General features: G+C 40.0%; 223 protein-coding genes, 6 tRNA genes and 4 pseudogenes (1 of these 233 cut by a window edge). 141 read left to right on the forward strand and 92 right to left on the reverse strand.

Going from position 1 to position 230,686, the window contains the following annotated elements:
* A pseudogene (locus tag FTT99_RS08115) lies at window positions 1-515 on the forward strand (hypothetical protein); the annotation flags it as partial.
* Window positions 516-761: 246 nt separating this feature from the next.
* On the opposite strand, the gene FTT99_RS08120 reads toward FTT99_RS08115, so the two are convergent.
* Complete coding sequence (locus tag FTT99_RS08120) at window positions 762-1,787, reverse strand: SUMF1/EgtB/PvdO family nonheme iron enzyme (RefSeq protein ID WP_180108268.1); 1,026 nt, start codon at window positions 1,785-1,787, stop codon at window positions 762-764.
* A 308-nt stretch (window positions 1,788-2,095) separates the two neighbouring features.
* Here FTT99_RS08120 and FTT99_RS08125 point away from each other — a divergent pair.
* Window positions 2,096-3,032, forward strand: a pseudogene (locus tag FTT99_RS08125) (IS5 family transposase).
* Between the two features lie 389 nt (window positions 3,033-3,421).
* On the opposite strand, the gene FTT99_RS08130 reads toward FTT99_RS08125, so the two are convergent.
* A tRNA-Ile gene (locus FTT99_RS08130) sits at window positions 3,422-3,498 on the reverse strand.
* A 368-nt stretch (window positions 3,499-3,866) separates the two neighbouring features.
* Here FTT99_RS08130 and FTT99_RS08135 point away from each other — a divergent pair.
* Window positions 3,867-6,071: an OsmC domain/YcaO domain-containing protein gene (locus tag FTT99_RS08135; protein ID WP_180129558.1), complete on the forward strand. Its 2,205-nt coding sequence runs from the start codon at window positions 3,867-3,869 to the stop codon at window positions 6,069-6,071.
* Window positions 6,072-6,608: 537 nt separating this feature from the next.
* Window positions 6,609-6,833 carry a hypothetical protein gene (locus FTT99_RS08140; RefSeq protein WP_078192886.1) on the forward strand — a complete coding sequence of 75 codons (225 nt, stop codon included), beginning with the start codon at window positions 6,609-6,611 and terminating at the stop codon, window positions 6,831-6,833.
* A 124-nt stretch (window positions 6,834-6,957) separates the two neighbouring features.
* Here FTT99_RS08140 and bioB read toward each other — a convergent pair whose 3' ends face one another.
* On the reverse strand, window positions 6,958-7,950 hold the full coding sequence (bioB, locus tag FTT99_RS08145; RefSeq protein WP_180129557.1) for a biotin synthase BioB: 993 nt from the start codon (window positions 7,948-7,950) through the stop codon (window positions 6,958-6,960).
* 276 nt (window positions 7,951-8,226) lie between these two features.
* Window positions 8,227-9,321, reverse strand: a complete 1,095-nt coding sequence (queG, locus tag FTT99_RS08150) for a tRNA epoxyqueuosine(34) reductase QueG (protein WP_180129556.1) — start codon at window positions 9,319-9,321, stop codon at window positions 8,227-8,229.
* Between the two features lie 20 nt (window positions 9,322-9,341).
* Between queG and FTT99_RS08155 the strand changes: the two genes are divergently transcribed.
* The gene (locus tag FTT99_RS08155) at window positions 9,342-10,829 is read left to right on the forward strand and encodes an NAD(P)H-hydrate dehydratase (RefSeq protein ID WP_180129555.1); all 1,488 of its coding nucleotides are present in this window, start codon (window positions 9,342-9,344) and stop codon (window positions 10,827-10,829) included.
* A 1-nt stretch (window position 10,830) separates the two neighbouring features.
* Window positions 10,831-11,106 (forward strand): acylphosphatase, encoded by a 276-nt coding sequence (locus FTT99_RS08160; RefSeq protein ID WP_180129567.1) that lies wholly within the window; start codon window positions 10,831-10,833, stop codon window positions 11,104-11,106.
* Window positions 11,107-11,176: 70 nt separating this feature from the next.
* Here FTT99_RS08160 and ruvC read toward each other — a convergent pair whose 3' ends face one another.
* Window positions 11,177-11,722: a crossover junction endodeoxyribonuclease RuvC gene (gene ruvC / locus FTT99_RS08165; protein WP_078189034.1), complete on the reverse strand. Its 546-nt coding sequence runs from the start codon at window positions 11,720-11,722 to the stop codon at window positions 11,177-11,179.
* Window positions 11,723-11,854: 132 nt separating this feature from the next.
* Between ruvC and FTT99_RS08170 the strand changes: the two genes are divergently transcribed.
* Window positions 11,855-12,427, forward strand: a complete 573-nt coding sequence (locus FTT99_RS08170) for an FxsA family protein (protein WP_078192890.1) — start codon at window positions 11,855-11,857, stop codon at window positions 12,425-12,427.
* Between the two features lie 146 nt (window positions 12,428-12,573).
* Window positions 12,574-13,221, forward strand: a complete 648-nt coding sequence (locus FTT99_RS08175; RefSeq protein WP_180007363.1) for a LysE family transporter — start codon at window positions 12,574-12,576, stop codon at window positions 13,219-13,221.
* A gap of 69 nt (window positions 13,222-13,290) precedes the next feature.
* On the opposite strand, the gene FTT99_RS08180 is transcribed toward FTT99_RS08175, so the two are convergent.
* The 3 genes from FTT99_RS08180 to ahpF all read right to left on the reverse strand — a co-directional run bounded on the left by FTT99_RS08180 (window position 13,291) and on the right by ahpF (window position 15,795).
* Window positions 13,291-13,485 carry a hypothetical protein gene (locus FTT99_RS08180; protein ID WP_111885752.1) on the reverse strand — a complete coding sequence of 65 codons (195 nt, stop codon included), beginning with the start codon at window positions 13,483-13,485 and terminating at the stop codon, window positions 13,291-13,293.
* Window positions 13,486-13,720: 235 nt separating this feature from the next.
* Window positions 13,721-13,963: a hypothetical protein gene (locus tag FTT99_RS08185; protein WP_078192893.1), complete on the reverse strand. Its 243-nt coding sequence runs from the start codon at window positions 13,961-13,963 to the stop codon at window positions 13,721-13,723.
* Window positions 13,964-14,229: 266 nt separating this feature from the next.
* Window positions 14,230-15,795: an alkyl hydroperoxide reductase subunit F gene (ahpF, locus tag FTT99_RS08190; protein WP_180161389.1), complete on the reverse strand. Its 1,566-nt coding sequence runs from the start codon at window positions 15,793-15,795 to the stop codon at window positions 14,230-14,232.
* 283 nt (window positions 15,796-16,078) lie between these two features.
* Between ahpF and FTT99_RS08195 the strand changes: the two genes are divergently transcribed.
* Both FTT99_RS08195 and FTT99_RS08200 read left to right on the forward strand, forming a co-directional pair.
* Window positions 16,079-16,297: a DUF1653 domain-containing protein gene (locus FTT99_RS08195; protein WP_180119736.1), complete on the forward strand. Its 219-nt coding sequence runs from the start codon at window positions 16,079-16,081 to the stop codon at window positions 16,295-16,297.
* Between the two features lie 57 nt (window positions 16,298-16,354).
* Window positions 16,355-16,948, forward strand: a complete 594-nt coding sequence (locus FTT99_RS08200) for an O-methyltransferase (protein ID WP_180129553.1) — start codon at window positions 16,355-16,357, stop codon at window positions 16,946-16,948.
* Window positions 16,949-17,033: 85 nt separating this feature from the next.
* Here the strand turns inward: FTT99_RS08200 and FTT99_RS08205 are convergent, their stop codons facing one another.
* The 3 genes from FTT99_RS08205 to ahpC all read right to left on the reverse strand — a co-directional run bounded on the left by FTT99_RS08205 (window position 17,034) and on the right by ahpC (window position 18,790).
* Window positions 17,034-17,240: a KTSC domain-containing protein gene (locus tag FTT99_RS08205; protein WP_078189026.1), complete on the reverse strand. Its 207-nt coding sequence runs from the start codon at window positions 17,238-17,240 to the stop codon at window positions 17,034-17,036.
* Window positions 17,241-17,458: 218 nt separating this feature from the next.
* A complete protein-coding gene (locus tag FTT99_RS08210; RefSeq protein WP_180129552.1) occupies window positions 17,459-17,935 on the reverse strand; it encodes a hypothetical protein in 477 nt (158 codons plus the stop codon).
* A gap of 291 nt (window positions 17,936-18,226) precedes the next feature.
* Window positions 18,227-18,790: an alkyl hydroperoxide reductase subunit C gene (gene ahpC, locus FTT99_RS08215; RefSeq protein WP_078193727.1), complete on the reverse strand. Its 564-nt coding sequence runs from the start codon at window positions 18,788-18,790 to the stop codon at window positions 18,227-18,229.
* Window positions 18,791-19,146: 356 nt separating this feature from the next.
* Here ahpC and FTT99_RS08220 point away from each other — a divergent pair, with 356 nt between their 5' ends.
* From FTT99_RS08220 to FTT99_RS08265, 11 genes are all read left to right on the forward strand, one after another.
* The gene (locus FTT99_RS08220) at window positions 19,147-19,584 is read left to right on the forward strand and encodes a hypothetical protein (RefSeq protein WP_180084199.1); all 438 of its coding nucleotides are present in this window, start codon (window positions 19,147-19,149) and stop codon (window positions 19,582-19,584) included.
* Between the two features lie 249 nt (window positions 19,585-19,833).
* A complete protein-coding gene (gene hrpA, locus FTT99_RS08225; protein WP_218954515.1) occupies window positions 19,834-23,721 on the forward strand; it encodes an ATP-dependent RNA helicase HrpA in 3,888 nt (1,295 codons plus the stop codon).
* A 30-nt stretch (window positions 23,722-23,751) separates the two neighbouring features.
* Complete coding sequence (locus FTT99_RS08230) at window positions 23,752-24,867, forward strand: beta-ketoacyl-ACP synthase III (RefSeq protein ID WP_180026928.1); 1,116 nt, start codon at window positions 23,752-23,754, stop codon at window positions 24,865-24,867.
* An 11-nt stretch (window positions 24,868-24,878) separates the two neighbouring features.
* Window positions 24,879-25,646: a 1-acyl-sn-glycerol-3-phosphate acyltransferase gene (locus tag FTT99_RS08235; RefSeq protein WP_180129550.1), complete on the forward strand. Its 768-nt coding sequence runs from the start codon at window positions 24,879-24,881 to the stop codon at window positions 25,644-25,646.
* A 211-nt stretch (window positions 25,647-25,857) separates the two neighbouring features.
* Window positions 25,858-27,873 (forward strand): hypothetical protein, encoded by a 2,016-nt coding sequence (locus tag FTT99_RS08240; protein ID WP_180129549.1) that lies wholly within the window; start codon window positions 25,858-25,860, stop codon window positions 27,871-27,873.
* Window positions 27,874-27,969: 96 nt separating this feature from the next.
* Window positions 27,970-29,685 (forward strand): AAA family ATPase, encoded by a 1,716-nt coding sequence (locus tag FTT99_RS08245; protein WP_180129548.1) that lies wholly within the window; start codon window positions 27,970-27,972, stop codon window positions 29,683-29,685.
* Window positions 29,686-29,929: 244 nt separating this feature from the next.
* A complete protein-coding gene (locus tag FTT99_RS08250) occupies window positions 29,930-30,850 on the forward strand; it encodes a LysR family transcriptional regulator (protein WP_078189020.1) in 921 nt (306 codons plus the stop codon).
* 69 nt (window positions 30,851-30,919) lie between these two features.
* Entirely contained in the window at window positions 30,920-31,090 is a 171-nt protein-coding gene (locus FTT99_RS16615; protein WP_373684545.1) for a hypothetical protein, read from the forward strand.
* On the forward strand, window positions 31,078-31,185 hold the full coding sequence (locus tag FTT99_RS16620) for a gamma-glutamylcyclotransferase (RefSeq protein WP_373684544.1): 108 nt from the start codon (window positions 31,078-31,080) through the stop codon (window positions 31,183-31,185). Before FTT99_RS16615 ends, FTT99_RS16620 begins: the two co-directional genes overlap by 13 nt.
* Window positions 31,186-31,438: 253 nt before the next feature.
* The gene (locus tag FTT99_RS08260) at window positions 31,439-32,449 is read left to right on the forward strand and encodes a sensor domain-containing diguanylate cyclase (RefSeq protein ID WP_180066651.1); all 1,011 of its coding nucleotides are present in this window, start codon (window positions 31,439-31,441) and stop codon (window positions 32,447-32,449) included.
* A gap of 309 nt (window positions 32,450-32,758) precedes the next feature.
* Window positions 32,759-33,934: a CynX/NimT family MFS transporter gene (locus FTT99_RS08265; RefSeq protein WP_180161392.1), complete on the forward strand. Its 1,176-nt coding sequence runs from the start codon at window positions 32,759-32,761 to the stop codon at window positions 33,932-33,934.
* Between the two features lie 26 nt (window positions 33,935-33,960).
* Here the strand turns inward: FTT99_RS08265 and FTT99_RS08270 are convergent, their stop codons facing one another.
* Window positions 33,961-34,416, reverse strand: coding sequence for a DUF441 domain-containing protein (locus FTT99_RS08270; protein ID WP_180003104.1), 456 nt, complete (start codon window positions 34,414-34,416; stop codon window positions 33,961-33,963).
* 151 nt (window positions 34,417-34,567) lie between these two features.
* Between FTT99_RS08270 and FTT99_RS08275 the strand changes: the two genes are divergently transcribed.
* Window positions 34,568-35,287, forward strand: a complete 720-nt coding sequence (locus tag FTT99_RS08275) for a pseudouridine synthase (protein ID WP_180129547.1) — start codon at window positions 34,568-34,570, stop codon at window positions 35,285-35,287.
* A 136-nt stretch (window positions 35,288-35,423) separates the two neighbouring features.
* Here FTT99_RS08275 and FTT99_RS08280 read toward each other — a convergent pair whose 3' ends face one another.
* From FTT99_RS08280 to FTT99_RS08290, 3 genes are all read right to left on the reverse strand, one after another.
* Window positions 35,424-35,867 carry a GNAT family N-acetyltransferase gene (locus FTT99_RS08280; RefSeq protein WP_180023926.1) on the reverse strand — a complete coding sequence of 148 codons (444 nt, stop codon included), beginning with the start codon at window positions 35,865-35,867 and terminating at the stop codon, window positions 35,424-35,426.
* A gap of 98 nt (window positions 35,868-35,965) precedes the next feature.
* The gene (locus FTT99_RS08285) at window positions 35,966-36,313 is read right to left on the reverse strand and encodes a type II toxin-antitoxin system RelB/DinJ family antitoxin (protein ID WP_078193683.1); all 348 of its coding nucleotides are present in this window, start codon (window positions 36,311-36,313) and stop codon (window positions 35,966-35,968) included.
* 112 nt (window positions 36,314-36,425) lie between these two features.
* The gene (locus tag FTT99_RS08290; protein ID WP_180129546.1) at window positions 36,426-37,331 is read right to left on the reverse strand and encodes a pseudouridine synthase; all 906 of its coding nucleotides are present in this window, start codon (window positions 37,329-37,331) and stop codon (window positions 36,426-36,428) included.
* Window positions 37,332-37,466: 135 nt separating this feature from the next.
* Here FTT99_RS08290 and tsaE point away from each other — a divergent pair, with 135 nt between their 5' ends.
* From tsaE to hfq, 4 genes are all read left to right on the forward strand, one after another.
* Entirely contained in the window at window positions 37,467-37,946 is a 480-nt protein-coding gene (gene tsaE, locus FTT99_RS08295; protein ID WP_111885072.1) for a tRNA (adenosine(37)-N6)-threonylcarbamoyltransferase complex ATPase subunit type 1 TsaE, read from the forward strand.
* Window positions 37,936-39,948: a DNA mismatch repair endonuclease MutL gene (gene mutL, locus FTT99_RS08300; RefSeq protein ID WP_180129545.1), complete on the forward strand. Its 2,013-nt coding sequence runs from the start codon at window positions 37,936-37,938 to the stop codon at window positions 39,946-39,948. Before tsaE ends, mutL begins: the two co-directional genes overlap by 11 nt.
* 6 nt (window positions 39,949-39,954) lie before the next feature.
* Window positions 39,955-40,899: a tRNA (adenosine(37)-N6)-dimethylallyltransferase MiaA gene (gene miaA / locus FTT99_RS08305; protein WP_180129544.1), complete on the forward strand. Its 945-nt coding sequence runs from the start codon at window positions 39,955-39,957 to the stop codon at window positions 40,897-40,899.
* 92 nt (window positions 40,900-40,991) lie between these two features.
* On the forward strand, window positions 40,992-41,501 hold the full coding sequence (gene hfq / locus FTT99_RS08310) for an RNA chaperone Hfq (protein ID WP_180129543.1): 510 nt from the start codon (window positions 40,992-40,994) through the stop codon (window positions 41,499-41,501).
* A 154-nt stretch (window positions 41,502-41,655) separates the two neighbouring features.
* Here the strand turns inward: hfq and FTT99_RS08315 are convergent, their stop codons facing one another.
* Both FTT99_RS08315 and FTT99_RS08320 read right to left on the reverse strand, forming a co-directional pair.
* A complete protein-coding gene (locus FTT99_RS08315; protein WP_180129542.1) occupies window positions 41,656-42,963 on the reverse strand; it encodes a peptidylprolyl isomerase in 1,308 nt (435 codons plus the stop codon).
* Entirely contained in the window at window positions 42,963-45,443 is a 2,481-nt protein-coding gene (locus FTT99_RS08320; RefSeq protein WP_180129541.1) for an LPS-assembly protein LptD, read from the reverse strand. Before FTT99_RS08320 ends, FTT99_RS08315 begins: the two co-directional genes overlap by 1 nt.
* A 120-nt stretch (window positions 45,444-45,563) precedes the next feature.
* Between FTT99_RS08320 and FTT99_RS08325 the strand changes: the two genes are divergently transcribed.
* The 28 genes from FTT99_RS08325 to pyrF all read left to right on the forward strand — a co-directional run bounded on the left by FTT99_RS08325 (window position 45,564) and on the right by pyrF (window position 67,598).
* Entirely contained in the window at window positions 45,564-46,577 is a 1,014-nt protein-coding gene (locus FTT99_RS08325; RefSeq protein ID WP_180106670.1) for an aminoglycoside phosphotransferase family protein, read from the forward strand.
* Entirely contained in the window at window positions 46,577-47,266 is a 690-nt protein-coding gene (murU, locus tag FTT99_RS08330) for an N-acetylmuramate alpha-1-phosphate uridylyltransferase MurU (RefSeq protein ID WP_180161394.1), read from the forward strand. Before FTT99_RS08325 ends, murU begins: the two co-directional genes overlap by 1 nt.
* 84 nt (window positions 47,267-47,350) lie before the next feature.
* On the forward strand, window positions 47,351-47,983 hold the full coding sequence (gene rsmG / locus FTT99_RS08335; protein WP_180003083.1) for a 16S rRNA (guanine(527)-N(7))-methyltransferase RsmG: 633 nt from the start codon (window positions 47,351-47,353) through the stop codon (window positions 47,981-47,983).
* Window positions 47,984-48,007: 24 nt separating this feature from the next.
* On the forward strand, window positions 48,008-48,790 hold the full coding sequence (locus tag FTT99_RS08340; RefSeq protein WP_078188958.1) for a ParA family protein: 783 nt from the start codon (window positions 48,008-48,010) through the stop codon (window positions 48,788-48,790).
* On the forward strand, window positions 48,787-49,674 hold the full coding sequence (locus tag FTT99_RS08345; RefSeq protein WP_111885065.1) for a ParB/RepB/Spo0J family partition protein: 888 nt from the start codon (window positions 48,787-48,789) through the stop codon (window positions 49,672-49,674). The genes FTT99_RS08340 and FTT99_RS08345 overlap by 4 nt, the downstream gene beginning before the upstream one ends.
* A 31-nt stretch (window positions 49,675-49,705) precedes the next feature.
* The gene (locus tag FTT99_RS08350; RefSeq protein WP_078188956.1) at window positions 49,706-50,347 is read left to right on the forward strand and encodes a MotA/TolQ/ExbB proton channel family protein; all 642 of its coding nucleotides are present in this window, start codon (window positions 49,706-49,708) and stop codon (window positions 50,345-50,347) included.
* A 13-nt stretch (window positions 50,348-50,360) separates the two neighbouring features.
* Window positions 50,361-50,783 carry a biopolymer transporter ExbD gene (locus FTT99_RS08355; protein ID WP_180129540.1) on the forward strand — a complete coding sequence of 141 codons (423 nt, stop codon included), beginning with the start codon at window positions 50,361-50,363 and terminating at the stop codon, window positions 50,781-50,783.
* Window positions 50,783-52,510: a lipid A export permease/ATP-binding protein MsbA gene (gene msbA, locus FTT99_RS08360; protein ID WP_180129539.1), complete on the forward strand. Its 1,728-nt coding sequence runs from the start codon at window positions 50,783-50,785 to the stop codon at window positions 52,508-52,510. Before FTT99_RS08355 ends, msbA begins: the two co-directional genes overlap by 1 nt.
* A 3-nt stretch (window positions 52,511-52,513) precedes the next feature.
* The gene (gene lpxK / locus FTT99_RS08365) at window positions 52,514-53,527 is read left to right on the forward strand and encodes a tetraacyldisaccharide 4'-kinase (RefSeq protein ID WP_180161396.1); all 1,014 of its coding nucleotides are present in this window, start codon (window positions 52,514-52,516) and stop codon (window positions 53,525-53,527) included.
* A gap of 3 nt (window positions 53,528-53,530) precedes the next feature.
* Window positions 53,531-54,292: a 3-deoxy-manno-octulosonate cytidylyltransferase gene (kdsB, locus tag FTT99_RS08370; RefSeq protein WP_180129537.1), complete on the forward strand. Its 762-nt coding sequence runs from the start codon at window positions 53,531-53,533 to the stop codon at window positions 54,290-54,292.
* Window positions 54,293-54,305: 13 nt separating this feature from the next.
* On the forward strand, window positions 54,306-55,289 hold the full coding sequence (locus FTT99_RS08375; RefSeq protein ID WP_180129536.1) for a DNA polymerase III subunit delta': 984 nt from the start codon (window positions 54,306-54,308) through the stop codon (window positions 55,287-55,289).
* Window positions 55,290-55,304: 15 nt separating this feature from the next.
* Entirely contained in the window at window positions 55,305-55,646 is a 342-nt protein-coding gene (locus tag FTT99_RS08380) for a PilZ domain-containing protein (protein ID WP_111885061.1), read from the forward strand.
* 31 nt (window positions 55,647-55,677) lie between these two features.
* Entirely contained in the window at window positions 55,678-56,451 is a 774-nt protein-coding gene (locus FTT99_RS08385) for a TatD family hydrolase (RefSeq protein WP_180129535.1), read from the forward strand.
* Between the two features lie 42 nt (window positions 56,452-56,493).
* On the forward strand, window positions 56,494-57,108 hold the full coding sequence (locus tag FTT99_RS08390) for a TetR/AcrR family transcriptional regulator (protein ID WP_168378896.1): 615 nt from the start codon (window positions 56,494-56,496) through the stop codon (window positions 57,106-57,108).
* 9 nt (window positions 57,109-57,117) lie between these two features.
* The gene (locus tag FTT99_RS08395; protein ID WP_180129533.1) at window positions 57,118-57,675 is read left to right on the forward strand and encodes a type II secretion system protein; all 558 of its coding nucleotides are present in this window, start codon (window positions 57,118-57,120) and stop codon (window positions 57,673-57,675) included.
* Window positions 57,665-58,057, forward strand: coding sequence for a type II secretion system minor pseudopilin GspI (gspI, locus tag FTT99_RS08400; RefSeq protein ID WP_078188947.1), 393 nt, complete (start codon window positions 57,665-57,667; stop codon window positions 58,055-58,057). The genes FTT99_RS08395 and gspI overlap by 11 nt, the downstream gene beginning before the upstream one ends.
* Before the next feature lie 46 nt (window positions 58,058-58,103).
* The gene (gspJ, locus tag FTT99_RS08405) at window positions 58,104-58,733 is read left to right on the forward strand and encodes a type II secretion system minor pseudopilin GspJ (RefSeq protein ID WP_111885090.1); all 630 of its coding nucleotides are present in this window, start codon (window positions 58,104-58,106) and stop codon (window positions 58,731-58,733) included.
* 39 nt (window positions 58,734-58,772) lie between these two features.
* Window positions 58,773-59,720 (forward strand): type II secretion system minor pseudopilin GspK, encoded by a 948-nt coding sequence (gspK, locus tag FTT99_RS08410; RefSeq protein WP_078193662.1) that lies wholly within the window; start codon window positions 58,773-58,775, stop codon window positions 59,718-59,720.
* A gap of 130 nt (window positions 59,721-59,850) precedes the next feature.
* Window positions 59,851-60,447, forward strand: coding sequence for a 6-carboxytetrahydropterin synthase (locus FTT99_RS08415; RefSeq protein ID WP_078193661.1), 597 nt, complete (start codon window positions 59,851-59,853; stop codon window positions 60,445-60,447).
* A gap of 36 nt (window positions 60,448-60,483) precedes the next feature.
* On the forward strand, window positions 60,484-61,197 hold the full coding sequence (gene ung / locus FTT99_RS08420; RefSeq protein ID WP_111885056.1) for a uracil-DNA glycosylase: 714 nt from the start codon (window positions 60,484-60,486) through the stop codon (window positions 61,195-61,197).
* Window positions 61,194-62,315 (forward strand): enoyl-CoA hydratase/isomerase family protein, encoded by a 1,122-nt coding sequence (locus tag FTT99_RS08425; protein ID WP_078193659.1) that lies wholly within the window; start codon window positions 61,194-61,196, stop codon window positions 62,313-62,315. Before ung ends, FTT99_RS08425 begins: the two co-directional genes overlap by 4 nt.
* Window positions 62,316-62,322: 7 nt before the next feature.
* A complete protein-coding gene (gene tadA / locus FTT99_RS08430) occupies window positions 62,323-62,874 on the forward strand; it encodes a tRNA adenosine(34) deaminase TadA (RefSeq protein ID WP_111885055.1) in 552 nt (183 codons plus the stop codon).
* A gap of 26 nt (window positions 62,875-62,900) precedes the next feature.
* Window positions 62,901-63,332: an SRPBCC family protein gene (locus FTT99_RS08435; RefSeq protein WP_180129532.1), complete on the forward strand. Its 432-nt coding sequence runs from the start codon at window positions 62,901-62,903 to the stop codon at window positions 63,330-63,332.
* 17 nt (window positions 63,333-63,349) lie between these two features.
* Window positions 63,350-64,033 (forward strand): (d)CMP kinase, encoded by a 684-nt coding sequence (gene cmk, locus FTT99_RS08440; protein WP_180129530.1) that lies wholly within the window; start codon window positions 63,350-63,352, stop codon window positions 64,031-64,033.
* Window positions 64,034-64,140: 107 nt separating this feature from the next.
* Complete coding sequence (rpsA, locus tag FTT99_RS08445; protein WP_180129528.1) at window positions 64,141-65,820, forward strand: 30S ribosomal protein S1; 1,680 nt, start codon at window positions 64,141-64,143, stop codon at window positions 65,818-65,820.
* Between the two features lie 162 nt (window positions 65,821-65,982).
* The gene (locus FTT99_RS08450) at window positions 65,983-66,285 is read left to right on the forward strand and encodes an integration host factor subunit beta (RefSeq protein WP_067767464.1); all 303 of its coding nucleotides are present in this window, start codon (window positions 65,983-65,985) and stop codon (window positions 66,283-66,285) included.
* Between the two features lie 24 nt (window positions 66,286-66,309).
* Window positions 66,310-66,675, forward strand: a complete 366-nt coding sequence (locus tag FTT99_RS08455) for a lipopolysaccharide assembly protein LapA domain-containing protein (RefSeq protein WP_078188931.1) — start codon at window positions 66,310-66,312, stop codon at window positions 66,673-66,675.
* A gap of 242 nt (window positions 66,676-66,917) precedes the next feature.
* Window positions 66,918-67,598, forward strand: coding sequence for an orotidine-5'-phosphate decarboxylase (pyrF, locus tag FTT99_RS08460; protein ID WP_180129527.1), 681 nt, complete (start codon window positions 66,918-66,920; stop codon window positions 67,596-67,598).
* Between the two features lie 78 nt (window positions 67,599-67,676).
* Here the strand turns inward: pyrF and FTT99_RS08465 are convergent, their stop codons facing one another.
* Both FTT99_RS08465 and FTT99_RS08470 read right to left on the reverse strand, forming a co-directional pair.
* On the reverse strand, window positions 67,677-68,585 hold the full coding sequence (locus FTT99_RS08465; protein WP_180129525.1) for a lysine exporter LysO family protein: 909 nt from the start codon (window positions 68,583-68,585) through the stop codon (window positions 67,677-67,679).
* 49 nt (window positions 68,586-68,634) lie between these two features.
* Window positions 68,635-70,164 (reverse strand): NAD(P)/FAD-dependent oxidoreductase, encoded by a 1,530-nt coding sequence (locus FTT99_RS08470; protein WP_180084345.1) that lies wholly within the window; start codon window positions 70,162-70,164, stop codon window positions 68,635-68,637.
* A 157-nt stretch (window positions 70,165-70,321) separates the two neighbouring features.
* On the opposite strand from FTT99_RS08470, the gene FTT99_RS08475 reads away from it, so the two are divergent.
* The 5 genes from FTT99_RS08475 (at window position 70,322) to FTT99_RS08495 (ending at window position 77,373) form a co-directional block, all read left to right on the forward strand.
* A complete protein-coding gene (locus tag FTT99_RS08475) occupies window positions 70,322-71,329 on the forward strand; it encodes an AraC family transcriptional regulator (RefSeq protein ID WP_180129524.1) in 1,008 nt (335 codons plus the stop codon).
* Between the two features lie 84 nt (window positions 71,330-71,413).
* Complete coding sequence (zapE, locus tag FTT99_RS08480; protein WP_180129522.1) at window positions 71,414-72,565, forward strand: cell division protein ZapE; 1,152 nt, start codon at window positions 71,414-71,416, stop codon at window positions 72,563-72,565.
* 526 nt (window positions 72,566-73,091) lie between these two features.
* A complete protein-coding gene (locus tag FTT99_RS08485; RefSeq protein ID WP_180129521.1) occupies window positions 73,092-75,254 on the forward strand; it encodes a malate synthase G in 2,163 nt (720 codons plus the stop codon).
* Window positions 75,255-75,342: 88 nt separating this feature from the next.
* Entirely contained in the window at window positions 75,343-75,819 is a 477-nt protein-coding gene (locus FTT99_RS08490; RefSeq protein ID WP_180129519.1) for a hypothetical protein, read from the forward strand.
* A gap of 111 nt (window positions 75,820-75,930) precedes the next feature.
* Window positions 75,931-77,373, forward strand: coding sequence for an aldehyde dehydrogenase family protein (locus FTT99_RS08495; protein ID WP_180129518.1), 1,443 nt, complete (start codon window positions 75,931-75,933; stop codon window positions 77,371-77,373).
* A 436-nt stretch (window positions 77,374-77,809) separates the two neighbouring features.
* Here FTT99_RS08495 and FTT99_RS08500 read toward each other — a convergent pair whose 3' ends face one another.
* On the reverse strand, window positions 77,810-78,436 hold the full coding sequence (locus FTT99_RS08500) for a hypothetical protein (protein ID WP_180129516.1): 627 nt from the start codon (window positions 78,434-78,436) through the stop codon (window positions 77,810-77,812).
* A 38-nt stretch (window positions 78,437-78,474) separates the two neighbouring features.
* On the opposite strand from FTT99_RS08500, the gene FTT99_RS08505 reads away from it, so the two are divergent.
* On the forward strand, window positions 78,475-79,134 hold the full coding sequence (locus FTT99_RS08505; protein ID WP_180129515.1) for an SOS response-associated peptidase family protein: 660 nt from the start codon (window positions 78,475-78,477) through the stop codon (window positions 79,132-79,134).
* 20 nt (window positions 79,135-79,154) lie between these two features.
* Here the strand turns inward: FTT99_RS08505 and FTT99_RS08510 are convergent, their stop codons facing one another.
* Entirely contained in the window at window positions 79,155-79,619 is a 465-nt protein-coding gene (locus FTT99_RS08510) for a MarR family winged helix-turn-helix transcriptional regulator (protein ID WP_078193646.1), read from the reverse strand.
* 617 nt (window positions 79,620-80,236) lie between these two features.
* Here FTT99_RS08510 and FTT99_RS08515 point away from each other — a divergent pair.
* From FTT99_RS08515 to FTT99_RS08525, 3 genes are all read left to right on the forward strand, one after another.
* Window positions 80,237-81,757 carry a transporter associated domain-containing protein gene (locus FTT99_RS08515; RefSeq protein ID WP_180129513.1) on the forward strand — a complete coding sequence of 507 codons (1,521 nt, stop codon included), beginning with the start codon at window positions 80,237-80,239 and terminating at the stop codon, window positions 81,755-81,757.
* Between the two features lie 382 nt (window positions 81,758-82,139).
* Window positions 82,140-82,868 (forward strand): hypothetical protein, encoded by a 729-nt coding sequence (locus FTT99_RS08520; protein ID WP_180129512.1) that lies wholly within the window; start codon window positions 82,140-82,142, stop codon window positions 82,866-82,868.
* Between the two features lie 19 nt (window positions 82,869-82,887).
* Window positions 82,888-83,439 (forward strand): hypothetical protein, encoded by a 552-nt coding sequence (locus FTT99_RS08525; protein ID WP_180129510.1) that lies wholly within the window; start codon window positions 82,888-82,890, stop codon window positions 83,437-83,439.
* 96 nt (window positions 83,440-83,535) lie between these two features.
* Here FTT99_RS08525 and thiM read toward each other — a convergent pair whose 3' ends face one another.
* The 3 genes from thiM to FTT99_RS08540 all read right to left on the reverse strand — a co-directional run bounded on the left by thiM (window position 83,536) and on the right by FTT99_RS08540 (window position 85,987).
* Window positions 83,536-84,405: a hydroxyethylthiazole kinase gene (gene thiM, locus FTT99_RS08530; protein ID WP_180129508.1), complete on the reverse strand. Its 870-nt coding sequence runs from the start codon at window positions 84,403-84,405 to the stop codon at window positions 83,536-83,538.
* A gap of 11 nt (window positions 84,406-84,416) precedes the next feature.
* Window positions 84,417-85,574 (reverse strand): hypothetical protein, encoded by a 1,158-nt coding sequence (locus FTT99_RS08535; RefSeq protein ID WP_111885041.1) that lies wholly within the window; start codon window positions 85,572-85,574, stop codon window positions 84,417-84,419.
* 149 nt (window positions 85,575-85,723) lie between these two features.
* Window positions 85,724-85,987 carry a hypothetical protein gene (locus FTT99_RS08540; protein ID WP_078193641.1) on the reverse strand — a complete coding sequence of 88 codons (264 nt, stop codon included), beginning with the start codon at window positions 85,985-85,987 and terminating at the stop codon, window positions 85,724-85,726.
* 494 nt (window positions 85,988-86,481) lie between these two features.
* Here FTT99_RS08540 and FTT99_RS08545 point away from each other — a divergent pair, with 494 nt between their 5' ends.
* The 6 genes from FTT99_RS08545 to FTT99_RS08570 all read left to right on the forward strand — a co-directional run bounded on the left by FTT99_RS08545 (window position 86,482) and on the right by FTT99_RS08570 (window position 93,848).
* On the forward strand, window positions 86,482-86,757 hold the full coding sequence (locus FTT99_RS08545; protein ID WP_180129506.1) for a hypothetical protein: 276 nt from the start codon (window positions 86,482-86,484) through the stop codon (window positions 86,755-86,757).
* Between the two features lie 353 nt (window positions 86,758-87,110).
* Window positions 87,111-89,720, forward strand: a complete 2,610-nt coding sequence (gene pepN, locus FTT99_RS08550; RefSeq protein WP_180129504.1) for an aminopeptidase N — start codon at window positions 87,111-87,113, stop codon at window positions 89,718-89,720.
* A gap of 332 nt (window positions 89,721-90,052) precedes the next feature.
* Complete coding sequence (locus FTT99_RS08555; protein WP_078193638.1) at window positions 90,053-90,265, forward strand: hypothetical protein; 213 nt, start codon at window positions 90,053-90,055, stop codon at window positions 90,263-90,265.
* 227 nt (window positions 90,266-90,492) lie between these two features.
* Window positions 90,493-91,269, forward strand: coding sequence for a Rossmann-like and DUF2520 domain-containing protein (locus FTT99_RS08560; RefSeq protein ID WP_180129502.1), 777 nt, complete (start codon window positions 90,493-90,495; stop codon window positions 91,267-91,269).
* Window positions 91,270-91,331: 62 nt separating this feature from the next.
* Window positions 91,332-92,009 (forward strand): class I SAM-dependent methyltransferase, encoded by a 678-nt coding sequence (locus FTT99_RS08565; RefSeq protein ID WP_180129500.1) that lies wholly within the window; start codon window positions 91,332-91,334, stop codon window positions 92,007-92,009.
* 222 nt (window positions 92,010-92,231) lie between these two features.
* Window positions 92,232-93,848, forward strand: coding sequence for a GMC family oxidoreductase (locus FTT99_RS08570; protein WP_180129499.1), 1,617 nt, complete (start codon window positions 92,232-92,234; stop codon window positions 93,846-93,848).
* A 101-nt stretch (window positions 93,849-93,949) separates the two neighbouring features.
* Here FTT99_RS08570 and trmB read toward each other — a convergent pair whose 3' ends face one another.
* The 3 genes from trmB to FTT99_RS08585 all read right to left on the reverse strand — a co-directional run bounded on the left by trmB (window position 93,950) and on the right by FTT99_RS08585 (window position 98,513).
* Window positions 93,950-94,666: a tRNA (guanosine(46)-N7)-methyltransferase TrmB gene (gene trmB / locus FTT99_RS08575; RefSeq protein ID WP_180023891.1), complete on the reverse strand. Its 717-nt coding sequence runs from the start codon at window positions 94,664-94,666 to the stop codon at window positions 93,950-93,952.
* Window positions 94,667-94,840: 174 nt separating this feature from the next.
* Window positions 94,841-96,781, reverse strand: coding sequence for a sensor histidine kinase (locus FTT99_RS08580; protein WP_180129497.1), 1,941 nt, complete (start codon window positions 96,779-96,781; stop codon window positions 94,841-94,843).
* 289 nt (window positions 96,782-97,070) lie between these two features.
* Entirely contained in the window at window positions 97,071-98,513 is a 1,443-nt protein-coding gene (locus FTT99_RS08585) for a SulP family inorganic anion transporter (protein ID WP_180129496.1), read from the reverse strand.
* A 215-nt stretch (window positions 98,514-98,728) separates the two neighbouring features.
* Between FTT99_RS08585 and FTT99_RS08590 the strand changes: the two genes are divergently transcribed.
* The gene (locus FTT99_RS08590; RefSeq protein ID WP_078188886.1) at window positions 98,729-99,340 is read left to right on the forward strand and encodes a glutathione binding-like protein; all 612 of its coding nucleotides are present in this window, start codon (window positions 98,729-98,731) and stop codon (window positions 99,338-99,340) included.
* 82 nt (window positions 99,341-99,422) lie between these two features.
* On the opposite strand, the gene FTT99_RS08595 is transcribed toward FTT99_RS08590, so the two are convergent.
* The 6 genes from FTT99_RS08595 to FTT99_RS08620 form a co-directional block, all read right to left on the reverse strand.
* Entirely contained in the window at window positions 99,423-99,995 is a 573-nt protein-coding gene (locus FTT99_RS08595; RefSeq protein WP_180129494.1) for a hypothetical protein, read from the reverse strand.
* A 181-nt stretch (window positions 99,996-100,176) separates the two neighbouring features.
* Window positions 100,177-100,962: a thiazole synthase gene (locus tag FTT99_RS08600; protein ID WP_111885685.1), complete on the reverse strand. Its 786-nt coding sequence runs from the start codon at window positions 100,960-100,962 to the stop codon at window positions 100,177-100,179.
* A gap of 12 nt (window positions 100,963-100,974) precedes the next feature.
* Window positions 100,975-101,172 carry a sulfur carrier protein ThiS gene (thiS, locus tag FTT99_RS08605; RefSeq protein WP_111885686.1) on the reverse strand — a complete coding sequence of 66 codons (198 nt, stop codon included), beginning with the start codon at window positions 101,170-101,172 and terminating at the stop codon, window positions 100,975-100,977.
* Window positions 101,173-101,229: 57 nt separating this feature from the next.
* Window positions 101,230-101,595, reverse strand: coding sequence for a DUF423 domain-containing protein (locus FTT99_RS08610; RefSeq protein WP_078188880.1), 366 nt, complete (start codon window positions 101,593-101,595; stop codon window positions 101,230-101,232).
* Window positions 101,596-101,763: 168 nt separating this feature from the next.
* The gene (gene rpoH, locus FTT99_RS08615; RefSeq protein ID WP_078188879.1) at window positions 101,764-102,633 is read right to left on the reverse strand and encodes an RNA polymerase sigma factor RpoH; all 870 of its coding nucleotides are present in this window, start codon (window positions 102,631-102,633) and stop codon (window positions 101,764-101,766) included.
* A 142-nt stretch (window positions 102,634-102,775) separates the two neighbouring features.
* Window positions 102,776-103,009: a sulfurtransferase TusA family protein gene (locus tag FTT99_RS08620; RefSeq protein ID WP_180129493.1), complete on the reverse strand. Its 234-nt coding sequence runs from the start codon at window positions 103,007-103,009 to the stop codon at window positions 102,776-102,778.
* 376 nt (window positions 103,010-103,385) lie between these two features.
* On the opposite strand from FTT99_RS08620, the gene FTT99_RS08625 reads away from it, so the two are divergent.
* Both FTT99_RS08625 and rhlB read left to right on the forward strand, forming a co-directional pair.
* The gene (locus FTT99_RS08625; RefSeq protein ID WP_005014923.1) at window positions 103,386-103,598 is read left to right on the forward strand and encodes a cold-shock protein; all 213 of its coding nucleotides are present in this window, start codon (window positions 103,386-103,388) and stop codon (window positions 103,596-103,598) included.
* Between the two features lie 99 nt (window positions 103,599-103,697).
* A complete protein-coding gene (rhlB, locus tag FTT99_RS08630; RefSeq protein WP_180003018.1) occupies window positions 103,698-104,849 on the forward strand; it encodes an ATP-dependent RNA helicase RhlB in 1,152 nt (383 codons plus the stop codon).
* A 98-nt stretch (window positions 104,850-104,947) separates the two neighbouring features.
* Here rhlB and FTT99_RS08635 read toward each other — a convergent pair whose 3' ends face one another.
* A complete protein-coding gene (locus FTT99_RS08635; RefSeq protein ID WP_078188876.1) occupies window positions 104,948-105,337 on the reverse strand; it encodes a hypothetical protein in 390 nt (129 codons plus the stop codon).
* Between the two features lie 212 nt (window positions 105,338-105,549).
* Between FTT99_RS08635 and FTT99_RS08640 the strand changes: the two genes are divergently transcribed.
* The 14 genes from FTT99_RS08640 (at window position 105,550) to FTT99_RS08705 (ending at window position 119,108) form a co-directional block, all read left to right on the forward strand.
* Window positions 105,550-106,140 (forward strand): nitroreductase family protein, encoded by a 591-nt coding sequence (locus FTT99_RS08640; protein ID WP_171525909.1) that lies wholly within the window; start codon window positions 105,550-105,552, stop codon window positions 106,138-106,140.
* Between the two features lie 60 nt (window positions 106,141-106,200).
* Complete coding sequence (locus FTT99_RS08645; RefSeq protein ID WP_078188874.1) at window positions 106,201-107,274, forward strand: NAD(P)H-dependent glycerol-3-phosphate dehydrogenase; 1,074 nt, start codon at window positions 106,201-106,203, stop codon at window positions 107,272-107,274.
* A gap of 79 nt (window positions 107,275-107,353) precedes the next feature.
* Window positions 107,354-107,809: a histidine phosphatase family protein gene (locus FTT99_RS08650; RefSeq protein ID WP_180110627.1), complete on the forward strand. Its 456-nt coding sequence runs from the start codon at window positions 107,354-107,356 to the stop codon at window positions 107,807-107,809.
* A gap of 27 nt (window positions 107,810-107,836) precedes the next feature.
* Window positions 107,837-108,976: a type II secretion system protein GspL gene (gene gspL / locus FTT99_RS08655; RefSeq protein ID WP_180129490.1), complete on the forward strand. Its 1,140-nt coding sequence runs from the start codon at window positions 107,837-107,839 to the stop codon at window positions 108,974-108,976.
* Window positions 108,976-109,455, forward strand: coding sequence for a type II secretion system protein GspM (gspM, locus tag FTT99_RS08660; protein ID WP_078188869.1), 480 nt, complete (start codon window positions 108,976-108,978; stop codon window positions 109,453-109,455). The genes gspL and gspM overlap by 1 nt, the downstream gene beginning before the upstream one ends.
* A gap of 90 nt (window positions 109,456-109,545) precedes the next feature.
* Window positions 109,546-110,547 carry a quinone-dependent dihydroorotate dehydrogenase gene (locus FTT99_RS08665; RefSeq protein WP_078188867.1) on the forward strand — a complete coding sequence of 334 codons (1,002 nt, stop codon included), beginning with the start codon at window positions 109,546-109,548 and terminating at the stop codon, window positions 110,545-110,547.
* A gap of 5 nt (window positions 110,548-110,552) precedes the next feature.
* Complete coding sequence (locus tag FTT99_RS08670; RefSeq protein ID WP_078188866.1) at window positions 110,553-111,140, forward strand: CvpA family protein; 588 nt, start codon at window positions 110,553-110,555, stop codon at window positions 111,138-111,140.
* 24 nt (window positions 111,141-111,164) lie between these two features.
* The gene (purF, locus tag FTT99_RS08675) at window positions 111,165-112,703 is read left to right on the forward strand and encodes an amidophosphoribosyltransferase (RefSeq protein WP_078193623.1); all 1,539 of its coding nucleotides are present in this window, start codon (window positions 111,165-111,167) and stop codon (window positions 112,701-112,703) included.
* A 91-nt stretch (window positions 112,704-112,794) separates the two neighbouring features.
* Complete coding sequence (locus FTT99_RS08680) at window positions 112,795-114,684, forward strand: M48 family metalloprotease (RefSeq protein WP_180129488.1); 1,890 nt, start codon at window positions 112,795-112,797, stop codon at window positions 114,682-114,684.
* A gap of 174 nt (window positions 114,685-114,858) precedes the next feature.
* Window positions 114,859-115,506 (forward strand): hypothetical protein, encoded by a 648-nt coding sequence (locus tag FTT99_RS08685; protein WP_180129486.1) that lies wholly within the window; start codon window positions 114,859-114,861, stop codon window positions 115,504-115,506.
* 20 nt (window positions 115,507-115,526) lie between these two features.
* Window positions 115,527-116,498 (forward strand): D-glycerate dehydrogenase, encoded by a 972-nt coding sequence (locus FTT99_RS08690; RefSeq protein ID WP_180094218.1) that lies wholly within the window; start codon window positions 115,527-115,529, stop codon window positions 116,496-116,498.
* An 85-nt stretch (window positions 116,499-116,583) separates the two neighbouring features.
* Complete coding sequence (locus FTT99_RS08695; RefSeq protein ID WP_180129485.1) at window positions 116,584-118,023, forward strand: M48 family metalloprotease; 1,440 nt, start codon at window positions 116,584-116,586, stop codon at window positions 118,021-118,023.
* Between the two features lie 121 nt (window positions 118,024-118,144).
* Window positions 118,145-118,504 carry a hypothetical protein gene (locus FTT99_RS08700; protein WP_180129483.1) on the forward strand — a complete coding sequence of 120 codons (360 nt, stop codon included), beginning with the start codon at window positions 118,145-118,147 and terminating at the stop codon, window positions 118,502-118,504.
* Between the two features lie 46 nt (window positions 118,505-118,550).
* Window positions 118,551-119,108 (forward strand): GNAT family N-acetyltransferase, encoded by a 558-nt coding sequence (locus FTT99_RS08705; RefSeq protein ID WP_180129482.1) that lies wholly within the window; start codon window positions 118,551-118,553, stop codon window positions 119,106-119,108.
* 114 nt (window positions 119,109-119,222) lie between these two features.
* Here the strand turns inward: FTT99_RS08705 and FTT99_RS08710 are convergent, their stop codons facing one another.
* A complete protein-coding gene (locus tag FTT99_RS08710; RefSeq protein WP_078193617.1) occupies window positions 119,223-119,669 on the reverse strand; it encodes a GatB/YqeY domain-containing protein in 447 nt (148 codons plus the stop codon).
* Window positions 119,670-119,708: 39 nt separating this feature from the next.
* A complete protein-coding gene (rpsU, locus tag FTT99_RS08715) occupies window positions 119,709-119,924 on the reverse strand; it encodes a 30S ribosomal protein S21 (protein WP_001136722.1) in 216 nt (71 codons plus the stop codon).
* Window positions 119,925-120,070: 146 nt separating this feature from the next.
* Here rpsU and tsaD point away from each other — a divergent pair, with 146 nt between their 5' ends.
* Entirely contained in the window at window positions 120,071-121,087 is a 1,017-nt protein-coding gene (gene tsaD, locus FTT99_RS08720; RefSeq protein WP_180129480.1) for a tRNA (adenosine(37)-N6)-threonylcarbamoyltransferase complex transferase subunit TsaD, read from the forward strand.
* 38 nt (window positions 121,088-121,125) lie between these two features.
* On the opposite strand, the gene FTT99_RS08725 is transcribed toward tsaD, so the two are convergent.
* Entirely contained in the window at window positions 121,126-122,094 is a 969-nt protein-coding gene (locus FTT99_RS08725) for an Lrp/AsnC family transcriptional regulator (protein ID WP_180115229.1), read from the reverse strand.
* 97 nt (window positions 122,095-122,191) lie between these two features.
* Between FTT99_RS08725 and FTT99_RS08730 the strand changes: the two genes are divergently transcribed.
* The gene (locus tag FTT99_RS08730) at window positions 122,192-123,487 is read left to right on the forward strand and encodes an MFS transporter (RefSeq protein ID WP_180129478.1); all 1,296 of its coding nucleotides are present in this window, start codon (window positions 122,192-122,194) and stop codon (window positions 123,485-123,487) included.
* On the forward strand, window positions 123,484-124,827 hold the full coding sequence (locus tag FTT99_RS08735) for an amidase (RefSeq protein WP_180129476.1): 1,344 nt from the start codon (window positions 123,484-123,486) through the stop codon (window positions 124,825-124,827). Before FTT99_RS08730 ends, FTT99_RS08735 begins: the two co-directional genes overlap by 4 nt.
* 70 nt (window positions 124,828-124,897) lie before the next feature.
* Here the strand turns inward: FTT99_RS08735 and FTT99_RS08740 are convergent, their stop codons facing one another.
* Entirely contained in the window at window positions 124,898-125,770 is an 873-nt protein-coding gene (locus FTT99_RS08740; RefSeq protein ID WP_180129474.1) for an ATP-binding protein, read from the reverse strand.
* Between the two features lie 189 nt (window positions 125,771-125,959).
* On the opposite strand from FTT99_RS08740, the gene FTT99_RS08745 reads away from it, so the two are divergent.
* From FTT99_RS08745 to FTT99_RS08770, 6 genes are all read left to right on the forward strand, one after another.
* A complete protein-coding gene (locus FTT99_RS08745; protein WP_180129473.1) occupies window positions 125,960-127,471 on the forward strand; it encodes a DUF3336 domain-containing protein in 1,512 nt (503 codons plus the stop codon).
* Window positions 127,449-128,273 carry a protein kinase gene (locus tag FTT99_RS08750; RefSeq protein WP_257229249.1) on the forward strand — a complete coding sequence of 275 codons (825 nt, stop codon included), beginning with the start codon at window positions 127,449-127,451 and terminating at the stop codon, window positions 128,271-128,273. Before FTT99_RS08745 ends, FTT99_RS08750 begins: the two co-directional genes overlap by 23 nt.
* A gap of 107 nt (window positions 128,274-128,380) precedes the next feature.
* Window positions 128,381-128,465 (forward strand) — tRNA-Leu (locus tag FTT99_RS08755).
* A 37-nt stretch (window positions 128,466-128,502) separates the two neighbouring features.
* Window positions 128,503-128,576: transfer RNA gene (locus FTT99_RS08760), tRNA-Trp, on the forward strand.
* 38 nt (window positions 128,577-128,614) lie between these two features.
* Window positions 128,615-128,699: transfer RNA gene (locus FTT99_RS08765), tRNA-Leu, on the forward strand.
* A gap of 73 nt (window positions 128,700-128,772) precedes the next feature.
* Window positions 128,773-128,857, forward strand: a tRNA-Leu gene (locus FTT99_RS08770).
* 306 nt (window positions 128,858-129,163) lie between these two features.
* Here the strand turns inward: FTT99_RS08770 and FTT99_RS08775 are convergent.
* Window positions 129,164-129,367, reverse strand: a complete 204-nt coding sequence (locus FTT99_RS08775) for a hypothetical protein (RefSeq protein ID WP_078188846.1) — start codon at window positions 129,365-129,367, stop codon at window positions 129,164-129,166.
* 440 nt (window positions 129,368-129,807) lie between these two features.
* Here FTT99_RS08775 and FTT99_RS08780 point away from each other — a divergent pair, with 440 nt between their 5' ends.
* Window positions 129,808-130,074: a hypothetical protein gene (locus FTT99_RS08780; RefSeq protein WP_257229248.1), complete on the forward strand. Its 267-nt coding sequence runs from the start codon at window positions 129,808-129,810 to the stop codon at window positions 130,072-130,074.
* A 91-nt stretch (window positions 130,075-130,165) separates the two neighbouring features.
* On the opposite strand, the gene gloB is transcribed toward FTT99_RS08780, so the two are convergent.
* The gene (gene gloB, locus FTT99_RS08785; protein WP_180054508.1) at window positions 130,166-130,897 is read right to left on the reverse strand and encodes a hydroxyacylglutathione hydrolase; all 732 of its coding nucleotides are present in this window, start codon (window positions 130,895-130,897) and stop codon (window positions 130,166-130,168) included.
* A 109-nt stretch (window positions 130,898-131,006) separates the two neighbouring features.
* On the reverse strand, window positions 131,007-131,615 hold the full coding sequence (locus tag FTT99_RS08790) for a flavin reductase family protein (protein WP_180129470.1): 609 nt from the start codon (window positions 131,613-131,615) through the stop codon (window positions 131,007-131,009).
* Between the two features lie 104 nt (window positions 131,616-131,719).
* Here FTT99_RS08790 and FTT99_RS08795 point away from each other — a divergent pair, with 104 nt between their 5' ends.
* Together FTT99_RS08795 and FTT99_RS08800 are read left to right on the forward strand one after the other, a co-directional pair.
* Window positions 131,720-132,541 carry a PhzF family phenazine biosynthesis protein gene (locus FTT99_RS08795; protein ID WP_180129468.1) on the forward strand — a complete coding sequence of 274 codons (822 nt, stop codon included), beginning with the start codon at window positions 131,720-131,722 and terminating at the stop codon, window positions 132,539-132,541.
* Window positions 132,542-132,690: 149 nt separating this feature from the next.
* Window positions 132,691-135,459, forward strand: a complete 2,769-nt coding sequence (locus FTT99_RS08800) for a pitrilysin family protein (RefSeq protein WP_180129467.1) — start codon at window positions 132,691-132,693, stop codon at window positions 135,457-135,459.
* Between the two features lie 81 nt (window positions 135,460-135,540).
* On the opposite strand, the gene FTT99_RS08805 is transcribed toward FTT99_RS08800, so the two are convergent.
* On the reverse strand, window positions 135,541-136,605 hold the full coding sequence (locus FTT99_RS08805; RefSeq protein WP_180034735.1) for an amidohydrolase: 1,065 nt from the start codon (window positions 136,603-136,605) through the stop codon (window positions 135,541-135,543).
* A gap of 172 nt (window positions 136,606-136,777) precedes the next feature.
* Window positions 136,778-137,179, reverse strand: a complete 402-nt coding sequence (locus FTT99_RS08810) for a DUF3144 domain-containing protein (protein ID WP_078188837.1) — start codon at window positions 137,177-137,179, stop codon at window positions 136,778-136,780.
* Between the two features lie 108 nt (window positions 137,180-137,287).
* Here FTT99_RS08810 and FTT99_RS08815 point away from each other — a divergent pair, with 108 nt between their 5' ends.
* Entirely contained in the window at window positions 137,288-137,920 is a 633-nt protein-coding gene (locus tag FTT99_RS08815; RefSeq protein ID WP_180129465.1) for a hypothetical protein, read from the forward strand.
* 35 nt (window positions 137,921-137,955) lie between these two features.
* Here the strand turns inward: FTT99_RS08815 and FTT99_RS08820 are convergent, their stop codons facing one another.
* Window positions 137,956-139,200: an MFS transporter gene (locus FTT99_RS08820; protein ID WP_180129464.1), complete on the reverse strand. Its 1,245-nt coding sequence runs from the start codon at window positions 139,198-139,200 to the stop codon at window positions 137,956-137,958.
* A 117-nt stretch (window positions 139,201-139,317) separates the two neighbouring features.
* Here FTT99_RS08820 and FTT99_RS08825 point away from each other — a divergent pair, with 117 nt between their 5' ends.
* Window positions 139,318-140,007 carry a TetR/AcrR family transcriptional regulator gene (locus tag FTT99_RS08825; RefSeq protein ID WP_257229247.1) on the forward strand — a complete coding sequence of 230 codons (690 nt, stop codon included), beginning with the start codon at window positions 139,318-139,320 and terminating at the stop codon, window positions 140,005-140,007.
* 67 nt (window positions 140,008-140,074) lie between these two features.
* On the opposite strand, the gene FTT99_RS08830 is transcribed toward FTT99_RS08825, so the two are convergent.
* The gene (locus FTT99_RS08830; RefSeq protein WP_078193600.1) at window positions 140,075-140,506 is read right to left on the reverse strand and encodes a hypothetical protein; all 432 of its coding nucleotides are present in this window, start codon (window positions 140,504-140,506) and stop codon (window positions 140,075-140,077) included.
* Between the two features lie 225 nt (window positions 140,507-140,731).
* Window positions 140,732-142,192, reverse strand: coding sequence for an inorganic triphosphatase (locus FTT99_RS08835; RefSeq protein ID WP_180129564.1), 1,461 nt, complete (start codon window positions 142,190-142,192; stop codon window positions 140,732-140,734).
* 320 nt (window positions 142,193-142,512) lie between these two features.
* On the opposite strand from FTT99_RS08835, the gene FTT99_RS08840 reads away from it, so the two are divergent.
* From FTT99_RS08840 to FTT99_RS08855, 4 genes are all read left to right on the forward strand, one after another.
* The gene (locus FTT99_RS08840; RefSeq protein ID WP_180034739.1) at window positions 142,513-142,896 is read left to right on the forward strand and encodes a DUF962 domain-containing protein; all 384 of its coding nucleotides are present in this window, start codon (window positions 142,513-142,515) and stop codon (window positions 142,894-142,896) included.
* 592 nt (window positions 142,897-143,488) lie between these two features.
* Window positions 143,489-144,109 carry a thiamine phosphate synthase gene (gene thiE, locus FTT99_RS08845; protein WP_078188828.1) on the forward strand — a complete coding sequence of 207 codons (621 nt, stop codon included), beginning with the start codon at window positions 143,489-143,491 and terminating at the stop codon, window positions 144,107-144,109.
* 35 nt (window positions 144,110-144,144) lie between these two features.
* A complete protein-coding gene (gene hemL / locus FTT99_RS08850) occupies window positions 144,145-145,443 on the forward strand; it encodes a glutamate-1-semialdehyde 2,1-aminomutase (protein WP_180034740.1) in 1,299 nt (432 codons plus the stop codon).
* Window positions 145,444-145,545: 102 nt separating this feature from the next.
* Window positions 145,546-145,956, forward strand: coding sequence for a heme-binding protein (locus FTT99_RS08855; protein ID WP_180034741.1), 411 nt, complete (start codon window positions 145,546-145,548; stop codon window positions 145,954-145,956).
* Window positions 145,957-146,071: 115 nt separating this feature from the next.
* Here the strand turns inward: FTT99_RS08855 and FTT99_RS08860 are convergent, their stop codons facing one another.
* Window positions 146,072-146,986: a LysR family transcriptional regulator gene (locus FTT99_RS08860; RefSeq protein ID WP_180129462.1), complete on the reverse strand. Its 915-nt coding sequence runs from the start codon at window positions 146,984-146,986 to the stop codon at window positions 146,072-146,074.
* 156 nt (window positions 146,987-147,142) lie between these two features.
* Between FTT99_RS08860 and FTT99_RS16375 the strand changes: the two genes are divergently transcribed.
* The 6 genes from FTT99_RS16375 (at window position 147,143) to rapA (ending at window position 153,267) form a co-directional block, all read left to right on the forward strand.
* Window positions 147,143-147,457: a hypothetical protein gene (locus FTT99_RS16375; protein WP_218954512.1), complete on the forward strand. Its 315-nt coding sequence runs from the start codon at window positions 147,143-147,145 to the stop codon at window positions 147,455-147,457.
* Window positions 147,454-147,924, forward strand: coding sequence for a hypothetical protein (locus FTT99_RS16380; RefSeq protein WP_218954513.1), 471 nt, complete (start codon window positions 147,454-147,456; stop codon window positions 147,922-147,924). The genes FTT99_RS16375 and FTT99_RS16380 overlap by 4 nt, the downstream gene beginning before the upstream one ends.
* Window positions 147,925-148,311: 387 nt before the next feature.
* Window positions 148,312-148,644, forward strand: a complete 333-nt coding sequence (locus tag FTT99_RS08870) for a hypothetical protein (protein ID WP_078193595.1) — start codon at window positions 148,312-148,314, stop codon at window positions 148,642-148,644.
* A gap of 161 nt (window positions 148,645-148,805) precedes the next feature.
* Window positions 148,806-149,510 (forward strand): phosphopantetheine-binding protein, encoded by a 705-nt coding sequence (locus FTT99_RS08875; RefSeq protein WP_180161400.1) that lies wholly within the window; start codon window positions 148,806-148,808, stop codon window positions 149,508-149,510.
* A 133-nt stretch (window positions 149,511-149,643) separates the two neighbouring features.
* On the forward strand, window positions 149,644-150,288 hold the full coding sequence (locus FTT99_RS08880) for an RluA family pseudouridine synthase (RefSeq protein WP_180034745.1): 645 nt from the start codon (window positions 149,644-149,646) through the stop codon (window positions 150,286-150,288).
* Between the two features lie 141 nt (window positions 150,289-150,429).
* Entirely contained in the window at window positions 150,430-153,267 is a 2,838-nt protein-coding gene (gene rapA / locus FTT99_RS08885) for an RNA polymerase-associated protein RapA (RefSeq protein WP_180129460.1), read from the forward strand.
* 112 nt (window positions 153,268-153,379) lie between these two features.
* On the opposite strand, the gene FTT99_RS08890 is transcribed toward rapA, so the two are convergent.
* Window positions 153,380-153,817 (reverse strand): hypothetical protein, encoded by a 438-nt coding sequence (locus FTT99_RS08890; protein ID WP_180129458.1) that lies wholly within the window; start codon window positions 153,815-153,817, stop codon window positions 153,380-153,382.
* Between the two features lie 515 nt (window positions 153,818-154,332).
* On the opposite strand from FTT99_RS08890, the gene FTT99_RS08895 reads away from it, so the two are divergent.
* Both FTT99_RS08895 and FTT99_RS08900 read left to right on the forward strand, forming a co-directional pair.
* Window positions 154,333-154,596 (forward strand): PAAR domain-containing protein, encoded by a 264-nt coding sequence (locus FTT99_RS08895; protein ID WP_078193592.1) that lies wholly within the window; start codon window positions 154,333-154,335, stop codon window positions 154,594-154,596.
* Window positions 154,597-154,702: 106 nt separating this feature from the next.
* Window positions 154,703-155,500, forward strand: coding sequence for an alpha/beta fold hydrolase (locus FTT99_RS08900; protein ID WP_180129457.1), 798 nt, complete (start codon window positions 154,703-154,705; stop codon window positions 155,498-155,500).
* Between the two features lie 62 nt (window positions 155,501-155,562).
* Here the strand turns inward: FTT99_RS08900 and fabR are convergent, their stop codons facing one another.
* On the reverse strand, window positions 155,563-156,237 hold the full coding sequence (gene fabR, locus FTT99_RS08905) for an HTH-type transcriptional repressor FabR (RefSeq protein ID WP_372491111.1): 675 nt from the start codon (window positions 156,235-156,237) through the stop codon (window positions 155,563-155,565).
* A 169-nt stretch (window positions 156,238-156,406) separates the two neighbouring features.
* Between fabR and FTT99_RS08910 the strand changes: the two genes are divergently transcribed.
* Both FTT99_RS08910 and FTT99_RS08915 read left to right on the forward strand, forming a co-directional pair.
* On the forward strand, window positions 156,407-157,474 hold the full coding sequence (locus tag FTT99_RS08910; protein WP_180161402.1) for a ferredoxin reductase: 1,068 nt from the start codon (window positions 156,407-156,409) through the stop codon (window positions 157,472-157,474).
* Between the two features lie 12 nt (window positions 157,475-157,486).
* Window positions 157,487-158,581, forward strand: coding sequence for an acyl-CoA desaturase (locus FTT99_RS08915; RefSeq protein ID WP_168377711.1), 1,095 nt, complete (start codon window positions 157,487-157,489; stop codon window positions 158,579-158,581).
* An 80-nt stretch (window positions 158,582-158,661) separates the two neighbouring features.
* Here FTT99_RS08915 and FTT99_RS08920 read toward each other — a convergent pair whose 3' ends face one another.
* From FTT99_RS08920 to FTT99_RS08930, 3 genes are all read right to left on the reverse strand, one after another.
* The gene (locus FTT99_RS08920; RefSeq protein ID WP_078188800.1) at window positions 158,662-158,865 is read right to left on the reverse strand and encodes a hypothetical protein; all 204 of its coding nucleotides are present in this window, start codon (window positions 158,863-158,865) and stop codon (window positions 158,662-158,664) included.
* A 176-nt stretch (window positions 158,866-159,041) separates the two neighbouring features.
* Entirely contained in the window at window positions 159,042-159,671 is a 630-nt protein-coding gene (locus FTT99_RS08925; protein WP_180129452.1) for an HAD-IB family hydrolase, read from the reverse strand.
* Complete coding sequence (locus FTT99_RS08930; RefSeq protein WP_180129450.1) at window positions 159,638-160,843, reverse strand: DUF1615 domain-containing protein; 1,206 nt, start codon at window positions 160,841-160,843, stop codon at window positions 159,638-159,640. The genes FTT99_RS08925 and FTT99_RS08930 overlap by 34 nt, the downstream gene beginning before the upstream one ends.
* Window positions 160,844-161,119: 276 nt before the next feature.
* Between FTT99_RS08930 and FTT99_RS08935 the strand changes: the two genes are divergently transcribed.
* Together FTT99_RS08935 and FTT99_RS08940 are read left to right on the forward strand one after the other, a co-directional pair.
* On the forward strand, window positions 161,120-161,302 hold the full coding sequence (locus FTT99_RS08935) for a hypothetical protein (RefSeq protein ID WP_078193584.1): 183 nt from the start codon (window positions 161,120-161,122) through the stop codon (window positions 161,300-161,302).
* A 115-nt stretch (window positions 161,303-161,417) separates the two neighbouring features.
* Window positions 161,418-161,633, forward strand: coding sequence for an acyl-CoA thioesterase (locus FTT99_RS08940; RefSeq protein WP_257229246.1), 216 nt, complete (start codon window positions 161,418-161,420; stop codon window positions 161,631-161,633).
* A gap of 91 nt (window positions 161,634-161,724) precedes the next feature.
* Here the strand turns inward: FTT99_RS08940 and FTT99_RS08945 are convergent, their stop codons facing one another.
* Both FTT99_RS08945 and FTT99_RS08950 read right to left on the reverse strand, forming a co-directional pair.
* Complete coding sequence (locus FTT99_RS08945) at window positions 161,725-161,892, reverse strand: hypothetical protein (RefSeq protein WP_180129448.1); 168 nt, start codon at window positions 161,890-161,892, stop codon at window positions 161,725-161,727.
* 315 nt (window positions 161,893-162,207) lie between these two features.
* Entirely contained in the window at window positions 162,208-162,582 is a 375-nt protein-coding gene (locus FTT99_RS08950) for a hypothetical protein (protein ID WP_180129447.1), read from the reverse strand.
* A gap of 475 nt (window positions 162,583-163,057) precedes the next feature.
* Here FTT99_RS08950 and dusB point away from each other — a divergent pair, with 475 nt between their 5' ends.
* Window positions 163,058-164,062: a tRNA dihydrouridine synthase DusB gene (dusB, locus tag FTT99_RS08955; protein WP_373684546.1), complete on the forward strand. Its 1,005-nt coding sequence runs from the start codon at window positions 163,058-163,060 to the stop codon at window positions 164,060-164,062.
* A gap of 217 nt (window positions 164,063-164,279) precedes the next feature.
* Here the strand turns inward: dusB and FTT99_RS08960 are convergent, their stop codons facing one another.
* Entirely contained in the window at window positions 164,280-165,323 is a 1,044-nt protein-coding gene (locus tag FTT99_RS08960; protein ID WP_111883795.1) for a nitronate monooxygenase family protein, read from the reverse strand.
* A 213-nt stretch (window positions 165,324-165,536) separates the two neighbouring features.
* Here FTT99_RS08960 and FTT99_RS08965 point away from each other — a divergent pair, with 213 nt between their 5' ends.
* From FTT99_RS08965 to FTT99_RS08975, 3 genes are all read left to right on the forward strand, one after another.
* Window positions 165,537-166,796, forward strand: a complete 1,260-nt coding sequence (locus tag FTT99_RS08965; RefSeq protein WP_078193581.1) for a putative DNA modification/repair radical SAM protein — start codon at window positions 165,537-165,539, stop codon at window positions 166,794-166,796.
* 9 nt (window positions 166,797-166,805) lie between these two features.
* On the forward strand, window positions 166,806-167,585 hold the full coding sequence (locus FTT99_RS08970) for a TIGR03915 family putative DNA repair protein (RefSeq protein WP_180084275.1): 780 nt from the start codon (window positions 166,806-166,808) through the stop codon (window positions 167,583-167,585).
* 65 nt (window positions 167,586-167,650) lie between these two features.
* Window positions 167,651-168,172 (forward strand): hypothetical protein, encoded by a 522-nt coding sequence (locus tag FTT99_RS08975; protein WP_180040071.1) that lies wholly within the window; start codon window positions 167,651-167,653, stop codon window positions 168,170-168,172.
* Window positions 168,173-168,210: 38 nt separating this feature from the next.
* On the opposite strand, the gene FTT99_RS08980 is transcribed toward FTT99_RS08975, so the two are convergent.
* From FTT99_RS08980 to metK, 5 genes are all read right to left on the reverse strand, one after another.
* Window positions 168,211-169,422: a YeeE/YedE family protein gene (locus tag FTT99_RS08980; RefSeq protein ID WP_180129443.1), complete on the reverse strand. Its 1,212-nt coding sequence runs from the start codon at window positions 169,420-169,422 to the stop codon at window positions 168,211-168,213.
* A 135-nt stretch (window positions 169,423-169,557) separates the two neighbouring features.
* Window positions 169,558-170,259 carry a VIT family protein gene (locus tag FTT99_RS08985; RefSeq protein ID WP_180094277.1) on the reverse strand — a complete coding sequence of 234 codons (702 nt, stop codon included), beginning with the start codon at window positions 170,257-170,259 and terminating at the stop codon, window positions 169,558-169,560.
* 145 nt (window positions 170,260-170,404) lie between these two features.
* Window positions 170,405-170,749: a hypothetical protein gene (locus tag FTT99_RS08990; RefSeq protein WP_078193577.1), complete on the reverse strand. Its 345-nt coding sequence runs from the start codon at window positions 170,747-170,749 to the stop codon at window positions 170,405-170,407.
* Window positions 170,750-170,900: 151 nt separating this feature from the next.
* Window positions 170,901-171,341: an SMI1/KNR4 family protein gene (locus FTT99_RS08995; protein WP_180102644.1), complete on the reverse strand. Its 441-nt coding sequence runs from the start codon at window positions 171,339-171,341 to the stop codon at window positions 170,901-170,903.
* Between the two features lie 169 nt (window positions 171,342-171,510).
* Complete coding sequence (gene metK, locus FTT99_RS09000) at window positions 171,511-172,677, reverse strand: methionine adenosyltransferase (RefSeq protein ID WP_078188779.1); 1,167 nt, start codon at window positions 172,675-172,677, stop codon at window positions 171,511-171,513.
* A 445-nt stretch (window positions 172,678-173,122) separates the two neighbouring features.
* On the opposite strand from metK, the gene FTT99_RS09005 reads away from it, so the two are divergent.
* The 4 genes from FTT99_RS09005 (at window position 173,123) to FTT99_RS09020 (ending at window position 177,028) form a co-directional block, all read left to right on the forward strand.
* Complete coding sequence (locus FTT99_RS09005) at window positions 173,123-173,548, forward strand: pilin (protein ID WP_180102643.1); 426 nt, start codon at window positions 173,123-173,125, stop codon at window positions 173,546-173,548.
* Between the two features lie 462 nt (window positions 173,549-174,010).
* On the forward strand, window positions 174,011-175,999 hold the full coding sequence (tkt, locus tag FTT99_RS09010) for a transketolase (protein ID WP_180129442.1): 1,989 nt from the start codon (window positions 174,011-174,013) through the stop codon (window positions 175,997-175,999).
* A gap of 183 nt (window positions 176,000-176,182) precedes the next feature.
* Window positions 176,183-176,398 (forward strand): hypothetical protein, encoded by a 216-nt coding sequence (locus FTT99_RS09015; protein WP_078188774.1) that lies wholly within the window; start codon window positions 176,183-176,185, stop codon window positions 176,396-176,398.
* A 186-nt stretch (window positions 176,399-176,584) separates the two neighbouring features.
* A complete protein-coding gene (locus FTT99_RS09020) occupies window positions 176,585-177,028 on the forward strand; it encodes a GNAT family N-acetyltransferase (RefSeq protein ID WP_180129440.1) in 444 nt (147 codons plus the stop codon).
* Window positions 177,029-177,080: 52 nt separating this feature from the next.
* On the opposite strand, the gene FTT99_RS16485 is transcribed toward FTT99_RS09020, so the two are convergent.
* Window positions 177,081-177,596 (reverse strand): nuclear transport factor 2 family protein, encoded by a 516-nt coding sequence (locus FTT99_RS16485; RefSeq protein ID WP_257229245.1) that lies wholly within the window; start codon window positions 177,594-177,596, stop codon window positions 177,081-177,083.
* 292 nt (window positions 177,597-177,888) lie between these two features.
* Between FTT99_RS16485 and FTT99_RS09030 the strand changes: the two genes are divergently transcribed.
* The gene (locus tag FTT99_RS09030) at window positions 177,889-178,485 is read left to right on the forward strand and encodes a YceI family protein (protein WP_078188771.1); all 597 of its coding nucleotides are present in this window, start codon (window positions 177,889-177,891) and stop codon (window positions 178,483-178,485) included.
* A gap of 81 nt (window positions 178,486-178,566) precedes the next feature.
* Here the strand turns inward: FTT99_RS09030 and FTT99_RS09035 are convergent, their stop codons facing one another.
* On the reverse strand, window positions 178,567-179,196 hold the full coding sequence (locus FTT99_RS09035; protein WP_180129439.1) for a LysE family transporter: 630 nt from the start codon (window positions 179,194-179,196) through the stop codon (window positions 178,567-178,569).
* Between the two features lie 65 nt (window positions 179,197-179,261).
* On the reverse strand, window positions 179,262-179,969 hold the full coding sequence (locus tag FTT99_RS09040) for a glutamine amidotransferase (protein ID WP_180129438.1): 708 nt from the start codon (window positions 179,967-179,969) through the stop codon (window positions 179,262-179,264).
* A gap of 418 nt (window positions 179,970-180,387) precedes the next feature.
* On the opposite strand from FTT99_RS09040, the gene FTT99_RS09045 reads away from it, so the two are divergent.
* Window positions 180,388-180,663, forward strand: a complete 276-nt coding sequence (locus tag FTT99_RS09045; protein WP_078193570.1) for a hypothetical protein — start codon at window positions 180,388-180,390, stop codon at window positions 180,661-180,663.
* Between the two features lie 88 nt (window positions 180,664-180,751).
* Here FTT99_RS09045 and FTT99_RS09050 read toward each other — a convergent pair whose 3' ends face one another.
* From FTT99_RS09050 to cysS, 3 genes are all read right to left on the reverse strand, one after another.
* The gene (locus tag FTT99_RS09050) at window positions 180,752-182,851 is read right to left on the reverse strand and encodes a TonB-dependent siderophore receptor (protein ID WP_180129437.1); all 2,100 of its coding nucleotides are present in this window, start codon (window positions 182,849-182,851) and stop codon (window positions 180,752-180,754) included.
* Between the two features lie 627 nt (window positions 182,852-183,478).
* Window positions 183,479-183,554: transfer RNA gene (locus FTT99_RS09055), tRNA-Gly, on the reverse strand.
* Window positions 183,555-183,616: 62 nt separating this feature from the next.
* Complete coding sequence (cysS, locus tag FTT99_RS09060; protein ID WP_180129435.1) at window positions 183,617-185,038, reverse strand: cysteine--tRNA ligase; 1,422 nt, start codon at window positions 185,036-185,038, stop codon at window positions 183,617-183,619.
* 355 nt (window positions 185,039-185,393) lie between these two features.
* Here cysS and FTT99_RS09065 point away from each other — a divergent pair, with 355 nt between their 5' ends.
* The 11 genes from FTT99_RS09065 (at window position 185,394) to FTT99_RS09115 (ending at window position 196,083) form a co-directional block, all read left to right on the forward strand.
* Window positions 185,394-186,371, forward strand: coding sequence for an SIS domain-containing protein (locus FTT99_RS09065; RefSeq protein ID WP_078193567.1), 978 nt, complete (start codon window positions 185,394-185,396; stop codon window positions 186,369-186,371).
* 4 nt (window positions 186,372-186,375) lie between these two features.
* Complete coding sequence (locus FTT99_RS09070) at window positions 186,376-186,915, forward strand: HAD family hydrolase (RefSeq protein WP_078188762.1); 540 nt, start codon at window positions 186,376-186,378, stop codon at window positions 186,913-186,915.
* A gap of 35 nt (window positions 186,916-186,950) precedes the next feature.
* On the forward strand, window positions 186,951-187,493 hold the full coding sequence (gene lptC / locus FTT99_RS09075) for an LPS export ABC transporter periplasmic protein LptC (RefSeq protein ID WP_180027055.1): 543 nt from the start codon (window positions 186,951-186,953) through the stop codon (window positions 187,491-187,493).
* A complete protein-coding gene (gene lptA / locus FTT99_RS09080; protein ID WP_111883783.1) occupies window positions 187,483-188,049 on the forward strand; it encodes a lipopolysaccharide transport periplasmic protein LptA in 567 nt (188 codons plus the stop codon). The genes lptC and lptA overlap by 11 nt, the downstream gene beginning before the upstream one ends.
* On the forward strand, window positions 188,049-188,792 hold the full coding sequence (lptB, locus tag FTT99_RS09085) for an LPS export ABC transporter ATP-binding protein (RefSeq protein ID WP_078188759.1): 744 nt from the start codon (window positions 188,049-188,051) through the stop codon (window positions 188,790-188,792). The genes lptA and lptB overlap by 1 nt, the downstream gene beginning before the upstream one ends.
* Window positions 188,793-188,958: 166 nt before the next feature.
* Window positions 188,959-190,482, forward strand: coding sequence for a TolC family protein (locus tag FTT99_RS09090; protein ID WP_180129560.1), 1,524 nt, complete (start codon window positions 188,959-188,961; stop codon window positions 190,480-190,482).
* On the forward strand, window positions 190,479-192,605 hold the full coding sequence (locus FTT99_RS09095; RefSeq protein ID WP_180129433.1) for a type I secretion system permease/ATPase: 2,127 nt from the start codon (window positions 190,479-190,481) through the stop codon (window positions 192,603-192,605). Before FTT99_RS09090 ends, FTT99_RS09095 begins: the two co-directional genes overlap by 4 nt.
* 3 nt (window positions 192,606-192,608) lie before the next feature.
* Window positions 192,609-193,799, forward strand: coding sequence for an HlyD family type I secretion periplasmic adaptor subunit (locus tag FTT99_RS09100; RefSeq protein WP_078193562.1), 1,191 nt, complete (start codon window positions 192,609-192,611; stop codon window positions 193,797-193,799).
* A 101-nt stretch (window positions 193,800-193,900) separates the two neighbouring features.
* Entirely contained in the window at window positions 193,901-194,500 is a 600-nt protein-coding gene (locus FTT99_RS09105; protein ID WP_180161404.1) for a YigZ family protein, read from the forward strand.
* Complete coding sequence (locus FTT99_RS09110) at window positions 194,493-195,110, forward strand: DapH/DapD/GlmU-related protein (RefSeq protein ID WP_180129428.1); 618 nt, start codon at window positions 194,493-194,495, stop codon at window positions 195,108-195,110. The genes FTT99_RS09105 and FTT99_RS09110 overlap by 8 nt, the downstream gene beginning before the upstream one ends.
* 130 nt (window positions 195,111-195,240) lie before the next feature.
* Window positions 195,241-196,083 carry a universal stress protein gene (locus FTT99_RS09115; protein ID WP_078193559.1) on the forward strand — a complete coding sequence of 281 codons (843 nt, stop codon included), beginning with the start codon at window positions 195,241-195,243 and terminating at the stop codon, window positions 196,081-196,083.
* A 211-nt stretch (window positions 196,084-196,294) separates the two neighbouring features.
* On the opposite strand, the gene FTT99_RS09120 is transcribed toward FTT99_RS09115, so the two are convergent.
* From FTT99_RS09120 to FTT99_RS09185, 15 genes and pseudogenes are all read right to left on the reverse strand, one after another.
* Window positions 196,295-196,960, reverse strand: coding sequence for an O-methyltransferase (locus FTT99_RS09120; RefSeq protein ID WP_180034771.1), 666 nt, complete (start codon window positions 196,958-196,960; stop codon window positions 196,295-196,297).
* A 131-nt stretch (window positions 196,961-197,091) separates the two neighbouring features.
* The gene (locus FTT99_RS09125; RefSeq protein WP_078188751.1) at window positions 197,092-197,814 is read right to left on the reverse strand and encodes a D-Ala-D-Ala carboxypeptidase family metallohydrolase; all 723 of its coding nucleotides are present in this window, start codon (window positions 197,812-197,814) and stop codon (window positions 197,092-197,094) included.
* 138 nt (window positions 197,815-197,952) lie between these two features.
* The gene (gene fdxA / locus FTT99_RS09130) at window positions 197,953-198,276 is read right to left on the reverse strand and encodes a ferredoxin FdxA (RefSeq protein ID WP_004651686.1); all 324 of its coding nucleotides are present in this window, start codon (window positions 198,274-198,276) and stop codon (window positions 197,953-197,955) included.
* Between the two features lie 386 nt (window positions 198,277-198,662).
* Window positions 198,663-201,293 carry a DNA mismatch repair protein MutS gene (gene mutS / locus FTT99_RS09135; RefSeq protein WP_180129427.1) on the reverse strand — a complete coding sequence of 877 codons (2,631 nt, stop codon included), beginning with the start codon at window positions 201,291-201,293 and terminating at the stop codon, window positions 198,663-198,665.
* Window positions 201,294-201,562: 269 nt separating this feature from the next.
* A complete protein-coding gene (locus FTT99_RS16490) occupies window positions 201,563-201,730 on the reverse strand; it encodes a hypothetical protein (RefSeq protein ID WP_257229243.1) in 168 nt (55 codons plus the stop codon).
* Between the two features lie 64 nt (window positions 201,731-201,794).
* Window positions 201,795-201,938 (reverse strand): annotated as a pseudogene (locus FTT99_RS16495) (diguanylate cyclase domain-containing protein); the annotation flags it as partial.
* Window positions 201,939-202,779: 841 nt separating this feature from the next.
* The gene (locus tag FTT99_RS09145; protein WP_180129559.1) at window positions 202,780-204,786 is read right to left on the reverse strand and encodes a triacylglycerol lipase; all 2,007 of its coding nucleotides are present in this window, start codon (window positions 204,784-204,786) and stop codon (window positions 202,780-202,782) included.
* A 128-nt stretch (window positions 204,787-204,914) separates the two neighbouring features.
* Window positions 204,915-205,829, reverse strand: a complete 915-nt coding sequence (locus FTT99_RS09150; protein ID WP_078193555.1) for an ABUW_2363 family tetratricopeptide repeat lipoprotein — start codon at window positions 205,827-205,829, stop codon at window positions 204,915-204,917.
* 105 nt (window positions 205,830-205,934) lie between these two features.
* Complete coding sequence (gene cysE, locus FTT99_RS09155) at window positions 205,935-206,744, reverse strand: serine O-acetyltransferase (RefSeq protein WP_180123610.1); 810 nt, start codon at window positions 206,742-206,744, stop codon at window positions 205,935-205,937.
* Window positions 206,737-207,579 (reverse strand): RNA methyltransferase, encoded by an 843-nt coding sequence (locus FTT99_RS09160; protein WP_078193553.1) that lies wholly within the window; start codon window positions 207,577-207,579, stop codon window positions 206,737-206,739. The genes cysE and FTT99_RS09160 overlap by 8 nt, the downstream gene beginning before the upstream one ends.
* A gap of 51 nt (window positions 207,580-207,630) precedes the next feature.
* A complete protein-coding gene (gene dnaE, locus FTT99_RS09165) occupies window positions 207,631-211,203 on the reverse strand; it encodes a DNA polymerase III subunit alpha (RefSeq protein ID WP_180161406.1) in 3,573 nt (1,190 codons plus the stop codon).
* A 333-nt stretch (window positions 211,204-211,536) separates the two neighbouring features.
* Window positions 211,537-211,839, reverse strand: a complete 303-nt coding sequence (locus tag FTT99_RS16500) for a hypothetical protein (RefSeq protein ID WP_257229242.1) — start codon at window positions 211,837-211,839, stop codon at window positions 211,537-211,539.
* Window positions 211,840-212,203: 364 nt separating this feature from the next.
* Window positions 212,204-212,899, reverse strand: a complete 696-nt coding sequence (locus FTT99_RS09175) for a methionine ABC transporter permease (RefSeq protein ID WP_180048904.1) — start codon at window positions 212,897-212,899, stop codon at window positions 212,204-212,206.
* The gene (locus FTT99_RS09180) at window positions 212,896-213,921 is read right to left on the reverse strand and encodes a methionine ABC transporter ATP-binding protein (protein ID WP_180129424.1); all 1,026 of its coding nucleotides are present in this window, start codon (window positions 213,919-213,921) and stop codon (window positions 212,896-212,898) included. The genes FTT99_RS09175 and FTT99_RS09180 overlap by 4 nt, the downstream gene beginning before the upstream one ends.
* Window positions 213,922-213,996: 75 nt before the next feature.
* On the reverse strand, window positions 213,997-214,869 hold the full coding sequence (locus FTT99_RS09185; protein WP_180007758.1) for a MetQ/NlpA family ABC transporter substrate-binding protein: 873 nt from the start codon (window positions 214,867-214,869) through the stop codon (window positions 213,997-213,999).
* A gap of 656 nt (window positions 214,870-215,525) precedes the next feature.
* Here FTT99_RS09185 and FTT99_RS09190 point away from each other — a divergent pair.
* Window positions 215,526-215,845: pseudogene (locus tag FTT99_RS09190) on the forward strand (pyrimidine/purine nucleoside phosphorylase).
* Window positions 215,846-216,085: 240 nt separating this feature from the next.
* Here FTT99_RS09190 and FTT99_RS09195 read toward each other — a convergent pair.
* The 10 genes from FTT99_RS09195 to FTT99_RS09240 all read right to left on the reverse strand — a co-directional run bounded on the left by FTT99_RS09195 (window position 216,086) and on the right by FTT99_RS09240 (window position 225,599).
* A complete protein-coding gene (locus tag FTT99_RS09195) occupies window positions 216,086-216,643 on the reverse strand; it encodes a GNAT family N-acetyltransferase (RefSeq protein ID WP_180130145.1) in 558 nt (185 codons plus the stop codon).
* A gap of 12 nt (window positions 216,644-216,655) precedes the next feature.
* Window positions 216,656-217,498 (reverse strand): TIGR02391 family protein, encoded by an 843-nt coding sequence (locus FTT99_RS09200; protein ID WP_180130147.1) that lies wholly within the window; start codon window positions 217,496-217,498, stop codon window positions 216,656-216,658.
* 81 nt (window positions 217,499-217,579) lie between these two features.
* Entirely contained in the window at window positions 217,580-218,863 is a 1,284-nt protein-coding gene (gene purD / locus FTT99_RS09205; RefSeq protein WP_180130150.1) for a phosphoribosylamine--glycine ligase, read from the reverse strand.
* 132 nt (window positions 218,864-218,995) lie between these two features.
* Entirely contained in the window at window positions 218,996-220,570 is a 1,575-nt protein-coding gene (purH, locus tag FTT99_RS09210; RefSeq protein WP_180041125.1) for a bifunctional phosphoribosylaminoimidazolecarboxamide formyltransferase/IMP cyclohydrolase, read from the reverse strand.
* A 95-nt stretch (window positions 220,571-220,665) separates the two neighbouring features.
* The gene (gene fis, locus FTT99_RS09215; RefSeq protein WP_001086304.1) at window positions 220,666-220,935 is read right to left on the reverse strand and encodes a DNA-binding transcriptional regulator Fis; all 270 of its coding nucleotides are present in this window, start codon (window positions 220,933-220,935) and stop codon (window positions 220,666-220,668) included.
* Between the two features lie 392 nt (window positions 220,936-221,327).
* Window positions 221,328-222,212, reverse strand: coding sequence for a DUF3426 domain-containing protein (locus tag FTT99_RS09220; RefSeq protein WP_180048907.1), 885 nt, complete (start codon window positions 222,210-222,212; stop codon window positions 221,328-221,330).
* Window positions 222,213-222,230: 18 nt separating this feature from the next.
* Window positions 222,231-223,133, reverse strand: coding sequence for a 50S ribosomal protein L11 methyltransferase (gene prmA / locus FTT99_RS09225; RefSeq protein ID WP_078188734.1), 903 nt, complete (start codon window positions 223,131-223,133; stop codon window positions 222,231-222,233).
* Window positions 223,134-223,259: 126 nt separating this feature from the next.
* Window positions 223,260-224,147 carry a bile acid:sodium symporter family protein gene (locus FTT99_RS09230; RefSeq protein ID WP_180130153.1) on the reverse strand — a complete coding sequence of 296 codons (888 nt, stop codon included), beginning with the start codon at window positions 224,145-224,147 and terminating at the stop codon, window positions 223,260-223,262.
* 75 nt (window positions 224,148-224,222) lie between these two features.
* On the reverse strand, window positions 224,223-225,101 hold the full coding sequence (locus FTT99_RS09235) for a bile acid:sodium symporter family protein (protein ID WP_180161408.1): 879 nt from the start codon (window positions 225,099-225,101) through the stop codon (window positions 224,223-224,225).
* 147 nt (window positions 225,102-225,248) lie between these two features.
* Window positions 225,249-225,599 (reverse strand): hypothetical protein, encoded by a 351-nt coding sequence (locus tag FTT99_RS09240; protein ID WP_078188731.1) that lies wholly within the window; start codon window positions 225,597-225,599, stop codon window positions 225,249-225,251.
* Window positions 225,600-225,852: 253 nt separating this feature from the next.
* Between FTT99_RS09240 and mnmG the strand changes: the two genes are divergently transcribed.
* The 3 genes from mnmG to FTT99_RS09255 all read left to right on the forward strand — a co-directional run bounded on the left by mnmG (window position 225,853) and on the right by FTT99_RS09255 (window position 229,723).
* Window positions 225,853-227,733, forward strand: a complete 1,881-nt coding sequence (mnmG, locus tag FTT99_RS09245; protein ID WP_180003879.1) for a tRNA uridine-5-carboxymethylaminomethyl(34) synthesis enzyme MnmG — start codon at window positions 225,853-225,855, stop codon at window positions 227,731-227,733.
* A gap of 343 nt (window positions 227,734-228,076) precedes the next feature.
* Window positions 228,077-229,282 carry a 3-(3-hydroxy-phenyl)propionate transporter MhpT gene (gene mhpT, locus FTT99_RS09250; RefSeq protein ID WP_180130159.1) on the forward strand — a complete coding sequence of 402 codons (1,206 nt, stop codon included), beginning with the start codon at window positions 228,077-228,079 and terminating at the stop codon, window positions 229,280-229,282.
* Between the two features lie 114 nt (window positions 229,283-229,396).
* Complete coding sequence (locus tag FTT99_RS09255) at window positions 229,397-229,723, forward strand: hypothetical protein (protein ID WP_078193710.1); 327 nt, start codon at window positions 229,397-229,399, stop codon at window positions 229,721-229,723.
* A 75-nt stretch (window positions 229,724-229,798) separates the two neighbouring features.
* On the opposite strand, the gene glnG is transcribed toward FTT99_RS09255, so the two are convergent.
* Window positions 229,799-230,686 carry the 3' portion of a nitrogen regulation protein NR(I) gene (gene glnG / locus FTT99_RS09260; protein ID WP_168377613.1) on the reverse strand. The gene runs 588 nt beyond the window's last position, so 888 of the gene's 1,476 nt are visible here — the last part of the coding sequence; its start codon lies off the right edge, out of view — the gene reads right to left on this strand; its stop codon occupies window positions 229,799-229,801.

The following is a 230,686-nucleotide window of genomic DNA, read 5'->3' on the forward strand; positions in this document are numbered from 1 at the left end:
TAGTTTATATTATGGGCAGTAGTTTTGGGTTGTCTGGCATTCCATTACGAGAGCTTCGGGCACATATCATCGAAGACGGCATCCTAAAACATACCTTTGTGATTGGCTTTCCAATGATTGGAATATTCCGTACTCAAGGTTTATGGACTTTTATTTGTCATTTTATGATGAAAGGACCAGAAGAGCTTTATCCGAAACCTCACCCTATGTACGGTACCATTGATCCTTTTACACAACTGACTTATTGTCAAAATGTTCAAGGCGCAAAAGAAAGCTGGGAAGAGACCTGGAAGTCATTTCGGATCATTTATCACTATAATTGGGTTCCAGCATTGTTTTCTTATCCCTTTGATGTGTGTAACTTTGTGGCGCGAAGAATTTTATTGCATATCAAACCATTGCCTGTTTGGCATGATGATGTGATAAGAAAAAATAAAATGAATTTACAGCGGCCAGAAGAAATCAGTGCAAAAGATAATTTTGAATTTACGATGTTTAAAATGATGGATAAATAAAAAGCTCTTTCGATTTTTCAATATAAATTAAGGGAATAGGCTGAAGAGGATTACCACCTAACGCCTACATCAAAGTCACGTAAGCATTGTATTAGCTTATTATTTATTGATTTCAATTTGATGCGAAAAAATAAAGCTGAATTGGAGCGGGTCCTTTTGATAGAGATACACTGTTGGTAAGCAATATTGAGATGATTGATACTTCACTAGAATCAAATAACCAAAATGGAACGTATAAAGTTTAAATTAATTTATACAACGAAATGCGGTATCTTGGCTTCCATCAATAGTATTGCCATGCTCTTTGAACATAGCGGATGGAGGGGCTTTTTGACGGTAAATATTCATGCCATCACCACCAGCAGCATTATCACCACCTTGTGGAAAGGAGCTGCGCAAGACTTTTTCTGTGCCATCTTTAGGGCCTTGTGGATTCTTAACAGGTGACTCTGCATAGTAGTTTTCGCTATACCAATCTCTGACCCATTCAGTATTATTTGTCACCATATCGTAGATTCCCAAAGGATTTGGTGATACTTTTCCTAATATAGGAAGATGTCCATAATTATTATACCCATATTTAACAGAATTGGTTTTGAGTTGTTCATAGCTTGCAATATTTACCCCATTTTTCATGGTGCCATCATTGGTTGCATAGAGAAGGTATTGTCCACGGTTTCGGGCAGCATATTCCCATTGTGCTTCTGTCGGTAAATCCATTTTTTGCCCCATTTGATTGCCTAACCACTGACAATACTTTTGTGCATTGTACCAATTTGCACCTGCTGGGAGTTTATGAAAAATTTCCTTTGGATAGTCTTCTAAATAATCTGGTTGTACTTGATTGGTGGCCTTGAGATAGATCAAATAATCTTGCAAAGTAATTTTATTATTGGTCATCTTAAAGCTGTCTAAGACCACTTTATGCGGTGGTTTATTATCCTTATCAGATGAATAACCTACATAGCTATTATAGGGAGGTGTCTCGACATTGCCTTTGGGATTCGTTACTGCCACACTATCTGGAGCTGTTTTTTCTAGTTCTTTGGTGATGGTGCCGAAATCTCCCATAATGAATGAACCACCTTGTATATTCACCATATTTTTCTTTGTGCGCTCGACAAGCTCATGAATTTCACTCTGTAAATTTGGATCTGTAACTTTCTGATTGGCTTGCTTTTGAGAAGATGCATTTGGCTCTGATGGCGTTTTAGCACAAGCCGCTAATGTCAGGCTTGAGAGGAAAATAAAAGCGAATTTTCGATTAATCATATTTTTTAAAATTATAGAGTTGTTTAAATATTATCAAAGAATAAAACAAATTTAATATTTCAAAAAGTAAGTTTTTATATTTATTGAGTCAACTCTAAATATGGCTACCAGCTAAGATTTACATCAAGGTCATGCAAGCATTATCTTAATTTTACTTAACCCGAAGCAAGATTAATTGATCCATGGCGTAACACACTGGTCAACTCGTACAGCCTCTTTGTTTGATATGACAATTTGCATGAATGGTTTAGATGGGCTTTGTTGCTCAAATCTACCGTTAAAGGCTTATTCAACATTATAATTCTCAAATGAATAAGTCCACATCTAAAATCTATCGCACAACCAATTGGCCTTCTTATAACAGAGCATTAATCAATCGAGGAAATATCTCTATTTGGTTTGATCCCAAAACTCAATGGTACGCTCAACCAAAGGGCAAGCATGGTCGAAATCAAACCTATTCTGATGCTGCTATCCAATGCTGTCTGATGATTAAATCTCTATTCCGTTTGTCTTTACGTATGGTCACTGGCTCTGTTGAAAGTTTTATTCATCTTTGTAGATTAGATTGGACAGCCCCGAATATCAGTGATATTCGTATTCCACCATTTGTAGAAGACAAAAGCATATTGATATTGCAATCAGCTACCAAAAAAAAGTAGCGATGGGCTGCATCTACTCGTAGACTCTACAGGCATGAGGTTTCTAGGTGAGGGCGAATGGAAACGCAAGAAACATGGAGCTGAATATCGTCGCCAATGTCGTAAACTACATATTGGTATAGATGCTAAAACCCTACAAATACGCGCTATTCAGCTCACAACCAATAATGTCAGTGATTCACAGGTGCTTGGTGATTTACTTAATCAGATTCCATAACATGAGCAAATTGACTCTGTTTATACCGATGGAGCTTATGACACCAAGCAATGCCGTCAGGTCATTGCAGATCGGCAAGCGCATGCGGTGATTCCACCTAGAAAAAATGCGAAACCATGGAAAGATACAAAGAGTAGCTCGCTAGAGCGAAATGAATTATTTCGAACAATTAAACGTTTAGGCAAGACACTATGGAAAAAATGGTCAGGCTATCATCGGCGAAGTTTGGTTGAAACTAAGATGCATTGCATCAAATTATTAGGAGATAAACTCAGTGCAAGGAGTTTTGATAGCCAAGTGAATGAGATCCATGCACGTGTAGCAGTCCTTAACAGAGTTACGGAATTAGGTCGACCACTTACCTAAGTTACGCCTTAAATTTAGCTTAATTAGGGGCGCTTTGCATTTCAAATCTTTGTGCAACAAAGCCCTTTTGATAAACAACCTAAATGGCTTCAGAGTGTGGAGTATAAATGTCAGGTCGCGGAAGATGACCCGTACATCGTTGATGCATTTACGACTTATCGGTTAGATATTTATTGTTGTGTTATAAAATCTTGATTTTTATACTTAATTTTTAGCCATTTAAAAGTAAAGTGAAGTTAAATTATATAGATCACAAATCCTATAAAGAAAAGCTCTCTATATTACAGTGCAGCATATTGCAAAAAAGAAATAAAAAACCCATGAATCATTATAATTCATGGGTTTATATATTAAATCATTGCAAAGTTGAGCATATGATTACAAAAAATTGGTGGGCCCACACAGACTTGAACTGTGGACCAACGGATTATGAGTCCGCTGCTCTAACCAACTGAGCTATAGGCCCTATATTCTGAATGTGTTATTTATCAACAAGTTCAGACGCAAAGCATACTAGCGAAGATTTTTTTAAAAGACAAGCCTTTTTCTTCACGGCTGCACACTAACACAACAAATTGGCTGTAGTTGCAGCAGTTGAGCTTGGATTAGACCAAAATGCACAAAGTGCCGAATCCTATCGTGATGTAAATCACGACAAAAGTTATCAAACAGTCAAAATAACCTTATAATAATGCCCATTCTTGTCAGTACCGTGCTCAACAGCGCATAGATTGGTACTGGCCTCACATTTTTAAGTCAATGTCCTACAGTTATTCGGCTTAAGTTTTCATTTTTATGTGTTGCACTGACACATAAGAATATTTAGGTGCCCACATGGAAATTAAGGTTAATTATCTCGATAACCTTCGACAAGAAGCCAAATTTGATGACTTCACGGTAATTGCCGACCAACCCATTCGCTATAAAGGCGATGGCTCTGCTCCCGGACCATTCGATTACTTTTTGGCGTCGTCAGCATTATGTGCAGCGTATTTTGTAAAAGTGTATTGTGCGGCGCGAGACATTCCGACAGACAATATTCGCTTATCTCAAAACAATATTGTTGATCCTGAAAACCGCTATAAGCAAATTTTCAAAATCCAAATCGAACTACCTGCGGATATTTCAGAAAAAGACCGTCAAGGCATTTTGCGTTCAATTGACCGCTGTACGGTTAAAAAAGTGATTCAGACTGGTCCTGAGTTTGTTATTGAGGAAGTAGAAAGCATTGATGCAGATGCACAAGCTTTACTTATGCCAAATTTAGCGTCAGAAAGTACCACGTTTATTCCGGGTAAAGATCTGCCATTAGAAGAAACCATTGCCAATATGTCAGGTATTTTGGCTGGTTTAGGCATGAAGATTGAAATTGCATCATGGCGTAACATCGTGCCGAATGTTTGGTCTCTACATATTCGTGATGCACAATCGCCAATGTGTTTTACCAATGGTAAAGGCTCAACCAAAGAAAGCGCATTAGCTTCGGCTTTGGGTGAATTTATTGAACGTCTCAATTGCAACTTCTTCTATAACGACCAGTTCTGGGGTGAAGAGATTGCCAATGCTGACTTTGTGCATTACCCAGATGAAAAATGGTTCCAACCCGGCCCAGAAGGCGAGTTACCTGTCGAAATTTTGGATGACTACACACGTGAAATTTATAACCCAGAAAATGAGTTATTAGGTACACATCTATATGACACCAATTCAGGAAATATAGCACGCGGTATTTGCTCTCTTCCATTTGTCCGTCAGTCCGACGGTGAAACAGTGTATTTCCCATCAAACTTGATTGAAAATTTATACTTGTCAAACGGGATGAGTGCAGGGAATACCTTGGCTGAGGCTCAAGTGCAATGTTTATCGGAAATCTTTGAGCGTGCGGTCAAACGTGAGATTTTAGAAGGTGAATTGGCTCTACCAGATGTCCCTGAAGAGGTTTTAGCCAAATATCCAAGTATTGTTGCGGGTATTCAAGGCTTAGAAGAACAAGGTTTTCCTGTATTGGTAAAAGATGCTTCACTTGGTGGTCAGTACCCTGTGATGTGCGTAACCTTAATGAACCCACGTACAGGTGGTGTATTTGCTTCATTTGGTGCACATCCAAAACTTGAAGTGGCTTTAGAGCGTAGTTTAACTGAGCTTCTACAAGGTCGCAGTTTTGAAGGTCTAAACGATCTACCAAAACCAACGTTTAGTTCAAATGCAGTCACAGAGCCGAATAACTTTGTAGAACACTTTATTGACTCAAGTGGTTTGGTGTCTTGGAAATTCTTTAGCGCACAATCAGACTATGATTTTGTAGAGTGGGATTTCACATCTGAAGGTGAAAATGCCAATGCGGAAGAAGCTGCAGCGATGTTTGCGATCCTAAAAGATATGGGCAAAGAAGCATATATGGCGGTCTACCAGCATCTAGGTGCTACGGCATGCCGTATTTTGGTTCCGGGTTATTCTGAAGTGTATTTGGTTGAAGACTTGGTTTGGGATAACACCAACAAAGCTTTGGACTTCCGTGAAGATATTTTAAACATTCATCGCCTAGATGAAGATGAGTTAGTGTCACTGGTTGAGCGCTTAGAAGAGCTTGAGGTGGATGATTACACGGATATTGTGACGCTCATCGGGATTGAGTTTGATGACAATACCGTATGGGGCCAATTAACGGTTCTTGAGCTCAAACTACTGATCTATATTGCCTTACAAGAATTTGAAGAAGCAAAAGAGTTGGTCGAAACCTTCCTTCAGTACAACACTAATACAGTTGAACGTGGTTTGTTCTATCAATGCATGAATGTGGTTTTAGAAGTTGAATTGGACGATGACTTAGATCTCAATGACTATGAACATAATTTCCGTCGTATGTTTGGTGACGAACGTATGGATGCAGTGATTGGTTCAATGGATGGCAGTCTTCGCTTCTACGGTTTAACTGAAACCAATATGCAACTTGAAGGTTTAGATCGTCATTTACGTCTGATTGATAGCTATAAAAAATTGCATGCTGCACGTGCGAAGTTTGCCAGTCAGAACGTTTAAATCTGGGCTTGTGAATAACGTTACTCATGTGATCATCTATTTGAAAAAACTCTCCTAAAGGGGAGTTTTTTTTGTGCGAAATTTGCTGAAAATTAATCTATATCTGTGATGTTGATATTAATAAAAATCCTTATAACTCAGGTGAATATAAGGGAGGCTTAAAAATAACCGATTATCCGAAATTGTGTCATTTTAAAGTAAAGATATTTGACTCATTGGAAAAATATGATAATAAATTAGCTATGGCGTGTTTAGGCATGATCATAATATTTCAGGACGAAATATTCAGAAGCACATTAATAAATAAATGGGAGTTTTAACAACATGCTTCAATTATTCAGAAAACTATTTTGCATGCATATTTACGAATACGAGCAAATGGAAGAAATCGGTTCGCACAAGGAATGTCGTAAGTGCGGTGTGACAAAGTAATGCAGAGTCTAAGCCGAAAAAAAAGTGAGCGAAAGCTCACTTTTTTAATGCCGGTCAATATTGAAATCATTAAAATAGAAATACATTCACAGTTTTCATGCAGATATGAGTAAAGATTTTCAAGCCGAGCGTTATACCGTCGATGCCAATATGGCAGATACCATTGCATGGTTATTACAACATCAAGATTGCTTTGAATCTTTTCATTATGATGCGATTCAGCAGCAATTGGTGGTTCAACATGCTAATGGTCAAGACATCATTCGTGAAGGGGATTATTTAAATGCAGGCTATGGAATTTTAATAACAGCACATAACTTTGCGAAGTAATCGATATATTTTCCATACTCATGGTGATTCAACCATTCATTTATTCGCACCATCTCTTGCATTGCACATTGAAACCTACCACTGATCATTCAATTGAACTAAGCCCCGAACTTCGGGGCTTATTTTAAGCCATTTGCATGGCATCAGTTGAAAGCTGTGCAGCATTTGGTTTGGGCTGTTCAGCCACTAAACCGAGTTTGCTAAATAAAAGCTGATCTTTGCCTTCGCCTGCATTTGGCGTGGTCAGTAGTTTTTCACCAGAAAAGAGTGAATTTGCACCTGCCATAAATGCCAAAGCTTGTTCTGAATCACTCAGGGATTCACGACCTGCAGAGAGTCGAATATAGCTTTTTGGCATAATGATCCGTGCGACTGCAATGGTGCGAATCCATTCGATCACATCAAGTTTCTCAACCTCTGCAAGTGGGGTACCTTGAATAGGGACAAGGAGATTAATCGGCACGGATTCAGGATGAATCGGCAGCGTTGCCAACTCCATCAAAAAGGCGATACGGTCATCACGGCTTTCACCTAAGCCCACAATTCCGCCGCTACAGATTTTCATTCCAGATTGGCGAACATAGTCTAGCGTCGTTAAACGGTCATCATAGCTACGCGTGCTAATGATATTGGGATAATACTCACGAGAGGTATCGAGGTTATGGTTGTAATAATCTAAGCCTGCCTCATGTAGGCGCTCTGCTTGAGACTGATTCAGCATGCCAAGGGTCATACAGGTTTCAAGTCCCAGCGCTTTGACTTCACGCACCATTTCTAGCACATAGGGCATGTCCCGTTCATGTGGATTGCGCCATGCAGCGCCCATACAAAAACGCGAAGAACCTGAGGCAAGCGCAGCTTTCGCTTCATTGATGACTTTTTCCACAGCCAGACGTTTTTCAGCTTCTAATCCAGAGTCATAATGTGCAGACTGAGAGCAATATTTACAGTCTTCAGGGCACTTACCGGTTTTAATCGAAAGTAAGGTGCTGACTTGAATATGATTGGCTTGGAAATATTCACGGTGAATGGTCTGTGCTTGGAATAATAAATCCATCAATGGTTGTTGATACAACTCTTGTATTTCTGGATGTGTCCAGTCATTTCGGTAGCTCATAAATGATCCATATTTTCTGCCTAATGCAGATCATCATACGTAAAATTTGCAGACTTCCAAGACTATTTTGTAACATTGCAATTTAGCTAAAATGCATTGAAATGACTTTTTCAAGAACTTTTGATATTTAAGATGCTTGCAAAGTTATGCTAAATGACAGCACAATCGCTGCAATGTTTATTTTGAGCTAAAAAATTAATTTTCTTGGATTACGTCACTAAGTTTTAGCTTAAATGAAAACTTTGTAAGGATCTGGAAAATAGAGAATAAAAGTCCTTAAAGCATTTTTGAGTTTTGTTCTGCAATTGCCCAATCAATATGAACTTGCACAATCGCATCATGTTTTTCGCGAGAATTTTTTAATGATTGCACAATATTTGAACTGTATGGTGCATTGCCTAAGCCAATGGCGATATTTCGCATAAAGCTTTGATAGCCTGTTCGTCGGATAGGACTGCCTTCAGTACAGCTTAAAAAAGTGGCTTCATTCCATTGCCAAAGATCTAATAAACTCACTTGGTCGAGGCCATGACGTGGATAAAAGTCCTCAATTTGAGTTTTATGCGCAAAGCTATTCCATGGACAGATAAGTTGACAGTCATCACAGCCAAACACACGGTTGCCAATGCCACGGCGTAATTCTTCAGGAATGATGCCTTTATATTCGATGGTTAAGTAGGCAATGCATTTACGTGCATCTAACATATAGGGCTCAACGATGGCCTGAGTTGGACAGATATCAATACAAGCTGTGCATGAACCACAATGTTTGGTTGCCGGAGAATCAAAAGGCAAATCGAGTGATGTAAACAGCTCACCTAATACAAAAAATGAGCCTGATTTTTTATGGATCAGTAAGGTGTGTTTGCCTGTCCAGCCCATGCCTGCATTTTCAGCTAAGGATTTTTCAAACACTGGTGCAGAGTCGGCAAAGGGTCTAGATTCAAACTCTCCGATTTTTTCACGGATAATATTCGACAAGGTTTTTAAACGACCGCGCATGACTTTGTGGTAGTCACGACCTCGTGCATAGCGTGCAATGATGGCTGAGTTTGGTTCATCTGGAACGTAACGTGGTTTTGGTGTCTCGACCAAATAGTCCATGCGGACACAAATGATACTGCGGGTGCCGGGGACTAAAAGTGCAGGATTGGCACGTTTTTCAAGGTTTTCCTCTAGGAATTTCATATCGCCATGATAACCACGTTCTAAATATTCTTTAAAACGAGGGAGTTCCTCTTGAGCATCTGGCTTTGCGATGACACAATCAGAAAAACCTAAATTTAAGGCTTGTGCTTTAATCCATGCTTTTAGGGTTTCTGGATCATATTGATCGACAGGAATTTTTTGTGCAGGAGTTGAAGCGGCCATAATCATAACAAGGAAAAACAATGCGTCTGCAAGTTTACCATAGCCCTGTTTATCTTAGCCAAAGTATTCAAGCTTGGGAGCAGCGTTGGTTTGCTCAGCACAATAGCAGTTATGGTCTGATGCAGCAGTTCGCATGGTCGATTGCTCAGCAACTCATTCCAAGGTTAAAGCAGCAAAATTTAAAAAATATCGCTGTATGTTGTGGACAGGGCAATAACGCAGGAGATGGCTATCTTACAGCGCAATACCTACAGCAAGCAGGCTTTCAAGTCGATATTTACGCCGCTGAAATTGGAGCATCGAAAGATTTACATTCTGCTGTACAAGAAGCGATAGATCACAAGCTCAAGATCTATACACATTTTGATTTTCAGCATGACTATGACGTTTATATCGACGCATTATTTGGTATTGGACTCAATCGTGAACTTTCTAGTGAATGGCAAGCCATTATTCAACGATTGAATGCATGCACGGGACTCAAAGTTGCGATTGATATTCCAAGCGGATTACATGCCAATACAGGGCGGCCTTTACCCATCGCATTTCAAGCCGATTATACCTTTACGGCATTGGGTCTAAAAGCAGGGCTATTTACAGGTCAAGCGAAGGAATATGCAGGTGAAGTTTCGGTGATGGCATGTATACCGACTGATGCAGAGTTAGAGCCACTCGCTTATTTGTCTCCGCAGAAAATCACTTTACCTGAGCGACAAGCTTTTGGTCATAAAGGCAGTTATGGCCATGTTTTGGTTGTTGGTGGGCATGCTGAAATGGGTGGGGCGGTGATAATGGCTGCTGAGGCTGCATTCCATGCAGGTGCAGGAAAGGTCACCGTTGTTTGTGATGCACGACATCACACCGCTATTTTGGCGCGCGCACCGAATATTATGCTACGCGATATCAATGCATTAAATGTAAAAGCGATTCAGCAACTGATCGATCATGTCGATGCGATTAGCTTTGGCATGGGGCTTGGTCGTGACAATTGGGCACAACAGCAGTTTAAGTCATGGTTTCCATTGATTCAGCAGTCAACCTTGGAAATTGTTTTGGATGCAGATGCATTATGGTTTCTAGCTGAAACACCTGAAAAATTGAATGCACGCACCTATGCAACGCCACATCCGGGTGAAGCTGCGAAATTACTGGGTATTACTACTGCTGAAGTTGAAGCAGATCGTGTACAAGCAATTCAGTATTTAAAAGAAAAATTTCAAGGTCAATGGGTGCTTAAAGGCGCAGGCAGCTTAATACTTGAAGATCAGCTTTGGATTTGCACCGCAGGTAATGCAGGAATGGGTACAGGCGGTATGGGAGATGTGCTTGCAGGGATGATTGCGAGTTTAAAAGCACAATTCCATCAGCAAATTCATCTGCACGAAATCGTAAGCCTGCATGCTTTAGCAGGTGATGTATTGGCGAAGCCGGGGATGCGTGGTTTGCAGGCACAGGATATGGCCCAAGCGGTTTATCATGTGGTCAATCATTCAGGAGATGAAGACTAAAATGCATGCGGTTAAATTGCGAATTCAAGGTAAAGTGCAGGGTGTTGGCTACCGTCGTTGGTTTGAGCAGCAAGCGCTTGCAATCGGTTTAAATGGCTATGTGAAAAATCTAGCGACGGGCGAAGTTGAAGCGCTGATTATTGGAACTGAAGACGCCATTCATAAAATACTGAAACACAGTCTGGTGGGGCCTTTACGAGCAGACGTGACTAAAATCGATCAGCAAGAAATTCCACTGCATGAATTAGACTATAGCGGTTTTAAAATGATTCGCTAAGTTTGATCACTAGATTGAGTGGGGTTTTGAAAACAGTCTGAATTACTGAGCTATATGATTTGAGGAATATTTACCGACGTCGAGTGCTTACACGGCTTCGGCCACGAGCCATACCACCTAAGGCATTCAGTACAGCCATTTTACTCATACTACCAGACGCATGCGCATGACAAATTGCGGCAGCCAAAGCATCGGCTGCATCCTGCTGGGGTTTGATGCTTAGGTTCAGAATGCGCATAACCATCATTTGGACTTGTTCTTTATCAGCAGCCCCATAGCCGACCACAGATTGTTTGATTTGACGTGCAGTATATTCAGCGACTTGTAAATCTAAATTGGTTAAAGCGGCAATGGCAGCACCACGTGCTTGACCTAATTTTAAGGCCGAGTCAGGGTTTTGAGCCATAAATACTTGTTCAACCGCAGCTTCAGTAGGCCCGTGAAACTTTACGATGCGATCAATACCAGCGAAAATACGTTTTAAGCGTTCAGGCATTTCTGTTGTTTCGGTACGAATGGTGCCAGCATCGACAAAACGTAGTTTAGAACCATCCTTTTCGATGATGCCGTAACCAGTTAGGCGAGACCCAGGGTCAATACCGATAATTAATGACATGTTTGCCCTATTTGCCCTTTAAAAATAAAATAATGCCCATATTGTTACATAAGCGTGTCAAAAAAGCTTGATAGTGATTGAGCAGTTGAACGCAACACCTTAAATTAATTTACTGAGATTTGTTTAATTTTCATGAAATTATTTCTTCTGATTTTAGCAGGCTTGATCCTGGAAGTGTTTGTCTGGATCGGTGTGGGCGACCTCGTCGGCAGCATGTGGTATGTCTTTTTCTGGTTCGTGGCGGCCTTCTTTATAGGGATGAATATTATCCGTAAATATTCATCAGGTCTGATGCCTCAAATGCAGCAAATGCAAGCAGGTCAAATGAGTAATGATCCAGCTTTAACTGGAAATTTACCAAAAATTTTGGCTGGTTTCTTATTGCTGTTACCGGGTCTAATCTCAGATATTATGGCATTACTTATTTTGATTCCACCTGTACAAAATGCCATGAAAGCAGTCATGATGAAAACAATGATGAAGCGTCAGCAAGCCATGATGGAAAAAATGATGGGTGGCATGATGGGCGATATGGGAGGCATGGGCGGTGCTCAAGGTCAGAACCCATTTGCAGATATGATGCGTCAAATGCAAGATATGCAAAATCAGCAATCAGGTCGTGATTCATCCGTTATTGATGGTGAAGCTCGTGAAGTGACGCCAGATGCGAAACAAATTGAACTGAAAGATGTCAATAAAAAATAAGTAACTCAGTATGAAAGGCCGAATGTGTATTCGGCTTTTTTTTTGCGTAAATTTTGATACGGCCTAAAAATAAACCTTGTGTTGCCAACAAAAAAATTGAACAAGCGATATAATCTTCACGTTTTAATTCAAATGAATCAGCTTGCATGTCACTGTTATTCACCATCTGCGCGCTACATTTTGTTGCGCAGTTGAGTCCAGGTCCAGACGTATTATTAATTGCTAAAAGTGCTGCATCAACAACCCGTGCAAATACCTTAAAAATTATTGCGGGGATCTCTGTCGGGATTGTGGTATGGGTCGTTTTAACCTTATTGGGCTTTACGGTTCTGGTTGAGCAATTTCCATGGATACAACAAGTTTTAATGGCTGTTGGTGGATTTTTCTTGGCGAAAATGGGTTGGGCGATGTTTAGTGGTGGGCTTAAAAGTTTAAATCAAACAGCCAATTTAGAAGATGGGCAGGCCTTAAGTCAGCAGAAAACTGAAAATTATTTTTTATTAGGTTTATTTACAAATTTAGCCAATCCGAAAACATTGATTTATTTTAGTAGTGTGTTCTCACTGGCGTTGAGTTCATCAGCCAGTAGTAACCTCAAAGCACAGCTTGCTGTCATCATTCCGATTCAGACCTTTATTGTGTTTAGTCTGTTTATGATGATTATGTCTTTGCCTAAAATTAAAGCACTCTACCAACGTTCGGGTAGTTATATTGATGTGGTTTCAGGGGCGTTATTTTTAATTTTTGCGATTTGGCTGTGGTTCGACGCAATTAGAATGTTCAATCTTCAATAGCTGCAAACATATTGCTGTCAGCAAAGCGAAAGCCAAGTATTAGAACTTGGCTTTTTTTATGTGCCAATTTTATTGCTCTGGATTGGTTTGATCTTGGTCTTTGGATGGTGCTGTATTTGATGGATCTTGTGCAACATCGGTGGTTTCAGCATGATCACGATAGCGGTTTGGCTTGAGGGTGGTTTCGGTATTTTCAGAACCTTTGTATGATCGGCTACGATTGGCGCGTTCACGTAAACCGCCTTTTTTAATTAACTGCACCATCGTCTAGAACCTCATTGCTATTGTCATAGTTTAAAGAATTTTCCTCGTGAAGATAAGTGAGCAGGGCAACGCAAGCGCATAAAAAAGCCTGAAATCATTCAGGCTTTCATCATTTTAACTTCTCGCTTTGAATGACTTTAAAGCAACTGGATAATAGTGCTTAGATTTAGCTTGGCTAAATTTCACACATTGCCAGCCTGTTCATAGGGCTGTATTTGGCTGTTGTAAAAAAAGCTTAATTTTTACCATCTTGCTTGAGTACTTCAAAGATGTTGAGTTGGGTTGTCGCTTCGGTATCGTGCTGTTGCAAATACACTTGGACACTCTTAAATAGAATGGCAACAGCCAAACAACTGAGTATGCAAAATATCCAAAAGCCATATGGGCTACGGATATTATGCGAGCCACATTCGGAACATTCTTTATCGCTTGAAGCCAATACTTTATTGCAACAAGCACAGTGATATTGATAGTGCATTGCTTTTCTCCATTTAGTCGAATTTGACCAACATTCTTGTTGTTATTGTCAACCATCAATCCGTGATGATTATTTTATCTTAATGTGCAAATAAGCTGTTGTACAAGTTTTAAACGGTTTGTTTTGCTCATTATTGTGTAAGTGAAAAGCGTCATAGAGTTAAATATTTGATTTATAAATAATTTATAAATGAAACAAGACATGAATTTTCAGTCATAAAAAAAGCCAGTTCGAAAACTGGCTTTTGCTGTTCTGTTTAAACTGAATTATTGACCCGAACGGATGATGTAATCAAAAGCAGACAATGAAGCTTTCGCGCCTTCACCTGTCGCAATGATGATTTGTTTGTACGGTACTGTTGTACAGTCACCTGCAGCAAATACACCTTTTACATTGGTTTCGTTGCGCTCGTTAATTACGATCTCACCACGGTTTGAAAGTTCAACTGCTGTTTCTTTTAAGAAATCAGTGTTTGGTAACAAACCGATTTGTACAAAGATACCAGCCAATTCAATCGTTTTGATTTCATCTGTTGCACGGTCTTTATAGTTCAGTGCAGTCACTTGTGAACCATCACCGACCACTTCTGTAGACAATGCATTCATGATCACAGTGGTATTCGGTAAGCTGTTTAACTTGTCTTGAAGGACTTGGTCAGCACGAAGCTTAGTATCAAACTCAACTAGCGTTACATGTTCCACAATACCTGCAAGGTCAATCGCCGCTTCGACACCTGAGTTACCACCACCGATCACTGCAACACGTTTACCTTTAAACAATGGACCGTCACAGTGTGGACAGTATGCAACACCACGAGTACGGTATTCTTGTTCACCCGGAACGTTCATTTCTCTCCAGCGTGCACCTGTTGAAAGAATCACTGTTTTAGATTCAAGTTTTGCACCATTCTCTAAAGTCACTTCAACCAAGCCATTGGCTGTTTCATCTGCACCTTTGATGTCAGATACACGTTGCAAGTTCATGATGTCCACACCGTACTCACGTACATGTGCTTCCATTTCAGCAGCAAACTTAGGACCTTGAGTCTTTTGAATCGACGTGAAGTTTTCGATGTCCATGGTATCCATGACCTGACCGCCCATGCGTTCAGCTACGATACCGGTTTTGATACCTTTACGTGCTGCATAGATTGCAGAAGTATTACCTGCAGGGCCACCACCAATTATAAGGACATCAAAGGCTTCTTTGGCATTTAGCTTTTCAGCATCTTTTGCAGCAGAGTTGGTGTCTAATTTAGCAATGATTTCTTCCAAAGTCATACGACCTTGACCGATGTGATTGCCGTCTTGGAATACCATTGGTACAGCCATGATTTTGCGTTCTTCCACTTCGTCTTGGAAGAATGCACCATCAATCATGGTTGCAGTTGTACCCGGGTTGTAAATTGCGATCAAGTTAAGTGCTTGAACCACATCAGGACAGTTATGGCAGCTGAGTGATACAAACACATCAAAGTCAGTTTTAAGACCTAGACCTTTGATGGTATTCAGTACTTCGTCAGAAACTTTCGGTGCATAACCTGAAGTTTGTAGCAAAGCTAGAATCAAAGACGTGAACTCGTGGCCCATCGGTAGACCTGCGAAGAATACACGTGGTGTTTCACCTGCTTTTGCAATACCAAAGCTTGGCGCACGGCTGTTGTTACCGTCAAAACGTGCAGTCACTAAATCAGATAAAGCAGCAACTTCAGTCACCAATTCTTTAATTTTGTCTGATTTGTCCGTGCCGTTTAAAGTCGCGACGATTTCAATCGGGCCTTCAAGGCGTTCAAGTAAGGTTTTTAATTGAGCAGAAGTATTTTGATCTAACATTGCTAACGTCTCCAGAGGAGTAAATTTATTTGATGAGAGAATGATAGAACAAACCATTAAATAGGTGAAACGGTTTGTTTTTATAAAATTAATCGGTTTTACAAATCAAGTGATTAAATTTCTTTCTAAATAATAAGAATATACCGATGTGAATGTAGTCAATATTGGGCCACTATCGAGAAATACAAGTTAAATAGTGGAAAAATAAACGAATTCATCGCGCTTTAAGCGAGAGAATGCTAGAGTCAACGCAATTGTATTGAGAACTTTTTAAGGAAATGACATGCAGGTTAAGAAAGGGATTTATCAGCATTATAAAGGTCAGTTGTATCAAGTCTTTCATGTTGCAACACATAGTGAAACGCGTGAAAAAGTTGTGGTCTATCAGTGCTTGTATGACGACTATTCCATGTGGGTTAGACCCTTAGAGATGTTTATGGAAACCATTGAAATTGATGGTGAAGTAATTCCACGTTTTAAGCTGATCCAAGAAACCCACTAAGTAGATATTTAGTACTTCAATTTATAAATATGAAAGAAATAACAAAAGGACAGAATCATGACCATGGATGCAAATTTTAAAAACTATATGCAACAACTCTATGCAGACTTTAGTGCTCACGATGCTGCTCAAAATCACCGACTTGCGCGTTACCGAAATATTGAGCCTGAGTCTGCACTGTTTTTAGCTATGCAAATTCGCTTAAAACAAGCCAAACAGATCTTGGAAATTGGAACATCTACAGGCTATTCCACGCTGTGGTTGGCGGATGCTGCGCAGTCTACACAAGGGCGAGTCGAAACCATCGAAATTGATGCAGCGCGTATCAAGCAAGCCAAACAGCATGCGGCAAATTTAAGCTTAGCTGAATACATTGAATTTCATCATGGCGATGCACTGCATTTTTTACAGCATTCAAATCGTCGTTATGACTTCATTTTATTAGATGCAGAACGTGATGCGTATGTGGCGTATTGGTCATATTTAGCTGAATTAATACAAGTTCAAAATGGCGTGTTAATCGTGGACAATGTGCTGTCACATGCCGATGAGGTCGCTGAATTTATCCAACGTGTTGAAGCGGATGATCGTTTTATCAGTACGACATTAAATGTGGGCGCAGGGCTCTTTATGGTGATTTGGCGCAACTAAAAATCAGGGCATTCAGCCCTGATTTGATCGAATTTTTTTTTAATTAGTAAAAATACTGTTGCTATAGCGCTGAGCTTGTAGCGGTTTAACCCTGTAAGCTTACTCGTGAAAAATGTAGATCATATTCTAAATATTTGTGGACAAATGCCGTTTTATCACTACATCGAAGTAAATTATCATAAATAAAAGGTGAAACTGGATAAAAGAGATCCCCAGAACCATTCGCATAAAATATTTTTAAGTAACGTGAAGAAGAACTGTATTTCCAAGAAGTTACAACAGTTGTTGTCATAAGCCACCCCCTTATTGCGTTGTTATAGTCATACTGCAGTTAAAGGTTTATCTCATTTGAAATTAAGACAAATTTAGGGCGTGGAGTATTGCAGAATTGTTAAAAAATAATGTTTTATCTCACATTTTTTTCATTTCTTTATCAACTAATTTGATAAAAAAAATGCCAGTTCAAATAAATGCCATAAGTGTAATTCTCCCATATTAGTGTAAGGAGAGTTAAAAACTACGGCATTGTTCTGATTTATTGCCTTTGACTTGGTTGTTGCTGCCATTAATTGAAAAAGCATTTTCAAGACAAATCAAATTACCTGCGATTTCATTATTATTTAGAACAATATTGCCATTATTTTTCTTTAATTTGAGGTCGCCTGAAATTTGGTTATTGAGGAGTTGGATGTTTTTCCCCATTGTAAAATCGACATTGCCATTGATATTGTTATGATTGGCAATGATCTTGGTAAAATTTTTATTCGATTCAATATTGCCTTTGATGTGGTTGTCATGCAGTTCAACACTGGCACCATTTTCTAAAATAACATTGCCATGAACAATTAAACCTTCAAGCTGACAATTTTTTTTGACTTTAATATCTTCACGAATACTTTGGTTTTTAATTTCACCTTCGCAGTTCACGGCAGCAAAAGTTGTAAACGAACATAAAATTAAACTGATCGAGACGAAATATTTTTTCATGGGCTTACATCTTCCTGAAATAAGCAATTGACCTAAAATTCATGTTAAAAATACTGAAATACTGGCAAAGATGTAAGCCTAGACAATCGGGTTTGCGGCGCATTTTTATTATATTTGTGTAAGCTCTAACTTGATGAATATCTACAGATATGTGGAAAGTGCTAGAGCGTTAAAGTTGTGTGAATAAAGTGTGAACTACGTAGGGTGCAAAGAGGTACTTGCTCGCCAATAATAGGCACAAAAAAACCACGCTAAAAGCGTGGTTTTTGAATCAGTTCAATCTAATACAGATTAGATTTTACCAACTAGGTCGATTGAAGGAGCAAGAGTTGCGTCGCCTTCTTTCCATTTAGCTGGGCAAACTTCGCCTGGGTGAGCGTGTACGTATTGAGCTGCTTTAACTTTACGAAGAAGTTCTTGAGCATCACGACCGATACCACCAGCGTTGATTTCAACGATTTGGATTTTACCTTCTGGATCGATAACGAAAGTACCACGATCAGCAAGACCGTCAGCTTCGATTAATACGTCAAAGTTTTTAGCAAGAGTCCAGTTCGCATCACCAACCATTACGTATTGGATTTTTTTGATTTCTTCTGAAGAATCGTGCCAAGCTTTGTGAGTGAAATGAGTGTCAGTAGAAACTGAGTAGATTTCAACACCTAGTTTTTGGAATTCTGCATAGTTGTCAGCAAGGTCACCAAGTTCAGTTGGGCAAACGAAAGTGAAGTCAGCTGGGTAGAAGAATACAACAGACCATTTACCTTTAAGATCAGCTTCAGTTACTTCGATGAATTGACCATTTTGGAATGCTTGTGCTTTAAACGGTTTAACTTCAGTATTAATTAAGCTCATCATTGTCTCCATGATTGAGGTTTGTTTTTGATTTCCAATAGGGTACAGAAATTTTTCTTATTGCTGAAATAGTATTTTTACATAACTAATATCGGAAAATCCGAATTAGTACACTCCAGAACTATTTCAGCAATAACGATTATTTATCATTATTTCATTCGATATAAGCCATATCAATGCCATATAAAGTTGAAAGTAAAATGACAAAATCATCTTTTTAAAATCTGTAACCAACATGATGCTTGTGGCATAAGATTTCAAGGGTGATCTCTAAAAAAGTTATAAAAAATATTTCAAATTATAGAATTTGTTCATATAAGATGGCATGAACATAAAATGACTCCAGATTTGATCAGGTGCTTAGTCAATTTTTTCGTATCATTGCCATTCTCAGTCTTGCACTTGCATCACTATGTATTCTTAAAGTTGAAGACACAGGTACAAATTTATGTATCTATGAATACTTGCAACCTCAAAAAGCGACCTATTTTAATGAACTATTAGGAACTTCATCAGATGATCCTACGCTATTGAGTACCATGGGAATCGTTGGAATCTTCTTTTTTTTCCCACTGTTGCTATCATTTAGACGTGCTTGGTATGTGGTTATATTATGGCTATATGCGATTTTTCAATTCATCATCATTTTAATGATAGAAACTGCTTCAATTTCAAAAATTATCTATGACAGTATTGTTTATTGTCATAATGGTTGGTTGTTCGCATGGGTGATCGGGCAGAGTATATTTATTGTTTTTAGTATCATTTATATTTTCTATGGGACTGAAAACTAATGGATAAAGCATCCAAATGGATAAGCTTGAGTTGCCTATTCTAGTCAGCATGTGGCAATTATTGGTTATTGGCCGCAATTTTAGTTTTTTATCATTTTATTCTGTTCGGCTTTACCTATTGGTTTCAGGCACGCAAAAAATAGATTCATCTTTCACTATTTTTACATACAGCGTAAAATATTCGGTTCTATTTTTAATTATTAGGATAATGCATCTGTGCCAAGTCAGTTAAATGTCGATCAATTGGTCATGGTTCGTGATCGCCATCGCTTAAGTCGGCTGAAAAAAGGCAAAGAAGCCAATCCTGAAAAATTTCAAGATTTGTTTGAAAAGTCGAATGCGAAAGTGCGCGAACGGATTGCCCGCATTCCCAATATTAAATTAAATCAAGACTTACCTGTTACGCAGTATGCGGACAAACTAATTGAAGCTATTCAAAAGCATCAAGTGATTATTGTGGCAGGTGAAACGGGTTCGGGTAAAACCACACAGTTGCCTCAAATTGCCATGCTTGCAGGTCGTGGTTTAACGGGTTTGATTGGTCATACTCAACCCCGTCGACTGGCTGCCCGTAGCGTTTCGCAACGTATTGCAGAAGAAGTGGGAGAAAAGCTAGGGGAGTCGATCTCCTTTAAGGTTCGTTTCAATGAACAAGGTTCACAAGATTCCATCGTTCGGTTAATGACCGATGGTATTTTATTGGCTGAACTGGCCAATGACCGATTCTTAAATAAATATGACACGATTATTATCGATGAAGCGCATGAACGTTCGCTGAATATCGACTTCATTATGGGCTATCTCAAACAGCTCTTGCCTCGTCGTAAAGATCTCAAAGTCATTATTACCTCCGCGACATTAGACGTAAACCGCTTCTCGAATTACTTTAATGGGGCCCCCATTTTTGAAGTCGAAGGTCGAAGCTTTCCGGTAGAACTCCGTTATCGTCCGATTTCAGAGCTGAGTATTGTCGGTAGTGATGACGATGAATTTGACGATTTTGAAGAAAATTTACCCCGTGCTGTGGTTTCAGCCGTAGAAGAATGTTTTCAAGATGCGCAGGAAAAAGGTCATCCTGAACATGCCGACATTTTGATTTTTGCCAGCACTGAACAAGAAATACGTGAGTTACAGGAAACACTGCAAAAGTTTGGGCCAAAACATACCGAAGTTTTACCTTTATATGCTCGATTGGCTTTGGCAGAACAACAAAAGATCTTTAATCCATCGGGTGGTGGGCGACGTATTATTATTGCCACCAACGTGGCAGAAACGGCTTTAACTGTACCGAATATTCGCTACGTAATTGATAGTGGCTTTGCACGGATATCCCGTTATAACTATCGCTCACGTGTACAGCGTCTACCAATTGAGGCTGTATCACAGGCGGCAGCAAATCAGCGTAAAGGTCGTTGTGGTCGGATTGCACCGGGTGTGTGTATTAGACTGTATTCAGAAGAAGACTTTATGAGTCGTCCTGAATTTACCGAACCGGAGATTAAACGAACCAACTTGGCCTCGGTTATTTTGCAAATGCAAAGTTTGGGCTTTGGTGAATTAGAAGACTTCGATTTTATTGAGCCGCCAGATCATCGTTTGGTGAATGATGGTCGTAAGCTGTTAATTGAATTAGGTGCTTTAAAAGAAAAATCGGCGTATGCACCGCAAGTTGCTTCGGAAAACCAAGCAAAACAAGGCACAAAACATGCGAATAATAAAAATGGTGCTTTAACCAAAATTGGTCAGCAAATGGCGAAAATGCCGATCGACCCACGTCTTGCAAGGATGATTTTGGGTGGAGCGCATTTTGGTGTATTAAATGAAGTCTTGATTATTGTCGCTGCTTTAGCGGTACAAGATCCACGTGAACGTCCTGCGGATAAACAAATGCAGGCCGATCAGAAACATGCTTTGTTCCGTGAAGCTGACTCGGATTTCTTGTTCTATATCAAATTATGGGAAGCTTTGGTTGCTAACCGTGACATGAGTGAGAATAAGCGTCGAACCTTTGCACGCAACCATTTCCTTAGTTGGTTACGCCTCCGTGAGTGGAAAAAAACCCATGAGCAATTGGTGGATTTGGCTCAGGGCTTAAAACTGTCCTTTAATGAAAAGAAGGCCAATTATGAAAATCTGCACCGTGCGTTATTAACGGGTTTACTTTCATTTATTGCCAACAAAACCGATGAACGCAATGTATTCATGGCAGTGCGTCAACAAAAGGCACGCATTTTCCCTGCATCAACTTTGCATAAAACCAATACACCTTGGGTCATGGCTTTTGAGATGGTGGAAACCTCTCAGGTATATCTTCGTACATTGGCGAAAATTGAACCTGAATGGATTTTATTGGCTGCAGGCGATTTATTGAAGCATCATTATTTTGAGCCGCATTGGTCGAAAAAAACTGGTGTGGTGAATGCTTATGATCAAATTTCTTTATTTGGTTTGATTATTGAGCCACGTCGTCAGATTAATTATGAAAAAGTGGATCATCCGGCGGCGCATGAAATTTTCCTACGTGATGCGTTGACGACGGGACATTTGGGTATTACGCCGCCGTTCTTAAAACACAATTTATTAAAACTCGAAGAAGTTGAGCGTGTTGAAGATAAACTGCGTCGTCGTGATTTGGTGGTGGATGAAGAAACCATCTACCAATTTTATGCTGCAAAAGTGCCTGAAGAGGTGGCAAGTCGTCGTAGTTTTGAAGACTGGCGTGCAACTGTAGAACCGAAAAATCCACGGCATTTATTTATCGATGATGATGCGCTTTGGATGAATGACCGTCCAACGACCCAGCAATTTCCAGACTACCTACGTAATGGTGAACTGCGTTTGGCTGCAAGTTATCGTTTTGACCCAAGTCATGATGAAGATGGTGCAACGGTCAAAATTCCAGTTCAAGCTTTGCCGCAAGTGGATGAAAATATTTGGTCATGGGGCATACCCGGTTGGCGACAAGACCTGATTGAAGCTTTACTTAAAGCACTGCCTAAGGATAAACGCCGTCACTTGGTGCCAATACCAGATACGGCTCGTAAATTAATGGATCGTGTCGATGCCGTGCATTTGCGCGAGCATATTTTTAGTTTCTTGGCGTTCCAACTGCGTGGTGAGCAAATCACAGATAAGGACTTTTCTTGGGAACGTGTTGAGCAATATCTGCTGCCTTTAATCAAAGTCATTGATGAAAAAGGCCGTGTGATTGAGCAAGGTCGTGATCTAGATGAACTCAAAGCACGCTGTCGTACGGAAACTCATAGCCCAGTCAAACAGTTAAAAGGTGAGTTTAAAACCTTCCCTGATAATTTTGTGTTCGAAGCATCACAAAAAGTCACGGGTGTGGTGGTGAAACAATACCAAGCGCTTGTTCCAGTCAAAGGCTTTGCAGAGTTGGATGCCAAAGACGAATCTGGTGTGGTGATTCAGACTTTCAATGACCAATTTGAAGCAGTCAAACAACACCGCGAAGGGATCATTCGTTTGGTTCATATGCAGTTGGGTGACTTAGTTCGTCAGTTGAAAAAACAGATTTCTAAACCCTTGGCATTGGCTTATTCACCGCTAAGTGACAAAGCCAAACTAGAGCAAATGTTAGTTTATGCCACACTTCAGCTTGCAATAAATGAGTTACCTGTCAATGTGCAGGAGTACCAAAACCTGATTTTAAATGTAAAGAAATCTTTCTTAACCCATGGGCAACAAGCATTAGCCGTTTTAACTGAAACCTATATTCAATGGCAGGATATACGTCGGAAATTGTTGGTTTTAGATGATTCTGTGTTTGGAAAGAACATTGATGACATTGAAGATCAACTCGATTTGATGCAACTTTCAGATTTTGTTTATGGCAAAACTTCCGATGTGTGGCTCGAATTTCCAAGATATTTGAAGGCATTAGTCTTGCGTTTAGACCGCTTGCCAAATAACCTACAAAGGGACAATTCTGCCATTGATCAAGTTGACCCATGGATGGAAAAATTATTTAAGTTTAAAAATGACACTCGCCTTAAAGAATTGTATTTCATGGTTGAGGAGTTACGCATCTCTATTTTCTCTCAACCAATGAAGACCAAGATGCCAATTTCTCCATCCCGCTTGCAAAAAGTATGGGATAAGCTCGGAATCAGTTAAGATATAGGTAATTTCTAAAAGGAGTTTTACATGGGCATCCGCATTACGGGTACAGGTCTTTATCATCCAGAAGACGTAATTACTAACGAAGAGTTAGTTGAAGCTTTAAATGCTTATGTGGAACAGTACAACAGTGATAATGCTGAAAAAATTGAAGCCGGTGAGCTAGAAGCGCGCCGTGGTTCAAGTGCAGAATTTATCGAAAAAGCATCTGGCGTGAAAGCACGTTATGTTGCTGAAAAAAGCGGTATTTTAGATCCAAAACGTTTACGCCCAGTGCTACATGAACGTCCAAATGATGAAATTTCGCTACAAGCGGAATGGGGCGTAGCTGCTGCAAAGCAAGCGATGGAAAATGCGGGTGTGACTGCTGAAGACATCGATGTTGTGATCTTGTCATGCTCTAACATTCAACGTGCATATCCAGCCGTTTCAATTGAAATTCAAACTGCGTTGGGTATTCAGGGTTATGCCTATGACATGAACGTTGCATGTTCAGCTGCAACTTTTGGTATCAAGCAAGCCTATGACGCGATCAAATCAGGCGCTCGTCGTGTGTTATTGGTGAACGTTGAGATCACATCTGGTCATACAGATTTCCGTATGCGTGACTGCCACTTCATCTTTGGTGACGTTGCAACGGCTTCGATCATTGAAGAAACTGAAACCAAAGCTGGTTTTGAAGTGTTGGATATTGACCTGTTTACTCAGTTCTCAAACAACATTCGTAACAACTTCGGTTACTTAAATATGAGTGAAGTCGATGCTGACATCGACAACAACCGTTTCCGTCAAGACGGTCGTAAAGTATTTAAAGAAGTGTGTCCATTAGTGGCGAAAATGATCACTAAGCAATTGGATGACAATAAAATTGCGGCAACAGATGTAAAACGCTTCTGGTTACACCAAGCAAATGCCAGCATGAATGAATTGATTCTGAAACTGGTTGTGGGTAAAGAACATGCTCAGCCAGACCTTGTGCCAATCATTCTTGATGAATTTGCCAATACTTCATCAGCAGGTGTCATTATTGCATTGCACCGTACTGCGAATGAAGTAAACCATGGCGAATATGGCGTACTTTGCTCATTTGGTGCAGGCTACTCAGTAGGTTCTGTACTTGTTCAAAAACATGATGCTGCCTAAGGTCAGCACATTTGCAGGTTGAACATGATGCAAAATGGATAAAGCGTTTAAGCGCTTTATCCCGCATGTATTTCACGCCGACCTTTTTTGGCGCTGAATATATTGATGCATCAAAACCTGCAATGTATGTAGGGAATCATACAATTTACGGTGTACTCGATTCACCGTTGATTATTGATTATCTCTACAATGAACATAAAGTGGCTGTGGTCAGTATCGCTGATCATAGCCATTTTTATTTGCCCGGTTGGCGTGGCATGGTCAAAAAGTTCGGTGCAGTCCAAGGTATTCAGGACTATGTCAGAACAGTGATGCAACAAGGTTATTCCATTTTAGTTTTTCCCGGTGGTGGTCGAGAGGTTTTGAAGCGAAAAGGCGAAGCCTATCAACTGATTTGGAAGCAACGTTATGGCTTTTTAAAACTGGCGCAAGAATTTAATTATGACATTGTGCCTTTTGCTGCTTTAGGTGGAGATGAAGTCTTTGAACTGGGTTTTGATGCCAGTGTGATTGTTGAACATCGTTGGTTTAAACAACTATTAAAAATACAAAAACTCGATAAATTATTACGTCATGGTGATGTGATTCCGTCTTTACCCAAACGTATTATCCCCAAGCGCATTCCATTCTATTTTCAATTTTTACCCCGTCAAAGTTTGAGTCATATTCAGAGTGTGGAGGATTTAAAGCTCTATCGAGAGGCACTACAACAAGATATTTACACTGCGATAGAACAGCTTAAGAAAATCCGTTCAGAACAACATTCTACAGATCAATAATAGTGACTACTCTTCAACTTCATCCATTTTTATTCGTCACAGCTCAAAATCATGGTGAATTTTGTCACAACAATAGCTTTTAGATTTTTTATTGAACGCCTTTGTATTGACCTTTTGTACTGCTATTTGGCTGATTAATGGCAGTAGTCGGAGTATTAAACTTTGACTATAGTGAAGGTTGAAAAATAATCAACGATCGTTAGGGCGGAAGATGGAAAAGAAAAGCTTGACCCCGCAGCTTGAGCATATTGCTCGGCAACTTATTCGAATATCTCCAAGTTTAAAGCAGTTGTATCAAGAGCAAATGGAACTTGCTACAGCACTCAATTCACAAAATATCTTTAAAATTGAACAAGAGCAGCACCGCATTCAACTGTGTAATGGACTGTGGACCTTACAGCTACAAAGTCGTGAATCGATTGGCTATCAGTTTCCTAGAAGTCCATTTAGACCCATCAAAATTGTTGAATTGCATTCGACCGTGCCATGTATTGAAGTAGTAGAAGATTTCTTATTTCATGAATTATATTTTTTTACTGGCGACCTAAAGCCGCAACATTCACTCTTGCTCAGAGAAAAAGCACAGCAATTTAGACAATTGATCTTACAGTCGATTTTTCAACATCTAAATGGGCCAGCGCGTGTTCAACAGTTTTTAGCACAGATGACAGCAGTTGAAGCGCAAATTTTTGATCAGCTGATGCAAGAGCAGCAGATTTATCAGACACCGCTATTACAAACCTATATCGAATGCCAAATTTGTCTACCACATTGGTTGATGCAAAAGATTGAGCAGATGTTTGCGCTTCATTCACTTACAGAAGCTGAAATATTGCCGATACAGCTCTTGATGGATAGTTTGGACGAGATTTGTTTTGCTACAGCACAATTTTTAGATCCAACGATTTACCGGATCATGAGTTTGAGTTATGAAGATCGGTTCAATTTACAAGAATTAAATGAACATATAGAAGATATTATTTTGTTGCTCGACCATGCATATGAGCGTCCCAATTTGTTGGGTTTTATTCGTTTGATGCATCGGGATGTTTGGGCAGAGCAGGACATATTAAGCCATAGCAATTTTGTGCAAGCCACAGCAATTTGGCAAAAAAAATGTGGAAAACTCCCTTTACTCGACAACAACCGTGCAGTGCGATGGATGTTCAAGCAGTCAGCCGAAGTATTGGATTGGCTGAGTCGTAATTTTCAACACAGTAATGTACGAGTGGCTGTGACGGCATTAAGTTTTGTCGATACGCAGCATATTCATCCCGCATTGATTCTTGCGACCTTACAACATTTTCAATTTGTTGCAGCGCGCTTATTTATTCAAAATTGCCATACGATTGCGCATGAACATGATTGGTTTAATCATGAAAAAAATCTACAGTTTGTTTTACACCAAAAATATCAGCAGCATGATGATCATCGTGTAGTGATCAGCCCATCGATTTTGTATTTAGATGAATGGTTGATCTTAATGCGACAGGTTTTGGGTGCAGAGGATCAGGCTATAAAAAAAGTCTATCTACCCTTGAGCCGTATTATGCAGGCCTATCTGCAGCATTTAGTACGTTGTACGCAGCATTTACCGCAGGCTTTGATGGATTATATCCGTCCAGAAACCCAAGAAAATCGCCAATTTTTAAGTGTTTTACGACAACATAAAATTCAACTGCAGGATTTTCGAAATTTATTTTATTTAAAGCATGCTAATTTAAGAGTATCTGTATTTGATGCATATGTGCGTGACTATGTTAGTGCGACTTATTCTACAGGTGATACAGTCCCTAAAAATATTACCTGGAATGGGGTCTTTCATCAGGCGGTGTATTGGCATGCCAAGCAACAAAAGCAAGAAGTGTTAACTCAATTAAAGCGTAAATTTGAGACAACAGTCTGGCAGCCATTTACAACAGAAGACAAAATCTATTTTCAAGATTGGGTCTTTGAAGAGTTAAAAACCATCGATCGAATTATTGATGAATCTATTCAGTTTAAACATTGTTTGGCATCAAGTTATAGCGCCAGTATCATTGCAAGAGTATATGTAGCTTTTCATATGTACCATCCCATTTTGCATGTATCGATGACTTTGGGCTGTCATGTGCAAAACCACATTTTGGTTTTTGATCAACTCGAGTATTCAAATAATACCCAAGCAGAAATAGAAAAAGTAAATATCGCCAAAGAATTTTTAAATAGGTTCAATAGCTTAAAGTGAGATTGGCGAAATATGGATTTAGTAAACTGTGTTGTGCGCTTAACTTTTGAGTCAAAAATCGTTAGGCTATAGCCGTTCTTTTACGGTATAGGTCTTATGAAACAAGAAACTGCACTCAAGCTGCTCAAAGCAGGCGAAAATGTGTTTTTAACAGGTTCGGCTGGTGCAGGTAAAACTTATACTTTAAATCAGTACATCAATTATCTAAAAGCGCGCAAAGTGCCGGTGGCAATTACGGCTTCTACAGGGATTGCTGCAACCCATATGAATGGCATGACAATTCATACATGGGCAGGGATTGGGATTAAAGATGCGATTTCCGAAGATGAGTTAAAGCGCTTAAAAGAACGTAAATATTTAAAAGAGCATTTGGAAAATGCCCAAGTTTTAATCATCGATGAAATTTCGATGTTGCATGCCAAGCAATTAAACTTGGTGAATAAAGTTTTAAAATTTTTTAAAGACAGTGAAGATGCTTTTGGGGGGATTCAAGTCATTGTTGCAGGCGACTTCTTCCAGTTACCCCCTGTGGGACGCAAAGGTGAATTAAACCGTGACAAGTTTTGCTTTATGTCTGAGGCATGGGTAGAAGCGAAGTTTCGCGTGTGTTATTTGACCGAACAACATCGTCAGGGTAATGACTATCTCAATGATATTCTAAATGCGATTCGTGCTCAGCAAATTACTGGCGATCATTTGCATGCTTTAAGGCAGACAAGTTCACAAAATATAGGTGAAACCTTTACGCGCTTGTATACCCATAATATGGATGTAGATAGTATTAACTATAAACATCTAAATGAAATTGAGCAAGAATCTCGCCAGTTTGAAGCCCAATGTGATGGTAATGATAAACTGATCGAAACCTTAAAATCTTCAGTGCGTGCGCCGGAAACTTTGACCTTAAAGAAAAATGCCAAAGTGATGTTTGTAAAAAACAACTTTGACGTGGGCTATATCAATGGCAGCCTCGGTGAAGTGATAGGTTTTGAAGAAGATGATGAATATGGCATCTTGCCTAAAGTAAAACTTACGGACGGCACGACCTTGGTGGTAGAACCTGAAACATGGTCTGTCGATAATGATGATGGTAAAACCATTGCCAGTTTCCAACAAATTCCACTGCGTTTGGCCTGGGCGATCACCATTCACAAATCTCAAGGGATGACCCTTGCAGCGGCTGAAATTAACTTGACGCATACTTTTGAGAAAGGTCAGGGTTATGTGGCATTGTCGCGTTTAAAAACATTAGATGGTTTGCGTTTACTTGGTTTTAATGAACAAGCTTTAGAACTCGACAGTTTGGCGATTAAAGCCGATCGACGTTTTCAGGAACTCTCTGATGAAGCGGAAACCAATTTTGCAGAGGCTGATTTAACCGTTCAACATAAAGCCTTTATTCGTCATTGTGGTGGAACGCTGAATGAAGTGGAAATTGAGCGCAATGAAAAGAAAATTGCCAAAACTGGTGCGAAACAAAGCTTTGCCACAGCGACTTTAGATCAAACTCGTGAATTGTTTGAGGAAGGTTATGAAATTCAAGATATTGCAGTGGAGCGTGGTTTAACACCTGCTACGATTATTAATCATTTGGCTCGTCTGCAAAAAGAGCAAGGTTTAGATATATCGGTGGCACATCCGGGAGAAGACGTGGTTGAGCAGGTGCGTAAAATTTATAAACGTTTGGCGAAACGACAAGACCCAGCACATTATAACGATGATGGTACTATTAAGCTGCGCCCAATTGTGGAGTTGACCAGTCCACGCATGGGATATGACCAAGTTCGTTTGGCTTTATTATTTGTGGAATAACACATTCTTTGGATTACATACATTTAAAGCCAGATTGATCAATCTGGCTTTTTTAATAAGGGGCATCGTGTTTATTTTCATCCTTTGCATCTGCTTAAAAACGATGAATTGGTGGTTAAAGTTCCAAATAAAACTTTAAATGAATAAAACTTAATAAAATAATGATAAGGTGAGTATAATTCATTAATGCTTTGCGAAAACTATTCGATTGCAAAGTTGCTTCCAAGTTTAGTTGAGAACAATCATGTTGGAATTACGCCATCTCAAAACCTTATTGGCACTCAGAGAACACGGTTCTTTGGTCGCTGCATCTAATGATTTGTGTTTAACACCTTCTGCACTTTCACACCAGTTGAAAGAGCTCGATCATTGGTATGGGGTAGAGGTTGTGAACCGACGCACACGTCCTGTTACTTTTTCGAATGTTGGGCAACGTTTACTACGCCTTGCCGATGATATTTTGCCGCAAGTTCAAATTGCGCAATCGGACATTACACGTATTGTGCATGGTCAAACCGGCCGAATTATTTTTTCTTCAGAATGTCATAGTTGCTTTGATTGGCTCATGCCGCTATTGAATGTCTACCGTCAGCAATACCCCGATGTAGATTTGGACTTTGCCTCTGGCTTTGAAGCCAATCCGCATGAACTATTACAAACGGGTGAGTTTGATCTTCTGATTACGGCAGATCCGATCAATTTAAAAGGTGTGGAATATTTCCCAATCTTTGAATATGAATCTCGTTTGGTATTATCCAATACACATCCATTGGTTCGTGCGACAAATGTGACTGTTCAAGAATTAGCAGAAGAAACGCTCATAACTTATCCGGTTGATAAACATCGTTTAGATATCATGGCGAAATTATTTTTACCGGCCAATATTCAGCCTAAACACGTCCGTACCACAGATTTGACCCAGATGCTGATTCAGTTGGTTGCAAGCGGTCGTGGTATCGCGGCGTTGCCTGATTGGGTCGTGAATGAATATGAGCAAAAAGGTTGGGTGACCTCTCGACGTTTAGATTGTGTTTCACCTGAAGGTTTAAGACGAACTTTGTACGCCGGTTATCGTACCGAAGAGGCTGAAAAAAGCTATTTTGAAGGCTTCCTAAAACAGTTGGCGAAATTCTCACAAAAACGCAATCAATATTATTCCAACTAAGGAGGAGCTATGACTCAGAGTCTTTTTGTATACGGGACATGACGTCTAGGTCAGCCCAATGCTCATGTGATGGAGCGTATTGGTGGCGAGTGGAAGAAAGGTGTGGTTTGGGGTGAGCTAGAACATAAAGGCTGGGGTGCAGCGATGGGCAGTCCGGGCATTCGTTTATCGAAGGCAGGTCAGGCGATTGAATGCTATGTTTTTATCTCTGAAAACTTAGCCGCACATTGGGGGCTTTAGATGAATTTGAAGGTGCTGAATATCAACGTGAGGCTGTAGATGTGCAATTGGAAGGCGGAGAATGGATGCAGAGTGAAATTTACGCGTTGAAATAATATCTAGGGGGAGAGTCGTGAAATACGTGGGTCATCCATACATCATGATTTCCCCAACCTTCGAAATGTGTATCGATGATTCCACTTGCTCTGTTGTTTCCTTGAGTGCATTTTCTTTTAAAGCGCAGTATCTCAATGAGTTGTATCTAAAGTGCATGAATGCACAGATATCACTTTAAGATCGCTATACAAGTGAATGAATAATTTCTAGAATTGAGCTGTATCTCACACTGAAACCTGTTTGAGCTCAATCATGCCGAATACTATAGAACCCTCACCAACTCAACTCATGTCTGTGATTCAAACGCAGACAGCAATTGCCAAACTGGGTTTAGATCTAAATGCAGTGATGACCGTAGTTGCAGAACAGGCGCAGCAGATTACACATGCAAAAGGTGCAGTTGTAGAGTTGGCTGAAGATGGTGATATGGTCTATCGTGCAGTGTCTGGTGGGGCGAGCCATTTACTAGGTTTAAGACTACATATTGAAAATAGTTTATCGGGTCTATGTATAGCGCAAAAACAAACACTGTATTGCCAAGATTCGGAAACAGATGCACGGGTAGATCGCGTGGCATGTCAACGTGTTGGATTGCGTTCGATGGCAGTAGTGCCATTGATTCATTGTGATGAAGGTGTCGGTGTTTTAAAGATTTACTCTGACCAAGTCGATGCCTTTCAGGAAGCTGATTTACATATATTGAGTTTGATGTCTGAGTTGATCGCTGCGGCGATGTACCATGCGACGCGTTTCGGTGCGACAGAGCTATATAAATTGGCGACGCAAGATAGCTTAACAGGCTTAGCTAATCGGGCTTTGTTTGTCGACTTTTTACGCCAAGGGATAGAAAAAGCACGTGCGCAGAAAAAAGTACTGGGTATCTTGATGATTGATATGGATGGTCTGAAGCCGATTAATGATCAGTTTGGACATCGCATTGGGGATGCTGCACTGAAAGAAATTGCACAGCGCATTTTGCGTGAAACACGTCAAGATGACTTGGTTGCACGCTTGGGTGGTGATGAATTTGCTGTGATCTTAACCAATATTGCCAACTTAGAACGTGCGCAAACGGCAATGAATCGAATCGCAGAAAGTTGCGGACTACCGTTTGCATTTGAGCAAATGAGTTTGAAAATTGGTGCCAGTATAGGCATGGCTTTATTTCCAGAAGATGCCGAATCCATCGATCAATTGGTCGAAATGGCTGATTTAAAAATGTACGCCAATAAGCGTGAACGGAAACAAATCAATCCTGAATAACTCACTGCCTAAATATCTCACTGCTTAAATAATTCACTCATAGTTATGCAGGTAAATTCGTTCACTACCTTCATATTATCTAAAGTATCGCAAAACGTTTTGATGAAAACTTGTCCTGTCTCAAACAAATGCAGATGAAATGACTAAGTATCGTTGTTTAATTTAAATCAAAGTGCGCTTAGCATGTGACGGTGCAAGATGATTAAATAATTGAAAAATCATCTAAGGTCATTTGTTTTTTGACTCAAAATAATATTTTGAATTGTTAAGCTGTGCACTATTGCATGGCGAAAAGAGCATGACAATTCAATGAAAGGGATGTCAAAAGATTTATTCATTATTGCGGCAGGTTTTATTGCTGCAATGCATATCGGGAAACTACCGCCCGCAATACCTGTATTACAACAGCAACTCGGCATTAGCTTTATTCAGTCTGGTTTATTGCTCTCACTAGTACAGGGTGCAGGAATGTGCTTTGCATTGTTGATTGGTAGTTATATCCAAAAAATTGGATTTAAACTGTGTATCTTATTGGGCTTAAGTCTATTGACGATAGCAAGTGCATGGGGGAGCTTTGTACAAAGCTTTGATGTCTTGTTGCTACTGCGTGTCATAGAAGGATTTGGATTCTTATTGGTGACACTCACAGGGCCTGCATTTATCCGTCAGCTTGTACCGCTACAGCACATCAGCGCAAAGATGGGACTGTGGAGTGCTTATATGGGCGGAGGTATGGGGATAGCATTATTGGTTGCGCCATTTCTAATTGCTCAATATGGTTGGAGTGTGGTTTGGCTCAGTTTCGCTATGATTACTGCAGCATTACTACTCTGTATCGCCATGTTTATTCCTCAGCCTAATGTGGCGCTGAATACAACACCTATTATTGGTCTCATTCGAGATACTCTTAAACATCCAGCAGCATGGCTTTTGGCGCTCATTTTTGGGACATATGCAGGGCAGTGGTTTGCATTGGTAGGCTTCTTACCGATGATTTATGCCCAAAACCAAATTTCAGCAGAACTGGCGGGTGCTTTAACAGCCAGCGTTGCCGTTGCCAATGCGGTGGGTACATGGGGGTGTGGACTGTTATTACAGCGTGGTTTTCAAGCTAAAACTTTAGTCCAACTGGGTTTTGCCGTCTTGATCATTTGCTCCTTAGAATTTTATCTCTTTAAAGATGCGTTACCGTTTTTATTGCAATATTTAACGGTGTTTAGTTTTTCGCTTTTTGGTGGCTTAGTTGCTGCGACGGTCTTTGCACAAGCACTGCATTTTGCACCTTATCCCGCGGCAATTAGTACGACGATCGGCATGATTTTACAATGTTCTGCCATTTCCCAATTTGTTCTGCCTCCGTTGATTGCCACCGTAGTTTCACAGACTGGAGCGTGGTTTTGGGCGGGTATCTTGATGTCAGCGTTGTCATTCGTTGGAATCATGCTTAGTCGACGTTTATTTCAAATGCAGCATGGCTCAATTTAAAATTTTATTTTATGTAAGTAACAGCCTTATTGCTTAATCCCAATCAGTAGCGACAAGATGCCTGCTGCAATGAGTGGGCCGACAGGTACACCACGCAGCATGGCAACACCTGCGACTGTCCCAATCAATAGTCCGGCAACCACATCTGGCTGATTGGACATCAGTTTGACACCACGTCCGCCTAGCCATGCGACAAAGATGCCAATGGCGATTGCGACGAGGGATTTCCAACTTAAAAAGGATTTTAAAATCGAATCACCGGGTATTTTTCCGCTAGCGATCGGCGTGAGTACGCCAATGGTTAAAATAATAATGCCAATGTTTAAGCCATATTGTTGCAGATAGGGGAAAAATTCACTTAAAGGCGTGATGCGGAAAATAATCAAGACACCTGCTGCTATGGTGATCGCTGTATTGTGGCTAAAGATGCCACAAGCCAATAACACCAATAACACGATCAGATTTAAATCCAACTGAGACATAGGATATTCGTGAGAAACTTCAATAAATAATCAATAGTGTAGCGCAGAAACATTAAAAACTGGCGTTCAAGATTATTTCCGCTATTTTTCCTGCAAGTTGGCTCGTGGTTCAGTATAAAATAGCAATATATGGTGTTTATTAGGTTGTTCTATGTTTTTGGAAAAAATGCTGCAATCACAAGGTTTTGGTTCGCGTAAATATTGCCAACAGTTGATTAAAAATGGTGCGGTCGAAATACACGGTGAGATTGTAGATAATCCAAAGCAAAAACTGGACTTGAATGATTTAACTTACAGTGTGCATGGTCAGGACTATGTCTATCGTGAGCATATCTATATTGCGTTAAATAAACCCCAAGGTTATGAATGTTCGCATCAGGCAACCCATCATTTTAGTGTTTTTGAATTATTTGATGATGTGCTGTTAAATCGTGGTTTGCAATGCGTCGGGCGACTGGATCAAGACACCACTGGACTGTTGCTGCTCACGGATGATGGTCAATATCTGCAAGCACTGACACACCCTAAAAAGCATGTTGCCAAAGTGTATTCGATGCATACCGCAGATCCTGTGACGCCTGAGCAAATGCAACAATTGCAACAAGGCGTAGAGCTGCGAAACGAAAAAGGCATTTTCGCTGCAACCGATGTGCAGCTATTGGCTTCACAGCAATTACAAATGACTGTCCATCAAGGGGTATATCATCAAGTGAAGCGGATGTTGGCGGCTGTCGGCAATAAAGTTGAAACTTTACATCGTGCTCAAATAGGACAATTAAAGCTTGATGATCTCGCTGAGGGTGAATGGATCTATTTGAATGCAGCGCAAATTGAACAATCGAAATTTCGTGAAAATCTAAATCCACAGTAATAGGTACAGGGCTTTGATACGTCATCCTGACTGAAAGGATGAATGTGCAGTATTAAAGCCCATAAATATGTCTGCTAATTATTTAAAGATGCGTTTCTAATATGCGTTGATGATGTTTTTAATGCCTAGCAGAGCATTAGCGAATAAAGTAATGATAGGTTTGAAATTCATCATCTTTAATGAAGCCCATCGATTCATAGAGTTGATGTGAGTGATAGTTATTTTTTTGAGTTTCGAGGCTGATTCGAAGCGCACCTTCATGTTGAGCAAAGAGAACCGCAGTATCGATCAATTGTTTGGCTGAACCTTGACGACGATATACAGGGCTGACATAGACATCATCTAAAATATAGTAGGTTGAACAAGCTACAGATGAAAAGCCTAAATACAGTAAGATAAACCCAGTAATGACATCATCTTTTAAGCAAATAAAAATTACGCTTTCATTATTTTCAAAACGTTGTCTTAGAAATTTATATGAGATATCAAGATTAGAAGAGGTGCCATAAAATTGGCGATATTCATCAAATAAAACAGCAAGTGGCTGAAGGTCTGCTTCTGTTGCGCGTCGAACGATCATTTTTTTCTATACTCCATGCTATTTTTATCAGTCTTGCATGAAGCATATCGAAATTTCGAAATTGGTTGATTTATAAATTGTTTATAAATGCGACAGTGTTAAGTTTTGTCACCTTCACCCAAAATTGCATTGAGTTCTTCAAACAAGTCGAGATGATCATCATCTAATAATGGATCATTATTTAAAATTTCTAATTCAGCAGGGCTAATTTCAATGGTTGAAATAGCTTGGGCTTCTTGTTGTTTTAATTTGCGTAACTTAATCAATTGTTCAATATTGATATTTTGGTTTTCAATAGAGAAGGGGATCGATTTGGTTAAAACAACTTGTTTAAAGAATAGACGTACAGCCTGTGCAGGTGTAATGCCTAATTGTTTAAACACGGCAAAGGCTTGTTTCTTTTCCTGTGAATCGAGACGGATTTGGTAGACTTCAGTTTTTCTCATATTCTTAGAAAGCTTTTAAATACTTAACTTTTCGCATTTATTCTAATCAAAACTGTTATAAATTCAAGAAAGTTTGGCAGTATTTTATCAATTTAATGTAATGACAATAGATTTACAGTGTCAATTCATAGGCAGAACTGAATTGAAAAGCCTGCTCTGTCACAGGATCGATAAACTCAAGCTGTTTCGCAAGTAGTTGTAAAGGTTGGCTGAAATCGTCATCTGCCTTATGTTGTACTACTGGATAAAAGGGATCATTTTGAATTGGAATGCCCAAAGCATTTAAATGCACACGAAGTTGGTGTTGCTTGCCGGTATGGGGCTTTAATTCATACTTTGCATGTTTTCCATGCTGCTGGAGGAGCTTAATGTATGTTTCACTATTTGGCTCACCATCTACCAGTTGCATGGTATAAAAAGGCTGACCTTTTTCCATACGATAGCGAGTTGTGATTGGGAAATTTAAGTCATCTCGATAAGCTGCAATGGCATGATAGGTTTTTTGAACTTGCCGCTTGGCAAACATCTGTTGATATAGCCCACGGCTTTCGAGACATTTGGAGAAGAGAACTACGCCGGCAGTTTCACGATCTAAACGATGAATCGGTGTTAGGTGTTCAAGCTGCGTTTGTTTTTTGAGTCGAACCAACAAGGTTTCTTGTACATACTGACCGGTCGGACTCATGGTGAGAAAATGCGGTTTATCGACCACGATGAAATGATCATTTTCAAATAAAATCTGATGCTCAAAGGGAACATGGATTTCATGCGCTAAGAATCGATAATAATAAACATGACGATTTGCTTCAAAAGGACTGTCTATCGTTAAAGCGTCACCATCTGCAGCATAGACTAGACCATCCTTAAATCGTTGTTGCCACTCTGCTGCTTGGATATGAGGAAATTGCTCACACAAATATGCATAGACCGTTGTGGCTTGTGTGTGTTGACCGTCAAGGAAGACTTTACTGGCACTAACACCATTGATCATTGGGGGAGTAAATTCAAAACTGTGCATGAAGAAAGATCTAAAAACTGAGCAAATAAAGCAGAGAACACATCATGAAAAATGCTCAATCTATAGTGTGAACATATCCATTTTAGCCAGTGCGATGCTATCATATTTAATTCTTATGTACATGTTGTGAGTAATATGCAGTATTCATTCAGTCTGGAACTTAATAGTGAAGTCGATACCCAAAACTTAGCTACCGTACTGGCGACGCATTTTACGACGGGTGTAGCGTATTTAATTGGTGACTTGGGTGCAGGAAAGACCACGTTAACACGTTATTTTTTACAACACTTGGGTCATCAAGGTGCGGTAAAAAGTCCAACCTATACATTGGTTGAACCTTACAATATTCAAGGACAAGATATTTTTCATTTTGATTTATATCGTCTGAATGACCCTTATGAGCTTGAACTTATGGGTATCCGTGATTATTTAGAAACGCCGAACGCCCTATTTTTATTTGAATGGCCATCTAAAGGGGGCGACGAAATCCCTGAAGCTGATTTAATTATTAATATTGAAAAGTCTGCGGATGAAAGCACCCGTACAGCAACTTTAAGCTCTTCTTCAGAAACTTTGCAAAACGCTTTGGAGCAAAAATTTAACCATGCTGAATGAAATCAGTGCCCGCCGCATTCGAACGCTTGATCCTGCCTTAGCCAACCAAATTGCCGCAGGGGAAGTGATTGAACGTCCTGCTTCTGTGGTCAAAGAATTACTGGAAAATGCCATTGATGCAGGGGCGACTGAGCTGATTGTTCGTATTGAACAAGGCGGCAGTACACTGATTGAAATAATAGACAATGGTCGGGGTATTCACCCTGAAGATCTACCTTTGGCGGTCATGCGCCATGCCACCAGTAAAATCCAAACTGCTGAAGATTTGCATGCCATTGTAAGTCTAGGTTTTCGTGGGGAAGCCTTGGCTTCGATTGCTGCGGTGTCTCGTTTGACATTGACCAGTAGCCAAAATGATGACGGTGTAGGCTATCAGGTCGAAGTAAATGGCACCGCATTTGATTCGCAAGAAATTCAGCCTGTGGCAGCGACGCAAGGCACCACCATCCGTGTGCAAGATTTATTTTTTAATGTGCCTGCACGGCGTAAGTTCCTCAAAAAACCGGGGACTGAGTTTGGACATATCGAAGAAATTGTCCGTCGTTTGGCACTGACCCATTTTGATATACGTTTTGTCCTTGAGCATAACAATAGTATTAAGCTGAACTTGCCTATTGCAGACAGTGGCGCGCTGCGTTTTCAGCGGGTACAACAATTATTAGGCCGTCAATTTACTGAAAATGCGTACTGGATAGATGCTGATAGCGTCAATATGCGTCTCAGTGGTTGGTTAGGCCATCCTTCAGATGCACGTGCGCAAGCCGATATGCAATACGTCTATGTGAATGGACGTATCGTAAAAGACAAGACAGTTTCACATGCACTTCGGATGGCTTATGACGGTATTTTGCATGGACATCAACATGCCGCTTATTTGTTGTTTATGGAAGTTGATCCTGAAAATATCGATGTGAATGTGCATCCGACCAAGCATGAAATTCGGTTTCTAAATCAACGTGAAGTACATGAGTTTGTTCGTCATTTTGCCAAATCGACATTAGCGCAATTTCAAACCGCGACCGCCGAATTGTCATCTGCAATGAAACTTGATGGGCAGGCACACGAAAATATTATTCCGCAGCCGCGTCATCAGGAACAATTTTCATTACATCAACCTCAGCCAGTTGCAGAGCAAGGCACAAATTTTGTCAGTCCAGAGATCGCAGGCGGGCTTACTGATTTTAGTTCGCCAACTGCTGTGCAATATGCGTCAAATCATGCGTCAACAGGGCAAGAAGGGTATACACAGCAAAATTCAAATGTATCGATCAATAGCGCAGGATATCAGTCAAATATAGCGGGTTCCAGACAGCTCAATAATGCATTGCAAAGTTATTTAGCGCCTTTACGTCAAACTGAGTCTACAAATGATCCTGATACCGCTTTAGCTGAACATATTCAGCAGAAAGTTGATGAGCATCCTTTGGGGATTGCCATTGCGCAATTGCATGGTATTTATATTTTGGCCCAAAACACCGAAGGTTTAATCATTGTTGATATGCATGCGGCACATGAACGCATTGTTTTGCAACAGATGAAAACAGCTTGGGATAAACCTGAGTTTTGGACATCACAGCAGTTGCTGATTCCTAAAGTCGTCAGTATCAGTCGGATGCAAGCGATGCGCGTCGATGAGCTCAAAGAACAATTGGCACGCCTAGGTTTAGAAATAGACCAATATGGCGATGAGCAAGTTATTGTCCGAGGTGTTCCTGCCATTTTGCATAAAGCAGACTTTGATGCGCTGATTCCAGATTTATTAAATGATTTAGACCCAAGTGATCAGGTTGCAGGGTTACTACAAAAGCGTGATCAAATATTGGCAGGCATGGCCTGTCATGGCGCTGTACGCGCACACCGTATTTTAAGTCTATCTGAAATGAATGCATTACTGCGTCAGATGGAACAAACTGAATTTGCCAGCCAATGTAACCATGGGCGTCCGACGTGGCGTGCGTTTCCATTGGCACAGCTAGATAAACTTTTTGCTCGGGGAGAGTAGTTTTACATGTCAAATCAATTGCCGGTCATCAACTTAATGGGACCAACTGCAAGCGGTAAAACCGCCTTGGCATGTGAGTTATACGAGCAAGGTGGATTCGAATTAATTTCAGTCGATTCTGCTTTGGTTTTTCAGGATATGGATATTGGTACGGCCAAGCCGAGTAAAGCTGAGTTGGAGAAATATCCACATCATTTGATTGATATTATCAGTCCGCTAGAAGTGTATTCGGCAGCGAACTTTGTGGAAGATGCGTGTGTACTGATTGATGATATGCATGTACGAGGTAAAACACCGATTTTAGTCGGTGGTACAATGTTGTATTACAAGGCTTTATTGGAAGGGTTGTCTTCAAACTTACCAAGTGCAGACTATGCTGTACGTGCTGAAATTGAAGCCAAAGCTGAGTCGCAAGGTTGGGATGCTGTATATGCAGAACTGTGCAATGTAGACTCATTGGCAGGTGAAAAATTTAAACCGAGTGATAAGCAACGAATTATCCGTGCGCTCGAAGTTTTTAAATTAACAGGTAAACCCATTACGCAGTTACAAGCTGAGCAACCTAAAAACGTACCATACCGTTACAATTTTCATAATTACGCATTATTGCCAGACCGATTAGAATTACATGAGCGTATAGCTCAACGTCTAAAAACAATGTGGGAAATTGGATTTTTGAATGAAGTGAAAGCTCTCATTGAAAAATACGATTTAGATGAAAATTTACCCTCTATGCGTTCAGTTGGATATCGTCAAGCTTTAGATTTTTTGAAAAATAGTGATCAAAGTAGCGAAAAACAGCGTGAAATGGAGGATAAGGCGCTTTTTGCAACACGACAACTTGCAAAACGTCAATATACTTGGTTAAGATCTTTGCAAGAAACGCATAAATTTACTACATATTTAACTGCGCAGCAGGCTCAAGAAGACTTGCGAAAGTGCTACGGATAAAGCAAAATTTACAGACTACCTTTTTGATAATTTTTAATTGAAAAGTAAAGGTAGCTTTTGCGCTGATTTTTATTATTTTTTGGAGTTATAACATGTCTAAAGGTCAAACTTTACAAGATCCGTTCTTAAATTCTCTCCGTAAAGAACGTATTCCTGTGTCGATCTTCCTTGTCAACGGTATTAAATTACAAGGTCATATTGAATCTTTCGACCAATACGTTGTTTTATTAAAAAATACTGTAAGCCAAATGGTTTACAAACATGCTATTTCAACTGTTGTTCCAGCACGTAACCCACGTCCTGCTGGTGCTCCTGCTGGTGCTCAAGGCGCTGCCGGCTTCGGTGGTCAACAAGGCGGCTTCGGCGGTCAACAAGGTGGCTTTGGTGGTCAAGGTGGCTTTGGTGGTCAAGGTGGCTTTGGTGGTCAAGGTGGCTTCGGTGGTCAGGGTGGTTTTGGCTCTCAAGGTGGCTTCGGTGGTCAAGGTGGTTTTGGCTCTCAAGGTGGCTTTGGTGGTCAAGGTGGCTTCGGCGGTCAAAATGCTGGTTTTGATGGCGAAACTAAATTTGAAGATGCTCAAGACGACGAAAACAACAATCGTTAATTGAGTTAAAAAAACCTCCCAAATGGGAGGTTTTTTTTTGCCTATAAAAGAGTAGATTATTTTCATAACGGGTATGTAATAATTACTAAAGTGCTGAATGATGATAAGAATCGACATAAAAAAACCAGCCGAAGCTGGTTTTTTGTTTATTCACTTATTTCTTTTTACGATCTAGAGTAGGATCTTTAATTTCAATATAGGCATTGTTGCGAATTTCACGTAACCAGCTGTCCAGTTCAGTGTCAAATTGACGCTCACCTAAAATCTGACGGGCCATACGTTCTTGTACTTCATGTGTCATATCTTGTTGACGTGTATCGGTCACTTGAAGGATGTGCCAACCAAACTGTGACTGAAAAGGCTTGCTGATTTCACCTTTCGCTGTTGATTTCATCATTGCTTCAAATTCTGGAACCATCACACCTGGGCTAACCCAACCTAAACTACCACCATTGGCAGCAGAACCAGTGTCATTCGAGAACGTTGAAGCCAAGACCGCAAAATCTTCACCCTTTTGCAGGCGATTATACAAGTTGTCGATCATTTGCTTGGCATTTTCAGGACTCACCACTTCAGACGGTTGAATCAGGATATGGCGAGTTTGGTATTGAGGAACAATGGCTTTTTGTTCTCCACTTTTACGGTCGACCAATTTTAAAACATGAACGCCATCACGTACTGAAATTAGTTCAGTGGTTTGACCAACTTGCAAAGGTGCTACACGTGCAGCAAGTTCATCTGGAATATCAGATAAGTTGCGGAAGCCCATATCGGCACCGTCAACTTTAATATCTTTGGTACTGTATTTGCTAGTAATCGCTTTTACATCGTTGCTTGCTGCAAGTTCTTTACGAATGTCTTCGGCGATTTTAACGGCATTATCACTGCTAGCTACACGTACATGTAAGACATGAACTTGATTACCTAACGCAGCTTGACCTTGTGGTGAGCTTAAGAAGTTTTTCACATCTTGGTCACTGATTTGAATGCGAGAAGTGACCAACTGTTGGCGTAGACGTTGTAAAGCGATGTCTTCAGCGATGCGTGCACGTAAACCTGCATAGGTATTTGGCGCAACAGCATCTAATTTTTGCTGAAACGCTTCTAAGCTTGGGGAGCCTGCGTCTTTTGCAACTTTAAGTACGGCTTCATTGAGCGATTTTTCATCCGCTTTGACATTGTATCGTTTAACCTGTTCAAGCTGTGCTTGGCGCGAAATCAGCTGTTCTAAAGCTTGTTGCTGCAAATATTCAGTCGGTGGGACGGTTTGTTTTTTTGCTTGAAATTGATGAGTGATCTCGGCAATGCTTTGATCAAGATCACTACGTAGAATCACGCTATTGTCAACGACAGCTACAATTTCATCTTTAGGTTGCGCAGCAGCAAATACAGATACAGAAGTCGATAGGCAAAGTGCCAAGGCTGACGCTTTAAAAATTTGTTTTAACTGTTTTGTCTTCATTAACGTTCTGTCCAAGATTGATTAATATTGTTAAAACCCAACACTCTGTTTTCAAGCAAAGAGGTTAATTTATTGTTGAAGCCACCTAAACCTTTTAGGGTGAACTCCGCCATAATGGCACGTTTTGGTTTAACATCCGAAGATGTTACATCATCTAAATCGTTATAGTACGAACGACCATAAACTGAAACACCCCAGCAGCATGACTCGTAGTTCACACCAAGTAAATATTCACGCGCAATACTGTTGTCGAGGTCATATTGTGCATGACCGATAATACGCCAGTTATTGTGTATAGGTTGAATAAACGATGCTACTGCTTGGTCATAGCTGTCTTGGCGGTTCGGAATGTATTTACGATAGAAATAACCGACATTGTATAAATTGCCTTTATTTCCTGTGTAATACATTTGAATATCGCGCTGAGCATTATCACCATTCGCCATCCATGCAGAATTGGCATTCACACTGATGCTGTCAGATAGCTGGCTAGAAATGCTCACGACAGGGCCGGTATGGCGTTCGGTATCAAATTTATCAGAGACGTTGTTTAGCGTGACGCGGCGGTCTTCAAAATAGAAACTTTGACCAACGCTAGCTTTTAAACGCTCAAGACCAACATCATCAAATAAACTATAGCTCAAGCCTAGAGATGCGAAGTTATTGTCTTCTAAACGGTCATTACCATAGAACCGACGCGGGCTAAACAATTGGTCATAATTAATTGACGCTGTGGTTGAGTCAAAGTTCGGGTTAGTGTCTTGGTTTTTGTATGGAGAATACGCATAAAAGAAACGTGGCGTTAAGGTTTGTAGATAACGACCTTCGCGCTCCATCACAAGACCCGCATCTAAAGTGAATTGCGGTACAATGACCGATTTACTTTCACTACTAGAGTGATTGTTATTTGTATTTGCACGATCAACGGTATCTTGGTCGTAAATCGTGTTGACGTTGCGAATAGACACTTCTGGTATTACAAAAGACCATGGGTTACGATAGTTATAACGCACACTAAAGTCGTTATAAATACGTGCACCACTTGGCTCATACATTGTCGCATCACTATTGTTTTGCGGAATATTATCGCCACGCAGATTCTTTTTAAAATACGCTGTATCGTTATTGAATTCGTACTGTAAGCCGAGCGGATTACCAGTCTTGTAGTTCAGTAGGAATTGCGGCAAGCGCGCATATGGACGGTCTTCATCACTGACAGTTTTATCCAGTGTTTGGAAGTCTTCCACTTTAAGCTGTGCTTTTAGGCCAGGGATACCATTTTTATAATTGAGTTCCCATGCACGGCGTAAGTTCAGGTCAGTTTTTGAGTTTGGATTATTATTGAGATCTGAGAAATAGTCTTTATCAGATGCATAATTGTATTCTAAATTTGTCGTGAATTGATCGTTAATTTTCCAGTTATGTAGGAAATGTAAGTCTTTACGATCCTGATCATCATACTTTTGGTCGGATGGTAAATAACCACCCCACACCATCCCTGAACCAAAGTTTTTGGTCAAATAACGGAATTCACCTTCCATCATTGCGCCACGGTCTGCAATATAACGTGGTGTTACTGTAGCGTCATAGTTTGGCGCAAGGTTTAAATAAACTGGAACTGCAAGCTCAATACCACCATCATTGGTAAAACCAAAGCTTGGGGTCAAAATACCTGTGGTACGACGGTCATCAATCGGGAAGTTGAAATAGGGCACAGCCATCACAGGTACGTTTTTTACATATAATGTTGTACCTTTGGTTTCACCGCGGCCAGTTTCTTGATTCAGCTTAATTTTGTCTGCTTGAATTTTCCACGTTGGTTTTTCATCAGGTGGACAAGTGGTATAAACAGCGTTTTCTAATTCGAGTGTTTCGGTTGAAGTACGTGAAATTTTTTCAGCACGACCATGCGCATGCTGCTGTTCAGCAATAAAGAAGCTGTTATTTAAATCACCTTGTTGGGTTTTTAAATTGTAATCTATTGAATCGCTTTGAGAAATCAGCCCTGACTGTGCCATTTGCACGCGGCCAGAAGCATTGGCGTAGGTTTGGGTTTTATCAATTTTGATTTGATCGGCACGAATTTGACGACCTTCTTGGTCAATCAGAACATTACCTTCAAGAATGGAGTCGCCATTCGGGTCAAAATGACCATAGTCTGCGGTAATGGTAGAGGTTGCATCTTCAGGTGCGACTGCTTTCGTTGTTGGAGCAACTGGGGTAATCCAAGTGCCTGTACAAAACGCTGAACTTAATTGATTGGTGTTGCGAATCTGTGCTTCAGGTGCAGATTTATCGACATAATATTGTTCGAAGAACTGCTGACCCGGATAAGCTTCTGAAATGTTTTGTTTGAGTTGTTCTGTATCGTCATCCGTGGACGGGTTTGAAACAGGTGCTGCATAGCTTGGTAACGAGCTACCACATAGAAGGGTTAAGATCGCAGTCGCTAAAGGATTAAATTTAAACTGATGCTTCATTTGTCTCATTAACCAGGTATGCTTAATCGCAATTAATTATTGTCGCATCATAGAGAAAAAGTTGATAAGTAGCTACACTTAGCACTTTAAAAACTCAGCCTGTATTAGAATTTATCGCAAATGAATACACAACGTGAACAATTGATACAAACATGGATTTCATCTGTACTCGGTTCAGATCAATTTGAAATTAACTTCTTAGCAGGCGATGCAAGCTTTCGTCGTTATGCACGAATCAAATTGAATAATAAAACATTTATGCTCATGGATGCACCACCAGAAAAAGAAGATTGTGGTCCTTTTGTGTCGATTGATGAATTTTTTGATGCACATGGCGTGCGTGTACCACATATCGTGGCCAAAGACCTCGATCAAGGCTTCTTATTGTTAGAAGATTTTGGTGATGTTTTATTGTCGACGTTGTTGAATGATCAAACCGTAGACGCACATTATGCTCAAAGTTTTAAACAGTTGATTCAATTGCAGTCAATTGATGGAACTGCTCATTTTCCTGCATATGCCTATGAAAAGCTGATTTCTGAAATGGAGCTGTTAACCGATTGGTTATTGCCATCTCTACAAGTGCAGCCTACTGAAGAAGAATCGGCACTGATTAAACGTACCTTTGCTATCTTAGCCAATGCTGCATTGGCTCAGCCTCAAGTGATTGTGCATCGTGATTTTCATAGCCGTAATTTGATGGTACTTGATGGTGAGCAAGATCAGGGCGTGATTGATTTCCAAGATGCTGTGATTGGTGCAGATACTTATGATTTGATCTCAATCACACGTGATGCCTATGTGCAGTGGAATGCAGATCGTGTTTATGCATGGTTTAAGACGTTCTATGATTTGCTACCTGCATCGGCTAAAGAAGGTCGTAACTTTGAGCAATTCAAACAAGACGCTGACCTGATGGCGATTCAACGTCATATCAAAATTTTAGGCATTTTTGTGCGCTTATTTGAGCGTGATGGTAAGTCAGGTTATCTCAAAGATTTGCCGCGTGTGATGTGGTATTTACTTGAAGAAAGTAAACCATATGCAGAATTACAACCTTTTATGCAATTTATTCGCGCTAAAGTATTGCCGAAATTTGAAGCCAAATACGGCACTTATGAGGTTGTTGCATAATGAAAGCCATGATTTTAGCTGCGGGTCTCGGAAATCGGATGCGCCCTTTAACATTGTATAAGCCAAAGCCTTTGCTTGAAGTGGGTGGAAAACCACTGATTGTTTGGCATATAGAAAAGCTAAAAAAAATTGGCGTAACTGAAATCATCATCAATTCTGCATGGCTTGCAGATATCCTGATTGGTACTTTGGGTGATGGTTCGCAGTTTGGTGTGAATATTCGCTGGACACGTGAAGCGGAAGGTCTGGAAACAGCCGGTGGCATTATTAATGCTTTACCTTTGCTTGGGACAGAACCGTTTATTTTGGTGAATGGTGACGTCTGGACGACCTACGATTTTTCGGCCTTGCTCAATGTTGAGCTAAAAGATGACTTGGCACACTTGGTCTATGTGACTAACCCAGCGCAACATCCAAAGGGTGATTTTATCTTGGATGCTGGGCGTAGTTATACCTTTGAGCAAGAACATGTAGGCGAGGCACTCACCTATAGCGGAATCGCAGTTATACATCCAAACATGTTTAATGGATTGGAAGCTGGCAAGCGTCCGCTCGCACCTTTATTGAAACAAGCTATGTTGGATGGAAAAATTTCTGCAGAGAAAATGCAAACTGCGTGGGTTGATGTTGGCACACCTGAGCGTTTAAGTGATCTAGATCTACAGATTCGCCAAGGCATGTACGATTAAGTGCATATTCGCTAAGCGTTAGCTACTGTTCCACGGCTTAGAAATCGGTATACTTCAGTTAATTTTTATTGAGATGTCTTCTTTATGCATCCTTTTTTTCAAGACTTAAAGCAAGGTAGTCAAAAGCTTGGCTTAGATTTGAGTGAAGAAGCATTAAATCTATTGCTGAAATACCAAGATGCCCTAGTGCTGTGGAACAAAGCGTATAACTTGACTGCTATTCGTGATCCTAAAGAAATGTTGGTTAAGCATTTATTGGATAGCTTAAGTATCCTAAATGATTTGCCTGCAGGTCGTTTATTGGATATCGGTACGGGTGGTGGCATGCCGGGCATGATCATTGCACTGTGTCAGCCTGAACGTGAATGTGTGCTTTTAGATGCCAACGGTAAAAAAATTCGATTCTTAAAACAATTTATTGCTGACTTAAAACTAAAAAATGTCATTGCGGTACAAACACGTGTCGAAAATGAAGACAGCATTAATGAACTGGGGCAGTTTGATGTGATTACCAGTCGTGCTTTTGCATCGTTAACGGATTTTGTGGATGCGTCTAAACCGTATATGCATGCGCAAAGTATTATCGCGTCGATGAAAGGCTTAATTCCTGAAGAAGAAGTTGAAACACTGAAAAGTGATTTCAAGATTGATATCGTTGCATTAAAAGTTCCACGACTTGATGAGCAGCGTCATTTAATTTTTCTTAAACGTATTTAAAATTTTCAAAGGACTGGGGTTACCATGGCTCAAATTATTGCGATTGCAAACCAAAAGGGTGGCGTAGGTAAAACCACAACGGCTGTGAACTTGGCTGCATCTCTAGCCATATTAAAAAAACGAGTTTTACTTGTGGACATGGATTCACAAGGCAATGCCACGATGGGTTCGGGCATTCAAAAAAATGATTTGTTGTATTCAGTCACGGATGTCTTACTTGGTGAAGTGCCGATTGAAACCGCTATTTATAAAGCGGAAGTGGGCTATAAAGTTTTAGGTGCAAACCGTGACTTAGCCGGCGTTGAACTGGCGATTGCGGATCAAGACGGTCGTGAGTTTATTTTACGTGAAGCGTTGGCAAGCGTTGAAAAAGACTTTGACTATATTATTGTCGATTGTGCGCCAAGTTTAAGTTTGATCACTGTCAATGCCCTTGCAGCGGTACGTGCTGTGCTGATTCCAATGCAGTGTGAATATTATGCCTTGGAAGGTTTGGCTGACTTAACCCAAACCATTGACCGTATTCAGCAAGCTTTAAACCCAGATCTAGAGATCGTGGGTGTGCTTCGTACCATGTACGATGCGCGTAATGCCTTAACACGTGATGTGTCTGCTGAGCTTGAACAATACTTCGGTCAGAAACTTTATGACACGGTCATTCCGCGTAATATTCGTTTGGCTGAAGCGCCTGCGCACGGTTTGCCAGTGATTTATTTTGAAAAAAGCTCGAAGGGTGCAGTTGCTTATTTGAACTTGGCAGCTGAGATGTTAAAAAAAACCAAAGTAAAAAAAGGAACTAAAGCATGACCGTAAAAAAACGCGGACTGGCTAAAGGTCGTGGTCTGGATGCCTTACTCGGCTCAATCCAAAAAGAAAAACTACAGCTCGAAGCAAAAGCTTTAGATCATGGACAGTTAAAACAAATTGATGTGCATTTATTGAAACGTGGTGAGTATCAACCGCGTCGTTTCATTAAAGAACAAGATTTACAAGAACTTGCTGCATCGATTGAAAAGCATGGTGTCATGCAGCCAATCGTGATTCGTCCTGTCGAAGATGAAAAGCATCCCTACGAAATTATTGCAGGTGAGCGTCGTTGGCGTGCGGCTCAGCTTGCAGGTTTAACCGAAGTTCCAGCCATTGTTCGTGACTTGAGTGACCAAGTGGCAATTGCCTTGGCATTGATTGAAAACATTCAACGTCAAGATTTGAACCCAATCGATCAAGCCATGGCTTTACAACGCTTCCATGACGAATTTGGTTTAAGTCATCAAGAGATTGCCGATACAGTCGGTAAAGCACGTACCACGATTAGTAACTTGCTACGCCTCTTGTCTTTAGCGGATCAAGTCAAAGACTTTATGCAGCAAGGTTTGCTCGATATGGGGCATGCACGTGCGATCTTGACGTTAAAAGCCAAAGATCAGCTTAAAGTTGCTGAAATGGTGATTGAAAAAAGTATGTCTGTACGTCAAACCGAACAATTTGTTCGTGATTTGAATGCACCAAAACAACAAAAAGCTAAACCAATTGTTTCATCAGACATTCAACAACTGACACAACGTCTCTCTGATCGTTTCAGTGCAGACGTGAAAATTGATCATAATAAACAAGGGAAAGGCAAGCTGGTGATTAGCTACCATACTCTTGAAGAGCTAGATGGCATTTTAAATATTTGTCTAGCTGAATAATTTTTAAATTCGATTTATTGGGGAAAATCAAATGTGGGAATTAGTCAAAGCGGGCGGGTGGTTAATGATCCCGCTCGTCATTTGTTCGATCTTTACGGTAGCCATTACCATTGAGCGTTTTATTCGTTTAAAGAAATCAATGGTGTTACCAAAAGACTTGATGATGAATGTAAACACATCGGTGAAAGATGTGGTGCAGCAGCTAAAGCAAAGTCCAACTTTACAACAAAGTACATTGGGTCGTGTATTGGGCGCAGGTTACGCTAGTAAAGATCAAAACGAGCAATATGCACGTGCGCAAATGGAAGTCACAGCGTCACAAGAAATTGGTTATTTAGAAAAAAATATCAACTTTTTGGGCACTTTAAGCGCTGTTGCACCTTTACTAGGTTTGTTGGGTACGGTGATCGGTATTATTGAAGCATTCTTAATGATTGATATAGGCACCAATAGTGATCCAGTGTTGATGATGCCGGGTATTTCTAAAGCCTTGATTACCACTGCTGCCGGTATGTTAATTGCGGTACCTGCATTATTTGCACATCGCTATTTCCAACGTTTGGTTCAGGAATATGTGGCTGAGTTAGAACAGCAGTCGACGTTATTTCATGCCGCTTTGTTTTATAAAAAAACACCTGAAGTAGAAAGTCAGGACATTCAGAAAGCCAGCTGAGTGGAGACTGCGCATGAAATTTAAACGTCGTCAGGTTGAAGATATTCATATCAACCTCACACCGATGATTGACTGTTTGATGTTCATTTTGGTGTTCTTGTTGCTCTCGACTACCTTTAACCAGATGAGTCGAATGAACCTGACTTTGCCAGATGCACAGGGTGTTCCACCTAAAAACTATGATCAAAAGATTGAAGTTGTGGTGGATTCAACAGGACATTATTCTGTCAATGGTCAGTCATTGGCGAGTAAAGAAGTCTCTGATTTGAATACTGCAATTAAACAGACAGCCTATGATCGTCGTGATTTAATGTTTGTGATTGCCGCAGATGCAAAAGCAACACATCAAGATGTGATTCGGGTGATGGATGTTGCAGGTCAACTTGGATTTGTGAATATCAACATCAGTACCAAAGTTCCAACTCGAGGTTATTAGTGAAGCACGATTTTAAGGTCTATTTACGCCTATTAAGTTATTTAAAACCTTTTTGGGGAATCGGCCTGCTGGTTTTGCTTGGTTTCGGTATTAATGCTGCGACAGAAGTTTCTGTCGCAAAATTATTGGAACGCATTATTGAAGCCATTCAAAACAAAGATCAAAGCTTTACAACCTTATTTCCACTCTTGGTGGTTTTATTGATGTTCTTCCGTGGACTCGGTTTGTTCATGGGGGGATATTTTACCGCAGTGATTTCTCGAAACTTAATTTTTAATATTCGTCAGCAAGTGTTCGCAAAACTCATGCGTTTGCCTTCGCAATATTATTTAGATAATTCGAGCGGTCATATCACTGCAAAAATTATGTATAACGTTGAACAGTTGACGGCGGCATCGTCTGAGTCACTGAAAACGATTGTACAACAGGGTCTGATTACCATCGCATTATTGGGTTATTTGCTCTATACCAATTGGCGTTTAACTCTGTGTATTTTGATTTTTGGTCCAATTATTGGGCTGATTATCCGTAAAGCGTCGAAACGCATGCGTAAATTATCCATGCAAGTACAAAGTACCATGGGTGATGTTAACCATGTGGTGCAAGAGACAGTGCAAGGCAACCTAGTGGTGAAGGGCTTTGCTGGGCAAGATTATGAACAAAAACGTTTTTATGAAAGCTCAATGGAGAACTTACGCCGCGGCTTAAAAATGGTTGTGGTGCAGCAACTCAATAGCCCAATTGTTCAGCTGATTATGTCGATCGCGCTCAGTATCGTGATGTATATCGCGCTACGCCCTGAGATTTTACAAGATACAACAGCGGGTGAGTTTGTAGCGTATATCACTGCCGCAGGTATGCTGAGTAAGCCAATTAAAACCTTGACGGATGTCAACGAAAAACTACAACGAGGCATGGCAGCAGCTTATTCAGTTTTTGAATTGCTTGATATGCCTGAAGAAGTGAATAACGGCACGCTGAAGCCTGCTTTGAAAGGTGATGTCGAATTTAAAAATGTCAATTTGATCTATGCTGATGGTTACCATGCGATTCATGACTTCAATTTAAAAGTTAATGCAGGGCAAACCGTTGCATTGGTTGGGCGTTCAGGTGCAGGTAAAACTTCATTGGTCAATCTGTTGGTGCGTTACCAAGAGGTGTCTTCTGGGCAATTGTTGCTTGATCAGCATGATATTCACGATATAGAACTCAATAGCTTGCGTACTCAGATTTCGATGGTCAATCAGCAAGTGGTTTTGTTTAACCGTACTGTGCGTGAAAATATTGCTTATGGACAGCTCGAGCATGCAACAGATGAGCAAGTCATTGCTGCTGCCAAAGCTGCATTTGCACATGATTTTATTATGGATTTACCGCAAGGTTATGACACACCATTGGGTGCCCAAGGTTTAAATCTATCTGGTGGTCAACGTCAACGGATTGCGATTGCACGTGCCATTTTGAAAAATGCACCGATCTTAATTTTAGATGAAGCGACCAGTGCGCTAGATAACGAATCTGAATTTTTCATTCAGCAAGCATTTGACGCTGCGATGCAAGATCGTACCACGATCGTGATTGCGCATCGTTTATCGACCATTGAAAATGCAGACTGTATTGTAGTGATGGATAAAGGGCGTATTATTGAACAAGGTTCGCATACAGAATTGATGGCACAACGTGGTGCATATTACCAACTTCATCAGCGTAATTTTGAGGAAAATTAAGACATGTCTTTTGCACAATTGATTCAGGATGCTTGGAGTGAACAGGCAAAGTGGCTCGTTGTGTTTAGACCTTTGTCATGGCTTTATCGTGGCGGCTTTTTACTCAATAAAAAACTCTATCAATCAGGTATTAAGCAAAGTTATAAAGCGCCTATTCCAGTCATGGTCATTGGAAACATCACAGTGGGTGGAAGTGGTAAAACCCCATTGCTCATTCATTTGGTCAGTTATTTAAATAGCTTAAACCTGCGTGTTGGTGTGATCAGTCGTGGCTATGGTGGTCAAGGACCATTTCCGGCCTATGTAGATTTAGATTCGACGGCTGAAATGGTAGGTGATGAACCGAGCTTAATTGTTCAGTCTACAGGTGTACCGATGGCAGTCGGTCCAAACCGCCAGCAAAGTATTGAGTTGCTGCTCTCTAAGCATGAATTGGATTTGATTATCTGCGATGATGGTTTACAGCATTGGGCGCTTCAACGTCAGTTGGAATGGATCGTACTGGATAATAATCGTGGTTTAGGCAATGAAAAATTATTACCCGAAGGTTATTTGCGTGAACCGAAAAAGCGCCTTGATACTGGGACGGTCATTGAACATTCAGCAGATCCAAGTTCCCCACTGAATATGCACCTAGAAGCGGCGCAGCCTTATTTGCTTAATAAAGATCTTGTGACGACATTTGATGTAACCAAGGATTTTTATGCTGTGGTGGGTATCGGATTTCCGCAACGCTTTTATAAAACCTTAGAAAATATGGGGATTCATCAATTTCAATGTCATGAATTCCCAGATCATTATGAATATGAACTGAGTGATTTGCAGTTTGAAGATGCCAATCCCATCATTACCACTGAAAAAGATGCAGTGAAAATTTTAGCGATCCTCAAAAATAATCCAGATTTTAAAAGAGAAATATGGGTTGTTCCTGTAGATGCAGTGTTGTCACCTGCGTGTTATGAAACTTTGCATGCGCAGTTGAAACAACTGGGTCTGAAACTTCCCGAAGGCATTTAATTTATGAAACATATTGTTATTCCTGCACGTTTTTCAAGTTCACGTTTACCGGGTAAGCCATTGCTTGAAATTCACGGCCGTCCGATGATTTTACGTGTGGTTGATCAAGCCAAAAAAGTTGCAGGATTCGATGACCTTTGTGTCGCTACAGATGATGAGCGTATTGCAGCAGTATGCCGTGCGGAAGGGGTTGATGTGGTATTGACCTCTACAGAGCATCCATCTGGGACAGATCGTTTAAGTGAAGTTGCACGTATCAAAGGTTGGGCAAGTGATGACATTATTGTCAATGTGCAGGGCGATGAACCTTTGCTTCCCGCTCAATTGGTAAAACAAGTTGCACAATTACTCGTTGATCAGCCGACATGTTCAATGTCGACACTCTGCGAGCCGATTCATAGTCTAGAAGAATTTCAACGTGACAGCATTGTCAAAGTGGTGATGTCAAAGCACAATCAAGCGCTGTATTTCAGTCGTGCGACTATTCCGTATGACCGTGATGGTGCAAAGCAAGCAGAACAAACCTTGCATGATCAGGCTTATCGTCATTTAGGCCTATATGCATACCGCGTAAAACTCCTACAAGAATATGTCACTTGGGATATGGGTGTACTCGAAAAATTAGAAAGCCTTGAACAATTACGCGTTTTGGAAAATGGTCATCGTATTGCCATTGCTGTGGCAGAAGCGAACCTACCACCGGGCGTAGATACTCAAGCTGACCTTGATCGTTTGAATCAAATGGATGTTTCAAACTTCGAATAAGGTTAAACGATTTATGCAAAATGACATTGTGGCGCAAGTGTACCCTTGGCAGCAAAATACATGGAATACATTAACCAGCCGTTTTCCACAACTGGGACATGGCGTGCTTTTGTATGGCAAAAAAGGCTGCGGTAAAGAGGCATTTGCAAAACAATTTCTTGCATGGGTGCTGTGTCAAAAACGTGATGAGCGAACTGAGCCATGTGGTGAGTGTGGGAGTTGCCAGTGGTTAAAGTCAGATACGCATCCAAATTTTGTCCACATCAGTACAGATGAAGACAATAAAAAGCAAAATGCCAAAATTAAAATCGAAAAAATTCGTGATTTATTGCCCTTTGTACAGCAAACCGTAGACGGTTGGCGAGTTGTGTTGATTGAGCCTGCTGAAGCATTAAACATTGCGTCATCAAATGCATTGCTCAAAACATTGGAAGAGCCGGGCGAACGTATTGTGATTATGTTGTTGGCAGAGCACTATTTGAAATTGCCGGCAACCATTCGCAGCCGCATGCAGCACTATGCCTTGGATCGTATTGAACCCGAACAATCACAGCAATATTTACAGCAGCATTTGCCCGATAGTGATGAAACTCAGCGCAAAGTTCTCATGAACTTAGCCAGTCAAATGCCATTACAAGCAATTTCATTGGCAAATAGCGAATGGCTAAATATGCGCCAAGAGTTTCTACAAGATTGGCAAAAACTTGTGACACAAAAAAACATGCCGATGGCAATTGCGACCAAGTGGAATAAAGCACTGAGTTTTAGTGATTTTAGTCAAATGTTTGAATACTTGTTGTCCGATATAATTTGTGTCAAGCTAAATCAATCCATAAAAAATATAGATTTGGATTTTGGAGTGTTGGCAGAGCAATATTCGCTCGAAATACTCTTTGGGATTTATACAGAATTACAGCAGTCTAAGCAGTTCATCGAGCAGAACGTACAGGGGAATCTGGTCGTAGATGAGCTTTGCATCAAACTGATGAATGTTTAATTAAGGGGAAAAATCATGCAACCACGTATGGGCGGGATTGTTCACGCTAATATTCCAGATGTGGAAACACTTTTTGCGAGCTACATGCCTTATGTCGTTGGTGGCGGTTTATTTGTACCATCAAAGCAAGCTGTGAAAATGGGTGATGAAGTTTTCTTATTGGCTACGCTGCCTGAACAAAGTATAAAAATTCCTTTGACAGGGAAAGTGATTTGGATTTCGCAAAAGCAAAATGGCATTAAACCACAAGGCTTTGGAATTCAATTAAGCGGCGAAAAAGGCGTTTATTTCAAAACAGAAGCAGAACGTTTACTTGCAGGGCTTAAATCTGAGGGGCGTAGAAGTTACACTATGTAGTTACAACAGTGAAGACTTGTAGGTACATATTGTGTTTGTAGATACCCATTGCCATTTAACCATGCTCGACTTAAGCCCTTATGAGGGTAATTTAGATCTGGCATTGGATCAGGCTCGTCAAGCCGGGGTCTCAAAATTTATGAGTATCTCGGTTGATCTAGATGACCATATTGAACTTTCAAAAATTGCTGCACGTCATGCCGATGTAGGTTATTCCGTTGGGGTACACCCATGTGAAGATCCTGCAACGATGGCTCGGGCAACAGAAGAATATCTCATTGAATTAGCACAACCTGAAAAGGTTTGGGCGATTGGTGAAACAGGGCTGGACTATTTTCATAGTACAGACTTTATTGCAGAGCAAAAAGAATGCTTTGCCCGCCATATTCACGCATCACAAGCTGTAAAAAAACCAGTGGTTGTTCATACCCGTTCTGCAAAGCATGATACGGTTGATATTATCCGTGCAGAGAAATCCACTCACGGGATTTTGCATTGTTTTACTGAAGATTGGGAAACAGCAAAAGCGGTCTTAGATTGTGGTTATTACGTGTCATTTTCAGGCATTGTTTCTTTTAAAAATGCGCAAGATTTACGTGATGTGGCTAAGCAAATACCACTGGATCGCGTGCTGATTGAAACAGATAGCCCATACCTTGCACCGATGCCCTATAGAGGAAAGTCTAATGAACCAAAATACGTTCCTTATGTAGCCAAAGCCTTAAGTGATGTATATGATAAGTCAATTGAAGAGATGGCTTTCATTACAATGCAAAACTTTGAAAATCTCCTCAATCTTAAGTAAATAATTTGAATTGATATAAGAGTAAGAGAGTATAGGGTGAAGATGGATCGTCAAGCTCAGTTTAGAGCAAGAGAGGCATTAATTTTCCAAGTGGCAGAGCAGCTGCTATTGGAAAATGGCGAAGCAGGGATGACACTAGATGCGCTAGCGGCAGAACTCGACTTGGCAAAAGGGACGTTATATAAACATTTTCAAAGTAAAGATGAACTATATATGTTGCTCATTATTCGTAATGAACGCATGTTATTGGAAATGATTAAAGACACCGATAAAGCTTTTCCTGAACACCTTGCTTTCTTTATGTTGCATCACTTACATCACCCAGAACGTACAGTGTTGTTTCATCAAATTGAAGAGCGTTTATCGACAACGGGTGTGGGTATTCAACACTTGTTTAGTGAACTTTATCAAGTGCGCAAACAGCGTCTAAGATTGATTATCCGTATGACTGAGCGTTATTTGGAGTCGATTCAAAGTAGTATGCCAGTACGTGATTATCTTGCTTCAATTTGGTCACTTACACATGGTGCTGCAGCAATTTTGAACTCTAGTTTTTATCAGCGTTATTTGGGTTCAAGAGACACCTTGCGGGTTGCTTATATTGATCAAGCCTTGGCCTTACCAAAACAAGTGCATGCGGTTGCTCAATTCGCTTAAAGGCTGCTTATGAAAAGTGCATCACCATCATCGGTTCGTGGCTTCACCCTCGTAGAATTGATGGTGGTGATTGTGATTATGGGCATCATGGCCTCATTGGTGCTTTTGAATATCGGTGGGACAGATCAACGCAAAGCCATGCAGGCACGTGAAGTGTTTGTGATGGATCTAAAACGAATTTTACGCGATGCAAATGATCAAGCTTTGATATTGGCCCTACAGCAAAAAGCTGGAACGGATATCAACACCCAAAGCTATGCGGTACAAGAATATTTACCAGAACAAAAACGTGTAGAAAATAGTATTTTAAATCAGAACAATAAATGGCAAAACTATAAAAACTTTGAAACCCGAGTATTACCTGAAAATGTCTCTTTTACGATTCAGCCTTTAGACCAGCAGTATGAAAATGCCAATAATGATGATTTGTTAAATACCAATGCACCTAAGTTGATTTGGTTGGGCAATGGTGAGGTAAAGCCTGTGCGTATACAGTTTTATTTTGGAGAACGTGCCATTGGTAATGAAATCGAAATTGATCATTTAGGGAAAGTTAATGCGGGCTAAAGGGTTTACGCTACTTGAAGTCATGGTGGCATTGGCGATTTTTGCGACGGCGGCAATGGCTTTGTCTAATGTTGCGATGCAATATACACAGTCGACAGCACACGCAATTTTAAGAAATAAAGCACAATTCGTTGCGCTGAATGAAATCGCTAAGATGGAAATCAATCGTGAATGGATGACAGGTACTGCATCAAAACAAGTCACTGAACAAGGCGAACAATGGCAAATTGACAAAAAAGCCCAAGCCACCATTAGTCCAAATGTACAACGGATTGATATCCAAGTGAGTTTGATGAATGCTGAAACAGGCGATGTGGAAGCAGGGATTAGCAGTTTGGTGTTCTTTAACTATAAGGCTCCATTGGATGAAAATAATAACTAGAAAAAAACGTACATCTCAAGATATGCCTGTGCTTGTGCAGCAAGGAATGAAGAATCAAGCAGGATTTACCTTAGTTGAGCTTTTGGTTGCGATTGCCATTTTTGCAGTGCTGTCTGCTTTGGGCTGGAAGGTGTTTGATTATGTCTCGAAAGTGAAAGAGCGAAACGCAACCCATGAGGCAAGGCTGAGTCAGTTGCAAGATGCCCATCAGCAAATACTCAGAGACACGGTACAAGCTGTGCCTTTAACTGCCAATATTAATGGAGATATTCAACCAGCGTTGGTGTTGCAAAATGGCCGATTTAATTTCAGTAAGACAGGTGTCACTGATCCATTAAATCAGGGCATTGCACCTGATGAGCGAGTGGAATATCAATACAAAGCTGATGAAAAAAAATTGTATCGGCTAAAGTTTAAAAATCTAAACCAAACGGGGCATGATCAGCCAGATTCGAGTGTTTTACTGGATAATGTTGAACAATATAAAATCACGGTACTCAATCCAAATGAGTTAGAGAATTGGCCAGATGCTGCCGCTGATTTGAATAATGAAAAAACCATACAACTGTTACCGCGGGGTATCAGGATGCAGCTCACAGTTGATGGGACAAACTACGAATGGTTATTCAGTTTGTTAAATACTGATTTTTTATTGGATAAAAATAAGAATGGTTAACGGTCAGGTAGTAGAGGCATTTGAAGTTCGGAGTTGCTTATGAAACAGCAACGTGGCATCGCTTTGTTAACTATCCTGATGATGGTAGCTTTGGCAACCATAGTTGCTGCAGGCATCGCAAAACAACAAGCCAATACTTCTGAAAACACCGCCTACGTGATGCGCCAAAATCAATCGATGTTATATGCGAAAAGTGCCGAAGCATTTTTTGCTGAACTTTTGGTAAATGATGCCGAAAATGCAGGGCAGGTGGATCACCTCCAAGAAAATTGGGCTCAGCCTATGCCAGCCTTTCCAGTGGAAGGTGGAACTGTTGCAGGTGTGCTGCAAGACGAATCTGGAAAATTTAACCTTAATAGTTTGGTTTCAGAAGAGGGTGTGGTAAATGACAAAGCAAAATTATGGTTTGAAAAAATATTGCAGCGTGTTGGTTTACCCGCAGAATTAAGTCAAGCCGTGATTGATTGGCAAGATGAAGATGATGAGACCTCTGGCCCGATGGGGGCAGAGCTGGCGTACTATCGTGGTTTAAATAATGCGGCACTACCACCTAATGCAAAATTTCATAGTGTGGAAGAACTGAAATCAGTCCGTGGTTTTGAAGGTGCTCAATATAAACTGATTGCGCCCTATGTGAGTAGCTTGCCCTCGCATGAAACAACGGTAAACATTAATACCGCTCCTGCATTTTTGTTAGCGACTATGGATGATCGTTTAGATGTCAATGCAGTTGAGCAAGCTTTGCAACAAAAAGCTGCCAAATTTGAACATTTCGAAAATATCAATGATTTATGGGCAATGGAGCCATTTGCACAGGTGAGCACAGAAAATAGGGAAGTTTTAAATTCACAATTGGGTGTGCAGTCGAACTATTTTAAAGCGCAAATTGAAATTATTTTAAATGAAAGAAAGCGTCAATTTACCAGTGAGTTAGTGCGAAAAGATAAAGATGTATATGTGGCTTTTCGCAGTATGGCACCATTTTAGGTCTTAAAGGTCGCTAAATTTTCATGATGCCTTTTCCCAATTGTGCTGAATAGCAAAATTAATGCCTCTTGTTAGACTTTTGCATTATAATCTCTAAGAACCCATAGATTATTTGATTGCATTACGACACATGTTAATTCGTAAGTTATTTAAGTTTGAAAACGCGCATATCGTGCGTAATTGCACGTCAGACCGTTGCAAACGTTCCATTCATGGACACAGTTATAAAGTCGAACTATTACTCAAAGCGTCGAAACTTGACCATGGGCAAATGGTTTACGATTTCGGTTTGCTCAAAGGGGTAATTAAAGACTTATTTGACAGTTTTGATCACGCGATTTGTTTTTGGCAACACGATGATGCTGAGTACATTCGTGCCTGCAAACAGTTCAGTGCACGTTGGGTCGAACTACCCGTATCGCCCTCAGCGGAACAATTTTCACGAATCTTCTTTTACTTAGCACAACAAGTTCTAAAATCAACAGAAACTCAAAATGGTGAGGGTGATGTTGAGGTGTATTCTGTGATTGTGCATGAGACAGACACAGGCTATGCGCAAAGCTTCTTAGAAGATATCGACAACGCACAAATGGGGTTGTTGCAGTTAGATCAAATCGTCTTCTCCGAACAGGTTCAGTCGGAATGGAACGATACTCAAATGTATGAAAAATTAAAACAGGGTCAAAAATTTTTAAACCCTGCAGTTGATTTACAAGTTAGAATTTAAGTAAATATTTGGTTTTATTAGGATTGGTTAACAGTGATGTCTTTAACAGAAGAGCAACAAGCAAAACTCGCTAAAGTGCAGCTTGAGCCTAGCTGGAAATATGCCCTAAGTGAGTTTTTGCTTAGCCCCCGCATGGATGAGTTAAAAGACTTTCTGTTACAACAAATCAAACAGGATAAAGTGATTTATCCACCGAATCCGCTGATCTTTAATGCCCTAAACACGACGCCTATGGCAAATGTAAAGGTGGTGATTTTAGGCCAAGACCCGTATCATGGGCCAAATCAGGCACATGGTTTAAGCTTTTCGGTACAAAAGGGGGTTGCATTACCACCTTCTTTACGTAATATTTTCCATGAGTTAAATGCTGACCTCGGGGTTCCTGTGTCAAAACATGGGGACTTAACACGCTGGGCAGAACAAGGTGTTTTGCTTTTAAATGCGGTACTGACTGTTGAGGCTGGGCAACCAACTTCACATCAAAAACGTGGCTGGGAAGATTTTACAGACCATGTGATTGATGTTTTAAATGAACAACGTGAGCATATTGTCTTTATTTTATGGGGGGCATATGCACAGCGTAAGGGACAACGCATTGACCAAAATAAGCACTTAGTGCTAAAAGCCGCGCATCCATCTCCTTTGGCTGCAAACCGCGGTGGATTTTTTGGTTGTAAGGTGTTTTCAAAAAGTAATAATTATCTTAAACAAAATGGCATTGAGCCAATAGACTGGCAGCTGGACGCATGACTTATTCTCCCGTTTCAAAAAATTATCACCCAGATCTGATTGTTGAAGAAGCGAAAAAGGGCTGGCGCATTGTTCGCTTGAATCGCCCAAAATCGCTTCATGCATTAGATGAATCAATCTGTACAGCGTTGCTTGAAGTCTTTCAGGACTTTCAACACGATGATGCTGTAAAGGCGATTTGGTTAGATTCCACTACGCCAAAAGCATTTTGTGCAGGTGGCGATGTACGCAAATTGCGACAATTGGTGGTCAATGATGAAGTTGAAACGGCGAATAAATTCTTTGAACAAGAATATGCCCTAGATTTGCTGCTGCATAACTATGCAAAGCCGATTTTGGTTTGGGGCGAAGGTTATGTGATGGGTGGTGGCCTAGGTCTATTTATGGCCGCACCTTTCCGTTTGGTAACACCTTATTCACGTTTAGCAATGCCTGAAATTAATATCGGTTTGTATCCAGATGTGGGTGCGACGCGTTTCCTTGCTGACCGTGGTGCCATTGGGTTGTTTACTGGGTTAACTGGCTCTATTATGACCGCAGCAGGTGCTTATGGTATCGGTTGGGCAACGCATATTTGTGATGCACAGCGTGATAACGTACTTGAAACTGTCATCAATATTGATTGGGATCATTATCCAGCGGGTGATTTTCGTGCCATCGATGACACTTTAAATAGTATGCATCGTCCTGTGGGGCCGGGGCCATTACAAAATTCATTGGATGTGATTCAAAGTGTGTGCCGTGGGCATAATTTTGAACATGACTATGAATCAATTATAGGTTTAAGTGATGCGCGTAGTGATTGGTTACGTCAAGCCAGTGAAAATCTACAAAAAGGTTCACCTGCAACCGCCGCATTAACATGGTTGTTGTGGCAGTGGGGCAAGCAAGTGCATTCTTGGAATGAAGTGTTTGAACTAGAAACCCAAATTTCGGATTGGAAAATTAGTCATGCAGACTTTGTGGAAGGTGTGCGCGCACGTCTAGTTGATAAAGATCTGTCTCCAGAATGGAAAAAAGGTACAGATCTTTCCCTCAAAGGAATTCTGGCTGATGAGCCTCCTGTAACCAATATTGACAGTTGGAATGCACTGTTAAGACAGTATGGTGTAATTTAATTAATTGATGTCTGAACAAAATCTATATAGTGATGAACATTGGATGCAGCTTGCTTTCGAGCAGGCTGCACAAGCTGCCGAATTGCAAGAAATTCCTGTAGGCGCAGTCATTGTGAGTCAAAATCAAGTCATAGGTGCAGGGTTTAATGCGCCGATTTCTCTGAAAGATCCCACCGCACATGCGGAAGTACAAGCTTTGCGTCAAGCTTGTTTGAATATCGATAATTACCGATTACCTGACGACGCAACTTTATATGTAACTTTAGAGCCATGCACGATGTGTGTGGGCGCTTTGGTACATTCAAGAATAAAACGAGTGGTATTTGCGACGACTGAGCCTAAAGCAGGTTCTTTGGTCAGTTCGCGTCAATTATTAAATTCAGGCTACTATAATCATATCTTTGAGTTTGAGCATGGTTGCCTACAAGAGCAATGCTCTCAACAATTAAGTGATTTTTTTAAAATGCGTCGTGAACAAAAACGACTGATGAAGTTACAGGAAAAAGCCACTTTGACTGAACTTAATTTAAAAAACCAAGTAAACTCTACTGACAATTAATATTGTCAAATAAAATAGGGTACAACATGAAATCCATTCAAGTAAAAAAAGAATTTAATGCACCGGTCGAGCAGGTTTTTGAATTACTTTCAAAACATTCGACCTATAACGTGGCTTTTGCGCCGATTCAAGTGGTGCGCGTAAAAGATTCAGCAGATCCTGAACGTCCTGATGGTGTAGGTTCTGTACGTCGTATGGGCTTTGGGCCCGTGAAGCCATTACAAGAGCAAATTACTTTGCTTGAGCCAAACCAACGTATTGAATATAAAATTATTAAAAACCCATTGGTGAAACATCATTTGGGCGTGATTCAATTCGAAGCGATCGATGCCGGGCATACTTTAGTCACTTATACGATTGAATTACAGACGCGTGCGCCATTCGTTAGTCATTTAATCCTTGCGCAACTGAAGTCAGCGATTAAAATTGGTTTTTCAAAACTTGCAAAAACCGTATAAACAAAAGTGGAAGAGCAATGACAGTTCAAATCATTACAATTGATGGCCCAAGTGGCTCAGGTAAAGGAACATTGGCAGCAAAAATTGCGGCACATTATCAGTTCCACTTACTCGACTCAGGTGCGTTATATCGTCTGTTGGGATTGTCATTGCATAAGCAAGACTTAATTGATGCATTAGACTCTAAGCTGGATGAATGCGTAAAAATTGCAACAAATTTAGACATACAATTTGTGACAAATGAAGCAGGTGTTTCGGTGCTTTTAGATGATGAAGATGTCTCAAAAGTTATCCGTACTGAGAGAGTCGGAGAGTTTGCCTCAAAAGTTGCTGCAATTCCTGCACTTAGAACTGCGCTTTTAGAACGTCAGCATGCCTTTGCTCAAGCACCTGGTTTGGTTGCAGATGGCCGTGATATGGCAACTACGATTTTTCCAAATGCTCAAGCCAAGATATATTTAACGGCTTCAGCTCAGTCCCGTGCGGAGCGCCGTGTAAATCAGTTGCAGGCTATGGGCGTGGATGTTAAAATAAACGACATTTTAGCTAATATCGAAGCGCGTGATAAGCGAGATATGGAACGCACAGTCGCTCCACTCAAGCCTGCGCCAGATGCTTATTTCATTGATAGTTCAACTTTGAGTATTGATGAAGTATTCGCGCTGATGACGAATTATATCGATCAGCAATTAGCAAACTAAAGAATTTTCAGCAGAAGCATAGCTTGATCAGTCTTATACGGACTATGTAGACGCTTAATTAAACCGGCCTTGTCTGATCCAAGACCGCTGACTTTACTAGGTATATCATGACCGAATCTTTTGCAGCCCTCTTTGAAGAAAGCGAATTAAACCTCAACGTTGAAAAGGGTGCAGTCATCCAAGGCGTTGTAGTAAGCATCGACTCTGACTGGGTAACAGTTGACACTGGCCTTAAATCAGAAGGTATTGTTGACCGCGCTGAATTCTTAAATGAACAACGTGAACTTGAAGTTCAAGTTGGCGACACTGTTGATGTAGTTGTTGAAGCTCTTGACAACGGTATGGGTCAAACAGTTTTATCACGTGAAAAAGCTAAACGTGCTGAAACTTGGACTAAACTTGAAAAAATCTTTGAAGACGGCGAAATCGTTACTGGTGTTATCTCTGGTAAGGTTAAAGGCGGTTTCACTGTTGACATCGGTCCAGTTCGTGCGTTCCTTCCAGGTTCTTTAGTTGATACTCGTCCTATTCGTGATACTACTCACTTAGAAGGTAAAGAGTTAGAATTTAAAGTAATCAAACTAGATGCTAAACGTAACAACGTTGTTGTATCTCGTCGTGCTGTTATGGAAGCTGAATCTTCAGCTGACCGTGAAGCTCTTCTTGCTCAGCTTGAAGAAGGTCAAACAGTTACTGGTACTATCAAAAATCTTACTGACTACGGCGCGTTCGTTGACCTTGGCGGTATTGATGGTCTTCTTCACATCACTGACATGGCTTGGAAACGTATCAAGCATCCTTCAGAAGTTGTTGAAGTTGGTCAAGAAGTTACTGTTAAAGTACTTAAATTCGACCGCGAACGTAACCGCGTATCTTTAGGCCTTAAACAATTAGGCGAAGATCCATGGTTAGCGATCATGAACCGTTACCCTAAAGGTTCTATCGTTAAAGCTCGTGTAACTAACTTAACTGACTACGGTTGCTTCGCTGAAATCGCTGAAGGCGTTGAAGGCTTAGTACACGTTTCAGAAATGGACCACACTAACAAAAACATCCACCCATCTAAAGTTGTTCAGATCGGTGACGAAGTTGATGTTATGGTTCTTGAAGTTGATGAAGAGCGTCGTCGTATTTCTCTTGGTATCAAACAAACTCGTGCTAACCCATGGGAAGAGTTTGCTAAAGAACACGACAAAGGTGAAAAAGTTTCAGGTACTATCAAGTCAATCACTGACTTCGGTATCTTCATCGGTTTACCAGGCGGTATCGATGGTTTAGTTCACTTGTCTGACATTTCTTGGAACGAACAAGGCGAAGAAGCTATCCGTCGTTACAAGAAAGGTGACACAGTTGAAGCGGTTATCCTTTCAGTAGACGCTGAAGGCAACCGTATTAGCCTTGGCATCAAACAAATGAACAGCGATCCGTTCAATGATTTCTTAGCTGCTAACGAACGCGGTGCGCTTGTTAAAGGTATTGTAACTGCAGTTGACGCTAAAGGCGCTACTGTTAAGTTAGCTGACGAAGTTGAAGCGACTCTTAAAGCATCTGAAATCAACCGCGACCGCGTTGAAGATGCAACTAAGTTCCTTGAAGTTGGTCAAGAAGTTGAAGCTAAAATCATCAACGTAGACCGCAAATCACGTTCTATCAACTTGTCTATCAAAGCGAAAGACGAAGCTGAAGAAAAAGAAGCAGTAGCTAACTTGAACAAGACAGCTACAGCAACTTCAGACAATGGTCCTAAGACTATTGGTGATTTGATCAAAGCTCAAATGAACCACTAAGTAAGTGTTTGAATTGTATTGTTAATGTAAATTAATTAATATATTTTACACAATTACTGTAACGGTAGCGTAGTAAGTGATTATTACGCTACCGTTTTGTATTTAAACAGGTTATTATCGGGAAACTGATCCTAGGTAGCTTGATAATTAAAGAGGTCGCAGATGACTACTGAAGCACTTAATAAGTCTGACTTAATAGAGCGTATTTCTCTTAAAAACCCACACTTAGCTGAACCCTTAGTGGAAGAGGCAGTTAAGATAATGATCGATCAAATGATCGAAGCTTTGTCTACAGACAACCGAATTGAAATCCGTGGTTTTGGTAGTTTTGCATTACATCACCGTGAACCACGTGTGGGTCGTAACCCAAAAACAGGTAAATCAGTTGAAGTTGCAGCAAAAGCTGTACCGCACTTTAAACCTGGTAAAGCTTTACGTGATGCGGTAAACGAATCTGCAAACTAATTCAAAACATTGTTAGGGGTGTTTATGCGTTACGTATTGGTCGTAATTCTACTAGTCCTATTTGGATACTCATTGGCTTTGGTTCTGCAAAACGGCACTGAACTTTCAGTCGATTTGTTGTTTACACAAGTGCCTGCAATGCGTTTAGGGCTTTTATTGCTATTAACATTGTCATTAGGTTTGGTTTTAGGTCTTTTATTGGCAGTGCAAGTATTCCGAGTATTTCAAAATAACTGGGAAATTAAACGTCTACGTAAAGATATTGACCGCCTACGTAAAGAGCAAATTCAAACTGCTCAACTGGCTGCTGCTGAAGCGGCTGCACATACGCGTCATGAAAAGACAGTTTTAGATATTGATGCAAATGAGCGTCCTTCTAACCCGTTATAATTGGGTTTTTGAAGTAAATTAACTACTTTTATGAGTAGATTTAAATTTTTGTATTTAACACTCCGGTGGATCATCGGGGTGTTTTTTTTATGGGCTGAAAAAATAAGCCATATATCTTAAATAAAATAATGAGATAGCTAAATTCAAATTAATCATTTCAATTAACATGAGTTTTATGACTTTCTGATCAAGTTGAATCCATCTATAATGCACTAATTTTGTCAAAATGAAGGGTAAGTCTCTTGAGTATCATCGTTGCACTAGATGCTAAAAGCCAATATGACGCACTTACAATTGCAGAGCAGTTAGATCCTGCATTATGTCGAGTTAAGGTTGGTAAAGAGTTATTTACCCATGAGGGTTCAAGTATCGTTAAAGCATTGCACGATAAAGGTTTTGAAGTATTTCTAGATCTTAAATTCCATGATATTCCAAACACCACAGCACAAGCAGTTTGTGCAGCTGCGGATATGGGTGTGTGGATGGTCAATGTCCATGCATCAGGTGGCCGTAAAATGATGGAAACCTGTGTAGAGCGCCTAAAGGCGGGCAATTACAATACTCAGTTAATTGCTGTTACGGTTTTGACATCAATGGGTCGTGAAGATCTTGCGGAATTAGGCTTAGATGTGGAACCTTTTGAACATGTGAAGCGTCTTGCGACTTTAACGAAAGAAAGTGGTTTGGATGGTGTAGTTTGTTCGGCACAAGAAGCGAAAATGTTACGTGAAACTTTGGGTGCTGACTTTGCATTAGTAACACCGGGTATCCGTCCTGAGGGTTCTGCAGCGGATGATCAAAAACGAATTGTGACACCTAAACAAGCCATGCTTGATGGTTCTACACATTTGGTGATTGGCCGTCCAATTACTAAATCGAACAATATGCGTCAAACTTTAAAAGATATTTTGGCGACACTTTAATATTTACCCTCTCTCTAACTCTCTCCCAAAGGGAGAGAGGAAGTCCTCTCCCTCTCTGGGAGAGGACTTAGGTGAGGGTTAGATAGCCGCCAAAATGCTCACCAATATAGGTGCAAGTACAGAAAGGATAAAGCCGCTGACCATAGCATGTGGAATAAAATCATTACCACAGGCTTGTTTGACCATGGGTAGGGTGACATCCATAGCTGTTGCACCCGCAGATGAAATTGCAGAGCGTGGGTAGCGCCAGCCAATAATATACATAAACACAATCGCAAAAATTTCTCTGAATAAATCATTCATCAGCGCGATACTGCCTAGATGCGCATTTTTTAATTCAGTCACGACGATGCCTGTCATCGAATAGAAACCATAGCCTTGTGACAGCATGATCAAATCTTTCAAGCTGATTTGTGGCAATAGGTATGCAGCAGCAAAAGCACCCAAAAGTGAACCGACGATACAGCCCAGAGGAACAAGTAGAATTTTCCAATTTAACCAAGAACGATCGAGCGGTGAGTAGGCGAGATCTAGACCAATCAGAAACATAAAGACTAAGAGTAGATCCCAAGTACTCATATGTGGCTGAAGACTAAAATGTGCTGCCATTTCAGCAAAAGCATAACCTAAACCTAATGCAATAAAAGCATAGCTAATATTGATGAGTGAGCTTGTCACTAACTGCATGGACACTTTGCCATGACTGGGTTTGTAGCCTAAAAGCTTAAATAAAATATAGCAGCAAATAAACGCACCCATTGAGGTTAATAGTGCAATAAGTACTGATGAAGATAGGATTTGCAGTGGTGCTGGAATGGTGTGTAATGTTTCGGAAAATTCGATTGCAATCGCAAATAACAAAATATAAGTAAAATACGGCAGAAGTTTAAAGGCGATTTTTTCAATCCAAGTGGGTAGGCGACGTGCAAGAATAAACCCAAGCCCTAAACAGGCCAAGAGCTGGAAAATCAACCAGAAAGATTGCATACAAAAATAGGCAGATAATGAATACCTGCCTATTATGACCTGTTATTGCTTAAGCTGCATGACTAGATTTTGTTTTACTGAGGAGTCGAAAATCGGCTGGATTTATTTTTCGAGTAGCCAGCCAATATTTCCATGTATAAGTTGGCCACAGTGCAAAATTTTTACCGCCATTTTGCTGATACCAACTCACGCAGCCTGATTGCCATACCGTGCCATCAAGCATGTCTTGTACATGAGTGTTAAATTGATCTTGCACCTGATCTTTGACAGCGATGGCTTGAACATTAGATTTTGAAACCAATTGCATCATTTGTAAGATGTAATCGACTTGTGCCTCAATCATAAAGACCACTGAATTATGGGCAAGTACTGTATTGGGGCCTAATAATTGGAACAGATTTGGAAAGCCTTTAGTACTAATGCCGTAATAACTTTCTGCGCCATCTTGCCACTGCTGCTTCAGTTCTTTACCTTTTTCACCAATACATTCAAAGGACTTGAGATAAATACGTGGGTCAGTAATAAAGCCAGTCCCATAGATTAAGCAGTCAATTTCACGGGATTTTCCATCTTTGGTAATAATGGCATTTTCAGTGATTTCTTGTATTGCATCACTGACCAATTCCACATTAGGTCTATTAAAGGTTGGAAAGTATTTATTAGAAATTAAAATGCGTTTACAACCCATGATGTAGTTTGGGGTTAGTTTCTTGGCAAGTTCAGCATCTTTCACTTGATACTTAATATACAGTTCTGCCAGTTTTTGCGCATATTTCATGGTAGTTGGTTTAACAATTGGCACGACACGTGATTCGTTGGTCCAATACAGGCGAGCGCGGTGAATTTTTCGAAACCAATCATATTTTTTAAATAATGATTTTTCTAAACCATGATAACTACGTTCATCTCGTGGAATGACCCAAGCCGCGGTACGTTGAAAAACATACAGTTGCTGTGTTTGTGGTGCGATTTCAGGAATGTATTGGATGGCACTGCCGCCTGTACCAATCGATGCGACTTTTTTACCTTCTAATGGATATTGATGATCCCATTGAGAAGAATGAAACACTTTGCCTTTAAATTTTTCAATGCCCGGAATGTGTGGAATTTGCGGGACATGTAGCGGGCCAGATGCAAAAATCACGTATTGAGCGGTAATTTTAACGCCATCTTTGAGTTCTAAATGCCAGTCGCAGGTTGATTCATTGTATTGGCTTGAAAGCACTTCACTGTTAAAGCGACAGAACTGTTTTAAATTATATTCACGGGTGACCTGTTGGATATAGTCAAATATTTCCGGCGCTTCAGCATAACGTTTTGACCAATCTGTTTTGGGTGCAAAAGAAAGCGAATACATATGTGATTGCACATCACACGCAGCGCCAGGGTAGCGGTTTTCACGCCAGGTTCCACCAAAATCATTGGCTTTTTCGAGGATCAAAAAATCTTGATTACCTTGTTGTAAAAGGCGTATCGCCATAGCAATACCACCAAAACCACCGCCGATGATGGCGATTTGTGTATGTATTTCAGAATTGGCTTTTGGGGTTTGCACTGTTTTTGTTTGCGCTTCCTGCATCATTTTTTTAATTCCAAGCGAGATTACAGGCTAAGCATACTTGAGTTCATGATCAGAACAATATGATTGAGGTGACAGAAAAATTGATCGAAACGGCAATGTTCATAATTGCAAATTTGTAGTAAAAAAGAAGAAATTTAATGTCATTTTACGATTTATGAAACGATCCATTCTAAGCCTGATGTATTTAGTACAAGGAATGCGTAAAGCAGGCGTAGATGTCGATCAACGTTTGCAAACTATTGGGCTGCGTGTCGACGCGCTCGATCCTACTTCAGTGATTCATCCGAGTTTAGAGTGGGATGTACTGAAAGTCATTGGTAAAGATGTAGAACCTGAGCAAGGGTTATTTATTGGTCAGCATTATACGTTGGCGGGTTATGGCCCGTTGCTGATGTTATTGGTCACCAGTGATACTTTACGCCAAGCTTTAAATCAGGGGATTCGCTTTCAACAGTTGACACATCTAACTGGGCGTTTGAGTTTGCAAATCAGGCAGCATAAAGTGGCTTTATGCTACCAACCGCAAGATGTGTATGCGCCACTGGGTGCATTATTGGCGCAGTCAGAGATTTCAGGAACTTATAAATTCATCCGCGATCTTTACAAAATGATGGGGTTATCGACACCACAAGTTCAAATTGATTTGCCGTTTGCTGAACCCAAAGATCCTGAAAAATTAAAAATGTTTACTGATTATTATGGCTCTCAAGTTCGCTTTGGTGCGCCATTTGCAGCATTTTGGTTTGATGAAGATGTTTTAGATATTCGTATTCCATCCGCCGATATTATTACTTTTCGATTATATGAGTCGAAATGTATCGCAGAGTTAGAACGTTTAAGTGCAGATGAAGATGCACCATCATTGGTTCAGCGTGTTCAAGATTATTTGGAATTACAAAGTGGTGTAATGCCAAGTATGGCAGCGACTGCTCAAGCGTTGAATTTGCCAGAAAGAACTTTGCGTCATCAATTACAACAGTTAAATACCAGTTATAAGCAAATTCGTGAAGATATTATTAAAGATAAAGCACTCCGTATGATTGAATATAATGAATATTCAATTGAAATGATTGCAGAATTGCTGGGCTATTCAGAACCTGCGGCGTTTAATCATGCGTTTAAACGTTGGTTTGGGCATAGTCCGAGACAATATAATAAATAGCCAATGCGCTTTACTGCCAAAGTGTTATATCTTCGAGTTTATTCTTCGTTATAATTCATTTAGCCCAAAAAAGTATTTAATGATATGTCAGATTTTCAGTCACCACACAACACCGCATTTACTCCGATTTCACCGGCTGAGCGTTATGCTCAAGCCTTAGCATCTGGTCAGTTTTTACCAGATCAGGAACAGGCGCAAGCGGTGCATGAGTTGGATCGAGTTTGGCAAGAATTAATCCAACGTTTTAAGGCTTCTAAAAAAGCGTTTCGTCGTTTCCGTCGTCAAACTGCACCTAAAGGGGTGTATATGTGGGGCGGTGTAGGACGTGGTAAAACGTGGCTGATGGATCAGTTTTATGATTCTGTGCCATTTCGACGCAAAACTCGTATGCATTTCCATCACTTTATGCAGTACGTACACCGTGAATTAAATAAGCTTTCAGGTCAGCGTAATCCACTAGACCTTGTTGCCGACCAAATTTATAAAGAAGCAGTCGTGATCTGCTTTGATGAATTCTTTGTATCCAATGTCACGGATGCGATGATTTTGAGTGATCTATTCCAAAAATTATTTACGCGTGGGATCACCCTTGTTGCAACATCTAACATCGCACCAGATGGTTTATATAAAAACGGGATCCACCGTGACCGTTTTATCCCAACCATCGAAATGGTAAAAAAGAACTGTGTGATTTTAAATGTAGACTCAGGCGTAGACTATCGTTTACGTGTATTGAAACAAGCGCAGTTGTTTAAGTCGCCTTTAACACATGAACATAAGTTGTGGATGGCACAGCGTTTTACAGCATTAACGCAAACCCAAACGGTTTCACAAGAGCCAATTATTATTAATCAGCGTATTGTAGAAACCATTGGTCATACGGAAGATGTGCTGTGGTGTGAATATTCTGAGCTTTGCTTAAAACCACGTAGTCCAGCGGACTTTATTGAAATTGCCAATATTTATAATACGGTCTTAGTGAGTAATGTGCCGCACATGACGGATTATTTGTCTGAAGGGACTCGTCGTTTTATCTATCTAGTTGATGAGTTTTATGACCGTAGTGTGAAGTTGTTGCTTACTTCAGAAGATACGATTATTGAATTATATCAAGGTGAAAAATTGGCATTTGAAATTGAGCGTACACGTTCGCGCTTATTGGAAATGCAATCTGATGATTATCTACATACATCTCACCGTCAAATCAATGCACCAGAATCTACGGCAGAAAATTAAGCGTTTCTGTTGGAATGAAAAAAAGAACGTCTTGATGGCGTTCTTTTTTTTGATTTTTAGTTTTAGAAAACATGTATAAATTAAGAAAAGCTGTGGAACGAACAATAGAAGTTAAAGCAAAGTCTCATGATAAAAGCATCATTAAATAAGAAGTATGGCTGTTTAATAATTCATCGATAAAAGCATTAAATTTAAACTGATTGGTTGAAGTTGTAGCATCGACATTGGCAGCATTTCATGGCTTAATCGAGTGAGTTTGTTTGACGCTTGGGTCTATTTGTTCAGTTTTAGAACAAAATTCTGCACTTAAGTCTAATTTCGACATTTCAAAAACTTTATACACTGTAAAAAGGTATTCAGGCTGATGATGACGTCGTATTTCTGATCTTTATTATGTTGAATGATGAGGGTATTTCATTACATAGAAAATGATCATTATTTAGGAATGTGATAGTACTATTCAGCAAAGTATAAATGGGTATACTAGAATCTCTTGTTATAAAAAATAGCAATATCAGGAAAGACAATGACTGCACGTATTCAAAAAGGCAAGTTAGCGATTGCTAAAGAACTTTACGATTTCATCGAAAATGAAGCACTACCGGGTTCAGGTTTAGACAGTGAAACTTACTGGAAAAACTTTGAACAAGTCGTTGTCGATCTTAGCCCAAAGAACAAAGCACTATTGGCTAAGCGTGACGACATTCAAGCGAAAATTGATGAATGGCACCGCAACAACAAATTTGAACTCGAAGCTTACAAAGCTTTCCTTACTGAAATTGGCTACTTATTACCAGAAGTAGAAGATTTCCAAATCAGCACAGAAAATGTAGACGAAGAAATCGCATTATTGGCTGGTGCGCAATTAGTAGTGCCTGTACGTAATGCACGTTACTGCTTAAACGCTGCGAACGCACGTTGGGGTTCACTCTACGATGCTCTTTACGGTTTTGACGTGATCTCTGAAGAAGACGGCGCGGAAAAAGGTAAGGGCTATAACCCAGCTCGTGGCGCAAAAGTTATCGAATTTGCTAAAAACTTCTTAAATGAAACTTTCCCGCTAGCTAATGGTTCGCATGCAGATGTAACTAAATATGCGGTAGAAGGCAAAAAGTTAGTTGTAAGCCTAAAAGATGGCTCAACTGCAACTTTAGCGAAAGAAGCTCAGTTTGTTGGTTTTAATGGTGACGAAGCTGCGCCAACTGAAATCGTACTTTTAAACAATGGTTTGCATGTAATCATTGAAATTGATGCGACGAGCCCAATTGGTTCAACTGATGCTGCGGGCGTTAAAGACTTAGTTCTTGAAGCTGCAGTAACCACAATTCAAGACTTAGAAGACTCAATTGCAGCAGTTGATGCTGAAGAGAAAGTTGAAGGCTACCGTAATTGGTTAGGCTTAATGAAAGGTACACTTTCTGAGTCAATCGAGAAAAATGGTAAGATCATCACGCGTACATTAAATAAAGATCGTACGCACAAAAACTTGATCGGTGGTGAAACTACGCTTCACGGTCGTTCATTGATGTTGCTTCGTAATGTGGGTCATTTGATGACAAACCCTGCGATCCTTGTAGATGGTGCTGAAATCTACGAAGGTATTATGGATGCATTGATCACACCGTTATTGACCTTTGCAGACATCAAAGGCGAAAACGAAAACAAGAACTCTCGTAAAGGTTCTATGTACATCGTGAAGCCAAAAATGCACGGTCCAGAAGAAGTTGCATTTGCAGTTGAATTATTTGAGCGTGCTGAACAAGCGCTTGGTCTACCTGCGAAGACTTTGAAAATCGGTATCATGGACGAAGAACGTCGTACTTCTGTGAACTTGAAAAACTGTATCGCGCAAGCGAAAGATCGTACGATCTTTATTAATACAGGTTTCATGGACCGTACGGGTGATGAAATCCATACTTTCATGGAAGCAGGTCCATTCGTTCGTAAAGGCGAAGTGAAGTCTCAAATCTGGTTCCCTGCATATGAAAACCGTAACGTGATGATCGGTCTTCAAGCCGGCTTACGTGGTAAAGCGCAAATCGGTAAAGGCATGTGGCCAAAACCAGATATGTTGCTTGATATGTACAAAACTAAGATTGAGCATCCAGAAGCTGGCGCAAGCTGTGCATGGGTTCCGTCTCCATCTGGCGCTGTAATTCACGCGATCCATTACCATCAGTGCAATGTTTCTGAGCGTCAAAAAGAGTTGTTGAATACTCAGCCGCTATCTTTAGATGACTTGTTAACGCCGCCTTTAGCGACAGATACAAACTGGTCTGAAGAAGAGAAAACCAAAGAACTCGAAAACAACCTTCAAGGTATCTTGGGTTATGTTGTTCGTTGGGTTGATTTGGGTGTAGGTTGTTCAAAAGTACTAGACATCAACAACGTTGGTTTGATGGAAGACCGTGCAACTTTACGTATTTCTTCTCAACACGTTGCGAACTGGTTACGTCACGGTATCGTAACTGCTGAACAAGTTGAAGAAGTATTTAAGCGCATGGCGAAAGTTGTGGATGAGCAAAATGCCAACGATCCACTTTACACACCAATGGCACCAGGCTTTGATGGTTATGCATACAAAGCTGCTTATGACTTAGTATTCAAAGGTGGCGAGCAGCCTTCTGGTTATACAGAGCCGCTTCTTCATGCTTACCGTTTAAAATTAAAAGGTTATACAGGTGACTAATCTGTAAATCAAAAAAAGCCTCTTCGGAGGCTTTTTTTATTGCTTGAGAAAGTTAGAATGTCGACATAAAAAATGAAAAGGAAACTCCATGTATTTATGGAATGTAAATCGGTTGGTGGATGATATAAGACTGAATAAAGTCTCAGAAAGCCATTATAAAAACTACTATATTGCCAGCTCAATATTGATTTTCTTTAGCTACTTAGCACTGACCTTAACCCCAGAATCCAAACCTACAGAAGCTTGGGCTTCGTTTGTTTTACAAGTTGGTCTGCTGATCAGCTGGGTGAATGCCATATTTAAAGCCAATGGCGGCGAGCAAGGCCGAGATTTTTTAAAGCGCTTTATTGCATTGTATTTGCCCGTAACGATTCAGAGTTTAGTCCTCTTTATCTTGATCGCTGTTGTTGTCGAAGGGCTGTTACCCATGTTGACCGTTAACATGGAGGAGGCTGCGCTTGAGCAACTCACCACAGTTAAAGATCTAAGTTTTGAAGTCATCATTAGCTGTTATATTTATTGGCGAATCTATAAAGCGATGCGGCAGATTCATCAGCCTGTTTAAATTATAAGGTTGTAAAAGAAATTAATTATAAAGTTTTATCCTGTTTTTCTCATAGCTTTTCAATGCTGAAGCCTTTACATTGGGATGAATGATAAAAATAGGATGGAAACGATGTCAGCTTATACCGCATTAGATTTGCAATATATTGGTGGGCAATGGCGAGCAGGGACTTCAACGCGTCACATCAAAAATATAAATCCCTTTAGCCAAGCACAGATTTTTGAATTGCAGGCAGCCAGCAGTGTCGATGTAGACAGTGCTTATAGTGCGGCAGAAGCAGCATTTAAATCAGAAATGACCAAGCCCATTGAAATACGTCAGCAAGTTATCAATAAATTAGCTCAAACCATTCAGCAGCGCAGAGAAGAAATTATTCAATGGCTGATAGATGAATCTGGGAGTACACGTTTAAAAGCCAATATTGAAGTTGATGCGGCGCTCGGCATTATCCAAGAATCGCTGAGTTTTCCTGAAAAAATGCACACCGTGGAGCTAGAGAGTAAAGATCCGAGTCGAAAGAGTTTTGTACTGCGCAAACCCTTGGGAGTCATAGCAGTGATTAGCCCTTGGAATTTTCCATTTCATTTGTCGATGCGTTCTGTGGTGACTGCGATTGCTTGCGGCAATAGTGTGGTGCTGAAGCCTGCAAGTGACACGCCAGTGACAGGTGGAACGTTGCTCGGAAAGTTATTTGAAGAAGCGGGTTTACCGCATGGTGTGTTAAATGTCGTTGCAGGCAGCGGCAGTGAAATTGGCGACTATTTTGTAGAGCATCCTGTACCTAAATTGATTTCATTTACAGGTTCAACTGAAGTGGGTCAACAGGTGGGGGTGAAAGCTTTGGTAAGTTCACGGATTAAGCGTTTAGCGCTGGAACTTGGCGGCAATGCGCCTTTGGTCATTTTAGATGATGCAGATTTAAATTTAGCCGTTGAACTGACCGTGATGGGGCGTTTTTTGCATCAAGGACAAATTTGCATGAGTACCAATCGAGTGATTGTGGATGAATCCTTGCACGATGCTTATGTTGAAAAATTAATTAAACGGGTAAAAAGCATTGTGGTCGGTGATCCGAATGATGCTGAAACCCTGATAGGGCCCATTATCAATAAGTCGCAAATCGATAAATTAAAAACTATTATTCAAAATGCCATTCAGCAAGATGCAATTTTAGCCTACGCGGGGGGTATTGAAGGTCAATTGGTTGCACCGCATATTTTCACCCATGTGGATGCACATGCTGATATTGCATTAGAAGAAAGCTTTGGGCCAATCTTGCCGATTTTAAAAGCGCGAGATGAAGCGCATGCACTAGAATTGGCAAATTCAACCCGATTTGGTTTATCGAGTGCGGTATGTACCTCAAATTTAGCACGCGGCGGAGAGTTTGCGGCCAAACTCGATATAGGTATGACGCATATCAATGGCATCAGTGTGGCGGATCATTCTAATGCACCCTTTGGCGGTGAACGGAATTCAGGCCTTGGTCGCTTTAATGGTGAGTGGATATTTGAGGAATTTACCCGCACCCATTGGCAAACGTTCCCTGCTTAAAACACACAAATTGAAGTCTATTTTATCTTGTGCAATAGACTTCACCGCAGCTAATGTTACGCAGGACATTTTTAGTTTATTTCCATGAAATATCAGGCAGAATATAGTCCCAAAAACGGCTCCAACGTGTCTTGTAATAGAGAAAAGAGCCAATATCTTGGCTTGAACAATTATCCTGATAGTACATTTTGTGATTCATCAACAGCATAGGTTTACGCTGCAAGGCCGTCATATATAGCTTGAACTGTACCTTATAATTGTAGATTGAATAATTAGAAGAAATACTCTCGGTTTTCATTTTTTGGATATTGTGAATATACACATCAAACTTCAAGCCATTTTTGTAATCTGTTGCCTCATGAATTGTTCGATCTGCAATTGGAATAAGCGGATTGTTATCACTAAACGCTAAATATGCGTTATGTATTTTGTTTCCTTATTGATAATTAAACTGAAGAGCTGAATTTGCAGTAATGAAATAGGGGAGCGCATCTTGAGGGTTGATTTTAAACGTGCCTGTACAATTAGTCCTGACACGCCCTTCATCTTCGTTCACCGTAAACCAGCCAAATTGATCTTCCAATTCCGTCGTATGGGCTTCATCTACGTCAGGAAGAATCACGCCAAACTGATCTCTTTGTCTTTGCTGATTTTGCATCAAGCGATAACTATTTTGAGCACGTTTTGCAAAACGGATTTCAGGAAACATCTCTGGAGATGTAATTTTAAAATCAGAGACATTGATTACTTCACCATCAGGCAATATGACCAATGAAAATTGTTGTTCTTGGGTGTGGGGAAGATTTTTGACCGTCACCCAATGATGTGTACTGATCATTTGCTGATTGCGTAAATGCTTGTACTGAATGCGGTATTTGCCTGCCGGAATCTCAGTCTCATTGATTAGGTCTTGTTTAAATGGATATTCGTTGAGATAGAGCGCGTCGAGACTAAAAGGTAGAAATGAAACGGTATGTACAGAGACTTTTGCGGCATGTGCGGTTGAATATAGGCTTGAAATTAGAATTAAAACGATAAAGCGACTTCGGTCTAGATTTTTCATTTATTATAAAGATTGATTTTTTGCGGATTATGGCAAATATGTGTGCTAATTTCAAACCGATTACCTTATCGCAATTAAAGTCTCAAAACTTGCCTGAAATCAGCTTTGAATATCCTGAGGAAGTCTATCCAAATTATGATTTGCCGCTACTCTTTAAGTCTGAACAAGGGCTAGAGTGGCGAAAAGTGAATTTTGGCATGGTGCCTAAATGGGCCGAAGACAAATCAATTGCACTTAAAACCTATAATGCCCGAAATGAAACTTTGTATCAAAAGCCTACGTTTATTAATGCGATTTCAAAATGTAAGTTTGGCGTAATACCCGTGTCTGAGTTTTATGAGTCAATGTATATTGATAATAAGCCGCAGCGTTGGAGTGTTAAGCGCAAAGATGGAGAAGCGTTTTATATTGCTGCCTTATATGACATTTGTAGACAAGGTGATGAGATTGTACGTTCAAGTACCATGATTACGATGGACGCTATTCAGCATGAGATGATGAAGCACTTTCATGAGCCGGGCAATGTAAAACGTTCGGTGATTGTAATTCCGCATGCGAGGTTAGAAGAGTGGCTGAGTTGGAAATCACCCAACATCCAAAGTTTTGTACAAGGTTTTCCTATTGATGAGTTTGAATGTGCACACGCACCCAAAATAAAAATCGAAAAAATCAGTCCCCAACTGAATATTTTCGATTGATATTTCGGTGATGCAAATGCTTAGCGAGCTAAGTTTTTAAAGATATGCTTTAAGCTTTCCATGGTTTTTTCAATTTGTAGGGGTGTTAAGCCTTCAAAAGATTGCTCTAGAACGACATTCGTTAGATCGTTAATCTTCTGCGTCATAGCAGTGCCTTTATCGGTTAACACGACGCGGGTAATACGCGCATCATCTTCACAAGAATAAGTATCTACCAAGCCTTCATCTTTTAAGCGATAAACGATCTTGGTTGTGGTCGACATTTTAGATACGACCATTTCAGATAAATCTGAAACGCTAGCATGTGGTTTAGACTTGAGTGCGAGCAGGATACGACGACGTGAATTATCAACGCCATACTTTTTCAATGCATGGTCGACGTTTAAAACATATTGTGAATGCACCTGAGTAACCCAGTAGAAAGGAAAATTTTCTAAACTAAAGTCATCGGTGGATGGTAAAAATTTTGAATACTTTTTTGTCATAAAGGAGTCCCCTGAATATTTGTTTTAATTTTATTTAATGTTTTAACATTCTATTGAAAAATAGAGGGTAATAGCAAGAGTTCACAATAAAAAAATAGAAAGTAGAAGATATCTCATTTTTAGATTATCTAAATAGATTATATTGATATTCTGTCTAAATGCTTAACAGAAATTAAAAATAAGGTTAAGTATAGAGATAGTGTAGTGAAAATAAATAAGTTTTTAATTTGAATTGAATATTAATATTTTTTACCAAAAGGTAGAAATAAATAATTCTTTAGATTTGTCATACAATCTATTACAAGCGTCCTTAATTACATTTAATTAAAAGTCAGGTGAATTCATACTTTTTTAAAGTGGAAGAGGAGATCTCAAAAAGTAGGTTTTAACATCTAGATGTGTATTTTATATCGCCCATTCGATTTGTAATGCATTCAGCGTTTCTTAACATTTTGTCATATAGTTGATGCGAAAAAATATGCTTGAATACATTACAAATGCGCAAGATTGTGCATAATGGAATGGTCTCTAGTTACATAGGTTAAATTTATGGATCCGTCGCCGTGCGTTGGTCTGATTGAAGATATTCTTATAATCCAGAATGAGGAAGAGAGCTAATGGAATTTTTGTTAGATCCCGGAATCTGGGTTGGTTTACTTACATTAATTATTTTAGAAATTGTACTAGGTATTGATAACCTAGTCTTTATTGCCATTTTGGCAGAAAAACTCCCTCCAGAACAACGTGACAAAGCCCGTGTACTTGGTCTTTCACTCGCATTATTAATGCGATTAGGATTGTTATTTGCAATCTCTTGGTTGGTCACATTAACAAAGCCCCTGATTACCGTTTTTGATTGGACATTCTCTGGTCGAGATCTCATATTATTGTTCGGTGGATTGTTCTTAGTTTATAAGGCAGTCACAGAGCTGCATGAGAAATTAGAAGGTAAACCAGAAGTTCAAGTGACAACAAAAGTGGCATATGCCAGCTTTACAGCAGTAGTTGCGCAAATTGTTGTCTTAGATGCGGTTTTCTCTTTAGACTCTGTCATTACAGCGATCGGTATGGTCGACAACATTTATGTCATGATGGCTGCAATGATTGTGGCAATGGCAGTGATGTTACTTGCATCTAAACCGCTTACGGCTTTTGTAAACCGACATCCGACCGTCGTGATCCTATGTTTAAGCTTCTTATTACTGATCGGTATTAGTTTGATAGCAGAAGGTTTTGGTTTCCATATTCCGAAAGGCTATATCTACTCAGGTATTGGTGTTGCGATTGTCATCGAAGCCTTTAACCAGTTTAGTCAACGCAATGCTCAAAAACATGAAGCGAAAATTCCATTACGTCATCGTACTGCGGACAGTATTTTAAAACTGATGGGTGGGCGCTTAGAATCCGATCAAGTTGGTAATCAGGCGCAAGAAACCTTTGCAGACGAAGAGCGTTACATGATTGGGGGGGTGTTGACGCTTGCAGAGCGTTCAGTTGCGTCGATCATGACTCCCCGTAATCAAATTTCTTGGGTGGATTTAAATGACACACCTGAGCAAATTCGTGAGCAAGTCCTTTCAGTGCCGCACAGTTTATTCCCTGTGTGTCGTGGTAGCTTGGATAAAGTGATTAGTATTGTCCGCGCGAAAGAACTTATTGATGTTCTAGACAGTGAAGATGATCTAAAAGCATTGATTAAACGTCATCGTCCAATCTTTATTTTCCAAAAGATGAAGGTGATTGATGCGATTAATAACTTGCGTACCTCAAAAGGCTCTTTGGTGCTGGTTACGGATGAGTTTGGGGCGGTACAAGGTCTGATTTCACCACTCGATGTGTTTGAAGCGATTGCTGGTGAATTCCCTGATGCAGATGAACAACTTGATTTGATTAAAATCGATGATGAACATTGGAAAGCTTCAGGCATGCTCGATCTGTATCAGTTAGAACTTGAATTGGAAATGCTGGATTTGATCGAAGAAGATGATGGTTATATCAGTGTTTCAGGTCTTATTTTAGATCAGACCCACGGCAATGTAGAAGTCGGTACTGTGGTTGATTTTAAAGGCATTCAATTTAAAGTCACGGCAATGGATGAAAACCGCATTAAAACGGTTGATATCTATTACCAAGCCTAATGCTCAAATATTAAAAATGACTCTAAGACAGCTTTTCGAAGCTGTCTTTTTTGTATGACTAGAAAGTATAAGAAATCCTATATAACAGGGGCTGCAATTCACGATGTTAAAACGTATCATATTTACATGATGTAACAGTCAAGGAACGCTATATCTTTTGGGTTATTAGATGGCTAAAACGGTTCAAAAGTAAGAAATATTGATATGGTTGATTTTAAAAAAGCATGAGGTTAAATAGCGATTCATTTTTAACTTGGGGTTTTAATCATCATTGATGATCTATGAATAATTTTATTTCATTTAAATACCGCTTCGGAAAACTTTATAACTAGGGACTTTGAAAAAATATCAAAGTTAATCCATTAAGAAAATGGGTGTTGGTATGGCGATCACTGAGAATATCATTGATTTTTGCAAACTCACGATTGAAGAAAAACATGAGTTGTTTCAACGGCTCTGGGAGTTTGATCAATGTATTTTCCCAACTTCTAAGATTGAGCAACTTTATCAATACATGCATGACCCAGATATTGTTGCCTTACCAATCATTCAGTATTTTGAGCAGAATAAACTGATTGGGCAAAACATTGTGCGTATATTAAAAATTATGCATAACAATCGGCCGATTTTTATTTTTAATTCACGGGCTGGGGTATTGGTTGATTACCGTCGGAAAAATCTGACCTTAAACTCGGCGATTAAAGTGGCGATGCAGCATCAGATTCGATTTCCAGCGATTCCGATGTGGTTTGTGGCTACATTGGCACAACCAAAGGTATATACATTATTTGCCTCGCGCTCTGTTAAGTTTTATCCAAGGCACGGTGTCCCGATGCCCACTGAGTATGCGGATGTTTTAAATAGTTATAAAATCCGTCAGCATGATGTGCAGCATCGGGCTGAGGATATTTTTGTTCATCGTTGTGATTTACCGAAGGTGACGCCTGAGCAATTGGTTCGGCTACGGAAAAAATCTGATGAACATGTTCAATTTTTTATGCAGCACGTGCCAGATTATTTTGATGGCATGGGTTTAATGTGTATTTGTAAATTAAATGTTTCAACCATTTTTGAAGCAAGTATGAATCTGGCAGTTGGGCGAGCAGTTTAATGACGGACATGGATGTGTTATGGGACAAATGACGATATATCGATTATTAGGTTTTGGTGCGGCAATCTTTTTAACGGCTTGTCAGCCTGCAGAGCAAAAAATACAAGAGCAATCGCAGAAATGTGTTACTCCTGAAAAATTGGTCAAACAAATTTATGACCAAGAGTTGAAATTACATGCTTTGAGTAAAGATCAACTCGCTGCCTATTTTGAGCCATCGTTAGCGGAACGTATGCAAGCAGAAATTAACTGTAAGCAGTCGCAACAAGCGTGTAATGTAGATTTTGATATTTTCACGGATAGCCAAGATCCGCAGCAAGATTCGAAAAAAGGCGTTCAGCCTAAACTGAGTTTTGATGAAAATAAAAACGTCGTTCTTGCTGAGTTTAAAATTGGTGATGAAGCCAAAGTCTTAAATTATGAAATGAGTGATGGCGACTGTTCAAAAATCAAAAATATTGTCTATGCGGGAGACTATGACCTAGACATGATTTTGAGTAATCCAACAGAAACGATCGAAGATTCAGAAATGTTTGATGCCAATGCTGCAAGTGACAGTACGGGACAGTAAATTTTTTGTAGCATATTAATTGGTACAAAACAGCATAAATCCTTGAACAGCTTGAGCCTTTTACTCAAGCTGTTTTTTTTCTCAAGCTATCGTAGTTCATAGTGCATAAATTTGTATGTTGGCAAGTTGATTGAAATCATCTTCATTGAGATTATAAATTTCATCTAAAAATGCAACATTAAAACTGCCGACGCTTGAACTTAGTTCATAGGCTTTTTGACCCGCAATCGCAAAGTGCAAATGTGCAGCGACCGTGCCGGCAGTTAGCGTTTCACTCACGGCGCAATACGCCGCTGTTAACGCACCTAAAGCGCAGCCAGAAGCCGTCACTTTGGGTTGTAAGTAAGATCCACCATTAATCTGTATCACCGCATTCATTTCTTTCGATAAGATGAAATCCGATTCGCCTGAAATTGCCACACATTCACAGTGTTCTAACAAGGGCACAGCATTTAAATAAATCTCGGCACTATTGAGCGTGCTATCGACACCGCGTGATTCTCCTTGGTTACCTGCAAGACCGCTAATTTCTGATGCGTTGCCGCGAATAATACTTGGCTTGTATTGGAGTAATTGGTCAACCATTTCAGATCGCCATGGCAAAACGGGGCCATAACCGACAGGGTCAAGCACCCAAGGTTTATTTAAATTTTGTGCTGTTTGTGCAGCAATTTGCATGGCCTGCATTTGTTCAGACGTTGGCGTGCCTAAATTGATATTCAATGCACTGGCAATCGAGGCAAAGCTTTCAGCTTCAAAGGGATTGTCAATCATTGCAGGAGAAGCACCCGCAGCTAAAAGGACATTGGCCACATAATTGCTCGCGACTGCATTGGTGAGGATATGCACTAAAGGTTGTTTGGATTGAAGTCCAATCCACGCATTAATAACGCTTTGCAAAAGCGGGCTATTTAAGTCAGTCAATTCACTGTTCATGGTCGTTTCAAAATTTTCAGATTGATTCATCGTTTTCTCCCTTAGCGGGTGAAGTAATGGTCTTGATGTTTACAATTACGGCAGAACAGGGTCACATAATCTGCGGCATCATAATCGACAGAGAGTTCTTGTGAACCACAGTACATGCAACGCTTTGTGGAATAAAAATTTAAGCGAGGTTCGATTTTTTTCCAAGCATGGCGTATTGGTTGCACAAAGATACTTTCATCGAGTCCTAAAAAGTTAAAGAGCAAAATTTCACTCATTTTACTAAAGGGGAGTTGTGGCGGACGAGGGAGGGTAAAAGTTTCCCATTTTTCCTGTAAGCCACGTTCACGGTATTGCTGTAAGGTCTTTTTTAACAGATTGGTGTTAATGAAATTTTCATTACGAACTTGCAGGGCTTTTTGTTTATGTAGGTATTCGAGTGCTGACTGAATCATATAATAAATCTGCCCAACCGCAAGATGGTCGAGTAGGCGATAACAGAACACTTGAAAGCTTTTATTTCCTGCAATTTGAATGCCCCATGTCTTACAGTAAAACTGCATAAATTGCACAATTTCTTGAAACAGTAGGAGATACAAACACTCTTTCACTTCGTCAGCACTTTTAAATGGAACACCCAAGGCTAAATTTTCATAAAACCAATGACGGAGTTGCTGCGCTACGCTAAAAAGACTGGGCTCCGAATAGCCATCCAGACGGACATTGATATAATACTGTTCAGCTTGTAGCGCATCATCTTTCACAATCAAAATTTGCTCATGCACGAGATGCTTTTTGAGTGATTGTTGGAAGAAATAATTCGGGCTGATGTTGTGGTATTTAATAGCGTCCCAGTCGATAAATTCTTGATGTGCCGTATGTTCTTGGACGTGATTATCCAATAAAGCCAGCAAAAAGAGTTTCTGTAAAAAACTCAGTTCACTTAATTCACGTTCAACGATATCTTTATTTTTGAGTTTACGCTGTTCTTGTAAGCGGGTTTCTTTCAGTAGTTTTTTTCGCGCGGCCTGACAGTTTTCACAATGACAGTTGTATTGCTGTTCTGGAAATATTTGATGATGACAGTGGCTACACTGATAAAAATTAAATTCTTGCTCATCTAATTTTTCAGCATCTACCCAATACATAGATGCACGACACAACGGGCATTGCGTACTTTCATCCATTTGTTTGCGTAGAATATTGAACATGTTGCCAGCGTTTCTTGAAAGGTTAAATGGATTATACACATCTCTGTTTAAAGACGGGTTTGCAATTTCAGTTGCGGCAGCTCAGGCGATATGTTGACAAATAAAAAAAGCTGCATAGTGATGATGCAGCTTTTAGTCAGAATGGATTATTAATAGGCGGCTGGGCATGGGATCGATTCGTCCTCCTCTCCAAGTTGTTTGGCTTGTATTAAAGCTTGCACTTTTTTAGACGCGACTTTTTTAGTGCCTAATGCACTATATGAATTAAGTAATGAACTGACCTCAAAGGCTTTGAGTGGAATCCCTTCGCAGGTCATAAACATTGCAATCACCTGATGGTCGATATTTGCAGCATCAAGCGCTTGCAGTGTCTTCATATTTTCAATACGGATGATGTGTTCTTTAATAAACATAATGCACCTCTTTTTGTTTTAGCCTGATGATTTTGCTTTTGGCAATTAAGTAGATGCAAAACGCATGCTCAAATGTTTTGAGTAGAGATTTTAAAGCAGATAAACTGTATATTTATTTGCTAAGATATTGAAAATAAAATATTAATTTTAAAGTAACAAAATAATATTGATGCGTATGGCTATGTCTAATGAATTCTCAAAATTCTTAAACTGTTGAAAAAGAAACATCTTGGTGCATCGTTTAAACAGAAGTATGCAATCAAATCTAAATCAGAATATTGATATGATTCGAGAGTTAAGGTACTTTTTGGAAGGAATCACCTAAGCGATTGGATTTTAAAAGTATATTTGTATATATTGAGCTTATAATTCTAATGATCTGGGCTTCTAGGATTGAAACCAAGCGGAATCTAATGAACCTGATACACAGTAAGATTCGGCTTGATTTCTTAAGGTTTTAATCTTTTTTTATCCTTTCTTTGTATGGAATACATATGTCAGACGCACTTAAAAACAGCAATATCACCCGTATGCAATTATATAAGCAGCCACAGGGTATGGTTGGTGCGCTGATTATTGGGCATGATCAAACACTGGAAAAGACGATCGAGTTATTGGGCCTGGCGCAGCAACATCAAGTATCTAAAATTTATGTGGCGGGTGCGACGGAAGAAATTCAGCAATTCCTCACTTCAAAAGTCACGGCATTTCAATTTTACTTTGCTGCAGACTATGAAAGCGCACTCGATTTAATTTTTGCAAATCAATAATCGTATAAGTCTTAAACAGGTAAGTTTGAGCGCAATAATTTGAACGTACAGATGGATTAAGCACCTGTACTTTCTCTTTCTAGTATATAGGCGCTTTATTTATTTTAGTTAGATAAAAAATTTGCTTATTGAAGTAGCTGTACTCAACTCAGGCATTTATTTTGCTTAAACATGGCGAAAATATGTGCCAGCCTTTAAATTATTCTATAAAGATGATTGAAAACAACATGCGCTGAGCCCATATATAAATCATTGTAAATGCGAAGACAGCTTATGCATCTTGTCGTATGATCAAGTCATTCACAATGTGTTCAAAAAGCTGATGAAGCAATAACTAAGGAATAGGACGAGATATGAATATTGCGGCAAATCCAGTGGTCGAAGCAGACCAAACTGTTTATTTAAAAGATTATCAAAAACCATCATTTGTCGTAGATAGTATCGATCTAGATATTCAAGTCTTTGATAAGCATACCAATGTAAATGCAAAATTAGTGATGCAGCGTCAAACGGCTGGGGATTTGGTGTTATTGGGTCGTGATTTGGAACTCAAATCAATTCGCTTAAATGGTCAAGTTTTGCCAGCAGATGCCTATATTGTAGATGCAGAACAACTGGTAATTTCAAATGCACCTGACCAAGCTGTCATTGAAACCGAAGTCGTGATTCATCCTGAAAGCAATACTCAACTCGAAGGCTTATACCAAGCGGCAGGCGATTTATTCGTTACCCAAAACGAGCCTGAAGGCTTCCGTAAAATTACCTATTATCCTGACCGTCCTGATGTGCTATCGGTATTTACCACACGTGTCGAAGCGGATAAAAAATTCCCTGTATTACTTGCCAATGGTAATTTGATTGAAGCGGGTGAAATCGGTGAAGGTCGTCATTATACCGTTTGGCAAGATCCAACCAAAAAACCATCGTATCTATTTGCTTGTGTGATTGGTGATTTGGCGGTACTCAAAGATTCTTACGTAACGTCTGAAGGTCGTAATGTTGCTTTAGAAATCTATGCAGAAGAAAAAGACATTCCAAAATGTCATATTGCCATGGAAGCTTTAAAACATTCGATGCGTTGGGACGAAGAACATTATGGTCGTCCTTATGATTTAGACAATTATATGATCGTGGCAACCAGTGCATTTAACATGGGTGCAATGGAAAACAAAGGTTTGAATATTTTCAACACCTCTTGTGTGCTTGCTGATGAAGAATACACCACTGATGCTGCGATCATGCGCGTTCAGTCTGTGATTGCACATGAATACTTCCATAACTGGACGGGTAACCGTATTACCTGTCGTGATTGGTTCCAACTCTGCTTAAAAGAAGGTTTGACAGTATTCCGTGATCAGTCGTTCTCAGAAGATTTACAATCTGCTGCGGTACAACGGATCGATGACGTTGCTGTGTTAAAAGCTCATCAGTTCCCAGAAGATTCAGGCCCGCTTTCACATCCACCGCGTCCAGATCATTTTGTTGAAATTAATAACTTTTATACCGCAACAGTGTATGAAAAAGGTGCGGAAATCAACCGCATGATGGCAACACTCCTGGGCAAAGAAAAATTCCGCGCAGGTACAGATGAATATTTCAAACGCCATGATGGTCAAGCCGTGACTGTTGAAGATTGGGTAGCAGCACTGACAGCGGGTTCAGGTGTAGATTTGTCGAGTTTCTTGATTTGGTATAACCAACCGGGCACACCAAAACTTGAAGCAAAAGGTGAGTACGATGCTGCAAATCAAACCTATACTTTAAGCTTGAAACAAAGCTTAAAGGCACACCCGAAATATCCAAATTTAAAAGCTGTGCCTATTCCTGTGGCTTTGGCATTGTTTGATGCGACGAGTGGTGAACAGTTAGTTCTCAGCTCAGATGCATTGGTTGAAAATGGCATCAAAGATGGCGTGTATTTATTTGATACCGATACTGCAACCATTACATTTAGCGGTGTAAAAACCCAGCCTGTTGTGTCTTTACTGCGTAATTTCTCTGCACCTGTTAATCTTGAATTTAACTATTCAGATGAAGAGCTTGCTTTCCTGATGCAGTACGAGCCGAATGGTTTTAACCAATGGCAAGCCAGCCAAACCTTGTTAGAACGTATTTTGTTAAATGGCCATGATGCCGACATCTATGTTCAAGCTATTCAAAATACATTACCAGCATTGGTTGAGCGTGATCCACTACTTGCTTCACGTTTATTCGATGTACCGACAGAGGGTTATTTAGGTAGCCGTATTGATACCGACTACAGTCCTGCCCAAGTGCAGGAACAGCGTGAAGCACTGTTAAGTCGTGTGGCACGTGAGCTAGGTTCATTTTTTAAAGAGACTTATGCAACTTTAGACCCAGATGCGCAGAAAGAGTTTTCACAAGCTATGGGTGTTCGTGCATTGAAAAACATTATGTTGAGCATGATGGCACGTCAAGGCGATGCCTCTGTATTTGAATTGGCTTATGAACAATTCAGCTCAACAGGCAATATGTCTGAACGCCTTGGTGCTTTAAAAGTATTGGTTTGGAATGATGCACCACAAGCACAGCAAGCTTTAGAAACCTTCTATACACGCTTTAAAAATGAAGCTTTGTCGATAGACCAATGGTTTATGTTGCAAGCGGCACATCCGAAAGCAACTGCGAAAACCATTAAGGCACTGACTGCTCATCCTGATTATGACTTGAAAGTGCCGAACCGTATTCGTGCGGTTACTGGTGGCTTAAATAGCAATCCTGTCAACACTTGGAGCTTTGGTGTGCAGCATATTGTTGAATTAGCAAAATTCCTCGATGAGAAAAATCCAATTGTCGGTTCACGGTTACTGCAAATTTTGTCCCGTTGGTACACGTTGGCAGAGCCGCAGCGTAGTGAAGTTAAAGCCGAACTTGAAGCGCTTAAACCTGTCGTGAAATCGAAGAATGTATCAGAAACCTTAAATAGCATGTTAAGTGTTTAATCATTCAACCTCTCTGTACGATTGATTTGAGTTAAATCAGTCGTACTGAAATGAGCCTGTTGCCATGGCTATGGCAGCAGGCTTTTTTTATATCCAGTCTTTTTATCCAATCTTTAGCTAGAATTGAAAATCAATCATGTTTAGATGGCTGAAACTCAAAAATTTTCTCTGAGAATTTATTTAAATTACATAATAATTGCAATATAAATCACATAATGGCGTTACAATAAAATAGGTCTAACACATGAATGACTGTATGCGGTAATGCATCCAAGTTTATGAATGTTTAGATTTTTTATCTATTTTATTATGTGGGATTTTTGAGGCGGGTCATGTTAGTTAAGGTTGATGAAGGTTTTTATTTAAACTCACATCATATTATTGCAATTCGGATTAATAGAGATTTGCTTGATACCTTTGTTGTGTCGGTAGAATACACGCCCAATAGTGTGCAAAACACAGGTGTATTTGAAAAGAAATTCAATGCGCGCCGCGATGCAGAACAATACCTACAAACACTGAATCAAATCATTGGTAAATCGTAAAAGCTAAAGTGTATATCGTGGATATTGTCTAGATTGAAATGGGCAAGATATGAATTAGACGTCAGATTGACGTCTAGCTAAAGGGATGAAACGCATCCCTTTATAGTACTTATCTGAGCGAAATTGATGGGAAGTATTGAAAATAAATCATTCTATCGATACAACTCGATTTGCACGTCCGATATTTTCCTGACATGCTGTAGCCATCCAAAATGAGTTAAATTTATATGCGAATCAGTATTGTGGGTGCAGGTCGTGTTGCACATCATTTGCTCAATGTGCTTCATCCACAACATCACATTGTGCAAATTTATGCACGAAATCTTGAAAAGGCAGAAAAACTTGCAGCAAGTGTAGGTGCAGAAGCCATTCATAGCCCAAGTGAGTTGAATGCTGAGATTGATCTATTGATCATAGCGGTGAGCGACCAGTCGATTGCAACCGTTATTCAGCAAGTCAAAGCCTATCTGCCACAAGTTCTGATTGTGCATACGTCTGGTAGCACCAATATCACGGTACTGACCCAACAGCATTCGCGAGCAGGGGTGTTATATCCTTTACAAACCTTTAGTTTAGACCGAGATGTGGATTGGACCTCGACACCGATCTTTGTGGAAGCGTCGTATTCTACGGATTTGACGACACTTACAGATTTAGCAAATAGTATTAGCCAAAGGGTTTATCAATATGATTCGGCACAGCGTTTGAGTCTGCATCTTGCTGCGGTGTTTGCCTGTAATTTTAGTAATTATTGTTATGACATGGCAAAGCAGATTGTTGATGCAAAACAAGTCGAATTTAGCTTACTTTATCCTTTGATTTTAGAGACAGCCAATAAAGCTACTCAGGCTGAACCACGTAACATGCAAACAGGTCCTGCCATGCGTGGGGATCAAAATATCATGTTGATGCATGCTCATATGCTTGAGCAAGCTGATCAAGTCGATCTGAAAGTGGTCTATGAAATGTTGAGTCAGCAGATTCTTGGGCATCATCAGAAATAAATAATCCGTATAGAACAATGAATATTTATTAGCTTAGACATACATGTCAAACAGGATGTTACATGGCAAAAGATTTTAATAGTCCGCAAGTGGTCGCAAGTTATGATGCGCATATTCGAAAATTAATTCCCGGCTATGAACTTGTCCATCAACAAATTCAGGCGGTGTTGAATTGCCATGTCGCTGAAGATGCCCATATATTGATTATTGGATGTGGGACGGGTTATGAATTGGGCTATCTCATGGCCTTGAATCCAACATGGTCATTTACCGTTACAGAATTGTCTGAAAACATGCTGAATCAAACACGCCAACGTGTTGAAGCTGCTGGACAGTTGCATCGCGTTAATTTTATTTTGGGCAGTCATACTGCTTTTGAGCAGTTGAGTTGTTTCGATGCGGTGCTGAGTATCTTGGTGACGCATTTCATTGCGTTGCCAGAGAAAACGAATTTTTTAGCAAAAGCATTTGAACTGCTTAAACCGCAGGGCATTTTTTTAAGTTTTGATTTGATGCAAACTCATTCGAATTTTGAGCAGCGTGTCCTGCCTGAATTTTGCCAAATGCAAGGTTTATCTGCTGCGCAAGCGACAAAAATGATGCAGCGTTTAGAAGATGATTTTGAACTGATTAGCCAGCAGCACTATCAAAGCTTACTGACGGAAATAGGCTTTGATCAAATTTATTGTTTCAGTCAAATCTTTAGCTATGCGGCTTACTGTGCTTTTAAATGTCGATAAATTAAAAAAATAATAGAGTCCAAGATTGGGCGTATCAAGTTCATTGATTATTTTGACAGATATTATTGCTACCTTGCATGAGTGACGCTTGCCTCAAAATTTCGATCATTAGTTTCATCCTTCTTGCACAGTAGCACGCTTACAATTTTAAAAAAGAAACTTTTTAGTCAGGGTTAAATCCCTTATTGTGCATTTATAAAAAGAATCAATTGGATGAAAATAATGTCAAAAATGGAATTTGATTACATTGTGATTGGTGGTGGAAGTGCGGGGTGCGTACTGGCTGCACGCCTCAGTGAAGATCCGAATATATCTGTGTGCTTGCTAGAAGCAGGTGGGCAAGGTGATCAGTGGACGGTCAATATTCCAGCTGCATGCGTGGTGAGTTTACCGACTAAGATCAATAATTGGGCCTTTGAAACTGTGCCTCAAGCTGGCTTGAATGGTCGTAAAGGCTATCAACCACGTGGAAAATGCCTTGGTGGTTCATCGAGTATTAATGCCATGATTTATATTCGTGGACATAAAAATGACTATGATCAATGGGCGGCACAGGGAAATACTGGCTGGTCATACGACGAGGTCTTGCCCTATTTTATTCGCTCGGAAAATAACAACCGAATACACAATGAATTTCACGGTAATGACGGCCCTCTTTCCGTCACAGATGTACAAAGCGATAATATTTTCCATCAACGCTATACCGAAGCGGCTCGTGCACAAGGTCATAAAGTCCTTGATGATTTTAATGGCGCAGAACAAGAAGGCTTAGGGGTTTATCAGGTCACGCATATCAATGGAGAGCGTTGTAGTGTGGCGCGTGCTTATTTGTTTCCGCATTTAAACCGACCAAATTTAACTGTATTGACCAAAGCCACAACACATAAAATCATTATAGAAGATAAAGTGGCCACAGGTGTTGAAGTCCAACATGCAGGGCAAATGAAACACTTAAAAGCCAGACGGGAGGTCTTACTCAGTGCCGGAGCGATGCAGTCACCGCAGATTTTAATGTTGTCTGGAGTGGGAGATCAGGCCGAGCTCCAAGCGCATAGCATTGAAGTGAAACACCATTTACCGGGTGTAGGAAAGAACTTCCACGACCATCCCGATTTCATTTTTGGTTATAAAGTCAAAGAATACCAAGGCACATTTGGCATGTCTTTACCCGGCTCAATTGATATGTTCAAGCAGTTCAGTCGCTATCGTAAGGAACGACGAGGCATGATTGCTTCAAATTTTGCAGAATGTGGCGGTTTTCTAAAGTCTTCACCCGATTTAGCGATACCAAATTTGCAATTACACTTTGTCGTGGCGTTAGTAGATGACCATGCACGAAAATTTCATGCAAGTCATGGTTTGTCGTGTCATGTATGTCTGCTCAATCCAAGAAGTCGCGGCACGATCAAACTAAGTGGTTCTAGTGTCAATGATCCATTATTGATTGATCCAAACTTTTTAGGGGATGAACAGGATTTAGAAGATTTGGTACAAGGTTTTAAGTTGACGCAGCAATTGATGATGTCGCCGTCTTTATCGAGTCATTATCAGCAAGATTTATTTACCTCACTGGTCAAAACAGATGATGATATACGTGCAATCTTACGTCAGCGTGTGGATACGGTTTATCACCCTGTCGGTAGTTGTAAGATGGGCGTAGATGAGATGTCTGTGGTTGACCCTGAATTGAAAGTCTACGGCATTCAAAACCTTCGTGTCGTCGATGCATCTATCATGCCTTCTGTGGTGAATGGCAATACCAATGCACCAACAGTGATGATTGCTGAAAAAGCCGTGGATATGATTCGACAAAGTCAGCTCCAAGCGCAAGTAGCTTAGTGGTTATTCATTTTATATGATTTGATACAACACAGATAAATCTTAGATCAAAAACAGCAATAAAAAACCACCGCTAACGGTGGTTTTTTTTCATTCAAAAATTAATATACTTTTTTGAAGATGAAGTCATTAATTTTATGGCCTGCTTCAATTCCGCGACGTTCAAACTTAGTTTGTGGACGCCAGTCTGGGCGAGGGTAGCTATTGCCTTTACCCGCAAGGTTTTCAAGACGTGGGCGTTCTTCAAGAACTTCGATCATCCATTCAGCATACGGTTCCCAGTCAGTCGCTGAGTGGAATGTACCGCCGATTTCTAATTTTTCTTCAACCAATGGCATACGGTCATGAGATACAAAACGACGTTTGAAATGACGTTTCTTCTGCCATGGATCTGGGAAGTATAATTGCACAGTGTTAATACTGTTGTCTGGCATTTCACGTAGCACTTGGATGGCATCAGCATCCAATACTCGAAGGTTAGTTAAACCTGCAAGACCGGCTTCATACACACATTGAGCGATACCCGGAACATGTACTTCAATGCCGACAAAGTTACGTTCTGGGTTTGCTTTTGCCATCAGTACCAAAGAGCGGCCCATACCAAAACCGATTTCTACAGTTAGTGGGCGTTCAGGGTGTTCAAAATGTTGACGCAAATCCCCAACAGGATATTCCAAAATTAGATGACCATATTGTTCCAGCGCAGTACGTTGCGAAGTATTAAGTGGCGCAGAGCGGCGCATAAACGTCACGATTTCACGGTGTTCGTTCAGGTTATCCAGATCTACTGCGTGCTGGTCTAATTGATCGTTCGACATAACTTTGGCAAATGTAAAAAATTCGAATGCCGTATTTTAAGTCCTGAGATACACAAGTCAAATTTTTACCGTGAATAAATCCGCTTTTTGCTCAATCTTACCGATTGGAGCCGTGCTGAGCATTTGCCATGTACAGTCAAATGCTCAGCTCAAAAGTCATGAATTAACATTAATCTAGGCTGTTTTTTCATCAAGATCTTCACTGTCAGCACCATCAAGCTTAAACGGTAAAATGGCCTCAAGAACGGTACAACCCGGCTGTGACTGTATTTTAAATTCACCACCGATACGATGGATTCGTGTTTGCATACTATGTAGACCAACATGTAGACCTTGTTCAACATCATTAGGGTCGAAGCCGATACCATTATCTTCAATACGTAATATCAGTTGAGTCTCTGTTTCGAACAAACTGACTTTAACTTTGCTAGCCCGACTATGCTTTAAAATGTTGGTCAGGGTTTCTTCTGCGACACGAGTCAAATTGAGACATTGGGTCGCAGAAGGTGAGTGAATCCATTCGGCAGCAATTTTCCAGCTAGAGCTCATGTCTAATTCTTCAAAGAGCTGTACAAAGCGATGGCGAATCGGTGCCGCCCATTCGATCGGGGTGTCTGGAACTTTCGTTCCTATACTCGAACCTGAATCGATGACTTGTCTTAAATCATTTCGGAACAGTTTAAGCATCGACATGATTTGTGGTTTTTCAATTTTGTCATTTTGTTCTAACAGTAAAATTGAACGGACAATTGATCCGCCTAAACCATCATGTAAGTCATGAGATAAATGAATTCGTTCTTGAAGTCGTGCATTTTCAAGCGCGAGTTGATGTTGTTGACCAAGTGAGGTAGCGAGTTTCAGTTCAGCTCGTTGTACATTTTCAGTTAAGGTCTTATTAAAACGCTCAATTTGACGGGTGTGTCGAGCTAAACGCAAAGCCAGTACGCCGCCCAAAACGAGGGTGGTTAGTGGGCCAGTATATGGTGAGAGCGCATGGCCTTCCATGGTCATCATAAAGTGCGCATCATGTACCGCAATTGGTAAATAAATCAGATACAGCGTTGCAAGCAAATAGGTTTCAGCCATTTTGGCTTTATAGGCTAAATATGGGTAGCTAATACATTTGGCCATAAAGACCAAAACAAAGAAGCTAAAACAAATTTGGATGACGGTCTTTAAATAAGCCTCTGGCGCAAAACCTATACAGAGCGCGGCGATGGTGGCTAGGCTTAATAACAGTTTCTGAATTTTCGGGAATGGGTGGTTTGCAAAATACCATGCACCAATACAGCCAAAAACCGTATAAAAACAGAAAATGATATTTTGTAGGCGGTCGACCTGTACTGTGGTTAGAAATGAAATTGGCCCATTAAAAATAATACACAGGCTATAAAATACCCAAGCCATGCCTGTGATGGTTAACCATAAGTAAGCTCTTTCATTACGATTGGCGAGCCATGCTAAAAAAAAGAACACAGCCACGACGAAATTAATCATCGTATTGAGTTCGACTAATTGTCGTTGTTCGAGTAACCAAATTTTAAAGGTATTATAGACTTGCTGGTATTCCCCAATTTGAACTGAACTGAGTCCTGATTTTTGGGTCACTGAACCATACACTTGCACCCAAATGGTATTAACACCTTGCTTTAAACTCGAGCTAGGCAAGTTCAAAATTCTTGGTTGATGTTGGCTTCGTGAAAAATGTTCTGCTGAAATGTAATCTTGCCAAAGTAGGGCATCGTTGATATAAACCCGACCACTTTGGGTGATGCCTTGTATAGCGATAGCAATGGGTTGATTTAACTGATGGAGGTCACAGTTCAACTTAAATTGGATTTTGTACCAAGCGATACCATGATAATCCGGCCAACGTTTATTCCAAGTGTCTGGAAGCTTTTGCAGATTTTGCCAACCTGTACGTGGGCGCTCTTGCTCGACAGCGCTTTTAGCTGTGGCAATATGGGTAATTTCAACAGGACAATGACTGCTTGAGATCTGAGGGGTGGCATTGGCAAAAGTGGGTATAGCAATACAACATAGCAGGCAAAATAGACTCGCTAAGACCAGCAGCCGATTTGCTTGAATGCAGTGTCGTGACCAAAACCATACCATCAAAATTCCCCCAATTTTGTGTATCCACAATTTAAAAAAATAAATAGAAAGTCACATCAAATCTTTGTTTTATTTTTGATAGTTATAATTTTATGAGATGAATTATACAGTTAAATCGAATGAATGGTGAATTTTTCGCTTTTTTATAGGCTTAGTATTTTATGTAATGTCATTACAAATGAGACTTTGATTATTGAAACCCTTTGCTATATATATCCTGCTTAGGGTCCCAATAGGTCGCGCTTTATTGAAAATTGATTTGATTCAAAGTGAATATTTCAAAAATCCATTAGTCACTGACACGGTCAAGTAAAGTGCTATTTGCTTCATTTAAGCCAAAAACCTCTACTTGAATCTGTTGTGATTCAAATTTTTGTACGACATTCTTCAAAATATTAACGGAAGTAATATCCCAAATATGGGCATGGCTCAGATCAATTCGTACATGAGTAACCATCTCCTGAAAATCAAAAAATTGATAAAAACTCTCAGAGCTACTAAAGAAAATTTGTCCATAGACTGTGTAGCTACGGACGTCGTCTTTAAGTTCTGATGTGACTTTTACCGAGCTTTCCAGGTGATTGATAATAAACAACGCAGAGAGGAGCACGCCAACCAATACGCCAAGCGCCAAGTTATGTGTTGCGAGCACCACGATCACCACAGCAATCATCACGACATTAAAAGACATTGGATGCTTTGAAAATTGCTTGACAGAATTCCATTGGAACGTAGTGAATGACACCATGACCATAATCGCGACTAAGGCCGCCATTGGGACATAGGCCAACCAGTCTTTTAAGAACACCACTAAGCACAACAAAAATACACCTGCAACCAAAGTGGAAAGGCGAGTTCGCGCGCCAGAACTAACATTAATAATCGACTGCCCAATCATGGCACATCCAGCCATGCCGCCCATAAAGCCACTGACAATATTGGCAATCCCTTGACCACGACATTCCTGATGACGATCACCTTCAGTTCCAGTGACTTCATTGATCACTGTCGTGGTCATCATGGTTTCTAATAGGCCAACTGTTGCTAGGGTAATGGAATAGGGAAAAATAATCGTGAGGGTTTCAAGATTAAAAGGAATTTCAGGAATCCAGAAAATAGGTAGAGTCTCTGGAAACTTACCCAAATCACTGACAGTACGCAGGTCAGCACCTAAAAATAATGCCAAACCACTGAGGACAATAATGCAAATCAGCGGTGATGGAATGGCTTTGCCAATTTTAGGTAGATATGGAAAAAGATAAATAATCGCAAGCCCTAAAAGCATAAAGACATAGCCTAAACTATCCATCTTTGACATTTCAGGTAGCTGTGCGACAAAAATCAAAATCGCGAGTGCATTTAAAAAACCATACACCACTGACTGCGAGACGAAGCGCATAAGTTTTGATACTTTAAAATAGCCAGCAATGATCTGAATCACACCAGTTAAAACCGTGGCAGCCAAAAGGTATTGCAAACCATGATCTTTGACCAACGTGATCATAAGTAAGGCCATCGCACCCGTAGCAGCTGAAATCATTGCTGTACGACCACCAAAAAAGGCAATGGTGACGGCAATACAAAACGAAGCGTACAAACCAACCTGAGGGTCAACCCCAGCAATAGCTGAAAAGGCGATGGATTCTGGAATCAACGCAAGTCCAACCACCAAGCCAGCGAGTACATCAGTACGAATATTGGAAAACCATTGTTCTTTTTTAAGTTGTAACACGGTAACTTTTCATCAAATCTTAAACGCGGCTATGTTAAAACAACTGAGTATAAAAATGCATAACAGATTGACTTGAAATCTTCTTGATTATGGACAATAGTCAAAGAGTATATGTGTTTCAGCATTTACGCTTTTTTGCAATTTACAGGTTTGATCACTTGAAAGTTTGACAGAAGAGATTTAAAACATTGAATAGTACATAACAAGGATCAGATATGAAGCTTTATTATTCTCCAGGTGCATGTTCATTAGCATCACATATTATTTTAAATGAAATTAATGTCGATTTTGATTTGGTCCGTGTTGACCTAAAAAACCATAAAACAGAAAAAGGGGTAGATTATTACGAGATCAACCCAAAAGGTTATGTACCTGCATTAGAAATCAACCCAGGTTTGATCTTGACCGAGAATGTGGCCATTTTACCGTTCCTTGCACAGCATGATCCAAAACAAGACTTAATTCCGCCATCAGGTTTAGGTCGTGCCAAAGTTTTAGAATGGCTTGGCTATTTGAACTCAGAATTACATGATGCTTATGCCGTATTCTTTGGTGCACCACTAGATGCAGACGCTAAAGAAAAAGCTTATGCAGAAATTGATCGTTTATTGACATACATCGATAAAGCGATTGGTGAATCGGATAACGACTATTTGGTCGATGATAACTTTGGCCCAGCAGATGCTTATCTCTTTGTACTGACAAATTGGTCAAATGGCATCGGTCATGATTTAACGCCATATAAAAATATCATTGCATTACGCAACAAAGTTGCAGAGCGCCAATCAGTTCAAATTGCGATGCGAGATGAAGGTTTAATTCCTTAAGTTGTGTATTCAAATTGAATTAAAAAAGACCGCCGAAATTGGCGGTTTTTTTATTGCTAGATTGGCATTGCTCAGGTTTAACTTAGTACTCGAACTGTGTATAGAAATCATCAAAGTTAATATTTTTAAGCGTCAGTTGTTGTGGTGCTTTGAAGGTTGACCATTTGGTTTGAGTTTTGGCATCTTCAAACATATTGCCGCCTACAATTTCCTTACGTTTTAAGGTCGAAAAATTATAACTTTTCGATGTTTCTTCACCAGAAGCGCGGTGAAAGCTATTGTAGTCAAAACCAATCAGGTCAAAGCGTTGATTTTGCCAACGGAAGGTATAACTATGTCGGGGCCATTCCCAGCCACCACAAGCCATAAAATAACTAAAATGAACGAGTAAATTGCCTTTACTGATTTGGATGTCTTCTGCTTCAGCAAGTGGATCAAGTAAGCATGAATTCGGTTGCTGAGCGACTGGGATACTGTTGTTTTCAACGATACGTTGATATCCCTTTGCGGTTTTAAAAAATACGATGAGTTGTCGTGGATGGTTATGAACGACTTTGCTATCGTCATCATAGGTCACCACATCGACTTTTTGTTTTTCCACGATCATCGCAATATCTGGCATTTGATCTTTGTTTAGGTCGCCAGTCGTAGCCATCAAAATGTCCCAACCTTGAGGCGCGAGTGATTTGGCTGTGCTGGGCACTTGGGCAGACAGCCAACTAGATGCGACACAAAGACTCAAAGTACAAAATATATGGGATATTTTCATTGTTATCAGGTTTTCAAAATCAAAAAAAGGACTCAATAGAGTCCTCTTTTATACCGTGAATGAGTTCTTATTTAAAGAAGTATCCAGTTTCAGGTGAACTGGCATTTGCCATGCGTTTACGCGGCATACGTCCTGCTAGGAATGCTTCACGGCCTGCTTCAACTGCTTTTTTCATCGCTGAAGCCATCAGAACAGGGTTTTGTGCAGCTGCAATTGCTGTATTCATTAATACGCCATCACAGCCCAATTCCATCGCTATCGCTGCATCACTTGCTGTACCTACACCCGCATCGACCAAGACAGGCACTTTGGCATTGTCTTTAATGATCGAAATAGTATGTGGGTTGAGAATGCCTAAACCTGAGCCAATGAGACTACCTAAAGGCATAATCGCTACACAGCCCATGCTTTCCAGTTCTTGTGCCACAATCGGGTCATCTGAGGTATAAACCATGATTTCAAAGCCATCGTCAATCAATGTACGTGCAGCTTTTAAAGTCTCGGTAATATTTGGATATAGGGTTTTCTCATCGCCTAAAACCTCAAGTTTAACCAGATTGTGACCATCTAATAGTTCACGCGCCAACATACAAGTACGAACCGCGCTGTTCGCATCGAAACAACCGGCTGTATTTGGCAAAATCGTATATTTCTCAGGTGGAACTACAGAAAGCAAGTTCGGCTGGTCTGGATGTTGACCAATATTCACACGGCGAATGGCAACGGTTACAATTTCAGCACCACTGGCTTGAATGGCCTGGTCAGTTTCCGTTAAGTCCTTGTACTTACCTGTACCAACTAAAAGTCGTGAATTAAATGTACGTGAACCAATGATAAGGGGTGTATCTTCCATGGGAGCTCCATTTTAGCCGCCACCTACGGCATGAATAATTTCAATATGATCTTGCTCTGCAATTGGGGTTTGTTCCAATTTACTTTTCGAGATGATCATTTCATTTTTTTCAACAGCGAAGCGTTTGCCTTCCAGTTGTAATTGTTGAACCAATTGCAAGAGGTTGACACATTCGGTTTGTGTAGCTTCGCCGTTTAAATAAATTTGCATTTGTGGATTCCGTTCTTGCTGCCTTACCGATTGAGTAAGGTTAATATCTGCTGTTGATTATTTTGCGTATTTAAACGCATTCCAGGCCAATATGAGCCATCCAGCAATCATCAGCGCTCCACCAATCGGGGTAATTGCACCAAGACCACGTGGTAAGCCTAGAGCCATCACATATAAAGAACCACAGAAGAAGAAAATACCAATTTGTATAAGTAGGAAACTGGCTTTTATTGGAAGTTGGGGAATGACTTTGGATAAGATCGCGAGGGCAAGTAAGCCCAGTGCATGATAAAAGAAATAGTCCGTTGCAGTTTGCCACCAAGCCAATTGGGCTTCAGTCGCGCGAGCTTTTAATCCGTGTGCACCAAAGGCACCAAGCATTACAGCAAAAGCTAAGTTAAGTGCGGAAATGGCAATCCACATGTGCATTCACCTTAACAAAATTTGCGCATAACCATAGCATATTTAGCACGCAGGGTTAAAGCAAAAATGCCCAAAGTTTTTGTGTTGTAGCTTGTCATTCAATACTATTCAGACATAAAAAAGAGCATCGAAATGCTCTTTTTAAGAATGACTGGAAAAGCCTTCAACTTAGTTTGAGGACATTGCGACTTTAATTTTTTCCATCGCATTTTTTTCCAACTGACGAATACGTTCAGCAGATACATTATATTCCGCCGCCAATTCATGCAGCGTCGACTTTTCGTCATCTAACCAGCGACGTTGTAAGATGTTACGTGAACGGTCATCCAACTGATCCATGGCTTCATGTAAAGCTGAAGTGCTTTGTTCTTCGTAATCTTCATCTTCCGCTAAACGCGCAGGGTCGTAACGGTTATCTTCGAGATAAAGGGCAGGAGCGACATGGGTCGAACCTTCATCGTCGTCATCACCTTGAGCTTCAAAGGCAGCATCATAAGCAGTTAAACGGCCTTCCATTTCCAAGACTTGTTCAGGTGTTACATTTAAGTCATTGGCAATCGACTGTGCTTCAGCCAAAGTTAATTTTTTAGATGACTTTTTTAAGCTACGTAAATTAAAGAATAATTTACGCTGCGCTTTAGTGGTCGCAATTTTGACAATACGCCAGTTACGAATCACATATTCATGAATTTCTGCTTTAATCCAATGTACAGCAAAAGATACGAGACGTACGCCCATGTTTGGGTCAAAACGTTTTACCGCTTTCATTAAGCCCAAGTTACCTTCTTGAATCAGGTCACCTTGTGGCAAGCCGTAGCCTGCATAGCTACGTGCGATATGCACAACAAAACGAAGATGTGACATCACCAGCATTTTAGCTGCGTCTAAATCTTGGTCATAATAATAACGTTCGGCCAGCTCTTTTTCTTGTTCGGCCGATAAAATTGGAATCTGATTAACAGTACTAATATAAGCACCAAGATTCACCCCAGGTGCCGATAATGACAGGGGCATCAATTGATTGCTGCTGTCACTCATGTTTTCTCCTTGAGAATTAAAATGGGTAAGCCCAATAACTAAGATTCATCTTAATCCAATATTTCCGTAAATTATGGAAAATTGGGTATAGAAATGTAAACTTTTATTCAATTATGAAGCAATTTAGTTTAACTGAATCTTTTTAAGATTCAATCAAGTAATGAAACTCAGAATCGGAAATTTTGCGCATTTCACAGTTTAACTGATGTATTTGACAGTATCGTGATACATCTTGTTGGCTGTGCGGATCGGATGACTTTAACAATAAAGATTGGTCTGGAGTTTTCTTTAAAGCTTTTTTGAGCATCAATAGTGGCATCGGGCAGGGTTTACCCATTGCATCTACAGTTAAAAGCGAATTTTGGCTGTCACTCACGAAGCAGATCCAACATGTTTACATTTCAATGGAAATATTAGCAAATACAGTGCCAAATCCCAACCTAAAATAGGTAAAAATCCTTTGTGATTTATAACTCAAACGATGTGAAAAAATAAGAATATTCAAAAGGAAAATAGATCAAAAAAATCTATTAATTGCGGTAAACCCGTGTTAAGCTCGTTGCGTTGTTAAGATTTTTGTTGGCTGTGAAGCCTCTTAACTCTTGATATATTTGGATGTAACCGGGATTTTGTTGATAGTTTTACAGAATGATTACAAGCTTAGAAATAAAAATATTTTTTTTAACCTTGTTTGGTCTGCTGTTTGCAACACCGGGTGGTCCTTCTTTTTTAAATACGATAAGGATTAACTTATGACAGCTCGTGAACAAGGCGTTGTTAAATGGTTCAACGACACTAAAGGCTTTGGCTTTATTCAACGTAACGGCGGCGACGACGTATTCGTTCATTTCCGCGCAATTATGGGCGAAGGCCACCGTTCACTTCGTGACGGCCAACGCGTAGAATTCAGCGTTGTTAAAGGTCAAAAAGGCTTCCAAGCTGAAGAAGTACAACCTTTAGACTAATCGTCTGAATGTACTCAAAAACGCTCCAATGTAAATTGGGGCGTTTTTTGTTTATAATGCTTCAGCAATTTTGTGATTATTCAATTAGGGCACATCTATATGTCATCAGGTTTTGAAACCTTAAATTTACATCCGAACCTTAAAAAAGCCATTGATGCTTTAGGTTTTAAGGATATGACGCCTATTCAGCAAAAGGTTTTAAAATTTACATTGGCTGGACATGACGCTATTGGTCGTGCTCAAACTGGTACTGGGAAGACTGCGGCTTTCTTGGTCAGTGTGATCAATGACTTGTTGAATAATCCAATTAAAGAACAGCGTTATCGTGGTGAACCGCGTGCATTGATTCTTGCACCAACGCGCGAACTTGCTTTGCAAATTGAAAGTGATGCAAAAGAATTAGTGAAATACACTGATCTCAATGTCATGACTTTGCTCGGTGGGGTAGATTTTGATAAGCAAAAAAATCTATTAAATCGTAATTTTGTCGACATTATGGTGGCGACACCGGGTCGCTTGATTGACTTTGTTGAACAAAAAGAAGTTTGGCTCGATCAAATTGAATTTTTAGTGATCGATGAAGCTGACCGTCTTTTAGATATGGGCTTTATTCCTTCAGTGAAACGTATCGTGCGCTTTTCACCACGTAAAGAACAACGACAAACTTTGATGTTCTCTGCAACATTTAGTTATGACGTTTTAAATTTGGCACAGCAATGGTTGTTTGAACCAGTAACTGTTGAAATTGAACCTGAGAAAAAAACCAATGCAGATGTAGAGCAACGTGTCTACATGGTGGCGAAGTCTGATAAATATAAATTGCTGGAAGACATCTTACGTGATGAACCAATTGAAAAGGTCATGATCTTTGCCAACCGTCGTGATCAAGTGCGTAAACTTTATGATCACCTCAAAAAAGACGGTTATAAAGTGGTGATGTTGTCAGGTGAAATCGCTCAAGATAAGCGTTTGAAAATGCTTGATCAGTTCAAAAATGGTCAACATAACATCATGATTGCAACAGACGTTGCGGGTCGTGGTATCCATGTCGATGGTGTTTCTCATGTAGTGAACTTCACACTTCCTGAACAGTCGGATGATTATGTACACCGTATCGGTCGTACAGGTCGTGCAGGTACTCGTGGTGTGAGTATTAGTTTCTTGTCTGAAGATGATGCTTTTTCACTGCCTGAAATTGAAAAAGCCATTGGTCAAAAATTACCTTTAACCCGTTTAGACGGTTATTGCTAATTTTGCTTCTAAAAAGCCTGCAGATTTGCAGGCTTTTTTATTTCATGTCGACTATTTCATTTTGTGTTAATGACAAAACAAAATCACAGACTAGCGTTTTAGTTTGCACGGCAACTAAAGGTTAGTACGGTTTGGTAATCATCATCTTTGCTGATGCTACCGCTATTTCCAGTAATGGTGCCAAGTACGCCAGCCGCCGCCTGAATCATTTGACCTGTCTTTTCATCGACCACGCCTTTTAAAACTCCGTTGTATTCTTGCTTTTCATCCACGACGACAGGGGTCGCATTTTTACCACAGGTACTATTTGCAGCTGCAATTGCATTATTTTTTGCCGCTAAACTGGTTTTACCTACGGCAGTCACTTCATATTGATTATTTGGTTTTTGAATCGCTAAGGATTTTGTTGGTGTAGATGTACATGCAGCTAAAAGCACAGTTGCGCTTAGCGTGCTAACAATGGCAACAGTTTTGTTGAATTTTTTCATGCGGTGCCCCGAGTTAGAAACAATTTGATTTATTTGAACATAAAATTTCTTATAGAACAGGGAACTGCTGTACAAGTTATGCGGTTTTTTTATAGTAAATCTGTGAATAAAGCTGACTTAACAAATAAGCACCGAGTCTGATGTAAACATTCTAGAGTAAGTTATTGAGAATATGCTAATCTTGAGCAAACGTTTTAAAGTACAGTGTATAGATGTCAATTCTAAAATCAGCAGTTGATACAGTTCATCAAAATATTCATCAGCGTCAGTCGATTGGTCATTTAATTGAACCTGCGCCGAATGCTGAGCAATTGGAAAATGCGTTTCAAGCCGCTTTAACGGCGCCAGATCATCATCGTCTTAAGCCTACGCGTTTCGTGATTATTCCTGAAACTGAACGTGAAGCATTTGGTGAGTTGCTTTCACATGCTTTAGCCGATACTGGACAAACAGAAGAAGCGCAGTTGGAACGTGTGAAACACCATCCATTTCGTGCGCCACTATTGGTTTTGGCTTTAACTCAATTACAAGATCATCCCAAAGTTCCGCATTTCGAACAAATTTTAAGTTCAGGCGCAGCAGTACAAAACTTTTTGCTCTCTTTACAAGCACAGGGCTTTTCAACCATGTGGCGTAGTGGGGCGGTGGTTGAATCTAAATTGTTTAAACAAGCCTTAGGCTTAACGGAAAACGATTTGATTTCAGGCATTATTTATATCGGTACAGCTGTGAAAGCAATTCCACCTCGTGCTGAAATACAGTCTGCTGACTTTGTAAGCCATTGGCATAAAGCAAACCAATAAAAGTGAAAAATAGATCGATTGATGAAGTTCGATCAGTAAAGAAATTAGGATAAAAGAACAATGTCAGAACTTGATTTTGCAAGTCTTGTTAGCCCAGTGTCAGTTGATCAAAAAACTGCACTGCGTGTTACGGTGTTGGGTGGTGGGAGTTTTGGTACTGCGATGGCCAATACTGCAGTACGTAATGGCTGTGACACCATGATATGGATTCGTGATGAGGCGGTGGCTGCGGATATCAATGCAACACATATCAATAAACGTTACTTGCCAGATTTTCAATTAGAAGCCGGTTTGCTCGCTGTTTCAGATTTAGAAAAAGCAGTATGTAATCGTGACATTATTTTGGTGGCCATTCCGAGCCATTCTTTCCGTAGTGTTTTACAGCAGATCAAACCTTTTATCACCTCACAAGCAGTGGTGTCTTTAACCAAAGGTATTGAAGCCAATACCTTTAGCTTTATGAGCGATATTATTCGTGAAGAACTTCCTGAAGTCCCTTATGGTGTGCTTTCAGGGCCAAACTTGGCGAAGGAAATTGTTGCAGGACAACCTGCAGGAACAGTGATCGCAAGCCAATCTGAACTGGTTCGTTATGCAGTTCAACAAGCGCTGCACAGTGCATTATTCCGTGTATTTGCAAGTGATGATGTGCATGGCGTGGAATTGGGCGGTGCACTGAAAAATATCTATGCAGTCGCGATGGGTCTAGCTGCAGCTTATGGTGTCGGTGAAAATACCAAGAGTATGATTTTGACACGTGCTTTGGCAGAAATGAGCCGCTTTGCAGTGAAATTAGGCGCAAACCCATTAACATTCCTAGGTTTATCTGGTGTCGGCGACTTATTTGCAACTTGTAGTAGTCCACTCAGCCGCAATTACCAAGTCGGCTTTGCACTCGGTAGTGGTAAAAGCTTAGAACAAGCCACCAAAGAACTCGGACAAACTGCGGAAGGGATTAATACGATTGTGCAAGTACGCGCACGCTCTGAAGAGCTCGGTGTGTATATGCCAATTACCAGTGCATTGTATGAAGTGATTTTTGAAGGTGCGCCGGCCCTGAACATCGCATTGTCATTGATGAAAAATGGACATCGCAGTGACGTTGAATTTGTCTTGCCACATCAGCAAGTTTAAGTTTGCTGATTAATATGCAATACACATAGCTTTGTCATACTGGCTGTATATAATGTGCGGAATAGAATAAGGAAATTTTATGCAACTGACATTGGTTAGGCATGGCGAAGCTGCTCCACCTGTAATGGGGAATGATGAAAAGCGTCCATTAACAGCGCGTGGACAAACTCAAGCGGCAGAAACTGCAGCATATTTGAAAGATTTAATTCAACCAGACGTTTTTGTGGTGAGTCCGTTATTGCGTGCGCAGCAAACACTTTCATTTTTGCAAAAACATTTTCCACATGTGCCAGTGGTTATTTGTAATACCATCAAACCGGAAGATGATGCCAAAGTTGCAGTGGAGTGGTTGTCACATTTACCGTATGAGTCTATTGTGGTGGTGTGCCATATGAACGTTGTGGCACATATGGCCAGTGTTTTGGTCTCAGAATATTTTAATCCCTATGCTTTGGCAGAAGCGCGTATTTATGAACAAGCAGTCATTGCTCCAGGGTTATCAACACAAATTAAAACGTTTATACCATCAACATAAAAACCAATTAAAACGGCAGAAAAATTAATGTTGTATTTATGGATGCCCGAAGCCAATGGGGTTTGGCAATGGTCAGAAGGGGATTTCTGGAAGCAGTCATCGACACTTGAACAATTGATTCAGGAAATTCAGCCACATGCGGGAAAGGAAGCGGTTGTTTTCTTTCCAAGTCGTGATGTACAAATCATTCAGCAAAATTTTCCAAAAAACCAGTATAAAAAACTTGGCCCAGACGGCGTAAAATATTTACTTGAGGAATATGTCATTTTGCCTTTGGATGCAATGAAAGTATTGCATCATTTTCAAAGTCCAGATGAATTAACGGTCATGGGGGTTGCGCATAGTACAGTTGAAACGATGCAGCATGCTTTGACGCTAATTCCTGTGAAAGTCATTTCGTTATTACCTGACTTTTTGGTCTTGCCAAGCCCAGAAGCTGGGCAACATGTTTTGGCAAATGTCAGCGGTCATTTATTGGTCCGAAATTGTGAATATGTCGGTCAGTCTGTTGATGATTTGGCATTGTACTTAGATTATCAAATTGGTCAGCCGAACTATAAGATTTCAAATCTAAGTTCAGATCAGACGCATAGTCTTGAAGCCGCTGTAACGCATGATCACATTGAATCGTTTCATTATGAACTACCCAATATAAAAAAACCCAAACAACATCCACTCAATGTTTTGCCGAAAGCCAAAGCCAATAATGGTGTGAGTGGCTATTGGAAAGCATGTGCAGCTGTTTTGGTTGCGGCTCTAATTACACAGTTTAGCTATGATGCAGTTCGTTGGTATCAATACAAAAAAGTGGCCAATATCACTGCGGCACAAGCGATTGATCAGTTTAAATATTGGTTTGGGCAAAGCTATCCTGTGACTGAACAAACGCTGAAAAGCCAGTTCGAATCACAGTTGCGTCAGAGTCAAACGGGCAATGCGCAGGCGCTGTCCTTGCTGAGCCGTGTCGGGCCAGTTTTGATGCAAAACCAAATTTCTGCAAATCGTGTGAGCTATGAATCCTCGATGCTGAATATGGAGCTAAAAGCCAATTCGGCAGAAGTACTACAAACCCTAACCAATCATTTAAAACAACAAGGTTTTAAAGTTGAATTAGGGAATATTCAACCAAGTGCCAACGGCGCGATTGGATTGGTGAAAATACAATAATGACAAAAATGGAAAACCTACAGCAACGTATAGATGGGCAAATTGAGCGCATCACTGATTATTTAGACCAACTTTCTACTCGTGAACGAGTCATGGTGATCTTTACCACGATTTTTGTTGTAGTGGCAGCGATTGGTTCGGCACTATTTTATATGAACAAAGCTGCAAATTTTCAACAAAAGCGCGTGAATGAACTTAAAGATACTGTTGTTTGGATGCAAAGTAATGCCGTCACGATGAAACCAGCAGGTGATACACAACTGAGTGCGTTGGAAAAAGTTCAGCGTGTGTCGCAACAACAGGGCTTGTCAGTGGCATCGCAACAAGTCGGCGAGCAAATACAGATTGCTGTGATGCATGAAAATTATGCAATTCTGGCCAATTTTTTGACGCAATTGGTTCAAATGGGCTTAAGTATTGAAAAGATGGAATTAAGTTCTGAAGCGGGACAGGTCAAATTAACAGCGAGTGTACAATAATCGGTAAAAATAAAGATCTGCTAAGCATGGTGTTTTATTTGTGCTGTGCCTATAATATGCCGACTTAAAAAGCAGTAGACTTTTATAGATATGTTGTATTCTCTAGCCCGCCCTTTGTTGTTTACTTTAGCACCAGAGCGTGCACATGAGCTGACATTATCGCTGTTGAAATCTTCTCACAAGATGGGAATGATGCGTCAAAACGTGGCGTCTAAACCAGTGACATGTATGGGAATCGAATTTCCGAATCCAGTTGGTTTAGCAGCCGGTCTTGATAAAAACGGTGCTTATATCGATGCGCTGGCGAGCCAGGGCTTCGGCTTTATTGAAATTGGTACAATTACACCACTTCCACAATCAGGTAACCCTGAACCGCGTTTATTTCGTTTACCGAAAGCAAAAGCCATTATTAACCGTATGGGCTTTAATAATGATGGCGTGGATCAGCTGATCGAAAATGTCAAAGCTGCAAAATTTAAGGGTGTACTTGGGATCAATATCGGTAAAAATGCAGTCACACCTGTTGAAAAAGCAGTTGACGATTATCTGATTTGTCTAGAAAAAGTTTATAACTACGCTTCTTATATTACGGTTAATATTTCATCTCCTAACACAAAAAATCTTCGCAGCTTACAAAGCGGTGATGCTTTGACTGAACTGTTAGAGACGCTCAAGAAACGTCAACTCGAGTTGGCGGATGAAAATCAACATTATGTACCCTTAGTACTTAAAGTTGCACCAGATCTAGAACCTGAAGACATTAATTTTATTGCACAACAATTGTTAAAATTTAAAATTGATGGTCTGATTGTCACCAATACGACTTTGTCACGTGAAGGTGTTGAAGGCCTTCCATTTGGTGATGAAGCTGGTGGTCTATCCGGTGCACCAGTCTTTGAAAAAAGTACGGCATGTTTGGCGGCTTTTGCTAAAGTATTAAATGGTCAAATTCCATTGATCGGTGTAGGTGGTATTTTGTCGGGCGCAGATGCTGTTGCGAAACAAAAAGCAGGAGCAAGCCTTGTACAAGTGTATAGTGGCCTCATATATACAGGTCCGACACTTGTAAAAGACTGCGTAGACGCATTGTAAATATCATGAATACCATTGATATCTTTATACTGATTATTTTGCTCATTGGAGGGCTTAACGGTTTGCGTCAAGGATTTGTAAAAGCCTTTGCGAACTTCATTGGATGGATTCTTGCACTTGTCATTGCGGCAAAGTATGCAACCGTCCTTGCACCTTCGATGACATCTTTAAGTACAGATCCAGTGGTACAGAAGATTGCCGCGTTCGCATTTATTGTATTGTTGATTGTAGTCATGACTTGGGTCGCGACATGGTTATTGAACAGTATTTTGAAAACATTAAAACTCGGTCCTTTAAATCGACTGGCAGGTGGTGTTTTTGGAAGCTTAAAAGGATTGTTGGTGGTGCTGATCACTATGCAGGGGCTAGGTCCTTGGGTAGAAAGTTCACCACATTGGAAACAATCTAAAATGGTTCAGTCATTATTGCCATATGCGCCTTGGGCAACCGAATTGTCCAAAGATGCTGCAAATCAAGCACTTCATCATATTCAGTCTGAAGATGCTCAGAAATCTTCAGACCTACCATCTGAGTCGCAGAACAAGCACGGACGTTCTGGATCGGGTGAGTCAACAAATAATCCTTTTTATTAACCCTAGCTTGTCTGCGAGGTTGCTATGTGTGGAGTAGTTGGTATAGCTGGTAAATCACCTGTTAACCAAATGTTGTTTGATGCGTTAACGATGTTACAACATCGTGGACAGGATGCAGCCGGGATCGTAACTTGTCAGGATGGTCGTTTATTCCTGCGTAAAGATACGGGTATGGTGCGTGATGTGTTCCACACACGTCATATGCGTGCATTACAGGGTAATTATGGTATTGGCCATGTTCGTTACCCAACTGCTGGTTCTTCAAGCAGTGCTGAAGCTCAGCCATTCTATGTAAACTCACCTTATGGCATCACGCTTGCACATAATGGTAACTTAACTAATGCTGCTGAAATTCATGATGACTTGTTCAAGACTGACTTACGTCATATGAACACCGATTCAGACTCAGAAGTATTATTAAACGTATTTGCTCACGAATTGCAAAAACGCGCAAAACTTACACCAAGTGCTGAAGATGTATTCCACGTGGTATCACGTGTGCATGAACGTTGCAAAGGTGGTTATGCGGTTGTTGCTATGATCACCGGTCAGGGCCTTGTTGGTTTCCGTGATCCAAATGGTATTCGCCCATTGATCTACGGTTCGCGTGAGACTGAAAATGGTATGGAATATATCATTGCGTCTGAATCTGTCGCAATTACAGCGCTCGGCTTTAAGGTTGAGCGTGATATTGCACCGGGTGAAGCAATTTATATTACTGCTGATGGCGTGATGTCGACCAAGCAGTGTGCAGTAGCCCCTGAATATCGTCCTTGTATCTTTGAATACGTATATTTTGCGCGTCCAGATGCAACCATTGACGGTATTTCAGTTTACAAAGCACGTTTGAAAATGGGCGAAAAACTTGCTCAGAAAATTCTACGTGAATGGGGCGATGAGCACGATATCGATGTCGTGATCCCAATTCCTGATACTTCACGTACTTCAGCGCTAGAGCTTGCAAATACTTTAGGTGTGAAATTCCGTGAAGGCTTCATGAAGAACCGTTATATCGGTCGTACCTTCATTATGCCGGGTCAGCAACTTCGTAAGAAATCTGTGCGTCAAAAGCTTAACCCTGTAGAGCTAGAGTTCCAAGGCAAAAACGTACTATTGGTCGATGACTCGATTGTTCGTGGTACGACTTGTAACGAAATCATTCAAATGGCGCGTGATGCGGGTGCGAAAAAAGTCTTCTTTGCGTCTGCTGCACCGATGGTGAAATATCCAAACGTGTACGGGATTGATATGCCAGCCAAATCTGAACTGATTGCATCAGAACGTAGCGTTGAAGAAATTCGTGAAATTATTGGTGCTGATCGCTTAATTTTCCAAGACTTGGAAGATCTTAAATCTGCAGTACGCACCAAGAAAGTCCCTGAGTTACAAGACTTTGACTGTTCTGTATTTGATGGTAAATACGTGGCAGGTGGTATTGATGCAGAATATCTTGCTGCACTAGAGCGTAAACGTAATGATTCTGCAAAAAATGAAAAGCCAGCTTATATCGATGTCAACATTGATGCGGCTTCTGTGGATTTAACAGGTGTTCGCGAAGAATAATCTGCTAAAAACACACTGAAAAAGCGGGAATTTCCCGCTTTTTTCATTTATGATGAGCAAACAAAAGACAATGTAGCTTAAGGGTATTACATTGAGACGTGTGGGTTATGATTTTATAAAAAACAAAAATATGTTTTGGCCTGTCACCATGTGTATGGCGGCAGTGTTTTTGACCGTCGCAATTATTAATGTAATTGTCGGTTTAATTGTGGATTATTATGATTCCACACAGTCTATTTATTGGCATGTACTTAGCCCATTTTTAGTGGCGGCTGTGCTGCTGATTATGTTGGTTTCAGTTCTCTATGATTTTTACACCTTTCGCTTAGGCGGCTATTCACTTGCAAAACAGTTAGGTGCGCGACGTCTGAGTCTCATTGAAAGTATTCCTGAAGAAAGTGTTGCACTGCGTATGACTGAGCAGCTGGCAGATACCTTTTTAATAGATACTCCCGCACTTTATGTCTTACCTGATGAAGTGGGTGTGAATGCGCTCACCGCTGGTTTTAGCCCTCGAGATACATCGATCATTTTAACCTGGGGTGCCTTACAAACCCTAGATGAGATGGAAATGTATGGTTTGCTGAGCCATGAATTTAATAAGATCTTGTCGGGGGAAGCTGCTGAAAATACCCGTTTGAAAATCTTATATAGCGGTTTGACGACCTTTAGTCAGTGGGGCAGTAAAATTGCAAAACGTGGTTTCTATAAAAATGGACAAGCACGGGACAATAAGTTTGAAACGCTCTTTGTAGCGATTGGCGCAGTTATTTGGTTGATCGGTAGTTTAGGTGTTTTGATTTCCCGCTTTATTAAATATATCTCTTTGGGTTCTCGAACCTATCGTAATGACCAGAAAACTAAACGTCTGATTCAAAATGATGCCAATATTCAAACCTTATTAAGGATTTATGTGCATCATTCAGGTTCGCAAATTCTTAGTGAATATGCGGAATCGATTTCTCATATGTGTTTTGCAAACTCACTCAGTCCGCAAAACTGGATGAATATTCACCCAAGTATTGAACAGCGTATTTTTGAATTAAATCCGGCGCTCATTCATGACCTGCAACTAGAAAATTTAAAAAAACTGCGAAACCAGCCGCTATTTTATTTATTCCGTTCACTAGAAGAAGCTAGTCCAGATGTTGCAACACCATGGAACTCGCCACAACCATTACCTTTACTGCGCTTGTCACCGATTAGTTTTGCGATACGAGATGCAATTAAACCGTTGAACCCCGAGATTCGTGAAAATTGGCAGCGGCCTGAATTGATCCAACGTGCCTTGCAAACAGCAACGGGTTCGCGTGAGGTGATGGTTGCTATTTTAATGATTCGTCAGTATCGAGAGTTTATTCCGACTGAAGCTGAAGTGAGTCGTGCGATTGTAGATGCATTATTGAATCTTGATGGTCGTGTGCATATCTCAATTTTTCATGAGGCATGTAAAAATATTGGTACCATGCCAGCAACAATTTCCCGGCAGTTCTTAACCAAGCTGGCCAAAATTATTCAGGAAGATGGTGAAATTGGTTTGCTCGACGCATTACTACTTGAAACAGTCAAATATGAGTTAAATCTGTTGCCTGCACATACACCTACATCTTTAGAAGATGTAAAACCGAGTATTGTGCGTTTGATTGATGCCTTGTTGCATGTGCAACAAATTAACAGTGATAACCAACTCGAAGTGCGTGAAAAAATCCTCAATCGAATCTTAACGAAAGAAGAACTAGAGTTCTATCGCGATATATCTGATGAGCCAATTGATTTGGCTGAAATCCTAAATGATATTTCTGGGCTGCTGCTGCGTGAGCGGTTAAGCATTCTTGGGGTTGCTGAAATATGTTTATGGAATGATCGAATTATCACGCAAGATGAGTTGGATGTTTTGCAGCTACTATATTGGCGTATTGGATTTGAATCAGCTGAGATAGTTGAACTAATGCAAAAGAAAAATAGTTTAATGATCGTATAATTATTTATAGTGGCTTGATTTATGAATAAATTGTTTAATTTTAAGTCAAAAGTAGTCTGAGCAAGTCTACATAATCATTAGAGAAATAGAGTGGTCTAATTGATTTATAAAAGTTCAGCAAAAACCAATGAATCCCGTTAGAATAACAAGCCTTGCATAGGTGAAAATGAAAGCATGATTGGGCATCAGCGAAGCATAATGGCGGCAATGGGAATTGATGTATGGATTCCTCAGGCGGCTCCGTGTCAGCAATTTAGCTCAAATATTTGGCGAGATCAGGCGGCTCCTGAAATAGTCTCTGAAATTCTACTCAAAAATGCGCCTCAGCCAACGCCTGTTTCATCACAGGCTGAGCTTAAAAAGAACGTTAATGTTGTTGTAAATCAACCTGTAGAAGCACCTAAAGATGAACCAAAGGTTGTTGAGCCTGTTGAAGTTCGTCCAATTGTTCAAATCCCTTCGTTTAACTTAGAAGCCATCTGTTTAATGCACTGTGTCATTGTCATTGATGCCACAGAATTAACGGCAGAGCAGCAAGTTTTGTGGAGCAATATTCAGCGCGCAGTCAGTGCAGATTTTTTTGCCTTACAGTGGCCTTTTGGTTGGGTGAATTTGCAAGATGGTCGTGGTGCAGCATCTTATGTACAGGGTTTTATCGATGCGATGAGCTTGGATAAAAATGTCATTTGTCTAGGCGATATTCCGCATTTAGAGCATGCGAAGGTGTATCCATTGGCATCTTTACAGCAAATGATTGAACAGCCTTTATTGAAAAAACGCCTATGGCAATTTATGCAAAATAAGGCAGGACAAAATACTTAAATTACGTAAATGGAAAATTTATGCAAAAAAAAGTAGTAGTTTTTAGTCAAATAGATCAAGAAATAATCCAACGTTTAGAACAGCAATTTAAAGTTTTCCAAATTAGTCCTAAATTGGGCGATGTGAATCAGCAAATTCTTGAGCATTCAAAAGATGCTGACGCCATGATTGGTGCAGGACGTTTGTTGAATGCCTCAAATTTAGCCCATGCATCACAATTAAAAGTCATCTCAAGTGTAAGTGTAGGTTATGACAACTATGATCTAGCATTTTTAAATCAAAAAAATATCTGGTTGAGTCATACACCACATGTGTTGACGGAAACTACAGCAGATTTAGCATTTACCTTATTGATGAGTGCGGCACGTAAAGTGCCTGTATTGGATCAATGGACCAAACAAGGGCAGTGGAAGCGTACAGTGGGCCCTGAGCAATTTGGCATGGATGTCTTTGCTAAAACTATTGGTATTATTGGCTTAGGACATATTGGCGCAGCCATTGGGCGTCGTGCTCGCTACGGCTTTAATATGAATGTACTCTATCATAATCGCCGAGAAAAAATTGAATTGGCTGAATCGTTATCAGCGCAATATTGCGATTTGGATGATTTGTTGCAACGTGCTGACTTTGTGGTCGTTGCAGTGGATTTAAATGCAGAATCGAAAGCTTTAATTGGTGAACGTGAGTTGGCCTTGATGCAATCGCATGCGGTATTGGTGAATATTTCACGCGGTTCAGTAATTGATGAAGCCGCTTTAATCGATGCATTAAGTCATGGTCAAATTTTTGCAGCAGGCTTAGATGTGTATGAGCAAGAGCCACTTCAAGAATCGCCATTATTTACATTAGCCAATGTCGTGACATTACCCCATGTGGGTTCAGCTACAGCGGCAACTCGTAAACGTATGGCGGAATTGGCTTATCAAAATCTAGTGGATGTTTTGGTACATGAGCGCGCGCCACGCTATGTGGTCAATCCAAAATTTGAATAAACAATCACAACAGTTTTCTCCATAATTCACCAAAATTCAATGCTATATTCGATGAAGTACGAATATGAAATTTAGAGAATAGACCTTGAAAAAGATTTTACTGGCATGTGGTCTCGGGCTTTGTTCGACATTGGCGCAGACGCAGTCCGTAGATTTTAGTTCATCCCCACAATTTTCTGTGCCTGAAATAGGTAGTGGTGTCGGCTTGTTGGATCAACAAAAAGAGCGTGCCATTGGCGAGAAGGTGTATCGTGAGGTGCATCGTCAACTTCCTGTGACTGAAAATCCGTGGATGGAAGATCGTCTTTTATCTGTCTTTACGCATATTTTGAGCCAAACCCAGCTCAACCAACCGGTCGGATTGTTATTAATTAATGATCCACAAATTAATGCTTTTGCTGTACCGGGTGGTTTATTTGCATTAAATGCTGGATTAATTAATTCAGCTCGCAACATGGATGAAGTGGCAGGGGTGATGGCGCATGAAATTGCACATGTCTCACAACGTCATTACAGTCGTTCACAAGAAGCTTTTAAAGGGCAAGGTTTATTGTCCCTAGCCGGTATCTTGGTCGGAGCCTTGGTGGCCTCACAGGCAGATGGTGATGTAGGTGCGGCTGTAATGATGGGTTCACAAGCCGCTTTAATGGATAAACAGCTAACCTATAGCCGCAATCAAGAACGTGAAGCAGACCGCATCGGGATGCAGTATATGTACCGTGCAGGATACAATCCTCAGAGCATGGCTGACTTCTTTGAAGTGATGCATCGCTCTACGAGTCGAGTGAGCTTTCTGCCTGATTTTTGGTTGACGCATCCATTAACCACGGAGCGTATGAGCGAAGCTCGCTTACGTGCCAATCAGTTGCCTAAAGTTAAAACTAGTTTGGTTGATCAAGATTTTGAAATTCTGCGCTGGTATAGTCGAGTACTCTCAGGTCAGGCAACTGAATTGCAATTAAATGCAATGGTGGCACAAAAGAATTATGCAGCTGAGTTGGCTTTAGTGAGCTTGCATATTAAACAAGGTAACTTTAGTGCTGCTCAAAAGTTATTAAATGAAGCAGCAAAACAAAATGCATCGCATGCACTTTTTACTATTTTGCAGACCGATGTGCTGTTGGGACAAAACAAAACAGCCGATGCCGTGAACGCTGTGAAAAGTTCGGCAATCATCATGCCTGAAAATCGTGCATTAAATTATAAATATGCAGAGGCTTTGATTCGAAACAAAGAATATGCGCAAGCACAACTGATTTTACAGCGATTTTTACAAGCAAATCCACGCGACTTGAGTGGTTGGCGACTGATGTTACAAATGGCTGATGCAGACAAAGATGCAAGCTTCCGTTCGGTCAATGTGCTGCGATATCGAGCTGAAGTAGAGTATTGGGGCGGGGATGAAGAGCGCGCGATTAAATCTTTGCTACAGGCGCAGCGCATCGCCAAAGACTCGAAAAGTCTTTCTGCAAAAATCAAGCAGCGTGTAGACGAAATGCAAAATGAACGGAAATTAAAAATATAAAGATTTCAACTGTGATGCACTTATCTATGTCGATTATAAAGTGCAAATTGTAGTTTTAGTGGCTTAGATTAATCAGTGTAAACTAGCTGGATGTAAAATGTTTATGATTAAGAACTTACAAATGAAAAATATGATTTTGGCGGCCTGTCTGTTGGGCTTAGCAACGAATATTGCAGCAGCTAGCGCAGAACAATATGTGATTGCTGTGAATGATATTAACGAAAAATATAAAACTGATGTACGCCAATTTTTTAGTCAGTTAGACCCGCAGCAACAGGGATTTAAAGCAGACCAGCAAGTGAAATACTGCGGTATTGTTCAGACTTATGTGAATGATCTTTATCGTGCTGCAGACGAAAATCGTGCATTTTTAGATCGTGAGTACCGTACTATGAATAAACATGATGTGATTCAACAGGTGATCGCATCAAAAGAGATGCAATTATTAAAAAAATATAATGTGCAGTGTGCCCTAAATTAAAATTGGTTTTACAAACATTTTAAATCATTGCGAGAAACTGAAAAAAATGAAACTCGATGATTTTGATATAAGTCATGGCAGAATCACGCTTCAGTTGATTCAGCGTCACGATGCAAAAGCACTTTATGAAGCGATCTGTCAAAGTATAGAAACCTTACGAATGTTTCCTGCAAGTTTGGCTTGGTCCTTACAAGAACCTAATTTAGATGCTTCATTGGCATTTTGTGATTCGAGAGTGTTGGCTGCGTTAAATCAGGAAAATTTTGTTTATGTGATTCGTGAGCAACAGTCGCATAACTTTCTAGGTGTCATGGATATTCATCAAATCAATTGGATGGAAAATCAAGCTGCCGTTGGATTTTGGGGAAATGTTGAATTTAAAGGGCAGGGTTTGATGACTGAAGCCTTGCAGTTATTTGTGGATCAATTATTAAATGATCTAGGATTTAAGCAATTAAACGCTTTTGTAGATGTAGAGAACAAGCAAGCACGACGTTTATGTGAACGAGCAAATTTTAAATTGATTGAAATCAAACAAGCTGCAATTCAAAATCCAGTAGATGGAAGTTGGCGAGATATTTGTAAGTATGAAATCGTTAAATAAGAAAGATAGTTATAAATGATGAATGAATTTGAATTATTTTTGAATTTGGATAATTTGGCTATTTAAGTCATCAGCGTACTTAAATAGACCAAATCAAACAATATAGATGAAAGATTAAGAGAGTTTCGCTTTAATTTTAGCTGAAACTTGTGCAGGATCGGCACGTCCGGCTATGAGCGGACGTAGAGAGTTCATCACCTTACCCATATCTTTCATGCTAGTAGCTTCTTGCGCAGTAATTGTTTGCGCAATGATGGAATCAAGTTCTTCCTCAGTCATAGCTTCTGGTAGAAATTGAGATAACACCTCAATCTCGGCTTGTTCCTTACTAGCTAAATCATCTCGATTTGCACCTAAAAAGGCTTTAACCGATTCTTTGCGTTGTTTGATTTGCTTTTCAATGACCGCAAGAACTTGCTTATCGTCAAGCTCTATGCGCTCATCGACTTCGATTTGCTTGATTGCTGCCTGTAGACTACGTATTACCGTTAACTTGTCCATTTCTTTAGCACGCATAGCGGCTTTTAAAACTTCAGTTATTTGGTTTTTTAAAGTAGTCATTTATCTTGTCCAGGTTAGTCAATCAATCACAAATTAATCTTAGTAAAGGCGAGTAGTACGTACTGATTCGCGAGCCAATTTCTTTTGGTAGCGTTTAACAGCAGCAGCTTTTTTACGTTTACGTTCTTGAGTTGGTTTTTCGTAGAATTCACGTTTACGAACGTCAGCAAGAACACCCGCTTTTTCGCATGAACGTTTGAAACGACGGATAGCTACGTCTACTGGTTCGCCTTCTTTCAATTTAACTTGTGGCATGAAGAATCCTCATTAAGTTATGGATAAGATCTCGGGTCGAATTACCCTTGATCACAAGTGAAGGTCAGTATTTTACTCATTTACATCTCATATCACAAGTCTATAATAGGTTTCGCAATATTTTGAAATGGGCAAAAGGCAGTTTAATGATCGTTTTAGGCTTGGAAACTTCGTGTGATGAAACAGGACTCGCACTCTACGATAGTGAGCAAGGATTACGCGGACAAGTATTGTATAGCCAAATCAAACTGCATGCAGAATATGGTGGTGTGGTACCTGAATTAGCTTCACGTGACCATGTGCGTAAGTTAATTCCGTTATTAAAACAATTGCTTGAAGAAAGTCAGATGGATAAATCTGAAATTGATGCCATTGCATATACTCGCGGGCCGGGCTTGATGGGTGCATTAATGACAGGCGCATTGTTTGGTCGTACGTTGGCATTTGCACTGAATAAATCTGCAATTGGTGTACATCATATGGAAGGTCATATGTTGGCGCCGCTGTTGTCTAAAACTCCACCAGAATTTCCATTTGTGGCACTTTTAGTCTCTGGCGGACATACTCAATTGATGGCTGCTTATGGAATTGGTCAATATGAATTATTGGGTGAGTCGATTGATGATGCAGCAGGTGAGGCATTCGATAAAGTCGCTAAAATGATGGGTCTACCATACCCAGGTGGTCCAAATATTTCGAAATTGGCGATCAATGGTGACATCAATGCCTTTGAATTTCCACGTCCAATGCTACACCAAGGTTTAGATTTTTCATTTAGTGGTTTAAAAACTGCCGTTTCAGTTCAACTAAAAAAAGTTGAAGGCGAAGGTCGTGAGGCGGATATCGCTGCATCATTCCAAGAAGCGTTGGTTGATACATTGGTGAAAAAATCAGTGAAGGCCTTAAAACAAACGGGTTTAAAACGTTTAGTTATTGCCGGTGGTGTAAGTGCAAACAAGCGTTTACGTGAGCGCTTAGAAGCTGACTTGGCAAAAATCCGTGCAAATGTGTTTTATGCAGAACCTGCGCTGTGTACAGATAATGGTGCAATGATTGCGTTTGCAGGTTATCAGCGTCTTAAAGCGGGTCAGCATGATGATTTGTCTGTTACAACTACACCGCGTTGGCCGATGACGGAATTAAGTAATCCAAACGAAGCGTAAAAATCGTTAAAAAAAGAACCGCATTTGCGGTTCTTTTTTTAATCTAAATTTGAAAATAACTGCGCGCTGCTGATTTTTCGCATAAATCCTGCACGTTTTAATGCCAATGTCACCATGTTGGTATTGCAAGATTGAATGCCTTCAAAATTACCAAGATCTTCTGTAATGAGTTTCCATAAATCACTTGAATCATTACATAGGACATGCCAGAAAAATTGTGAATCTCCACTAATGCCAAATAGGCAGCGTGTGTTTTTAAGTTCAGACAAGGTCTTGGCAATTTGATTTGCTGCATCTGGACGAGCTTTAATCAAAATAATCGCTTCGGACTTATAGCCCATCAAACTGGGTTCTACATCGACACGAATGTTGAAAATGCCTTCTTCCAATAAATCATTCAATAATTTCTGAGTTTTATGTTCACTGAGTTCGATTTGCTCTGCCAAACTTTTAATAGATGAACGCCCATCAATAGACAGAGCATGAATCAGTTTTAACTCTATTTCAGTCAAACTTCTAAAATTGACGTTTTTATCGCTTGTACCTTCTAAAGCTTTGGGTTTGCTTGCCCAAGTAAATGGTTTTAAAACGGCTTGGGTTTCTACGGTTTTAATATCCGGAATATGCGTAACAAAATCATGCATCCAAACAGAGAGATCGGCGGCCTTTTCTAATCCAATTTCAAGGAAAATATCGGCAAGTCCTGTGGTTAGAAAAACAATGCGTACTTCTGGACGGTTTGCAAAAAATTGCGCAACTTCTTTTTCCTTCCCAAATTTCACACTGATCCAGACATGAACGGTGTAACCCTTATTGGCAACCACAGGATTTAATTCAATTGCAGTTCGTATAACTTGGTCATCTAGCAATCTACCTAGACGTCGAGACAGCTTTTTTTCAGGGACATCACTAATCTGGCTCAGTTCTCGCCATGATCCTCTCGGATTGGAGATAAGAGCTTTGATGCATGCAGTATCGATTTCGTCGAAACTAAAAGATTCACTCATGATGATTGACTTGTCCAAAAACTAATTATAATCTAAATTTAAGTCTAGAAAATAAAATACAACCTGTATTTATGTCTAAATATTAAATGAGACGCTTATGGATGAGTCAAAAATGCAAAACTCAATTTCCACACAAGGAAATGTATCACAAAAGAAAGTTATTCTTGCAGGAACTGTAGGAAATGTTATTGAATGGTTCGATTGGACGATTTATGCAACTTTTGCAGTATTTTTCGCGAAACAATTTTTCCCTTCAGATGATCCAACTGCATCCTTGCTTGCGACCTTCGCAATTTTTGCTGTAGGTTTCTTCATGCGCCCATTAGGTGGAATCGTATTGGGTATCTTTTCTGACCGCTATGGTCGAAAAGCAGCTTTGGCCGCAACCATCATAATGATGGCAGGTGGTTCTTTGATGATAGGTCTTTCACCAACCTATGAATCAATTGGTATTTTTGCGCCGATTATTTTGGTATTAGCGCGATTACTTCAGGGTTTATCTTTGGGTGGTGAGTTCGCTTCAGCGGCAACTTATCTTTCAGAGATGGCACCGAAAAATAAACGCGGATTCTATTCAAGCTTTATGTTTTTCAGTTCAGCGATTGGTATTTTGATGGCCTCAGGTCTTGCTTGGGCTTTAACAAGTACTTTAACTGAAACCCAAATGAGCGAATACGGATGGCGTATTCCGTTTATTTTGGGTGCGATTGGCGGCTTGGTGGGTATGTGGATTCGTAAATCAGTACCTGATAGCGAAATGACCCATAAAAAAGAATCAGTAAAAAATCCTTTGGTTGTACTGGTTAAACGTCATCCGAAAGAAACGCTTCGTATTGTGGGTATTTCTATCTTAACAACATTTGCATTCTATATTTTTGTGGTGTATGTCCCGACCTATGCCATTAAAGTTTTAGGCGCAGAGCCACAAACAGCCTTTGCTGCAAATACTGTTGGCTTAATTATCTTTATGTTGTGTCAGCCTGTATTTGGCTGGCTATCAGACAAAATTGGTCGTAAACCGCAGTTGATTGTATTTGCTGTGGGATATTTAGTGTTCTTTTATCCAATCATTAAATGGATGGATGGTACGTTTGCATCTATTTTAATGGTCGAGCTTTTTGGCTTGGTTTTATATGCTTTATATACCGCCATTGGCCCAGCAGTCATGTCTGAACAATTTCCGACAGAAGTACGAGCTGTCGGTATTGGCGCACCCTACAACTTGATGGTGGCTTTACTCGGCGGCACAACACCGTATGTGCTAACTTGGCTACAAAGTATTGGTAAACAAGATTACTTCTATTTTATGGTATTGGTTGGCGCATTATTAACATTAATCACATTTATGAAAATGCCTGAAACGGCAGGAAAAGGTTTGGAAGATATAAAATGAATATTGTGAATTTATCTGCACTTGAGCTTGGTCGCCAGATTGCCTGCAAAAAGATAACTTCAGTAGAGACAGTTCAATTTTATATTGATCGAAACCAAACATTTAAACATCTAGATTGTATTTCGGAATTATTCGAAATCGAGGCTTTGCAACAGGCACAACATTTAGATGAGTTGCTTCAGCAAGGCACACGATTGAGTCCATTTCATGGTGTGCCAATTTTACTAAAGGATAATCTGGATGTAGCGGGTCATATCACCTATGCAGGTACGGTTTATTTAGATCAAAAAGCGCAAGCGAACTGTAAACTGGTTGATCAATTGCAAGATTTAGGTTTTGTGATTTTAGGTAAAACTAAAATGACCGAGTTGGCTTTTGGTTTGTCTGGTCAAAATCCAATGCAAGGCACACCTAAAAACCCGTGGGCAGAGCAGCAATTTGCACCGGGTGGATCATCTTCAGGTTCAGCGGTTGCTGTGGCTAGTGGTCTTAGTCCTATGGCCTTTGGCGGTGATACAGGTGGTTCGATTCGTACACCAGCAGCATTAAATGGCATATTTGGTTTTAAACCTTCAGCCCATAAAATTGCCGACACGGGTGCAGTACCTTTATCCAAAACTTTAGATACTCTAGGGCCTTTTGCACGATTTGCAGATGATATTAGCGCTTTAGTCAATGTATTGATGGATGTAGATGTTGGAGCGGCATCAAGTCAAAATGTAATTTATGCTTTAGATGAATCTGCATTTCCATATCCGCTTGAGCCTGAGGTATTAACCCTTTGGCGCGAAGGGCTAAAACGCATTGAATCATTGGGAATCGAAATTAAAAACTGGCAACCACCTGCACATTTCGATTTTCATGATTTATCGGACCGGACGTCTGACATTATTGCTTATGAAAGTTATTTATATCATGGCGATACAGCTGAAAATGCTGAAACACAGATGTGGGAATTAGTTCGTCAGCGTGTGCTGCGCGGTAAGAGTGTTACACAGGAAAAATACGAGTCATTGATTGCACAGCGAACTGAGTTTCAGCAAACATTTAAAGCTTCTTTAAATGGTCAATGTTTGCTGTTTCCAGTGAGCCCATTCCTTGCAGCTGTGTCTAGCTCAATGGATATCGAGTTTAGTCATGTGGGTGAATACACGCGTCCATTTAACTATTTAGATGCACCAAGTTATGCTTTTCCAATGGCTCAAAGTGAAAGTGGACTGCCGATGGGTATTCAGTTGGTTTCATATCAAGCTAATGATATTAATGTGGTAAACACAGTGCAGAAAATTGCCAATGGTTTAGGTATTCGTTCTGTGCTTCCACCTATTTGTCAGAATTAACGAATCATTTGTAATATTAAATAAAAAAAGAACCGCTATTGCGGTTCTTTTTTTATTTAATTTTTTGGCTCTAGGCTTGTTTAAGTTGTTCTGACCCAATCCAATGCTTTGAAAATTGATAAGCAGCACGCCCTGAACGTTGCCCACGACCTTGACACCAACGTAGTGCCTCAGCACGCGCTTCATCTGTCCATGGCATCTCGGCTTTAGCCAAATAATGTTCAACAATTTCTAAATATAAATTTTGATCCATTGGATAAAAAGACAGCCACATCCCAAAGCGGTCAGAAAGAGATATTTTTTCTTCAATCGCTTCTTGTGGATGAAGCTCAGTATATTGAGGCACATCTACCTTGGTTACAGGTGTGTTTTCATGCATGAATTCAGGCAATAAATGACGACGGTTACTGGTAGCATAAATAATAAAATTACTTGAACCTGATTGTAATGAACCATCCAAAACACTTTTTAAGCTGCGATAGTTTTCATCTTCAGCATTGAATGCCAAATCATCACAATATACGATAAATTTTTCAGGGCGATGTTCAATCAACTTTTGGATTTCTGGCAAATCAGATAAATCATCACGCTCAATTTCAATTAAACGTAAACCTTGGTCTGCATAATGGGTGAGCAGAGCACGTACGATGGATGATTTACCTGTACCACGAGAGCCAGTGAGTAAAACATCATTGGCAGGTAAGCCTTTTAAAAACTGTAAAGTGTTTTGAATCACTTTTTCTTTTTGACGTTCAATTCCTTTTAAGTCTTCTAAATACATGACTTTGGGCTGTTTAATGGCCTTAAGCTGCTTATCTTGCCATTTGAAAGCGATACTCGAAAAATCGGGTGCTTGTTTAAGCTCAGGCAAACTGTGCTGTAGTTGTAAGAGTACAGTAGATAGCGATTGAAGGATGTTGTCAGGTAAATCAATTGTAGCCATGATAAGTCAGCTTGTCGTGTCTTGTTGTTGGTTGGTATATGACAGCAGTGTACATCAATAATGCAGTTATAATCGCCTCAATATGTCAAAGTTAAATGATTGTTCTAGGAGATCAGCGCTATTCGAATAACCAAAAAGTTGTTATAAATCTAGCTGAGTGAACAGTTTAAAGTGTGCTGAGGGATAGTCATGTTGTTTACAGGGTTTTCAAAAAGTATTAATCCACATCAGGCATATCGGATAAAAAAATTAAAGCGTCAGCTCGACCGTGCTGAATGTTATGAAGAATGGAAAGATATCGCACTTAAAATAGATGAAGAATCGGGTGCGCAAGAATGGAAATTCGATAATAGTTCACCGTATTTTGATGCAGAAATTATTACTCATCGTTTAGGGTTACTGAGACGATATCGTGCTCAGAAACGTACTCGAGATTTGATGTACATTTTAAGTGAAGGTTTAACTTATGATGTGGGCAATATTGCCCATCCCTTGCTGTTTACAGAAGCCTACGTCGGCACCAAAAAAATTATTGAAGACTATGTTGATGAGGTGAGTCAAAGTTTGGCATTTATCGCATCTGAAGAATGCGTTTGTCTTGATGCTGCACAAAAAATTGAATTCTTTGAACAAAGCCAAAAAGCCTATGGTCAACCTGTTTTGATGTTTTCAGGCGGTTCAACTTTAGGTTTGTTTCATACCGGTGTGTGTAAAGCACTGATGGAACAAGATTTGATGCCAAAAGTTCTGTCTGGTTCCAGTGCTGGCGCAATTATGACCGGGATGTTGGGTGTATCTAAACCATCAGAATTTACCAATTTATTAAAAGGACAAAATTTCTTTAGTGAGGCATTTCACTTTCGTAAATTGACTGAGTTAGTGCAGGGTAATGGCGGTTTGGCAGATGTAAAATATCTGAAAAAGTTTTTGGTTGAAAACTTAGGTGACTTAACTTTTGCCGAAGCATATAAGCAATCAGGTCTGCATATCAATGTGGCAGTTGCGCCTTATGATGCATCACAAGATGCACGAATTATGAATGCGTATACATCACCAGATTTGTTGGTGTGGAGTGCAGTGTTGGCATCTTGTGCAGTGCCCATTCTATTTCCACCGGTACGACTGACCAGTAAGCGTTATGACGGGCAATTTACGCCATATATGTCGGCAACGCGTTGGGTGGATGGCAGTGTGCGCAGTGATTTCCCACAGGAGAAAATGGCGCGTTTGTATAATATTAATTATAGTATCGCTAGTCAGGTCAATCCGCATATTGTGCCGTTTATGCAGGATGATGCTTCACGCTTTCGTAAAAGCATGTTGAGTTGGCCTGAGCGGATCGTTCGTCGTCAAGGTAAGGTGATTAGTAAAGGGGTGATGGATTTTGCCCGTGAGCGTGCAGGAAGTATTCCACCTGTTAGACGTTTGCTTGATCATGGTTATGGCGTGGTGGATCAGCGTTACTATGGTGATGTCAATATTGTGGGGAAATATGGCTTAAGACACTATAGTTATATGTTGCAAAATCCACGACCTTATCTGTTTAAAGTATTGCAGCGTGAAGGTGAAAGAGCTACTTGGCCGAAGATTTCATTAATCGAAACGCAAGCCCGCATCGGTAAGACCATTCAGCATTGTTTGGAATTATTAAATTATCAAAATGAACCCAGTCAACGACATGCAGAGTTTATTGCAGTTTAAGTCCGCGGATTTAACGCAAATCATTTATGAGCCAAAAACCAAATCCAAAAGTTTGGTTTTTGGCCGTCGTTCATATCAATTTCAATTCAACCAACAACATTATTGGCTCAAGGCGCAAGTCAGTGACAGCAGCCCTGAACATGCAGCTAGTTTTGGTCGAGAAATTGAGCTGTACCATCTATTTAGTCATGCGTCTACACAAGACAGCATCACGCTACCTTTTCAAGTGATAAAAGAGACGCATCTCAGTATTCAGCAAGAGCCTATTGATCGCCTATTAATACTGCCGAATGCTGAGCCTTGGTTCTTACAGCCTGTATCGAATTTGAGCATTGAGCAGGTGAGGCAAGTGCTATGGCAAGCACTCGATGTTGTTGAACGATTAAGCTTGCACGGTTGGATACATGCAGATTTAAAACGAGAGCATTTTGTGAATTGGCAAGGGCAGTGCAGACTCATCGACTTTGAGCAAGCGCTACCATTAGATTTTGATCGGCAAAATGCCTTAACTGCGACACCACGTTATATGGCTCCAGAACTTTTCCATGGACAAGCAAAATCTTTGCACAGTGATATCTACGCATTGGGGATAATTTTCTTGGAATGGCTGACATCACAGCGTTTAGAGGCGAAAAACTATGAAGATTGGGCCTATTTACATTGCCAACGCTTAAAGCTTGATCTGCCGATACAATATCAAGGGTTTAATCAGCTATTGCAACACATGTTGATGAAGCAAAAAAATGACAGATTGGTGGATTTTTATCGCTTAAAAAGCGACTTAGTTGCTGAATTTGCTTAAGAAAAATACAAAAAAGGCACTATTGTTTTTTATTTAAACAAACAAGATGCTTTTTTATAAAAAAGGCTTGTCATGTAGGGGTGATCTCTATAATATACACAGCCATCGGGGACGTGGCGAAATTGGTAGACGCACTGGATTTAGGTTCCAGCGCCGCGAGGTGTGAGAGTTCGAGTCTCTCCGTCCCCACCACTGAATTACTAAACATGAGTTTAGTAGTGAAGGTTACAGAGGATTGGTGTAATGGTAGCATGACGGTCTCCAAAACCGTTCGTCAAGGTTCGAATCCTTGATCCTCTGCCAAGTTTTAAAAATAGTCTGACATTGTCAGCAACCCTGTTGGGGACGTGGCGAAATTGGTAGACGCACTGGATTTAGGTTCCAGCGCCGCGAGGTGTGAGAGTTCGAGTCTCTCCGTCCCCACCACTTAATTTATTAAGTTGCCAAATAAACAGGTTTTTAAAACAAATTTAAGTCTGACATTGTCAGCACCCGAGTTGGGGACGTGGCGAAATTGGTAGACGCACTGGATTTAGGTTCCAGCGCCGCGAGGTGTGAGAGTTCGAGTCTCTCCGTCCCCACCATTAGATTAAGCAAGGTTTTATACCTTGCTTTTTTGTTTTTGAAATTCGAACAAATCAGTGTCTTAAACATGGTCTTTTTTGAAGACTAATTCTAATAAAAAAATCTAATGAAAGAATGATGAACGAAGAGATACAGCAAGATGTCTAATCTTGCTTTTTGATTGTCTAAAATTTCTCTCGTTAAAATGAGTCAGTAAAACAAAGGTGAAAAAAAGCCCGAATATACGGGCAAATTTTGAAATGCGGATTCGAATCAATCGAATTAAATCATTTATTTCTAATCGTTCGAATAAATTATAAAGAAGATTATGCCTTTAAATGATCTTCAAACTCTTCACCGAGCTGCATGGCCAAAGCATTACCAGACAAGTCTACAGTCACTAGACCATATTCTTTTTTAAAACTGAATGTAAATCCACGATTATCTGCCAGTGTACGAACAGAATATCCTAACTTTTCTAACCAAAGACGGAAGGCAACTAAATTTTTTGCTTTAACCACTTTTTTCACGAGCGAACTCCTTATCAATCATTAAAATATTAAATAGGGGTGTCAAAATATTTTTTAAAGGGGAAATGAAAAACTTTTATTTAAAATATGAAATTTTGATGGATAAATAAACAGATTATTGGCTTGTAAACGGTATAAACTCATTTAACTTGCTGTTTTATAAAAAGCTAAACTTAATGTAAGTAAATATAACGTATTTAAAAATTAGGTTTTTGGCAGTTGGATTAAAATATATCCTATGTGCATAGAGAAGCTGTGCGCAAAATAAACGATTGCTTGGCTTAGAATGCACAGCTGTTTGGGTATGCAGTTGTGGATTGCAAATAACAGCTTGTTCAAAGCCTAATTCGCTGGATAGGTGAGCTTGCAATGCTATTTCTCATCAAGATTTATCGAAATGCTTTTATACTATGTTCTATTGGTATAAGTAGATTGAACGCATGCAGAACATTGAGCACAATGTCAAAGCAAAAATTGAACAGATGCAACAAGCGGGACAGACGCCTGTTGCGGTGATGCTTGGACATGAAGATTGGTTGGTCTTTTCGGAGCAATCCAAAGTGGCATATACACCATTTGGTAGTGCACGACGTTATCAGCCGGCATTAGGTGGTTTATTGATGGTACGTATCGATGAAATGCAAGCCGTTCGAGTTGTGACTCAAGCTGAATTGGATGAGTTTGCTGCAACCAATCAAATTTTATAAACATAAAATGAAAAATCGGCCCGAAACATTCATCACAAATAAAACAGTTTATTTGTGATGAAATCTAAAATGCTTATACCTCGCAATCCAATTAAAAATTGTCTTTAAGTTCTCTTAAGCGTTGAAATGCTTCAACACTTTCTGCGCGTAAAAATGGATTGGTTTCTAGTTCTAATTCAATGCTGCTTGGTAAAGTACATTGCCCGAGCATGCGTAGGGATTCAACCTCATCAAACCGCTGTTGTATGGCAAGGTTATCAGGTTCAACATGCCGCGCAAACTGCGCATTCGATAGGGTGTATTCGTGAGTACAATACACTTGAGTTTCTGCAGGGAATGCGGCAATACGGTTCAATGAATCGTACATTTGTTGAAAAGTACCTTCAAATACACGTCCACAGCCCATAGCAAATAATACGTCGCCACAGAACAGTGTATGAATGTCATCGATAAAATATACGATATGACCAAGGGTGTGGCCGGGCGTTGCTGTTATTTCAACTTCAAGACCATGAAATTCAAAACGGTCATTATGATCGAGAGGATAATTCACCCATGGAATACGGCTCAATTCTGCACGGGGACCATAAACGGCAATGTTTTTATCCTGAATAAGTTCCGGTACGCCACCGACGTGATCTTTATGCCAATGCGTTAACCAAATTTGTGTGAGATTGAGTTGATGTTCCTGACAATAGCGCTCGACTAAGGCAGCTTCAGTAGGATCTACCGCAATGACATCATGGCTTTCGGTGTGTTCAAGCAGCCAAATATAATTTTGCAGTGAATTTTTGACATCCAATGTATGTATTTTAAACGCCATATCCATTCATTCAATATTTAAAATTAAGTTAAAGTTAGCATGAAAATGCTCAAAACTGATGATTATCCATTTTTAGCCCTAGATAAACGACATATCTCACAGCGCTATTTTAGTCTGGTGTCTCGTCTACAGATACAGGATTACCAATGGTATAAAAGTGCCCGCCAGCAACATGGTGTAGGCTTTTCCATTCATCTTCTACTTCATGATAATACCAATGTCCGTTACGGAAGACGCGGTCGTCTGCATAGGCAGCAATGACTTCGCCAATAAACAGATCGTGCGCTTGTTGATTGTGCGGCTCAGGAATAAGTTTGCACAGTAGCCAAGCAGCACAACCTTCAACTACAGGAATATCTGAGTGATTAAATTGAAATAATTCCACGCCACATTGGCGTAATTTTTCTGGCGCATCACGTTGGCTCATCATGCCAAGTGCATAGACGAGTTTGAGTTGTTTCAGTGTCGGTACTTGTAAGGCGAAATAGCCTGAATTTTCAATAATCTCTCGTGTTTTAGTTGACTTATCCAGTACTACCGTCACTTTTGCTGGGTTGAATTCTAAGGCGCATGCCCATGCTGCAGTCATCACACCAGTATGGGTTTGATCCTGAGCAGAGACGAGCACAGTTGGTCCGTGATTTAAAAGTCGGTATGATTTTTCTAAAGGAACAGGGTGAATATGCGTTTTCAAAATTGTACCTATATTTAAGTGCATCTAAAACTTAGATGTTTTATTAAAAAGTGTTGTTACATAGCATATAACGCATGAAATATTTTCAAAAGCCTTTAATATAAATCACTAAATCAGGAGTTCTATCAATGAAAATGTATCAAGTGGACGCATTTACCCAAGTGTTATTTAAAGGCAACCCAGCGGCGGTTTTGGTGTTGGATGAATGGTTAGATGAACACTTGATGCAACAGATTGCTTTGGAAAATAATCTGTCTGAAACTGCATTTGTGAAAAAAATCGACAGCAGCAATTATGAAATTCGTTGGTTTACGCCGACCACTGAAGTGGATTTTTGTGGACATGCGACATTGGCCAGCAGTTATGTGCTTTTTGAGTTTTATACTGTAGAAAAAAACATCCAATTTCATGTCAAAAATCTCGGTATTTTTAGCGTAAATAAAGCTGAAGATGGAAAAATTCTGATGAATTTCCCTGTGCGTCGGGCACAGGTCGTGAGCGAATATCCTGAAGAGCTACGTCTAGGGTTGAGTCAACCTTTTAAGCAGGTTTATCTGAATGCGCAGGCGTATATCGTGGAATACGAAACGGCTCAACAGGTTTTGGATGAACAACCGAATTTTGAAATTTTAAAACGACTCGGCAAAATCCGCACCGCAATTACAGCGCCGGGTACGATTACTGATGTTGCAATCACTGCGGCAGCCCAGCAATATGACTGCATTTCACGCTATTTTGCACCGGGTAATGGCATCAATGAAGATCCTGTTACGGGTTCTATTCATACCGGAATCGTCCCTATTTGGGCAGAACGTCTACAAAGACGTCAGATCTTGGCATATCAAGCATCAAGTCGTGGTGGTGAACTACACTGTCAAATGCTTGAAAATGACCGGATAGAAATCTCAGGCTATGCGTGTTTGTATATGCAGTCGGACATTTATATCTGAACATAAATCAAATACATGCTGTCGAAATCTGCGGCATGTATTTAATAAAAAGTAACTATTAATCCTGAAAAGCTCAGCATAAAATCAAAACCAATCTGATCGACAGCACTACGCTGATCGATGCTAAATATAAAGGACACTTGAATTACATGCGTATTAAACATTTAACGCTTTCACTTTTTTTTGCAGGTTTAAGTACAAGCCTCTTTGCTCAACCTGTATTGGTTAAAACTGAACAAACCATTGAAGAATATAAATTAGATAACGGTTTTCGTGTGGTTTTGGCGCAAAACGATAAAGAAAGCAAAGTGTTTATGAATACGGTGTATTTCACGGGTTCTTTAAATGACCCTGCGGGCAAAGGTGGTTTGGCACATTTGCTCGAACATTTGGCCTTTAAAGGCACTGAAAATGTCAAGGGTGATGAATTTCAGCGTCGCTTAGACCAATTCACGCTGATGACCAATGCCAGTACTGATTATTATTCAACGAAATACACCAATGTGATTCGTCCTGAACAAAGTTCAATCGATCAAGTTTTGCATTTAGAAGCAGAACGGATGGACAAATTGGTACTTCAGGAAAAATTTGTACCGACAGAAATTGATATCGTTAAGCGTGAACGTGAAATTCGTTTAGATCAGCCATTTTCAGTGTTAATCGACCAAGTTTTAAAAGAAGCCTATGGCAATCAATCTTTAGGCCGCTTACCGATAGGTGATTTGAAAGAACTTCAATCGATCAATATGAACGAATTAAACCAGTTCTATCGCCGTTGGTATGCGCCAAATAATGCAGTGATGGTGATTTCTGGTAAGTTTGATAAAGCGGCTGTATTAAAACAAATTGATCAACAATTTAGCCCAATTGCCGCACGTCAAATTCCTGAACAGGCCAAAGTCCCTAAATTAGATGGAACGAAATTAAAGCAACGCGAATTTACTGTTCATAAGGGTAGTGACTTTGGTAAATTTAATATTTATTTAAATGGTGCAGTCGAACCGATTAAAACTGCTTTGGCGGTATCTCCAACTTTGTATACCTTACAGCCAAGTGGGCATTTGTATCAAAGCATGGTGGAAACAGGGACAGCAACCGCAGTTCAATCGACCACATGGTTAGATAAAGATTTTAATTTGGTGTTTATGGGGGCGATATATGGCCCAAGTCATGATGCAAACAAAGTGGCAACCAGTCTTGCACAAGGTGTGGAGCAGAACAAAGCCTTTAACGATGTTGAACTGAACCGTGTTAAAAGCTTGACTCGAAATATGGCTGACAATGTTAAGAATAGCGCTACGGCTCTTGGCGAACGTCTCAGTTCTTATACTGTGGCTTATAACGGGGACTGGTCTCAATATTTCCGAGACTTAGATAAAGTACAAAAGCTGAGTGTAAGCGACGTGAATCAAGTGTATAAGGATTTTCTAAAGCCTGAATACCGTGTCACAGGAAATATTCTACCAACACCTGAAGACCAGAAGAAAGCACAGCAACAGGCTGCGTCGAAACCTGCTGAAACTTTAGATCAGCAAGTGCCTGCAGAAGAGCCGTTGAAAGACGCGAGTGTTTATCGTGCTGAAGTGAAGCAATATGTTGCAGAGTCTAAGCAATATTTAAATCAGAAAGAAAAGCAGATTCAGCGCGCTAAATTTAAAAACGGCATTCAGTATGCATTGTTTCCAACTAAAACACGTGACGACAAGACCTATGCTACGATTGCATTGGATTTTGGTACAGCGCAAAGCTTAATGAATAAAGGTGAGTTGCTAGATTTGACAGCTTATCTCATGTTCCGTGCATCTAAAGATCAAAGCTTACAGCAAATTGCCGATAAAATTATTGATGTTGGTGGTGGTGCAACGGTCAGTGCAAATGATAATGGCCTGATGATTCAAGTGGTTGCTCGCAAAGAAAAATTTGCTGAATTTTTGCAATATGTCATTGATGTTATTAAAGCACCAGCATTTGAACAGTCACAATTTGATTTAATCAAAGCACAAAGTTTATCGAGTTTAGATCGACCTTATACAGAGCCGGATACCGTTGCTGCAATGACGCTGTCGCGTATTGTTGAGATCTATCAGCCGGGGGATATTCGTTATCACTTCGAACCTGAACTTGCGAAAAAACAAATTGAGTCGGCTACACGTGATCAAGTGCAGCAGTTACATCAGAAATTCTTTAAAACACAGCACGCACAAATTGCGGTAACAGGTGATTTTGATACCAAGCAAATAGAAAAAATTCTGAAAAAAGAATTTGCAGATTGGAAAACCAGCGAGCCATATCAACGCTTAGAGTCTACATTTACAGCGTATCCTGCACAGAAAGTGCATGCATTGTCTGAACAGCGTGAGTTTGGTAGTTACCAAGCCATTATGACTCTACCTGTAGGTGTAGAGCATACCGATTCTCCTGCGTTACAAGTATTACGCCACATACTCGGTGATTCACAGTTGTCTTCACGTCTAGCTCAAGAGTTACGTGAAAAGAATGCACTGGTTTATGGTTTTAGTGCAGACATTAATTTTGATGAATGGGTGAATTCAGGTGTACTGAGTATTGATGCAAACTACACTGCGGGTAAATCAGCACAAGTTTCTCAGTCTGTTCATAAAGTGTTGCAAAACTTATTGAAAAATGGCGTGACGGAACAGGAAGTAGAAGCAGCCAAAGCCAGTATTTTGAAAAAGCGTTTAACTGCACTTGAAGATGACCGTCGCATTCATAGCATGTTGATTCCACAGTTAGAAAAAGGTCGTGATTTAAACTATCGTGAAAAGCGTGATCAACGCATTGCTAGTTTGACCAAAGCGGATGTTAATGCTGTCATCAAAAAATATATTCAACCTGAGCGTTTGGTTGAGGTGATGGCTGACCAATATGGTCAAGCTGTAAAATCTACTCAAAAATAAACTTAATAAAAAAATCCTCCATCTGGAGGATTTTTTTTGAGCTGCATTGTATGACTTGATTGTAAGATTATCTTAACGAACTTATAGGCGGTAGAACTGACGGGCATTTTGTTGGAAGACTAAAGTCAGTGCATCATGATCATAACTCGCGACCGCATCTGAAAAGGCGTCAATAATATTCACCAAGGATGCACTCACACTATCCATCGGGAAGTTAGAGCCAAACATCACACGGTATTTCCCAAAGCATTGTAGAGCATGAGAAATAAGCGGAAAGGCGCAATCGAAAATCTCTTGTTTGGATGCAAGGCGTTGTTCTTTATGAAACTGATGACCCAGCACCGGCATGAATAATCCAGACATTTTGGTATAAACATTTGGGCAACTTGCCAGTTCAGCTAAATCATCTTTCCAACGAAACAAGATATTGTCACGTGAAGTTTGGGTTAAGCCTGTATGTGAGCCGACAGGTCCAAAGGCACCGACAGGTGTCCCAAAATGATCCAGAACGATAGATGTTTCAGGGAAAGCACGTGCTAAAGCGGTTAAATCACGAATTTGGTCTGAATAAACCCATGCATCAAAACTTAAATTCATTTGAGCAAGAGCTTCAAAACCTTTCATAAATTTTTTATTGGTATAGAGATGGGGCTCATTGGTCCATGCATGAACTTTTGGGTCTTCATGTACAGCTGCCATTTTTCGTATGCCACGAAAATGTGGGGAGGCTTGTTTATGCATTTTAAGAATTTTCTTAAAACTACTGTCACATGGGTCTGCAGTGCCGACTATGGCGCCAAGTTTAATTTTTTGAGCGTTAAAGTCTAAGGATTCAATGAACTTGGTTTCACCAACTACCCCTTTACCTTTATGGTCATGCCAGCTCGCTTCTACATGTACGATTTGATCGACCTGATAATGTCCTGCATCTTGCTTATAATTTTCAGGCAAATACGGTGTCGTCACATGTTTGGTCAAACCAACTGTGTCAATTAACTCTTGCGGCTTAACTAAGCGCATCATTTTGTCGAGCAAGTAGGGATGTTTACCCAATAATTTCACGGCAAGTGAAGCGGCATGTGGGGTATTGTATGGATCCCATTGATGTATATGTGAATCCACGATGGCAAAATCGAGCGTCTGCATTGCTATCCTTGTCCTTAAAACCATGTCCATTTCTTGCGTATTTCATTGTATTTTCGAATACGCGAGGCACTGAAAATAGCATGAATGATGAAAATACAACGTTATGACTAAATATTAAATCAAAGCTTTGTGAAAGAGAAGTTGTATAAAAAAAGCCCCGAAGGGCTTTTGATTAATGCTGATGATCGTGGTCGTGATCATGCTTATTTGCATGGAATTCTTCGTTATGACGGAAGCGAAGATAGTTTTCAAACTGTTCGCAATATTCATCATAATTATCTTCAAGCATCATTTGAAATTGTTGAAGAATATAAGACATCACTTGATCTTTGGCATCACGCATTTCTTTGCCATCTTTGAAGCCATTTGCAGCAACCCAAGTATTAAAACGAGCGGTACCAAATAACATGGCAGCGCTCACTTGACCGCGCATTTCTGCCGGTTTGACTTGAGAACCCTTTTCAACACGACAAAATTCATTGGCTTGTTTAATAAATTCATCCGCACGTTCAAAGAAAGCTGCATTCAACGCTTCTTCTTCGGTTACATCAGTAGCTTCAATCTTTTGAACCATGAATGTGTCCTAGCATAAAAATCTAATACAGTATTATAGGCAAAGCCTTGCAGAAACTAAACCTTTGACTTAATCTAAAAAAATAGCCTAAGTAAAGTGGAATACCCCATGCAAGATGCAATCGCAGTGCAAAGTCTGAAAAGTGATATTGCATTACTTCGACAAAATGTTTGGCCGCCCTCAACCTTAGCCAATGTAGAAGGGCTGCCCATTTATTATGGTACACAATCTGAAGTAGCCGAATATTATGCGCAGTGGACTGGCTTAATTGAACGTGCTCAGGACTTATTTCAGCCCTTTATGGAAGATGAAGTCCTTGATGCAATTCATTTGCCGAGTCATTTGAATCTGCCGCTTTTTTATTTTCACGTGGATCGTATTCGAATCAACAAAACACGTGCGAAAGAATCTAAAACCTTTCGTGGTATTGCCAGCTTAGTTGAAAAATGTGGGCAGTTTGAAGCTGATCAAATTCAAGCGATGCGACTATGGCTGGACAGCGATGACACGGCAGCTTTGGTCGCACACCGTGAATTTATTGACCTCAGAACCTATGTATTTCAACATGGACAAAGTGAATACACCCGTACCCGTTTTTATGTGAATGGCATTGTACTCAGTGTCGAAAACGACTTTAAATTGGTGGATGCCCGTGATAAACCACGTAAAGCTCGTAGTGATAGCTATAGTGACCCATTAGCAGATAACAATACGTGGAAAATCTTTGGGAAATATCGTTAATCAAATGTATTGACGATATCAGTTAGAGCGTGTACTTAGTTTGCTGTACAAGGAAGCTTCGGGTTATTTAATCCACGCCCTAAAGTGAATATAGCCACTATGGCAAATGCGACAAAGATCATCACTGAATACAATAAGGTATTGGCATTAAAATGATCAACAATATAGCCGCCAAACAGTGAGCCACACGCGATCATGAGTTGGAAAATACCAATAAACAATGGCATGCCTTTTTCAACAGCTTCAGGGGCATGTACAAACATCCAGATATTGGCCGTTGTAGGAAATGCCCCAAAGGCGAAACCCCATAATGCGGTTAAAAGATATGCACCGAATAAATGAACTGCAAAGTGTGGGAAGCTAAAAAATACTACGATAAAACTGAAGGCAACAAAAGCAAGGGTATAGCGGACATTGATGTTACTGCTATAACCCGCAAATAAATTACCAAAGAAACCGGCTATACCGTAGATCAATAATAATGAACTGATGGTGGTCGCATCAAAGCCTGCATGATTCTTAAAAAATGGGGCGAGATAGCTATAAGAAGAAAAATGAGCAAAACCAATTAATAAAATAATAATCAGGCCTTTACGTGATTTATCATGTTGAATCAGTGCGGGTAAATCACTAAATCGAATAGCCGAAGTGGGTGGGAGTTTTGGGAGGAATTTGATTTCTAAAACTAAAATGATGATGCCAATCGCTGCAATGATTTGAAACGCACTACGCCAACCTAACCAGTCACTCAGCCATGTACCTAATGGAACACCTAAAACCGTCGCTAAGGTAACTCCTGCCATGACGATCGCAGTGGCTTTGGCAATGGCGAGATGACTGGGTGCGACACGTCCACTCAAAGCTATGGCTGTTGCCCAAAATCCACCGATAGCAATACCCAATAGAAAACGGCTAAACAACAACAGCGCAAAGCTTTCTGCGAAGCCAGTTATAAAATTAGAAATGACCATAATCACGGTTAAGGCAATCAGTAAGATACGACGGTCAAGTTGCTTCACAGCAACAGAAAGCAGGGGCGCTGCGACCGCACCCATAATGCCAGGGAGGGTAATCACCCAACCTGCGGTACCTACACTAATCTTTAAATCAAGAGCAATGGCATTTAACACACCAATAGGTAAAAACTCACTGGTGACTAGTGCGAAAGCTGTAATGGCAACCGTGAGGATTGCAAACCAATTCCCTTGATTGGGAGAAGATTCATCAGGCTGCTGCGTCAACTGTTTATCTGGTTTTAAAGCTGTAGCATGCGGATTCATAGCGTTACACCTTAATTATTTAATTTAATAGTGACTGTTATAAAAATAAATTATTTGATTAAATTGTGAGCGTCAATTATTTTATTAGTGAGCGTTATAAAATATAAATGTTAGCTTATGATGAATGATTCAAAGCAAGAAAATCAGCACGCTAATCCAGCCGATTCGGTCAAGAAGCGTGGACGACCTAAATGTTTTAATGAACAGCAAGCCTTGGAAAAGGCGATGATGTTGTTTTGGCAATTTGGCTATGAAGGAACGTCCATCAGTGATTTAACTCAAGCTTTGAATATCACGGCACCTAGCCTATATGGCACATTTGGCGACAAAACGGCGCTTTTTGAAAAATGTATTGAATACTATAGTGAACACGAAGTTCAGCCTGCAGAAAAAATTCTACAAGCAGGTCAAACGGCTAAAATTGCGATGGAATTGTACCTATATGACAGTATTCAGCATTTGGTACAAGCCAATAAACCTAAAGGTTGTATGGTGGTGGTGGCAACAATGAATTGTTCACAGCAAAACCAAACCGTACAAGAACAGCTCAAACAACGTCGTGCCTATACCAAAACAAAAATTATGGATCGGCTCGCTATAGGCGTGCAAAATTCGGAAATTGAAAGTTTGGCTCATGCAGAGCAATTGACTGATTTTTATATGACCTTATTGCAAGGGATGACCATACAAGCACGTGATGGTATGGCCTTGACGCAATTACAGCGTATGGTGAGTAATGCGATGAAATCATGGGGATTATTAGCACAAGGTCAAATCAGTATGGATTATGAATTAAACCCCCAATAGCAGCGTAGCCTCAAGGCAATTTTCTTAGTTTTTTGAATGACTGTTATACAAAAACAATTTTTCACGCTTATTTGCAGGGATGAATTTTAATGTCGCCCAATTCCATCACACTGATATAACCATCAACCGCAATTAAATTGTCACTTTGACTCGATAGAGTTAGACATTCTCCAGACTTGACGCTGGATAGTAGCTGACCTTGCTGCGGATTCAAGTTCATACTGTAAATACTCAGTGTGCCAGCATCGGTTTTGATTTGGTAAGACTCATCACCATAGTCCTCATTATTATTGCGCAGGACTTTAAAGGTTCGTCGTGTCTGATCAAAGTTTTGAGTTGGAGAAAGCGGCTTTTCTACTTGTAAGGATGCCGTGCGCCTTAATTCGGTGCTTTGCACAGGCTTATGTTGTTCACTACAAGCACTCAGTAATGGGAAAAGGATAAATATAAGTGAAAATGAAAATAGGGGATGAATTACAGGTATGTGACTATTCAACATAAAACCACCCTGAATCTAATTTTTCAGATAGCTTATTTTAAAAGTTTTTATCCAGAAAACAAAAATAATAGCTTCTCAAAATATTTCAATGTAACTGAGTCAAACTAAAGAAATGATGAATTGAAATTAGCCGACTTTGAATCTGAATGTTCAACAAATGAATATCTATATGACAATGTGGGATGCAAATAAAAAGGGAGACTCATTGAATCTCCCTTTTTGATTTTACTTAATGAGTTTTCGACTCACAAGGAATTGTTCTGTCGCTTCTAATAGCTTATCAGCATAAACCTCTAGTTTTGCCGTTAACCAGCCGAGAACAAACCAATCGCTTGCTTCCAGCTCTGTTTGCTGAATATATTGTGCAGAAGAGGAAAGGACTTGGTATTCCTGAGCTGCGATTTGTGCATCATTGAGCGCTTTACTGTATTTCTGCAAGTTTTTTACATCATAAATAGACGTCAAAATTGGGAAGCTAAATTTAAGCTCTTGTATGCGCTGAGAAAGCACATCTAAGCTTTCAAAATTGTTAATGTCGGCATCATTTAAAGCCTCTTGAAGGGCTTTATATTGGTTTTGCAGGGTTGTTTGAGCATGCCATTTAAAATCGTGTTGCTGCGGTGCAGCATCCACTTTCAAACTAAACATTAAAAGCTCAAGATAATGATGCACATTTTGAGTCGATTTAACTAAATTGCCTAACTTCTCTTTGGCATACAAAATATCTTTGGTTAAATTTTCTGAAGTCGTTGGGTTTTGTAAAAAGCCACCCAAGGTATTTTGCATGTGTTCAAAATGGTGTAATTGTTCAAATTGCTGCTTAAATGCACCCAATTGAACAGCCCATTTTTCAACGATATCACTGTTCCAATCTTTAAACAGCGAAATGGTTAATTGTAAATGATGGAGTGCTTTCTGAGCTTGTATAATGTGCTCAGGCTGAGCAACGCCTGCAGAAATTGCGGCAATATTAGGCAGAAGGTGCTGCATTTCCTGTGCAATTAAAAGTCGTAAGTTTTTTGCGGCAGTATCTTTTTTACTGAGTTGAAATTCTTTAGCCTCAACTGCTGGACTCACAGTTTGATTCAATGCCAGCAAGTTACCAATTTCTGCTTTACTGCGAACGTCTAACCACAAATGGTACTTTTTAACCCATTCAAAACTAAAGGCTAGAAGCGATTGAATAGAGCCACTTTTAAGTTCAAATTCAACTTCGTGAACCTCTGTTTCTGTGCTGTTGCTACGAATACAGCCGACATCTAAGCTAACTTCGATCTTGGCGTCTTCAAACTCTATGACGCGATAAGTTCTCAGAATATCTGTTTCAAACTGAAGTTGTAACGAATCCTGCTGATCGCCTAAAGTGGTTTTTAAAACCGATTGAACATCAGCTTCATTGGCATAGACCGATAAATCTAGGGCAGGGGCTTGTTCATGCTCGCCCAAATCTAAGTTATGTTCAAACCGTTCAATGTGACTTTTACCTGCAGCTTTCAGGGTTTGAATCCAGCGCGTTCCTTCTAAACGTTGACGCAAAGCTGCATGCTGCTGTGCCATTTTTCGATCTGGGGTATCAAAATATTTAGCTTTAAGTTGAATTTGTTCCGATTTTTTTGGATCGAGTGCTTTTAATAATGCAGTTCGACGTGCTTCTGGAATCTGGAACTTTAATTCAACTTCAACCATGGTTTTCTGTCCTGATGTTACAACTTCATAATCTGGCATGAAGCGATCTCTAAATTTTTATAAAAATGAAAAACTAAATCGTACGTAAATTTTCTATGAGCTAAACGCGTTTCGATTGTAGCGAAAAACAGTTGAGAAGTAAGACTTGACTGATTTGAAAGCGCTGATTTTGGCCAAAGAAAAGTTTTAAAAATGGATTTTCCATCAATTGTATAATTCACAATAGTTCAATTTTCATTGGAACAAAATAAAATTTTACGCCTTTAAAGTGGGCGAGTTTTGAGCTATGTTGATTAAAATAAGTTCAGGATGAGCACAAAATGAATTCACAAGTACAACCCGAGTTTAATCGAGATTTAAAGCCCGAATTTCAGTTGCCTATTCGTGACTACTCGCAATTTTATCGATTTTATTTGACTGAACATCGAAATATCATGAGCCGACGTTTACATGCCACAGGCAGCAGTATAGGACTCTATTTCTTTGCAAAAGCAATTTTAAAAAGACAACCGAAGTATTTTGCTTATGGCCTGGTTTCAGGCTATGCCTGTGCATGGGTCGGACATTTTTTCTTTGAAAAAAATAAGCCAGCTAGTTTCAAGCAACCTTTGTACAGTTTTATTTCCGATTGGCGCATGCTGTCTGATATTGTGAAGGGGAACTTAAGCTTAAAACACCGTAATTTAGATAAGATTGATAGTTAATTGTTTATTAATCAAACGCTTAATTTTTATGGATATGGGTGTGATTTTTTTGAGTAAATGACTTGCAAAATTAGAGTGATTAGTCTAATAATGTTCATATTGTTTATTTAATTCTTATCTAAAACATGAATAGTCGATAAACCCCAGTTTTCCGAGCCTAGAGTGACCTTCTCTAGGCTTTTTTTATGGCCTTAGAAAAGTCTATTGTTTGAAATATATAACAATAAAAACTTTTATAAAATAGGCTAGACTTTTTGATGCTCTGAACGCTCCCCAAAACGTTTCTTACCAAGCACCAAAAAGTCTAATAGGTTACAAATTTTTATTTTTATAAAAGTGTTGTGTTTTTATGCGCTGCGTTTTGAGTTCTTCTGGTGCACTATTAAATAATTTGTATCAGTTTTGTTCTATACCTGAAAATAGGTATTTTTTGCCATTTTCTACAGAAAATTTAATTAAACATTTATATAAGTAGTCCTGTGAAAAGGAATATAACTTTCTCAGCAGCAAAGCATTAAAATTTTATGCCCCAAGCAACATTTCACAGACCTAATCGTTATAATATTCAAAAGTTTTAAGTTGTGATTGAACTATGCGTGGTTTATACCTCATTACCAATGATGATCCTATCGAATTGCTTTTAGCCAAGCTTGAAGGCGCGATGGCAACTTATGAAGTTGCTGTTTTGCAATATCGTCGTAAAAAAGTGGCAAAGGAAGATCAGGCTTATGAAATTGAATACATGAAAAATATGTGTAATCAGTACAAAGTGCCTTTTGTCATTAATGATGATCTCGAAACTGCAGTTCAGTATGGTGTGGGTGTCCATTTAGGGCAAGATGACGGTTCAATTGCTGAAGCTGTAGCACGCTTACCTAAAAATGTTTTGATCGGTCGAAGCTGCAATAACTCTTTAGAACTGGCTGAGCAGGCAATTGCAGACGGTGCAAACTATGTGGCTTTTGGTGCCATTTTTGCAACTGAAACTAAGCCTGAAGCAGGCAATATTGGCTTAGAAACGCTAAAACAAGCCAAAGCGAAACTAAATGTACCTATTTGTGCAATTGGTGGTTTAACTGTAGAAAATTCAGCAGAAGTCATTGAAGCAGGTGCTGATCTTTGTGCTGTGATTAGTGATGTATTAGGTCGTTCAATGTCTGCTGTCAGCAGTCGTGTTTATGAATGGTCTGAGCTTTTTGCTGAACAAGCTTAATTTTATTTTTTAGATTGAATAAGTAGAGAATTTTTATGAGCTTATCTGCTAAGCAAGAACAATTATTTAAACAAGCCAGCAAGCATATTCCTGGCGGCGTAAACTCTCCTGTACGTGCATTTAATGGTGTAGGTGGAACTCCGGTATTTATTGAAAAAGCGCAAGGCGCATATCTCTATGACGTAGACGGAAAACGCTATGTCGACTATGTCGGCTCTTGGGGCCCAATGATTTTAGGTCATGCTCAGCCCGACATTATCAAAGCAGTTCAAGACGCGGCTGTTGATGGTTTGAGTTTTGGTGCGCCAACTGTACATGAAACGACTTTGGCGGATATTATTTGCGAAATTATGCCGTCTATTGAATTGGTTCGTATGACCAACTCAGGGACTGAAGCAACGATGACTGCCATCCGTCTTGCTCGTGGCTACACCGGCCGTGACAAGATTGTAAAATTCGAAGGCTGCTACCATGGCCATTCAGATTCGCTTTTAGTGAAAGCGGGTTCTGGCCTACTTACTAAAGGTGAGGGTGAAGCGACTTCTGCAGGTGTTCCAGCTGATTTCGCCAAACACACTTTAACACTGCCGTATAACGATATTGCGATGCTTAAAGAATGCTTTTCAAAATTCGGTTCAGAAATTGCAGGTGTAATTGTCGAGCCAGTTGCAGGCAACATGAACTTGGTGAAACCGATTGACGGTTTCTTACAAGCGATCCGTAATGTATGTGATGAACATGGTTCTGTCTTCATCATTGACGAAGTAATGACAGGTTTCCGTGTCGGTCTTGGCGGTGCGCAAGCGCATTATGGCGTAACGCCTGACTTGACTACTTTAGGCAAGATCATTGGTGCTGGCCTGCCTGTGGGTGCATTTGGCGGCAAGCGTGAAGTGATGGAATGCATTGCACCTCTTGGCAAGGTTTATCAAGCAGGTACATTGTCTGGTAACCCATTGGCTATGCGTGCCGGTATTGAGATGTTTAGACATCTGCGTAAGCCGGGCTTCTATGAAACTTTGACTGAAAAATTGGCAGGTTTGCTTGCTGGTTTACAGGCAGCTGCAGACGAAGCGGGCATTCCGTTCTTTACCCAGCAAGTGGGCGGCATGTTCGGTATTTATTTCACTGATCAAACTGAAATTACTGGTTTTGATTCAATTTTGAAATGTGATGTAGATGCTTTCCGTACTTTCTTCCACGGCATGTTACAGCGCGGTGTAAACTTAGCGCCTTCAGCATTTGAAGCAGGTTTCTTCTCAAGCGCGCATAGCGATGAAGATATTGCATTTACCATTGAAATGGCGAAAGAAGTTTTTGCCGAAATGAAGTAATTTTCATTTAAAACAGTAAATTCTGCTTTAGAATAAAGCCCGCAGCCTGCTGTGGGCTTTTTTGTTGTTTTAAGTTCGGCTTTTTAAGAAAAGGATTTTTAAATGAAAACCAAGCATTATTTAACTTTGGCAGATGCAGAATTTTTACTAAACACAGCACATGCTTATGCAGTAGAAAATGGCTTTAATGTCAGCATTGCGGTAATGGATGAAACAGGCAATTTATTGGCAATGAAGCGTATGGATGGTGCATCGCCAATGACAGCAAATCTATGCTTAGAAAAAGCCAAATGTTCTGCGATTAGTCGCCGTCCTTCAAAATTATTTGAAGACATTATTAAAGGTGGCCAGATGGGGTTTTTGACTATGGATACCTTTTCGGGAATGTTGGAAGGTGGTGAGCCGATTTTGTACGAAGGGCAGTTGGTGGGTGCGATGGGCGTGTCTGGAGTAAAGTCTTTTCAGGATGCAGAAATTGCACAGCAGGCGATTGAGAAGTTTTTGGAACAGTAAAACTAAGCATGATCTTGAGTGAAATAGATAATTCAGCCCAATCGATATGTTGGGCTTTTTTTTATTTTGATTTAAATGTCTAGGAACTTCGCCCATAGCATTAAATCGAAATTTTCTAAGATTGAGCCGAAGCATTCAGCATGAAATTGATAAATGCTTTGAGTTTAGAAGACTGATAGTTAGACTTTGGATAGAGTAAATAAAAAGGCCGAGTTGTTTGGCTATAAGATTTGAGAACTTCCACCAACGCGCCGCTTTGTAATTCTTGCTCCACTGAAAAGCGGTAGACCTGCATCAGTCCTGCACCAGATTTAGCTAAGATTAAGGTCGAGAGATAATCATCTTTACAGGTAATTTTTCCTTGGACATCAACCATAATTTTTTTGCCTGCATCCATGAGTGACCACGGTCCAGACTTACCTGAACTCGGTAATTCAAACAAAATACATTCGTGATGCTGTAAGTCTTGGATGTTCATAGGTGCAGGGTGCCTTTTCAAATATTCAGGTGTAGCCACAATGCATAATGCAGCATCTTCAAGTTTACGTGCAATTAAGCCAGAGTCGGTTAACTCATTACCGCGAATCGCAATGTCATAATCATCAGTCACTAAATTTACATTATGGTTGCTGACATGAATCTCGAGCTTAATATGTGGAAACAGTTCGGTAAACTTAGCCATTTTAGGCAGCAGACGATAATGTGCATAAGCTGTGGGCACGCTAATTTTCAGTAAGCCGATGGGGTGTTCCTGTTCACCCCTGATTTGCATTTCACCTTCGAGTAGGCTGTTAAGGGCTTGTTTGCAAAAATAATAATAATGCTGCCCAGCATCGGTAATTTTAAGTTGGCGTGTAGTGCGGACAAATAGCTTTACCCCAAATTTTGCTTCTAAGCGTGATATCGCTCTGCTGACTGCGGCAGGAGAAATGCCTGCTGCAATTGCTGCAGCAGAGAAACTTTTCTTTTCCACGGTTAAACAAAACAATTCAAGACTGCCGATTTGTAGATCATCATAGTGACGCAGCATAATATTTCTATTTATTAATTACACGATGTAATAAGTAAATTAAATTTGAAGGTCTTTTTCAAGAATTTATTTTCGATAAAGTGGGTTTAACAGCTGATTCAGCACTGGCTGAGAGCAATTATTTATACAACTCCACAACGAATATAGGAGATACATATGGCGATTCTCAACTACGAAACAGGCCCGATTCAGGCAGAAGCAGCGTTTACTTCAGACTTCCCGGTTGCAAGTGAAATCAAGATGCATGATTTAGTGAATATGCAGGAAATTGAACGTCGCAGCATGGATGTGCGTCCGGGCATGCGCCATAAATATATGCCACTTGGTTTTGACCGTTTTAGTGGTGCGCTTTGGACTGGTGGACGCTACTTATTTGATACTTGGGAAAATGTAAAAGATTATGAGCGTTTCACCAGTGAAGAATTGGAATTTGAGCCGAATGTAAAGTTTTGGAGCCGTCCATTTTCTTGAATGTACAGCGATATATTTGGCGTGTTGCTGGTGCTCATGATTTTAAACCCTTAGCAACATCACATCATGTTGTGCGTTTTGAACGGTTTTCTACACAGCATGATCAGTTAGATCAGCTGCTAAAAGAGGTTTGGCCGACTTTGCGAGAGCAAGCGCAGGCGCTAGGTTTGTCCAGTGCTTGGCTGATGTTTAATCAAGATGAAAAGCAAGTCAGTATTGTGACTGTGGCTGCCAAAGTGGATACAGGTAATGCGGCTGAAGATAGCATCAAGGCTTTGGCTAAACTTGAAAGCATGAGCTCTTTGAGTGAATTGTTACCTTCTGAATTAAAGTTAACTCCACTATTTGATCGAACCAATCCAATACTTGCACAGTGGCTGCCTCTGTCTCGTGTTGCAGGCGGTGAACCTTCGGTACATCCGATGTCACCACCTTTGGCTGCACTGAATGTCGAACCTCAGAAATAAACACGATAAGCTGACAGGAGTACTGCTCTTGTCAGCATTAACATTTAAGAAACTTGCCCAGCAAATCTTGTCGTTTGAAGTATCAGGGTTTATTAGGGTACTATCAGTGCTAGTTTTATATGCTATGTAATATACTGATTTAGGAATTACATTAAATAATGTAATTCTTGATGCGATGTATATTAGGGATGAGCTGCAGCGATACATATATTTTACAATGATGAGTATTGATGTATCTCGAATATTGTTTGGGGATGAAAAGAATATTAAAGAAATTATCGTAAAATAAAAAAATGATATTTGAAGAAAAATATCTATATTTGAAAATTTTTTATGCTCATTTAAAAAAAAATGGCTGTTATACGAAACTAAAATAAAGGGAAAGGTATGGACTCAAAAGAATTAGCTCATCTGCTCAAAAAAGGAATTATTAACGAAAACCTAGAAATTTATAAAGGATTGTTCACAGACTGCTCACCATCAGAAATAAAAGATCCTTATTTTATTGAAGCAATAAGTTTTTTTAATACTTTGCCAGACGAACATAAGAGAATTTTTTTCTCAATCTTACGACAAGTAATGATTGATTCAATTAGTAATGTATTAGGTGTTATTGATGGCAGCTCAAGTTTAGAAGAGCACGATGGTGATTTTTCTTTGCTGTATGAGGGTAAATCACTTGAATATTTACAAGATTATTTTTTATCCGAATTTGAATAAAACCAAAACTTAGGTTTATCTAATAAACTTAATAGAATTAAAAAAATCTATAAGTTTAAAGTTGACCAAAAAGTAAATTATCAGTAGCCGAAAGTCACTTTCAGATATGATTCTGCGTTAGCATATCAATTGTTCCAACTTGAGTTATGTACCGAGTCTGTATGCTTTATCCCATGCCTAAAAAAATCCAATTTGCACCATCTCAAGCAAAATGGCAGCTGTCATCAACACAGTCAGTATTGGTACTGGTTGGCTTACAAAATTTACGCATGCAGCAGGGTATACAAGATACGCAGTTGATGGAAAATTTGATCCAACTGACCAATAAAGCCAAAGCTTTAGAGATTCCAATTGTCGATTTATATGGTGATGATTTACTTCAAGGCATGCAGCAACTTGGTGAATATGCAACAACACACCCGCAGCTGATCTTTGCAGGGCAAATCACGCCTATGCTGAAACAGATCTTGCCGCATCTATATAGCGTAACAGAGCAAATCTGTATCGTTGATGACGCAATTGTGCTGAGTAATCAGGAACAGCATATTCAGTGGGTGGACTCCATGTCAGGCCAAGGGATTCATCATATGAGTAGTTATAATTTGATGCGGCTTTGGAATCTGTCAGCACCAACTGAATTCGTTTTGTCAGCCAAAGGCATATTATTGGCTATTGCAGAGCAGTTAGATATGGACGCATTGGAAATAGATCCCTTAACCGATTTACGCAGTTATGGACTCGATTCCGTTGCCATGGTCAGCTTAATTGGGTTGTGGCGTGCCAATGGTGCAAACATTCGTTATGAAGACTTTTTAGATGATGCAAGTCTAAAAGCATTGCTAGAAAAATTACTCAGTACAGACTAAACAAAGCCAATTGGAATTATTTTTGTTCTAAATCGGAAAATACGTCGGGAAATATGCCTTTGTGCATTGTAATTGTTGGCTAAGCTTTTTATTATTGCCGCCTTGTTTTTCGAGATCAGAACTGGATTGAACTTTGAGTAATTTTCTAACCGAACACCTGATACATCGTGACACTGACTTTATGGTGATCCATAAACCAGCAGGTTTACTCACAGTTCCGGGAAAAACAGCAGATTTACAAGACTGTGTTATCAATCGATTATTAAAAATTGAACCGAATACCTTGCTCATCCATCGTTTGGATCGTGATACTTCAGGTATTTTGGTTTTTGCATTAACCCGTCAAGGGCAAAATCGAATTTCACGCCAGTTCCAAGAACGTCAAACTTCAAAAACATATCAGGCATTGGTTGCGGGTACGCTCGAAGGTGAAGGTACTGTTGATGTACCCGTCGTGTATGACCCAGAACATCCGCCACTGCATATTGCCGATCCTGCACATAATAAGCCTGCACTTACGCATTGGAAAGCCACTGAACATTTTGAGATTCAGGGTCAAGCCGTAACACGTGTAGTGTTAACTCCTATTACCGGTCGATCCCATCAGCTTCGTGTTCATATGCAATATTTAGGTCATCCTATTGTTGGTGATACTTTGTATGCAACACCTGAGCAACAGAAGCTGATGCCGCGCTTATGTTTACATGCTGAGCGTTTAAGTTTTAACCATCCTGAAACAGAGCAAACAGTGGAATTTCACTGTCCTGTCCCATTTTAGGAAAATCATTTAAATCCCTAAGAATTCTGCTCACTATTTAGTGGGCTTTATGTCAAAATATATTGCTTTATGGTCTAGATTTTTGCTCAAATAACGTTCACAGTTTGAGCATAATATTTTCAGACCGAACTTGAGAAAAAGGTGGAAAAATTGCAGCAGTTTGCTATTGGTCAACGTTGGTTATCAGATACAGAAACGGAACTGGGTTTAGGTGTTCTTATTGATGTTGATGAGCGATCGGTCAGCATTTTATTCCCGAAAAGTGATGAAACTCGTGTCTATGCCCGTCACAATGCACCTTTATCTCGTATTGTTTTCAATGTAAATGACGAAGTCCAAGACCAAGAAGGTCAAATTTGGATTGTCGAATCGCTTGAAGACCGTGGTGGCGTGGTTCGTTATAACGCGGTACGTAAACTTGCCGATGGTACTGAAGAGCGTAAAGCACTGAATGAAACACGTATTGGTGCAAGTATTCAGTTAGCAAAACCATTAGATCGTTTGCTTGCAAGCCAAGTGGATTATAAAGAATGGTATGACCTGCGTATCGAAGCACTGCTTCTTCAAGCCAATATGAAGTCTAGCCCTCTACGTGGCTTGGTAGGTTCACGTGTGGGTCTCATTCCACACCAACTGTATATTGCGCATGAGGTTGGTAAACGTTTTGCTCCACGTGTATTACTTGCTGATGAAGTGGGTCTAGGTAAAACCATCGAAGCTGGTCTGATTATTCATCAGCAGCTTAAAACGGGTCGTTCAGAACGTATCTTGGTCTTAGTACCTGATTCATTGCAATATCAATGGATGATTGAAATGCGTCGTCGTTTCAATCTTGAGTTCTCATTATTTGATCTAACACGTACAGCATCGATTAAAGAACACGATCCAGACCTCAACCCATTCTTAACTGAACAATGCATCATTGCGAGTGTCGATTTGATGATCGACCATGATGACTTGCGTGAACAAGCCCTTGAAGCTGGGTTTGATTTGCTCGTAGTCGATGAAGCTCATCATTTAATGTGGTCAGAAGAAGAAGGCGGCAATGACCGTTATGACCTTGTTGAAGAACTTGCTGAAAAAACGCCGGGTGTCTTGTTATTAACCGCAACGCCTGAACAATTAGGTGTGGAAAGTCACTTTGCACGTTTACGTCTGCTCGATCCACAACGTTTTAGTTCGCTTGATCGTTTCTTGGATGAAGAAGAGCAGTATCACCAAACAGCTAAAATTGCTGAAGTACTCATGTCTGATCTACCACTCGAAGAAGGGCATTTGGCAGCGATTGAAAGCCTATTAGGTCATCGAATTACTGACGAGCCAGAACAACGCTTCCGTGCCATTCACGAATTATTAGACCGTCATGGTACAGGCCGTATTTTATTCCGTAATACACGTGAAGCGATTCAAGGCTTCCCAGGTCGTGACTGTCAGCCTGCGCCATTACCTGCACCAGAAAACTGGTCTAAAGATGGCAAGCTACGTGAACAAATGTGGCCTGAAGAAGCGCAGATTGATGGCTCGTGGATGGAAACAGATCCACGTGTGATGTGGTTGATGGAACGTCTGCGTACAGACCTGAAACACAAAAAAGTGTTATTGATTGCACGTAGTGGTCCAGTGGTTGAGTCTTTAGAAAATGCACTTCGTTTGCATGCGGGTATTCGCACTGCGATGTTCCATGAAGGCATGAGCTTATTAGAGCGTGACCAAGCAGCAGCTTACTTTGCTGAAGAGTCATACGGTGCGCAAATTTTACTATGTTCAGAAATTGGTTCTGAAGGTCGTAACTTCCAGTTTGCATCTGACCTAGTGTTATTCGACTTACCTGCTAACCCAGACGTACTTGAACAACGTATTGGTCGTTTAGACCGTATTGGTCAAGAAAATCGTATTCAAATTCATGTACCTTATCTGGTTGGTACTGCTCAAGAGCGTATGTTCCGTTGGTATAACGAAGCATTAAATATTTTCTGTAATATCTCGCCGACTGCGCAAACCTTACAAGAAAACTTTATCGTCAATCTGAAAGATTGTTTGTTGGCAGATAAAGGCCAAGAGTTTGAAGATTTGCTCGAAGCGGTGAGTGTACAACGTGAAGCACTTGAAGCTGAACTTCAAGAAGGTCGTGACCGTTTACTTGAGTACAACTCTTGCCGTCCAATTGTAGCGCAAGAAATTGTGACTGCACTTGAAGACTACGACGACAATACAACCTTGCCAATGTTTATGAAGCGCTTCATGGCGTCTACAAACATTGATTTTGATGAGCAAAGTAATGGTACTGTGATCATCAAGCCAACGGATCAAATGCAAGTTCAAGGTCTAACTTTGGACGAAGAAGGCATGACGGCGACGTTCTATCGTGACCAAGCACAGATTCGTGAAGATGCTCAGTATTTAACACTTGAGCATCCATTCACTGAAAGTGTGATGGAAATGATTAATACACAAAGCTTTGGTAGTACCAACGTTGCTGTATTGAAATCAGCAGCTTTACCACAAGGTTCTGTGTTAATGGAAGTGTGGTTTAAAGTCGATGTGGTTGCACCAAAAGCATTGAATTTGCCGTCAAGTTTGCCACAACAGTTGGTTCGTGTATTACTGAGTGAAAAAGGTCAGGATTTATCGCAAAAAATTGCACCTGAAATTTTACGTCCTTATTTACATCATCTTGATGGTAACAGTTGCCGCCAAGTGGTTAAGGCGCGTCGTGATGTCATTGAACAGCGTTATACGCAAGCGCTTGAAATTGCTCGTGGTGCATTACCGGGCTTTAAACAACAAGCCAAAGAAATCTATGGTAGCAAATGGCAGTATGAAATTGACCGTTTGACTTATTTGAAGCAGTTCAACCCAAGTATTCGTGAAGACGAAATTGCACGTTTACAAAAACTGCAAAAAGAAGGTTTAACACTGCTTGATGGTCTGGCGGTTACACCAGAAGCGATTCAAATTATGGTAGTGGTTAAGCCATAAGTTAAGAATCTTCAAAAAGCACCTTCGGGTGCTTTTTTTTATGGCTAAAAATATAACTGTAAAATTAATCACGACAGATTTACGCTAAATATAAGTTTTGTATTGTTTATTTTTAATCTAAATTGTCGACATCAGCATAAAAAAAGTAACTATTCTTCAGCAATTCTACAGCTTGATCAAAGTCTTCATGTTCATCCAACATATAAAATATGGCTTCGAGCTTTGTATAGTCCGGATGATTTTTTGCTAACTGAATTTGGATCGTACATCGGTCTGCTTGGCTGCGTGTTGCATAATGAGCAGTAAGTAAATCAAAGTTAATGTCATTGCATAGCGGCTGTTTTAAAGCGATTGCACCACAATAAGCATGTATTTCAGGCAATAAGCGTAAGACTAAATCTGCCTCTTTGCTTTCCGCCACGATGAGCTCTGAGTCTGCAGTCTTACACAAGGCGAGTATTTCTCTTAACAGTGTTGTGTCATCCAGTGTATGGTCTAACACGATGACTTTTTGCGGTTGGGTTAAATCAAAGTCATTTATTAAAATCATAAAACCTCCTGAAAATAGAATGGTTATGCTTTATTTATCTGCGCTATTTATATGAAGTTGTGCTACGTATTGAGTCTAAATATTTACTAAAAATGGTTTTGAATAATGTTTTCAATCTTTGAACGATCTGAAGTTAATCATGGTGTAGAAACACACCTTGTTCTGATTCGAAGTTCAGTTAAATACTGAAATTGTTAATATAGGGCGCTACGCTTCATGCTCATTGCTATACCCAATATACAAGATTTAATTAATAAAAGAATCGGCATCGCGACATAAGTTGTCGTTATTGATGTCGATTGAATTATGAAAGTGAAATGATTAAATGTATTCGGGCATATAGCGATAGCATCATAATCAAATGATTGTTCACGAACTGTCTTAATGTCGTGTTTTGATGCTTTAGTTAAGTAAAGTTTTGGCTTGGTTAAATTTATACGTCGATGCTAGCGAGTTGAGGGCAGTTCCGTTAAAATGCTTCAAATTTCAGCAGTTCGTTAGAAGAAAATAAAAATATGAAATCCTTAATTACCTTAGGTAGTAAAACGTCACACGGTGGTGTAGTTTCAGAATGTGAACCTTCATTTGTGATTAATGGTATTGCGGTGCATTTAAACGGTATGAAACATTATTGCCCGAAATGTAATTCGACTGTGGCTGCGATAGCGGCAGATCAAAGTACAACGGTAAAGGGGCGAGGTGTTGTGGTTGCTGGAGATAAAACCACTTGTGGCGCAACATTTTTACCGAATCAATCAATGGTTGGTTCACAAAAATAATCTGCAAATTGACTTTGGGGTCATATAGATAAACTCATTGAGTCCTGTTTAAATCGTATAGATCACTTTATGATGGGTCATCATCAGCTGATTAGATGAGTTTTAGGTGAAAAGCGCGATCCATTTTACCCATGCTAATGGTATTCCTGCTGCAAGTTATCGAAAGTTTTTATCCTACTTTGCACCGCAATTTGATGTGAAGGCGATTCCGCTGATTGGTATGGATGAGCGCTATCCTATCACCAAAGACTGGCGATATTTGGTTGATCAAGTCATAGCAGATATCGAGCACCAATTTCCAAAGCAAAAAGTGATTGGGCTTGGGCATTCTTTTGGTTCTTTAGTCACCCTTATGGCGGCTTATAAACGTCCAGACCTGTTTTCACAACTGATTATTATGGATCCACCTTTCGTAATCGGCCCTAAGTCCGCCATTTTTGAGGGCATGCAAAAATTAAAGCTCAAAGCTGTCGATAAAATTACCCCAGCGGCAATTACATTGAAGCGTAATGACCATTGGCCAAATTTGGATGAAGCCTATACGGCACTACGGAATAATCGTTTATTTAAAAGTTTTGATCCGCAATGTTTTGAGGATTATTTTGCACAAGGTGTTCGCACTGATGAAAAACGCGGTGGCGTGACCCTCAGCATTCCAAAAGCCGTGGAAGCGCAAATTTTCCGTACAGTACCTGCATGGTGGTGGCGTACTCCACGAAAAGCCCCTCAAATGCCTGTACACCTTATCACTGCAGATAACAGCCATTTTTATAAACAAGGTTTGCCTGACGGAATGAAGAAAACCTATGGTATAGATTATAGTGTAGTTGAAGGTGGGCACATGTTTCCACTTGAGCAACCGAAACAGACAGCGCTACACGTCATGCAGTACTTACAGCATTAGAAAAATAAATTTTGCTCATAAAAAAGGAGACCTGAACGTCTCCTTTTTTTGACCGTTAACTTTTAGCGAATCTGTGCTTCGTCTAAATGGCGAGCGCCTTCCAGGATCATACGAATCATAATCATGGTTTGTTCGGCAACTTCTTTGCGTTGTTCTGTCGGTAGATCAATGACTTTTGCACCCATGTTAAACACCAATTGGGTAATACCACGTGCCACGATGTCAGGATGAGCCAATTTACTTTGATTTAAACGTTCAAGCACGATTAAATCTTCTCTTAATTCTTGTTGGAAATAGTTAAGTTGACGCTCAACTGCATTTTTATAGGAATGCGAACCAGTATAGCCTTCACGAAGTAAAAGGCTTAAGTTGCCTTCATCGGCATCTAGCTGCTGAATAAATACTTCAACTGAACTACGAATAATACTGCTTTGGCGTGATGCCTGAAGGCGTGCTTCATGCAAAATTTGACGTAACACACCACCAGCTCGATCAATCAACTCAATGGCTAATTCATCAATATCTTTGAAGTGACGATAAAAACTATTTGGAGCAATGCCAGCTTCACGTGCAACTTCACGCAAACTCAGTGATGAAATACTTTTTTGTGGACCAATTAAATTAAGCGCTGCCTGAAACAGTTCTTCCTTGGTAATCGTTGCTTTACGGCCTACAGTGCGAACTGCAAGTGGAGTTTCAGCTTCAGAATGTAATTCTTCCTGGTACATGTTAACCATATTCGTCTGTGCAGACTGAGTCATATTTTTTAATAGATTAAAAACATTAACATATTATAGCGTCTGCTAATAGCTTTTGTGAAAATGTCGATTAAATGTACAAGTGTATATACAAATATATATACATGTGTATAATAATTAAAAAACCTCCCATGATTTGTATTTGATTATGCATGTACTCGAAAAAGCGAAAAAGCCTTTAAACGCACTCAAAGACAGTGTTATAGACGTCAATGCGGTGAATTTCTGGTTGCAGAAACTTAATCCGTTATGGTCTGGTAATCAGGCACTCGGCAAAATTGTACAAAAAGAAAATGCAGCAAATGAGATGGTCAGCCTAACTATACAGGTGAACCGTTTGTTTAAAATGGGTAAAGCTGGTCAGCATCATCCTGTTTTTGCTCGTGTAAATGGTATCCGTTACGAACGTACTTATAGTTTGACTCAGTTAGATGATCAACACGTATTGCTTAGCGTAAAAAAAGTGAATACGGGTATTGTGAGTACTTGGCTGGTAGAACAAGCACAAGTTGGTGACATCTTAGAATTTGGTCAGCCTTTTGGTGATATGACTTTGGTGTCAAATTCTACACCCTTGCTACTATTGGCTGCGGGTAGTGGTATTACGCCAATGTTGAGTTTGTTGAAAGGGATGAGCAAAACTAAGCAAATTGCGGAGCAACCAATTCAGTTAATGTATTGGGTTAAGTATCACGATGATGCTGCATTCAAATTACGCTTCGAAGCTTTGGCAAATCAATATCCAAACTTTAAATTTCAAATTTTCTTTACCCAAGAAGATGTTGCTGATCCACGATTAAATGCCTCTCACGCTGCTCAATTTGACAACATTGAGCACAGTACTGTGTTTGCATGTGGTCCATCGGGTTTCGTCACTCAGGCCGAAGCGTTATTTGATCATGCACAGTGCTTTATGAGTGAAGCATTTAGCATGAGTCCAATCGCAACGGATGATATTGGCTTTGTGAATGTCACGCTTACGCAATCCAATAAAACCGTCAGTATTCCAAAAGGCCAATCAATTCTAGCAAGTCTTGAGCAGCAAAATATCAAACCTAATCACGGTTGCCGTATGGGCATTTGTAATAAATGTGCCTGCAACAAAGTAGAAGGTTCGACTAAAAATATGGTCAATGGTAGCCAAAATACAGAGCCGGGTAATTTACTCAAAATTTGTGTGAACTCAGCACAGTCAGATCTTGTTATTGATTTATAAGGTAGAAAAAATATGAACATGCCTGTAAAAATTGAATATTTTAAAAATCCAAAAAACCGTGAGTTAACCCAATCGCAATTAGACGAACTTGCGCGTGAGCTTGATGCCATTAAGCAAGAAGTTTTAGATGACTTAGGTGAAAAAGACGCGAAATACATTCGCCGAGTGTATTCGACAGTTCGTTATTCATCTATGGCGGGTCGTGCTTTATTGTTTGCAGGCTGGTTTCCGCCAGCGTGGATTTTGGGTACAGGTCTTTTAGGTTTTGCCAAAATCATGGAAAACATGGAATTGGGTCATAATGTCATGCACGGTCAATATGACTGGATGAATGATCCTAAATTCAATGGTCAGACCTACGAATGGGATATCGTAGGGACAGCAGATAACTGGCGCCAAACTCACAATTTTAAACATCATACCTATACCAACATTAAAGGTATGGATGATGATATTGGTTATGGTCTCGTTCGTTTGTTCCCAGAACAGCGTTGGAAGCCGGGCTATCTATTACAACCGATTTATAGCATTCCATTTTGCTTATTGTTCCAATGGGGTGTTGCCATTCAAAACCTTGAATTGGGTAAATACTTCAAAGGTCGTAAAACAAAACAGCAGACCAAAGAAGAATGGAAGCCAATGCAAGCCAAAATCGGCAAGCAATTATTTAAAGACTATGTGTTCTTCCCGCTTATTGCAGGGCCTGCAGCATTACCGGTGCTTACAGGGAACCTAGTGGCGAATGGTCTTCGTAATATTTGGACATTTAGTATTATTTTCTGTGGTCACTTTACCAAAGATGTTGAAGTTTTCCCGAAAAAAGTACTTGAAAATGAAAGTCGTGGACATTGGTACATGCGTCAAATCCGTGGTTCTTCAAACCTTACTGGTTCAGAAGCATTTCACATTTTGACAGGGCATTTAAGCCATCAGATCGAACACCATTTATACCCTGATGTTCCTGCGCGTCGTTATCGTAAAATGGCGCCAAAAGTACAGGCTGTATGTGAAAAATATGGTTTGAACTATAACAACGCAAGCTTAGTGAAACAGTACGGCAGTGTACTAAAACGTATTGTGAAATATGCATTTCCATTTAAAAAGTAATAAACGCTACACTAAATTTACGGGAAAAAAGCCATGCAATTGCATGGCCTTTTTATATTAACTTTGGGGAAATATCTATTTTACTTTTTGATATGTAATTTGAGGATCTTAATCAAATTCATATAATTTCCTTTTTTAGCCATACGAATGACCAATTCAATTTCTTCTTTCGTCCACATCTGGCGAGTGGCTGAGAAGGCAAATTGAGCAAGGAGTACAAATGGATTTTCGCCAAATTTAATATGGAGGCCTTTGACATATTTCGGTGGATTGAATTGATTCATATTCTTTTCCCGCTTTTAATATTTGACCGCATTATTTATAATTAATGAGAAAAATAGCACACTATAAGGTCAAAATAAAAGCAGAATTTTCAAAATTTAGTTATATATTAGAGCGACTTAAATTTAAGATTGTGATTGTTAACTTTGATTAATAAAACAAACTAAATCACTCGACTTTAGTCGAGTTCCGGTAGGCGCTTATCCTGTCCATTCATGAAATGGTGGGTGGCCAATTCGAACATAGCGAGGTCTTCATCGCTATTTCCATAGGCATAAACATACTCGTAGTCTTGAAGGTTAAATTGCTCCAAAACGCGAATTTTCTTTTGCTCACCACTACAGTCTAAGGTTTCATATAAACCAGTCAGTTTTTGGTTATTGGTTGCAGTTTCAGTACAGATCAGTTTGACCCCGAGCTTTTTGGCCACAGGTTTAAGATATAAATCGACGGATGCAGAAACCAATACGACTTCATGACCGCGTTTTTGGTGTTGCTGTAATTGTTCATAAAGTGAAGGATTGAGTTCTGCCATCAAATATTCAGCATATTGCGCTGCTTGATTTAAAACCTGCTCATGATTGGCTTGGCTAAACATTGCGGCATATAGGCGAGGACGCATTGCATGTGCAGGATATAGTTTAAGATAATAGCCTTGAATCCAAGGGAGAATTTTAATCCCTTGGCGCACGATATGTCTTTTAGGCAGGGAATAGAAGATGAACCCTGTAAAACTGTCTTTATTACACAGGGTTCCGTCAAAATCAAATAAGGCTAAAGTTTTAGGTTTTTGATGCGGCGCATGCATGTTTGATAACGTCCATCGACTCGTGTGGCAAACCAATTGGTATTGTAATCACGGCTTAATTTCGGCCCAGAAATTACGACTTCAGGCATCATGGCATAAAATGGTTCTTTTCCGGTCTTTTCTTGATACAACTTTTTGACCGCTTTATACGTCAAAGTATCTTCAAAGTCCTGATCTTTTTCTTTTTTAAGATCTGAACGAATTTGACGTGGCGTCGCGATCACATTGTTTTCTGCAAAAACGGCAATCAACGCGGTTTCAGACTGGCTTTTTGCAGAACGTGGAGAACCATCTTTATTATAAAGTAAGAGGTCACCATCTAAGCCGAGCTCAGCAGGGGTTAAGTCATTCAACATGCTTTGGAATGCCGCATTACGACTCGAATAACGACCCGAGTTATAATCTGCAAAACGATAAATCGGTTTATCATATTCAGCCGGATACATCATTAAACGGTGGATGCCATAATACAAACCGCCATATTGGCTATACATGTCTGTGCGTAGTGCGGCAATATTTCCACCTTGGCGTTTGTGGTCTTTGGCATAGCCTATATGGACTTGCATCGAACCCAAAGTAGTAATTGGGTTGAGCTTTTCACCAATATCTTGTCCAACCAGTTTCGCCGCGCCTGTTAATGCACTCACGTGATAATGTTTAGACATATAGTCAAAAATTTCACGATATAGCTCGTCTAGCTCACGTTCAGTTTGAACACGGCGCATTTGGCTGAGATAGTTATCTTCAGGACTCGGCTGATTTTTCAACACATCTTGGAAATAGCCAGCGACCGTACCTCCGATACTATCACCCAATTTATCTTTAAACTTTTCTTCAAGACGATCTTGAACTTCTTTAACGGCTTTTTCACCGAGCCCCGGCACATGCGGATCGGCAACAAAATTGGACTCTTGATCGACCACAGCAACAATCGTACAGACATTTTCTTTCGTGGTTGGAATACCGAGCTGATCACTAATGTCGTAGATATCATTGGCCCATGACAGACGTTCATTCACGCGAGGTGGAATGGCTTTTTTAATCTGTTCCGCTTCCATAGTGGGTTCATCTTTGCTCCACCATGAACCATTACCACAGGCAGTCAAGCCAATGGATAAAGCCAGTACAGAAAGGGATTTAAAGCATAATGTGGTCGAAAAAGTTTTGTTCATATTTTCCAATAAACTCAGCCATATGGGGGCGACAAAGCAGGAGCAGTATACTATGCAAAATACATAAGTAATGAATAAATATGTATATGCCTCATAGGGGACTGTCAATCTATTTATGGAGATCTACGCGTGTAAAAACAAGCAGTTTGGTTAGGGTGATTGGAAAAAGAATGCTTTTTGAGCTAAATAGATGAATATTCCAATATCATTTTCAACAGATTATAAAAAATGAAGGTATATACTAGCTGAAATCCATAATTTTTTAAGGGGATTGTTATGCCAGCTAAATTTTTCAGTCGTTTCTTAGGTTTGATTGCGTTAGTTATGGTATTGGGGGCAATCGTTATAAACTTTGTTGTGGCTAAACCAATGGTGGAATATTGGATCTTACTATTACTACCTTGTTTTGCAGTTCCAATTTTAACCTCAGTGATGATCACAAAGGATGAAAATCTTTAACATCATCGTTCAGTAAATTTATATTTCAATCCAATAGATGATGAATACTCAGTCTGTGCAAAAAAGCTCACATCGGGTGGGCTTTTTTGTGAATTAGCCAAAAGTCTTTTATACTATGCAAATGAGAAGGTCAAAACGTCAGCAAAAATTAACAGCTTCAAAAGTTATTTGGTCAACTGAACAAGATGCCGAGTTGATCGAACATGCAGACTTAGCAATGACTGAGTTAATCCAGCGCTTGGGATTTTGTGAAGAAGATATTTTGCAAAGAAAAGAAATATTAGGTTTAAACCGGCGGGCACGACAAATTCAACGTTTGTATTTTAAATAACAGATGTCAAAGTGATTGTATACTGTGACAAACATAAAATGTCTGTGAATTTAAAAACCCACTATCTGTGGGCTTTTAAATTTTTGCTCAATTATTTTGCAATAGCTTCAGAAGCAGGTGCCGCTTCAGTTGCGTCTTGAGCAACTTCAATTGTTTGAGCTTCAGATGCAGCAGCTTCAACTTTTTGTTCTTCAGCAGCAAATGTAGTTGTAGCAGCAGAGATAAGTGTAGCGAAAAGTACTTTGTTTAAAGTTTTCATGATTCAATATTCAGTCTATTTTTTGGGAAAAAACAACTTAATGTATTAATCATGATAAAAGTGTAATTAAAATGGGTTGTTATGTGGCTAGATTGTGAACTTTAACGAAAAATTTATCACAATAAATCAATGGCTTGAAATCCATCACAAAATAATATGTGTCATTCAAATATCGTTTAATATTTTAAAGACTTTAAAAAAGAAAAACCCGAATAAATCGGGAAGTATATTTACGTTGTTATTACAGCGAAACTTACACACTTTTCGCTTAATAACAATTTATCGCACAATTATGACGCCATGATGAAACGGAGGTTATTCAGCAGGGCATTCAATTTTGAGTTTTTCTTTGTAATAGTCCTGTGCAATCTTCAAATCGTTCAACATTTTATCTTGAGTATAGTCTTGGGCTGCGAGTTTGAGCATGGCAGGCATATAGTTGGTTTTATATTCATGAGGGTAGTCATGACATAAGACTTGTGTTTTTTCCTTGATAGATGTGCTTGGGGCATCTAAAACATCAAGGTATTGACTGATTTGCGCATCTGACTGCTCAAATTGTTGAGTCGCTTGTTCCGTTGTTAAATCAGCGTTTTGGCTTTCAGCTGCAGCCACCTCGTCATTGGGTTGTTGGCAGGCAGTAAGAATGGTAGCGAAAAATATAAAAGAGAGACTTTTCAATTTTTTCATAAAGTTCAACTCACTGATGTGAATTTATAGGTTTAAGTTTTCAATGATTTTAGCAGTATCCCGCTATAGTAACATCTGTACAGGCAGATCTGCTGAAAGTCTGATGTTGAATCGATAGTGTGTTAGCTAGAAGGTATATGTATAACTTTCAACGACTCTTAAGCAAAAGCGTAGAAATTTTTGTTTGGAATTACTAAACTATCGCATTGCAAATTTGCCGTCCAATTCCGAAGCTTCAAATTCCTCAATTTAAGCGTTGAACGATGTTGATGTTCATTGTCATCATTCAATTGCATAATCATTGCCATAAAACGTTTTTTCGCTCAACAGAATTTGCGAATATACATTTGAATTTAGCATTGTTAAAAGTGGCTTGGAAGATTTCGAATGTGGTTCGCGCATCATTTGCTAAATATAGCTAGAGGTTAAAACATTGAGTCAACATCCTGTCATTCAAGAATTATTCGATCGTCCCATCGAGAGAAAACTGTGGGTGGCACCTATGGCAGGGGTTACAGATCGCCCATTTCGTACCCTTTGCAAATACTTTGGCGCAGGTCATGCTGTCAGTGAAATGATGACGGCAGATAAGACCTTACGCATGAGTAAAAAGAGTCTTTATCGTGCCAATTTTGACGGTGAAATAGCGCCTATTTCTGCTCAAATTGCAGGGTCAGATCCAGCTGAATTGGCTGAAGCTGCACGCTATCAAGTGGCAAATGGTGCGCAAATTGTCGACATTAATATGGGATGTCCGGCGAAGAAAGTCTGTAATAAATTGGCAGGTTCAGCGCTACTCAAAGATGAAGACTTGGTGGCTCGTATTTTAGATGCTGTGGTCGAAGCAGTTGATGTGCCTGTGACCTTAAAAACCCGTTTGGGCTATCTCAATGGCCATGAAAACATTATGCGTGTTGCGAAACGTGCCGAAGAAGCTGGCATTGCGGCATTAGCGCTTCATGGTCGTACACGTGAAGATATGTATCTGAATACGGCGCGTTATAGCTTAATTAGAGATGTGAAATCGTTGATCAATATTCCTGTGATTGCCAATGGTGATATTGATACACCTGAAAAAGCCAAATATGTATTGGATTATACTGGTGCCGATGCAGTCATGATTGGCCGTGCAGCTCAAGGTCGCCCATGGATATTCCGTGAAATAGGACATTACCTGACGACGGGTGAGCATATGGCGGCACCAAGTATTATGGAAGTCCGTGACGTATTGCTCGGACATTTATCTGAGTTATATGGTTTTTATGGTGAATATTCAGGTTGTCGAATTTCACGCAAACATATTGCTTGGTACACCAAAGGTTTACGTTCTAGTAATGAGTTCCGCCAAAATATGTATAAAGTTGAATCTACAGCAGATCAATATAAAGTCGTCGAGAACTATTTTAATCACTTACTTGATCATGGTCAGATCATGAGTGATGTTCAAGTTGATCAGGTTAATTTGCTTGAAACCAAGTAACTGAAAGCCATACGAAATAGATCTGTGCAATTTGATGCCAAGTAGGTCGACTTAAATTAGCTGGATTTATTTGAAATAGATTTAACTAACTTGATTCACATGATCTGAAACAATTCTTGAATTGTGCATCGATGATGGCCTAAATTACATATAAAAAGCCCTCGTTTTAGAGGGCTTTTTTAGGCATTCATGTTTGAATGACGCGTAGAGCTGAGTTTTAGTTGAAGCGCATTTCTAAAACCAATTGATTGATCAAGTCAGGTGCTTCCAATTCACGTATTTGAGAGACATTGGTTCCCGCCCAAAAAGCACCATATTCATGTACACCATGCTTGCTAGCAGCGGCATGTAATTGTTTGCCTAAATCATAGCTATATGGGTAAGCCGGAACGGTCGGGCGTGTTGGTGTGTCAATATCTGTGTGCCAGTTATTGATAATGCCACGAGCAGGGCGGCCTGAAATACTTGATGTAATCTGCGTGATGGGTGCATCAAATAATGCTTTGCGATAAGCTTCATTTGCATTTGATGTTTTGCATTGCACAAAAGCAGTGCCCAATTGAACAGCATCTGCACCCAACTCCATAATTTGATAGGCCTGATGTCCATTCATAATGCCGCCAGCAGCAACAACGGGGCATTGAATATGGCGTTTCAAGAGCTGAACCAAGTCACGTGTCTTAACGCTACTATCAAAGTTTTCATTGAAAATGCCACGGTGACCACCAGCTTCAATACCTTGAGCAATCACGATATCAATGCCTGCAGCTTCGATCAGTTTAGCTTCTGCTAAGTTGGTTGCAGAAACTAGAGTCAAAATACCCGCTTGTTTCAAGGCTTGGATTTGATGTGGATGTGGAATACCAAAATGGAAGCTTACCGCTTTAGGGCGCGTTTCCAGTAAGAGGTTTAGAAAATGGTCATTATCTTTAAAGCTTGGATAAATACAGTTCAGTGCTTCTGGAGCTTCTGCATTATATTGAGCAAAGCGTGATTTAAATTGCATGATCCATTTGGCAGCAACTTGTTCATCGAGTTCTACTGTGTCATGACAAAAAAAATTGACCTGAAAAGGTTGTTCAGTGAGTTCTTGAGTTTGTAATATTTGTTGACGTGCATTCTCAACACTGCTTGCACCTAAACCCAGTGAACCAAGTCCACCTTGATTTGACACTTCTGCAGCAAGTTCAGGTGTAGAAACACCTGCCATTGGGGCAAGAAATATAGGGTGTTTGATGCCAAGTTTTTCTAATAAAGTCATGTGCATACTCCAATCACTCTAAATACTTTGCCCAAGCGAGTGAAATTAAGCAAATAATATTCGTTATTTCTTATCAAAATGGTCTTGAGCCTACAAAATGCTGTACTTAAAATTAAGCGACACCTCATGTCGTATTAATGATGTATGACCCGACTTTTGAGGGGGATACTTTTAAAATAGTGCTGTATTCACTTTAAATTTTAAAACTCTCCCATGTCTGAACGTATCCGTGAAAAACTGCAAATTTTAGCCGATGCTGCCAAATATGATGTCTCATGTTCTTCGAGTGGTAGCAAGCGTCAAAATAAAGACAAAGGTCTGGGTAATACTGGAAACGGTATTTGCCATAGCTATACAGAAGATGGCCGCTGCGTTTCGTTATTAAAAATTCTATTTTCTAATGTCTGTATTTTTGACTGCGCATATTGTGTGTCCCGTCGAAGTAACGACGTAAAGCGCGCAGCATTTACGGTACAGGAAGTGGTCGATTTGACTATGAATTTTTATCGTCGGAACTATATTGAGGGGCTATTTTTAAGTTCGGGGATTTTTAAATCGGCGGATTACACCATGGAGCGTATGTTGCAGGTGGTAAAAAAACTGCGTTTAGAAGAAAATTTTAATGGTTATATTCATCTGAAGACCATTCCGGGGGCATCTCAGGAAATCATTACCGAAGCAGGTTTATATGTCGACCGTATGAGCATTAATTTAGAAATGCCGACAGAAGATGGTTTAAAAAAATTTGCACCTGAAAAAAGTCATGTCGAAGTCCAAAAAGACTTAGGTATCGTGCGAGATCGTTTGATTCAATTCAAAGATGAACGAAAAATAATACGTACAGTCCCCAAATTTGTACCCGCAGGACAAACGACGCAAATGGTGGTGGGCGCACATCAAGAGTCTGACCGTGATGTCATACTGATGGCAGACCGTCATTACAAAGAGTTTAAGCTCAAGCGTGTGTATTACTCGGGTTATATTCCAATTAATGAAGAGGAGCGTGCGCTGCCAGCTGTGGGGTCTGCGCCACCTTTATTACGAGAAAATCGGCTGTATCAAAGTGATTGGTTGATGCGTTTTTATGGGTTTGAAGCGACGGAATTGGTCGATGAAGAGCATCCAAATTTAGAATTGGATATTGACCCTAAATTAGCGTGGGCATTGCGTCATCCCGAGCAATTTCCCGTGGATATCAATCGTGCTGAATATCAAATGATCTTACGTGTGCCGGGCATCGGTGTGCGTTCTGCTAAAAAAATTGTTCAAGCACGACGTTTTGGTAAAATTCATATCGACCAATTAAAACGTATGGGTATTTCCTACAACAGAGCACAACATTTTATACGCTGTGAAGATTCACCTAAATTTATTCGTGAACAACAGCCTCATCAAATAAGACAGCAGATTTTGCAAAGTGGCCAGTCGAAATATACGCAGCAAATTTCTCCACAATTGAACTTCGGTTTTTAGGATACAGTCGTGAGTATTTATGTCTTTGATGGCACGATGACAGGATTGTTAAGTTGTGTTTTTCGGGCCTTTCAATTTAAGCAATTTGACATTCAGATTTGTACAGATGGGCAAGTGCAGGCAGGTCTTTTCGCCGAAGTCATTGATGTGGCTAGTCACGATGAACAAGCACAGCGGGTATGGCAAGGATTAAAGCTTAAAGCATCTGAAAGTGCTTTGAAGCAGTTTTATTATGCGTTTTTATCCGAGCAGCAGCAGGCTTTTCAGCATTGTTTTAATTTTGCGATTTATGTGTTCCAGCAACAGCGTGATGTGTCTAAAAACTATGGTCATGCTGATGTATTAGGGATGAGTCAGTGGGCGAAGCAAGTGGGGCGTGAAAAGCACCGAATGGAAGCTTTTGTGCGCTTTAAAAAATGTCAGGATGGCTTGTTTATCAGTTTAGTCTCACCTGACTTCAATGTATTGCCTTTGATCGAACGGCATTTCAAATCACGCTATCAAGATCAACGTTGGCTGATTTACGATGAAAAACGCAATTATGGCATTTATTATGATTTAAAACAGGTGCATCAAGTGGATATGGATGCCACAACCATAGATAGGCAAATACAATCAGGCCATAGTCAATCCTTTAATATCGAACTGGATGATGATGAGGTTTTGTATGATCAGCTTTGGAAAGATTATTTTAGAAGTGTCAATATTGAAGCCCGACGTAATATGAAATTACATGTGCAGTATGTGCCACGTCGTTATTGGCGTTATATGAATGAGAAAGCGATTTAATTTCAAATCATTTGAAGAATTTCGGGCATAATGATTGCGCTTTTGATTGTTTAAGTGAGACTTTGATGAAATTATTTCTTGTTACGACCATTCTGACGACAATGGCATTAACGGCGTGTTCTGCAAATGAACAAGAAAAGAAAACATTCAATCCAAAAAGTTATCAAGTTGCCGATACAGCGGGATTACAACAACGCTTTGAACAATTAAATCAAACTCTAGCAGCCGATTTTAGTCAACTAAAAAAAGTAGAAAGTATGGCTTTTTCAGATCAATCCGCTTTAGATGTTCAGAACTTAAAAACTTTAAATCAGCATTTTGTTGCTAATACCGCTTTAAAAAGCTCCAAAATTGCCTATTGCGAAGTAATGAATCATTATTTTTCTGAAATGTATCATCTCGGACATGTGAACTTAGCCTTGGTGAAAGACGTTAAACTGCCAAATGCCGCAAACGAAGATTTGAGTCAGGTATTTGCGAATGCAGACCAATTTTATGATTTTATTATCAACCGCTATACCACATATAAACAGGCACAAGAAACCATGCAATATGGTTGTAATCTAAAAGCCGCACTAGCAGATTAAAAAAAAGCCCCTCAATGAGGGGCTTTTATTTACAGAAATTAGCAGCCTGTTAACTTTTCCGGTTGTGGACGTTCGCCAGGGAAGAAGATTGGACGTAGTTTGACGCCAATACCGTTCCCAATGAAGGCAAATACTAACCATAACCAACCGTGTAAACTACCTGAAGCAATACCGCTGAAATACGCACCAATGTTACAGCCGTATGCTAAACGTGCGCCGTAACCCAACATCAAACCACCGATCACAGCCGCTAGCAGTGAACGTTTTGGGATATTAAAGTTTGGTGCAAATTTACCAGCTAGGCTTGCTGCGAGTAAGGCACCGAGCATGATGCCGAAATTCATCATCGACGTGATATCAAACCATAATGATTCGGTGAGTGCTTTGGCATTTGCAGGTTGCTGCCAATATGCCCAAGATGCAACATCAATCCCCATAACACTTGCTGATTTTGCGGCCCAAACGGCTAAGGCAGAGGTCACGCCCCAAGGACGGCCTGCAAGTGCGAGTGTGGCAAAGTTCAGTAAAGTTAGGATAATTCCGCCCCAAACCAATGGCCATGGTCCACGTAGAAAACGTTTCCAGCCGTGTTGCATTGCTTGCGGCTCAACCTCAAGCTGACCATGGCGTTTCTTTTCAAAGTAAACTGTTGCTGCGGCAATCAATATAAAGAGCACAAAGTTTAATGCCAGTGCAGGGACTACACCAAAGCTTTTGACTAAAGAAATCGGCTCAAAGTGGGGAAGGTCAAACCACCATTGAATATGTGAAGTTGCAATCAGTGAACCTGTACAGAAGAAGATCAGCGTTACAATCATACGTGCGCTACCTGCGCCCACAGTGTACAGAGTGCCTGATGCACAGCCGCCGCCAAGTTGCATACCAATACCAAAAATAAAGGCACCGATCATCACGGACATTGAAACAGGATTAACGTTACCTTTGACTGGGTTGCCAAATAGTTCACCCGCACCTAAAGCTGGGAAGAAGAGCAGTACAGCCAAAGCCAACATGATCATTTGTGCACGCAAGCCACGACCACGACGTTCTTTAATGAATACACGCCAACTCGAGGTAAAACCAAAAGACGCATGATAAAGCGTCATACCCAAAGCACCACCAATTAAAAATAGCAATGCTTGGTTAACGCCTACAACGAGATAAGCACCAAGGGTACCTAAAATTAATAAAACAAAAGCCACCCAAATCGATACATTTGATCGATTGGCTGGCGCAGCAATAACAGACATGGAGAAAAAAGCTTAAAAAATGTATCTCTATTTTACGGTTTTTATATATTGTAAAAATGAATATTGTTGAAAAATCACACAATAATTGCTGTGTATAATTGATTTAATATATATAAAAAACTGATAAATCGAGCGTTAAACTGGATTTACATTAAATAAAGAACCAATCCAGCTAGAAAAAAGCATGGCTGCAATGCCCCAAAGCGCAACACGTAGACTGCCTTTCAACATAGAAGTGCCAGCTGCATAACTGGCTAAAGCACCGAGGAGTGCTAGGGAAATCACGCCAACGGCCATAACAGTTTTTTCAATATGCATGTCAGCACTGATCAAGATCGCAACCATCGGAAATAGTGCGCCAATTGAAAATGCTAAAGCCGATGAGAGTGCTGCTTGAACGGGTTTTGCTGCGGTATTGTCATGGATTCCAATTTCATCTCGTGCATGGGCCTCTAGTGCATCATGGGCCGTCAATTGGACTGCGACTTCATGGGCCAGTTGTGGTTCTAAACCACGTTGAATATAAATTTGGGTAAGTTCTTTAAGTTCTAGCTCAGGGTTCTTTTGTAGTTCCTTATGCTCCATGTGAAGATCTGCTTTTTCGACGTCTTCTTGAGATTTCACAGAGATATATTCGCCAGCCGCCATAGAGGTTGCACCAGAGATGAGTCCTGCAATGCATGTAATGAGTAAGGTATGGCTAGAAGCACCACTTGCAGCCATGCCCATAATTAAACTAGTGACGGAGATAATGCCATCATTTGCACCGAGTACAGATGCACGTAGCCAACCCGTACGTTCCATAAAATGTTTTTCGGCATGATGTGAGTAAGACATTATTTTCTCTAAATTTGTTATTTATATGACCTCATAAGATTGACCTGACATCGGTTAAATTTCAAGTTAAAAATAGATTGAAACAGTAAGTTGAATAAAATACAGATGTAAAAAAGCACCCGAAGGTGCTTTTTTTATAAAATGCTTATTGCTGCGCTTTTTCTTTCACGTCAGCTGCACCTTGTTCAACAGCACCTGCTGTTGCAGCAGTTGCGTCTTTAGCTGCTTCTTTGGCATTGTGTGCAGCAGCTTCAGCATTTTCTGCAGCATTTTCGGCTGCTGTCGCAGTTGCAGTTGCAGCATTATCAACAGCAGTCGCTGTCGCAGTTGCCGCATCTGAAGTTGCATCTGCGATGTCATGGCCTGCTTGGTCAGCAGCGTTTTCTAAGTGTTCACCAGTTGTTGCACCTGTTTCTGGCGCTTTGTCTTTATTACAGCCAACAAGTGCAACAGTTGCAGCCAAACCTAAAGCAACAAGTAATTTATTCATTTTGATCTTTCCTTTTTTTGTTATGCCCGTAGCATGGGCTGAATTTATATTAGCTGAAAAAATATTCAAAAATCGATCAAAAATTGTTGATTTAGTGTAATTTTATCCAGCTTATTTTGTAGTTTAAAAGGCTTTATATCTGCTTATAACGTTAAGGGTTTTGACTAAATAATTCTTCAATTGAAGTCACAAGTAGATAGATAAATTCACTGTCATCATGGCGCCATAAATATATTTCTTCCCCCAATTGTGTATCGTCTACCGTACGCATCAATAAATAATCGCCATCGCCGTTATGTGCAATAGCAATGCTGTTTTCAGGGAAGTCTTCAATTTCACTGATGGATTGATGTTCTGCGGCTAGATGATTCATCGTACGCTTTATTCTTTTCACATCGCTGGTGTCTTGGAAGGGAAAAAGCCACCATGCTTCGATGTCATCACCATCTTTAAATTCATCCGCGCTAGAAAAGCTAATGCCGAATTCGCCACCATTTTCAATTTGCATTTTGACTTTATATTTTTCTGGAAACTTAAATCCTAATTGTTCTTCAGTTGCAGTAATAAATTTTAAGTCTAATGGAAAGGGCATGATGTTGTTCTTAAATTATTTTGGTGTTTTATGAATAAGCTAGGCGTAAATTTTAGTCAATATTTTTTACACTCGTTATTTTTATCCTAGATGTTTTAGTTATGGACATACGGGCCATAAAAAAGCCTGCAATCAATGCAGGCTTTTTTGGGAAATTAATCTATTAAGATTAAAGACCAGCAGATGCTTTAAGCGCTTCCACTTTGTCAGTTTTTTCCCATGTAAATGCGGTATCAGAACCTTCACGACCAAAGTGACCATACGCAGCAGTTTGTTGGTACATCGGTTGGATTAAGTTCAACATACGAGTAATACCGTATGGACGTAAGTCAAAGTGTTCACGTACAAGTGCAATAATCAAATCTTCAGATACTTTTGCAGTATTGAATGTGTTGATCGAGATAGATGTTGGTTCTGCAACACCAATCGCATAAGACACTTGAATTTCACATTTGTCAGCTAGACCAGCAGCCACAATGTTTTTAGCAACATAACGGCCTGCATAAGCAGCAGAACGGTCCACTTTTGATGGATCTTTACCAGAGAACGCACCACCACCGTGACGAGCCATACCACCGTAAGTATCTACAATGATTTTACGGCCTGTTAAACCACAGTCGCCTACAGGGCCGCCAATCACGAACATACCTGTTGGGTTGATGTGGAATTTAGTGTCTGCATGGAACATTTCAGCAGGAATCACTTTTTTCACGATTTCTTCAATTACCGCTTCTTTCAATTGAGCTTGAGTAATTTTTGGATCGTGCTGAGTCGAAAGTACAACTGCGTCTAAGCGAACTGGCATGCCGTTTTCATAAGCAAATGTTACTTGGCTTTTTGCATCAGGACGTAACCAAGCAAGTTTGCCTTGTTTACGTAGTTCAGCTTGTTTTTCCATTAAGCGATGCGCATATGAAATAGGTGCTGGCATAAGCACATCAGTTTCACGGCTTGCATATCCAAACATTAAACCTTGGTCGCCTGCACCTTGATCTTCAGGTTTTTGACGGTCTACACCTTGAGCAATTTCAGGTGATTGTTTACCGATCATGTTGATCACGGCACAAGTTGAGCCATCAAAGCCAAGATCTGAATGATGATATCCGATACCATTTACGGTATTACGAACAATCGCTTCAAAGTCAACATTTGCAGTTGTTGTGATTTCACCGGCAAGTACAACCGCACCCGTTTTTACAAGCGTTTCACAAGCAACCCGTGCATATGGGTCTTCTTTTAAGATTGCATCCAAAATAGCATCACTGATTTGGTCAGCCATTTTATCCGGATGGCCTTCGCTTACAGATTCCGAGGTAAATACAGCGTACTCGCGCATAAGTCCTATCACAGTTAAATTTAAAGACGCAATATGTTACATCGAGAAAGCGTTTAGGACTAGCTTAACATGACCAAATTGGATGAAATTAATTCATTTCAATGACTTTTTAATTGATATAGGCATCTAAAAAATTGATATGAGCAATGGATTTCTCAATTTAATTTTTTATGATGAGATAAAACTGAGATATTTTGTTTTGGCACAAGCAACAATGTGATTAGGCGTTAAAATGCCTAAAGTGGCATTTTAAGTGAATTAATTATAAGAAAAAATCAAATCAATATCCTGAGATTTATCAATAATGAATGTCATGAACTGCCAGAATATGACTGTAAACGACAATTATTCGTTTAATTTGAAAAAATAAAACACAATAAGTGTGGGATTTTGAGACTTGGTACGCAAATTGCCTATTTGTCATTACGTTGAATGGGGAAACGTAATGAAACAGTCTGGTTTTACACTCATTGAAATCATGATGGTAGTGGCAATTATCGGCATTTTGGCTGCAATTGCTACTGTATCTTACAATGGCTATGTCGCTCGAGCGCAAGTGGCTGAAGTTTTAACAATGATTTCATCCTATAAATTGAAACTGATTGAAAATTATTCAGCAGAACAAAGTTGCATAGATTTGAATACAGCGCTGAATAAAAGTATCAGTACCAAATATATTGCGAGTAGTGAAATTACTGATGTGGCAGGAACGTGTTCAGTGGTTTTTACGTTTAAATCAACAGATGTCAATTTTGCTCTTCGCTCAAAGCAGATCTATTTTAGTATTCCAGATGGTTTAAATGGTGCTTGGAATTGTCATTCGGATGATATTTCGCAGCGAAATTTACCTGCTACATGTCGTGGGATCTAAAGTATTGAATGTGAAACCGTGAGTATATTGGATTAGTGCTGATTTCACAGGGATGAGTATGCTCTTAGAGTTTCACAAACATTCATAGGTTTCTTTATTGAATATATTTCATATTTCTATTGGCTATTTATCTGGATCGGCTTTGGCTGCTATTTTATTCACGATTTCCATTCGATGTATCGGACTTTTATCAGTTATAAAGCATTTGCTTTCTTTACAAAACTCTAAATATGCATTGCGCTGTCATTGATTCGCCATATAAAAGGATCACTGTATACAAAATAAACGACATGCATGGGCTTGAAATTGAGCAATAAGCGCCCAAAATACAGGTGGTACAGGAATAATTAGCGAAAATTTGCCCCTGAGGCTTTACCCATTCCGCTTTTTTTAAGACAATATGCGCATCTTTGAATTCTTATTCATCTTACTCTTTTAAACCATTTGTTTGGACTCTGACCTATGACAACCCCGCTTAACGAACGTCGTATTGCAAACGCAATTCGTGTATTGGCAATGGATGCTGTGCAAAAAGCAAATTCAGGACATCCAGGTGCTCCAATGGGGATGGCAGATATTGCTGATGTGGTATGGCGTGAATTCCTCAACCACAACCCTGCAAACCCACAATGGGCAAACCGTGACCGTTTCGTATTGTCAAACGGCCATGGCTCTATGTTGCAATATGCGCTATTGCACTTAACAGGTTATGACCTGTCTATTGAAGATTTGAAATCATTCCGTCAATTGCATTCTAAAACGCCAGGTCACCCAGAATTGGGCTATGCACCGGGTATCGAAACAACGACAGGTCCATTGGGTCAAGGTATTGCGAACGCTGTAGGTTTTGCACTTGCTGAAAAAACTTTAGCGGCTCAATTCAACAAAGAAGACATCACAGTTGTAGATCACAACACTTACTGTTTCTTAGGTGATGGCTGTTTAATGGAAGGTGTTTCTCACGAAGCATGTTCATTGGCTGGTACTTTGGGTCTAGGTAAATTAGTTGTTTACTACGATGACAACGGCATCTCGATTGACGGTGAAGTAGAAGGCTGGTTCTCTGATGATACAGAACAGCGTTTCCTTGCATACGGCTGGCAAGTACTGAAAGTTGACGGCCATGATGCAGACGCAATCCGTGCGGCGACTGTTGAAGCAAAAGCTGAAACTGCAAAACCGACATTAATTATCTGTAAAACCATTATTGGTTTAGGTTCGCCAAACAAACAAGGTAAAGAAGATTGCCACGGTGCGCCATTAGGTAATGACGAAATTGCATTGACTCGTGAAGCTTTAGGCTGGACTGAAGGTCCATTTGAAATTCCTGCTGATGTTTATGCAGCTTGGGATGCAAAAGCCAAAGGTACTGCTTCTGAATCTGCTTGGAACGACACATTTGCTGCTTATGCTGCTAAATATCCAGCAGAAGCAGCTGAACTAAAACGTCGTCTTTCTGGTGACCTTCCTGCTGACTTCGCAGCAAAAGCGGATGCTTATATTGCTGAAGTAAATGCTAAAGCTGAAACAATCGCTACTCGTAAAGCTAGCCAAAATGCCATTCAAGCATTTGCACCACAGCTTCCAGAAATTCTAGGTGGTTCTGCTGACCTTGCAGGCTCTAACCTGACTTTATGGAAAGGCGCAGAAGGCGTTGAATCTAACCCAGCGGGTAACTACGTTCATTACGGCGTACGTGAATTCGGTATGACTGCGATTGCTAACGGTGTTGCACTTCATGGCGGTTTCGTTCCTTATGTAGCAACATTCCTGATGTTTATGGAATATGCGCGTAATGCAGTACGTATGTCTGCATTGATGAAACAGCGTGTAATTCATGTGTATACCCATGACTCAATTGGTCTAGGTGAAGATGGTCCTACACACCAACCTGTAGAGCAAATTGCATCTTTACGTGGTACACCAAACCTAAATACTTGGCGTCCATGTGACACTGTAGAAGCGTCTATTTCTTGGAAATCTGCGCTACTTCGTTCAGAAGGCCCTACAGCGTTAATCTTCTCTCGTCAAAACTTGCCATTCCAAACACGTACAGCAGATCAAATTGCTGATGTTGCGAAAGGCGGTTATGTACTTGCAAAAGAAAAAGGCGAATTGAAAGCAATCATCATTGCGACTGGTTCAGAAGTTTCATTGGCAATGGATGCTTATGCACAGCTTGAAGGTGTACGTGTTGTTTCTATGCCATGTGCTGAAGAATTCGTAAAACAAGATGCTGCTTACCGTGAAGCGGTTCTTCCTGCTGCGGTCCGTGCGCGTGTTGCTGTTGAAGCTGCGCATGTAGACTACTGGTGGAAATTTGTAGGTCTTGATGGCCGTGTAATCGGTATGACGACTTACGGTGAATCAGCTCCAGCAAAAGACTTGTATCAACACTTTGGTATTACTGCTGATGCTGTTGTTGCTGCTGTGAAAGAAATTACCGCTTAATTTATAAAGATTAACCGTAAAAAAGACGCCCCAGAGAAGGGGCGTTTTTTATTGCAGAGACTAAATATATTTTTTAATTGTGAAATAACGATTTGTAACGAATGAATTAAAGCATTGGTTTAAAATTAATTCATTCATGCAGTATTCAGCCACGGGTGCAATGTTGCCCCAAGTGAGGAAACGATGAGCCTTTACGATCAGATAAATGATGAAATTGTACTGATGGATGCTGGTGAACAGAAATGGATTGGCACAGACTTAGAGCTTGAAGCCATGGTTGCAGTAGAGTTGATGTTGCAAGATTTGCAAGAAGACAAAGTGATTAAGATTCGCCGTAAGAACCATGAAAAGCATACAGGTTTAAAGCAGGTAGATCGGATCTTGGTTGAAAAGCTATAAGCTGAATGGTTAAAAAGTCCGAATCTTCGGGCTTTTTATTTGTCTATTGTATTTATAAAACAGATAAGAAAACATTCTTTCAAGACTCATCATGTTTAAAAAGAGCGCATAAAATACAGTGTTTTCAACACAAAAAGCTTTATTTCAGTTATAAAAATCCAGTGATCATTTAAAAAGACATCAAACGTGCAAATACAGATTAAAAATTTAACAGAAATATCAAAAAACCAATGGCAGCCGATTTGGGAGCTGTATTTGAAATTTTATAAAAGTCAGTTGGCGGATGCAGTGACCGAGCGAACGTGGCAGAGGTTACATGCTGCTGATTGCGAACATATGTATGGCTTTGCAGCTGTGATTGATCAACAAGTGGTTGGGATCGTGCATGTCATAGAACATGAGAGCTGCTGGACATTGCAGCCTTATGCCTATTTGCAAGATTTATATACGCTTGAAGAATATCGCGGGCAGGGTGTTGGCAAGGCGCTGATCGCGAAAGTGAAAGAATATTGTGATCAGCGGCAGTGTGACCGTGTGTATTGGCTTACGCATCAGGACAATGAAACTGCGCAAAAGCTGTATGATCAAATCGCGAGAAAAACCGGATTTATCCAATACCGCTGTCATTAACTCAATGTAAAAAGCTATTCCAAATCAACAGCAGCTTTTGCGCATCTCAGTATTAAGCTGAAACTTTAAAGTTTTTAATCGGGTCTGCATCTTGCTGAATGATCCATTCTCCACCTACGCGGAATGATGATGCTGAGGCATAGGTATCTTCCATAAATTGGAAAAAGCTGATTAAACCGTTTTGAACTTTGGCTTTAATTGAAAAAGGCGAGGTGAAAGTATTTTTTGCATACACTGAGGTGTAGGTGAATTGACCAAATACAGCTACAGTTTCATCTTCAGCGATCATATCCGTGATTTGAAAGTCGTCGATATTCCAGTAGGTCCCGACGTTGGCAAAGGTATAAATATAGATGGCTCTGCCTGTGCCAGACCCAGCCCACGGCTCAATTTGTTTCAGTTCTGGGTTGCTGAAGTTTAGGGAAACATACGCTGCGTCTTCAGCTACCAGTAGCTGAGTTGCATTTTCGACGAGTTCTTTTGAAGTATTCATAAGAAATGCCAACACGACATCTTTGGGAGTTTTAGTCTTTAAGGCTTTTTCAATAGCCAGCGATTGTTCTGTCATTTTTGGGTACTCAGATTTTTATGATGTCTAAAAATCTTAAGTGGATTTGTTTAGAAAACCTACGACTCAGATAGGTTGATGTTTCCTAAATTTAGGATAAATAACTCATGGATCAATTAAATTATTAATTATTTGAAATATATGGGAAATTAATAATTGAGAGTGGTTGTAAATGCTGCTACAGATTTTACAAAACTATCGTTCTAAACATGCAACAAAACGTTTTATCTTTAAAGCTGTAATACGGCTAAAAACCTATAGACTTAATAGTATTCAATAGTGAGATAAAAACATGAACTTTAAAGCATTAACAATCGGTTTGGCGGTAGCATCAGTTACAACAATTTCTATGGCAAAACCTGTTGCCTATCAAATTGATCCTACTCATACAGCAACAGTATTTACTTGGAATCATTTTGGTTTCTCAACGCCTTCTGCAAACTTTAGTGACATTCAAGGGACAATTAATGTCGATAATGCAAAACCTGCAAATTCGTCTGTGAATGTGACGATTCCATTATCGAGCTTAAATACCAATGTCAAAGCATTAGATGATCATTTAAAAACAGCTGATTTCTTTGATGCTGAAAAATATCCAAATATCACGTTTAAAAGTACAAAAGTTCAAGCGATCAGCAAAACTAAATACAAAATCACGGGTGATTTAACAGTTAAAAATGTGACTAAACCAGTGGTATTGGATGCTGTATTGAACAAGCAAGCCGTTCACCCAATGACTAAGGCGGAAACGATTGGTTTTAATGCAACGACTTCTTTTGATCGTTCAGCATTTGGTGTAGGTGCATATGTACCAAATGTAGGCGACAAAATTACGGTAAATATTACGACTGAAGCCGCTGTGTCTACAGCAAAGGCAGCAGCGAAATAAGATTTAGCTCCCTCAGCTAAGTTAGGAAAGCACCCATTTGGGTGCTTTTTTATGTCTCGTAGATGAGTATTTGATGAGTGGTCAATCGCGATTGAGCAGCAATAGGCAGCCAAAACTGATGAAAATTCCACCGGTAATGGCGTCAATTTTTTTTCTAAATTTTTGATAGTATTGAGTCATTTTAGGTGCTGAGAATAAGACCGCAACCAATGCAAACCAAATCAAACTTTCAATAAAGACTAAAGCCAATAAAGAGCTTTGATCAAAAATACTGACCTTTGCACTGATCCCAATGGAAAATACACTACTGAAATAAACCAATGCTTTTGGATTGGCCATATTGGTCAAGAAACCTTGGAATAATAGCGTCAAAGGCGTTTTTTTCTGTACGGCTTGCTCGGTTGGTCTTGTTATTGTGCGGAGGTCTTTACTCCAAGTGGACTTTAATAACTGAGTGCCTAAATATAAAAGATATAAGCCACCCAAAATCATGAGGCATTGTTGTAACCAAGCCATTTTTTGAAATAGAAAATGTAAGCCACTTATTGCACAAATTGACCAAACTAAAATACTGAGTGATATACCTAATGCGGCAAGTAATGCATGTGATCTGGATTGTCGAATAGCACTTTGAGTGACAAAAAAGAAGTCTGGGCCTGGGCTGATGAGAGCAAAAAAGTGGATGAGCGCAATGCTGAGTAAGGGAGTCATTCTAATGGCTTATACGTTTAAAGTGTAACCGTTATAAGCCATTTAGTTTTAAATTAATAGCTGTTTTAAAGCTCAAGCTGTTGTAAGAATTGTTGCAAAATAAGGGGAGCAACACGTTCTAAATGAGGTGCATGTTGTTGGCTTTCCATGCGTAAATTTGGGATGTTAATTTGTGCTTTATGCAGTTCACATGTATGCCCAATTAGCCATTTTTCCATGGCCTGTGTTTCTGCTTCAATATGAAACTGTAGAGCTAGAATATTGGGCCCATAGCTAAACGCTTGATTTGGATAAATTGCTGAGCTGGCGAGTAACTGTGCATTTACAGGTAAATCAAAGGTATCACCATGCCAATGCAGTACAGGCACTTGATCTAATGGCGCTAAAATATTGTTAGTAATGGCATCAAGCTCTAAGACACTCCAACCGATTTCTTTGCTATGACCTGCATAAACTTTCGCTCCCAATGCATGCGCAATTAGCTGAGCACCTAAGCAAATGCCTAAAGTCGGTAAATTACTCTCTAAACGTACTTTAAGTAAGTCTAGTTCTTTTTGTAGGAAAGGGTAGTCATTAGTTTCATAAACTCCGATCGGGCCGCCCAAAATGATGGTAAGCCCTGTATGTTGCATAGCTTTACTGAGGTCATCGACACCAGCTTCGAAGTATCTCACCCGATAACCCAGTTGATAAAATACATCTTCCAATGAACCCAAATCTTCAAATGCAAGGTGTTGAATGACGTAAATGGTTTCGTTTAATGCAGTACTCATAGGGATTTTTCAGGATTAAAATTTCAAAATAGAATGTAGCTTGAATTGTCGGAGATTAAAAAGGAAAACTGTAAATTTTTCACAATTGCGAAAAGAGATAAATATAGAAGTTGGCTGAAGCATATTTTTTTTTCTTTGAATGATTAGGTTCGATCGTTGAACTTAGCATTTAAAACCTTTGTATTGTGAATTAGGGGATTCCCGAAAGGCTTTATTGGTAAAATTTATGAGAAAAAGTGCATGAAATTTTGATAAAGCTTTGGTTTGCTATAAAAAAAAGATGAAAAACCAATGGAAAAGCGTTTAGAGATGCGTATGATGAAATCTTCGACAAACAACAGTTCATTTTTCTTTTAATATCATCACATAATTAGATAACTGATTTTAAAAGTAAAAAAATATAAGCCAGGGAACTTGTATGCAGTCAAAACATAATCGAGATGCCAGTCTCTTGCATGCGATACATAAAATTTTATTGAAGGAATGGGACCCGTTAGGGATTCGCCGTATTCCTGCTTTACGTGATGAATATGATGATTATTTGCCCAATATTTTTAAATTAATTCAAGAGGATTCAAGTGAATCAGAAATTTTTGAATATTTATGGTGGGTTGAGCAAAAGGTCTTAGAGAAAAAAGGGCAGAAGGAACATACCCTAAAAATTGCGAAAATGTTGAAGGCAATTGAGCGCTAGTTTGCGGTCGTGTACGCATAAAAAAAACCGATACGTTGCTCGTATCGGTTTTTTATTTTGAATTTCTTAGCAGTCCCTTAGAAACGGTTTAGAATTTCTTTTCTAAGGTAAACATAAAGCTTGGAATGGCTTCATTAATACGAGATTGGTATAGCGCACCAGAACTTTGTTCTTTTAACACTTCTTTATAATCTGAGCTGAGAATATTACGTGCATTGACCGATGCAGACCAATTTTGATCAAAGCGTTTAGTAAAACTCACATCCATGTTGACACGTTCATTGCTGGTGCGATTGTACGGTTCGTTACTCAGCGCACGTGTATATTCAGGGGTATAATTGAGGTTCACACTTGTTGCAATACGCCACGGTTGATAGTTATAAGATAAACCAGCACTTGCGGTATAAGGTGCAACATCACTTGCCAAACGGTCAGAGCCGTCAGTTTCTTCAATTTTTGCACGTACAGTTGAAAGTTGAGCATTCAACATAAATGAATGGCCATTCTCCGTTTGCTTCAGTGCATAGCGTCCAGAAATTTCCACACCATAGGTGGTTGCACTGTCTTGGTTATAAGGACGTTCGACAAAACGGCAATCGGTATTTCCTGTTTCACAACGACCGCCTGTAGCATTTTCTGACAGGATCGATTTTTCGATATAGTCATTAATTTCTCGATAATAGGCAGTGATATTTACACCGCCAGCAGGGGTGTTATAGCCTAAGGTTGTTTCGTAAGCATTAATAGTTTCAGGTCTTAGGTCAGGATTACCACCACGATCAGGGTTGTTTAGTGTCCCTGCATCGCTATCTGTAGAAACTGAAACCGTCGGCATTAATTGATTGCTACGTGGGTTTTTAAAAGCCTGACTCAAATTGGTTTGAAGTGACCATTGGTCATTAAAGTCAAAACGGTGTGCTAATACAGGACTTAAATGCTGATCTTGATAATCCACTAAACCTGAACGATCAATCCACTCTTGGCGTACACCTAAAGTTAAGGTTTGGCGCGGCGTATATTTCCAACTTCCTTCAACATAAGCAGCATACAATTGTTCATCTAAGGTCTCTGCAATATTGCTTTCAAGTTCATTGCTTCGTAGGTCGGTACCAAATTTTATTTGGCGTTTTGAATCGAACTTTCGGACACCGTCGTAGCCTAAACCATATTCATTAATTTTTTCATCAATATATGATTGGGAATCTCTATACTCTGTTAATTCTGTTTCATTTTGCTGCTCAATTGATAAGCGAATTTTGTCGGAATTACCTTGGTCTTTACGCTCATATCGTGTGTTGAGTCGAATACTGTCATTTTTATCTTTTTGGACTTGGGAGCCACTTGTGCCTTCGCTTTCATTGTTGCGATAAAACATTTCAGCGACCAGTTTTTGTTGATCATCAAGTTGATATTCAACACGTGGGGTCAGCATTTGCGACGTACGATTGGTGATGCGTTTTTGAGTTTTCGTTCCTGTTGCATCTTGTGTACGGATGAGCGTATCTGAATCATTCCACATTTGGCTCCCAGATAAACTATAGATCCAAGGGTCTGAACGACCATCCATTTGAAAGTTTAAATTAGTGCGTTCTTCTTCACGTGTATTTGACTTTGTTAGACCATAACCAGCACGTACAGAACCACTCAAACGCGTGCCATTCAATGGTTCTTTTAAAATAATATTAATGACAGCAGGTGAAGCAACCGAGCCTTGAGCTACACTTGGTTGTTTGGTGATTTCAAGGCGTTCGATCATTTCCGGTGTAATGCTATCAACAACTGACATGCCACCACGAGGACCACCTTGTACAGGTTCACCATTGATTAAGAACACGGGTGCGCCACCACCACGAAAACGCATGCCGCCAGTACCTGCACCACCACGTGGACCACTGCCAGCACCGGGGAGTTGAAACCCTGCAGCACGACGCAGCGCATCATTGATGGACTGATCGCCAAATTTCAACATTTCATCACGGCTTATGATGGTTTTTGCGACAGCACTGATATCTGGGTCTTTGGGCTTAGTGCTTGCTGTTGGAACTTCAAATGTTAAAGCTTCCATTTGCTGAACTGCTGCAGATTCTTGGGGATTTTGAACAGTATCTGCGGCCCAAATTGATGTTGAGATCGTAAGTAATGCGTAACTTAAGCTGGTCAGTTTGAGTGTGGTGTGCGCGCCGTACATTATTTGGTTGTCCAAATGTAATTTTGGCAAAGAATAATGGAAAATTATGGAGAAAAATTGAGGAAAATAACCAAGATGAGCATTTCATCTGATTATTTTTTAACAGGTGGGTGAGAGGTCGTGTGGCAATAGGGGCAGCCTTATTCGTTAGGGAGAAATTAAGGCCTATTAACGTCGCTACAATATAATAAATAACAGATGTTACGCAGTAATATCAGAAGCGTACTTTGCTTCAAATAATAAAGATACGCGGTAATGTCATCCGCAATTGTTTGAGACAGGACGACTTCTAATCAAAATGTTTTTTAATACTTTGAATAATTTGACGGTAGTGAACGAGTTTTGTCTGTGAGGTGCATTGCGCCGCAAGATGGTTTCCTTGCGAAGCTTCGCATCTCATTTTCCCGAGTGAGAAACAACGTTTCGTAAGAGTGCTTCCAGCCGAAAGCTAATCCCTGTATTTAATCCATAAATGTAAGACTTCGTCGAATAGATTTAAATATTATTTTAAAAATGCGAAATGGCTTTCATGTGCATAACATGAGTAAATAAATCTAAAAATAAGCCTTTGAAGAAAAATTTAGACATAAAAAAACCCTCATCTTTCGATGAGGGTTTTTCGTATTCTGGAGCGGGAAAGGAGACTCGAACTCCCGACCCCAACCTTGGCAAGGTTATGCTCTACCAACTGAGCTATTCCCGCAATGAGGTGAATTATAGTGAATTTCACACAACTGTCAACTCTCTATGCTTCTGTTTGCTTAATTAATCAGCACGGCGCCAAATAGTGCCTTGACGAGTATCTTCAAGAACAATCCCTTGATCTAACAAAGATTGACGAATGTCATCTGCTTTGGCAAATTCTTTGGCTTTTTTCGCATCTTTACGTTGTTGAATTAAATCTTCAATTTGCTCTTCAGAGAGACCTAGTGCTTCTTGACCAATATCTGATTTTAAAAATTCATCAACATTGTGCTGAACCAAACCTAAAATATTGGTCAAGTGACGCAATGTCGAATAATACACAGCCGCTTGTTCAGCATTTTCATCTTTTACGGCACGGTTCAATTCTTTGTTGACTTCAAACAATACCGCAATTGCTTCTGCGGTGTTGAAATCATCACGCATAGCGGCATTAAAGCGCTCAACTAAAGCATCATCCAAAGTTTCTACGGTTTTTTCACCATAGACTTGCTGATAAGCTTTAAATGAATGATAGAAACGGGAAAGGGTATTTTTCGCTTCTTTTAAAGCAGTGTCAGAGAAGTTTACTGGGCTACGGTAATGTGATGACACAATAAAGAAGCGAATCACTTCAGGGTGGAATTTATCCATCACATCACGAATAGTGAAGAAGTTACCTAAAGACTTCGACATTTTTTCGCCATCGACATTAATAAAGCCGACATGCATCCAGTAATTAACATACTGTTCGCCAGTAGATGCCTCAGATTGCGCAATTTCATTTTCATGATGCGGGAAAGTTAAGTCTGAACCGCCACCATGAATATCAAAATGGTTACCTAAGCAGCAGGTCGACATCGCTGAACATTCAATATGCCAGCCCGGACGGCCATTGCCCCAAGGCGAAGCCCAAGAAGGTTCATTTTCTTTGGCATGTTTCCAAAGCACGAAGTCAAAAGGATGTTTCTTTTCTACTTCTACATCAACGCGTTCAGAAGCACCAGCCTGCATATCGTCAAGTTTACGACCCGAAAGACGACCATATTTGGCAAACTTTTCAACTTCAAAATAAACATCGCCATTTGCAGATGGATATGCTGTACCTTTGTTGACTAAGTTACCAATCATATTCTGCATTTGATCGATATAGTCTGTTGCACGTGGTGCTTCATCAGGTGCTGTACAACCTAAATTGACAGCATCTTCGTTCATGGCCTTGATAAAGCGATCGGTTAAAGCAGTAATGCTTTCGCCATTTTCATTGGCACGGGCAATGATTTTGTCGTCAATATCGGTAATGTTGCGAACGTATTTAACGTTCCAGCCCTGACTGCGCAGGAAACGGATAATGTAGTCGAATGCAACCATAACTCGAGCATGACCAATATGACAGTAGTCATACACGGTCATTCCACAGACATACATGTCGATATGTCCTTCTTTACGAGGTACGAATTCTACTTTTTTACGTTGCTCTGAGTTATATAGAACAAAAGGTTGCATAGGTCTTCAAATTGTTTCTACCAAAAGATGGCTCATCTTAACCTAAGCATTTTTATTCATAAAGTTAAAACCCAAAAAAGCAGATATTTTTTAATGCTTGATGTCTTTGCGTTGCTAAAAATAGCGTAGAAGGTTAATTGGATTCGGTCTGAATCTCATTCGAGTGCTGAATTCAATTTATCTGTTCCTAAGATAAAAAAGAAGAAATGCATCTTTTCTGCATAATTCATGAATTCTTATACATTTGGAAACGTGCTATTTGCATAGATATGATAAAATTGTGAAAATTTTTTATTTTGAAAGTGAGAGCGCACCTCTCACGGCTTAAGGTATAACAACTTTGAATCCACCAAATATGCCGAATCAAGTCGATTTTCAGAAAGTCGCATTAGAAACTTTGCGTATTGAAGAGCATGCTTTACAAGTATTAGCGACGCAAATAGATGATCGTTTTAGCCAAGCCTGCGAAATCATTTTACAGTGCAAAGGGCGTTTAGTGATTACTGGTATGGGTAAATCGGGTCATATCGGTCGTAAAATGGCCGCTACGTTTGCCTCGACCGGTACGCCATCTTTCTTCATGCATCCGGGTGAAGCTGGGCATGGTGATTTGGGCATGTTGGTTAAAGGAGATGTGCTCATTGCAATTTCAAACTCAGGTAAGAGTGATGAAATTATGATGCTGATGCCATTGATCAAACATTTGGGCATTCCTCTAATTACCATGAGTGGCGACAATAAAGGCCCAATGCCACAAAATGCCGATGTCGCATTGACCTTGGGTAATATTCAAGAAGCATGCCCTTTGGGTCTAGCTCCGACCTCCAGTACCACTGCAACATTAGCCTTAGGTGATGCCCTTGCAGTTGCATTATTGGATGCACGTGGCTTTACTTCAGATGATTTCGCACGTTCTCATCCTGCTGGAGCGTTGGGTAAACGTTTGTTATTGCATGTAAAACATCTCATGCATACAGGTGAAGACTTACCCAAAGTGTCGCCAGAGACACCAATGAATAAAGTTCTCTACGAAATTTCAAATAAACGTTTGGGACTCACCACGATTGTCGATGAAAACGATACCTTATTGGGTATCTTTACCGACGGTGACTTACGTCGTTTGATTGATAAACAGCAAGGCTTTGATGTGAATATGAAAGTCTCAGAAGTGATGATTAAAAATCCTTTGACCATTTCACAAGAAGAACGCGCGGTACATGCTTTAGAACGTATGAACGAAAAGAAAATTACACAATTTGTAGTTGTTGATGATGTCAATAAAGTGATTGGGATTATCAGCATGCATGATTTGATTCAGGCTGGGGTAAATTAAGAAAATGGCATCGTATGTATTGCTAGAACAAGCGCGTCACATAGAAGCACTGGTACTGGATGTGGATGGAATTTTAAGTGATGGATTTGTAACGTTGACCAATAGCGGCGATGAAATCAAATCCTTTGATATTCGAGATGGCTTAGGCATGAAGTTGGTGCAAAAAGCGGGTATCAAAGTCATCATTATTACTGGCCGTAAAAGTAATATTGTTGAAAAACGCATGTCTGACTTAGGTGTGGACTTGGTTTTTCAAGGTCGTGAAGATAAAGGCGTTGCCTTGACTGAAGCCTGCGCACAGTTTGGTATTGATCCTTCAGATTGCCTATATATGGGCGATGACTGGCCCGATCTTTCAGCCTTCGCTATTGCGGGGATGAAAGTGACCGTACCAAATGGACATTTAGAAGTACGTCGCCGTGCAGATCTTGTTACGCAGGCGATGGGTGGACGTGGTGCTGTTCGTGAAATCTGCGATATGCTTTTAGTTTCTAAAGGTGTATACCAGGAACTACTTGAAAAATATGCAAGTGCACCTTATTAATAAATTGATGCAGTCACTGGATTGAATCTCCGCTTATGGATACTAAAGTTTTATACGTGACAGCTGTGGTCATTGCTGCAGTAAGCGGTGGTTTTTACTATTTCGGTGGAAAGGGTAATAAGCTTCAGGCGGACTCTTCGAAAAGTATGACTTACTCAGCTGAAAACATTAACCTGACGCAGACTGATGAGCAGGGAAAATTGCATATTCGTGCGCAAGTCGATCGACTTGAGCAGGATTTGCAAAAGCAAACGTCTCATTTGGTGAATCTGAAAGCATCGACCTATCAAGATGGTGCTGTCGATGCCACGTTCTTTGCCAAACAAGCCAATGGTATGGATGATAACCAAAAAGTCGTACTGAGTGACAATGTGGTTGCAACGAAATTGATGCGTGAAGGGCAAATGGAGTTTCGTACTGAGGAACTAACTGCTTTTCCAAAAAAGCGTGAAATAGAAACTGACAAGACTGTAACGGTGATTTCACCACAAGCCGAATTTGTCAGCCAAGGTTTAAAAGCAAATTTAAACGACGGTCAATACGAATTTTTTAATATTCGAGGAAAGTATGAACCATAATTTTAATCGAAAAACTGCAAAAACTTTCCTAAAACGTACAGCGCTACTCGGTTCACTGGCGTTATGTTCAGTTGCAGCTTTTGCTTTGCCTTCAGATCGTAATCAACCGATTTCATTGGTTGCCGATCGTGCAACATTTAATGAAAAAACCGGGATTACGACGTATACCGGTAATGTCATCATTGAACAGGGTTCGATGAAGCTTCAGGCAAACTCAATCGTTGCGAACTTAAACAGCAAAAAAGAGATCAGTACGATTACAGCAACGGGTGGGCCAGCACATTTCCAACAAAAAACTGACCCTGCCAAAGGCTATGCAAAAGGCCAAGCTCAGAAAATCGTCTACAATGCTGAAACAGGAATTATCACCATGACGGGTGGTGCTTTGTTACAACAAGATGGTGCAAGTATTCGTGGTAATAGCCTGAAATACAGTATGAATAAAGGTGACATCGTTGCTGAAGGTACACCAAATAAATCTGGATCTTCTTCAGGTCGTGTTCAAATCGTGATTCCACCGTCAAGCACTAAGTCCTTCCCAGGAGCACGTGATTAATGGAGCAAACCTCGCAAGTTCAAACTTTATGTATTAAACATTTAGCCAAAAACTACAGTAAGCGTTGGGTGGTAAAGGATGTATCCTTTAGCATGCAAAGTGGTCAAATTGTGGGTTTACTTGGTCCAAATGGTGCAGGTAAAACCACAAGTTTCTATATGGTCGTTGGTCTAGTGCGTATGGATAAAGGTGAGATTCATTTAGATGATCTTGATTTGTCTGACTTGGCAATGCATGAGCGCGCACGTAAAGGTATTGGTTATCTACCCCAAGAAGCATCTATTTTTAGAAAATTAACCATTTCTGAAAATATCATGTCGATTTTAGAAACCCGTAAAGATTTAAATAAGCAACAACGTCAGCAACGTTTAACGGAATTGCTTGCCGACTTTAAAATCACACACATCAAAGATTCTCTTGGTATGAGTGTGTCGGGTGGTGAGCGTCGTCGTGCGGAAATCGCGCGTGCGTTAGCGGCGGACCCTAAATTTATGTTGCTCGATGAACCTTTTGCAGGGGTTGATCCTATTTCAGTGGGTGATATCAAAGACATTATCAGAACATTGAAAGATCGCGGTATTGGTGTATTAATTACCGACCATAATGTGCGTGAAACCCTTGCGATTTGTGAGCATGCCTATATCGTGAGCGAAGGTTCAGTGATTGCAGAAGGTACTCCAGAAGAAGTCCTTGCAGATGAAACGGTACGTAAAGTTTATCTTGGTGATGATTTTACCGTTTAATTGAATAATATAAGAAATTTCCCGTTGAATGGCGCTAGTTTCCTTCAGCGGGTTTATGTTATTGTCTGAAATGACAAAAACTGAGCGATTAATCTAAAAAATTAACAAGAATTCAGTATACTTTAAACTAAAAATACGACCTGCAAAAATCATGCGATTACGAAAGATGAATGGTCCAGAAGTTGGGCGTCCGCGTAAAAATAAGTGCAATTTCTTTTGTATATTATTTTTACCCTTTTCCATTGGTTCAGTGTATGCAGCAGATACCGGCACTGCACAAAGTACCATTCAAAAGACATTAGATAAGATTTTTTTACCTAATAAGCCGAAACCTTCTGCCGAAAAAATTAACATCACAGAACTCAGTAAATATAATTTAGATACCTCACGTGTCCAAGAAATGCCAGCCGTTGCTTATGGTCGAACGCAACAAGGCAGCTATAATCCAAACACAGTAGCGAAGAATCTAAGTTTTATTGATGCGATACATATCGCCGTCCAAAGACGTCCAGAAATCACGCAAAGTATTGCTACAGTCGCATCGCAAAACGCCAATATTGACCTAGCGAATGCTGCATATTATCCCCAAATTTCAGGTGGATTGAGCACTGCAGATCTGACTAAAGGCGAGCGTGGACGTCAGTTGGTATCTTTAAATGCGACGCAGATGTTATATGACTTTGGTAAAACCAAAAGTGCAGTAGGCATTGAAGAAGCAAAAATGTTACAAGAGCAGGCTAATGTACTTGTAAATTTAGATGAAGTTTCATTTGATGTTGCAAATGCAATTATCAACATTAAACGATATCAAGAAGTGGCTAAAATTGCGCAGCAGCAAATTGCCGGTGTGAGTCGGATTGCTGAGATTGCTAATCTACGTGCAACCGCAGGGATCAGTAGTCAAGCAGACCCTATTCAAGCCAAGTCAAATTTAGAAGCTGCAGAATCAAATTTAATTGTGCAAGAAACTCAACTTCGACAGTACCAACAGCGACTTCGTACCTTGTTAGGTTTTGATGTAAGTCAGATCAATTGGGTGATACCCGATCGGATCTTAACTGCAGCCGCATTGTATGATGATCCTGACTTCAAGATGATTCCAAGCATGATGCAAGCGCAGGCTGGGGTTGAAGTTGCCAAATTGCAAAAGCAACAGTCAAAATTAAGTGCTTATCCAACAATAAATGTCAAAGGCAGTCTGAGTCAGGCGGTGAATGGCCGTAATCCAAATAATGATGAAGATGATGGTTTATATAATTCAATCATGTTGGAAGCGACTAGTAATTTTTACCAAGGTGGTGCAATTGCAGCGCAAACACGTGCCGCAAGCTATGCTGAAGAAGCAGCTAAAGCACAAGTGAATACAGTATATTTGGATGTGATTGATCAAGTCCGAATGATTCGAGAACAAATCGAAAATAAAAAGCGTCAAATGTCGATATTGGTGCAGCGTCGTGAAACAACTGTAAGAACCAAAGAACTGTATCAAGAACAATATAAATTAGGAACTCGAACGGTTGTCGATCTACTGAATGCAGAGCAAGCCATACATAGTGCCGCACAAGAAATTGTGACATCACAATATGATATCTACTCAGCACTTGCGCAGTACATCCAAGTGACAGGACGTTCACGAAATATTTATGAACTTAATAATATATCTATTCAGGGGTTTGAAGTTCAGCCATGAGTAATACAATAAATTATCAACCGTGGCTACAAGCGGTTCTGAATATTGCAAAGCATTATCGAATTGAACCCTCTGAAGAACGTATACGGTTGCAGTTGGATTGGGATCAACACAAAAATGCCGATGAACTGGTCGCAGTTATGGCACGCCAAATTGGATTAAGTGTTCGTAAAAACAAATACGACATAAATCTGCTCAATCCATGGCGCTTACCTGTATTGGTTGAGTTTATCGGTGGTGAAGTGGGTGTGGTAGAACGCATCGACGTAGACGGTAATGCCAGTGTTCAACTAAGCGGTGATGAAGGCCTATCTCAAGTCTTCTCTATTGAACGGTTGAGCCATGGCGTTCGCAATATATATATTCTACGTCCAGAGTCATCTGTACCCGATGCACGTGTCGATGAATACATCAAGCCGTTTGAAAAAAATTGGTTCTGGTCGATCGTTTTAAAAGACTGGAAACGTTATATAGACATTATGTTCGCTTCATTAATGGCGAATATTTTGGCCCTAGCCACCATTTTGTTCTCGATGAACGTGTACGACCGTGTCATTCCATCTCAATCTGTGCCAACCTTATGGGTACTTGCAGGTGGGGTGTTAATTGCAGCGATATTTGAGTTTGCATTACGTGTTTCACGAATTTATTTGTCGGATATTATTGGTAAACGTGCCGATTTGAAAATTTCCGATCGTGTATTTGGTCATGCATTAAGAATTAAAAATAGCGAACGTTCAAAATCAACAGGTACTTTTATTTCACAAATTCGTGAATTAGAAGGGGTACGCGAAATGGTCACTTCGACGACTGTTACCGCAATTGCCGATTTACCGTTTTTCTTCTTGTTCCTGTTCATCTTCTGGTTAATTGGCGGCAATCTATTCTGGGTCATGCTGTTGGTGGTTCCTTTGATGATTATTCCAGGGATTTTGGCGCAAAAACCATTGGCTAAACTTGCACAAATGGGTATGCGCGAGTCTTCGATTCGTAATGCCTTATTGGTTGAATCTGTGCAAGGTATGGAGGATATCAAATTACTTCGTGCTGAATCACGTTTCCAAAACCAATGGAACCACATGAATGAAGTGTCTGCTGATGTCAGCATGCGTCAACGTAAAATCGTGGGCTTAATGTCGGCATGGACACAAAAAATTCAGGGTCTAACGTTTGCAATTGTTGTACTTGTCGGCTGTTTTGCTGTGATGAAAGGTGAAATGACCACAGGTGCTTTAGTGGCTTGTTCGATTTTGTCTTCACGAATGTTGGCACCGATTTCTGCACTGGCAGGGGTATTAGGTCGTTTACAACAGGCTAAAGTGGCAAAAGCCGGTCTGGATGAGCTCATGAAGAAACCTGTCGATCAACCGGATTATTCTCACCTCATTCATCGACCATCAATTAATGGTCATTATGAACTCAATGGTGTGTCATTTAAGTATGGTGAAGATGACCCACGTCCAAGTCTTTTAATTCCAAAACTGGAAATTAAGGCTGGAGAAAAAATCGCAATTTTGGGCCGTAACGGTGCTGGTAAGTCGACGCTACTCCAATTGTTATCGGGTATGCAAACGCCAGTACAAGGCAAAGTTAAATTAGATGGGATTGAGCTGTCTTTAATTGACCCCGCAGATGTACGCCGTGATATGGGGCTATTGAACCAAAATTCACAGTTATTTTATGGTACGATTCGTGAAAACTTGACCTTGGGTGCTCCGCTGGCTACGGATGAACAATTGATTGAAGTACTGAAAATTACGGGTGCAATTCACTTTGTTCAAGAGAAAAAAGAAGGGCTAGACCATATCATTTTAGAAGGTGGTGTAGGCTTCTCTGGCGGTCAACGCCAAGCCTTGCTGCTTGCACGCTTATTGATTCGTCAACCCAATATTCTATTGCTTGATGAACCTACAGCAGCCATTGATGACGTATCTGAGAAGCAGTTGATCGATCATTTAAAAGGTTATTTACAAAACCGAACTATGGTGGTGGCAACACATCGCCGTGCGGTACTTGAGTTGGTTGACCGCATTATTGTGGTGAATGAAGGTAAAATTGTCATGGATGGACCTCGTGATCAAATTCTGAATCAGAATGCTCAGAAAAAAGTAGCTGGGGCTTAAATCATGAGTGAAAATAAACAAGAAATACAACGCTCGACCAAAGTCAGCTTTAAAGAGCCACCATTACCGAAATCGAGTTTAATCATTTGGATTATTACGATTGGTCTGGCAATCCTTTTAGTTTGGGCTTGGTTGTTTAAATTAGAAGAAGTCTCTACAGGGACAGGTAAAGTGATTCCATCTTCGAAAGAACAAATTGTTCAGTCGCTTGAGGGAGGGATTTTAACCAAGTTGAATGTGAAGGAAGGTCAAATTGTTGAACAAGGTCAAGTCCTTGCGCAACTTGATCCAACACGCTTCGCATCAAATGTTGGTGAAACCGAGTCTTTACTTGTGGCATCACGTGCGACAGCAGCACGTTTACGTGCAGAAGTGAATGGTACACCATTAACCTTTCCTGAAGATGTTCAAAAGATTCCAGCTTTAGTGAAGGAAGAAACAGCTTTATATCATTCACGTCGTGCAAACTTGGAAGAATCTGTTGCCGGCTTAAAACAAGCTTTGGTATTGGTTCAACAAGAATTGGCCATGACTGAACCTTTAGTTGCTAAGGGTGCAGCAAGTGAAGTTGAAGTACTTCGTTTAAAGCGTTCAGCGAATGACTTACAAAACCAGTTAAACGATGTCCGTAACCAATATTTGGTAAAATCACGGGAAGAATTGTCGAAAGCCAATACGGATATTGAATCACAGCAACAAGTGGTGAAAGGCAAATCGGATACACTCAGCCGTACCGTTTTTAAATCTCCAGTTCGTGGTGTGGTCAAAGAGATTGATGTGATGACATTGGGCGGTGTGATTCCGCAAAATGGTAAATTGATGACTATTGTACCTTTGGATGAACAGCTTTTGGTAGAAGCACGTATTTCACCGCGAGATATTGCTTTTATTCGTCCGGGTCAAGAAGCCTTAGTTAAAATTACGGCATATGACTATTCGATCTATGGTGGTCTAAAAGGTAAAGTGACCGTCATTTCACCAGATACGTTACGTGATGAAGTGAAACAAGATCAGTTCTATTATCGTGTTTATATCCGTACAGATAGTGATAAATTAAGCAATAAAGAAGGTAAAAGTTTTAGTATTACACCGGGTATGGTGGCAACAGTTGATATCCGCACAGGCTCGAAAACTGTACTTGAATATTTAATCAAGCCATTCAATAAAGCCAAAGAAGCACTTCGCGAACGTTAATAACGCAGTGCCAATCAAGCCTCCAGCATTGGAGGCTTTTTTGTGGATGTAAGTTTTCAAAAAACGCTATAATATCCTTTGATACAGGATCTAAAGACGTTATGCCATTTACACTCGCCGCACAGTTTGAATATGAAGAAGACATTAAAAAAAGTCGTTTTCAAGCCATCGCAGTTCCTGTGGAAAATGAACAAGCCGTTAAAGAATTTCTCGAAGCCCATAAAGATATCTCAACAACACATCAGTGTTGGGCATGGAAAATTGGACATACCGTACGTTTTAATGATGATGGTGAGCCTTCAGGCACAGCAGGTCGGCCCATTCTAGCAACCATAGAAGGGAATGACCTAACCAACGTGTTGGTCTTGGTTAATCGTTGGTATGGCGGAATTAAGCTCGGGACAGGGGGATTGGTACGTGCCTATGGTGGCTGTGCAGGTCAATGCCTTTTACAAGCTGAAATAATTGAACTTATTGAGAAGAAAAAAGTGCAATTTAGTTGTCAGTTTAATGAATGGGCAATTTTCCAATATGAACTCAATCAGCAGCAAATTGAATTTCAGGAAGACTATACAGCGCAGGGCGTAAATGTACTTGCAGCATTGCAAATTCATCAAATCCAACCGCTACAGTTCAAGATTCAAGATGTAACTCGCGGACGTGAACAACTGCATATCGTCGAGGCTGCTGAAGATGAATGAAATAGATCCATTATTGAAATATCGAGAGCAACATAAGCATCGTTTGAATTATATGCCTTGGTTATATTGGTCACTCAAACCAAAAAATCGTGGTTGGGCTGAAGCTTGGCAACAGGAATATCAAGACTATCTCAAATCGATGGAAACCGTTGAAATTGGTGAAAACTGTTTTATATCGCCATTGGCTCATATTTTTGCCGAACCGGGACGTAAGATTGTTATTGGAGATAACAGCTTTATTGCGGCGGATTGCACCCTGCATGGCCCAATAGAAATTGGTAATGAAGTGGCGATCAATCATCACTGTATTTTAGATGGTGGGCGCGTGGGCATCAAAATTCACAATCAAGTCCGTATGGCGGCGTATTGCCATTTATATGCTTTTGATCATGGAATGGATGTCAATCAACCGATCTATCAACAAGCTGTACGATCACAAGGGATTGAGATAGAACGTGATGTTTGGCTAGGTGCGCATGTTGGAATCAAGGATGGCATTCACATTGCTGAGCAGGCTGTAGTCGGTATGAACAGTATGGTGACGAAAAATGTCGAAGCGCGTGCAATCATTGCTGGAAATCCTGCAAAATTCATTCGATATCGTGAATAAATAATCGCCAAATACGTCATAAATATTTTTTATGCTTACACAATTGCATGCACAGTGAAACAGAGTTGTGATAAGTTAAAAATAACAAACAACATTTTATAGCCAAGCAATAATAAAACGAGGGCTAATCATGAAACGAGTTATCGCCTGTATCGACTCTTCTCCATGCATTAATGCACTAGCTGATGCTGCTGCTTGGGTTGCTAAACAAACTCACCGCGAGTTGGTTTTACTACAAATACTTGATTACTATCCGGCAAGTTATCACTTAGGTGAAATCAGTGGCGTGATTGGATTTGAAAGTAATGCCATGCTCTTAAAAGAACTCGCGGAGTTAGAACAAAAACAAAGTGATTTAGCGTTAGATTATAGTAATAACTTGCTCAAACACATTTCTGAAATGATCCAAGATAAGCATGGGATTCAAACCACCCATATTCAGGAAAAGGGTGACTTCTTAGAGCAAAGTTTTAATATTTTGCAAGATGACGATATTGTTTTAATTGGTCGGGTAGGTGAACGTTCAGCAGAGCGCAATAAGCCGCTCGGTAGTAATGTTGAAAACTTTATTCGTGGTGCAAGTTGTACAGTTATGACCGTAGGACCAACGTTTAAACCACCGACTCGCTTTATTTTTGCCTATGAATATTCGCCTAAATGCGTTGAGTTAATGAAACGTGTGGCACAAAGTGATCTACTCAAACTCTTACAATGTCATTTGGTTTATGTTGGAGATCACCCACAAATCTTGGATGATCCAAAAAATTATTTAACCAATGCCGGTCTCGATGTGGTGACGGAATACCGTTATGGCGATGTTTCGGAAAATATTCTGGACTATCAACAAGAGCATGGCATTCAGTTAATCGTACTTGGCGCTTTTAGCCACAGTAAAATCCATCAGTTCTTCTTGGGCAGTATCACCACCAGTATTTTCAGAAATTCGAGTGTTCCATTGTTGGTTGTAAAATAAGTTGAGCAAACGAACAGAGTTGATTTAATAGACGGACAATTACGAGTAAATAAATAATAAGTTGTTGATTTAAAAATAATCAGAGTTATCCTCAAAAATTGTGGATAACTCTGTGTGTAGTATTTGTAGGTAATTGTTTTTAAAATAAAATATTATATTGATTGTTTTTTATACCTTTATTCGAGGTGTTTAAAAAACACCTCGATTGAGATTATTTAACGATTGCAATCGCAAAACCATCATGACCTTTGCAACCAACAGTTTGAAGTGCTGTGCAAGATAAAATTTTCGGATGATTTTGCATGGCTTTGAACATATCACGGATACCTTCAATGCTGGGTTTGTGGTTTTCAGCGTTCAGAATCTCGCCTGCACGAATTACATTGTCTAAAACAATCACTGTACCTGAATGAGATAAATTTAAGCTTAATTCTAAATATTCAGGGTAGCTCTGTTTGTCTGCATCGACAAAAATAAAGTCAAAAGGTTCGGTATCTTCAGGAAGGGCACGTAAAATATCTGCCGCACGACCACATTTCAGTTCAATCGTTTGTGTAAGCTTTGCATTATCAATATTTTCTTGACCGAGGGCCGCGTGTGTATCACGACCTTCAATGGTCAGAATGTAACCATCATCAGGTAATGCACGTGCTAACCACATGGTGCTATAGGCTGCAAAAGTTCCAAGTTCTAAAACGCGTTTACACTTGTTCATTTGGATTAACATTTGAAGCAGCATGCCTTGATTGGCCGCTACAGCAAGATGATCAGGAAAGCCACGTTCATCCGTATGTTGAAGTGTTTGGGTCAATATTGGATCTTCAGGAATTAAATGTGAATCGATGTAAGCATCAATGTCTGTCCACATTTGTTGCATGTTGTCGCACCTCGTGATTGATGCAAGCATTTTAAACCTTTCCACCAACATCGCAATTTATTGTTCTATATTTGAATATTTTATGTACAAAAAAGACCTCCGAAGAGGTCTTGATATGACGATGTAATGTTTTAGTAATTACACATTGAAGAGCGACTTGAGTGATCAGGTCCCCAAGTACGGTAGCCTTGAGTATCAATATGAATTTGTCCGCTGGCATATAAACCTAATCCCATATTGAGACTCTGCCCGTGTTGTGACCAAAATTGGCATAAACGGAACTTGGTATTTTCAATATAACTGTAGTCTTCGGGCTGCGGGTACGCAGGTCCAATACGGAAATCAATCGCCGAGTTATATAGGTGACGAGATGAACTTGCACCACCGGCACATTGGTTCAAAGGCAAATCACGATAAACCGAAGTCACTTCAAAGTCCGTTAAGATATTGGCCGCAACTAAATATTTAAAGACACGTAAGGTTGCAATTTGGTTTTGCCATAATTCACGGTTAGGCACCATATATTCTGAGCGACCACATTTTTGCCAATCACGTGCAGTACGCATCAGCTCAAATGAAGGGATGATATTGCCTACACCATTTTTCTCTAAAAAGACTTCATAGTCTCGAACGCGACGTAAATTATCAACAGACGCGACCCATGAGTTGTATGCATAAGGCACCACTTTAGGCGGGGCTTGTCTGATGGTCGTCACTTTTTCTTGAGGTATGTAAATACGTTTACCGTCGGGAGTTGTAATAGTGTGACCTTGTTTTTGTGGTGTAGTTGTACAACCAATGAAAACAAGAGGGAATATTGCAACGGACAATAATCCCTTGAGTAAATGCTTCATTATAGAAATCAATTATTTATAAACTCGTTCTATTTTAATCCAATTTGATTGAGAAAATTTGAATAATTTGCAATGAAATGTGTGCTTTAAGTATAAAAAAAGATCAGCATGTGCTGATCTTTTCATGAAAGCGTAAAATTACTTTTCAAGATATTGTAATTTATCAGCTTTACCGTTCCACTCTTCACGGTCGGCAGGTTGATCACCAATTTGAGTGATGTTCGGCCATTTTTGAGAAAGTTCAGTATTAAGTTCGATAAATACTTCTTGGCCTTCAGGTAACTCATCTTCAGAGAAAATCGCGTTAGCTGGACACTCAGGTTCACATAGCGCACAGTCGATACATTCATCTGGATTAATAACAAGGAAGTTTGGACCTTCATAGAAACAGTCAACAGGGCAAACTTCTACGCAGTCTTGATATTTACATTTAATACAGTTTTCAGTGACAACAAAGGTCATGGCGACAGCTACCTAAAAAATATGGTTCTAATAAACTAATGGTGTATTTTAGGCAAAAAATAGGGTAACTAACAATTCCTTTTATTGATAATTATTATATGCAGTGCTGTTAAAATCACTAAAAACTGAACAATTTATGTAAATTTCACAATGAATGAGAATCATACTCAAAAACTGATTAAATTACATCTGTTTATCGAACAATATTTTTAATGTGTATTTTAAGCATGAAACATTTAACAACATTAATTTTTTATCAATTTATTGCTGAATAGCCGCAGTAGTAGATAGCAAATATTTACTAATTTACACATTTAAATGGAGTCAATGCAAAGAACACCTTCATAGGTGTTCTTTGCATATCTCATCTATCGCTTCTGCTCAATTTAGATCTTAAGTAAATCCTTTAAGGCGTAAAGCTGTTGTAGTGCTTCGCGTGGACTTAAGTTATCTACATCTAAATCTGCTAAGGCATCAAGTACGGGCGATGTTTTTTCAACTTCCACCACGCGTTCAATGACTTCGGGCTCTGTGAGTGCCGAGAATAGATCGGTTTGTACAGCAGTATTGAGTTGCTGTTTTTGCTGAGTTTCTAAAATACGAAGTCGATTTTGCGCTTCTTTGATCACTGCTGCGGGAATACCCGCAAGCTTTGCCACCTGTAGACCATGACTTTGACTCGCCGGGCCTTGTTGGACTTTATGTAATAGGATCAAGTTGCCATTTAGCTCACGAGCAGTTACATGATAGTTATCGATATTAGCGTCTTTGCCTAACTCGGTGAGTTCAAAATAATGCGTTGCAAATAGGCATAAACATTTAATACGACGCGTGAGATCGAGTACACATGCCCACGCCAAAGATAAGCCATCATAGGTACTTGTACCACGTCCGACTTCATCCATCAGTACCAATGATTGATTGGTCGCATGATGTAGAATCTGTGAGGTTTCAGTCATTTCCACCATGAAGGTTGATTTGCCTGTAGACAAGTCGTCTGCAGATCCTATACGGGTAAATATCCGATCGATCGGCCCTAATATGGCAGATTGGGCAGGGACAAAGCTACCACAGTAGGCCAATAAACTGATTAAGGCAGTTTGGCGCATAAAGGTCGATTTACCGCCCATATTTGGCCCTGTGATAATCGCCATACGGTGATTAAAGTCCAAACTGGTATCATTTGGAGTAAATGGTGATTTGCTCAGAGATTCCACAACTGGGTGACGTCCGGCTTTGATTTTGATCCCAACTTCAGGGGTATATTCAGGACGTGACCAATTGCGTAATCGCGCTTGATGGGCAAAATTGGCCAATAAATCAATTTGCGCTATAGCGGCGCTCATCATTTGTAAGTTGCCAATATCTGCACGTAATTCATCGAGTAATAGTTCAAAAAGCATTTTTTCGCGCGCTAATGCACGTGACTCACTTGAAAGCACCTTATCTTCAAATGATTTCAGCTCAGGGGTAATGTAGCGTTCCGCATTTTTAAGGGTTTGGCGGCGAATATAATGATCAGGTGCTTGCTCAGCTTGAGCGCGTGTTAGTTCAATATAGTAGCCACTGACACGGTTATAGCCAATTTTTAAGGTTGAAATTCCGGTTTGTTCACGCTCTTTGATTTCGAGATCGATGAGGAATTGTCCTGCATGGTCACGAATTTTACGCAGTTCATCCAGTTCAGTGTCGAAACCCTCAGCAATCACATTACCATCACGTAAAAGCACTGGCGGGTTTTCTACGATGGCAGACATAAGACGCTCATGTAAGCCGTGAAAATCACCCATTTCATCATTTAACTGAGCGATCAGCTTAGATTGGTGTGACTGAATGATCGGTTCAAGTGCATGTCGAAGATAGGGAATTTGTGCACAAGTTTGACGTAACTGAACTAGGTCTCGTGGACGAGCACTACCGAGAGCTACACGAGATAGCACACGTTCAATATCACCAATTTCTTTGAGAACTAAGCGGATCGGAGACTCATGATAGCCTTGCAGCATCGCTTGTGATGCATCTAAACGTGCATCCAATAAAGCGGTATCTCGTAAAGGCTGCATTAAGGTACGACTTAATAGACGGCCACCCATCGCAGTTTGGCAATCATTGATTAGTTGGAACAGGGAAGTACCATGTTCAAATAGGGGATCAATCAGTTCTAAGTTACGACGAGTGACGGGATCGAGCGCCACAAAATCACTACTTTGTTCGAGTTGAATGCTGCGGATATGTGGTAAAGCAGTTTTTTGAGTCACTTTTGCATAGTGAATCAAAGCCGCTGCGGCAGCTTTCGCCAAAGGTAAATGGTCAATACCAAAACCTGAAAGTGTGGCAACTGCAAATTGGTCACACAGCGTTTTTTGTGCGTTATTTAAATTGAAGTCGACGTTTGGACGTTTAGTGACAGGGCAGTCTAATTGACGTTTAATTTGTTCGACAATATTCGGATCAATAAGATCTTCATCAATCAAAATTTCGCTTGGCATTAAACGTGAAAGTTCGATTGCTAATTGTTCCAGCTGATAGTCCATTTGCTGAACTTTGAAAATACCTGCACTGAGGTCTAGTAAAGCAATCCCGATCTGATTTTGTTGTAAGCAGATCGCGACTAAATTTGAACTTTGATGAGAGGCAATTAGTGCATCATCCGTTAATGTCCCCGGTGTAATGATACGAACAATGCCGCGCTCAACCGGCCCTTTGCCAGTTACCTCACCAATTTGTTCGCAGATCACCACCGTTTCCCCTTTTTTTACAAGGCGGGCTAAATAGCCTTCAGCTGCATGGTATGGGACACCCGCCATAGGAATAGGCTCACCATTGGCTTTACCACGATGTGTTAGTGTAATTCCTAAAAGTTTTGCTGCCTTATGCGCATCTTCAAAAAAGAGCTCATAAAAATCACCCATCCGATAAAACATCAGTGAATGCGGATTTTGCATTTTGACTGACATGTACTGTTGCATCATCGGAGTCAGGGTTGAAAGGTCAACTTTGGAATTATCAGCTTGCATGAAACGAAATACCTTAAAATAAAAATTTGTGCGCTGCTAAACGAAAAACACTGTTTTGATGAAAATTGGATTTAAAAAAAGTCCTTATATTTATATTGTCTCTTCGTTCAAAACCACAGGTGTACGTTAACAAATCGTGTTGCTGATTCTAGCAAAAAAAGTAGTAGGAAAATGCCAGAAAAGGTTTGTCTGCATGTAAAAAAAGCAGACTTGAGTATTCTTTAAAACACTAAAATATCTCAGTATAAATTCAAAAAGCTTAGACTGACTCAAACATCAAGCTGCGCTTCAGCCTGAGCTAATCGATATTGGTTGCGACCGCAGCCTTTTGCAAGGTAAAGCGCTTGATCGGCAGCCAATATAAATTTCTGAATTTTATCAGGTTTAGATGGAAGGATCGTTTCCGTACCGATGCCAATCTTCACAAATTTAGACATATGGCTGGCTGGATGTGGAAGTTCGAGTGATTAAATCCTGCGTAATAAATCGGCTGCCAAAGGTTCAATTTTCAGCTTCAGTTAACACCCTAAAGAGGAGTAAAAACTCTTCGCTGCCATAGTGTGCAGCTAACTCACCATTTCGATTAGTGATTTGAGACAAAACCTCAGTAATTTGTGTGAGGCAGATGTCACCCGCCTGATGACCTAAATGATCATTTTAATTTTCAAAAAATCGATATCGATCACCATGATGCTTAAAGGCTGTTGATGGCGTAGGGCATAATGCCATAGCTGTTCTAAAGCTCCTTATAACGGACGACGGTTTGCTAGCAGTCAGTGGGTCATGTTCTACCAACCCGCAACCATGGCAATATAAAAAAGCATACCTACAAAGGCATAGATGATGACCACGGCATACTTCATGGCTGCATGTAATAGCGCATCATTGTGATCATTACAAATCATAGTAAAGATGATAAATATGATCGCAACAGCGCACATCGAGCCTAGACAAGTATAAACACTAAAATAAGGGTTTAATGCGGAACAAAAGATAAATCCCATGCAATCAGAATGATAAACACTATCCAAATATACAGAGGAATCTACAAAACTGCGTTATGGAATCACTTGATAAATCCACGTACATGACAGAGCATACAGGAGAAAAATAATAATTCCGCGAAAACAAAATTTTTTCGCCGCTTCATCGCGGTAGAGCGGTTGATAAATGGATTATAAACTTGACGTAAACTATACTTTATTCAATATAGTTATGATTTAACCCCCAATTTCATCCAGATGAAGTGACTTTAAGCCTTATAATTTCATAATTCGATATGCGCATAAAATAATTAGGAAAAGTGCACAATATTTTAATTTATTTTACAATAATTTATCTCCAATATAAGGTTTATGTAAAGTTCAACGAGTGCCTTTTATAGTAACTACCTGAATAATGGCATATTCAAGTAAATGCAGAAATAAAAAAACCGATCCTGAGATCGGTTTTAAAATATGTAGATCGATTTAAATGCTGTATTGCCTTATGGTTTATAGAGGCCAAGTTCAATCAAATGCAAACGTAATATACGGCGTAGTTCAAGTACAGCTTCAGGGGTTTCTTGAATCGAATGACCCCCTTTAATGATTTTTTCTGAAACAGCACCCTCTAGATGAGCACTAGTGTATGGTACGATATCATCCGTCATAATATTTTTATCTTGACTGTTGGTGTTATTTCCCATAATTGAATGAAACTTCAAACCCTTACGTGGCTGTATATCTTCAGTGAGCGCGATAAATTTTGATTGATGACTTAAGTCACTTGGTCCATTTTGGATCAAGCCATGGTCAATTTCACGAAATAAATCTTTCAGGTCTTCTTCTTGAGTTAACACATCACCCATGGCCGATAAAAAAGCTCCTGGGAGTTTAATAATTTTTCGAGCGGCTTTGGTAAACCAGCGATCTGCATATTCTGTACCACGATGAGGTGCAGCCAAAAAAATTGCACGGCTGAAATTTGGAATATCTTCAATCACCATACGTTGCTTCACTACTGGAATATTTCGGTACTGATTTAATTGACGTGAATTCATCATTTTCAAAGCTGCTTGCGTGGTATCGGCTTGGCTGACAAGTAGTCGTGCAATAATGCCGCCCATACTATGACCGACTAGTACAGCATCTTTTTTAGCCGCGGCATTGGCGTCTACTTTGCTAAAGGTCTGAGTCAAAATGGAATAAATTTGGAAGCGGCTTTCAATAATCGGCATATTCGTTGAATAGAAGACTTGCCACACTTGATAATGTTCACGTAGCACTGAATCGCCCATAATATCGTTAGTCAGACGAATCCATGCTTCAGGGCTGCTAGCAAGACCATGTACCAAGACGATAACTTTCTTGTCAGGATTATATGGTTCAAGCATGTAGAGATGCGGCATCGTCAGTTTTTCATCTCGGTCAATCAGTGATAAATAAGCTGCCTTACCCAAGTTATTTTGTGCTAACCAAAGACCATATGGAGCAGAAAAATTGGCAGCAAGCGCATAGTTTTTATTGGCAATATTGACCTGTTCATATTTATACGGATCGTAAGCTTTAATTTGAAACTCATGTTGATTCAAAATTTGATCAACTGAAGTTGTAGCGCTTAGTGGTTCAGCCGTTAAGGTTGCAGCTAAATAGCGCGCTTGATGGATATTAGGATTTGAACCAGACGGATATTTAAAATCAATCGGATTGATAATATATTTGGCTTTGCCTGTTTCAATCGTATGTTCTTCGGGTAAAACCACAAGAAATTCGGAGCCAAAACCATCTCGGCGGGTAATTGAACGTAAACCTGAGAAGTTGAGGTTATAGGTTGACATCAATTGTTCAATTTTACGATTTTTGAGTTCTGGATAATGGCTGAAGTCAATATGATAGGTGGTTTGTCCGACTTTGATCTGTTGTGTGACTTCTTGCGGCTTATAACGTAGTGCATAGCTGCTAACCAATTTTGCAATCCCTTGATTATAGAAATCACGGATTTGAACTTGACGGTTATCAAAAATACGATCAGCAGGCGCACGTTTGGTTTTAAACATGTACGCATAGCTATAGCGAATACTTTTATCGAGAAGTATCAATTGTTGATCTAAGCACTTATTATAAGTGTCTTGTTCAATTTTTTGTTTTTCTTCAGATTTGTGACTACTGAGCACACCTAACTTGCAGGCTGAAGAAGATTCATATTCTATAGCTTTAGCTAAATATAATTCACTTGCTGTAGAAAGTAATTGTTCATCTTGAATCTGAGGAATTTGTTGTAACTCATCAACACAGGCTTTCGGGTCTTCTGTGCAGGCTTTGGCTTCCCGACCTGTCATCGACAAGACATTTAAACTGGCTTCGCTAAGTTTATTTCGAGAAATAATACTTTCACGTTCATTGGCAATCGAAACATTGAGTTTTTGATTTTTGACACTGACGACCTGACATCCACTCAGTACGCTTGTACTTATGATTCCAAGGAGCAGTATTTTTTTAATATTTTGCTGCATAAAGAGGCCGCGCATAAGGTTAAGTATCTTCAAATCATACGATAATTGTCAGGATTTTCAATTCACCTTAAATGAAAAAAGACCGTTAAAACGGTCTTTTTTCAAAAGAATTTTCTAAATCGTCTGATTTAAGACGCAGCTTTAGGTGGATTTAAAACTTGCCAAACATTCCAGCGACCTTGCTTTTCAATTTCTTGAATTAAACGATCAGCAACTTCTGCTTCTTGTGGATATTTAACTTTATAGTTCTTTAAAACCTGAATGGCGTTCTTTTTTTGTTCCATGGCAATATAGTTATTTGCTGCAGAAAGATACGCTTCTTGAACACCGGCTTTCATTGCTTTGTCTAAGTATGGAATCGCTTCACGTTGACCACCACCTTCAGATAAACCAAAACCGAACCAGAAGTTTGCTTCTGCATCATCTTGGTTGATTTTTAAAATACGTTGTGCGTAAGTTAATGATTTAGTTGTGTACACAGAACCCAAATCAAGGTTACGTGCCATCACACTGGCTTTAAATGCACGAACTAAAATATCAAAAGAGGCGTTGTCTTTAGACGCAAGCGTATCTAATTTTTGCGTAACTTCCTTGAGTTTAAGCTCAAACCCTTTGCGTTCTTGGCGTTGAACAAAACGTGGTGGATAGTGACGTGCTTTACCTTCAACAAGCTGTAAGAAATCATCAATTTCAGTAATGTCGATTTCATTGTCACCTGCTAAAGCAGCAAATTTCATCGAACGTTCTTTGCTGTCAACAGTGGGGATAATCAGGCGGTTTTCTTCAAGGGTTAATTGCTTAGATGGGTCGGTTGGGCTAGTTACCACCATCTTAGTCACAGGCTGTGCTGCAGCTTTTTGTAAATTTAATTCAAAAGGAGGTGGTGCATCGTAGTTAAATGGGTTGAGTGCGTAGAAAGGTGGAGTCAGTTCAGGCTCTACAAAAATCATGGCATCTTTAGGAGCATTATTTTTAGTTGGGGCGCTTCCACAAGCGGCAAGGGTTAAAGCAATACAAGCAACTGCCAAGGGCTTAAGCGTCATATGATTCATCCATTAAATTTATTTTATAAAAAAAGCATGTTGGTCAGTCTAAAAAAACTCTGAACAACATGCAAGTTAAAGGCAATTTATTCTGATTGCTTTTGGTTAAGCTTTAGATTGACTACTTTGAGCTTCGCATTCGCGGCGCACATCTTCAATGATTTTAAGTTCTTCCTGACTAAAAGGTTGTTCATTAAGCTGTTGCTTTTTGAACGTTGGGTCAAGGAGAGACAAACGCTGACACAAATTATTCATACGTTTTTCATTGTGCTGAATACGATCTAACAATACACGCATACCTTCTAACATTGGGTCAGTTTGGTCTTGTGTTGCAGCATACGGTTGGAAACCAATACTTTCTGCATAATCGCGACGACGGGTTTCCGCTTCATCTTTTGGTCTATCTTTGGTGATAAAGCGTGCTGGATTGCCCACAGCAGTAGTATTTGCAGGAACTTCTTTAGTCACGACGGCATTTGAACCGACTTTGGCATTTTTACCCACCGTAAATGGGCCCAAGATCTTTGCACCAGCGCCAACCACTACACCATCTTCCAAAGTTGGGTGACGTTTGCCTTTGTTCCAAGTCGTGCCACCTAAGGTCACACCATGGTAGAGGGTGACATCATCACCAATTTCAGCTGTTTCACCAATCACCACACCCATACCATGGTCAATGAAGAAACGACGACCGATTTTCGCACCCGGATGAATCTCAATGCCTGTGGCAAAGCGGCTAAAAGAAGACAATAGACGAGCTGAGCCTTTACACTCTTTTTTCCAAAGTTCATGTGCCATACGATGCATGATTAAGGCATGAATTCCTGGATAAGTCGTTAAGACTTCGAGCGTATTTCGTGCAGCAGGATCGCGCGCGAATACAGCCTGTATATCTTCTTTGAGCTGCTTAAGCATTAGATTGATCCTCATTGTCTGTAGATTTTTTCCATGTTCCGTTATTTAAAGCCTGTACTCGGCTAAAGATGCCACGTAATAAGTGGTATTCCATACGATCTAATTGTATACGTCCAAATAGGCGACGCAAGCGTAAAGGTAATAATCTTGGATTTTTTGGATCCATAAATTCAATCTCTGCCAGCATTTTTTCAATATGCGGGTAGAACTGTTCCATCATTTCATGGGTCACCAAAGGTTCATCCCATTCCATATCGATGTCATCGGTAACATGCATATTGGCATCAGGATTTGCAGTTAACTCAGTATGTGCAAGGGCGGCCATGCGCATTTCATAGCAAATGACTTGAATCGCTTGGGCAACGTTTAAGACGCCATATTCAGTATTCACTGGAATAGTGACATGGTAGTTGGCCATTGCCAATTCTTCATTGGTCAAACCACGGTCTTCACGGCCAAATACTACGGCAATTTCTTGTTGTTGTTCGCAGACCGCTTTGAGAGACATTTCGGCAGCAGGGCGAGCGTCAAGTAATGGCCATGGGATGGTACGACTACGCGCACTAGTACCAAAGACAATATGACAATCTTTAATGGCATCTTCTAGTGATTCAACGATTTCAATTTGATCAATTAAATCGACAGCACCGGCAGCTAAGGCATTAATGTCCGGATGCGGGTAAGTCTTCGGTGCAACTAAGACTAACTTTGAAAGTCCCATGGTTTTCATGGCACGTAATGCACTACCAATATTTGCGGGTAATGTTGTGTTCACCATGACAATACGCACATGGGAGAGATGTGCTGAAACCGCAGCATTGTCAGTTTGATTCATGATATTTCCAATATGTTTATTTAAAAAAGCAGTTCAAACAGCGTTTAAACTTTAAGAAAATTGATTGGCTTCTGCTTGGTATAAATCCATGGCATCATCCATGCTCATCCCATCTGGCGGTGGCGGAACCTGCGCAGGAATAGAGGCTTGTTCATAACTTACCGCTTTGGCAGCTTTGGATTTGACATGATATTCGACATGCAAAGATTCTTTACCGAAGTAGTCACGCAGCTTAGACAGTAATTCATCTAGTGGGGCAACTTTCCAGTTTAAGCCCAAATGAATGTCAGCCGTCGCATATGGATAGTCAATATATAACTGCACAGGGATATGCGTACACATATCGACATTGCAAAAAGGCAGTAAAATATTTTGGATGTCGCGTGATAGCGTTTTACTAAAATGTTCAGGTGTTAATTTAATTTGAATGGCATTGGCACGTTTTTGACGGATTTCATTCAAACTGAAGGCTTTAGTTAAGCGACCCATTGGCCGATCAAAACCTTCACGTTCGTAAATTTCACCTTCAATGACCACCACTTTTTCGTTTTGAATCACATCTTTGAAGCGGTTAAAACGTTCGTGATTCGCAGACACTTCTATACGTGCAGTACCATCATCGAGCGTCACCATCATGCGGTTCGGGAAGTTGGCAATATCGACGACTAGGCCTGCAAATACTGTAGTGACACCACGTCGTGTAGGCGTAAGCTCATTAATGCGCTGTGAAATAAAGGCTTTTAGCTCTGATCGATACACATCGATCGGATGACCTGTTAGATAAAGCCCAAGAGTATCTTTTTCACCTTTAAGACGAACTTCATCTGACCACGGTTTAACAGGTTTAGAAGGTTTACGCTGAACTTCTTCAACTTCACCAAATAAATCCATCATCCCTGTTTCGCGGTTTGTACGGGCTTGGTCAGCCGCTTGTACAGCTTCTGGCAATTGCGCCATCAAGTCAGCGCGTTCTAATCCTAAACAATCCAATGCGCCACCACGAATCAATGCTTCAAGCGTGCGCTTATTGATTTTTTTTAGGTCAATACGATGGCAGAAGTCAAACAGATCTTTATATGGGCCATCTTGGATACGTGAGTCAATCACAGACTGCATGGCAGCTTCACCGACACCCTTGATCGCACCTAAACCATAGACGATGGTTTTTGGATCGCTGGCATGGAAATTATATAAAGACATATTGACCGAAGGTGGCAAGACTTCAAGACCATTAATACGACAGTCATCGATTAAGAACACCACGTTGTCCGTGTTCTGCATTTCCGAGGTCATCACTGCTGACATAAATTCAGCAGGGAAATGTGCTTTTAACCAAGCGGTTTGATATGCAACAAGGGCGTAGGCTGCGGCATGGGATTTGTTAAAACCATAGCCTGCGAATTTCTCCATATAATCGAAGATATGGTTGGCCGTATCTGCATCAATACCTTTGGTTGCAGCACCTTCAGTAAAGATCTGACGGTGCTTAATCATTTCTTCGACTTTCTTTTTACCCATGGCACGACGAAGTAAATCCGCGCCACCCAAGCTATAGCCAGCACAGAACTGCGCTGCCTGCATTACCTGTTCCTGATACACCATAATGCCGTATGTCGGTTCAAGGACACTTTCTAGTAATGGATGTAAGTATTCAAACTCACCACCATGCATACGGTAAATAAAGTCAGGAATCAGATCCATCGGGCCTGGACGATATAAAGACACGAAAGCAATAATTTCTTCGAACTTACTTGGACGTGCCTCTTTCAGCATTTTTTTCATGCCGACGGATTCAAACTGGAAGACCGCTGTGGTATTTGCTTCTGCGAACACAGCATAGGCAGGTTTGTCATCCAAAGGAATCAAGGAAATATCGACAGGTGTAGTGATATCTGGACGGGCATTAATGTGCTTAATGGCATCTTCAATTACCGTTAAGTTACGTAAGCCCAAGAAGTCGAATTTAACTAGACCTGCAGCTTCCACATCGTCTTTATCGAATTGGGCTACACGGTTAGTTCCATCTGCATCACATAGGACAGCCGAATAGTCAGTTAACTTCGTTGGTGCAATAACCACACCACCGGCATGTTTACCTGTATTACGGGTAATGCCTTCAAGTTTGAGTGCCATTTCCCAAATTTCGGCTGCATCTTCGTTATCTGGGTTAGATGGATTGGTGACAATGTCTTTGAGTTGTTGTTCGGCCTCAATGGATTCTTCCAAACTTAAACCTAAAGGCTTGGTCGGAATCATTTTAGAAATACGGTCAGCCAAACCATAAGATTTACCCAAGACACGGGCTACGTCACGAATTGCACCTTTTGCCGCCATGGTACCGAAAGTTGCAATCTGAGAGACCGCATCTCGACCATAAGTGCGTGCAACATAGTCAATAACACGGTCACGACCTGCAATACAGAAATCGACGTCAAAGTCGGGCATTGATACACGTTCAGGGTTTAAGAAACGTTCGAACAGTAGGTCATAACGCAGTGGGTCTAGGTCAGTAATTTTTAAACTATAGGCAACCAAGGAACCTGCACCCGAACCACGGCCTGGACCAACAGGGACGCCATTACCTTTAGACCATTGAATAAAGTCCATGACAATTAGGAAATAACCTGGGAATTGCATGGTCAGGATGATCCCAACTTCATAAGCCAAACGTTCATCATAAGGCTTACGAATTTCTGGCCAGTCGTCACCACGTTGTTCGACAGGGTACAAATGCGCTAAACGTTCTTCTAAACCTTCTTTTGATAAATGTTCAAAATAGGTGTCAATTGTATGACCTTCAGGAATTGGATAATCGGGAAGGTCATGGAAGCCTAAACGTAATGACACATTACAGCGTCGTGCAATGTGATAGGTATTTTCTATAGCCGTTGGAATGTCTGCAAACAGCTCCGTCATTTCCTCGGCAGTTTTAAAATACTGTTCAGGACTGTAATTTTTAGGGCGACGATTGTCACCGAGGACATAGCCATCGGCAATACAAACGCGTGCTTCATGTGCCTCGAAATCTTCTTTACGTATAAAATGCACATCGTTATGAGCAACCACACCAATGTTAAATTTCTTCGCAAGTTTTACTGCTTCGTGAATAAAGTCTTCTTCACCCGAGCGCTCAGTTCGTGTAATCGCTAGATAAACACGATTGCCAAATTTTTCGACCCATTCAGCTAACAGTGGTTCAGCTTTTTGCGGGTTGGAAGAGCAAAGCATTTTGCCGACATCACTTTGCATACCCAGTAAAACAATCAAGTCTTGGTGTTGATTTAAAATCCAATCTTTTTTTACGCAAGGAATATCAAGCTGTTGACCAGAAATATAACCTTCAGAAACCAACTCTGTTAGACTGCGCCAACCTTTATTGGTCATCGCTAGAAGAGTAGCTTTGTGTTCAGCATCATTCAAACGAATGGTTGAACCAAATATGGGTTTAATGCCTTTATCTAAGCACTTTTTATAGAATTTTACAGCAGCATGTAGATTTGAAAGGTCAGTAATGGCCAGAGCGGGCATTTCATCTGCAGCTGCAGCTTTTACAAGATCAGGTATACGTACAATAGATTCAGTAATGGAAAATTCTGTAAAAATACCAAGATGTACAAAGTGCATAGATGAGTCCCTGCGAAAACAGCTGCTGATTTTAGCATGCTCTGAGATCAAACTTGCGTTTATTGCATGGCTTTATGCAGATTTATAAATTCACTGTTTAATCAATAAACGCTGTATGACAAGCACCATTTAGCAAGCAATACCTTGATTAACTGAAAAGGCAGTTAATTTGCCATTTTTAAAGTTGAAGGCTAGATTGCCAATATAGGGTAAATCATAATTTTGCGGCTCTTTCAGCACGGATTTGGCATGAGTAGGTGAGAGTAAAATCACGTAAGTAACTTCATTTGGATTGGCTAATTTTGCACTTTTGGGGAAGTCTTTTACAAATTGTTAGAAGTTATATTGGCTTGTTAAGTTTTTTGATCCAATTTGAATTTTATCGCGTATTTGAGTGGATTTATCCCATTCTATCCAAACATCCCCTTTGGTTTGTCCAAGTTGGGCGAAGCTGCTTTTATTTTTATAGAATGAATCATTTTTAACTTGAGGATTGTCCTCTGTATAAATTTCAAATTTTAGAAATTTACCTTTTGATGTGACATGAAATTCAGTATTGCCGGTACATTCTGAATATTCATATTTAAGCTTTACTGGATTTTTGCTGATTAATGCATTTGCTTTTGATGCAGGCAAGGGTCAGGCTAAGTCAATATCATTTACTTTAATACTAGTCACATAGTCATAATCAGCACTGGATGCAGATGCTGCTGAAGTGATGAATATCCCCGTTGTGAAAAAATTTAAGCGGAAAATTTTTGCTGTCAGTGTAGTTTGCATGGGGAATATAAAATCCTGTTCTTTTGATATTTTGTACTCAATCAAGTTTTTGTAAACGTAATATTGAAGGTTATATTTTAAATTTTATGGTGTTGCTAATTTGCCGTCAAAATAATTTAAAACTAAAAAAAATTTTGGTTTAATTTCAGCTTAAAAAAAACCAAATCTTAAACATTAAAAAGCCCTCCGAAGAGAGCTTAAATATATGAATTATGCAGGCTTAGCGCAGTTTTGATAACCAGTCTCCCAGACTTTGAACAATTTGCACCAAAATCAACAATACAATGACGGTCATGATGACCACGCTACTATCAAAACGTTGATAACCATAAGAAATGGCAAGATCACCGATACCGCCTGCACCTACTGCACCTGCCATGGCTGTTGCACCAATTAAGCTAATGGTTGCAGTCGTTAAGTTTAAAATCAAAGAGCTACGAGACTCTGGTAGAACAAATTTAGTAATGATTTGCAGCGGAGATGCACCCATCGCTTGAGCAGACTCAATGATGCCGTCATTCACTTCAAGCAACGAAGTTTCAATCAGACGACCAATGTAAGGACCAACATAGATTGTGAGGGGAACAATTGCAGCCCAAGTACCAATTGAAGTACCCACAATGACTTTGGTCAAAGGGATGACCGCAATCAAGAGGATAATAAATGGCAATGAACGCAGCGCATTCACAATCGGGTTCAAACCATGGTAGATGACACGATTAGGCAAAATGCCTTGTGGACGTGAGACATATAAAATCACGGCCTGGATAAAACCCCAAATACAGCCGAAGAGCATGGCAAAGAACACCATGTGAAAAGTTTCTTGTAGGGCAGTGACGAACTGATCCATAGACAAAGAACTTTTCCAAAAGGGTGCTGTAATTTGAGTCAGCCATTGAATAATTAAATCTCTCATTGCTGAACTCCTGCTTGAGTGACTTCAACGCCATGTTGTTCTAAGAACGCCACCGCTTGTTGAATCAATGCTGCATCACCTAATAGCTGAACGAACATTTGTCCAATCACCGCACCATTAATTTCAGTCATATTGGCAAACAAAATATTCAGGCTAATATCAAACTGTTTAATTACCGCTTGAATGACGGTTTCCTGTGCCGAACTGCCCAGAAATTTTAAACAATAAATACTGTTATGGTTTTGATTTTCTAGATTATTTAAAATATTAACAGGAAGCTGTTGCTGCAATACAGTTTGAATAAAGTTTTTGGTTGTATTGTGTTTTGGCTGACTAAAAATCTCTAAGGTTGAGCCGTGTTCGATGATTTTTCCTTGTTCCATCACCGCAACATAATCACAAACAGATTCAATCACATCCATTTCATGGGTGACCATCACAATAGTAATGCCTTGTTCTTGATTGATTTTCTTTAATAACGCCAATACCGACTTAGTGGTTTGCGGATCGAGAGCAGATGTTGCTTCATCACACAGTAAAATTTTAGGATGATTGGCTAGCGCACGGGCAATCCCGACACGTTGTTTTTGACCACCAGAGAGCTCATCCGGATAGGCATTTTTCTTATGTTTTAGGTCAATAAATTCGAGCAACTCTTCTAAGCGTTTTTGGCGTTCAGCTTTAGACACACCTAAAAGTTTAAGCGGCATTTCAATATTTTCTGCAACTGTTTTGGTTTGCAGTAAATTGAAGTGCTGGAAGATCATGCCAATATTGGTTCTTTCTTGACGCAGCTCTGCCGAATTTAAAGCAGTAAAGTCTTTATCATGAATAATAATTTGCCCTTCACTAGGACGTTCTAGCAAATTAATTAAACGGATTAAGGTACTTTTGCCTGCACCACTGTAGCCAATTAGACCGAAAATACAGCCATCTGGAATGTCCAGATTAATCTGATCCAGTGCTGTAACGGTTTGGCCTTTTAGCTCAAAATGCTTGGAGATATTTTTAAATTGGATCATAGCGTCAAAAAAGGGTTCAAAAATGAAAAAACAGGCAAAGTAAACTTTGCCTGTTTATTTGAAGAAATTATATTACTATTTTGCTTCAGTGAGGTAGCTAGTTGGTTTGTTTACATCAATTTTAGTACCACCAAAATGTTCATCGATGTAAGCTTTAACTGCTGGAGTGTGATAAAGCGCGCCTACTTTTTGTAGAACTGGGTCATTTTGACGGTCAGCAGCAACAGCAAGAATGTTCACGTTCATTTTTGTACTTTGATCGATTGGCTCATAGTAAACCGCATCTTTTAGTACGTTTAAACCACCTTCCATTGCAAGGGTATTACCCAAAACAATCGCATCAACTTCGTCTTTAACACGAACAGCAGTCGCCATTTGAATTGGTTTGATTACGATTTTCTTCGCATTTTCAGTTACGTCAGCAGGTGTGCCTTTTACATCGTCAAAATCAGCTTTAAGTTTGATTAAGCCAGCAGATTGAAGTAGTAACAATGCACGTGATTCGTTTGCGCCATCATTTGGAATCGCGATTGTTGCACCTGTTTTGAACTCTTCAAGTTTTTTGACTTTGCTTGAATAGATACCCATTGGCTCTAAATAAGTAGTCGAAAGCGGTGCGATTTTATCTTTATTATTGTCATTAAACGCAACCATATAGGCATATGACTGGAATGCATTAACATCAATTTCTTTGTTCGCTACAGCAGTGTTCATAGACACATAGTCAGTAAAGTTTTTCACTTCAAGTTTAATGCCAGCTTCTTTGGTTTCAGGAAGCGTAGCAATATAGCGCCAAATATCAGCATCTGAACCAGTCGAAGCCATGGTAACAGTTTGCACTTCTGCAGTGTCTTTTTGTTGTGCGGCGTCAGTTGCAGGAGCTTCTTGTTTACCACAGCCTGAAAGGCCCACAGATAAACCGAGAACTAATCCTAGGAGCTTTTTCATATATTCACCCGAGTAAATTTATAAAATTAATAAATTCACAAATCATATTATGGAGAGATTTACTTAAGTCTTTTATCAGACAGGCTGATAGATGCTTAATAATTTAAAATGCTACACAGACTTATACAATTAGATCTGAGTCTATTTCCAAATGGGAAAAGATAGCCATTGCAAGCTGCTGTAAACAAAAGATTTAATAAAGCAAATCTCTATATTTCGCTAGGCATCATATCAATTTTTTATTATTCAATATAGTGATTTAAAAAGTTATGCTTAGCACCAAAAATGTATATGGAATATGTTTAATTAAATAATTTAATAAGTAAAAACAATATATTATTTATAATTAAACTATTTAAGTACGTCATTTGTATAAGTTTAGGTCTATATAACAAATTTTAAAATGTATTGCTGAAAAAATGATAAAAATGAAATAAGTCCTGTCATACACAAAATTTGTAACATTCATATGCGAAAATAACGGAGTGCTTCAAACTAAGCTGAGTTGAAATCTTTATTGATATATTTGAAGTTCAACTCTGATTCATGGTTTTTCAAAATTTTAGATCTAAATCTGAGGAAGATTGAATCCACTATATTGTTTAATATAAACTGCTTAATAATTAATCATAATAAATTGCTATGTGAGGCACACTATGTCAAATCAGTTTGATTTCGTCTCAGTTGTAAAAAGCCTACGGTTCATTATCGCGGTAGATCGGTGAGCCACGTTTTAAAAATGGAAGATGGTAGCCAAAAAACTATAGGTGTATTTTTGTCATTAGAATAACATATAACGTTTGAGCTGCATGTGAAAGAACGTGTTGAAATCACATCGGGGTAGTGTGTTGTGCAAATTGGGGAGCAGGGCGAGTTTTTTCAATATACTTCTGGCGAAAGCTTTATTGTTCCACAAGATTCTATTTTTAAAGTGCAATGTACTGATGTCGTTGATTGTGTATGCCATTTTGATTAAGCATGCTTAAACAGGTTGGAGTTGCTTCAGCTTACACATCAAGATGTTTTAATTGCTAGTGATCGATATTGATATTTTTTCTTAACCCCGCACTTAGCGGGGTTTTTATATGATTACATGAATGATTTTGCTGTCTTATACGAAATCCTGCGGTAACTAAAATTAAAGTATTTAACATCACCTATAACCACTGTTTGGCAGAGTTAATGTGCTTTGGTTTTGCTGTGAATAAATATTCAATTAGCAAAAGGGGATGTGCAAATAATCACTACGCTGTATTTCATAGAGTACATGACGGTTTAATGGATGATCCGCTGGTACTAGTGGATGATTAAATTCACGGATTTTTTGCATACCAATGCGTTGCATGACATATTCTGATGGTGTGTTCAAACTTGCTGTAAAGGAAATAACTTTATCTAATCTTAAGTTTCTAAAAGCATGCTTGAGTACAGCTTTTGCGCCTTCAGTGGCATAACCTTGATGCCAATATTGCGGCAGTAAGCGCCAACCAATTTCTGGTGCATCGGCTATTTCAAACTCAGGGGGATGTACATGTAAGCCGATAAAGCCAATAAATTCGCCTGTGGCTTTAAGCTCGACGGCATATAAACCCCAACCACGTGTTTCTATTGCATCGCGTAGGCGTTGCATAAATGCAGTGGCTTCGGACGCATCAAGTTTGTTAGGGAAATAGCGCATGACGTCGTCGTCTACACACATTTGGATGAATGGAGCAGTATCGGAGTCTTGCCATTGGCGGAGGATAAGGCGAGGGGTTTGGAGTTGATTAGTCATAGTGACAATAGATTATCGTTTGATTGACTCATTTTCTAGTTGATACAGCTCGTTGATTAGTAAAAACTCTCTTTGGAGCTGAGAGAAGGATTTTTTTACTTCACTATGAGCGCGTTGATTGCGATAAGCTTTAAACATATTTACAAATAGTCTGCCTATGGCATTAGAGGCTTCTTCATTTTCTGTCTCCCATTTGAAGGGGGATAACTTATTTTTCTTTACGTCTGAACAAAATGCATCTTCCATTAGTGAGCTAGAGAATTTTTGCGAATTTATTTTTTCTCGAATAATATCTTCTAATCGAGTATACGCAGTCATTATTGATGCATCAGCATCTAATTTAAACTTAAAAGCTAAATCTATAATTCTCTCGTCAATTAAATTTAATGGCAATTCGCTAGGATAATAGTCATTTATTTTTAAAGGTTCATTAAGCATAAAATCTAAATTGCTAATGTAATCATAAATTGTGTTAGTCTGGCTATAAGAACTATTTAAGAAAGACTCTACGTTACTATCACTTAACGAATTTTGCCTAATGATTTCAAATTCTTTAATTGATATAAGCAGCTCTTTGATTTCAATTTTATGCCTTTGCAATAGTTTTAAAGCTTTAACAAAACCTTTATAACCTTCTGAGATATAATCTGATCTAAAGCCATATCTAATGAGATAAACAGTTCGATAACCTTTAATTAAAAAACAATGATTATGATCATTAGTTAAAACAAGTGCTCGTTCAACTTGTTCTTCAAATTGTAGAACTAAGGCAATTGCCTCAATGCAATCTTGCGTATAAGGTGTCCCTAAATATTGTATTTCTTCAGATGGTTGATTAAATAAATTAAAGCGCATTTTTAGAAAGTATTTGTTTGATATTTAATTGAATATATCAAAAAACCCCGCACTTAGCGGGGTTTTTATTCTTAAATCTAATTAAGCATTTTCACGTGTAATTGCGCGGTAACCAATATCTTTACGGTATTGAACACCGTCAAATGTTACTTTTTGGCATAGCTCTAATGCTTTCGCTTGCGCTTCGCCAATGGTGTTGCCTAGCGCAGTAACACAAAGAACACGACCACCAGCAGTCACAATGTCACCATTTTCAAGTGCTTTAGTGCCTGCATGGAAAACTTTAGCATCAGCCATTTCTGTGTCTAAGCCAGAAATCAAGTCACCATTGCTAGAAGTTTCAGGGTAGCCCTTAGACGCAAGTACGATCCCTACAGTCTTACGCTCATCCCATTCAGCCTCTTTTGGTAGGTTGCCAGCAATACCAGCATCAACCAAATCAACTAAAGATGATTTTAAACGCATCATAATTGGTTGAGTTTCAGGGTCACCAAAACGACAGTTGAACTCGATCACTTTAGGTTGACCTTGCTCATCAATCATCAAACCTGCGTATAAGAAACCTGTATAAACGTGACCGTCTTTTTTCATACCTTCAACGGTAGGACGCATCACTTCATTCATGGTTTTTTCGAATACGTCAGCCGTCACAACAGGCGCAGGAGAGTAAGCACCCATGCCGCCCGTGTTTGGACCTTGGTCGCCTTCAAAGATACGTTTGTGATCTTGTGAAGTCGCCATCGGCAAGATGTTGTCGCCATCAATCATACAAATGAAAGATGCTTCTTCACCCGCAAGGAATTCTTCAATCACCACACGTGAGCCAGCATCACCAAATTTGTTGCCTGCAAGCATGTCATCAATTGCATCAAATGCTTCTTGATTGGTCATGGCAACGATTACGCCTTTACCTGCAGCAAGACCATCAGCCTTAATTACAATTGGCGCACCATTTTTTTCTACAAATGCTTTCGCTGCATCTACTTCTGTGAACACGTCATAGAAAGCAGTTGGAATGTTGTGGCGTTTTAAGAAGTGCTTGGCAAATGCTTTAGAACCTTCAAGCTGCGCAGCAAATTGAGTAGGACCCCAAATTTTTACACCCGCTTCACGGCAAGCATCTACAACGCCATTTACAAGCGGTGCTTCAGGACCAACCACGATTAAATCAACGGCATTGTTTTTTGCAAAGTCGATAATCGCTGCATTGTCCAAAATGTTAAGCGCAACATTTTCGCATTTATTTTCAGTTGCAGAACCTGCATTGCCCGGTGCTACAAATACTTTTGCGACTTTGTCATCTTGTGCGATTTTCCATGCCAATGCATGTTCACGACCGCCATTACCCAAAACTAAAATATTCATCGGTTCATACTCCATGAATCGAAAATGACATAAAGTCCTCAACCTGAAAGCAGGAGAGGACTTTATGCAAGATTAGAAATCTAATGTATTAAGCAAAAGACTGTGCTTAATTGTCATGATCAAGTCGCCAACTTAGTGACGGAAGTGACGCATGCCAGTGAAGACCATTGCAATACCCGCTTCATCAGCAGCAGCAATCGTTTCTTCATCACGCATAGAACCACCCGGTTGGATAATGCATTTGATACCCGCTTTCGCAGCGTTATCAATACCATCACGGAATGGGAAGAATGCATCAGATGCCATAACAGCGCCTTCAACCACTAAACCAGCATGTTCAGCTTTGATTGCAGCAATACGAGCAGAGTTCACGCGGCTCATTTGACCTGCGCCGACACCAATCGTTTGACGGCCTTTCGCATAAACAATCGCGTTAGATTTAACGTATTTCGCAACTTTCCAAGCGAAGATCAAGTCATCAATTTCTGCTTCAGTTGGTGCACGCTTAGTCACAACTTTAAGGTCATCTTTAGTGATCATACCTAAGTCTTGGTCTTGAACCAATAGACCGCCATTTACACGTTTGTAGTCAAGCTGTGCTTTACGCTCAGTGATCGCAGGAAGCTCGCCGCATACAAGTACACGTACGTTTTTCTTCGCGCCAGTCACTTCAAGCACGCCTTCAGCAACGCTAGGAGCAATGATTACTTCAACGAATTGACGGTCAACAATGGCTTGAGCAGTTGCAACGTCTAATTCACGGTTGAATGCAATGATACCGCCGAATGCAGATTCAGGGTCAGTTGCGTACGCAAGGTCATAAGCAGCTTGGATGCCGTCTAGAGAAACTGCAACGCCACATGGGTTTGCGTGTTTAACGATGACACAAGCAGGTTTAGCGAATGATTTCACACATTCAAGTGCTGCGTCAGTGTCTGCGATGTTGTTATAAGATAATTCTTTACCTTGAAGTTGTTTCGCAGTAGAAACAGATGCTTCAGTTGCTGTGTCTTCTACATAGAAAGCAGCAGATTGATGCGGGTTTTCACCGTAACGTAAGTCTTGAACTTTGTTCAATTGAGTATTGAAAGTACGCGCAAATTTATCTGCTTGACCTTCTTCCTTACCTACGCGAGCGCCTAGGTAAGATGCAATCATGCCGTCATACTGTGCAGTATGTTCAAATGCTTTAACCGCAAGGTCAAAACGAGTTGCATGTGATAATGCGCCTTCAGCTTTTAACTCTTCAACAACAGTTCCATAGTCAGATGCATTTACTACGATACCTACAGATGCATGGTTTTTCGCAGCAGCACGAACCATAGTCGGACCACCGATGTCGATATTTTCAATCGCATCAGCAAGTGAGCAGTTCGGTTTAGCCACAGTCGCAGCAAACGGATAAAGGTTAACAACAACTAAATCGATTGCATCGATGTTGTGTTCAGCCATCACAGCTTCGTCTAGACCGCGACGAGCTAAGATACCACCATGAATTTTCGGATGTAGCGTTTTTACACGGCCGTCCATCATCTCTGGGAAACCTGTGTGCTCTGAAACTTCAACTACGGCAACATTATTGTCTTTCAACAATTTGTATGTTCCGCCAGTAGATAAAATTTCTACCCCTAGAGCAGCAAGTTCTTGTGCAAATTCAACAATTCCAGTCTTGTCAGACACAGAGATTAAAGCGCGTTTAATAGTCATGATCTTCGTCACAGTTTTCAAGGAACAGATTAAAACAAAATTAGCAAAATGCAGGTTAAAAAAAATGCCTGCGGAAGCCGCAAGCATTTTATCATTTATTCACTCATTAAACCGTGAGCTTTCAACTTTTTACGTAAAGTACCACGGTTTAAGCCGAGAATCTCAGCAGCACGGGTTTGATTACCACGTGTATATTCAAGAACTACAGATAGAAGAGGCTTCTCCATTTCCGCCAGCACCATATCGTATACCTGAGATGGTTGCTCGCCTTGCAATTGTGCAAAGTAATGGCGAACTGCGCGATCTACGTGAATACGAAGAGCGACATCAGATTGTGCAGTAAAAATAGGAGATTTGCTATTCATGCGAATTAATCCGAAAAATCAAATATCACTTGGGTAAAGTGATTTGTTAAAAGTGGTCTATAAACTTGAATGAACTCCGTTTTAGTTCCTAATGCGGAGTTCTAAAACTTGTACATTACTTGTAGCTTGACACAACTCGCAAAATTGTTCGAAAAATAAGCGTAACAATAGATTAATAATTGTTACAGCCTAAAAAACAAACAAAAAATCTACTCAATACGCAATAAATATTAAAGCGCACGGTTGGGATTGTATTTGTTGTGAAAAATTAGCGAGGAGTTTGCAGCACAAAGCTTTCGTGGCGCGTATCATACCATTGTCTAGGAAAAAGTGAGCAAGAAAACTGCATTTTTTTTATGTTTTTTTTACTTTTTTAATAGTTTTTTCCAATATTAGGGGCGAATCAACTCAATTGAATAATTATCGAAGCTTTTGCGTGCAATTGGTAGACTAAATTGGAATTTAAAAGGACTACTTTTTGGGATCCGTTGGATGCCATGCAGACTTTTGTCCAAATACTCTTCAGGTAAAAGTGTATAGTTTGCTATTTCAGTACCATTTTCTTTTAGTGAAATTTTCATATTGGGTAAGGCAAGGCTACGGTCATGAAAATTGATCATTTCACCTGTAAAACGTGTTTCATTATTTCCAATGCTACGAATTTTGACTTTTTTGGTACTAATTAAACTGTAATGTTCCTCTAGACGTGAACAATTGAATACATCACAGACCGCAGTAAATGCAGCACCCATCACTGGACTATTTTTTAAATATTGAGGATTGAACCAGAAAAACTGGAATATAAGTGCACCAAATAAGAAGGCATTAATACAGAACCACATAAAATAGTTCAGTGGGGTACGTTTTTTATCCTTTTCAGCTTGTTCTGCCCAATTTACTGCAGGAAGGTTGCCGATAGGCTCGGTACTGAAATAATTTAAGTTATTTAAATAAGTTTTTAGATCGATATTAGAGTTTTCGACTTTTTGATCAAATAGTTTTAATAAATGGTGGGTTGGTGTTTCTTCAACAGTCACTGGCGTAAGCGTATTATTAAATTCGCTGACATTAATAATAGTATTGGTATTTTTTTGCGGCGCATTTTCTGGCTCAGGGGTAGAAAAAGACAACGCTTTATCTACCACCAAATGAGACAGTGCATTAAAAGATGTAGAGCACTTTGGGCAACAAACCATGCCCTGAGCGACAGTAAGCTGCGGAACAGTTACTTTATATGTTGTAAAACAAGTAGGGCAGTTAGTTAATTTGTCGCTCATAAGTACACATTTTAAATTTTAATACTGTTGGCGTTTACCCGAAATTCGGCACCATGTTTCGTCACGTTTTTCTACGTCTAATATATCAAAAAATTCAGAATAAACACTAGAAACATCAGAAACTTGCTCTTCAATTACACCTGCAAGTGCGAACTCGCCCTCAGATTTAATTAAAGTTGAGAATTCTGCAGCCAAGGCCATTAGAGGGCCTGCAAGAATATTAGCAACAAACACATCGGCTTTTTGTCCAGCGAGTTCTTGGTTGAACTCTTCAGGTAGGCCTACATACAAATTTTCCAGTACACCATTTAATTCGGCATTTTGTTGTGTTGCTAAAACGGCTTGTGGGTCAATATCAGTGGCATAAACTTTTTTTGCACCCAAAAGTAAAGCGGCAACACCTAAAATACCAGAACCACAACCGTAGTCGATTACGATTTTATCCTTAAGATCAACTTTACCTAACCATTGTAGGCATAAGAATGTTGATGCATGGTTACCAGTACCAAAAGCAAGACCTGGGTCTAGTTTGATGTTTACGGCGTCTGCTTCTGGTGCTTCCATCCATTCTGGTACGATCCAGTATTTTTCACCAATTTGAATAGGCTCATAAGCATCCATCCATGTGCGTTCCCATTCTTGGTCTTCAATGAATTCGCTACGCATTGGTGCTTCAGGAAGTTGAGCTTTAATAAATGTTTCTAATGCAGCAACATCAATTTCTTCATCATCTTCTTGTGCATAGATACCAGTAACGATCACTTTATTCCAAAGTGGTGTTTCACCTGGAAGTGGTTCAAGTAAATCCTGATTCTCTGCATCATCTAGCGTGACACTGACTGCACCTAAAGAACTGAGCAGCGTTTCAGTGTAATCAACTTGTGCTTTTTCAACAGTAATATGAATTTGTAACCACTTCACGGACATAACCTAAATGAGTTTTATAAAAAGCTATTGTAACGGAACTCGGCAACTTGCAGCTAGCGATTATCAAAATTGACCAAAAATAAAAGGATGCACGTGGCATCCTTTTAAGTTTTCAGTGACTTAACTTTTAATTGTTTCAGTTGTAGTTGTCGAGATCGGTGCAAAACGTGTAATTACGAAACCAAATACAGCGGCAAAGATGTACATAAAGATTGAATATACTGCCGCGGGCATTGCAACTGCAGAGCTTGCCATCACTGTTAAGGCGATGGTCATGGCCAACGTGCTGTTATGAATCCCGATTTCAAATGCACAAGCACGTGCCTGAGCACTATTGATGCCGAATAGTCTCGGAACAAAATAACCGATACATAAGCTGAAGATGCAGAATAGAACCGTTGCTAAGCCAACTTGAGTTAGATAAGCCGCAATATTATGTCGTTCAGAGTAAATAGCACCAATAATAATTAAGATGAGAAAGACCACAGCAAAGATACGGAGTGGTTTATGCAGTTTCTCAGTCAGTTTAGGTGCATAGTGACGAAGCAGCATGCCTATACAGACAGGGATGAAAATGATGCCGAAAACTTGGAGGATTTTTCCAAACTGCAGACTGATTTGTTGCCCTTCTTGCATGAAGTGCATAATCGAAAAATTCACGATCAATGGAAGGGTTAATGCTGCAATGACAGAGTTGATGGCGGTCAGGGTTATATTTAAAGCCAAGTCACCTTTAAATAGATAGCTAAATAAGTTAGCTGTGCTACCACCGGGTGAGGCTGCGAGTAGCATCAGTCCGACAGCAAGCAGTGGTGGTAATGCGAGCAGTTTACATAATAGAAAGGCGATACCAACAAGCAACACGAGTTGGCAAAATAAAGCGATCAACACGGCTTTAGGATGTTTGGTGACACGTGCGAAATCTTTGGGGGTAAGTTCTAGCCCAAGCCCGATCATAATAAAGGCCAGTGCTAATGGCAAAAGAACCGTAATAATTCCAGAATCCATCTTATTTATTCTCCTTGAGCATATTTAATGGTTTTTCACCAAAGTCCTTATGGTGATTGCGTTAGAAAAAATAGTTTAGGGTTTCACTTGTTGAATCAGGTGGCTGCCACGGTGCGTCAAAATAAAACCAAATAAGGTCGCCAATAAATACATAAAAATAGAATAAACACCGGCAGGTATCGCCACGGTGGTGTTTTCAAGCACACTCAGTGCGATAGTTAACGCGATACTGGTGTTATGAATGCCAATCTCAAAGGTACACGCACGTGCCTGCTTTTCCGGTACACCTGCGAGGAACGGAATTAGGTAACCCAAAAATAAGCCACTGAAACAGAGTAAACAGGTTGCAATGCCGACGCTGGCAAAATACGTAATAATGTTGGATTGTTCACGCAAAACTGCGAGTGTAAAGATAAGAATTAATAAGAAAATAGATAACATTCGCATCGGCTTGTTGATGTGATATGCAATGGTCGGAAAGGAGTTGCGAATAAACATACCGAAACATACCGGTATCAAAATAATCAGAAATACATGGGTGATCTTATCAATAGGCATGCCAATACTGGTACTTTCACCAACAAAATGCAAAATGGATAGGTTGACAATAAACGGCAGTGTAAAGCACGAAACAACTGAGTTAATAGCCGTTAAGCTAATGTTTAATGCAACGTCACCTTTATATAGGTAGCTGAATAGGTTTGCTGTGGGGCCACCGGGTGAAGCCGCAAGCAACATGAGCCCCACCGCAAGTAATGGGGGTAACTCAAGCAACTTACACAGGAAAAACGCAATACTGGTCAGTAGAATAAGCTGAGTAAATAAAGCGATGAAAATAACTTTTGGATAGCGTCCAACGCGTAAAAAGTCTTTGACTGAAAGTTCAAGTCCCAAACCCATCATCATAATGGCTAAAGCAATGGGTAGAAAAAATGCAAATAATCCCGAATCCATGGAATTTCCTGATATTTTTATCCTTATAGTGTTTTTGAGTTTATCTCAGTTTGATAAATAAGCAATAAATAAAAGCGAGTAAAAACTGATGTTTTACCCGCTTTATTTTTGATCTGTTAATTGGTCGATATTTTTATCGACAACTGTTTATTTAGGACGAGGAGGAGTGAACCCTAAAGCACATTTTCCTTTAATTTCTTGTCCATTAATCGTTGCAGTAGTGGCTTTTGCATCTGCACTACATGTGCTTAATAATTCGGCTTCTTCGCCATGAAGATTTGCATTTTTGGAAGAACTAAAAAATTGTGGTTCGCAAGTACCATTCCAGATAATACCGCGATAGGCAAATGAAACTTGAGCGCCTTGGCTTTTACCTTTACAGACTTGTTGATATCGCTGTGCATCATACACTTTCTCAACTTTATCATTGGCTGAGGCAGCAAGTGGTGATAAACATAAACCGCATAAAACCGTGGATAGCAAAATATTCTTATTCATGCTTATAGTCCTTATGATTCTCATGGGATCTATAACAGAATAAAAAATCATCAGAATAAAACAACAATCTTCGAGTAACATTTGCTTGAGAAATGTATATTTTTATATGGAATATGCAAAGTATGTATGTTCATAAAGAAATATATAGGCATAAAACAGTAGTCAATAACAATAAAATCGAGTTAATCAGTCAACTTATCGGTGAATTTTTGCTATAATCTTCCGTCATCCTTTTTTAATCTCCTTTACCACTATGCATTATCCTAAAGTTTACGATGTCATTGTTATCGGCGGCGGTCACGCGGGTACTGAGGCAGCTCTTGCTGCGGCACGTATGGGTCGACAGACTTTACTCTTAACTCATAATATTGAGACTTTAGGGCAGATGAGCTGTAACCCAGCCATTGGTGGTATTGGTAAATCACATTTAGTACGTGAAATTGATGCGCTTGGCGGTGCAATGGCATTGGCTGCTGACAAAGGTGGTATTCAATTCCGTATTTTAAACTCACGTAAAGGCGCGGCTGTTCGTGCGACTCGCGCACAGGCTGACCGTATTCGTTATAAAGCTGCGATTCGTGAAACCTTAGAAAATCAAGCGAACTTGGATATTTTCCAACAAGCAGCTGACGATTTAATCGTTGAGGGCGATACTGTAAAAGGTGTGGTTACTCAGATGGGTATTCGCTTTGATGCGAAAACTGTTGTATTAACTACAGGTACATTCTTGGGTGGAGTGATCCACGTAGGTCTAAATAATGCTTCAGGCGGTCGTGCGGGCGATCCTCCTTCAATTTCATTGGCTGCGCGCCTTCGTGAATTGAACTTACCTGTAGGTCGTTTAAAAACAGGTACACCGCCACGTATCGATGCGCGATCAGTTGATTTCTCTGTGATGACGCCACAGCCGGGTGATTTCCCATCTCCGACTATGTCATTCATGGGTGATGCGTCGATGCATCCTGAGCAAATCAATTGCTATATCACACATACCAACGAGAAAACTCACGATATCATTCGTGGCGGCTTAGACCGTTCACCAATGTATACTGGTGTGATTGAGGGTGTGGGTCCACGTTACTGCCCATCGATTGAAGATAAAATTCATAAATTTGCCGATAAAGATTCGCATCAAGTGTTCTTGGAACCTGAAGGTTTGGACACACATGAGCTTTATCCAAATGGTATTTCGACTTCTTTACCATTCGACGTTCAGTTTGAATTGGTTCGCTCGATTCGTGGTATGGAAAATGCGCACATATTGCGTCCGGGTTATGCAATTGAGTACGATTATTTCAACCCACAATCATTGAAATTCTCTTTAGAAACCAAATCGATTAATAACCTGTATTTTGCAGGTCAAATTAACGGTACAACAGGTTATGAAGAAGCGGGAGCGCAAGGTTTGCTTGCAGGCTTAAACGCAGCACGTCGTGCATGGGATCAAGAGCAATGGACACCAAAACGTGATGAAGCGTACATGGGCGTGTTGGTTGATGACTTGATTACTCTCGGTACTAAAGAACCGTACCGTATGTTCACGTCACGTGCGGAATACCGTTTGATGCTTCGTGAAGACAATGCGGATCAGCGTTTAACTGCCATTGGTCGTGAAATGGGGCTGGTAGATGATGCGCGTTGGGATTCGTTCTGCCAAAAAATGGAAGCTGTAGAAACGGAGAAAGGTCGTTTACAACACCTTTGGGCAGCGCCAAACAATCCACTAGGCAAAAAATTCGTTGAAATGACTGGTGATGACCTGTCTAAAGAAACCAATGCAATTGATTTGTTAAAACGTCCAAATATCAACTTTGCGCAAATTGCTGAATTGACTGGTTCAGAAGTTTCAGCATTTGTTGGAGAGCAAATTGAAATTGCTGTGAAATATGCAGGTTATATTAACCGTCAGCAAGAAGACGTTGCGCAAATGAAGCGTTTGGAAGATACACGTATTCCTGCTGATTTTGATTATGATGTCGTTTCTGGTCTTTCACGTGAAATCACTATGAAGCTGAAAAATGTATTGCCTGAAACATTGGCTCAAGCAAGCCGTATTCCGGGTGTTACACCTGCGGCTGTTCAATTGGTGATGATTACGATTCGTAAGAATAACCAAGCGAAAAAATCTGCATAAGATTTTGAGTTAAATAAAAAACCCGCTCAGTTGCGGGTTTTTTATTGTCAATAAACTATTGGTTGTTGGTATTTGATCGGATTAAATGAATATTTTGATCATCATTAGTTTTAGCTATGGTTTGATTATTAAAATCTTTCATAAACCTAAGTGATTGATAATTAATTATAAATACAAAAAATAAGATCTAAAAACTATTGATATACAAAGTTTTAGGTCTTAATGGTGGGCTTTTGGTCGTGTGAATTCCGACCTTTGTAGTGGTATTTATTCTACCCAATAAAGCCGAAACTTCAGGGCATGGCGTACAAGTGGGTTTACGCTACATGAATGGAGTTCGATTATGGCAAATCAACAATCGGGAAAAATGCAAAAATTTCTAACAGTATTTTTGTGTTTCTGGGTGGCATTTTTTGAAGGTTTTGACCTACAAGCGCCCGGTATCGCAGCAAAAGGAATCGCAGCGACATTTTCCTTAGATCAGGTGCAAATGGGCTATGTGTTTAGCTTAGGTGTGTTTGGTATGTTATTTGGCGCGTTCTTTGGGGGGCGTGTCGCTGACTATTTGGGACAGAAGAAAGTCCTGATGCTGTCGATTTTTATCTTCGGTGTATTTATGTCTATCACGGCAGTTGCACCAAGCATTGAAATTTTATATATCGCACGATTTTTTACAGGTTTAGGTTTGGGTGCTGCGATGCCAACGATGATCTCGGTGGTGGGTGATGAGGCGACGGATGCTAACCGTGGGCGCTTAAATAGTTTGATGTACTGTGGCTTACCCGTAGGTGCAATCTTTGTTGCTGGCTTGGGTATTGTCTTTAAAGATATCTCATGGCATACACTATTTTTAATTGGTGGTTTAACGCCTTTAATCTTGATTCCATTCATGGCGATTATCTTAAAAGATAAGCGTACAGAAAAAGTTCAGACAGAAACCAAAGAAGCCGTTCCAGCGATGGGACAAATCCTTTTTGCTGAACAGCGTTATAAATATTCATTGCCGCTTTGGTTAAGCTTCTTCTTTACCTTAATGGTGAACTATATTCTGATCAGTTGGTTGCCTAACTTGCTTATGGAACAAGGGTTGGAAAAGCAACAAGCTTTCATGATCATGTTGATGTTCCAAGTGGGCGCAGTGATTGGTACGCTGGGTTTGGGCTACTTGCTTGATCGCCTAAAATTATGGCAAATGGCAGTGATTATCTATTCAGGTTTGTTTGTAGCATTATTTGTGTTGTTTACAACAAATTCCATTCCTGTACTTATCGCAGCAGGCATCATGGGCGGAATTTTCTCTACAGGTGGTCAATCGATTTTGTATGGGATCTCTCCAATTTTCTATACACCAGCTGGGAAAGTAACAGGTGTGGGAAGTGCAATTTCATGGGGACGTTTAGGTGCAATGACAGGTCCATTACTTACAGGCAAGATTTTGGCGCTAGGTCTAGGAACGACAGGTATTTTAATTGCAAGTGCGCCGGGTATTGCTTTGTCGGCTATCGCGGTGGCTGCATTATCTGCCTATAAGTCATCCCTTAAGAAATAATCGAAATCAGTCATATTTAAAGGAGCTACGGCTCCTTTTTTATTGAATAAATACCTTTAGCTGAAACTAAGTTTTGTTAGAATGAATCTAATATTCATGAATAAATTTACTTCTATGTCTTATCAATTGATCGAACTTGATATTTCTCCTTCAGATAACATTCAGTGTCCACATTGTCAGCAGCAAGTGATTGATTGGTCAGAAGAGCAGTATGTGCAGCCATGTGAGCATGTGCTGTTTATTGCAATGGATATTGGTTTTGAGTTTATTACAGATGAATTTGAGCAAACCATGCAGCATACAGTCGATGACTTGCATGCCAATGATGATCAGTATCATATGTTTACTGAAATTACCGCCTCAAGTTTCCCTGAGTTTCTGATTTATAAGTCTGATTTAGGTGTGGAAGGTTATTCACGCTATGTCGGCTTTACGGCATAAAGTATTGCTAAAAAAATCAAACTCTAAACAAAAAAAGCCAGTCAAGTGACTGGCTTTTTAATGTTAATCAGAAAATTAACTTTCTAATTCTTCTTCGACATCATCTTCGGCACTGTCCATACCAAGTTCTTTGAGTTTACGAGTTAAAGTGTTGCGCCCCCAACCTAAAAGTTCTGCTGCATGGCGCTTACGCCCACGTGTTTGCTGTAGTGCAGCATTGATGAGAGTGCGTTCAAACATTGGTGTGGCAATGTCGAGAATTTTCATCTCACCGTTTTTCAGTTTTTGTACTGCCCATTGACCAAGTAGCTCATCCCAATGATGCACACCGATGCGATCAATCCCTTGAGCAGCAGGGTTACCATCTGTGCCTTGAATTGGAATCTGTTTTAATTCAGAAGGTAAATCTTCTGGATAAACTTCACGGCCTGTGATCATGACTGTTAGCCAGCGACAGGTATTTTCGAGCTGACGCACATTACCTTGCCACGGCAGTTTTTGCATGTATTCTTGCGTTTCAGGACGCAGAATCTTCGGACTTACCCCAAGTTCTTTACCTGCACTTGCTAGGAAGTGTTGTGCAAGCATCGGAATATCTTCACTACGATGTGCAAGTTTTGGAATATGAATACGAATCACGTTTAGACGGTGGTACAAGTCTTCACGGAAGCGACCTTCATGTACTAACTTTTCTAAGTCTTGGTGCGTTGCCGCAACGATACGGACATCCACCTTGACTGGGATGTGACCACCAACGCGGTAGAATTCGCCATCCGCTAAAACACGCAGTAAACGTGTTTGGGTTTCAAATGGCATGTCGCCAATTTCATCAAGGAAAAGAGTCCCGCCATTGGCTTGTTCGAAACGCCCTTGACGCTGTGTGTTGGCACCGGTGAAAGCGCCTTTTTCATGACCAAATAATTCAGTTTCGATCAAATCTTTTGGAATTGCTGCCATATTGAG

The sequence above is a fragment of the Acinetobacter sp. YH12040 genome (genome assembly GCF_013420005.1).
GTDB lineage: Bacteria > Pseudomonadota > Gammaproteobacteria > Pseudomonadales > Moraxellaceae > Acinetobacter > Acinetobacter amyesii.

What these genes read in the sequence shown, in the direction of transcription:
- FTT99_RS08265 (WP_180161392.1), top strand. Translation starts at nt 32,759, where the DNA reads ATGAAAGGGATGTCAAAAGATTTATTCATTATTGCGGCAGGTTTTATT.
- FTT99_RS08395 (WP_180129533.1), top strand. Translation starts at nt 57,118, where the DNA reads ATGAAAAGTGCATCACCATCATCGGTTCGTGGCTTCACCCTCGTAGAA.
- FTT99_RS08285 (WP_078193683.1), bottom strand. Translation starts at nt 36,313, where the DNA reads ATGAGAAAAACTGAAGTCTACCAAATCCGTCTCGATTCACAGGAAAAG.
- rpsU (WP_001136722.1), bottom strand. Translation starts at nt 119,924, where the DNA reads ATGCCACAAGTTAAATTGAAAGAAGGCGAACCAGTAGACGTAGCTATC.
- rsmG (WP_180003083.1), top strand. Translation starts at nt 47,351, where the DNA reads ATGCATCCTTTTTTTCAAGACTTAAAGCAAGGTAGTCAAAAGCTTGGC.
- cmk (WP_180129530.1), top strand. Translation starts at nt 63,350, where the DNA reads ATGACAGTTCAAATCATTACAATTGATGGCCCAAGTGGCTCAGGTAAA.
- FTT99_RS08580 (WP_180129497.1), bottom strand. Translation starts at nt 96,781, where the DNA reads ATGGTATGGTTTTGGTCACGACACTGCATTCAAGCAAATCGGCTGCTG.
- FTT99_RS08935 (WP_078193584.1), top strand. Translation starts at nt 161,120, where the DNA reads ATGCCAGCTAAATTTTTCAGTCGTTTCTTAGGTTTGATTGCGTTAGTT.
- lptA (WP_111883783.1), top strand. Translation starts at nt 187,483, where the DNA reads ATGAACCATAATTTTAATCGAAAAACTGCAAAAACTTTCCTAAAACGT.
- FTT99_RS08555 (WP_078193638.1), top strand. Translation starts at nt 90,053, where the DNA reads ATGTTAGTTAAGGTTGATGAAGGTTTTTATTTAAACTCACATCATATT.
- FTT99_RS08560 (WP_180129502.1), top strand. Translation starts at nt 90,493, where the DNA reads ATGCGAATCAGTATTGTGGGTGCAGGTCGTGTTGCACATCATTTGCTC.
- FTT99_RS16375 (WP_218954512.1), top strand. Translation starts at nt 147,143, where the DNA reads ATGGCGATTCTCAACTACGAAACAGGCCCGATTCAGGCAGAAGCAGCG.
- FTT99_RS08240 (WP_180129549.1), top strand. Translation starts at nt 25,858, where the DNA reads ATGGAAAAGAAAAGCTTGACCCCGCAGCTTGAGCATATTGCTCGGCAA.
- ruvC (WP_078189034.1), bottom strand. Translation starts at nt 11,722, where the DNA reads ATGTCATTAATTATCGGTATTGACCCTGGGTCTCGCCTAACTGGTTAC.
- FTT99_RS08380 (WP_111885061.1), top strand. Translation starts at nt 55,305, where the DNA reads ATGCAACCACGTATGGGCGGGATTGTTCACGCTAATATTCCAGATGTG.
- FTT99_RS08960 (WP_111883795.1), bottom strand. Translation starts at nt 165,323, where the DNA reads ATGACTTTATTAGAAAAACTTGGCATCAAACACCCTATATTTCTTGCC.
- FTT99_RS08250 (WP_078189020.1), top strand. Translation starts at nt 29,930, where the DNA reads ATGTTGGAATTACGCCATCTCAAAACCTTATTGGCACTCAGAGAACAC.
- FTT99_RS08485 (WP_180129521.1), top strand. Translation starts at nt 73,092, where the DNA reads ATGACTGCACGTATTCAAAAAGGCAAGTTAGCGATTGCTAAAGAACTT.
- FTT99_RS09120 (WP_180034771.1), bottom strand. Translation starts at nt 196,960, where the DNA reads ATGCAACAAATGTGGACAGACATTGATGCTTACATCGATTCACATTTA.
- FTT99_RS08140 (WP_078192886.1), top strand. Translation starts at nt 6,609, where the DNA reads ATGAGTAAAGATTTTCAAGCCGAGCGTTATACCGTCGATGCCAATATG.
- FTT99_RS08725 (WP_180115229.1), bottom strand. Translation starts at nt 122,094, where the DNA reads ATGAGTGAATCTTTTAGTTTCGACGAAATCGATACTGCATGCATCAAA.
- FTT99_RS08875 (WP_180161400.1), top strand. Translation starts at nt 148,806, where the DNA reads ATGCTTTATCCCATGCCTAAAAAAATCCAATTTGCACCATCTCAAGCA.
- FTT99_RS08185 (WP_078192893.1), bottom strand. Translation starts at nt 13,963, where the DNA reads ATGCACTATCAATATCACTGTGCTTGTTGCAATAAAGTATTGGCTTCA.
- FTT99_RS08805 (WP_180034735.1), bottom strand. Translation starts at nt 136,605, where the DNA reads ATGCAGACGCTCGATTTTGCCATCGTGGATTCACATATACATCAATGG.
- FTT99_RS08315 (WP_180129542.1), bottom strand. Translation starts at nt 42,963, where the DNA reads ATGAAGACAAAACAGTTAAAACAAATTTTTAAAGCGTCAGCCTTGGCA.
- FTT99_RS08735 (WP_180129476.1), top strand. Translation starts at nt 123,484, where the DNA reads ATGAATATTGTGAATTTATCTGCACTTGAGCTTGGTCGCCAGATTGCC.
- FTT99_RS08625 (WP_005014923.1), top strand. Translation starts at nt 103,386, where the DNA reads ATGACAGCTCGTGAACAAGGCGTTGTTAAATGGTTCAACGACACTAAA.
- cysE (WP_180123610.1), bottom strand. Translation starts at nt 206,744, where the DNA reads ATGCTTAAGCAGCTCAAAGAAGATATACAGGCTGTATTCGCGCGCGAT.
- purF (WP_078193623.1), top strand. Translation starts at nt 111,165, where the DNA reads ATGTGTGGAGTAGTTGGTATAGCTGGTAAATCACCTGTTAACCAAATG.
- FTT99_RS08640 (WP_171525909.1), top strand. Translation starts at nt 105,550, where the DNA reads ATGTCAATTCTAAAATCAGCAGTTGATACAGTTCATCAAAATATTCAT.
- tkt (WP_180129442.1), top strand. Translation starts at nt 174,011, where the DNA reads ATGACAACCCCGCTTAACGAACGTCGTATTGCAAACGCAATTCGTGTA.
- FTT99_RS08565 (WP_180129500.1), top strand. Translation starts at nt 91,332, where the DNA reads ATGGCAAAAGATTTTAATAGTCCGCAAGTGGTCGCAAGTTATGATGCG.
- FTT99_RS08710 (WP_078193617.1), bottom strand. Translation starts at nt 119,669, where the DNA reads ATGACTACTTTAAAAAACCAAATAACTGAAGTTTTAAAAGCCGCTATG.
- FTT99_RS09005 (WP_180102643.1), top strand. Translation starts at nt 173,123, where the DNA reads ATGAAACAGTCTGGTTTTACACTCATTGAAATCATGATGGTAGTGGCA.
- FTT99_RS08890 (WP_180129458.1), bottom strand. Translation starts at nt 153,817, where the DNA reads ATGATTTTAATAAATGACTTTGATTTAACCCAACCGCAAAAAGTCATC.
- tsaD (WP_180129480.1), top strand. Translation starts at nt 120,071, where the DNA reads ATGATCGTTTTAGGCTTGGAAACTTCGTGTGATGAAACAGGACTCGCA.
- FTT99_RS08135 (WP_180129558.1), top strand. Translation starts at nt 3,867, where the DNA reads ATGGAAATTAAGGTTAATTATCTCGATAACCTTCGACAAGAAGCCAAA.
- mnmG (WP_180003879.1), top strand. Translation starts at nt 225,853, where the DNA reads ATGCATTATCCTAAAGTTTACGATGTCATTGTTATCGGCGGCGGTCAC.
- FTT99_RS16485 (WP_257229245.1), bottom strand. Translation starts at nt 177,596, where the DNA reads ATGACAGAACAATCGCTGGCTATTGAAAAAGCCTTAAAGACTAAAACT.
- murU (WP_180161394.1), top strand. Translation starts at nt 46,577, where the DNA reads ATGAAAGCCATGATTTTAGCTGCGGGTCTCGGAAATCGGATGCGCCCT.
- FTT99_RS09185 (WP_180007758.1), bottom strand. Translation starts at nt 214,869, where the DNA reads ATGAAAAAGCTCCTAGGATTAGTTCTCGGTTTATCTGTGGGCCTTTCA.
- FTT99_RS08475 (WP_180129524.1), top strand. Translation starts at nt 70,322, where the DNA reads ATGAAACGATCCATTCTAAGCCTGATGTATTTAGTACAAGGAATGCGT.
- FTT99_RS09045 (WP_078193570.1), top strand. Translation starts at nt 180,388, where the DNA reads ATGCAGTCAAAACATAATCGAGATGCCAGTCTCTTGCATGCGATACAT.
- tadA (WP_111885055.1), top strand. Translation starts at nt 62,323, where the DNA reads ATGTCTGAACAAAATCTATATAGTGATGAACATTGGATGCAGCTTGCT.
- cysS (WP_180129435.1), bottom strand. Translation starts at nt 185,038, where the DNA reads ATGCAACCTTTTGTTCTATATAACTCAGAGCAACGTAAAAAAGTAGAA.
- FTT99_RS08920 (WP_078188800.1), bottom strand. Translation starts at nt 158,865, where the DNA reads ATGAATCAATTCAATCCACCGAAATATGTCAAAGGCCTCCATATTAAA.
- FTT99_RS09095 (WP_180129433.1), top strand. Translation starts at nt 190,479, where the DNA reads ATGAGTAATACAATAAATTATCAACCGTGGCTACAAGCGGTTCTGAAT.
- queG (WP_180129556.1), bottom strand. Translation starts at nt 9,321, where the DNA reads ATGGCCGCTTCAACTCCTGCACAAAAAATTCCTGTCGATCAATATGAT.
- hemL (WP_180034740.1), top strand. Translation starts at nt 144,145, where the DNA reads ATGAGCTTATCTGCTAAGCAAGAACAATTATTTAAACAAGCCAGCAAG.
- FTT99_RS08290 (WP_180129546.1), bottom strand. Translation starts at nt 37,331, where the DNA reads ATGCACAGTTTTGAATTTACTCCCCCAATGATCAATGGTGTTAGTGCC.
- FTT99_RS09040 (WP_180129438.1), bottom strand. Translation starts at nt 179,969, where the DNA reads ATGAGTACTGCATTAAACGAAACCATTTACGTCATTCAACACCTTGCA.
- miaA (WP_180129544.1), top strand. Translation starts at nt 39,955, where the DNA reads ATGTCAAATCAATTGCCGGTCATCAACTTAATGGGACCAACTGCAAGC.
- FTT99_RS08915 (WP_168377711.1), top strand. Translation starts at nt 157,487, where the DNA reads ATGAACATGCCTGTAAAAATTGAATATTTTAAAAATCCAAAAAACCGT.
- FTT99_RS08155 (WP_180129555.1), top strand. Translation starts at nt 9,342, where the DNA reads ATGCGTCTGCAAGTTTACCATAGCCCTGTTTATCTTAGCCAAAGTATT.
- FTT99_RS08355 (WP_180129540.1), top strand. Translation starts at nt 50,361, where the DNA reads ATGAAATTTAAACGTCGTCAGGTTGAAGATATTCATATCAACCTCACA.
- FTT99_RS08610 (WP_078188880.1), bottom strand. Translation starts at nt 101,595, where the DNA reads ATGTGGATTGCCATTTCCGCACTTAACTTAGCTTTTGCTGTAATGCTT.
- FTT99_RS08795 (WP_180129468.1), top strand. Translation starts at nt 131,720, where the DNA reads ATGAAAATGTATCAAGTGGACGCATTTACCCAAGTGTTATTTAAAGGC.
- FTT99_RS08595 (WP_180129494.1), bottom strand. Translation starts at nt 99,995, where the DNA reads ATGGCTACGACTGGCGACCTAAACAAAGATCAAATGCCAGATATTGCG.
- FTT99_RS08525 (WP_180129510.1), top strand. Translation starts at nt 82,888, where the DNA reads ATGGGACAAATGACGATATATCGATTATTAGGTTTTGGTGCGGCAATC.
- FTT99_RS09035 (WP_180129439.1), bottom strand. Translation starts at nt 179,196, where the DNA reads ATGACTCCCTTACTCAGCATTGCGCTCATCCACTTTTTTGCTCTCATC.
- tsaE (WP_111885072.1), top strand. Translation starts at nt 37,467, where the DNA reads ATGCAGTATTCATTCAGTCTGGAACTTAATAGTGAAGTCGATACCCAA.
- FTT99_RS08280 (WP_180023926.1), bottom strand. Translation starts at nt 35,867, where the DNA reads ATGATCGTTCGACGCGCAACAGAAGCAGACCTTCAGCCACTTGCTGTT.
- FTT99_RS08780 (WP_257229248.1), top strand. Translation starts at nt 129,808, where the DNA reads ATGCAGAACATTGAGCACAATGTCAAAGCAAAAATTGAACAGATGCAA.
- FTT99_RS09100 (WP_078193562.1), top strand. Translation starts at nt 192,609, where the DNA reads ATGAGTGAAAATAAACAAGAAATACAACGCTCGACCAAAGTCAGCTTT.
- FTT99_RS08870 (WP_078193595.1), top strand. Translation starts at nt 148,312, where the DNA reads ATGGACTCAAAAGAATTAGCTCATCTGCTCAAAAAAGGAATTATTAAC.
- FTT99_RS08705 (WP_180129482.1), top strand. Translation starts at nt 118,551, where the DNA reads ATGAAACTCGATGATTTTGATATAAGTCATGGCAGAATCACGCTTCAG.
- FTT99_RS08645 (WP_078188874.1), top strand. Translation starts at nt 106,201, where the DNA reads ATGTCAGAACTTGATTTTGCAAGTCTTGTTAGCCCAGTGTCAGTTGAT.
- FTT99_RS08600 (WP_111885685.1), bottom strand. Translation starts at nt 100,962, where the DNA reads ATGGAAGATACACCCCTTATCATTGGTTCACGTACATTTAATTCACGA.
- FTT99_RS08635 (WP_078188876.1), bottom strand. Translation starts at nt 105,337, where the DNA reads ATGAAAAAATTCAACAAAACTGTTGCCATTGTTAGCACGCTAAGCGCA.
- FTT99_RS08505 (WP_180129515.1), top strand. Translation starts at nt 78,475, where the DNA reads ATGTGTGCTAATTTCAAACCGATTACCTTATCGCAATTAAAGTCTCAA.
- FTT99_RS09150 (WP_078193555.1), bottom strand. Translation starts at nt 205,829, where the DNA reads ATGACGCTTAAGCCCTTGGCAGTTGCTTGTATTGCTTTAACCCTTGCC.
- FTT99_RS08540 (WP_078193641.1), bottom strand. Translation starts at nt 85,987, where the DNA reads ATGTTTATTAAAGAACACATCATCCGTATTGAAAATATGAAGACACTG.
- FTT99_RS08840 (WP_180034739.1), top strand. Translation starts at nt 142,513, where the DNA reads ATGAATTCACAAGTACAACCCGAGTTTAATCGAGATTTAAAGCCCGAA.
- FTT99_RS08730 (WP_180129478.1), top strand. Translation starts at nt 122,192, where the DNA reads ATGGATGAGTCAAAAATGCAAAACTCAATTTCCACACAAGGAAATGTA.
- lptC (WP_180027055.1), top strand. Translation starts at nt 186,951, where the DNA reads ATGGATACTAAAGTTTTATACGTGACAGCTGTGGTCATTGCTGCAGTA.
- pepN (WP_180129504.1), top strand. Translation starts at nt 87,111, where the DNA reads ATGAATATTGCGGCAAATCCAGTGGTCGAAGCAGACCAAACTGTTTAT.
- FTT99_RS08670 (WP_078188866.1), top strand. Translation starts at nt 110,553, where the DNA reads ATGAATACCATTGATATCTTTATACTGATTATTTTGCTCATTGGAGGG.
- FTT99_RS08860 (WP_180129462.1), bottom strand. Translation starts at nt 146,986, where the DNA reads ATGCTGCGTCACTATGATGATCTACAAATCGGCAGTCTTGAATTGTTT.
- lpxK (WP_180161396.1), top strand. Translation starts at nt 52,514, where the DNA reads ATGTCTTTTGCACAATTGATTCAGGATGCTTGGAGTGAACAGGCAAAG.
- gspJ (WP_111885090.1), top strand. Translation starts at nt 58,104, where the DNA reads ATGAAGAATCAAGCAGGATTTACCTTAGTTGAGCTTTTGGTTGCGATT.
- FTT99_RS08830 (WP_078193600.1), bottom strand. Translation starts at nt 140,506, where the DNA reads ATGTTGAATAGTCACATACCTGTAATTCATCCCCTATTTTCATTTTCA.
- rhlB (WP_180003018.1), top strand. Translation starts at nt 103,698, where the DNA reads ATGTCATCAGGTTTTGAAACCTTAAATTTACATCCGAACCTTAAAAAA.
- ahpC (WP_078193727.1), bottom strand. Translation starts at nt 18,790, where the DNA reads ATGAGCTTAATTAATACTGAAGTTAAACCGTTTAAAGCACAAGCATTC.
- FTT99_RS08275 (WP_180129547.1), top strand. Translation starts at nt 34,568, where the DNA reads ATGTTTTTGGAAAAAATGCTGCAATCACAAGGTTTTGGTTCGCGTAAA.
- FTT99_RS08340 (WP_078188958.1), top strand. Translation starts at nt 48,008, where the DNA reads ATGGCTCAAATTATTGCGATTGCAAACCAAAAGGGTGGCGTAGGTAAA.
- FTT99_RS08950 (WP_180129447.1), bottom strand. Translation starts at nt 162,582, where the DNA reads ATGAAAAAATTGAAAAGTCTCTCTTTTATATTTTTCGCTACCATTCTT.
- mutS (WP_180129427.1), bottom strand. Translation starts at nt 201,293, where the DNA reads ATGCAAGCTGATAATTCCAAAGTTGACCTTTCAACCCTGACTCCGATG.
- FTT99_RS08350 (WP_078188956.1), top strand. Translation starts at nt 49,706, where the DNA reads ATGTGGGAATTAGTCAAAGCGGGCGGGTGGTTAATGATCCCGCTCGTC.
- FTT99_RS08745 (WP_180129473.1), top strand. Translation starts at nt 125,960, where the DNA reads ATGTTGTTTACAGGGTTTTCAAAAAGTATTAATCCACATCAGGCATAT.
- FTT99_RS08415 (WP_078193661.1), top strand. Translation starts at nt 59,851, where the DNA reads ATGTTAATTCGTAAGTTATTTAAGTTTGAAAACGCGCATATCGTGCGT.
- FTT99_RS08345 (WP_111885065.1), top strand. Translation starts at nt 48,787, where the DNA reads ATGACCGTAAAAAAACGCGGACTGGCTAAAGGTCGTGGTCTGGATGCC.
- FTT99_RS08925 (WP_180129452.1), bottom strand. Translation starts at nt 159,671, where the DNA reads ATGCATGCGCCGCATCAAAAACCTAAAACTTTAGCCTTATTTGATTTT.
- trmB (WP_180023891.1), bottom strand. Translation starts at nt 94,666, where the DNA reads ATGTCGAACGATCAATTAGACCAGCACGCAGTAGATCTGGATAACCTG.
- mutL (WP_180129545.1), top strand. Translation starts at nt 37,936, where the DNA reads ATGCTGAATGAAATCAGTGCCCGCCGCATTCGAACGCTTGATCCTGCC.
- FTT99_RS09110 (WP_180129428.1), top strand. Translation starts at nt 194,493, where the DNA reads ATGAATGAAATAGATCCATTATTGAAATATCGAGAGCAACATAAGCAT.
- FTT99_RS09200 (WP_180130147.1), bottom strand. Translation starts at nt 217,498, where the DNA reads ATGCGCTTTAATTTATTTAATCAACCATCTGAAGAAATACAATATTTA.
- FTT99_RS08195 (WP_180119736.1), top strand. Translation starts at nt 16,079, where the DNA reads ATGCAGGTTAAGAAAGGGATTTATCAGCATTATAAAGGTCAGTTGTAT.
- purH (WP_180041125.1), bottom strand. Translation starts at nt 220,570, where the DNA reads ATGACTATTAAACGCGCTTTAATCTCTGTGTCTGACAAGACTGGAATT.
- thiS (WP_111885686.1), bottom strand. Translation starts at nt 101,172, where the DNA reads ATGCAAATTTATTTAAACGGCGAAGCTACACAAACCGAATGTGTCAAC.
- ahpF (WP_180161389.1), bottom strand. Translation starts at nt 15,795, where the DNA reads ATGTTAGATCAAAATACTTCTGCTCAATTAAAAACCTTACTTGAACGC.
- FTT99_RS08160 (WP_180129567.1), top strand. Translation starts at nt 10,831, where the DNA reads ATGCATGCGGTTAAATTGCGAATTCAAGGTAAAGTGCAGGGTGTTGGC.
- FTT99_RS16615 (WP_373684545.1), top strand. Translation starts at nt 30,920, where the DNA reads ATGGAGCGTATTGGTGGCGAGTGGAAGAAAGGTGTGGTTTGGGGTGAG.
- gspI (WP_078188947.1), top strand. Translation starts at nt 57,665, where the DNA reads ATGCGGGCTAAAGGGTTTACGCTACTTGAAGTCATGGTGGCATTGGCG.
- FTT99_RS08895 (WP_078193592.1), top strand. Translation starts at nt 154,333, where the DNA reads ATGAAATCCTTAATTACCTTAGGTAGTAAAACGTCACACGGTGGTGTA.
- FTT99_RS08855 (WP_180034741.1), top strand. Translation starts at nt 145,546, where the DNA reads ATGAAAACCAAGCATTATTTAACTTTGGCAGATGCAGAATTTTTACTA.
- FTT99_RS09195 (WP_180130145.1), bottom strand. Translation starts at nt 216,643, where the DNA reads ATGACTAATCAACTCCAAACCCCTCGCCTTATCCTCCGCCAATGGCAA.
- FTT99_RS08535 (WP_111885041.1), bottom strand. Translation starts at nt 85,574, where the DNA reads ATGTTCAATATTCTACGCAAACAAATGGATGAAAGTACGCAATGCCCG.
- FTT99_RS08465 (WP_180129525.1), bottom strand. Translation starts at nt 68,585, where the DNA reads ATGCAATCTTTCTGGTTGATTTTCCAGCTCTTGGCCTGTTTAGGGCTT.
- FTT99_RS08910 (WP_180161402.1), top strand. Translation starts at nt 156,407, where the DNA reads ATGCATGTACTCGAAAAAGCGAAAAAGCCTTTAAACGCACTCAAAGAC.
- FTT99_RS09050 (WP_180129437.1), bottom strand. Translation starts at nt 182,851, where the DNA reads ATGTACGGCGCGCACACCACACTCAAACTGACCAGCTTAAGTTACGCA.
- rpsA (WP_180129528.1), top strand. Translation starts at nt 64,141, where the DNA reads ATGACCGAATCTTTTGCAGCCCTCTTTGAAGAAAGCGAATTAAACCTC.
- FTT99_RS08455 (WP_078188931.1), top strand. Translation starts at nt 66,310, where the DNA reads ATGCGTTACGTATTGGTCGTAATTCTACTAGTCCTATTTGGATACTCA.
- dnaE (WP_180161406.1), bottom strand. Translation starts at nt 211,203, where the DNA reads ATGCACTTTGTACATCTTGGTATTTTTACAGAATTTTCCATTACTGAA.
- zapE (WP_180129522.1), top strand. Translation starts at nt 71,414, where the DNA reads ATGTCAGATTTTCAGTCACCACACAACACCGCATTTACTCCGATTTCA.
- FTT99_RS08520 (WP_180129512.1), top strand. Translation starts at nt 82,140, where the DNA reads ATGGCGATCACTGAGAATATCATTGATTTTTGCAAACTCACGATTGAA.
- fis (WP_001086304.1), bottom strand. Translation starts at nt 220,935, where the DNA reads ATGAATAGCAAATCTCCTATTTTTACTGCACAATCTGATGTCGCTCTT.
- FTT99_RS08965 (WP_078193581.1), top strand. Translation starts at nt 165,537, where the DNA reads ATGTCTGAACGTATCCGTGAAAAACTGCAAATTTTAGCCGATGCTGCC.
- gspL (WP_180129490.1), top strand. Translation starts at nt 107,837, where the DNA reads ATGTTGTATTTATGGATGCCCGAAGCCAATGGGGTTTGGCAATGGTCA.
- FTT99_RS08500 (WP_180129516.1), bottom strand. Translation starts at nt 78,436, where the DNA reads ATGAAAAATCTAGACCGAAGTCGCTTTATCGTTTTAATTCTAATTTCA.
- FTT99_RS08740 (WP_180129474.1), bottom strand. Translation starts at nt 125,770, where the DNA reads ATGGCTACAATTGATTTACCTGACAACATCCTTCAATCGCTATCTACT.
- ung (WP_111885056.1), top strand. Translation starts at nt 60,484, where the DNA reads ATGTCTTTAACAGAAGAGCAACAAGCAAAACTCGCTAAAGTGCAGCTT.
- FTT99_RS08170 (WP_078192890.1), top strand. Translation starts at nt 11,855, where the DNA reads ATGAAATTATTTCTTCTGATTTTAGCAGGCTTGATCCTGGAAGTGTTT.
- FTT99_RS09070 (WP_078188762.1), top strand. Translation starts at nt 186,376, where the DNA reads ATGGCATCGTATGTATTGCTAGAACAAGCGCGTCACATAGAAGCACTG.
- FTT99_RS08490 (WP_180129519.1), top strand. Translation starts at nt 75,343, where the DNA reads ATGTATTTATGGAATGTAAATCGGTTGGTGGATGATATAAGACTGAAT.
- thiM (WP_180129508.1), bottom strand. Translation starts at nt 84,405, where the DNA reads ATGAATCAATCTGAAAATTTTGAAACGACCATGAACAGTGAATTGACT.
- FTT99_RS08175 (WP_180007363.1), top strand. Translation starts at nt 12,574, where the DNA reads ATGTCACTGTTATTCACCATCTGCGCGCTACATTTTGTTGCGCAGTTG.
- fdxA (WP_004651686.1), bottom strand. Translation starts at nt 198,276, where the DNA reads ATGACCTTTGTTGTCACTGAAAACTGTATTAAATGTAAATATCAAGAC.
- FTT99_RS08325 (WP_180106670.1), top strand. Translation starts at nt 45,564, where the DNA reads ATGAATACACAACGTGAACAATTGATACAAACATGGATTTCATCTGTA.
- fabR (WP_372491111.1), bottom strand. Translation starts at nt 156,237, where the DNA reads ATGGTTAACATGTACCAGGAAGAATTACATTCTGAAGCTGAAACTCCA.
- lptB (WP_078188759.1), top strand. Translation starts at nt 188,049, where the DNA reads ATGGAGCAAACCTCGCAAGTTCAAACTTTATGTATTAAACATTTAGCC.
- FTT99_RS09090 (WP_180129560.1), top strand. Translation starts at nt 188,959, where the DNA reads ATGAATGGTCCAGAAGTTGGGCGTCCGCGTAAAAATAAGTGCAATTTC.
- FTT99_RS08320 (WP_180129541.1), bottom strand. Translation starts at nt 45,443, where the DNA reads ATGAAGCATCAGTTTAAATTTAATCCTTTAGCGACTGCGATCTTAACC.
- FTT99_RS08815 (WP_180129465.1), top strand. Translation starts at nt 137,288, where the DNA reads ATGCAAGATGCAATCGCAGTGCAAAGTCTGAAAAGTGATATTGCATTA.
- FTT99_RS08650 (WP_180110627.1), top strand. Translation starts at nt 107,354, where the DNA reads ATGCAACTGACATTGGTTAGGCATGGCGAAGCTGCTCCACCTGTAATG.
- FTT99_RS08435 (WP_180129532.1), top strand. Translation starts at nt 62,901, where the DNA reads ATGAAATCCATTCAAGTAAAAAAAGAATTTAATGCACCGGTCGAGCAG.
- FTT99_RS08945 (WP_180129448.1), bottom strand. Translation starts at nt 161,892, where the DNA reads ATGAAAACTTTAAACAAAGTACTTTTCGCTACACTTATCTCTGCTGCT.
- gspM (WP_078188869.1), top strand. Translation starts at nt 108,976, where the DNA reads ATGACAAAAATGGAAAACCTACAGCAACGTATAGATGGGCAAATTGAG.
- FTT99_RS08510 (WP_078193646.1), bottom strand. Translation starts at nt 79,619, where the DNA reads ATGACAAAAAAGTATTCAAAATTTTTACCATCCACCGATGACTTTAGT.
- FTT99_RS09255 (WP_078193710.1), top strand. Translation starts at nt 229,397, where the DNA reads ATGTCTTATCAATTGATCGAACTTGATATTTCTCCTTCAGATAACATT.
- FTT99_RS08665 (WP_078188867.1), top strand. Translation starts at nt 109,546, where the DNA reads ATGTTGTATTCTCTAGCCCGCCCTTTGTTGTTTACTTTAGCACCAGAG.
- FTT99_RS08470 (WP_180084345.1), bottom strand. Translation starts at nt 70,164, where the DNA reads ATGCAGGAAGCGCAAACAAAAACAGTGCAAACCCCAAAAGCCAATTCT.
- FTT99_RS08270 (WP_180003104.1), bottom strand. Translation starts at nt 34,416, where the DNA reads ATGTCTCAGTTGGATTTAAATCTGATCGTGTTATTGGTGTTATTGGCT.
- FTT99_RS08690 (WP_180094218.1), top strand. Translation starts at nt 115,527, where the DNA reads ATGCAAAAAAAAGTAGTAGTTTTTAGTCAAATAGATCAAGAAATAATC.
- FTT99_RS08790 (WP_180129470.1), bottom strand. Translation starts at nt 131,615, where the DNA reads ATGCACTTAAATATAGGTACAATTTTGAAAACGCATATTCACCCTGTT.
- FTT99_RS08825 (WP_257229247.1), top strand. Translation starts at nt 139,318, where the DNA reads ATGATGAATGATTCAAAGCAAGAAAATCAGCACGCTAATCCAGCCGAT.
- FTT99_RS09180 (WP_180129424.1), bottom strand. Translation starts at nt 213,921, where the DNA reads ATGATCCAATTTAAAAATATCTCCAAGCATTTTGAGCTAAAAGGCCAA.
- gloB (WP_180054508.1), bottom strand. Translation starts at nt 130,897, where the DNA reads ATGGCGTTTAAAATACATACATTGGATGTCAAAAATTCACTGCAAAAT.
- FTT99_RS08685 (WP_180129486.1), top strand. Translation starts at nt 114,859, where the DNA reads ATGATTGGGCATCAGCGAAGCATAATGGCGGCAATGGGAATTGATGTA.
- mhpT (WP_180130159.1), top strand. Translation starts at nt 228,077, where the DNA reads ATGGCAAATCAACAATCGGGAAAAATGCAAAAATTTCTAACAGTATTT.
- FTT99_RS08230 (WP_180026928.1), top strand. Translation starts at nt 23,752, where the DNA reads ATGGGCATCCGCATTACGGGTACAGGTCTTTATCATCCAGAAGACGTA.
- FTT99_RS08180 (WP_111885752.1), bottom strand. Translation starts at nt 13,485, where the DNA reads ATGGTGCAGTTAATTAAAAAAGGCGGTTTACGTGAACGCGCCAATCGT.
- FTT99_RS09030 (WP_078188771.1), top strand. Translation starts at nt 177,889, where the DNA reads ATGAACTTTAAAGCATTAACAATCGGTTTGGCGGTAGCATCAGTTACA.
- FTT99_RS09145 (WP_180129559.1), bottom strand. Translation starts at nt 204,786, where the DNA reads ATGCAGCAAAATATTAAAAAAATACTGCTCCTTGGAATCATAAGTACA.
- FTT99_RS16490 (WP_257229243.1), bottom strand. Translation starts at nt 201,730, where the DNA reads ATGTCTAAATTTGTGAAGATTGGCATCGGTACGGAAACGATCCTTCCA.
- FTT99_RS09230 (WP_180130153.1), bottom strand. Translation starts at nt 224,147, where the DNA reads ATGGATTCTGGAATTATTACGGTTCTTTTGCCATTAGCACTGGCCTTT.
- FTT99_RS08995 (WP_180102644.1), bottom strand. Translation starts at nt 171,341, where the DNA reads ATGCCCTTTCCATTAGACTTAAAATTTATTACTGCAACTGAAGAACAA.
- FTT99_RS08570 (WP_180129499.1), top strand. Translation starts at nt 92,232, where the DNA reads ATGTCAAAAATGGAATTTGATTACATTGTGATTGGTGGTGGAAGTGCG.
- FTT99_RS08985 (WP_180094277.1), bottom strand. Translation starts at nt 170,259, where the DNA reads ATGTCTTACTCACATCATGCCGAAAAACATTTTATGGAACGTACGGGT.
- kdsB (WP_180129537.1), top strand. Translation starts at nt 53,531, where the DNA reads ATGAAACATATTGTTATTCCTGCACGTTTTTCAAGTTCACGTTTACCG.
- thiE (WP_078188828.1), top strand. Translation starts at nt 143,489, where the DNA reads ATGCGTGGTTTATACCTCATTACCAATGATGATCCTATCGAATTGCTT.
- FTT99_RS08800 (WP_180129467.1), top strand. Translation starts at nt 132,691, where the DNA reads ATGCGTATTAAACATTTAACGCTTTCACTTTTTTTTGCAGGTTTAAGT.
- FTT99_RS09065 (WP_078193567.1), top strand. Translation starts at nt 185,394, where the DNA reads ATGCCGAATCAAGTCGATTTTCAGAAAGTCGCATTAGAAACTTTGCGT.
- FTT99_RS08835 (WP_180129564.1), bottom strand. Translation starts at nt 142,192, where the DNA reads ATGGTTGAAGTTGAATTAAAGTTCCAGATTCCAGAAGCACGTCGAACT.
- FTT99_RS09235 (WP_180161408.1), bottom strand. Translation starts at nt 225,101, where the DNA reads ATGGATTCGGGATTATTTGCATTTTTTCTACCCATTGCTTTAGCCATT.
- FTT99_RS08590 (WP_078188886.1), top strand. Translation starts at nt 98,729, where the DNA reads ATGAAGCTTTATTATTCTCCAGGTGCATGTTCATTAGCATCACATATT.
- FTT99_RS08990 (WP_078193577.1), bottom strand. Translation starts at nt 170,749, where the DNA reads ATGAATAAATTACTTGTTGCTTTAGGTTTGGCTGCAACTGTTGCACTT.
- FTT99_RS08450 (WP_067767464.1), top strand. Translation starts at nt 65,983, where the DNA reads ATGACTACTGAAGCACTTAATAAGTCTGACTTAATAGAGCGTATTTCT.
- FTT99_RS08120 (WP_180108268.1), bottom strand. Translation starts at nt 1,787, where the DNA reads ATGATTAATCGAAAATTCGCTTTTATTTTCCTCTCAAGCCTGACATTA.
- FTT99_RS08205 (WP_078189026.1), bottom strand. Translation starts at nt 17,240, where the DNA reads ATGACAACAACTGTTGTAACTTCTTGGAAATACAGTTCTTCTTCACGT.
- FTT99_RS08545 (WP_180129506.1), top strand. Translation starts at nt 86,482, where the DNA reads ATGTCAGACGCACTTAAAAACAGCAATATCACCCGTATGCAATTATAT.
- FTT99_RS08700 (WP_180129483.1), top strand. Translation starts at nt 118,145, where the DNA reads ATGAAAAATATGATTTTGGCGGCCTGTCTGTTGGGCTTAGCAACGAAT.
- FTT99_RS08245 (WP_180129548.1), top strand. Translation starts at nt 27,970, where the DNA reads ATGAAACAAGAAACTGCACTCAAGCTGCTCAAAGCAGGCGAAAATGTG.
- FTT99_RS08260 (WP_180066651.1), top strand. Translation starts at nt 31,439, where the DNA reads ATGCCGAATACTATAGAACCCTCACCAACTCAACTCATGTCTGTGATT.
- hrpA (WP_218954515.1), top strand. Translation starts at nt 19,834, where the DNA reads ATGGTTCGTGATCGCCATCGCTTAAGTCGGCTGAAAAAAGGCAAAGAA.
- FTT99_RS08210 (WP_180129552.1), bottom strand. Translation starts at nt 17,935, where the DNA reads ATGAAAAAATATTTCGTCTCGATCAGTTTAATTTTATGTTCGTTTACA.
- FTT99_RS08515 (WP_180129513.1), top strand. Translation starts at nt 80,237, where the DNA reads ATGGAATTTTTGTTAGATCCCGGAATCTGGGTTGGTTTACTTACATTA.
- hfq (WP_180129543.1), top strand. Translation starts at nt 40,992, where the DNA reads ATGTCTAAAGGTCAAACTTTACAAGATCCGTTCTTAAATTCTCTCCGT.
- FTT99_RS08980 (WP_180129443.1), bottom strand. Translation starts at nt 169,422, where the DNA reads ATGTCTGTTATTGCTGCGCCAGCCAATCGATCAAATGTATCGATTTGG.
- FTT99_RS08810 (WP_078188837.1), bottom strand. Translation starts at nt 137,179, where the DNA reads ATGGTTCAAAAGATTGAAGCTACTGATGTAACCGAAGAAGAAGCGTTG.
- FTT99_RS08200 (WP_180129553.1), top strand. Translation starts at nt 16,355, where the DNA reads ATGACCATGGATGCAAATTTTAAAAACTATATGCAACAACTCTATGCA.
- FTT99_RS08750 (WP_257229249.1), top strand. Translation starts at nt 127,449, where the DNA reads ATGCAGAGTTTATTGCAGTTTAAGTCCGCGGATTTAACGCAAATCATT.
- FTT99_RS08375 (WP_180129536.1), top strand. Translation starts at nt 54,306, where the DNA reads ATGCAAAATGACATTGTGGCGCAAGTGTACCCTTGGCAGCAAAATACA.
- gspK (WP_078193662.1), top strand. Translation starts at nt 58,773, where the DNA reads ATGAAACAGCAACGTGGCATCGCTTTGTTAACTATCCTGATGATGGTA.
- FTT99_RS08390 (WP_168378896.1), top strand. Translation starts at nt 56,494, where the DNA reads ATGGATCGTCAAGCTCAGTTTAGAGCAAGAGAGGCATTAATTTTCCAA.
- FTT99_RS09175 (WP_180048904.1), bottom strand. Translation starts at nt 212,899, where the DNA reads ATGAGAGATTTAATTATTCAATGGCTGACTCAAATTACAGCACCCTTT.
- purD (WP_180130150.1), bottom strand. Translation starts at nt 218,863, where the DNA reads ATGAATATTTTAGTTTTGGGTAATGGCGGTCGTGAACATGCATTGGCA.
- FTT99_RS09105 (WP_180161404.1), top strand. Translation starts at nt 193,901, where the DNA reads ATGCCATTTACACTCGCCGCACAGTTTGAATATGAAGAAGACATTAAA.
- FTT99_RS08425 (WP_078193659.1), top strand. Translation starts at nt 61,194, where the DNA reads ATGACTTATTCTCCCGTTTCAAAAAATTATCACCCAGATCTGATTGTT.
- FTT99_RS09240 (WP_078188731.1), bottom strand. Translation starts at nt 225,599, where the DNA reads ATGAATAAGAATATTTTGCTATCCACGGTTTTATGCGGTTTATGTTTA.
- bioB (WP_180129557.1), bottom strand. Translation starts at nt 7,950, where the DNA reads ATGAGCTACCGAAATGACTGGACACATCCAGAAATACAAGAGTTGTAT.
- FTT99_RS08940 (WP_257229246.1), top strand. Translation starts at nt 161,418, where the DNA reads ATGCAAATGAGAAGGTCAAAACGTCAGCAAAAATTAACAGCTTCAAAA.
- FTT99_RS09125 (WP_078188751.1), bottom strand. Translation starts at nt 197,814, where the DNA reads ATGAAGCATTTACTCAAGGGATTATTGTCCGTTGCAATATTCCCTCTT.
- metK (WP_078188779.1), bottom strand. Translation starts at nt 172,677, where the DNA reads ATGCGCGAGTACGCTGTATTTACCTCGGAATCTGTAAGCGAAGGCCAT.
- FTT99_RS09115 (WP_078193559.1), top strand. Translation starts at nt 195,241, where the DNA reads ATGAAACGAGTTATCGCCTGTATCGACTCTTCTCCATGCATTAATGCA.
- FTT99_RS09220 (WP_180048907.1), bottom strand. Translation starts at nt 222,212, where the DNA reads ATGAGCGACAAATTAACTAACTGCCCTACTTGTTTTACAACATATAAA.
- FTT99_RS08820 (WP_180129464.1), bottom strand. Translation starts at nt 139,200, where the DNA reads ATGAATCCGCATGCTACAGCTTTAAAACCAGATAAACAGTTGACGCAG.
- FTT99_RS08495 (WP_180129518.1), top strand. Translation starts at nt 75,931, where the DNA reads ATGTCAGCTTATACCGCATTAGATTTGCAATATATTGGTGGGCAATGG.
- FTT99_RS08930 (WP_180129450.1), bottom strand. Translation starts at nt 160,843, where the DNA reads ATGAACAAAACTTTTTCGACCACATTATGCTTTAAATCCCTTTCTGTA.
- FTT99_RS09015 (WP_078188774.1), top strand. Translation starts at nt 176,183, where the DNA reads ATGAGCCTTTACGATCAGATAAATGATGAAATTGTACTGATGGATGCT.
- FTT99_RS09160 (WP_078193553.1), bottom strand. Translation starts at nt 207,579, where the DNA reads ATGAATCAAACTGACAATGCTGCGGTTTCAGCACATCTCTCCCATGTG.
- rpoH (WP_078188879.1), bottom strand. Translation starts at nt 102,633, where the DNA reads ATGAGTGACAGCAGCAATCAATTGATGCCCCTGTCATTATCGGCACCT.
- FTT99_RS08975 (WP_180040071.1), top strand. Translation starts at nt 167,651, where the DNA reads ATGAAATTATTTCTTGTTACGACCATTCTGACGACAATGGCATTAACG.